Raw genomic sequence first — 225395 nt, 5'->3', positions numbered from 1 at the left:
ACGACCTGCCGGTGCACTGCCTGCCCGGCCCGTCCGCGGTGACGACCGCGCTGGCCGTCGCCGGCCTGCCGTCGGAGCGGTTCTGTTTCGAGGGGTTCGCGCCGCGCAAGCAGTCGGCGCGCACGTCGTGGCTGCGGTCGTTGGTCACAGAGCCCCGGACCTGTGTGTTCTTCGAGTCGCCGCGCCGATTGGCCGACTGCCTGCGCGACGCCGTGGACGTCCTCGGCGCGGACCGGCGGGCGGTGGTCTGCCGGGAGCTGACCAAGACACACGAAGAGATCGTCCGGGCGTCGATCGGCGAACTCGCCGAGTGGGCCGCCGACGGGGTGCTCGGCGAGGTCACCGTGGTGCTGGCCGGGGCCACCCCGACCGCGGACCCCGAGGAACTGGTGGCCGACGTGAACCGTCTGGTCGAGGACGGCATGCGGGTCAAGGATGCCTGCGCCCAGGTGGTCGCCGCGAACCCCGGTGCCCCGTCGCGGCGTGAGCTCTACGACGCGGTGCTACGCGCGCGAAACTGAGGTCAGCGCGCCGGCATGACCGATGATCGGCCGGGCCTTGTGCAGGCACTCGTCCCACTCGCGGGCCGGGTCGGAGTCTGCGGTGATGCCGCCGCCGACGCCGAGCACCGCGGTCTTGTCGGCAGCGAACTCTACCGTGCGGATGGCCACGTTCAGCTCGCAGCCGGCCACGGGTGACGCCAAACCGACTGTGCCGCAATACACACCGCGTCGGTGCGGTTCCCATCCGGTCAGCAGTTCGCGGGCTCGCCCCTTCGGGGTGCCCGTCACCGATGCCGGCGGGAACGTCGCGTCCAGCATCGCCGACATCGGCAGATCGGCGGCTACCCGCGCCGAGACCGTCGACACCAGATGCCACACGCCCGGCGCCGGCCGCACGGCCAGCAGTTCGGTCACCGACACCGAACCCGTGTGGGCCACCCGTCCCAGGTCGTTGCGGACCAGGTCGACGATCATGATGTTCTCCGCGACATCCTTGACCGAGGCGCGCAGGCCGGCAGGGTCGGCATCTGCCGGCAGCGTGCCCTTGATCGGGCTCGACGTCACCGCCTCGCCGCACCGCCGCAGGAACAGTTCCGGTGACAGCGACGCCACCGCACCCCAGGTCCCGGCGACGTAGGCCCCCCGGGCGGGGGCGGTCCGGGACACCGCTTCCGCGAAGAAGTCGAGGGGGTCACCGTCGAACCTCCCGGTGAACTGGGTGCACACACAGGCCTGATACACCTCACCGGCGGCGATGGCCTCCAGGCAGTCGAGCACCCCCCGATGGTGGGCCGCCCGGTCGGCCTGGCCCCACGCGATCTGGGCGCAACCGGGGGCCGCGGGATTCTGCAGGGCATCCGAGACCCAACCGGAAAGGGGCATCCCGGAAAGGCTTTCGTGCCACCAGATGCCGTCGGCGTCACACCGGAGCACACTGTCGGCCCAGCCGCCCGCCGCCTGCGGAATCCGCGGCCCCAGCCCGTCGGCGCCCGCATCCGGATAGGACAGATACCCGAACCAGCCACCCCCGACCGGGCCGTCGGCGCGGTGTCCGGGTGCGACGTCGAAGACCCCTCGCGCCGGGACCTCTTCGGCTGTCAGCGACGGCGCGATCACCGCCCTGGACCCGAACCACACCCCGACCAGGGCTGCGGGTGGGGCCAGACCCAGCGAGGTCGCCGCCGCCCCCAGCGCACGCAGCACCGACGAGGCATCACCCAGGTCGCCGAGTCGCTCGATGCGCACCGACCCAGCCTGACAGACCCGGGCCCGCCGTGGGCTACCGGCCGATCCGGCGGGGCACCAGCACCGTCGCCAGCTTCTCCGGATTGCGCATCGCGTAGAAGTTGGTGATCCGGCCGTCGATCACCTCGAACGACACCACGCCCTCCAGGTGGTCGCCGAGATAGAGCACCATCGCGGGGCCGCTGTTGTAGGTCGCGGGCTCGACCCTGCCCTCGGTACCGGCAAGCCGGGCGAAGCCCATGACCAGCCTGGCCACCCGGTCCGCTCCCGCCACCGGGCGGCGGGCCGCACTGACCTTGCCGTCGCTGTCGGCGGTCCACACCACGTCGGGTGCGAGCATCGCCATCAGGCCGTCGAGGTCGCCGGTGGCGGCCGCGGTGAAGAACCGGGCGGTGAGCTCCGAGGAAACCTGGGGGTCCACCGGCTGGAACCGCTTGCGTCGCGCGTGCACGTGCGCGCGGGCACGGTGTGCCATCTGTCGCACCGCCGCCGCCGACTTGCCGATAGTCGAGGCGATCTCCTCGTGGGAGAAGCCGAACACCTCGTGCAAGACGAACACCGCACGTTCGTCGGGGGTCAATGTCTCCAGCACCACCAGCATGGCCATCGACACCGACTCGGCCAGAACCACATCGGCGGCCGCGTCCTGTTCGGTGAGCAGTGGCTCCGGCAGCCACGGCCCGACATATTCCTCCCGGCGCCGGGATTGCGCCCGCAAGGTATTCAACGACTGCCGGGTGACCAGCTTGGCGAGGTAGGCCTTGGTGTCGAGGACCGTCTCCAGGTCCACCTCGGCCCACCGCAGGTAGCTCTCCTGCAGGACGTCGTCGGATTCGGTTGCGCTGCCCAGGATCTCGTAGGCGATCGTGAACAGTAGCGGCCGTAGAACGGTGAAACGTTCGGCGTGTTCGCTCACGGCGAGACCGTCTGGGCGGCCAGCTTCTGCTGTCGCTTCCCGCCCTTGAGCCAGAAGTAGCTGCCCGGCTTGCGCGCCTCCCGGGACAGGAATGAGACCGTGCCCTTGCAGACCGCCTCCTTGATGCTCGCCGCGGCCCGGCCACCGATGTACAGCGGGGTCACGGTGTCGTCGAGGTGAGCGATCTGGATCAGGCCCGCCGACCGGCCGAGGCTGATGCACTGCCCGGTGAACGCCTGGTTCAGCGGCTTCGGCGGAGTGCCGGCGATCCGGTTGAGCACCGTGTTGGCGGCCTGGGCGCCCAGCGGGAGCGCCGCCTGGCAGCTCATCCGCAGCGGTAGGTCCGACGGTGCCGTCGCATCACCGGCGCCGACGACGCGGGGGTCGTCGACGCTGGTCAGTGTTTCGTCGGTGAGCAGCCGGCCGACCGTGTCGGTGCTCAGTCCGCTGCGGGCGGCCAGGTCGGGCACCCCGAACCCGGCGGTCCAGATCGTCACCGCGGCGACGATCCTGCGGCCGTCGGCGAGGACCACCGCGTCGCGCAGCACCTCGGTCGCGTTCGCATCCGGACCGTCGATCACGGTGACGCCGAGCCTGGCCATTCGCTTTGCGGCCGAGCGGCGGGCCCGGGTGCTGAGATAGGGACCCATCACCGCGCCGCAGATCAGCGTCACGCGCCGACCCTCCTCGGCGAGTTCGGCCGCCATCTCCAGACCGGTGGGTCCGGCGCCGACCACACAGATCGGCGCGTCGACGGCCGCAGCTGCCACGGCTGCCCGTAGCGGTTCACCGTGTTCGTATTCCGATATGGGATAAGCGAATTCGACTGCACCCGGGACCTTCGGGGCGGCGCCGGTGCTGCCCACGGCATAGATCAGATAGTCGAAGCCGATGCTGCCGCCCGAGGCCAGTTCGACCCGGCGGGCGGAGACGTCGATCTTCGTCGCGGAGTCCACGGCGAGTTCGATGCCCTCACCGAGCACCGTGCCGTAGTCGACCACCGCATCGTCTGATCCGGTCACCAACTGGTGCAGCCGGATCCGCTCGACGAACGACGGCCGCGGGTTGACCAGCGTGATGTCGATGCTGTCGTCGACGCGCAGGTGGTTGGCCGCCAGGACCCCGGCGTAGCCGCCGCCGATCACGACGACTCTGGTCCTCGGTCCGGTCTTCTCGGTCATGGTGTCTCTCCTTTTCTCGGAACTGCCCTCGAGACACCGGCGGCGGTCCGAATGTGACACGACGTGACGCGCATCACTTTATGTACAGGAGGAACATGTACGGGAGAAACTCAGTCGCGTTGGAAACGGGGGAAGACGCCGGTCGGCGCGGGGAGCACGGTGCCGGGCGCCAGCCGAACCGGCAGCGCGGCGAACGAGCGCCGGTCCTCCGGCTGGCCGAGCAGGTCGAGGAGCTTCGACGTCGATCCGGGCATCACCGGCTGGGTCAGCAGCGCGGCGATCCGCACCACCTCCAGCGTCGTGTACAGCACGGTGGCGAACCGCACCCGGGCCTCGTCGGTGTCGGTCTTGCGCAGCACCCACGGCTCCTGCGACGAGAAGTACCGGTTGGCGGCTCCGAGCACCGACCAGATCGCCTCGAGGGCCAGGTGCATGGCGGGCACGTCGAAGTGTGCGCGAACCTTGGGCAGCAGTTCGTCGGCAAGTGCCAGCAGTTCGCGGTCGGCGTCGGTGAACGGCCCGGGTTCGGGCACCACACCGTCGAGGTTCTTGTTGACCATCGACAACGACCGCTGGGCCAGGTTGCCGAACTCGTTGGCGAGGTCGGCGTTGATCCGGCCGATGATGGCGTCTTCGCTGTAGCTGCCGTCCTGCCCGAACGGCACCTCGCGCAGCAGGAAGTAGCGCACCTGATCGAGGCCGAACGTCTCGACGAGCGCGACGGGGTCGACCACGTTGCCGACGGACTTGCTCATCTTCTCGCCGCTGACCAGCAGGAACCCGTGTACGAACACCCGTCGCGGCAGCTCCACCCCGGCCGACATCAGAAACGCCGGCCAGTAGACCGTGTGGAACCGGATGATGTCCTTGCCGATCATGTGCAGGTCGGCCGGCCAGTACTTCCTGAAGTCCTCGGAGTCGGTGTCGGGGAAGCCGACACCGGTGAGGTAGTTGGTCAGGGCGTCGACCCAGACGTACATGACGTGGTCGGGATGGTCGGGGACGGGAACTCCCCAGTCGAACGTCGTCCGCGAGATGGACAGGTCGCGCAGCCCGCCGGAGACGAAGCTGACGATCTCGTTGCGCCGCACGTCGGGGCCGATGAACTCGGGGTGCGCCGCGTAGTGGTCCAGCAGCCGCTGGGCGTAGGCGGACAGCCGGAAGAAGTACGTCTGCTCCTCGGTCCAGGTGACCTCGGTCCCCGTCTCGATCGACACCCGGGAACCGTCAGGGCGTTCCTCGAGTTCGTCGTCGGTGTAGAAGCGCTCGTCGCGCACCGAGTACCAGCCCGAGTAGGAGTCCAGATAGATGTCGCCCGCCGCGTCCATCCGCTTCCAGATGTTGATGGACGCCTCGAGATGGTCGGCGTCGGTGGTGCGGATGAAGCGGTCGAACGTCGCGCCGAGTCCCTCCTGCATCGCCTGGAACGCATCGGAGTTGCGCCGCGCCAGCTCGGCGGTCGGGATGCCCTCGGCGGCGGCTGTCTGGGCCATCTTCAGCCCGTGCTCGTCGGTGCCGGTGAGATAGCGGACGTCGAAACCGTCGAGGCGCTTGAACCGGGCCACCGCATCGGTCGCGATGTACTCGTAGGCGTGGCCGATGTGCGGCGTCCCGTTGGGGTAGGCGATCGCGGTTGTGATGTAGTACGGGGTGCCGGGGGTGCGCGTCCCCGCGCCGGGGAGTGAGTCAGGGGTGCGCGTCCCCGCGCCGGGGAGTGAGTCAGGCATCAGAAACTCACCTTAAAGTGTGTGCGGTGAGCTCTACGAAACAGCGGCGGGAGCCGCCGCCCCTTCCAGAGCCCCTCACACCCCTCGTCGACGCACACACCCATCTGGACGCCTGCGGCGCCGCCGACGCCGACGACGTGCGCACCATCGTCGACCGCGCCGGCCAGGCGGGTGTGCAAGCCGTGGTCACCATCGCCGACGACCTGGCAGCGGCCCGGTGGGCCGTGCAGGCGGCCGAGTGGGATCCGCGGGTGTACGCGGCGGTGGCGCTGCACCCCACCCGCGCCACCGCGCTGACCGAAGAGGCCAAGGCCGAGATCGAGCGGCTGGCCGCGCGCCCGCGGGTGGTCGCGATCGGCGAGACGGGCATGGACATGTACTGGCCCGGTCGGTTGGAGGGGTGCGCCGGGCCCGCCGAGCAGCGCGACGCCTTCGCCTGGCACATCGACCTGGCCAAGCGCACCGGCAAGCCGTTGATGATCCACAACCGGGACGCGGACGCCGAGGTGCTCGACGTGCTGCGCGCCGAGGGTGCGCCCGAGACTGTGATATTCCACTGTTTTTCCTCGGGCGTGGAGATGGCGCGGACGTGTGTGGCCGCCGGCTGGGTGCTCAGCCTGTCCGGCACGGTGAGCTTCCGCAACGCCCGTGAGCTGCGGGAAGCCGCGGTGCTCATTCCCGCAGAGCAAATGCTCGTCGAAACCGATGCGCCGTTTCTCACCCCGCACCCGTATCGCGGGGCGCCGAACGAGCCCTACTGCCTGCCCTACACTGTGCGAGCGTTGGCCGACATCCTCGGCCGGTCTGCGGAGACCATCGCACAGCAGACCTCCGCGACGGCGGAACGCACGTACGGGCTGCAGAGTTGCCGCTCGTAGACCACTTCGTTACCGTCTTGTAATCAAAGCGTGTCGGCCGCCGTGCTGCGCGTACTGCTCTAGTCGGGGATAGACGACGATCTTGAATGCTTTGAACAGACTTCATCAGACGCGCTCGCCGCTGCTGCGGGTGATTGTCGCTGCCACGTTGCTGTCTTTGGTGTTCGCGGGCGGAACCGCGGTTGCCGCCCACAAGTCGGTGACCCTGACCGTCGACGGTGCCTCGATGACGGTGCCGACGATGAAGACCCGCGTGATCGATGTCGTCGAGGAGAACGGTTACCAGGTCGGTGAGCGTGACGACCTCTATCCGGCCGCCGACGCGCCGGTGGAGCAGGCCGGCACGATCGTGTTGCGTCGTAGCCGCCCGCTGGACATCTCGACCGACGGCGGCGGCTCCGAGCAGGTGTGGACGACCGCGTCGACCGTGCAGGAAGCGCTGGCCCAACTCGAGATGACCGACAAGGCGCCGGTGGCGGCCTCCCGCGGTAGCCGGGTCCCGCTCGGCGGCATGGCGCTGCCGGTGGTGAGCCCGAAGACGGTGCAGATCAACGACGCTGGCGCCATCCGCACGGTGCACCTGGCCGCTCCGAACGTCGCTGCGCTGCTGGATGCCGCGGGTGCACCGCTGCAGCAAAGGGACACCGTTGTTCCGGCCCCGTCGGCACCGGTGGTCGACGGGATGGAGGTTCACGTCACCCGGATCCGCATCGAAAAAGTCACCCAGCGAGTGCCTCTCGCGCCGAACAACCAGCGCATTGACGATGTCACCCTCAACATGAGCAGGCAGATCGTCGAGGATCCGGGGCAACCCGGCACCCAGGACGTCACATTCGCGGTTGCCACCGTCAACGGCGTCGAGACCGGCAAGCTGCCAGTAGCCAATGTCGTCGTCGCACCGGCCCGTGACGGTGTGCTCAGAGTGGGTGCGAAACCGGGCACCGAGGTGCCCCCGGTATCCAACGGAGCCACCTGGGATGCTCTCGCGCGCTGCGAAGCGGGAGGTAATTGGGCCATCAATACGGGCAACGGATATTTCGGTGGCGTCCAATTTGACCAAAACACATGGGAGCGGAGCGGCGGTCTGCGCTATGCTGCGAGGGCGGATCTGGCAACGAGAGAAGAGCAGATCGCGATTGCTGAAGTAACTCGGGCGCGTCAAGGTTGGGGGGCGTGGCCGACCTGTAGCGGGAGGATCGGTGCGTCGTGACAATTCGGCTGCTCGGGCGAACTGAAATTCGCCATCTGGCTAAGGCCATGGACTTCCGGCCGCGCAAGTCTTTCGGTCAGAACTTCGTCCACGACGCCAACACCGTGCGTCGAATCGTGTCGGCCTCCGGGGTCAACCGTTCCGACCACGTCCTCGAGGTGGGCCCCGGTCTGGGCTCGCTGACGCTGGCGCTGCTCGACCGCGGCGCGAAGGTGACCGCCGTCGAGATCGACCCGGTGCTGGCCCGCCAGCTGCCGACGACCATCGCGGATCATTCGCACAGCGAGATCAACCGCTTGACGGTGCTCAACCGGGACATCCTGACGTTCAAGAATTCAGATCTCACCGAGATGCCGACCGCCCTGGTGGCGAACCTGCCGTACAACGTGGCGGTCCCGGCGTTGCTGCATCTGCTCGCCGAGTTCCCGTCCATCCGCACCGTCATGGTGATGGTGCAGGCCGAGGTCGCCGAGCGGCTCGCCGCCGAACCCGGCGGCAAGGAGTACGGCGTGCCCAGCGTCAAGGTCAGGTTCTTCGGCAACGTGCGGCGCTACGGGATGGTGTCGCCGACGGTGTTCTGGCCGATTCCCCGGGTGTACTCGGGTCTGGTGCGCATCGACCGGCACGAGACGTCCGCGTGGCCCACCGATCCCGAGTTCCGGGAGCAGGTGTTCGAGCTCATCGACGTGGCGTTCGCGCAGCGCCGCAAGACCTCGCGGAACGCGTTCGCCGAGTGGGCGGGTTCGGGCAACGAGTCGGCCAGCCGGCTGCTGGCGGCCAGCATCGATCCGTCGCGCCGGGGCGAGACGCTCGCCGTCGCCGACTTCGTGCGGTTGTTGCAGCGTTCCGCCGACTGGCACGTCACGCCCAAGCCTGAGCCGGTGGCCGAGCAGCAGGTCGACGAACCCGCTGTCGGAACCGAACAGGCGCCGGAGATCACCGCGCGCTAGGACGGGACCGCCCGGGCGTCGGGTGCCCCGCCGGCCGTTGCGGCGTTAGTGTCGAGCGGTGTCCGCGAACGACGGAAGTACCGCATCGGAATGGGTTCCCTCCGGCTCGGTCAGTGTCCGGGTGCCCGGCAAGGTCAACCTCTATCTGGAGGTCGGTGACCGGCGCGACGACGGCTACCACGAACTGGCCACCGTCTTCCACGCCGTGTCACTGCTCGACGAGGTGACCGTCACGACCGCCGACATGCTGTCGGTCGAGGTCACGGGAGAGGGTGCGGAATCGCTGCCCACCGACGAGCGCAACCTGGCGTGGCGCGCGGCCGAACTGCTGGCCGAGCACGTCGGCCGGACCCCCGACGTCGCGATCTCGATCGACAAGACGATCCCGGTCGCCGGCGGAATGGCCGGGGGGAGTGCCGACGCGGCTGCCGTGCTGGTCGCGATGAACTCGCTGTGGGAACTCGGCGTGCCGCGGCGGGATCTCCATGCACTCGCCGCCCAGCTCGGCAGTGATGTGCCGTTCGCACTGCACGGCGGTACGGCGTTGGGCACCGGCCGGGGAGAGGAACTGGCAACCGTGCTCGCCCGCAACACCTTTCACTGGGTGCTGGCGTTCTCTGCCGGTGAGCTGTCCACCAAGAAGGTCTTCGGTGAGATCGACCGGCTGCGCGCGGCCGACGATCGCAACCTTCCGCCGCGCCTGGAATCCGCCGAACCGGTGCTGGCTGCGCTGGCGTCGGGTGATCCGGCGCAATTGGCGCCGCTGCTCGGCAACGACCTACAGCCCGCGGCGCTTAGCCTCGACGCGTCGCTGCGGCGGACCCTGCGCGCCGGAGTGGAGGCCGGCGCCCTGGCAGGTGTGGTGTCCGGGTCGGGGCCCACCTGCGCGTTCCTGTGTGGCTCGGCTGGGGCGGCGGTGGACGTGGGTACCGAACTCGCCGGCGCCGGGGTGTGCCGCACGGTGCGGGTGGCCAGCGGTCCGGTGCAGGGTGCGCGGGTCGTCCCGAGCCCGTCGACGTCGGTGTGAGCACGCTGCGGCCTGGTCACGAACCGGTGTGACTAATGACTCATTCCTCGCTTCCGTTTGGCAGTTACTTAAGAGTTGCCTAAGATGAGCGACGGTGAGAGCTAGCGGTCGAGCAATGGACGCAACCAGTTCCGCCACCGCTGAGCACGGTGGGCGTCGGGCTGGGTTTGATCGCGCTTATGGGACATCACCGATTCGAGACACAACTGCTGCCCAACCGTGTGCGCGCCTCCGTGAAAACGCCTCCCAGCAGGCGGAGCATGGCAAACGCGTACGCGCATCGGGGCAGATGTCGGCGAGGAGGTCGTGGTGAGCAGATTCACCGAGAAGATGTACCGCAGTGCGCACACCACCGGCAGGGGCATGGTGACCGGCGAGCCGTACGAGCCGGTCCGGCACACCTGGGGTGAGGTGCACGAGCGGGCACGGCGCATCGCCGGTGGTCTCGAAGCGGCCGGTATCGGCCTCGGCGACGCCGTCGGCGTGTTGGCCGGGTTCCCGGTCGAGATCGCCCCCACGGCCCAGGGCCTGTGGATGCGCGGCGCGAGCCTGACGATGCTGCACCAGCCGACTCCGCGCACCGACCTGGTGATGTGGGCCGAGGACACGATGAACGTGATCGGCATGATCGAGGCGAAGGCTGTGATCGTGTCCGAGCCTTTCCTGGTGGCGATCCCGGTGCTCGAGGAGAAGGGCATCAAGGTCCTCACGGTCGCCGACCTGCTCGCCTCGGAGCCGATCGACCCCATCGACGTCGGCGAGGACGACCTCGCGCTGATGCAGCTGACCTCGGGTTCCACTGGGTCGCCCAAGGCCGTGCAGATCACCCACCGCAACATCTACTCGAACGCCGAGGCGATGTTCATCGGCGCCGAGTACGACGTCGACAAGGACGTCATGGTCAGCTGGCTGCCCTGCTTCCATGACATGGGCATGGTCGGCTTCCTGACCATCCCGATGTACTTCGGCGCCGAACTGGTCAAGGTCACGCCGATGGACTTCCTGCGGGACACCCTGCTGTGGGCCAAGCTCATCGACAAGTACAAGGGCACCATGACGGCCGCGCCCAATTTCGCCTACGCGCTGTTCGCCAAGCGGCTGCGCAGGCAGGCCAAGCCGGGCGAGTTCGACCTGTCGACGTTGCGCTTCGCGCTGTCGGGCGCCGAGCCGGTCGAGCCGGCCGACGTCGAGGACCTCATCGACGCCGGCAAGCCGTTCGGCCTGCGGCCCGAGGCGATCCTGCCCGCCTACGGCATGGCCGAGACGACGCTGGCGGTGTCGTTCTCGCCGTGCAACGCCGGCCTGGTCGTCGACGAGGTCGACGCCGATCTGCTGGCGGCGCTGCGCCGTGCGGTGCCCGCCTCGAAAGGCAACACCAAGCGACTGGCCACGCTCGGCCCGCTGCTTACCGACCTCGAGGCCCGGATCATCGACGACCACGGCAACATCATGCCGAACCGCGGCGTCGGGGTCATCGAACTGCGCGGCGAATGCCTGACTCCCGGCTACCTCACCATGGGCGGTTTCATCCCGGCCCAGGACGAGCAGGGCTGGTATGACACCGGCGACCTCGGCTACCTGACCGACAACGGCCACGTCGTCGTGTGCGGACGCGTCAAGGACGTGATCATCATGGCCGGCCGCAACATCTACCCGACCGACATCGAGCGGGCAGCGGGCCGGGTCGAAGGCGTGCGTGCCGGTTGCGCGGTCGCGGTCCGGTTGGACGCCGGTCACTCGCGCGAGACGTTCGCCGTCGCGGTCGAGTCCAACAACTGGGAGGACCCCGTCGAGGTCCGCCGGATCGAACACCAGGTCGCCCACGAGGTGGTGGCCGAGGTCGACGTGCGCCCCCGCAACGTGGTGGTGCTCGGGCCGGGCAGCATCCCGAAGACGCCGTCGGGCAAGCTGCGTCGCTCCACGTCGGTCTCGCTGGTCACCGGCTGACCCTTCCCCGCGAGCGTGCGTGTCCGCACGCGGACGCGCCGTGATCCGTGGCATTTTGCGCACGTTCGCGGGCGCTCAGCGCGGCCTGCGTGCCGCGAGGGAAATCGAGTGGCCGGATGTCGGTCCGCGCGGATACCGTCGAGCCCATGCCATCCCCGCCGGCGATCGAAGCGATCGAACTCGTCAAGCGCTACGGCCAGGAAACTGCCGTCGACGGCGTCAGCTTCACCGTTCCCCCCGGGACCGTGTTGGGCCTGTTGGGCCCCAACGGCGCCGGCAAGACGACCACGGTCCGGATGATGACCACGCTCACCGAGCCGACCAGCGGCACCGCGCGCGTCGCCGGTTACGACGTGCTGACCGATCCCGACCAGGTGCGTCGCCACATGGGCCTGACCGGTCAGGTGGCCACCGTCGACGAGTTGCTCACCGGGCGGGAGAACATCCGGATGATCGGCGGTCTCTACGGCATCCGGCGTAACCACCTGAACAGGATCGGTGATCAACTGCTGCAGCAGTTCTCGCTCACCGATGCGGGGGACCGGGTGGTGAAGTCCTATTCCGGAGGGATGCGGCGCCGTCTGGACCTCGCCGTGAGCCTGCTGGCGTCGCCGCCGGTGCTGTTTCTCGACGAGCCCACCACCGGCCTGGATCCCCGCAGCCGAAGCGAGCTGTGGGACGTGTTGCGCGGGCTGGTGGCGCAGGGGACGACACTGCTGCTGACCACCCAGTACCTGGAGGAGGCCGATCAGCTGGCCGACAACATCGTCGTGATCGACCGGGGACGCATCATCGCGCAGGGCTCACCGCTGGAACTCAAGCAGCAGGCGGGTCGTGCCAGCCTCGTGGTCACCGTCGCCGACGTCGCCGACCTGGAGCCTGCCCACGCCCTGTTGGCCAGGACCGGTGCCGAGGTGTTCACCGACACCGCGGCCCGCCGGCTGACCGCCTCGGCCGACGGGCTCGACGACATGATCAGTGTGGCGGGGTGGCTGCGCGACAGCGGCATCGGTGTCGACGACATCGGGCTGTCGCGCCCGAGCCTCGATGACGTGTTCCTGACGCTCACCGGCCACCGAACCGAAGACAGTGAGGAAGTGGGCGCATGACCGCACTCGAGACCAGGGCACCGGTGCCCATCACGCCCCGGCCCGTCCCGACGCATCCGACGAACCTGTTGCAGCAGTCCTGGATCATGGTCAAGCGCAACATGATTCACACCAAGCGGATGCCCGAGATGCTCAGCGACGTCACGGCGCAGCCGATCATGTTCGTGTTGTTGTTCGCGTTCGTCTTCGGCGCGTCGATCACCAACACCGGTGGGGCGTCCTACCGGGAGTTCCTGCTTCCGGGCATCCTGGCGCAGACCATCGTGTTCTCGGCGTTCGTGGTGGCGGCGGGGATCACCGCCGACGTGGAGAAGGGGATCATCGACCGGTTCCGGTCGCTGCCGATCTCCCGTTCTTCGGTGTTGATCGGACGCAGTATCGCCAGCGTCATCCACTCGTCGTTGGGCGTGGTGGTGATGGCGGTGACGGGGCTGCTGATCGGATGGCGGATCCGGGGAGGCATCGCCGAAGCGGTGCTGGCCTTCGTGCTGCTGCTGTTGTTCGGCTTCGGGATGATCTGGTTCGGGATCCTCGTCGGCTCGTTGATGCGCACCGTCGAGGCGGTCAACGGCGTGATGTTCACCGCGCTCTTCCCGGTGACCTTCCTGGCCAACACGTTCGTGCCGACCGAGCCGATGCCGCACTGGCTGCGGATGATCGCCGAGTGGAACCCGGTGTCCTCGCTGGCGCAGGCGATGCGCGAGCTGTGGGGCAATGGTGGTCCGGCGCCCGCCGGTGCCCAACTGCCGCTGCATCATCCGGTGCTGTCGACGATCCTGTGGTCACTGGCGCTGACGGCGGTGTTCGCGCCGGTGGCGTTGTACGCCTACCGCCGCCGCACGTCGGGGTAGGACCGGCTCCCTCCCGGCGGGCGCGTGTCGGTACACCGCCGCGCCATGTTCCGCGGCGTTTGGCGTGCCCGTCGTGGCCGGCGAGTGAGATCCTGCTGCTGGTGTGGAGCGGCAGCTCCCCGTCCAGCTGAGTATTGTGTACTATACCCAGCATGGAGAGGTTACCTTCACGACTGGCCGAGCACCCCACCGTCCGCACGGTGCGATCCCGCTCGACGCCCAAACCCGGCACCATCGACGCGGACTGGCTGCGGCAGGTCTGTCTGGATGCCGGCGCCGACGACGTCGCCTTCGCCGCCGTCGACGACCCCGCCCTGAGTTCGGAGCGCGAGCACGTCGAAGCGGCCCTGCCGGGCACACTCAGCTACATCTCCCTGGTGGTGAAGATGAACCGCGACAACGTCCGTTCGAGTGAACGCAGCGTGGCCAACCAGGAGTTCCACCGCAGCGGCGAGGTGATGAACGAGGCGGCGCACCGGATCACCCGGGCGCTGCAGGACACCGGCTACCGGGTGGTGAACCCGTCGGCCACCTTCCCGATGGAGATGGACCGCTTTCCGGGCCGGATCTGGGTGGTGGCGCACAAGCCCGTCGCGGTGGCCGCCGGCCTCGGGGTGATGGGCATCCACCGCAACGTGATCCATCCCAGATTCGGCAACTTCATCCTCCTCGGCACCATCCTGGTCGCCGCACCGATCAGCAGCTACGGTGTGCCGCTCGACTATTCACCGTGCCTGGAATGCAAGCTGTGCGTTGCCGCCTGTCCGGTGGGTGCCATCAAGAAGGACGGCGACTTCGACTTCTTCGCGTGTTCGGTACACAATTACCGCGAGTTCATGGGCGGCTTCACCGACTGGGCGCAGACCGTCGCCGACAGCGCCGATGCCGCCGACTTCCGCTCCCGCGTCAGCGATTCGGAGAACGCGTCGATGTGGCAGAGCCTGTCGTTCAAGGCCAACTACAAGGCCGCCTACTGCCTGGCGGTCTGCCCTGCAGGGGAGGAGGTCATCGAACCCTATCTCGATGACCGCAAGGGGTTCATGGACCTGGTGCTCAAGCCGCTTCAGGACAAGGTCGAGAACCTCTATGTGCTAGCGGATTCCGATGCCGAGGCGCACGCGCGAAAGCGGTTCCCGCACAAGCGCGTCAAAGTGGTGGACGGCGGGATGGGGCTGCGCTAGGACCACGCGTGGACGGTGTTCTGCGCGGTTTCGAGTCCCTGGGCGATCAGCAGCTCGGTGGCGTCGGCGGCCTGCTCGCAGATGGTCGGGACCTCGGCACGCTCGACCGAACCGAAGTTCTCCAGCACGTAGGTGGCCGGATCCTTGCGCCCGGGCGGGCGGCCGATGCCGATCCGTACCCGCTTGAAGTCCTTGGTGCCCAACGCCGAAACGATGGAACGCAGGCCGTTGTGGCCACCCTCACCGCCGCCCAGCTTGAGCCGGATGCGCCCGAAGTCGATGTCGAGTTCGTCGTGGATCACCACGATGTCCGCCGGGGCCACCGAATAGAACTTCGCCAGCGGTCCGACCTGCCTGCCGGATTCATTCATGTACACCCGCGGCTTGGCGAGCACCACCGACCGGCCGGCGAGCCGGGCGGTGGCCACCTCGGCCCCGGACTTCTTGTGCACCTTGAACGTCTCACCGAGCCGGTCGGCGAGGACGTCGGCGACCATGAAGCCGACGTTGTGCCGGTTAGCGGCGTACTTCGGTCCCGGATTGCCGAGTCCGACCACCAGCAGGGTTCCCTGCCCGGGGGCAGGGGACGGCTCGGCCACGACAGCAGTCCGTCCCGGCAGGCCTAGTCGGAATCGGAGTCGGATGCGGCTTCCTCGGTGGCTTCTCCGGTGGCGGCCGCCTCGGTGGCGGCCTCGCCCTCTTCGCCGGCGCCCTCGGACTCGAGGTCCTCGGCGGTCGGCGCGACGATCACGTTGACCACCAACAGTTCGGGGTCGGACACCAGCGTCACGCCCTCGGGCAACTCGACCCCGGCTGCGGTGATCTGAGTGCCCGCAGTGGCGCCCTCGACCGACACGGTGAACTGCTCGGGGATCGACTGGACGTCGGCCTCGATCTCGATGGTGTTGGTTTCCTGGTTGACCAGGGTGTCGGGGGCGGCGTCACCCTCGACCGCGATGTTGACCTCGACGGTCACCTTCTCGCCGCGGCGCACCACGAGCAGGTCGGCGTGCTGGATGTTGCGGCGGATCGGGTGGATCTCCAGCGTCCTGGTCAGCGCGAGCTGCTCGGTGCCTTCGATGTCGAGCGTGAGCACCGCGTTGGTGCCGGTGTGGCGGAGCACCGCAGCGAAGTCACGTGCGTCGAGCTCGAGATGGCGCGGGTCGGAGCCGTGGCCGTACAGCACCGCGGGTACCTTGCCCTCGCGGCGGGCGCGGCGCGAGGCGCCCTTGCCGGTGGCGCTGCGGACCTGGGCGGTCAGATTGTTGGGGGCGTTCCTCGCCATTGTGGTGCTCCTGTGCCGGTGATCGGTGTCGGGCACGGCCAGGGGTTAACACCATCGGAGATGCTGGTTCCCGTCGATAACGGTGGCCGTGAAGATCAGGCCACCCTCGCCGTGACGCGTCTGCAAGGGTAGCGCAGAACCGCGGTCAGCCAAAAATCAGAAGGGAAACTCGACCCCGGTGAGCTGCTCGGAAAGGGTCCACAGTGCGGCGGCCTTGGCTCGGTTGCGGGCCAGCGGGCTGCGCTGCGCCTGTCCGGTGGGGCCTCGCATGCCGAATCGCGGCCCGATGAAGCTGTCCCCAGGCAGCGGCTGTGACGCCGCGTACAGGGTCTGGCGGGCGCCGAAGTCGGCGTCGGTGGCCGTCAGCCGGTTGGCGGTGTCCCAGAAACGGGTGCCGAATTGGTTCCCGGTCTGTCCCTGCAGGTTGGTCGCCGAGTACCCGGGATGGGCTGCGACTGCGGTCAGCGGGGACCCGGCCGCGGTCAGCCTGCGCTGCAGTTCGGTCGTGAACAGCAGGTTGGCGAGCTTCGACTGGCCGTAGGCCGGCCAGGCGAGGTAGGGCCGCGCCTTCCAGTTGAGGTCCTTGAGGCTGAGGTAGCCGAGCAGGTGCATCATCGAGGACACGGTGACCACCCGATCGGTGATCGTGGGCAACAGCAGATTGGTCAGCGCGAAATGGCCGAGGTGGTTGGTCCCGATCTGGCTCTCGAACCCGTCGACGGTCAGTGCGTACGGCACCGCCATGATGCCCGCGTTGTTGACCAGCACGTCGACCGTGGTGCCGGCCTCGGCGACACCGTCGGCGAACTCCCGGATCGAGGCCAGATCCTGCAGATCGAGCTTGCGCACCTCGACGTCGCCGCTCATCTGCGCGGCGGCGGCCGCGCCTTTCTCGAGGTTGCGCACCGCCAGGATGGTCTTGGCGCCGACGCGGGCCAACTCGCGGGCGGTCACCAGGCCGAGGCCGCTGTTGGCGCCGGTGACGATCACGGTGCGGCCGTCGAATGAGGGCAGGTCGGAGGCGGTCCAGTCGCTCATCTGCACCACCCTAATGTTCGACCCCCAACCTTCGCCGGAACGGTATTCCAGCAGGGCGGTGCTCAAAGAACCTCTGCTGGAATACCGTTCCGGCGCAAGGGGGTCAGGGCACCTCGACGGTGAAGCCGTCGATGATCTCCTCGATGTCCGGCGCTTCGTCAGCAGCGTCCTCGGCGTAGCCGGTCACGGTGAACTGGATCAGGTAGCGCTGGTTGTCCGGTGCGGCGCCGGTGGCGATGACGATGCGGTTGTAACTGTGCATCCGGGTGCCGTTGAGGTCGTAGCTGCCCTCGATCATCGACGACGGGAACCCGGCGAAGTCCGCGACGGACGAGTTGAGCTCCCGGAAGTTCTGCGACATCTCGGCGTCGACGTTGCCGTGCGTGACGGCTTCGCGGGCGTCGAAGTCGCCCTCGAGTCGGAACACCATCAGCATCGCGGTCGGGTAGGTGTCGCCCTTGACGATCATCCGGGTGCCCGGCGCAAGGTTGGTGCCCTGGTAGGGGGTCCAACCCTGCGGCGTGGGCATCGAGATCGTCAGGTCGGTCAGCTTGTCGAAGACGACGGGCTGCCCGACGACGCCGGACTGCTCGAGGAACCCGGCGATGTTCACCGGAGCCGCCACGGCCGAGGTGGGCGGCACCGTGGTCGTCTGGCTGGGCGTCGACCACACGGACTGATAGTCGGGGGCTTCGGTCCCGCAGCCCGCCGCCATCACAGCCACCAGTGTCGCCGCGGCAGCCGCCACCAGGGACCGAACCGTCACAAAATCTCTCGGACGTTGTCGAGCGGCCGCGCCAGCCGGGTCCCCTTGGAGGTCACCACGAACGGCCGCTCGATCAGGATGGGGTGCTGCGCCATCGCGTCGAGCAGGTCGTCGTCCGACGCCGAGGCCAGCCCCAGTTCGGTGTAGAGCGATTCACGTTTGCGCACGGCCGTGCGCACGTCGATCCCGGCGTCGGCGATCAGCTTCACGAGTTCGGCGCGCGACGGCGGGGTCTTGAGGTACAGCACGATCTCGGGCTCAACGCCGTTGTCGCGCAGCAACTCCAGCGTCTTGCGCGACGTCGAGCACTTCGGGTTGTGGTAGATGGTTGCCGTGCCGCGCTCCGACATATCAGGCGGACCCGTCGAAAAGCCCTGTCACCGAGCCATTCTCGAATACCGCGCGAATGGTGTTGGCCAGCAGCGGCGCGATCGACAGCACGGTGAGCTGCGGGAACAGCTTTTCCTCGCCGATCGGCAGGGTGTTGGTGACGATGACTTCGCGTGCGCCGCTTTCGTTCAGGCGTTCCCGGGCCGGGTCGGACAGCACACCGTGGGTGGCGGCGATGACGACGTCGACCGCGCCGTCCTCTTTCAGCAACCGGACGGCACCGGCGATGGTGCCGCCGGTGTCGATCATGTCGTCGGTCAGGATGCAGGTCTTGCCCCGCACGTCGCCGACCACCCTGTTCGACTTGACCTGGTTGGGCACCAGCGGGTCGCGGGTCTTGTGGATGAACGCGAGCGGCACGCCACCCAGCGAGTCGGCCCACTTCTCGGCGACGCGCACCCGGCCGGAGTCGGGGGAGACGACGACCATGTCGTGGTCGGAGTAGTTGTCGGCGATGTAGCCGGTCAGCAGCTTCTGTGCGCGCATGTGGTCGACCGGACCGTCGAAGAACCCCTGGATCTGGTCGGTGTGCAGGTCGACGGTGACGATCCGGTCCGCGCCGGCGGTCTTGAGCAGATCGGCGACCAGACGCGCGGAGATGGGCTCGCGGCCGCGGTGCTTCTTGTCCTGGCGGGCGTACGGGTAGAACGGCAGGATCGCGGTGATGCGTTTGGCGCTGCCGCGCTTGAGCGCGTCGATCATGATCAGCTGTTCCATCAGCCACTGGTTCAGTGGCCATGGATGGCTCTGCAGTACGAACGCGTCGCAGCCGCGCACCGACTCGTCGAAGCGGACGAAGATCTCGCCGTTGGCGAAGTCCCGTGCGGATTGCGCGGTGACCGGAACATCGAGTTCCTTGGCGACCTGCTCGGCCAGTTCGGGGTGCGCCCGACCCGAGAAGAGCATCAGGTTTTTGCGGTTGTCGGTCCAGTCGTGGCTCACGGGCTGCCCTTGGCTCGGGGATCGATACCGGGCCATCGTACGTAGCGGTTACGCACCTACGCTGCCGGGTTACCAGAATGCCAACAATCGGCTACCTGCCGGTAGGTTCGTCCTCCGTCTCGGCGGATGCCCGGGCCGCCGCCGCGGCTGCGCTGCCCGGGCGCTTACGTTGCACCCAGCCTTCGATGTTGCGTTGCGGACCCGCGGACACCGCCAGCGCTCCGGGGGGCACGTCTTCGCGGACCACCGTGCCGGCGCCGGTGTAGGCGCCGTCGCCGATGGTCACCGGAGCGACGAACATGGTGTCCGAACCGGTGCGGACGTGCGAGCCGATTGTGGTGCGCCGCTTGGTTTCTCCGTCGTAGTTGACGAATACGCTGGACGCGCCGATGTTGCTGTGCTCACCGATGTCGGCGTCGCCGACGTAGGTCAGGTGCGGCACCTTGGTGCCGTCGCCGATGGAGGAGTTCTTCGTCTCGACGAAAGCGCCCAGCTTGCCGGCGGTGCCCAGCACGGTGCCGGGCCGCAGATAGGTGAACGGTCCGACGGTCGCGTCGGCCCCGATCGTCGAGGAACTGCCGTGGGTGCGGACCACCTCGGCGCCGTCGCCGACGGTGACGTCGGTCAAGGTGGTGTCGGGCCCGATCTCGCAGCGCCCACCGATGTTCGTCGTGCCCCGTAGCTGGGTGCCGGGGCGCACCACGGTGTCGCGGCCGATGGTGACATCGACGTCGATCCAGGTGGAGGCGGGGTCGACGATCGTCACCCCGGAGCGCTGATGATCAGCGACGATGCGGCGGTTGAGCTCGGCGCCCAGCTCGGCCAGTTGCACCCGGTCGTTGACGCCGGTGACCAGCGCGGTGTCGTCGACGTGCTGGGCACGCACGCTGCGCCCGTCGGAACGCACGATCGAGATGACGTCGGTCAGGTAGAGCTCGTGTTGGGCGTTGTCCGAGCGCAGCCGGCCCAGAGCCGAGCGCAGCGCGTCGATGTCGAACGCATAAACGCCGGCATTGACCTCGGTGATCGCCCGCTGTGACGGGCTGGCGTCGGCCTGCTCCACGATCCCCATCACCGCCCCGTCCTGGGTGCGGAGGATCCGCCCGTAGCCGGTCGGGTCGGCCAACGTCGTGGTCAGCACCGTCGCGACGGCCGATTCGGCGCTGTGCGCGGCGATCAGGTCGGTCAGCGTGTGGGCGTCCAGCAACGGGACATCGCCCGAGGTCACGACCACGATGCCGTCGAAGTCCGGCGGCAGGGCCGCCAGCCCGCATTCGGCGGCGTGCCCGGTTCCGTGTTGCTGCTCCTGCACCGCGATCTCGACCGGCCGGCCCAGTTCCTCGCCGATCTGCAGCGCCGTCGGCGCTACCCGCTCGCGGTCCCGGCCCACCACCACGACCAGGTGCCCGGGCGCCACCTCGGCCACCGCGTGCAGGCAGTGCGCCAGCATGCTGCGGCCCGCGAGGGTGTGCAGCACCTTGGGGGTGTCGGATTTCATCCTGGTGCCGGCACCCGCTGCCAGCACCAGGACCGCGGCCTCACGCATAGACGTCCTTCCCGCCCCGGCGCACGCGTGCAGAACGTGAACACTCCGGTCCCGGGTGTCACTCGGTGCGCTCGGCCAGCCTCGCTTGCTCCGTCGCCAGGACTCGAACCTGAACTATCTGAACCAAAATCAGAGGTGCTGCCGATTACACCACGACGGACTGATCACCCAGAGACTCTAGTCCAAGCAACAGCGTGCCAATGGGCACGCGGGTCGGGTGCCGGGGCCTACGCTAACGGCGTGGCAGTGCCCGACAAGCCCGACAATCACGCGCGGGCCCCCCGCGCCCGGATGACCGGCAGCGAACGTCGCCAGCAGTTGATCGAGATCGCCAAGTCGCTGTTCGCCGAGCGCGGTTTCGACGGCACCTCGGTCGAGGAGATCGCGCTGCGCGCCAACGTGTCCAAGCCGGTGGTGTACGAACATTTCGGCGGCAAGGAGGGGCTCTACGCCGTCGTCGTGGACCGGGAGATGTCGGCGCTTCTGGACGGAATCACGGCGTCGTTGACCAAGAACCGCTCCCGGGTGCGCGTCGAACGGGTCGCTCTGGCACTGCTGACGTATGTCGAGGAGCGCACCGACGGTTTCCGCATCCTGATCCGCGATTCCCCGGCGAGCATCACCTCGGGCACCTACTCCACGCTGCTCAACGACGCCGTCAGCCAGGTGGCGTCGATCCTCGCCGGGGACTTCTCCCGCCGCGGGCTGGATCCGGACCTGGCGCCGCTGTACGCGCAGGCGCTGGTCGGCTCGGTGTCGATGGCCGCCCAGTGGTGGCTCGACGTGCGCGAGCCGAAGAAAGAGGTAGTCGCCGCCCACCTGGTGAACCTGTGCTGGAACGGGTTGACGCACCTCGAATCCGATCCGGTGCTGCACCAGGAGTGAGCCGGGCCGCATATCGGCTGTTCCGGCGCTGACACCGGCTGTCGAGTACCGCTGCGGCGCCGCGATGCCCGTGCCGCAGGCGGTCCGGCAGATGCCTACGATGGGACCCATCATGACCGTATCGGGGACCCTTGACGTCCACACCCCGATCGCGGGCCTCGTCCACCTGGCACTTCGTGATCCCTCCCTGCAGGAGGCGGCTCGTCGTGCTGCGGACCGGCCCGCCGATCTCGACCTCGTCGGCCCGGCAAGTGCGCGGGTCTACCTGGCGTCCGCGCTCGCGCAGACCGGGCCGTTGCTGGTGGTCACCGCGACCGGCCGGGAAGCCGACGATCTGACGGCCGAGCTGCGCGGCGTGTTCGGCGACGCCGTCGCGATGTTCCCGTCCTGGGAGACGTTGCCGCACGAGCGACTGTCGCCGGGAGTGGACACCGTCGGCGCGCGGCTGATGGTGCTGCGCCGGCTCGCGCACCCCGAGGACCAGCGGCTGGGTCCTGCGCTGCGGATCGTGGTGACCACCGCCCGGTCCCTGCTGCAGCCGATGGCCCCCGACATCGCCGCGGTGGAGCCGGTCACGCTGACCGTGGGCACCGACATCGCCTTCGAATCGGTCGTCGAGCGGCTCGTCGAGCTGGCCTACACGCGGGTCGACATGGTCGGCAAGCGGGGCGAGTTCGCGGTGCGCGGCGGCATCCTCGACGTCTTCCCGCCGACCGCCGAGCATCCCGTGCGCATCGAGTTCTGGGGCGACGAGGTCACCGAGATGCGGATGTTCTCCGTCGCTGACCAGCGCTCGATCCCGGAGATCGACATCAACACCGTCATCGCCGTGCCGTGCCGGGAGGTGCTGCTCACCGCTGACGTGCGGGAGCGTGCCGCCGCACTGTCGGCCGAACACCCGGTGCAGGAGAACGGGGTGCCGGGCAATGTGCCCGACATGCTGGCCAAGCTCGCCGAGGGCATCCCGGTCGACGGCATGGAGGCGCTGCTGCCGGTGTTGCGCCCCACCGACCTGGCGACGCTGCCGGCACATCTGCCCGAGGGCACCCCGCTGCTGATCTGCGATCCGGAGAAGGTGCGCAGCCGGGCGGCCGATCTGATCAAGACCGGGCGGGAGTTCCTCGAGGCGTCGTGGTCGACCGCCGCCGTGGGCGGGGGGGTGCCCATCGACATCGAGGCGCTGGGCGCGTCCGGGTTCATCGGCTTCGGCGCCGCCCGGGACGCGGCCCGCGAGGGTGGGCATCCGTGGTGGACGTTGAGTCAACTCGACAGCGGCGGCGGCGAGGCACTCAACCTCGACATCCGGCCGGCGCCGACTGCGCGCGGCCAGCAGCACAGCGTCGAGGAGATCTTCGCGATGCTGCGCGCCCACGTGAGCGTCGGTGGGGCCACCCCGAATTACGCAGTCGTCGTCACCCCGGGCACCGGCACGGCGATGCGCGTCGTCGAGCAGCTCGGTGAAGCCGACACCCCCGCAGCGATCCTGGAGCCGGGTGCCGCGCCGACCGAAGGTGTGGTCGGCGTCCTCAAGGGTCCCCTGCACGACGGGGTGGTGATCCCCGGGGCCAACCTGGTGGTGATCTCCGAGACCGACTTGACCGGCAATCGCGCCGCCGCCACCGAGAACCGCAGGCTGGCGGCCAAGCGACGCAACGTCGTCGACCCGCTCGCGCTGACCGCCGGTGACCTGGTCGTCCACGACCAGCACGGCATCGGCCGGTTCGTCGAGATGACCGAGAGGGTGATCGGCGGGGCCCGCCGCGAATACCTGGTGCTGGAGTACGGGTCGTCCAAGCGCGGTGGCGGCACCGACAAGCTGTACGTGCCGATGGACTCGCTGGACCAGTTGTCGCGCTACGTGGGCGGCGAGGCGCCGAACCTGTCCCGCCTCGGCGGCAGCGACTGGGCGAACACGAAGACCAAGGCCCGCAGGGCGGTTCGCGAGATCGCCGCGGAGCTGGTGGCGCTCTACGCCAAGCGTCAGGCGTCCCCGGGGCATGCGTTCAGCCCGGACACCCCGTGGCAGACCGAGATGGAGGACGCGTTCGGGTTCACCGAGACCGTGGACCAGATGACGGCTATCACCGAGGTGAAGTCCGACATGGAGAAGCCGGTTCCGATGGACCGGGTGATCTGCGGCGACGTCGGCTACGGCAAGACCGAGATCGCGGTGCGGGCGGCGTTCAAGGCGGTGCAGGACGGCAAGCAGGTGGCGGTGCTGGTGCCGACGACGCTGCTGGCCGACCAGCATCTGCAGACGTTCACGACGCGCACCGCCGGGTTCCCGATCACGGTGAAGGGGCTGTCGCGGTTCACCGACCCGGCCGAGTCGCGGGCCACGCTGGAGGGGATGAAGGACGGCTCGGTCGACATCGTCATCGGCACCCACCGGCTGCTGCAGACCGGTGTGACGTGGAAAGACCTCGGCCTGGTCGTCGTCGACGAGGAGCAGCGCTTCGGGGTGGAACACAAGGAGCACATCAAATCGATGCGCACCCACGTCGACGTGCTGACGATGAGCGCGACGCCGATCCCGCGGACGCTGGAGATGAGCCTGGCGGGGATCCGGGAGATGTCGACGATCCTGACGCCTCCGGAGGAGCGCTACCCGGTGCTCACGTATGTGGGGCCGCAGGACGACAAGCAGGTCGCCGCGGCGCTGCGCCGCGAGATGCTGCGCGACGGGCAGGCGTTCTACATCCACAACCGGGTACGCACCATCGACCAGGCCGCTGCGAAGGTGCGATCGCTGGTGCCCGAGGCCCGGGTGGTCGTCGCGCACGGCCAGATGCCCGAGGAGCAACTCGAACGCACCGTCGAAGGTTTCTGGAATCGCGAATACGACATCCTGGTGTGCACCACGATCGTCGAGACCGGGCTGGACATCTCCAACGCCAACACGCTGATCGTTGAGCGCGCCGACACCTTCGGCCTCTCCCAGCTGCACCAGCTACGCGGCCGGGTGGGGCGTTCGCGTGAACGGGGTTACGCGTACTTCCTTTATCCGCCGGAGGTTCCGCTGACCGAGACGGCCTACGACCGGCTCGCGACGATCGCCCAGAACAACGAGCTGGGCGCGGGAATGGCGGTGGCGATGAAGGACCTCGAGATCCGGGGTGCGGGAAACGTTTTGGGCGCCGAGCAATCCGGGCATGTCGCCGGTGTGGGGTTCGATCTCTACGTGCGGCTGGTCGGCGAAGCAGTCGAGGCGTACCGGGCGGTCGCCGACGGGGAAACCGTTGCCGCACCGCAGGAACCGAAGGACGTCAGGATCGACCTGCCGGTCGACGCGCACCTGCCGCCGGACTACATCGCCAGCGACCGGCTGCGGCTGGAGGCCTACCGCCGCCTCGCCGCGGCCCAGGACGACGCCGCGGTCGACTCGGTGATCGAGGAGCTCAACGACCGCTACGGCCCGCTGCCCGAACCGGCGCAACGGCTGATCGCGGTCGCACGGCTGCGGTTGCTGGCACGGGCGCACGGGATCACCGAGATCGGTGCGGTGTCGGCGTCGACCGTGCGGATCGCACCGCTCACGCTGCCGGACTCGGCTCAGTTGCGGCTCAAGCGGCTGTACTCCGGTGCGAACTACCGGGCCACCACCTCGACGGTGCAGGTGCCGATACCGCGGTCGGGCAGTGGGGTGGGGGCGCCCCGGATACGCGATCTCGACCTGGTGGCGTTCGTGGCAGGGTTGATGCTGGCCATCGACGGGAAACCGCAGGAGGAAGTTGATATAACCAAGTTCGGAGGTAGCCCGCGCCAATGAACGACCTGAGATCGATATGAGTACGCAGCGATGACGGTCGTGCTGGTCGACCCGCGCCGCCCGTCGTTGATTCCCGTCGAGGCGATCGAACTGCTGGCCGGTGACCTCCAGTACACCGAGGAACTGCCGATCAAGGTGCCGTGGTCGCTGCCGGCCGCGCGTCCGGCCTACGACGGTGAGCCCGCCGAGGTGCTGCTGTCCTCCGACGCCGATCATCCCTCGGTGGCGGCGCGGATCGCGGCGGGGGAGCGGGTGATCTCCGCGGCCGAGCCGCGGCCCGGCGAACGACTGGTCGACGCGGTCGCGCTGATGGACAAGCTGCGCACTGCCGGCCCGTGGGAGAGCCAGCAGACCCATGACTCGCTGCGGCGGTACCTGCTCGAAGAGACCTACGAACTGTTCGACGCGGTGCACGGCGGCGATCTGTCCGAACTGCGGGACGAACTCGGAGATGTGTTGCTGCAAGTGCTGTTTCACGCGCGCATCGCCGAGGATGCGCCCGAGAACTCGTTCGACATCGACGACGTGGCGGACGCTTTGGTTCGCAAGCTCGGCAACCGCGTACCCGCCGTGCTGGCCGGTGAGTCGATCACGTTGGAAGATCAGCTCGCGCAGTGGGAGCAGCGCAAGGCCCTGGAGAAGAGCGCGCGTGAGTCGTGCATGGACGACATTCCCACCGGGCAACCCGCGTTGGCGTTGGCGCAGAAGGTACTCGCCCGCGCCGAAGTAGCCGGAGTGCCAGATGATCTGATCCCCGACGAGTTGACGACGGTTTCGGTGTCGGCCGATTTCGATGCCGAAAACGCTTTGCGTTCAGCAGTTCTGGAGTTCATGGCGGATGTGCGAGCGGCCGAGGAGTCCGTCGCCGAGTCTCGGCGCGGCGCCGAGGTGGCCGCCGAACTCGACGACGCACCGCTGGGGGCGATCGGTGAGGACGAGTGGCGTGCGCACTGGCCGGGTGTCGCAGTCGACCTGGGCGACGAAACCGAGATCGCCGAAACAGAGGCAGAGTAGCCCCGGACAGGTGCTCGATGAGTCCTGTCACCGGAACACCACGCCACCGCCGATCACGTCGATGTGGACCTTCGCGTCCGCCGGGGGCGGTTCGATGCTGTGCTGGCGCACTGTGATCGGGGTGATGTCGCCGCCCAGGTCGATGGTGAGCAGCACATCGTGGCCCAGGAACTCGGTGGCGGCGACGGTGCCGACGCCGGTCTGGCGCTCGCTGTCGGCGACCTCGGTGGCGATCAGCTGCTCGGGTCGCAGCATCAGGGTGCCGGCACCGTCCGCAACCGCAGAGTCGACGGGCACCCTGCCCAGCGCACAAGAGGCCACACCGCCGGACACGGTGCACGGCAGGAACACACACTCGCCGAGGAACTCGGCGGTGAACCGGTCGACCGGATAGCGATAGACCTCACGCGGACTGCCGAGCTGGGTGAACCGGCCGTGACGCATCACCGCGACCTGGTCGGCGATCGACATCGCCTCCTCCTGGTCGTGCGTCACCACCAACGTCGTGACGCCGGCGGTGGCGAGCAGGTGTGCGACGGCCTTGCGGGTGGATGCGCGCAGCCCTGCGTCGAGTGAGCTGAACGGTTCGTCGAGCAGCATCAGCTTCGGCCGACGGGCCAGGGCGCGGGCCAGCGCCACCCGCTGCTGCTGCCCGCCGGACAGTTGGTGAGGTCGGCGCGACGCGTAGGACGGTTCCAGCGCAACCGTTTCCAGCAGGTCCGCTACTCGCCGGCGGATCGCGGCGCGGCGGCGTGTGGCGGGCAGGCCGTAGGCGATGTTCTGACCGACGGTCAGGTGGGGGAACAGGGCGCCGTCCTGGGCGACGTAGCCGACCGCACGCCGGTGGGCGGGCACGAACGCGGCCGGCCCGGACATCTGCTGACCGGAGATGGAAACGCTTCCGGAATCCGGTGTTTCGAATCCTGCGATCAGGCGCAGCAGCGTGGTCTTGCCGCACCCGGAGGCGCCGACGATGGCGGTGGCGCTGCCCGGCGGCAACTCCAGATCGATGCCGTCGAGCACCGTGGTGCCGCCGAAGGACTTCGTGAGTCCACTCACCTGCACCTTCGCGCTCACCCGGCCGCCGCCTTGGTGGACTGGCGGAACAGCACCATCGTCACCGGCATGGCCAGCACGACCATGACCAACGCATAGGGCGCGGCGGCAGCGTAATTCAACTCACCCGACATTGCCCAGAAGCCCATCGCCAGGGTGCGGGTGCCCGTCGGCGCCAGCAGCAGCGTCGCGGTCAGTTCCGTTGCCACGGCCACGAACACCAGCGACGCCCCGGCAGCCGCGGACGGTGCGGTCAGTCGCAGCGTCACCCGCAGGAACGTCACCCACGGCGGCGCTCCCAGCGACCGGGAGGCCTCCTCGAGCCCGATCGGCACCTGTGCCAGCCCGGCGCGCACGCTGACCAGGGCACGGGGCAGGAACATCAGCACGTATGCGCAGACCACCACCACCACCGTCTGGTAGAGCGGCGGTGCCACCCGGATGGTCACCGTCACCAGTGCCAATGCTGTGACGATGCCGGGCAGTGAACTTGTCACGTAGTTCGCGCCCTCCACCGTGCGGGCCAGGACTCCCTGGGAGCGCACCGCCACCCAGGCCACCGGGAACGCCAGCACCGTCGCCGCCAGCGCCGCGACGGTGGCCAGCCCGATCGTCTGGGTGAGCGCCTGACTGATCGGGGCGAGCTCCCACACGTCGGCGCCGCCGATCCACAGCCAGCGCAACAACGTCCACAGCGGCACCCCCAAGGCCAGCACGGCGAGCACGATCAGAACGAGCAACGCAGGAAACCGGTTGCGGCCCAGGTGAAGTGTCACGATGTCGCGGGCGGCGCCGCTGCCGATCCGCGCCATCCGGGCGTTGCCCCGCGCGCCGGCCTCGGCGACCAGCAGCACCAGACAGCACAACACCAGCACCCCGGCGAGCATGCTGCCGGCCGGGCCGTCGAAAGTCGCTTGGAACTGCTGAAAGATCGCGGTGGTGAAGGTCTCGAAGCGCAGCATCACGAACGCGCCGTACTCGGCGAGCAGATGCAGACCGATGAGCAACGCCCCGCCCAGTATCGCCAGGCGCAGCTGCGGGAGCGCCACCCGGAAGAAGACCCCGGTCGAACTGGATCCCAGTGCGCGAGCCGACTCCTCGACCGCGGGATCGAGCCGACGCAACGCCGCCGCTGCGGGCAGGTACACGAACGGGAAGTAGGACAGCGTCGTGACCAGCACGCCGGCGCCCAGCCCGTGCAGCGACGGCACGATCCCCAGCCACGCGTAGCTGTTGACGAACGCGGGCACCGCCAGCGGCGTGACGAACAGCGGCCGCCACAACGGGCGCCCCGGGACGTCGGTGCGCTCCACCAGCCAGGCGGCACCCACGCCGACGACGAGGCACAGCGGCACGGTCAGCACCACCAACGCCACGGTGTTGACCAGTAGCTCGCCGACGTGCGGCCGCACGATCAGCGCGTAAGCCTGATCCCATCCGGTCGTGACGAAAGCCCAGCCCACGTAGCTGAGCGGGATGAAGGTGGCAGCCACCAGAAGCGAGACGGTGACAGCGACCAGCGGACCCGGTCGGAGTGATACCGCCGCGGTGCGGGCCGGGAGCGGCTGCGGCCCCGACTGGAGGTCCTGCACGGCGGCCGGAGTGGCCACCTACAGCAAACCGTCCTTTGTCATCATGTCCGACACGGCCTGCGCGTCGAGGGTGGACGGGTCGACGGCGGGGGCCTGCAGCTCGGCCAGCGGGACCAGAGCCGGGTTGGCGGCGACGCCACTGGCCACCGGATATTCGAACGAGGTGCCGGTGCGCAGGATGTCCTGTCCGGCTTCGCTGGTGACGAACTGCAGGAATTGCTGCGCCTGATCCTGTTTGTCGCTCGACGCGAGCACTCCGCCGCCGGAGATGCTGACGAAGGCGCCCGGATCCTCGTTGCGGAAGTAGTGCAGTTCGGTGTTGCCGCTGATCTCCTCGGTCTCCGCCTGATCGCGGAACCAGTAGTAGTGGTAGATCACCCCGCCGGCCACCTCGCCGCTGTTCACGGCCCGCAGGGTGGTGATGTTGTTGTCGTAGATCTCGGCGTTGGTTTTCATGCCGTCCAGCCACCGCTCGGTGACCTCGGGTCCTTCGAGCTGCAGCAGAGCGGCGACGATGGCCTGGAAGTCCGCTTTCGCCGGAGGTGCGCCCCAGCGGCCCTGCCACTCCGGCCGCTGCAGGTCCAGCATCGAGGCGGGCAGCTGCTCGGGGGTGAGCATGTCGGTGTTGTAGGCGAACACCGTGGCTCGGGCCGCGACACCGGTCCACTTGCCACTCGACGGCCGATACTGCTCAGGGACCTGGTCGGCGATCTCGGGGGTGATGTCGGCGAACAGGTCCGCCCGTTCGACCGCGGCCATGGCGGGGGAGTTCTCGGTCAGGAACACATCGGCGGGTGAGGCATCACCCTCGGCGACCAACTGGTTGCCCATCTCGGTGTCGCCGCCCTGGCGGTAGGTGACCGGGATGCCGGTTTCCTCGGTGAAGGCTTCGATCCACTCCTTGGTCAGCGACTCGTGCTGCGCGCTGTAGATCAGTAGCTCGTCGCTCTGGCCGGAGCCCGAGCACGCTGCCGTGCCGAGTGCTGCGGTGAGGGTCACGACCACGCCGATCCGACTGGCGATTCGACTCCACCGTGTGCGCATGCGGGCCACGTCCTTCCCGCGCCGTATCCAGACGCTATTAGCGAATCCTAGCCTAAGGCGGCGGGCCCACTCGAAGGACTAAGGTCACCTTTACAAAGGTGTGGCTATCCTCAGCGACCAAAGCCGGTTAGCCTGCCTTTCGACCCGAACAAGGAGGTTCTACATGAGGCGGCTATCTGCCCTGCCACTTTCGGCGCTGGCGCTGGGGCTGGCGCTTGCCGGCTGTTCCAGCTCCGGCACCGACACCACAGCGACCGAGACCGGCACCGCGAGCGAGACCAGTGAGACGAGCGCATCCCCGGCCGCCCCGGCCGACCCGCTGGTCACCCAAGCCGCCGAGGAATACCAGGCGTATGCCGTCGACCAGACGAACCAGCTGGTGACAGTGGTCAAGACGTTCACCGACGCCGTCCGGGCCGGCGATCTTCAAGCCGCACAGGCGGCATATGCGCCGTCACGTGTGCCGTGGGAGCGCATCGAGCCGCTGGCCGGACTGGTCGAAGAGATCGACGGTCTCGTGGATGCCCGCGTCGACGACTTCGCCGGCGTGGACGACCCGGCCTTCACCGGGTGGCACCGCCTCGAGTACCTGCTGTTCGACCAGAACACCACCGACGGCGGTGCGCCGTTCGCCGACCAGCTCGATGCGGACATCGCCACGCTCAACGAGCAGATGCCGACGCTGGAGGTGGCGCCCAGTGATGTCGCGGTGGGCGCGGCCGAGCTGATCGAAGAGGTCTCCGAGGGCAAGATCACCGGCGAGGAGAACCGCTACGCCAAGACCGACCTGTGGGACTTCAACGCAAACATCGAGGGTTCGCAGGCCGCGATCGAGGAACTGACCCCGGCGCTGCAGCAGGCCGATCCCGCGCTGCTTGAACAGATCAACGCGGGCTTCGCCGAGGTCAATTCGACGCTCGAGCCGCTGCGTCAGGGTGATGGATGGGTGCTGTACTGCACCGAGAACGACCAGTACCCGTCGCCGCGCTGCCCTGAGGTCACCGTCGACCAGCAGACCATCGACACCCTCAAGGCCCAGCTGGCCGGACTGTCGGAAAATGTCTCGCAGGTCGCCGGGGTGCTGAACCTGCAGTGACGAAGGAGTCTCCGCGCTCCGGCATCAGCCGCCGCAATTTTGTCACCGGGGCCCTGGGCACCGGCGCGGCGGTTGGTGTCGGCGCAGCGATCGCCGGGTGCTCGTCGCCGGAGGGGGAGCCGGTAGCGGGCCCTCCGGACCCGCGCTACGTGCAGTTCGAAGGCCCGCACCAGGCGGGGATCACCGCGATCCCGGTTCCGATGCAGGGGCTGATGGCGGCCTTCACCGTCATCGCGGACAGCAGGGAACGCCTCGCCGACACGCTGGCCGAACTCACAGACGAGATCCGCGGGTTGATGGCGGGCCGCCCGCCCGAACAGCGCGGACCGGCCTATCCACCGGTCGATTCGGGCATCCTGGGCGAAGAACCACCGCCGGACGACTTGTCGGTGGTGGTCAGCGTCGGGGCGTCGCTGTTCGACGACCGGTTCGGCCTCGCCGACCGCAAGCCCAAAGAGTTGGTGCAGATGCCGTTTCTGGCCAATGACCGGCTGGATCCCACGCTGTCCCACGGCGACCTGCTGATCACCATGGAGGCCGGGCACATCGACACGCTGCAGTTCGCGCTGCGCCAGTTGATGCGACGCACCCGCCGCCACCTGGTGCTGCACTGGATGATGGACGGCTACGCGCGCGGTGCGGGCGTGGCATCACACGCCACCACTCCGCGAAACCTGTTGGGATTCAAGGATGGAACGGCCAACCTGGACAGCGAGGACCAGGCCCTGATGGACCGCTACGTCTGGGTCGGACCCGAGGACGGTGAACCCGACTGGGCGGTGGGCGGCTCGTACCAGGCGGTGCGGATCATCCGGATGTTCGTCGAGTTCTGGGACCGCACCAGACTGGTCGAGCAGGAGCAGATCTTCGGTCGCGAGAAGATCAGCGGCGCGCCGTTGGGGATGACCGACGAGTTCGCCGAGCCCGACTACGCCGAGGATCCGGACGGTGACCGCATTCCGCTCGATGCCCACATCCGGCTGGCCAATCCGCGCACTGCCGAAACCGAGGACAGCCTGATCCTGCGCCGTGGGTTCTCGTATGTGCGCAGTTTCGACGGCGCCGGCCGGCTGGATCAGGGGCTGGCCTTCGTCTCCTATCAGCGCAGCCTGGAGCGCGGCTTCCTGGCGGTGCAGAACCGCCTCACCGGCGAACCGCTGGAGGAGTACATCATGCCGGTCGGCGGCGGGTTCTTCTTCGCACTGCCGGGAGTCGAGGGGCCCGACCGGTTCCTGGGCGAATCGCTGGTGAGCTGATCCGGCGGCGACTGCCCGGCGGCGCCCGCTGTGGCGTCAGCAAATGAACACCCGAAACCGACCCCGGGGTCAGACCGATGTCCGCGGACGCGTGGCAGCATGGACGGTGACCACAGTGGGTTGAGGAGTCCGGTGACGCGGGTGCGTTGGCTACAGGCGATGGCCGTGATCGGCGCGACAGCGCTGCTCCTGGCTTCCAGCTGTTCCTGGCAGCTCGGCACCCCCATCCCGGAGGGGGTGCCGCCGCCTCCCGGTGATGCGGTGCCGCAGATCGACACCTCGGCCGCCGGTCGGCCCGCCGATCAGCTGCACGCCTGGGCCGCCGAGCGGGCACCGGGACTGGGGATCCCGGTCACGGCGCTGGAGGCGTACGCCTACGCCGCCCGGGTGGCCGAGGTGGAGAACCCCGACTGTCACCTGTCGTGGACGACGCTGGCGGGCATCGGTCAGGTGGAGAGCCACCACGGCACCTACCGGGGCGCGAACATCGCCGCCAACGGCGACATCTCCCCGCCGATCCGGGGTGTTCTGCTGGACGGGACCGGCGGCAACCTCGAGATCCTGGACAACGAGGCGGTGAGCCACGACGGCGACGAGTCCTATGCCCGTGCGATGGGGCCGATGCAGTTCATCCCGGAGACCTGGCGGCTCTACGGGGTCGACGCGAACAACGACGGCGACGTCAACGCCGACAACATCGACGATGCGGCGCTGTCGGCGGCGGGCTATCTGTGCTGGCGGGGCAAGGACCTGGCGACGCCGCGCGGTTGGATGGAGGCGCTGCGCGCCTACAACTACTCCGACCAGTACGCCCGGACCGTCCGGGACTGGGCGACTGCCTACGCCAACGGACATTCACTCTGAGCACACCAGCCGACGGCCCACGCTCTAGGCTCAAGACCGAGCCTTTTCGAGAGTTGTCTTTCCGAGAGCCCGTTTTCGCCCCGAGACCAAGGAGACCACAATGCCCATCATCGAGCAGGTCGGAGCCCGCGAGATCCTCGATTCCCGGGGCAACCCGACAGTCGAGGTCGAGGTGGGCCTGCTGGACGGCACCGTTGCGCGCGCCGCGGTCCCGTCGGGAGCCTCCACCGGCGAGCACGAGGCGGTGGAACTGCGCGACGGCGGGTCCCGTTACCTCGGCAAGGGCGTGGAGAAGGCGGTCGAGGCGGTGCTTGACGAGATCGCCCCAGCGGTGATCGGGCTGGGCGCCGACGAGCAGCGTCTGGTCGATCAGGCACTGTTGGACCTCGACGGCACCCCCGACAAGTCGCGGCTGGGAGCCAACGCGATCCTCGGTGTGTCGCTGGCGGTCGCCAAGGCCGCGGCGCAGTCCGCCGAGTTGCCGTTGTTCCGCTACATCGGCGGGCCGAACGCGCACATTCTGCCGGTGCCGATGATGAACATCATCAACGGCGGTGCGCATGCCGACACCGGTGTCGACGTCCAGGAGTTCATGATCGCCCCGATCGGCGCGCCGAGCTTCAAGGAGGCGCTGCGCTGGGGCGCCGAGGTCTACCACGCACTCAAGTCGGTGCTCAAGCAGCAGGGCCTGGCGACGGGCCTGGGCGACGAGGGTGGTTTCGCGCCGGATCTGCCGGGAACCAGCGCGGCGCTGGACCTGATCGGCACGGCGATCGAGTCCGCCGGGTTGAAGATCGGTACGGACGTGGCGCTGGCGCTCGATGTGGCGGCCACCGAGTTCCACACCGAGGGCACCGGCTATGCGTTCGAGAAGCAGACCCGCACCGCCGAGCAGATGACCGCGTTCTACGAGGAGTTGCTCAACGGCTACCCGCTGGTGTCCATCGAGGATCCGCTGTCGGAGGATGACTGGGACGGCTGGGTGACGCTGACCACCGCCATCGGTGACAAGGTGCAGATCGTCGGTGACGACCTGTTCGTCACGAACCCCGAGCGTCTCGAGGACGGAATCGAGCGTGGCGCCGCCAATGCGCTGCTGGTGAAGGTGAACCAGATCGGCACGCTGACCGAGACGCTCGACGCGGTGGCGCTGGCCCACAACAGCGGTTACCGCACCATGATGAGCCATCGCAGTGGCGAAACCGAGGACACCACCATCGCCGATCTGGCGGTGGCGGTCGGCAGCGGCCAGATCAAGACGGGCGCGCCGGCCCGCAGCGAACGGGTCGCCAAGTACAACCAGTTGCTGCGCATCGAGGAGGAGCTCGGTGACGCCGCCCGGTACGCGGGTGACCTGGCGTTCCCGCGATTCAATCCGGAGACCAAATAGCCCGTGCCCGAAGCGAAACGGCCCGACCCGCGACGGCGGAGCTCGGGGGACGCCAGGAGCAAGAAGGCTCCCGCGTCCCGGCCGGGCAAGTCCGGTGACGGTGGGCGGGCCAAGCCGCGGGCGAGCGCGTCGCCGCGCCGCGACGTTCGCGGCAGCGAGGCGCGGCCGGGTAAGCAGGTCGCCGAAGTCACCGAGGCTCCCGACAGCGTCGCCACCGGTGAGTCGATCCGGGAGTCGATCGCGGCCGCCGCGGAGCGGGCGTCCGAGCAGCGCTTCGGTTCGGCCGCTCGGCGGGCCGCCATTCTCGCGGCGGTGGTGTGCGTGCTGACCCTGACGATCGCCGGGCCGGTGCGGACGTACTTCGCGCAACGCACCGAGATGAAACAACTCCAGGCGTCTGAAGCCCAACTGCGCGAACAGATCGCCGCGCTCGAGGAGCAGAAGGCCAAGCTCGCCGATCCGGTGTTCATCGCCGCGCAGGCCCGGGAGCGGCTGGGTTTCGTGATGCCCGGTGAGATCCCGTACCAGGTGCAGCTTCCCCCTGGTGCCGCGCAACCCGGCGCGCCGTCGGATGAGCTCGCCGAGGTGAACAGCGGTGACCCCTGGTACACCGCGCTGTGGGGCACCATCGCCGATGCGCCGCAAGGCATTCCGCCGACGGCGCCCCCGGCTCCGCCCGGTGCGCCCGGCGCCCCCGAACCCGTCGCGCCCAGTGCGCCCCCGCCCGGTGGTTGAGCGCGCCGATCTCGACGCCGTCGCGCGCCAGTTGGGCCGCGAACCCCGGGGCGTACTCGAGATCGCCTACTTCTGCCCCAACGGGGAGCCCGCGGTGGTGAAGACCGCGCCGAAACTGCCTGACGGGACGCCGTTTCCGACGTTGTACTACCTGACCCACCCGGTGCTCACGGCGGCCGCCAGCCGGCTCGAGTCGTCGGGATTGATGCGGGACATGACCGAGCGGCTGGCGCAGGATCCCGAGTTGGCCGCCGCCTACCGTCGGGCACACGAGTCCTATCTGGCGGAACGCGATGCGATCGAAACGTTGGGCACCACGTTCTCCGGCGGCGGTATGCCCGACCGGGTCAAGTGCCTGCACGTGGTGATCGCCCACTCATTGGCGAAGGGACCGGGCGTGAACCCGTTCGGTGACGAGGCGCTGGCGATACTGGCGGCGGAACCCGCGATGGCCGGGATCCTGGACAAGGAGCGTTGGACAACATGAATCGTGTCGCCGCCATCGACTGCGGGACCAACTCGATCCGGCTACTCATTGCAGATATAGCCGACACAGCCGAGGGCCGGCTCACGGACGTACATCGTGAGATGCGGATCGTGCGCCTCGGTCAGGGCGTCGACGCGACGGGCCAGTTCGCACCTGACGCACTGGCACGCACGCACGCCGCGCTGGCCGAGTACGCCGAGTTGATGCGCCGCCACGATGTGGCGGCGGTGCGGATGGTGGCGACGTCGGCGGCCCGCGACGTCTCCAACCGCGACACGTTCTTCGCCATGACCTCGGAGGTGCTCGGCGCGGTGGTACCCGGTGCGGTGGCCGAGGTGATCACCGGCGCCGAGGAGGCCGCGCTGTCGTTCCACGGCGCGATCGGTGAATTGGATTCCACCGAAGCGCCTTTCGTGGTGGTCGATCTCGGCGGCGGTTCCACCGAGGTGGTGTTGGGGTCCGATGAGGTGGTGGCCGGCTACTCGGCCGACGTGGGCTGTGTCCGTCTCACCGAGCGCTGCCTGCACTCCGATCCACCCACCGAGGACGAGATCGCCGCCGCCCGAGCGGTGGTGCGCGAGGCCCTCGACGAGGCGCTGCGGCTGGTCCCGGTGGAGCGGGCCCGCACCTGGGTGGGGGTCGCCGGCACCATGACGACGCTGGCCGCTCTCGCGCACCGGATGACCACCTACGATCCGGACTCGATCCATCTGTCCCGGGTCGGGTTCGACGATCTGCTGGCGGTGTGTGCAGAGCTGCTGTCGATGACGCGTCAGCAGCGGGCGGTGCTCGGACCGATGCACGAGGGCCGCGTCGACGTGATCGGCGGGGGAGCGATCGTGGTGCAGGAGCTGGCGGCCGTGTTGGGTGAGCGGGCGGACATCAAGGAGTTGGTGGTCAGCGAGCACGACATCCTCGACGGCATCGCGCTGTCCATCGGCTGAGGCCCGTCCCCCTCCGCCGGAACGGTATTCCAGCAGGTCCGAACTCGCCCTTTTCCTGCACAGGTGCAGTCTGGTCGTGCTGGCTAGGTCGCGGTGCGCATCCTCGACCGGCGTTTGGTCGGGTCGTGCTGCCCGGCCAGGGTGACCGCCAGCAACACCATCACCGCGCCGAGACCCATGTGCAGCCACTGGTCGGCGCCGTTGAGGGGGAGAACATGGGCGCGGCTGCCGTGTTCGACGAAAATCCCGTAGAGCCACAACGCCAGATAGACCGCCCCACCGACCAGCAGGTAGGCCCGCGCGCCCGCATACGAGCGGGCCAGGAAGTAGCCGGCGGCGCCGATCAACAGGTGCAGGATGTTCTGCAGGGCCGACACCGCGAAGACGCCGAAAAGCATGGCATCAGAACGCTGCCCGAGCCAGGTGAGTTGGTCGAGATTCGTTGTCACACCCGGGATGAAACCCAGCAAGCCGATCGCCGTCAGCGTGGTCGCCACGATGACGGCTGCGCCCTGGACGGCCATGTACTTCGGCGCGGACATCTGGCCGCCTCCTCCCGCACGGAGATATTGACGTGCGTGCTGAGGAAGTACCCAGGTGCGGCGGGAAGTGAACCTGGCTCAGGTCCGCAGAATCGGTGTGAGCGCGTCGAGCACCGCGGGGTCCTCGATGGTCGACGGCACCGGCTCGTCACGGCCCGCGGCGAGCGCCCGCATCGTCTTGCGCAGGATCTTGCCCGACCGAGTCTTCGGCAGTGCCGGCACGACGTCGACGAGCTTGAGCGAGGCGACCGCGCCGATCTCGGCACGGACCAGCTGGACGAGCTCCTCGGCGAGTCCCTCGGTCGGTGCGCCGGCCTTGACGACGACCAGACCTCGCGGCGCCTGCCCTTTGATCTCGTCGGCGATGCCGATCACCGCGCATTCGGCCACCGACGGGTGCGTGGCGAGGACTTCTTCGATCGCGCCGGTGGACAGGCGGTGGCCTGCCACGTTGATGACGTCGTCGATGCGGCCCATGACGAACAGGTAGCCGTCCTCGTCGAAGTGGCCGCCGTCGCCGGTCAGGTAGTAGCCGGGGTGTTCGGACAGGTAGGAGGCCTCGAACCGGTTCTCGGCGTTCCACAGCGTGGGTAGCGTGCCGGGCGGCAGCGGCAGCCGGATGCAGATGGCGCCCTCCTCGCCGACGTCGCAGCCGTGGCCGTCGTCGTGCAGGATGTGCACGTCGTAGCCGGGCATCGGGACCGTGGGCGAGCCGGCCTTGAGCGGAAGCGCTTCGGTGCCCATCGGATTGGCGGCGATCGGCCAGCCGGTCTCGGTCTGCCACCAGTGGTCGATCACGGGGATGCCGAGCTTGTCGGAGGCCCAGTGGTAGGTGTCGGGGTCGAGTCGTTCGCCGGCCAGGAACAGATACTTCAACGCCGACAGGTCGTAGTCGGCCAGGTAGCGGCCGTCCGGGTCTTCCTTGCGGATGGCCCGGATTGCGGTCGGCGCGGTGAACAGTGCCTTCACCCCGTGCTCGGCGGCCACCCGCCAGAACGCGCCGGGGTCGGGGGTGCCGACCGGCTTGCCCTCGTAGAGCACCGTCGTCGCACCCACCAGCAGCGGCGCGTAGACGATGTAGGAGTGGCCGACGACCCAGCCCACGTCGGAGGCCGCCCAGAACACGTCGCCGGCGGCGATGTCGTAGATGTGGCCCATGCTCCATGCCAGCGCCACCGCGTGCCCGCCGTTGTCGCGGACGATGCCTTTCGGTTTGCCGGTGGTCCCGGAGGTGTAGAGCACGTAGAGCGGGTCGGTGGCGGCGACGGGCACCGCCTCGGCGGGCGTCGCGTCCGCCATCACGTCGTCCCAGTCCAGGTCGCGGCCCTCGGTCAGTTCACAGTGGCACCGATCCCGCTGCACCACAACACAATTCTTCGGCGGGTGGGACACCATCGCGATCGCGGCGTCGAGCATCGGCTTGTACTCGATGATCCGGGACGGTTCGATTCCGCAGGATGCGGACACCACCACCGTCGGCCGGACGTCGTCGATGCGTACCGCCAGTTCGTGCGGGGCGAAACCCCCGAAGACCACCGAATGCACCGCGCCCAGTCGGGCACAGGCCAGCATGGCGATCACGGCCTCGGGGATCATCGGCATGTAGATGACCACGCGGTCGCCCTTGCCGACCCCCAGCGCCCGCAACGCCCCGGCGAACCGGGCGGTCTGGTCGAGCAACTCGGCGTAGGTGTAGCTGCGCTTGGTGTCGGTGACCGCCGAGTCGTAGATCAGCGCGGCCTGGGTGCCGCGGCCGTTCTCGACGTGGCGGTCCAGCGCGTTGGCGCAGGTGTTGAGTTCGGCGTCGGGAAACCAGCGGTAGAACGGCGGGCGGCTGTCGTCCAGGATCCGCTGCGGTTCCCGGGTCCAGGTGATGGCGGTCGCCGCCTCACCCCAGAAGGCGGCGGGATCGTTGATGCTGGCGTCGAAGAGGTCGCGATACCCGGGCATACCCAGAACGGTAAACCCTTCGGATTAGTCTCAGGGCCATGACGAACCAACCCCCGCCGATCGGTGAGGTGCGCAGAAGCTTTGTCACTGCCCGTGGGGTCCGATTCCACGTGACCGAGGCCGGGCCGCCGGACGGCCGACCGGTGCTGGCGCTGCACGGCTGGCCCCAGCATCACTGGGTCTACCGGGATCTGCTGGCCGACCCGCCTCCTGGAATGCGCATCATCGCGCCCGACCTGCCCGGCTACGGATGGTCGGGTCCGCCACCGCACCGCTGGGCCAAGGAGGACGTGGTCAGCGACCTGATCGCGCTGCTCGACGCCCTCGGTCTGGAACGGGTGCTGCTCGTCGGGCACGATTGGGGCGGCTTCCTGGGCCACCTGCTGGTGTTGCGGGTGCCCGAGCGCATCGAGGGATACCTCGCGTTGAACATCGCCCATCCCTGGGTGCCGCCGAAGGTGATGGCTCGGCACGCCTGGCGGTTCATGCTGTATCAGCCGTTGATCGCCACCGCCGGGGTTCGCGTGCAGACACGCACGTCGTTCCTCGACCGGGTCTATGCGAAGGCCTCGGAGATCGACCCGCAGACCGCGCGGGTGTACACCGACCGCTTCCGGGATCCGGTGGTGGCCCGTACCGCGCGCGACACCTACCGGACGTTCCTGTTCCGGGAGATCCCGCGGATGACCCGCTCCGGTGAGCGGCGGCGGGCCACGGTGCCGATCCGGGTGCTGTTCGGCAAGAACGACACGGCGATCGCACCGGCGCTGGCCGCCGTGGAGACGGCCCGCGCCGACGACTACACGCTGGAGACGGTCGACGCCGGTCACTTCATCGTCGATGAACGCCCCGAGCTGGTGCGTGCCAAGCTGATCGCGCTGGCCGCCGAGGTCCCGGCCGGCTGAGCGCCTATTTTGCCGCCGCGCCTACGCCTGGAAGCGGTAGCCCATGCCGGCTTCGGTGAGCAGGTGTACCGGGTGTGACGGGTCGGCCTCGAGCTTGCGCCGCAACTGCGCCAGGTACACCCGCAGGTAGTGGGTCTCTTTGGCGTAGGCGGGTCCCCACACCTCCTTGAGCAGTTCCTCGCGGCCGACGAGCTTTCCCCGGTTGCGCACCAGCATCTCGAGCATGCCCCACTCGGTCGGGGTCAGGTGCACCTCCGCGCCGTTGCGGGTGACTGACTTGGCGGCCAGGTCGACGGTGAACGACGACGTTTCGACGACGGGTTCGTCGGTGTCGGCGGCCGCGGCCGCACGGCGCACCGCGGCACGTAGCCGAGCCAGGAACTCGTCCATGCCGAAGGGTTTGGTGACGTAGTCGTCGGCGCCGGCGTCGAGCGCCTCGACCTTGTCGGCCGAGTCGCTGCGGGCGGACAACACGATGACGGGCGCCGAGAGCCAGCCCCGCAAGCCGCCCAGGACGTCGATGCCGGACATGTCGGGCAGTCCGAGATCGAGCACCACCACGTCGGGGCGGTGGTCGGTGGCGGCCCGCAGTCCGTCGCTCCCGCTGGTGGCGGTGTCGACCTCATAACCGCGCACCGACAGGTTGATGCGCAGCGCCCGCAGTATCTGCGGTTCGTCGTCGATGACGAGCACCCGGGTCTTCACCGCGGGCGACGGTGTCGAGGTCACTGCGCACCGCCGAGCATGTCACCGAGGTGCCGGCGCAGCTCATCTCGGAGGCGGCGGGAATCTGGCGGTCTCACCCCGTCCATCATCCACCGTCCAAGACCGGACTCGGCCCGACGACTCGCCAGGGGCTACTCAGCGTTGGCCCCTTCGCCAACGCTTGGAACGTCGATCCCAGATCAGAAACGCACAGGCGAAGGCCTGGCCGCCGATCAGCAGTCCGAGAATGACGTAGTCGTGCCATGTTTGCAGGCCCCACTCGTCCATCGTGACCTCCCACGGGTTGTCGATTCCGACCGTTCTGTCAGAGGCGATCAAGCGCCAGATTCAGCAGCAGCACGTTGACAGCGGGCTCTCCGAGGAAGCCGAGGCTGCGGCCCTCGGTGTTCTGCTCGATCAACCTCTCGAGCAGTTCGACGGACAGATCGCGGGCGGCGGCGACCCGAGGCGCCTGCAGCATGGCGTTCGCCACCGAGATGGCCGGATCCAGCCCAGAACCCGAACCGGTGACGGCGTCGACCGGAACGAGAGTCTGGGGATCGAGGTCGTTGTCGGATCGGTATTGCTCGACACGGTCGGCAACGGTCTGCAGGAACTCCTCGTTTGTCGGCCCCAGGTTGGAACCGGAACTCGACAAACTGTCGTACCCGTCGACGGCGTCGGACGGACGCGGATGAAAGTACCGCGGTTGGGTGAACTGCTGGCCGATCTGAGCCGAACCGACGATTCTCCCGTCCTGTTCGATGAGCGAGCCGTTGGCCTTGTCGCGCAACAAGAGTTGACCGACACCGGTCACCAGCAGCGGATACCCGATCCCGGTGATCACGGTGAAAACGACGAGCATCAGTAGTGCGGGAAGGAACTGGCGACGCATCAGGACACTCCCAGGAAGACGATCAGCAGATCGATGAGTTTGATACCGATGAAGGGCACGATGAGTCCGCCGACGCCGTAGATGGCCAGATTCCGTCGCAGCAACGCCGATGCGGTTTCGGCGCGGAAACGCACACCTCGCAGCGCCAGCGGGATCAGCACGACGATCACCAGCGCGTTGAAGATCACCGCAGACAGGATGGCCGAGCGCGGCGAGTGCAGCCCCATGATGTTGAGCGTGTCGAGGACCGGGAACAGCCCGGCGAACATCGCGGGAATGATCGCGAAGTATTTGGCCACGTCGTTGGCGATCGAGAAGGTGGTCAGAGCACCGCGGGTGATCAGCAGCTGCTTGCCGATCTCGACCACCTCGATGAGCTTGGTCGGGTCGGAATCGAGATCGACCATGTTGCCGGCCTCGCGGGCGGCCTGCGTCCCGGTGTTCATCGCCACCCCGACGTCGGCCTGCGCCAGAGCCGGGGCATCGTTGGTGCCGTCCCCGGTCATCGCGACGAGCCGGCCGCCTTGCTGCTCGCGCTTGATCAGGGCAAGTTTGTCCTCCGGTGTGGCTTCGGCCAAGAAGTCGTCGACGCCGGCCTCCTCGGCGATCGCCTTGGCGGTGGCCGGGTTGTCTCCGGTGATCATCACGGTGCGGATGCTCATCCGGCGCATCTCGTCGAAGCGCTCACGCATCCCTTCTTTGACGATGTCCTTGAGGTGGACGACGCCGATCGCGCGCGCCACGCCGCCCTCGGCCAACTCAGCGACGACCAGCGGGGTACCGCCGCCCGAGCTGATGCCGTCGACGACCGCGCCGACGTCCTCGGTCGGGTGGCCGCCGTTGTCGCGGACCCACTTCATCACCGCCGACGCAGCGCCCTTGCGGATCTGGCGTCGGCCGCCGGTTTCGGCGAGATCCACCCCGGACATCCGGGTCTCGGCGGTGAAAGGCACGAACGTCGCGTGGGGCATCACGCCTTCGTCGCGGGCACGCAAGTCGAACTGCTTTTTGGCCAGCACCACGATCGATCGACCTTCAGGTGTCTGATCCGCCAGACTCGCCAGTTGGGCCGCGTCCGCGACCTGACGTTCGTCCACCCCGCGCACCGGGACGAACTCCGTGGCCTGCCGATTACCGAGGGTGATGGTGCCGGTTTTGTCGAGCAGCAGCGTGTTCACGTCCCCGGCCGCCTCCACCGCGCGGCCGGAGGTGGCCAGCACGTTGTGTTGCACGAGCCGGTCCATTCCCGCGATGCCGATCGCTGACAGCAGCGCGCCGATGGTCGTGGGGATCAGGCACACCAGCAGAGCCACCAGCACGATCAGCTGCTGACCCTCGCCGGAGTACATCGCGAACGGCTGCAGTGTGACCACGGCGAGCAGGAAGATGATCGTGAGGCCCGCCAGCAGGATGTTCAGAGCGATTTCGTTCGGTGTCTTCTGTCGAGCGGCTCCTTCGACAAGGGCGATCATCCGGTCCAGAAATGTGTCGCCCTGCCGGGCAGAGATTCTGACGACGATGTGGTCGGACAGCACAACCGTGCCACCCGTGACCGCGGAACGGTCACCGCCGGATTCCCGGATCACCGGGGCCGATTCGCCGGTGATGGCGGATTCGTCGACGGTGGCGATGCCGTCGATGATCTCCCCGTCGGAGGGGATCGTGTCGCCGGCCGACACCTCGACCACGTCGCCGATGTCCAACTGTGAGGACGGAACCGACTCCAGGTCGCCCGAGGCCGTGCGCCGGTTGGCCATCGTGTCGGAACGGACCTTGCGCAGCGTGGCTGCCTGTGCCTTGCCCCGGCCTTCGGCCATCGCTTCGGCGAAGTTGGCGAACAGAACGGTGAACCACAGGAAGGCGGTGACCAGACCGTTGAAGACGTTCTGCTGGGCACTCACGGATATCAGGTCGCGCAGGAACACCACGGTTGTCACCGCACTGCCGACCAGGACGACGAACATGACGGGATTGCGGGCCTGGACCCTGGGATCGAGCTTTCGGGCGCTGTCGATCAACGCCGACCGCATGATCGCCGGATCGAACAGTGACCTTGTGGCCAAACGCATCTGGGGTGCCTGAGCGTTCTCCGAGGAGACCGGCGGGGTGAGGGTCTTCATGCTTTTTGGAGTCTCCTAGATGGACAGTTGCTCGACGATCGGACCCAACGCCAACGCAGGGAAGAACGTCAATCCGCCGACGATCAGCACGATTCCGATGACCAGCCCGACGAACAACGGCTTGTGCGTGGGAAAGGATGCGGCGGTGACGGGGGTCGCGCCCTTGCGCACCATCGAACCGGCGATAGCGAGTACGGGAATGATCAGTAGGAATCTGCCGACGAGCATCGCCAGCCCGATGGTGATGTCATACCACCACGTCGACGCGGTCAATCCCGCGAACGCCGATCCGTTGTTGTTGGCCCCCGAGGCGAAAGCGTAGAGAACTTCCGAGAGGCCATGCGGTCCAGAGTTGTTCAGCGACTCCAGAGCGCTCGGTATGAGCACTGACGCCGCGGCGAAACTCAGCAGCGCGATCGGCATGGCGAGCAGGTAGAGGGTCACCAGCTTCATCTCGGTGGCCTGGATCTTCTTGCCGAGATACTCCGGCGTTCGACCCACCATCAAACCGGCGATGAACACCGACAGGATCGCCATGATGAGCAGGCCGTTGAGGCCGACGCCGACACCGCCGGGGCTGACCTCACCGAGCATCATGTGGGACAGCGGAATCATCCCGCCCAGTGGGGTGTAACTGTCGTGCATCGAGTTGACCGAGCCGTTGGACGTCCCGGTCGTCGTGGCAGCCCACAGCCCAGACGCGCCGGTGCCGAAGCGCACTTCCTTGCCCTCCATGTTGCCGCCGGACTGATAACCGGTCGTCTCCTGCGTCACCCCCAGCGCGGTGAGGGCTGGATTTCCGTTGCCTTCGAAGGACATCGCGGCCACCGACATCCCGGACCAGATGATCGCCATGATCGCCAACACAGCGAAGCCCTGGCGGCGGTCTGCGACCATCCGCCCGAAGGTGAAAGCCAAAGCGAACGGGATGATCGCGATGCTCCAGGTCTCGATGAGATTTCCCAGGGCGGTGTAGTTCTCGAACGGGTGCGCTGAGTTCACGTTGAAGAATCCGCCACCGTTGGTCCCGAGTTGCTTGATCGCGATCTGGCTGGCAGCGGGCCCCCCGGGAAGGTACTGGGCGGCGCCCTCGACAGTTTGGGCGGCGGTGAACCCTTGCAGGTTCTGGATGACACCCTGGCTGATCAACAGGATCGCCACCACGAACGACAGCGGCAGCATGATCCGAACGACGGTGCGGGTCAGATCCACCCAAAAGTTGCCGAGGGTCTGGCCACGCCTGCGCGCCAGCCCCCGAATCAGTGCCGCCATCACGCACATCCCCACCGAGGCCGAGACGAAGTTCTGCACCGTGAGCCCAGACATCTGAGTCAGGTGACTCAGCGTGGTCTCGCCGCCGTAGGATTGCCAGTTCGTGTTGCTCATGAAGCTGACCGCGGCGTTGAACGCGACGTGATCGGTCACCGCCGGCATGTCGGTGGGATTGAAGGGCAGCAGCGCCTGCAACCGCATGATGCCGTAGAGCACCAGAAACGAAACCGCGCTGAACGCCAGAACGGCGAATGTGTAAGTGGTCCAACGCTGCTCACACGCAGGGTCGATGCGACAGATCCGGAAGACGAGCCGTTCGACCGGGGCGAAGATCCGATCGAACGGCGCCTTGCGGTCGTCGTCACCGTAGATGCGCGCAATGTAGATGCCCAGCGGCGGCGCGGTGAGCCCGAGCACCACGACCAACGCGGCGAACTGAGCCCAGGTCGGAATGGACATCAAAACCTCTCGGGGAACAGCAGTGCAGCGACCAGAAACGCCATCAGCGCCACAGCCACGACCAGACCGGCGACGTTGTCAACCAGGCTCATCAGGCCGGGTCCGCCTCTCGCGTCGGCTCGGCCGTCGGCTCGCCGATGTCGTCGCTGCGGATGATTCGTTCGCAACCGCGGACGTACAACACGCACAAGCCAAAAAAGGCCAGCACAATCAGCACCAACACCAGGTCGGCCATCGGGGTCCTCTCGATCCACGCGCCACAACCGGGGCGCCTCAGCACTACGTCGCGACGCTAACCAGCCCCAACTGCCGAGTCGCCGTCGTTGACGGAATCTTGGCGCCACGCTCTCGGGATACTTGCGGAATTTTTACGGACCTCCGCCGATACTCCCGACGCCCCGCGGCCATCATTGACCGGTGGGCACCAGCGATCAGGTCGACGCGGAACGGTCGGATCACCGCAGCAAGCGCGGTGAGCTACGGGTTTACCTGGGTGCAGCACCCGGGGTCGGAAAGACCTACGCGATGCTGGGCGAGGCGCACCGGCGGCTGGAGCGCGGCACCGACCTGGTCGCCGCCGTGGTCGAGACGCACGGCCGCGTCAGGACCGGCGAACTGCTCGACGGCATCGAGATCGTCCCGCCCCGCTTCGTCAGCTACCGCGGTGGGCGATTTCCTGAGCTCGACGTCGAGGCGGTCATGCGACGCAATCCCGAGGTGGTCCTGGTCGACGAACTGGCCCACACCAACACCCCGGGAAGCAAGAACGCCAAACGCTGGCAAGATGTCGAAGAACTCCTCGACGCCGGGATCACCGTCATCTCCACGGTCAACATCCAGCATCTGGAGAGCCTCAACGACGTCGTCGCCCGAATCACCGGGATCGAACAGCAAGAGAAGATCCCCGACGAGGTGGTGCGCGCCGCCGAACAGGTCGAGTTGGTGGATATCACTCCGGAAGCGTTGCGGCGCAGGCTCGCTCACGGCAACGTCTATGCTCCGGAGCGCGTGGATGCCGCATTGTCGAACTACTTCCGTAAAGGCAACCTGACCGCCCTGCGGGAACTCGCGCTGCTGTGGCTGGCCGACCAGGTCGACGCGGCCCTCGAGAAATACCGCGCCGAGAAGAAGATCACCGACACCTGGGAGGCCCGCGAGCGCGTGGTTGTCGCCGTGACCGGCGGGCAGGAATCGGAAACCCTGATTCGACGCGCATTTCGCATCGCATCGAAGGCCAGCGCCGAACTCATGGTGGTCCATGTCGTCCGGGGCGACGGACTCACCGCCGCCTCGACCGCGCAGATGGGCAAGGTGCGTGAGCTCGCGGCCGGGCTGGGCGCCAGCGTGCACACCGTCGTCGGCGACAACGTCTCCGAGGCGCTGCTCGACTTCGCCCGCGAAATGAACGCCACGCAGTTGGTGCTGGGAACCTCACGCCGGTCGCGCTGGGCCAGAATCCTCGACGAGGGCATCGGCGTGGCCACCGTGCAACGGTCGGGCAAGATCGACGTGCACATGGTCACCCACGAGGAGACCACCCGCCCCATCGCATTCGCGGTGTTGATCTCGCGGCAACGCCGGATGGCGTCGTGGCTGGCCGCGCTGATTGTTCCGTCGGCTATTGCCGGGCTGACCGCAGCCCTGCTGGACCCGTTCCTGAGCATCAGCGGCGAAAGCGCGCTGTTCTTCGTCGGCGTCCTCGTGGTCGCACTGCTCGGCGGCGTGGCACCGGCTCTACTGTCGGCAGTGCTGTCCGGGATGCTACTGAACTTCCTGCTCACCGAACCGCGCTACACGTTCACCATCTCCCGACCCGACAACGCGATCACCATCTTGGTGCTGATGCTCGTCGCTGTGGCGGTGGCCGCGCTGGTCGACAACGCGGCCAAGCGGAGCCTGGAGGCACGCCAAGCGGCCCGGGAAGCCGAACTCCTGGCGCTGTTCGCTGGGGCGGTGCTGCGCGGAGCGGACCTCGACACGCTGCTGGAACGGGTCCGGGAGACCTACGGTCAGCGCGCCGTCAGCATGCTGCGCTGCACCGCCGACGGCGACCGGGTGGTCGCATGCGTGGGCGCCGACCCGTGCGTGTCCGTCGATACCGCCGACACCGCCATCGAGGTCGGAGATGACGAGTTCTGGATGCTGATGTCCGGCCGAGGACTTCCCGCGCGGGACCGGCGGGTACTCACCGCCGTCGCCAAACAGGCCGCGGGGCTGGTCCGCCAGCGCGAACTCACCGCCGAAGCCAGCCGTGCCGAGGCCATTCAACAGGCCGATGAGTTGCGTAGGTCGCTGCTATCGGCGGTCAGCCACGACCTGCGCACTCCGCTGGCAGCGGCCAAGGCGGCGGTGTCCAGTCTGCGCAGCGACGACATCGGGTTCTCGCCCGAGGACACCGCTGAGTTGCTGGCCACAGTCGAGGAGTCGGTCGATCAGCTGACCGCGCTGGTGGGAAACCTGCTGGACTCGTCGCGTCTGGCGGCCGGCGTCGTGCGGCCGCAGCTTCGTGCGGTCTACATCGACGAGGTGGTTCACCGTTCGCTCGTCGGGATCAGCAGAGGTACAACGGGATCGGCGTCCGACAGTTGGCAACGAGTCAGAGTCGAAGTCGGCGACACGACGGTCCTCGCCGACAGCGGCCTGCTGGAACGCGTACTGGCCAACCTGATCGACAACGCGCTGCGCTATGCACCCAACAGTGTCGTGCGCGTCAACGCCGGCAAGGTCGGCGACCACGTGCTGATCAATATCATCGACGAGGGCCCAGGGGTGCCACGGGGTAACGACGAACGGTTGTTCGCGCCGTTCCAGCGCCTCGGAGACCGCGACAACAGCACGGGCGTCGGGCTGGGACTCTCGGTGGCGCGCGGCTTCGCCGAGGCGATGGGAGGCACCATCAGCGCCACCGATACCCCGGGTGGTGGGCTCACGGTAGTCGTGGAACTGGCCGCCCCCGATGGTGAACGGCAATGAGCGGCAGCAAGATCCGGGTGCCAGCTGTCGGCGATGTACCGCGTCCGCGGAGACCGATCAGCCGGTCGCCAAACGGACGTGGATACGCTCGGCGACGCAAACAAATCGTCATGACGGGGCCAACGAGCGTAAAGAAACCGTACAGACGATGGCGAGCGCCGGGGGCTCGCAGTAAACCCGAGTCATGAACGATGTTTCGAGTCCCAGGCAACGACCGATGTGCAGTCGGCGGCGGCCCCAGCGTGGCGGGGGGCCCCGATGACAGACCTACTGGCAGTACTGGTGTTGATCGGCGTTCCGGCGAGTGTGTTGCTGACAGTTCGCATGATCAACCTGCGGAGCGAGCGCGAACCGGCTCTGATTGTCGGCGAACCCGATTTCCCGGACGTCAGCCAACTCAGGTGAAGGGAGGGGGATCAGCAGGGGGCGACGACGCCGGCGGCGCGGGCGTTGTCCAGCATCCGGTCCCACGCCGATTCCCCGGCCACGATCAGAACCAGCGCGCCCGCGATCGCGACCGTCGAGACGGCCCAGTACGCCCACACCGAATGGATGCCGGGCAGGGCGGCAAGCATGACACCGGCCATCAGCACGAACACCGCCGCCAGTGCGGCACGTCGAGAAGTAGCCGCCAGTGCGGCACGTCGAGAAGTACCAGCCATGACTCCCACGGTGCGGTGCCCGCCTGAGAAGCGGCTCGCCGGTACCTGTGGATTTCCTATGATTAGCAACCGTGCGCGTGGGCCGTGCGGGCTGCGAAGATCAAGGTGTGGACGCCCAGGACCCCGGCGACGGCCCGCCGCTACGCAACGAGACCGACAGCGAACGGCTGGACCGCAACTGGGCCAGCCTGCTGCAGGAACTGCGTGTGGTGCAGACGGGTGTGGCGCTGCTGACCGGTTTCTTGCTGACGCTGCCGTTCCAAGCCCGCTTCGACATGCTCGACGACACCATGGTGATGGTGTACATGGCGACCGTCGCTGCGGCGGTGCTGTCCACCGCATTGCTGATCGCACCCGTCGCGATGCACCGGATGTTGTTCCGCCGGCACCTTCTGGTTTCGCTGGTCGCCGCCGCGCACCGCTGCGCCGTCACCGGAGTGCTCTTCCTCGGCGTGGCCCTGACGGGGATGACGACGCTGATCTTCGAAGCGGTCGCCGGCCGGCCGGCCGCCCTCGTCGCCGGAGGTTGTGCCCTGGCGTTGTTCATCGTGTTCTGGCTGGTCTGGCCGCTGAGTATGCGCACCGGTGGGTGAGAATCCGCCGCGGCTCAGCGGTGACGCCCGTACCTGAGGAACAGGTAGTCGTCCTCGGAGACCAGCACATGGTGAAGGCCCAACCCGACCGGCGCAGGCAAGGTGCTGGCGATGCCGCGGCCGATCGGCTGGCTCCCGGCCAGCTTCGGCGCCAGCGTCACGCAGAGTTCGTCGACCAGGTCGGCGCTTACCAGTTCGTCCAGCAGGGTGGGCCCGCCTTCACACAACACCCGGGCAAGGCCGCGGTCCCGTAGCCGGGAAAGCGCGCCGGCGATGTCCACGGCGTCCTCGCCGCAGGACAGCACCTCGCACGGTGTCGCGTGCACCTCGGGGTTGTCCCGAGCGCTGCGGGCACTGGTGATCAGGATCGGTGGCGTCGACCCGAACATGGTGTCGGGCAGCTTTCCCGACTGGGAGACCACGGCGATCGGCGGTGGTTGCTCGGACAGTCCGAGGGCGGCGCGCTGCGCGCGGTGGGCGGGGGACAGCCGTACCGGTCCGTAGCGCTCGGCGCGCGCGGTCCCCGCCCCGACGAGCACCACGTCGGCGTAGGCGCGCAGCGCCACCAGGAGTTGCTGGTCAGCGGTACACGACAGCGGCCCGGCGCGGTCGTGAAACCCGGCGGCCCCGTCGGCGCTGAAGATCATGTTGGCCCGCACGCCGTCGGGCGCGGGTCGGTAGCCGTGGTCCTCGACGGCGCTGCCGGCGCCGATCCGTCCCACCTCGGTCATGCGTCGTGGCCGGGGTCGACGTCGCGGACATCGGAGAAGCTGATGAGTTCGCGCAGTTCGTCCGGGGCGCTGCCCGCCACCGGTTCCAGCAGATGCCCGACGTGGTCCCCGACGTCAAAACGGTGGGTGATCCTGCCGACGAACCATGATTCGGCCGCGTCCAGGATCGGCAGCCCCTCGGGTCCGGCATGCCAGGTGCATTGGGCGAACTTGTCGGTGTCGTCACCGGTCTCGCCACCGAACAACCGTGCGACGGGCAATTCCTCCCGCGGGAGCACGTGTACGGCCAGGTGGGTGGCCTCGGCGGCTACCGCGAAGGTGCGGTTGCGCCGCGACAGCCCGACCAGGAACCGGGGCGGGTTGATGCTGGTCTGCGAGCTGAAACCGACCAGGCATCCGGCCTGCTGATCACCTGCCCTGGTGGTGACGATGAACATCGGGTAGTCGAGCAGCGAAACCAGGCTCTCGAAAGCCGCGGCGCCTTGCGCGGTGTCGTGTTCAGCCATGCCGAGCCGAACGGGTCTTCGGCGCACTCATGCGAGCCTCCTTGGGTGGGTGGATCTTCGGAGTGCGGAATGTGCTGCCGGTCGCGCACACGCTACCGCCGCGTACCCGCAGGGCGGGCGCGGAAAACCTGGACAGTTCGTTCATCCGCCCTGGCCAGGCGGCCGGTGATGGGGCGGTTTGGTAGCTCGCGTGCCGGGCACCCTATTGCCACTGGATCACGAGTAGGAGGTCATAGTCATGACACCTGTCACCCGTACCAGGCCGGTGGCCGGCCGACACGGTGCAGATTCCAGTTCGTACTACAACTGGACCGTTCGTCAGCTGAAGAGACGGGCGAAAGAACGGGGGATGACGGGGTATTCCGCGCTGAGCAAGGAAGACCTGATCTTCAAGCTGCGCTACTCCTGAACTGGAAGTCGAGCTCAAGGAGATTCCATGTCAGTGACTGCATTTCAAGATCTACCCATGGCTGACCGTGACCGCGAGTGGGATGGCGGCGCCGCGGAGAAACGCGTGCGTTCCTGGGCGGACGCCACCGACGAACCCAATGAGAAGTACCGCAACGCGCACGTCTGGTACGACAAGGAGAACAAGGACAACTTCACGGCCTACAAGCTGCTGATCGCCGATGTGATCGATGGTGATTTGCGCGCGGTGCCACGAGGGGTGTTTGCGGCCGCAGCGGTGATGCAAGGCTCCCGCGGCGGGGTCGACCTACCGGAGAAGGACATCGACCCGGTGAAAAGCCACCTGGCCAAGTACTACAACAAGATGGACGACACCCCGCCGTGGGAGGACGACGGCTGAGCCGTCACCCGTCTTGGCTGCGGGCCTCCGCGCCGGTCTGTTCGGCGTCGAAGTCGTCGTCGGAGAACGTCTGCCCCACGTAGGCGCCGTCTTCTCCGTCGTTGGCGCGTGAGCTGGCGACCTTGTCGTCGGACTCGACGTCCGATTCGCTCTTGTCCGAATTGGGTTGGCTCATCGCTGGGTTCTCCATATCTGTCGGTCCCGGACAGATGCCCTGCCGCGCCGCACATGAAACACCGTCGGTGAAATGACCTGTGCGTGACGCCGGGCACGGACCCGTTTGGGCGGTTCGTGCGGCCGGGTACCACACCGATATGCCGGATTCGACGACGCTTCGTGCGCTAGCCCTGGTGTGCAGCCTCAAACCGAGCCCTGCGGAGTCGAGCAGCGCGTTGATCGCAGAGCACCTGTTCGAGACGCTACGGACGCAAGACGTTGAGTGTGACGCAGTGCGCTGTGCTGATTTCCAGATCGCGCCTGGAGTCGAAACCGACATGGGCGACGGTGATCAATGGCCGCAGCTTCGCGAGAAGGTGCTTGATGCCGACATCCTGCTCATCAGCACTCCGGTGTGGCTCGGACATCCCTCCTCGATCACCCAGCGGGTGCTCGAGCGGTTGGACGCCGAACTCTCCGAGAACGACGAGCAGGGGCGTCCGCAGATGGCCGGGAAAGTGGCAGTCGTCAGCGTGGTGGGCAACGAGGACGGTGCCCACAAAACGATCGCCGACGTGTTCCAGGCGCTCAACGACATCGGCTACACCATCCCGGCGCAGGGAGGCACGTACTGGAACGGCGCCGCCATGCAGTCCACGGATTACAAAGATCTGGACGAGGTGCCCCAGGCGGTGGCATCCACGACGGCGGCGGTGGCGCGCAACGCCGCGCACCTCGCCCGAGTGCTCAAGAAGTCCGAATATCCACCCTACGAATGACGTCAGGGAGTAGACCCATGCCCGATCTGTCGCAAGATCCAGTCGATCATGTCCGCACTACCCGTCAGCACGCCGGGGAGTCGATGAAAAACGGCGCCAACGCCCCCGGCCTGATCGCTGTCGGGGTCGCCCTGGTGGCACTTTCCGGCGGGCTGTTCGCCCTGGGGACCGGCCGCGCTACGGTCGGAATCATCGGCGTCGTGATCGCCGTCATCGTCGGTGCATCGGGACTTGGCTGGCTGGCATATGCGCACCGGCGCGTGCGGGAAGTCGAAAGGCGTTGGCAAGAAGAGCATCCCGAGGAACCGGTGGGTCCGCCGACGAGCTGAGTTCGACGCCGGCGGAACTCGCAAGCCACGGTTTCGGGTTGGAACTGTGGAGAAGAACAGCGGCGGTTCCGGCCAATTGGTGTGATCAGTGGCTGGAGAATCGTCCTAGACTTGGCCCGTGGGGGCACTCGAAGTTTGTAGTGAAGGCTTACGCGCACTGGCTGGGCAGTGTTCGGCAGACGCGGCACGCTTAGCTGGTCACGTTTCGACCGCGGTGGCGGGGCCGTCATACCAGGCAACAACGAGGGCAGTCGGCGGAGCGTACACGGCAATAGCGTCCACGGCGGCGGTGCTAGCCAGTCGAGTACAGGCCACGGGCGACAAGCTGGCCGTCGCGGCGACGCAGTATGCGAGCACCGAACGAAGCCTCCGAACAGCGCCTGTCAGCGCTGCGTATCGAGCCGTCGCGGGCGTAGATGCCCGCCGGAGTCCCGAGCCTGTCACAAATCCTGGGCTGGGACACCACGCACCTGTACCGGGCGGCCACTGACTGGACGAGCACGGCAGAGAGCTGGGAAGAGACTTTCGCCAACGTGCACCGCGGCACGTTCGCGCCGGGTGGTACCGCATGGGAAGGAGACGCCGCCGACGCAGCCCAGAGCCGCAGCTTCAGTGATCTGGTGACGGTGCGAGGTCTATCTGGGTCGTTGCGGGACGCCGCCGCAGTTGCGAGACGCGGTGCCGACCAGCTTGATCACCTCAAACGTCAGGCCATGGACGCCATCGATGACGCCCACGAAGCGGGATTCACCGTGGGTGAAGACCTTTCAGTCACCGATGCCAGCCAATACGGCGGACTTCGAATCGCATTGGTGCGGCATCACGCAGCAGCTATCGCCGCAAGTGTCGCGGCGCTGAGGACCGCTGATAACGAGATCGCCGCCAAGATCACCACTGCCACGGCCAAACTTGCTGAGCACGGGATCGCCGAGAGACCCGAAGACAAGACCGTGCAAGCACTGGACGCGCCTCTTGCGCCACCGCCCGATCCCGCCTATCCGATCAACGACGTCATTGCCGAGGCCACCGACCTAGACGGCAACCACGTCGTCCTGCGCCGCGGCTACTACGATGCCGTAACTAAGCAGGGCTTCGGGTGGGACAAGATCTACTGGAAACACGGTTTGATCAACCCGAACGTGTTCAACGATCTGGTCTCGCATTCTCGACCGATAGAGAACCAGGGTGGAACCCTGGTGTACGAGGTGCCGATCAACAAGTCACATTGCACGTCCGGATTTCTCGGTCTGCCCAATTGCGCCGACACTGGCGAGAGCCTGACGATGAGGATTGTGGTGAACACCAACCCCAGCTATGACGTGCCCGGTGGCGCGCAGAAAGGAGTGATCACGATGTATCCCCTCCCTGGAGGCAGCGGAGTCGTTGAAGTGCAGAAGAATTGGACGCTGACACCGCCATGGGTGAACAACTATGCACCCATCAACTGAACCCTCACATGACCAGACTCCGACCGACGCGGAGTGTGACTTCGCAGCCAAGGTTCTCCGCGAGCTGCTGCATCGCATAGAGGTACGTAACGCCAATGCTGCCGCCTACCCACGGCCCGGACGGTGCACGTTTCTCGTGTCCCACGCCTGGACCGATGGCTCGTCGATCCGCCTGGTCTACACCGCACCCCCCTCGGATCGCACGTGGGGCTTGGCCCGCGACACCCGTCAGTCGCTCATAGGTCCCGGGCCGTGGAACGACGCGGATGATCCGGCTCTGTACTACTACCTGCTCGATCTGGAAGAAGGTTGGCCAGGCGCAGAATCTCGAGAGCCTGGTGAAAGCGATGACCTGATCTGGTGGCGCGGATACCCGACTACAGAACTCCCGGCCCATCTCTCGGAGCTTCCGGAGGGCGACCGCTACACCTCCCCGCCACCTGACCCGACGTGGATCGACCACACCCCCCCGCCTGTTATGGAACCGCGCCGCTACGCAGACCCCAATGGGCCACTTCCGCCGGACGTACAGCTTCCGCCCCAGTGAATTGGCGGGCACTGGCCTGCCCTTAGTCATTGGGTCGGTGCCGACTTTTTGGGTCGGACAAAGCGGATCAGCTGAGCGGATTTCTGCGGTACGTTCGGCTCGGTCGCCGAGCAGTGGTTCACCACCAAACAGCACGGCGAATCCGAAAACCGTTGCAGGCTAAGGCTCGTTGCCTGACACCATGGTGCTGCCGAAGTGGGAAAGTCTTCCGCTCAAACGGATTGACTACGAGTCCTATTCAACGTGGCTGGGGGCGCTGTCTGTCGACGGTGGCAACGCGCAACCGGCCTATCGGCAAGCCGGATCACCCAGGCGCACCAGCTGGCAGGTGCTGTCCTCAAGTGCGCCCAACGGACCGGCAGGGTCGCGAAGAATATGGCACTCGAGATCAAGCGGGATGAAGATCTTCCCGAACAAGCCGAGCGTGAGCGGCGCTACCTGAGCCATGCCGAGCTTCTGACGCTCGCCAAGGCCGCAGATCGTTTCGAGACGCTGACGTTGGTGCGGGGCTATTGCGGCTTTCGGTCGGGGAGGCAGTCGCACAAAGACGCCGGCATGTGGGGGATCGGGTGCTGACGGTGCGCTCGTCCGCGACCGCGGTCACCGGTAAGGGCATCGTGGAGTCGACGACCAAGACGAAGCGGGATCGCCACGTGCCAGTGCCTGAACCTGTCTGGAAGAAGCTCAAGGCTGAGTTGCCCGCCGACCTGAACGCGGTGGTGTTTCCCAGTCGGAAGGGCGGGTTCCTGCCACTCGGTGAGTACCGCTGGGCATTCGATAATGAGTGCGAAGACGTCGGTATCGACGGGCTGGTAGCTCATGGCCTGCGAGACACCACGGCGTCGCTGGCGATCAGTGCGGGCGCCAACGTCAAGGTCGTGCAGAGACTCCTTGGGCACGCCATCGCCGCGATGACGCTCGACCGTTACGGTCACCTGCTCAACGACGATTTGAGCGGGTGTGGCTGACCCGTTGGGTAAGGCCATCGACAGCACTGCGGTATTCAGGGCGTCGAGATGGGGCCAAATCGGCCTGAAGTACCCTCTGAGCTGCGAACGCCCCCATAGCCCAATTGGCAGAGGCAGCGGACTTAAAATCCGCACAGTGTCGGTTCGAGTCCGACTGGGGGCACCAAAGAACGCGTGGTAGGAGCGATTTGCTTCGAGAAGAGCGACTCTCTTCGCGGCGAGTACGCAGCGTGCTGATGGTCGGCAGTCGGACCGGCTTATAGCTACCCGCCCGAAGTGATCCCGTCGGTTTCAAGTCCCAACGGACCGATCAGCTAGTGCCGGCGACCGGCTCGAGGCAAAACACCCGAAATGGGCGGTCGGTGACATCGGTGTACTTTGCCCATATCGGGAACCACCAGATGAGCTCTGGCCAGGTCTTGGCACGCTCATCACCTTCGAGTAGCCGCGCCATCGCAGAATAAGTCGTTGTACCCGCAGTGATTTCAACTTGCGGATGGGCGAGAATATTCGTCGTCCATGCGGGATGACCGGGACGCCCGAAATTACTTCCAACCACCAGCCACTTACCCGCACCCTGGGGAACCGCCGCCAGCGGAACCGGTCGCTTCGTTCCGGTGCGTGCCCCAGTCACAAGCACCAAGATCACCGGCGCGGTGCGCCCGGCGAACGTCACACGCCCCTTCGACAGTCGATAGCTCCAGCGGTGCAACCGGGGGAAGACCTTCGGCGCCATTCGTCGAAACAGCGGCAGGGCCATGACCCGCGCTTGCAGCTCGCGGGCTCGGGGCACCGGCGTTGGCGCCCACTTCTGATAGACATTATCGTTCATATGTTCAGCCAACATACCGGATTTGCTTGCAAAAGAGGCGCTCTTGTCGTTAAGTAATGAACATATGCCTATAAATGTTCAGCATGAGTCATCGGTGAGCGCGAGCGAGCGTGACCGTCGTGCGGTGCGGCGCATTGCCGCCGGGGTCGCTGCCGGCGCTTTCGTCGCGGTTCTACTCATGTTTGTCACCACCGACCTCGGGTCCCGCTCCGGCAGGTCCTCGACAGGCCCAGCCCGCCTAGGCGAGCCGCTGTTCGGGTTTGACGGCTGGATCTACGTCAGCGAGGTGTCAGCCGTTGTCGTGTTCATCGTGGCAATGACGATCGGGCTCGTTCAGTCCTATCGCCAAGGACGGGCAACCATCGGACTGTTGATGGTGCTGGGCGCCACATCACTGTATTGGCTTGACCCGCTGGCGAACTGGGCGCCATACGCGGTCTACGACCCGCGACTGATGCATTGGCCGGTGAACTGGCCGTGGGCCAACCTATCGACCAACATAGAGCCCCTATTCGGTGCCTTCGGTTACGTCGGGTTGTACTTGGTGCCGGCGATGATCAGCATCGCCGTGTTCCAACGCATGATCCTGCCGCGCTGCTCACCCACCTCTGTGATTCGCAAACACCCTCTCGCGTCGTTGGCGTTGGTGACGGCCGTCATCACGGTCGTTTACGACGCTTTCTTGGAGATCGGACAGATCCGCGCACATGTGTACCAGTACTCACAGGTACCCCCCTTCGGATCGATCTTCGCCGGTACGGAAAACCAGTTCCCGCTGCTCTGGGAATCGGGACTGACAGCGGTTCCGCTGGTGTGTGCAAGCCTGCTGTGGTGGCGCGACGACACCGGCAAAGCGGGAGTGGAGCGTCTGGCGATGCGGCTTCGGCCAGGACGGCCCACCGGCTCCGCCGGGTTGTTCGCACTGATCTTCACAATCCTGAGCCTCGGCTACATCGTGTACCTCATACCGCTGACGATCATTCACCGAGCGGGCTGGGCCAGCGAACTGTCTCAACCGTGGCGCTATTGCGAGAGTCGCGTCTATGACCCCAATGGACGCTGGGCCGCTGCCGGTGAACGCGACACCCTCGCCGGGTTCTGGCCGGGCCCCTACATCGACCCATCGACCACACAGACCACCCCCGTGGTCTCTGGCTGCCGGCCTTGAGGTCCGAGATGTCCCCCTCCCGACCCCCAGTTCCGCCGATCGCCGTTGATGGCATTCGTTCGACCGATACTCGGACTGCGATCATCGAGGCGGCGTGGCTCGAATTCGAGTCGGTGGGAACGCGGCAAGCCAAGATCATCGATATCGCCCGTCGTGCCGGGCTCTCCCGCGGCACCGTGTATACCCACTTCGCCAACAAGTCGGCGATCATCGAGGCGATGGCCGATGACGCGCTCGAAAGAATCCACGCCGCGATGCAGCAGGCCATGGATCTCGAGGACCGCCTCGACGAGAAACTCGGCCGTGCGGCGGAGGTACTCGCGCGCAACCGCCGTCTGTTGTGGAGGTGGCAGCAGGTCTTTGTCGACCGCGAAGTTTCTACTTTTCTCGGAGACAGGAATGGTCGACTTCTGCACGCTACGTGCCAGACGATCGAGCCGTACATCCGACGAGCTCATCAGGCCGGTGAGACCCGACCAGATCTCGACGTCGCTTTGGCCGCAGAGTGGTTCGCGCGGATTCTGTTCTCGCTGTACACCACACCTTCGCCCAATATGGATGTCGATGACCCACGGGCGGTCCGCCGTTTCGTCGTGGATCACGTCGTCGCGGGATTCGGGTCGCACCGATCTCCTGGGCGGGAGGTCTCCTCAGATTTGGTGGGCCTGGTCGGCTTGCGCGCAGAACCACTCGACCCTGCCCCGGATTCGCGAATCCGATGACCACGCCGCGCATGAGCAACCGGTTGGGAGTAGATAGTTGATCGATGCCAGCGCGCCCCTGCACCAGGCGCCGATTACGGAATCCCCAGTGCACGGAGGCATTCCCCACTACATTCCAGTGGGCAACGAGCGCGAGATCTTCCTGGCCGCGCACGCCGCGAATCGGCCCATCCTCATTAAAGGTCCGACTGGTTGCGGCAAGACCAGATTCGTCGAAGCAATGGCCGGAGAACTTGCCATCGATACCTACACCGTGGCATGCCACGAAGATCTGACTGCCGCTGATCTGGTAGGTCGTCACCTTTTACGAGGAGCGGACACGGTGTGGGTCGACGGCCCGTTGACTCGCGCCGTTCGGACCGGGGGCATTGCCTATCTGGACGAAATCGTGGAAGCTCGCCAAGACGTCACGGTGGTCATACACCCGCTGACCGACTACCGGCGCGTGCTTCCGATCGACCGCTTGGGGCAGCAGCTCAAGGCGCCGGACTCGTTCACTCTCGTCGTCTCATACAATCCCGGGTACCAGAACGCGATCAAAGATCTCAAAGACTCCACCCGCCAGCGCATGGTCGCGATCAGTCTTGACTTCCCCCCGCCGGAAATCGAATCGGAGATCGTCCGCTACGAGACCGGACTGGACGGTGCACTACTGGACAGCTTGATCGCTCTGGGTCAAGCGATTCGATCGGTGGATGCGCCCGGTCTTCGCGAAGTGGCATCGACACGCACGCTGGTGTGTGCGGGTGGCCTCATCGTGGCCGGCCTCGATCCTCGGGTCGCGTGCCGTGCGGCCATCGCAGAGCCGCTGACCGACGACGCCTCGCTGACCGCCGGGCTGATCGAATTGGTGAACACCTTCATCACCGTGAAGAGTTGAAAGTTGGCTGACGTGTGCGCGTTTCCGCCGCGTGCGGTGGCCGACAATCCTCCGCTAGGGAACCTTCACGAACTTGAGCTCGTCGCCGCGGTAGCAGCCGGGCGTTGGCTGGAGATTGTCGAGTGCCTGGAACGCACACACGCCACCCATGGCGCGATCTACGTGGCCGCGGATACCGAGCCCAGCACGTTAGGCGCCTGCGTACTCGCACAAGCCTGTCTCGTCGGAGCCGGCAGTCTCGAGGTGGCGTGGTCCGCCGGCCTTCGCCATCAGGGACGACACCGGCGTGCCGCGGCCCGCTATCTGACACTGGAAGTGCCCCGCGCATTGAGAAGGCGTTCTGTGCATCTGCCAGGTTTGGCTGAGCTCGCCGGCTCCATCGGAGCGGGCTGGCCACCATCCGCCAGCGCTGAGGAGTCGCTGCGCCGCGCCCTGACCCGCGAGCCGCTCCCCGATCCGCTGCCCTGGTTCGGGACACTCGCCCAAAGCGTGCCGGTGAACCGTGATTCTGAGGCCATATGCCGGGATCAGGCCAGCCGCAGCGGGCCCGATGAATCCGCGGTCGCGCAGGCCGAAACCCACCCTGACGCGGCCGTGCTCGCGAAGTTTCTCGCCGATCTGGGCATCGAGACTCGGGAAAACTGGCTGCGGCGGCTGCTTCTGCGTTCGCGTAGTGAATCGTCCGGTTCAGTCGCATCCGAAGGTCTCAGCCACACTCGTGCACAGGCTCGGCGCGGCGGAGATTCCGGGGGGCTGTCATGGCGCCCAGGTACCGACAGCCGCACGTGGAACCCACTACGCCCAGTTCTGACCGGATGCCGACGCGAATCATCGCGTTTCTACCCGGAATTCGATGTGCGCCGTATGACGTTGCGACCCGAACGCTGCACCGTTCGCGACATCGACGCGACCGGTGAGTGGACCGGACCTCCGTTGGCGCCGCTGGCGGATCCCGAACTCAGGAGGCGGCTCGCCAGAGTTGTGATGGCCGACGCCCCCAATCGTCGACACAGCGACGGAACCGAGATCGATCTGGATGCGGTCATCGACGCCCGCGCGACGCGTGCGGCGACAGGGCACGCCGACGAACGGCTGTGGATGGCACCCCGACCTCGTCGCCCAGACCTCGCGGTATCGGTCCTCTTGGATCTTTCGGGATCGGTGTCATCGACCGCGTCGGGTGTCACGACCCATCGTCGACAGATTGAAACTGCCGAAGTCATCGCCGACGCGCTACATGCGGTCGGCGCACGCGTCGCCGTGCACGGGTTCCGGTCCCATAATCGGCACAATGTCGAATTGGTTCGCATACTCCCGTTTGGCGCACCGTGGAACGGAAACGCCCGCGAACGCATGCACGCTTGTGAGCCAAGCGGATTCACCCGCGTCGGTGCCGCGATCAGGAGGGTGGCTGACGTCATCGATGATGATAAGGGCGCCTCCCGCCGCGTGCTCATCCTGGTAAGCGACGGTGTCGCATACGATCACGGTTACAGCGGAGCGTATGCGGCAGCCGATACTCGGCACGCGCTGAGTGAGACAAGGGCGCGATCCATTGCCACGCTGTGCGTCACCGTAGGTGCGGACACGAGAGAAGCCGAGCTGCGACAAGTGTTCGGCGATACCCCACGCGTGCGGGCTCGCGCCGTAGGCGAGCTCCGTGGACCGCTGCCATCAATGATCTGGGCAGCGCTGAGAAGCGCGAACCGCACCTCATAGTTGGGCGGCATAGCCGGCCAGGGCGCACGTCCTTCGAACTAGACGATCTCGATCAGGCATCCGGCACTGCGCACAGCCGACCGATTCCCATCTTCCCTTCTCGGTGAGCCGACGTCGGTGACCCGGTGTTCGCGCCGGGGCGGCCATGCGTTGTGAACGTTCGCCGCACCGAAGGCTGCAAGAACGGCGAGTGGCAGACCGGCATGCTGAAGAGTAAGAGGGCCCGCCGCACTGTGCCCCTACCGCCCTGGCTCGCGACCAAAGATGGCGGACTACCTCGCGGACGACCACCCGCGCGCGGACGAGCCGACCGCGCCGCTGTGGCCGAGTCGAAATGACGGCGGCGGCTACCGGGCGAAGGGGGAGCGGTGCGCGGTACCGCTCAATTGGTTGCAGCCGCTCGTGATGGGCGCGTTTCACGACACGATCCTGAAGCCCGCCCTGGAGGCTGTCGGCCGGCCGGCGAGCCGCACCGCGACGGAGGATGTGCCCGCGACGCGGGGCGTAGGGCTCGGCGACCTCCGGCATACGTTCGCCGTCCTTCAGCTTTCGGCAGGCACCCACTTCATGGAGTGTCGAAATGGTTGGGAACAGCACTTTTACGCTGGCTCTCGACACCCACGGCGATGACATTCCCGCGCGGAACGCCTACCGAACCGACCTCACCCCGGCGTCACCCCGGCGATCGGGGGCGATTCTAGGGCGAATCGAGCCCGTACCGTAGCCGTACTGGCAACGGTCAGAAGCGCTGCCTTGCGGTCAATATGAGCGCTTCGGCGAACCGTTTCCCGAGCTCGCGGAACGCGGCTAGCCCGTTCTTAAAATCCGCACAGTGTCGGTTCAAGTCCGACTGGGGGCCGCGATAAAACCGCAGTTCAGCGTGCGTGTGCGCCGTGCGCGGTCGCCGCCGGGTGAGTTTTCCCACGCAACCGTTACGCAACCCTGCGTCTCCCTTGGCCCCGTCGCAACCCGCCCACATCTAAGCTGACAGCTGCGCCAGAGTTCTCCCATTTCTTGAAATTGACGGCCGGGTCATTCCGACGGCGGCTCACCGTAGAGCATCAGCAAGCCGGAATAGACACATGTCGAGATGTGGTCATCCTGTGGTGAGGGTTGCCCTCGGGGGCAGGACATCACCACAGTTCATGGTCGTCAGAGCCGAGCTTTCCTGGCGGAAGCACACACTCAGGGCACAACGACGGTCTTGCCGTCGCCCAGGGCGACGGCGGTGTTGTCGTCACCCGGCCCGGCGGTGGCCGAGCTGTCGTGACCGATCACGATGGCATTGTTGCGGTCGCCGAAACCGACGACGACGACGTTGCCGTCACCGAAAACCTTGGCGACGTTGAAGTTGCCCTCGGCGGCAGCGGCCGAGTTGCCGTCACCGATGACGGCGGCCTTGTTGTGGCGTCCGTTGGTGGCAGAGGCTTCGTTGCCGTCGCCTTTGATCATCGCGGTGTTGCCGTGGCCTTCGGCGAGTGCGACGTTGTCGTCACCGATGATGGCGGCCGTCGCCATGCCACTCGAAGCGTTTTCGCTGGTGGCTGTGTTGCCGTTGCCGAAGACGTGCACCACTGCGCGGGAACCATCCTCGGCACTGGCACTCGCCGAATTGCTGTTGCCGATCTGCACGATGGAACTGCGAGAGCGACCGTCGGCAAAGGCATTCGCGTCGCTGGTGTCCCCGGCGCTGAACACCGAGGCGTGGCTACCAATGGCGCCTATACTTGAGGCGTCGCCGAGTCGGATGCCAATGCTATTGGTGCCGCTGACGAGTGCACCGTTCAGATCGCCCACGACCACGGCGGTATTGCAGCCCGCGGCCCCAAAGATGCACGTGCCGAATTCATCGCTCGCAAAGATCGTGTTGATGTTGTTGTCGCCCTTGATCACTACGGTGTTGAGATTGCCGCCACCAGTAATGCTAACGAAGTTGTTGTCGCCCTTGATGATTGCAAGGTTGAGCACACCGGCGGTGACGGTCGCTGCGTTGTTGGCGCCCTTGACCTTTGCGATGTTTAGGTTGCCGCCGGTGACGGTGACCTCGTTGCCGTCGCCTATGGCCTTGGCGGCGTTGAGGTTCCCGTCTACGGCATCCACGACGTTGCCGTCACCCCTGGCCACGGCGAGGTTGAGGTTGCCGCCGCCGGCGGTGACCGAGGTGGCATCGCCGACGAGGACGGCCGTGTTGAGCGTTCCGCCGCTGGCGTTGACGAGGCTGGAATCACCCAACACAACAGCGGTGTTGGCGTCGCCGGTCCCCGCGCTGACGGCATTGCCCTCGCCGAAGATGACGGCGGTGTTGTGATTTCCGGTGCTGGCTGACGCTGCGCTGCTACCGCCGACGATCACCGCGGTGTTGCCATTACCGGTGTCCGCCGATGCGACGCTGCCGTCACCGATGATGACGGCCGTGTTGTGGTCGCCGGTGCCCGTTGCGGCGACGCTGGTGTTACCGCGGATACGGGCGGTGTTGAAGCTGCCGCTGGCGGCGACGGCCTGATTGCCATCACCCGAGACGATCGCGGTGTTGAACCAGCCTCGGCCGGCGGTGGCGGTGCTGTCGTCGCCGTAGACGCGTGCTTTGTTGAAGTTGCCGTCGGTGGCTGCCGCAGTGGAATCGTCACCGCGCACAATCGCGGCGCTGAACCAGCCGCTGGCGTTGGCGACGGCGTTCTCGCCGTGGGCGATGGCGATAGAGCCGAAACCGGCCGAGGTCGCCTGCGCGCTGCCGCGCTGAATGATCTCCACGCCCCCGATGGACACACTGAAGTCCTGGTAGGTCTCGTCAATCTCGCGGCGGATCCAGTCCAGCACCGCCAACAGACCGGACGCCTGGGTGGGCTGGGCCGGTGCCGGGTTCGGAGCGACCAGCGGGGCCATCGACATCGCCAGCAGGCCGGTGGCCACCTCCACGAACGCACCGGGCTGAGTCTGCAGGGCCTTCGTCGGTGCTTCGGTGACCGCGGCAAAGGTCGCCATGGTGGTGGGCGCGGCGGTAGCCGGGGGGACCTCGCCCACCGCAGGTGTGGCGGTGTCCTCGGCAAGAGTCGTGGCGCGGCCGGTGCGCATGAGATCCGAATCTTCGGGCTCGGTCATCGCCACCGGCGCCGGGGCCAGCGAGGACCGTCGGGAGGGCTCGGTGGGCGGGGCCGGCAACACGGCGGGTCCATAGGCGGGTTCCAGTGGAACTTCGGGCGCGGCATCGGTCGACACGTCGATGACCGATGTGCCAGCGTCGGCGGTGCCGTTGCGGTCCAGATCTGCGTCATCGCTCCACGACGAGTCGTCAACGCTGTCCGAGTCGACCGAGTCGTTGGCGTCGGCGTCCACGTCGGTGTCTTTGGTCCGGTCGTCATCGGAGTCGGCCGAGTCCTGCGACGTCTGCCCACGCTTCTCGTTGGTCGACGCGTCGTCGTCCTTATCGCCCTTCGTCGACGGCGATGACCCCGCAGACTCCGACGACGATGCACTGCTGTTGCTCGACGCCGACGACTCGCCGGTGTCAGCGGCCGCGGACCAAGGCAGCGCAACCAGCACCGCACCCACTCCCAGTGCCGCCGCCAGCGCTCCGACCCTGCCGATGTGGACGCCGTCGGCCGAACGCGTCGATGCGGGGTCGTTATGGCCTCCGGCACCGGGGTGCCGCCGCTGCTTGCCCATTGTGTGCACCACAGACCCCTAGCCTCGCCTCACGGAAGATCACGGAAGCCAGTTCTGGGAACCTCGTGAGAACTGACAGCGGAGCTAACTTATCCCAGCGAAGACGTGCGCCGAATCGGTGAAAACCCTAAAGTTTTGACCTCCGCGCAGATTGCCAGGATCGCAACGTCGCGTTTTTTCGGTTTTCTGTTACCGATGAAGCGCGACCACGGGCCTTCGCTCCATCTCGGACCGGGCTGCGGGACCAGGCCCCTCCGAAACGGGTCGGCCAATGCTCGACCCACTCGCCCGCCATTCAACGAGTTCCCGAATGCACCAGCCTCGTTCTCTTTCGCAAGAGGGTCAGCTGGTAGTCGGTTGGGTCGGTTGCTGTTGATTGTCATTTGCCTGGGTGATGTGAGCGGTGCGCACAGTGTCGGTTCGAGTCCGACTGGGGGACCAATAACGCCGTAACCCGCGGGTATCAGAGATGGCGGACATCGGCACCGCGGCCGCGTCGACGAGTGCCGAGTTCGACCCGCCGGCGATCAGCTCCCGGCTGGCCACGCGGACCACCGCCGTGCGCTTGCTGCTGCAGGGTTGACCTCAAACCGCAGCGTTATCCTTAAATCCAGCGTAGGGCGTTGACGAAGGAGGAGCGTGCCGAAGATGGTTGACGTCGCGATGTCGACCTCGCCCTGTCGGGGATGATGCATGACCGTGTCGGTGGCGGAGATCGACAGCTGGGACGCGAGAGCCGCCCTTCGAAGACGCGCAGGCGCAGTACCGCAATCCCATGCAGGAGTGGGCGACCGACATCGCCGGGCGTGTTCCGGGCTTGACGTGGCAGGTCGAAGAGGACAGCTGGGGTGGCTGCAGCGGGGAGTAGGCGAACACAGGCGGCATCCACGTGTACCTCTATGTCGTGTTCAATGGTCCGGTTCCGGATGAATCGTGGCCGCAGGCACTCGATGTCGTGCAGCGCGGCGCCGCCCAACTCGGCGCGACCGACATCACCACGCTGGTCGATCGGCCGGGAGACCACGACGTGGTGATCGGCGGCCCGGACGGCGGCACTGTCGAGCGGGACCAAAGCGGCCGCGGTGCTGTCGGCGAAGTCGGACTTCCGGTTGCGCCAACATGACCTAACTCCCGCAACCTCGACGCCGACGACGTAGGCCGCCGGCGGCCACTACACCGCTCAGCGGTACACCAGGTCGACGCGACGGAACGCCCCGAGGGCGTGGTCCTTGCGGAAGTCCTGATGGTCGCGCTTGCAGAGGCTGTCGGCACCGTCGGCGAACCGTACGATGTCATCGACGAAGAGTTCCGGAAACCCGATCGCCTCGACGATCTCCGGTTCGACGTCGTGGTCGAGCAGACCGGCTTCGTCGGAAAGTGCGTGTGCCTGTGCGAGTACCTCGCCACAGATCTGCGCGTACTGGCGCCACTGTGTGAACGACAGGTCGTCGAGGTCGATATCGTCGCGAAACCACGACCGTTCCCTGACCAGGAAGCTGATCCCGCGGTGCTTGATGCTGCCGTAAAACCGGTCGCCGCTGACCAATTGAACACGTTGGCCGTGCACCACCCGGTCGGCGTTTCCTGCCACCAGGTGCTCTGACGGCGGCACCAGACCCTCGAGCGCTGAGCGTCGCGCCTGCTTGAGTTCGAGCAGGATGTCGTCGGAAACGTCGGGCAGCGGGCCCTCGATCATCACGTAGTAACGCACCAGACCCAGCGATGCCGTCCCCTGGCCACGGCGTTCGGCGACGTCCTTGACCCGCATCGAGCCGGCGCGCTCGGGCACCGTGATCCCGGACTGCTCGACATAACGGTCGATCAAGTCCTGGAACTCGTCGCGCCGGCTGGAGATGGGCACCAGTTTCTTGCTGGACTTGAAGCCGGTGGCCGTCTCGTTGTAGTACTTCTTGGTCAGCCACTTGGCCCGGCCGCCGGACTTGGCGCTGTCGATCAGCCCGGCGATCAGTTCGGGCGAATTGTCCTCGCGCAGATCCGAGTCGCCTTCGCTGTGATCGGTGGCGTAGCGGCCTATCCTGTCGGTGTAGCCGCGGACGAACGAACGGGCGATCTTGCAGCGCTTGCCGTGCCCGTATCCACCGATCTCGTCGGCGGCGATCATGAACCCCGTCGCGCCACGTTTGAGATCCCAGGTGAAGGGGGTGTAGAAGACCTCGTCGTAGTCGTTGATGCCGAAGATCGGCACGTTGTCGGCATTGGGCATGACGCCGAAATTCTCCGGGTGAATATCGCCGGCGGCCAGCACTGTCGGCATCCATGCGTCGTCGCCGGCCATGTCGCGGTAGAACAGCAGGGCGGTGCCCCGGAAGAACGAGAACCTGGACCCGGCAAGCTTGTCGAACTTGCCGAAAGCCTCTTCGTTGTGCCGGGCGATGCGCAGCCGATGGTCCTCGCGGATGGTCTGACGCACATGCAGGCGCCGGTCATCACCGGTCAACATCCTTGGCAGCGCGACCATTTCGCCGGCAGCACGCGCCTGTGCCAGCATCCGGAACGCCTCCATGCGCGACGCGTGTCCAGGCCTGTCGTCGCGCGCGGACACCCGGCCGCCGGCATCGGTGTTGTCGAGTTCGTTGCGCGCGGCCGCTTCCTCGTCCATGCCCGCCGAGCTTATCGGCGCAGTCCAGCCCGAAACGCGCACGTCTGCACCGGGAACACCGCCGACCATTGACTATGGCTTGAATCACAGTAATATGACCAGTGGTCATAGAGGACTCGGAGGCGTGATGCCGACAGTGACATGGGCCCGTCTCGACGGGAACCGTAGGGCAGCGGTGGTGGCTGCCGCCGAGGCGGAGTTCGCCGCACAGGGCTTCTCCCGCGGCAGCCTCAACGTCATCGCGCGCCGCGCCGGGGTAGCCAAGGGCAGCCTGTTCCAGTACTTCGCCGACAAGCGCGACCTCTATGCGTTCATCTCCGATGTGGCCAGCCAGCGGGTGCGCGCCTACATGGAGGAACAGATCCGCGAACTCGACTCCAGCAGGCCATTTTTCGAGTTCCTCACTGATCTGCTCGACGCCTGGGTCGGCTACTTCGCAGAGCATCCGCGCGAGCGGTCCCTGCACGCGGCGGCAAGTTTCGAAGTTGACACCGATGCCCGGGTCAGCGTGCGGGCAGTGATCCACCGCCACTACCTGGAGGTCCTGCGGCCGCTGGTGCACGACGCCCGAGGACGTGGCGATCTGCGAGGCGATGCCGACACCGAAACCCTGCTGTCGTTGCTGCTGATGATCCTCCCGCACCTGGCGCTGGCACCGTACGTGCGGGGACTGGACCCGGTTCTGGGACTCGACGAACTCACACCCGAGCAGCCGGCGCTGGCAGTGCGCCGCTATGTCGCCGTGCTGGCGGCGGCATTCCAACCTGCCCATGTACACCCCGATCAGCCCGCACAACCTAGGAGGTAAACCCCATGGAGAGAACACACTCCGACTCATTGGCCGCCGGAGGGCTCAACTGGGACAGCATGCCGCTGAAGCTGTTCGCCGGCGGCAACGCCAAGTTCTGGAACCCGGCGGACATCGACTTCTCCCGTGACCGCGCCGACTGGGAATCACTGACGGACCTGGAACGCGACTGGGCCACCCGCCTGTGCGCCGAGTTCATCGCCGGCGAAGAAGCCGTCACCCAGGACATTCAGCCGTTCATGGCGGCGGTGCGTGCCGAAGGCCGGCTCGGTGACGAAATGTATCTGACGCAGTTCGCCTTCGAGGAGGCCAAGCACACCCAGGTGTTCCGGATGTGGCTCGACGCCGTGGGAATGACCGACGACCTCCAGTGCTATCTCGACGACCTGCCGTCCTACCGACAGATGTTCTACGAGGAATTGCCGCAGTCGCTCGACACATTGGCCACCGACCCGTCGCCGGCGGCCCAGGTCCGGGCGTCGGTGACGTACAACCACGTCATCGAGGGCATGATGGCGTTGACGGGATACTATGCGTGGCATCGTATTTGCGTGGACCGCGGCATCCTTCCCGGTATGCAGGAACTGGTCCGTCGCATCGGCGATGACGAACGGCGCCACATGGCCTGGGGCACCTTCACCTGCCGGCGGCACGTCGCCGCCGACGACTCCAACTGGGGCGTGTTCGAATCCCGGATGAACGAGCTGATTCCGCTGGCGCTGAAGAACACCGAGGATGCTTTCGCTCTCTACGACGAGATCCCGTTCAACTTCACCATGGACGAATTCCAGCAGTACGCCGCGGACAAAGGAATGCGCCGCTTCGGAACGATCAGCAGTGCCCGCGGCCGCCCCCTGGAGGAGATCGACATCGACTATTCACCCCTGCAGCTGGAGGACACCTTCGCCGCCGAGGACAGCAAGGTGCTGGCAGCTTCGGCCTGACAACACCGGCGCGGACGTACGCTGATCACCCCGCGATGCGGGGCGAGGTCTTGCGTGGCCTTGTCCCGACCACCGCGACCCGGACAAGTCCCAACCGCCTCACGGCCGCGGCAGCTTGCGGTGCAGCGGATTGGTCGACATCGGAGTTGCCCTGCGGCTGCCGGCCGGAAGGTTCGTGACCACGTCCGGGGAGTCGGCGGACGCTCGGGTCGCATCCTGCAGTCGCATCGCCGAAGTGCGTCCCACGCCGAGCGCCGGCTTGCCGATCATTCGCCTCGCTGAATCACCGCACTCCGGGCACACAGCGGTCTCCGGTGGCGCGGCTATCGGGTGTTGCGCGACAAAGTCCGCGCAATCCTGCTGGCAGCGAAACGTATAAGACGGCATGTGGAAACGATAACGCCGTGCTCGATTCATGCGTGCTGCGGCGCTGTCGCCGTGATCGCGCTACGTTCGAAAGGACAGTCCCACACCGAAGCAAGCGCCTGACGCCAGCACGGAGGAGGCCACGTGCCCGAACTACTGTTTCCCCTCGATTCGACCAAGAAGTTCACCGACCAGCAGATCGTCGGCCACAACCGTTGGCATCCCGACATTCCCGCCGCCGTCACAGTCAAGCCTGGCGACACATTCCGAGCGCACTGCCGGGAATGGTTCGACGGCGCCATCCACAACGACGACTCTGCCGAGGACATCCTTAATGCGCCGCTGAAGGGGGTGCACTGCCTGTCCGGTCCGTTCGCGATCGAGGGTGCCGAGCCCGGTGATCTGCTGATCGTCGACATTCTTGATGTCGGACCGATCCCGCAGGAAGATGCCGGACCGCTCGCGGGCCAGGGCTGGGGGTACACGGGCATCTTCGCCAAACTCAACGGTGGTGGGTTTCTCACCGAGCAGTTCCCGGACGCCTACAAGGCGATCTGGGATTTCGCCGGGCAGACCACCACGTCACGGCACGTTCCCGGGGTGAAGTACACCGGAATCGTGCACCCCGGACTGATGGGTACCGCGCCGTCGGCGGAGCTACTGGCCACGTGGAACGCGCGGGAGGGCGCGCTGATCGCCACTGACCCGGACCGCGTCCCTCCGCTGGCCCTGCCTCCCGAACCTCAGGACGCGATCCTCGGCACGCTGACCGGCGGCGAATTCAGTCGTGTTGCCGGCGAAGCCGCACGAACCGCTCCACCTCGGGAGAACGGCGGCAACCAGGACATCAAGAACCTGACGAAGGGAAGCCGGGTCTTCTACCCGGTGTTCGTTCCGGGCGCCAACCTGTCATTCGGTGACCTGCACTTCTCCCAGGGCGACGGCGAGATCACCTTCTGCGGCGCGATCGAGATGGGCGGATTCATGGATCTGCACGTCGATCTCATCAAGGGCGGCATGGCCACCTACGGGGTGTCAGAGAACGCCATCTTCATGCCCGGCAACACCGACCCGCAGTACTCCGAGTGGATCGCGTTCTCCGGCACATCGGTCACCTTGGACGGTGAGCAGAAGTATCTGGACTCGGATCTTGCCTATCAGCGTGCCTGCCTGCACGCGATCGACTACCTGACCAAGTTCGGCTACAGCCCGGAGCAGGCTTACCTGCTGCTCGGGTCCGCTCCTATCGAGGGCAGGCTCTCGGGGGTCGTCGATATTCCGAATTCGTGTGCGACAGTCTACATTCCGACAGCGATATTCGATTTCCCGATCGCACCCTCGGCCGCCGGGCCCGTTCAGGTCCACCCGGGTGTGGGCGCACCGCACGCCAGCTTCGAGGCGACCGTCAACGATCGCTGAGCACGGTTCCTCCCCGGGTTTAGGCGCAATGCTCGCGGGGCACGCCCGCGAGGTGAGTTACAGACGGTGTTTCGAGGCTGCGACGAAGCCCTCGCCTTGACTGAGTTGCTGCCGTACAACCTGCTGATCTTCGCAATGGCGACGATGGTCGTTGCGGTCGGCGGCGTCCTGCTGACCAAGCGCGCCGAGCAGATCGCCAAGATCACCGGACTCGGACAGCTTCTCACCGGCGCGATCCTCATCGGCGCGGTCACGTCGCTGTCGGGCTCGATCTTGTCGGTGACCGCCGCGTGGGAGGGCAACGCCTCGTTGGCGGTCACCAACGCACTCGGTGGCATTGCGGTGCAGACCACGTTCCTGGCGATCGCCGATATGGCATACCGCCGAGCCAATCTCGAGTATGCCGCCGCCTCGGAACCGAACATGTTGCAGGGCGTCATCCTGATCGGGTTGCTGGCGCTGCCTGTTGTCGGAATGGCGCTGCCTGGGCTCGGTGGGTTCGGTCTGCACCCCGTCTCCGTGCTGATCGTGGTCGGCTACCTACTCGGCCTCCGGCTGACCAGGCAGGCCGAACGGACGCCGATGTGGCAACCGCGACTGACGACCGAATCACTCGAAGAGCAGGTTCCCGATCAGTCCAAGCCTGTCGGTGTTCTCCGAACGTGGACGGACTTCGGGGTGCTGGCCGCGTTGGTCGCCGGATCCGGCTGGGTCTTGGCCCAGGTGGCCCCCGCGGTCTCCGCAGGCGTCGGCTTGGACCAGTCTTTGATGGGCGGGCTGTTCACCGCAACTGCCACTTCTCTGCCTGAACTGGTCGTCGCGGTGACAGCCGTCCGCCGGGGTGCGCTGGCACTGGCCGTGGGTGACATTCTCGGCGGGAACGCCTACGACGTACTGATATTGGCCGCTTCGGACGTCGCATACCGCGACGGCAGCATCTACCAGGCGATCGCGTCGCGCGAAGTAGCGTGGGTGGCGCTGTCCATTGTGTTGGTCTCGGTGCTGTTGCTCGGCCTGTTACGCCGCCACAAACACGGTTTCGGCAATCTGGGTTTCGAAACCGTGCTGATGATCGGTCTCTACCTGGCCGGTGTCACCGCCATCGCCCTGGGTTGACTGGCCGGGTCGGCTCGCTCAGGATCGGCTGCTGACGTGGTGTTGCGATCGCGGACAGGCAGGAAGATCACCCGCATCCAACCGAAACAGCGGCCGAGTTCGTGCACCCTGTGCGATGGTGTGAAACGTGCGCCCCCCGAGTTTGCCGGCACCGAAACTGCTGTCCACGGCCTTCGGCGGTCTGTACGCCGTGGCGTACAGCGTGGGCGGGCAGTCTCTGGTGTCCCGAGTGGCGCGCAGGTACGGGCCGGTAGTCGCGCTTCCCGTTCTCGGCTACGGGCGGGTCGTCGCCGTAGCTGATCCGACGCTGGCCAAGCAAGTGTTCACGGCCAAACCGGACATTCTGCTCGGCGGCGAGGGCGTCGGTCCCGCCGCAGCGATCTACGGTCGGCGGTCGATGTTCGTTCTGGAGGAGCCCGAGCACCTGCGCCGACGCAAGCTGCTCACCCCGCCGTTACACGGTGACGTCCTGCGCAGCTACATCCCGGTCATCGAGGAGGCGACGCGCGTCGCGATGGCCACCTGGCCGGCGGATTCGCCGATCCGGATGCTCGACGCCGCCCGCGAACTCACGCTGGAGGTGATCGTAAAGGTGATCTTCGGGGCGCATCAGCCCGCCGAGGTCGCCCGGCTGGGCAAGCCGTTCGCCGAGTTGCTCGACCTCGCACTGTCGATGGAGACGCCGATCCGGTACGCAGCGCGGCGCCTGGGAGCACTGCGGACGTGGGGGGCCCTTGCCGACGTCAACGGCAAGATCGACGAACTGATCCTGCCGCTGATCGCCGACCGTCGGGCGGGGACACGCCAGCGGGACACCACCGACATCCTGAGCATGCTGGTCGCTGCGCGGACTGAGGAGGGGGATGGGTTGTCGGACAAGGAGATCCGCGACGACGTGATCACCTTGATGCTCGCCGGCCACGAGACCACCGCCACGACGCTGGCGTGGCTGGTGGACCTGCTGGGCCACCATCGGCGCGTGCAGCAACGAGTACGTTCCGAGGTGGGCACCGGAAGCGCCGTGTACACCGAAGCGGTGATCAACGAAACCTTGCGGCTTCATCCGCCGGCGCCGATCACCGGGCGGATGACAGCAGCGCAGTACCAACTCGGTGATTACACTCTCGAACCCGGGACCCGGATCGTGTTGCTGCTCGACGTCATCAACCGCGATCCGGCGACGTATGCGGAACCGAACGAGTTTCGGCCCGAACGATTTCTCGATTCTCGACCGACGCCCTACGGCTGGGTACCCTTCGGCGGCGGCCTCAAGCGGTGCATCGGCGCAAGTTTCTCGATGTGCGAGTTGACGACGATGCTGCACACGATGTTGCAGGACAATGAGTTACGGCCGTACAGCCGTCGACGGGAGTCGCCGTCGGCGCGTGGGGCGCCGGTGGTGGTGCCTGCCAACGGCGCCCGGGTGTACGTGGCGCCTCTGTCGCCGTGCGAGAAGGTGACTGCCTGAGGGCGACAGCCCGCCGTGGCCGCGAGGTCACTTGTACGCGACTGCCGCACTTGAAGGACCGTCGAGGGGAATGGTCTCGAACGACCGGAATCCCGCTGCGCTGCACCACTGCCGGAAGTCGGCTGCCGTGTAGTCGAACGCGTCCCCGAACTCGATCAACATGTTCAGCGACATCGTCAGCCCGAAAGTGTTGCTTCGTCGCGCGTCGTCGATCAGTGATTCGATCACGACGAACGCGCCGTCGGCCGGCAGCGCCTCATAGGCCTTGGCGATCAGGGCTTGTTTCTGGTCCAGACCCCAGTCGTGCAGGATCATCCCCATCGTGATCACGTCGGCGCTGGGCAACGGATCGGTGAGGAAGCTGCCCGCTACCGCGCGAACCCGCTCTCCAAGCCCCGCGTCGGCCAGCTTGCGCCGGGCGATCTCGGTGACCACAGGGAGGTCGAAGCTGACGCACTCCAGGTGCGGATGCGCCTCCGCGACGATTCGTGTGAGAAGTGCGTCGGCGCCACCGACGTCGCACAGTCGCCGGTAGCGAGCGAACGGAAAGCGATCGGCGAGAATCTCGAAGTTTCGCCGCGAGGACGAATCCATCGCGGTCATGAATCCGTCGAGCCGTGCGGGGTCTGCGTACAGCGTCTCGAAGAACGGCCGACCTGATCGCTTGACCTCGCTCTGTGCCTCGCCGGTCTTCAGCGCCTCGGTCAGGTCTGCCCAGAATCGGAAATTACGGGCGTCCCAGATCTTCAACAGCCCACCTTGGTACGCCGGACTGCTCTCATCAAGGAAATGGGCGGTCTCGGCAGTGTTGCGGTACCGGGCGTCGTCGCCGTCACCGTCGCGGGTCAGCAGGTCCAGTGAAACCAGGGCGTCGAGGAAGTCTCTCGCCGGCCGTGGCGCCAGCTCGAGCCGAGTGGTGATCTCGGCCGTGGTCATTGCTCCGGCCCCAAGCATCGTGTAAAGCCCCAGCCCGACCGCGGATAGCAGTACTTTCGAAGCGGCGTAGCCGCCACCGATTGCCATGATCCGATCCGGTTTCAACTCATCCATCGCGCCACCTCAAGCTGTTGTGGTCACGGCCGGCGCCTAGGGTTCCTCGACGATCAGCGCGGGGGTGTTGCGGCGCAGGGTTTCCCCCCGGAAGAAGGCCGGCTGGCGCGTCCGCATGATCATCATGAACACCAGCCCGATCAGGATCAGTCCGAGCCCGAGGATCAGCACCAGCCCGACGCCGCCGATGCTGGCGCCGCTGCCGTATTCCGGGGAAGCGCTGTCGCGCAAGGTGATCAGGAACACCGCCAGCAGACCCAGCCCGCCGAGCAGTGGGAACACCAGCTTGAAGGTGATGCTGTAAGCGCTGACGAACAACTCGTGGCGGAAGAACCAGATACAGCCGAACGCGGTGAGGCCGTAGTAGAAGCAGATCATGATGCCGAGCGAGTAGATCGTGTCGGTGAGCACGCTTTCGCTGACGAATGTCAGCACCGAATAGAACACCGCCGCACCGACGCCGGCGGCGACGGTCGCGAACGACGGTGTCATGAAGCGGGGATGGATGGTGGTGAAGCGCTTCGGGAACGCCCCGTAGGTTCCCATCGCCAGCATCGTGCGTGACGTGGGCAGGAAGGTGGTGATCAGGCTGGCTGCACTCGATGCCAGCACCGCAAGGAACAGCACCAGGTGCCATGGCTCACCGAAGATCGGCCCGGCCAGAGCGCCGAACACGTTGTCCGCGATGTCCTCGTTGCCCAGCCCCACCCCTTCGGTGCCTACCCCGGCATACATCTGCGTAGCGATGGCCACCAGCAGGTAGGTCCCGAGTATCGACAACACGCACAGCAGCGCCGCCCGCCCGGGGGTGCTGTCGGAGTCGCGGGATTCCTCGTTGACGGTCAGCGCGGTGTCCCACCCCCAGAACGCGAAGATCGAACCCGACAGGCCGGCGATGAACGCCGACATCGTGAGTCCGGCCGGGCTGAACCAGTCGAGGCTGAACGCGATGCCGGTCGGTGAGGAACCCGACTTCACCAACGCCACCACCGCGAACGTCAGCAGCACCAACATCTGGAAGCCGACAAGCACGAACTGGACCCGCTCGGTGGTGGTGATCCCGCGGTAGGAGATTGCGGTGGCCGCGGCCAGGAATGCCAGGCACGTCAGCACGTTGATCAACGGGTTCTGCCACAGCGAGGCGATGCTGTCGTTTCCGAGCAGGTCGCCGACGAACTGATAGAAGAACTGCACCGCGACGCCGGCGAGGTTGGACAACACGATCACCGTGGCGACCACCGCCGCCCAGCCGCCGAGCCACCCGACGTAGGGGCCGAACGCCTTGGTGGTCCACGTGAAAGACGTGCCGCAGTCCGGCGCCACCTTGTTCAGTTCGCGGTATGCGTATGCGGCGAAGAACATCGGCAGGAAGCCGGCGATGATGACCACCGCCATCTTCGACCCGGCTTCGGCGACGAGGATGCCGATCGTGGCGGTCAACGCGTACGCAGGCGCCACCGACGAGATACCCAGAACAGTGCCACCGAGCACCCCGACGGCATTGTGTGAGAGGCCCTTGTCCTTGAGGTCGGGTCCGCCCCGGTGGTGTGGGTCGGGCGCCTCGATCTGCATAGGACCTCGCTCTGGCCGAAGGTCTCCCTAGAGTAAGGGCGGTGTGGGCGGTTGTCCCTACTTCGACCCGAAGGAGTCCCATGACGTTCGAAACACCTCCCGACAGGACCGGCGCGCCCACCACGGTCACCGAACAGCCCGGCCGGTTTGTCATCGAGGTCGACGGCCGCCCAGTCGGACTCGCCGACTTCGACGACCGCGGCGGCAGTCGCGTCTTTCCGCACACCGAGGTGCTACCCGAGTACCAAGGTCGAGGGCTGGCCACGATTCTCGTCGCCGAGGCCCTACGCTCCACCCGTGCCGCCGGGTTGCGGATCGTGCCGACGTGCTGGATGGTGGCCGAATTCATCGACCGGCACCCGGAGTACGCCGACATCACCGATCCCGGATAACACCGCCTCATGACCGAATCCGCAGACGACGACGCCCCGCACAGCGATTTCATCCGCGGCGCCGTCCTGATCTGCGCGACGGCGATCGTCGCGGGAGTGGCCATCGGCTTCATCGGCGGCGCCTTCCGCTGGTGCCTGCAGACCGCCGACCGGTTGCGGGTGGAACTCGTCGACTGGACCCACGTGTTGCCGGGGCCGGGGTGGTTGGTGCCGATGGCGGCTGCCGCGCTCGGTGCGACGCTGGCGGCGTTGATCGTCCGATGGGTGCCGTTGGCTGCAGGCAGCGGCATCCAGCACGTCGAGGCGGTGTTCCGCGGCGACGCCCGACCGCCGCTGCTCCTGCTGCTGCCCGCGAAGTTCATCGGTGGTGTGTTGTCGATCGGTGCGGGGCTGGTGCTGGGGCGCGAGGGTCCGACCGTGCACATGGGTGCCGCGATCGGCGCGGAAGCGGCACGGCGAGCGAGACTTTCGGAGTCCGACGTCCGGATGATGCAGACCGCGGTGGGCGGGGCGGGTCTGGCGGTGGCGTTCAACGCACCGATCGGCGGCACCCTGTTTGCGCTCGAGGAAGTGACGAAGTCGTTCCGGCTGCAGACGGTTCTGGCCACGCTGTTGGCGTGTGCCAGCGCGGTGGGATGTGTGCGCTTCATCCTCGGAAACGAGCCCGATTTCCTGGTCAGGTCCATCGAGGCGCCCAACCTCGGGTGGCTGCCCGTCTTCGTGGTGTTCGGCCTGCTGACTGGATGTCTGGGCGCGGTGTACAACCGGCTGGTGCTGTGGTTCCTCGACCACGTCACCGGCTGGCGACGGATCCCGGCGTTGGCCAAAGCCGCGGTGATCGGTGCCGTCATCGGCCTGGCGATGTTCGTCAACCCGCTCGCAGTGGGCGGTGGCGACCCCCTGACCCAGATGATCCTCAGCGGTCAGTACCTCGTGCTGCCGGTCGTTGCCGGGTATCTGTTGGTGCGTTTTGTCGCGGGCCCGTTGTCGTACTCGGCCGCGGTGCCCGGGGGACTGTTCGCGCCGTTGCTGGCCATCGGCGCACTGTGGGGGCTGCTGTTCGTCGGCGGTTTCGACGCGGTGTGGCCCGGCGACGCGACGACGCTGGCGCTGCCGATGGCACTGGTGGGGATGGCGGCGTTCTTCGGCGCTACCGTGCGCGCACCGGTGACTGGCATCGTGATCGTCATCGAGATGACCGCAACCACCTCGGTCGCCATCCCGATGTTGGCCGCCACGGCGGCGGCGGTCTTGGCCGCCGAGCTCACCCGGTCGCCACCCATCTACGACAGCCTGCGCGAGCGGATGGTGCCCGAAACCCCGCGCTGACGCGCAGGCCGCTCAGCCGTCGGCGTCGCGGGTGCGGCGCAGCCGCCGCAGCCGCCGCAGCTGCCACGGATGATCGCGGTACGGCCACATCTTCTCGATCTCGGCGTTGAACTCGGCACCCAGCAGCACCACGAACGCCGTGATGTAGAGCCACAGGACAACGGCGATGGGTACCGCGAGTTGGCGGAAGACCGCGTTGTCCTGGACGCTGAGCGCGAGATAACCGCGCAATCCCGCAGATGCCAAGAGCCACAACACCATTGCCAGCAGAGCCCCGGGTACGTCCCGGCGCCACGGGGTCTTCCACGGAACACCTATGTGGTAGAGCGTGACCAGCCCGCCGAGGACCAGCAGGGCCACGCCGGGCCAGAACAACACGTCAAGCATCCGCAGCGTGGTGTCCGCGACGGTGTCGGGGGCCAGCCATTCGACGATCCGGGGACCGAACACCATCGGCGGGAGCACCGCAACGGCTCCCAGAAGTGCCCCGATGGTCAGCCCCAGCGCCAGCAGGCGCCGACGCCAGGCGGGGCGTGGCTCGAGCCCGTAGGCGATCGTCATCGTCTCCAGATAGCGGTTCACCGCCCGAGAACCCGTCCAGATGGCTAGGGCGATTCCCACGGAGACCACGCCGCCGCGGGTCTCGGCGAGCACCGAATCGACCACCCGCTCATAGGTGGCGAAGGTGGGGTCGGTGAGAAACGACTGGGGGATGCCGAGAACGAGTTGGCGCAGCCGCTGGGTGCCCGCCGGACCGAGTGCGGCCGCGACGAACCCCAGCGATCCGATGACCGCCAGCAGCAGCGCAGGCAGCGAGATCAAGGTGAACAGCGCGGCCTCGGCTGCCAGGCCGGGGACGCGGTCGTTGATGGTGTCGCGGCCGGTGCGTTCGATCAGCCGACAGCCCTGCTGAACCGGTGCGGGCAGCCGGGCGAACTGTGCCGAGCCGCGTCGCTCGAGCGTTTCACGTGCCGCCAGAACGGGTTCCGACAGCCGCGACTTCAGGTTCGCCCGCTGCCTGTCCGGTTCCATCGGGTCAAGCCTAGGAAACGGCGGTGCCGCGGACTTCCCGCGGGGTCCGCGCTAGCTGAAATGTGTCTGTGGGCGTGGGAGTCGCACTCCGTCGACGGTGATGTCGAGCTTCTCGTTGTAGAACGCGACCATGCCCGCGATCGCCGCCACCGCCGGCAGCGGGGTGTGGTAGGTCCACGCGATGTCGGCGTGGCCGGCGGCACCGACGTGGGCCGACCAGTAGCCCGAGGTGACGCCCTTGTACGGGCACAGCGTCTGGGTGTCCGACGGTTCCAGATGCTCGAACGCGACATCACTCCGGTCGATGTAATACCTTGTCGGCAAACCGGTTTCGAAGAGCAGGACCGGGCAGGTGGTGTCGGCCAGGAGTACGTCGTCGAGTGCCACCGTGACGTGGCGATGGGAGCGCAGCGCATCCACCCGGGCGTACGGGTTGCGGGGGTGGCCGTAGATCGGTTCGTCCTCCTCGAACCAGGTCAGCGACTCCCACTCGAACCGCACCAGGCCGGCGACGTCGCCGTCGCCGTCGTCGAACACCCGGGCCGCCGACGGGTGGGTCTGCGACTTTCCGGTCAGGGAGAACATCCGCGACGGTCCGAACTGCACCCGCTGGGGATGATCCTCGTCACGCAGGAATCCGGCGCGCACATCTTCGCGCGGGATGTAGTACTGCGGGTAGTACGGCACTTCCCACACGTATCGTGCGGACGTCGTGTCGAAGACCAGTTCGTGGCCGAGGAAGCCGCGGACCCGTCGGGGCGCAGGTTCGACGCGTCCGCGGGCCGCGGCCATCTGCGGGTAGTCAGGTGCCGGTGGCTGACCCATCACGCAACCCCTAATTGTCGTACCGTCAACGTTGCTGTCACGGTAAGCAGGACGAGGCGAAGTTAGGTGTTAATGAGGAAATCGGCTGCTGTTCGGGTGAATTCACACTCATGCCGACGGGTCGGGCAGGGCGGGGGCTCCCGATGACGCGGGTCCGCTGGTGGCCTTTCCGGCAGGAAAGCGACACAGAGTCGGGGCGCGCCGCGACGACCACTGTGGTGGCCACCACAGGCGTGCGACTGCTGGCGGCGTCGGTGGTCCTGGTGCCCAGCGCCGTACTCCTGGTACGCCTCGGTGAACCGTTTGCAATGTCGGCGATGGCGAGCACGGCGGCCATCGTGCTGCACTCGCCGAACCGCTACCGCCGCAGGCCCGCGGTCATCGCGATCTGCTACGCGGTGGGGCTTGCGCTCACCGTTCCCATCTCTCTGACCGCGGTGTTCACCCCGATGTCGGGTCTTGTCGCGTCCACCATCGCCGCGGTGCTGATCGTGGCTTCGCCGTTGGGGCGGGTGCACCCGCCGACGGCGTGCATTCCGCTGGCGATCACCACGGCTCCCAGCGCTGGAGTGCTGTTGAACGGATGGCTGGCTTTCGCCGCCGTCGCGGCCGCTGTGCTTGTCGGCCTGTGGCTGCTCACCTTCACGCTGCGGCGAATCTGACGCACGCGCTGCCCGCACAGCACAACCCGCAGATGCCGAGAGACATCATCTGCGGGCTGTGGGACCGGGGACGCCGGCGGTTATGCCGGACAGTAGGACTGGGTCGCTGCGCCGACGAAGAACCCACTCTGCTCGATGGTCCAGTCTGCGGGGCCGCTGATCTCGACGGCCACCTGTTCGGGGGGCTGGCCGGCGGCCACGTACTCGCAGACGGCCTCGGCGAGCGCGATGGCGTCCTCGGAGCTGGAGAACGGGACGCCTTCGCTCTCGAGCGTCGCGATGAAGATGTCGTCGGACTCATCGGCGAAGGCGGGGGCGGCCGTCATCGTCACAAGGCCGGCAGCCGCGACGACAGCGGAAACGATGAATTTGGTCCGCATCGATGTCCCCCTGAATCAGCTCGTGAATCGACACGGTACGCCGAGTGCCGGAATCCCGTTGTTATTTGCCGGAAATCTGAATGGCACATTGTTCCGGCCGGTCGCAGGGCGCTGTGTCCGGCAATCCCGCTGCGTCAACCTGCAGGTCACTGGGCTGGCGGCGGGCGCCATTCCCAATGAATGACCCATTTCCCGACTGCACTGTTCGCATTTCCTTCTGGGAATTCGCCACCTGCCGACGGCGTATTTCTGAGTCCTGACAAACCGTGCGAATACCGCCGGACTCGGCGGGGAGGTTCGTCAGGTCTCGTCCGGTATGTCGTGCCGGGTCTGCGAGCGGGCGGGAGCGTCCGGATCCTCGTTGCGTCGGTCCAGCTTGTCCTGGAGTGCACGCTGATCTTCGGTGGCTTTGGTGGCGTCCTTGGGCGTGGACGGGGGATCGTTGCTCTGTTCCACGGCTGAACCTCCATTCGGCATTCGGCGTCGGGCGACGACCCCAGTGGTGTCTCCGATCAGGACTCCGGGGAAACACCGTGCAGGTAGAGAGGGCGCAGCGCGGTCCTCACATGCCGCGCGCGCTCGTGTGAGCGGGTGGCAACAAACACGAATAGCTGGCGTTGCCGTTCGGCAATACGGGGTGGGAATCCTCCGGTATTCGACTTACTGGAAAGGTCAGCCATGTCCTATGTGAACCCGCCGGACTTCGTCGGCAAGATGATCGATGCAGGCGAATCCAAAGCCACCATGTCCACCCGGGACACCCTCATCCGCGCCTACATGGCCGGGGCGATCCTTGCGCTCGCCGCCGCGTTCGCCGTGACGATCACGGTGCAGACCGGCAACGCGTTGCTCGGCGCCGTCCTGTTCCCGGTCGGTTTCTGCCTGTTGTATCTGCTGGGCTTCGACTTGCTGACCGGCGTGTTCACGCTGGTGCCGCTGGCGCTGCTCGACAAGCGCCGCGGTGTGACGGTGCGCTCGATGTTGCGCAACTGGGGGTGGGTGTTCCTCGGCAACTTCGCCGGGGCACTGACCGTGGCGGTGATGATGGCCGTCGTGTTCACCTACGGCTTCAGCGTCGACCCCAACGAGGTCGGGCAGAAACTCGGAGAGATCGGGCACAGCCGCACCGTGGGCTACGCCGAGCACGGCGCGGCCGGGATGCTCACGTTGTTCATCCGCGGTGTGCTGTGCAACTGGATGGTGTCCACCGGCGTCGTCGCGGCCATGATGTCGACCAGCGTGTCGGGCAAGGTCATCACGATGTGGATGCCGATCATGCTGTTCTTTTACATGGGATTCGAGCATTCGGTGGTCAACATGTTCCTGTTCCCGTCGGGGCTGATGCTCGGCGGCGACTTCTCGCTGGCCGATTACCTGGTGTGGAACGAAATCCCGACTGTGGTCGGCAATCTCGTCGGCGGGCTGGCGTTCGTGGGTCTCACCCTGTTCGCCACCCACGCGCGAACCGGCAAGTCCCGGCTGATGCTGCCCGACGATGTCGCGGCCGCCCAGCCTGCTGAGAAGCGAGAGGGCGCGAACGCATGACACCGATCATGGCCAAGGCGCAGGCCGCCGAACTGATCACCTCCGCACGGATCCGCAAGAAGCTGGCGTGGGCTGACATCGCCAAGGAGATCAACGCACCGCTGGTGTGGTGCGTGGCGGCGCTGCTCGGGCAACACCCGATGACGAGTGATCAGGCTGCACGGGTGTGTGAACTGCTGGAACTCGATGCCGCGGTCGCGGAGAGCCTGCAGATGCAACCGGCGCGGGGGCTGGAGCCCGCGCTGCTGTCCGACCCGACGATCTACCGGTTCCACGAGGCGCTGTCGGTCTACGGTCCCGCTCTCAAGGAGCTCATCCACGAGGAGTTCGGCGACGGCATCATGAGCGCCATCAACTTCAAGGTCGACGTCACCCGCCGCGAGCATCCCGACGGCGACCGGGTGGTGGTCACCTTCGACGGGAAATTCCTCGATTATCGGTGGTGACTGCGGGCAGCGGCGGCTGCCGCGTTTCGAAAGCCCCTCAGCGGGGTAACCCCGTTCCGTCGCGTCATGACGCGGACAGCGCGTGCGGCGGTCAAGTCTGAGACCTCCGGTGACCTCGCCGTACAGCCATCTGGTTCAGCTCCGAGCCTTTGCATATCAAGCCGCAACCGAGGGAGCCGCTCGAGATGTTGACCGCAGCACCGACCCAGTACGCCGATGTGACGGAGATGTTCCACCGTCTCAAGACACTGGATCCGCAGTCCATGGAGTACCGCCGCCAGCGAGAGATGATCGTCGAGACGTGTTTGCCGTTGGCCAACCACATCGCCCGTCGCTTCAGTAACCGCGGTGAGCCGGTGGAAGATCTCGTGCAGGTGGCGCGCCTCGGGCTGGTCCAGGCGGTGAACCGGTTCGATCCGGACAACGGGGCGGAGTTCCTGGCATTCGCCGTTCCGACGATGATGGGCGAGGTGCGCCGCCATTTCCGCGATCACGGATGGTCGGTCAAGGTTCCTCGCAGGCTCAAAGAGCTTGGCTCGCAGCTGAAGCGGTCCCGCGACGAGTTGTCGCAACGGCTGGGGCGGGCCCCCACCGCCAGCGAGATCGCCGCAGACCTGGGCATCGACCGCGAAGAAGTGGTGCAGGCGCAGATTGCGTTCAGCTCCTACTCGACCATCTCCACCGATGCGCCGACTGGGGACAACGACGAACGCACCGTGGGAACCAGTTTCGGCGATGTCGACGCGAACCTCGACAAGGTGCTCGAAGCCGAGACGGTGCGCCCGCTGCTGGCGGCACTTCCGCAGCGGGATCTGCTGGTGTTGAAACTTCGGTTCTTCGAGAACATGACCCAGACCCAGATCGCCGAGCAGTTGGGGATCTCGCAGATGCACGTGTCCCGCCTGCTGTCCCGGGCGCTGGCCACGCTGCGCGAGAACGTCAGGACACCCGAACCGGCGTGAAGCCGTCCGGCGCCGGCCGGCCCGAACGGGTCGGCGGGGTGCCGGCAGACTAGATCCGGATCACTCCGCGGATCGTGATCTGCTCGGTTTCGCACAGCCGGCAGGTCAGCGGGCGGACCTTGAGACGGACATTCGCGATCCGCAGCGCCGTCTGGCACATCGGGTACGGGCACCCGCAGGACAGCGTCACCCACCATTGCGCCGGATGGGCGAGAGGATTGCAGAGTTTGTGGCAGGCGCACAGGATGTCGGGCTCGAAGTCCAGTTCGGCCAGCGAGGGCTCGAGCAGTGTGGTCACGGGCACCAAGGCTAAAGTCAAGGTCGAGACTTTGGCGGGAGGCGCGCGCAAGAATTTCTCGCGACCGGCGCTGTCGGGAAATCAGCGGGCGCCGCTGACGTGTGCCCCGGCATCGCCCGGGAGCCGCAGCGTTTCGACGATCGTCAGCGCCAGGAGTGCGCCGAGCGCGGCGAATGCCCACGCGTAGGAACCCAGCACGGTCAGCAGTAGCGCGCCGATGGCGATTCCCAGGCCGGCAGCCAGTTCCTGCACGGCCGCGTTCAACGTGTTCGCGTGGGTGAGAGCCTCACCGTCGACGTCGGCGAACGCCAGGCTGTTGTACGCGGTGAACCCGATCGAGCGCAGCGCACCACTGACGAAGAGCAGCATCCCGATCACCGCGATCGGCATGTCGGCGTGCAGCGTGGCCAACATGCCGAACCAGCCCACCGACAGCACTGCGTTGACCAGCAGCACCCGCTTGATGCCGAACCTGCGCATCAGGGGTGTGGTGATGGGTTTGATCACCAGGTTGCCCAAGAACAGCGCCGCCACCATCAGCCCCGCCGTGAAGGCGGACCAACCGAATTCAAGCTGGAACAGCAGCGGCAGCAGGAACGGCACCGCGGAGATGACCAGTCGGTACAGCGAACCACCCGACACCGTGATACGCAGCGTGCGCACCTTGAGTACGGCCAACTCGACCAGTGGGGAGGCGGTCCGCCGCAGGTGCCACACCGCGACGGCCAAGCACACCGTCGCCGCCACGGCTCCGGACCCGACGAGCCCCCACGACGTTCCGCTGCCTCGAACATGTTCGACTGCGACCAGCGCCGCGGTGATCCCGGCCCCCAGCAGGAGCAGGCCCCGCCAGTCGAACGACCTGCGCGTCGGTGCGGGACCGCCGCGAATCAGCTTGAACGCCAACAACAGTCCGATGAGGCCGATCGGGATGTTCACCACGAAGATCCAGCGCCACGACCCCAGCGTGGCGATCGCGCCGCCCAGCACCGGGGCCACCACCGGTGCGGCCAGAGCCGGCCACGTCAGCACGGCGATGGCGCGGACCAAATCGGACTTCGCGCTGTAGCGCAGTACGGCCAACCGTCCAACGGGGACCATCATCGCGCCCCCGACACCCTGCAGGACCCGCGTCGCGACGAGCATCGGCAGCGACCCGCTCAGGGCGCAGCCGACGGAGGCGAGGGTGAAGACCGCGATGGCGGCGATGAAGACCGGCCGGATGCCGAATCTGTCGGCCATCCAACCGCTGGCCGGGATCAGCACCGCCACCGTCACCAGGTAGGCCGAGATGGCGACGTTGACGTCGACGGCCGCGACGCTGAACGAAGCGGCGATCGCCGGGATCGCCGGGGCGATGATGGTGGCGTCCAGGATCTCCATGAAAAACGCCCCGGCAACAAGCAATGCCATCCCCCTGGGAAACGCGGGGGATGGCTCGGGGGATGGCATTGCGTTGGATCCTGAGTCGGATCCCGTACCGGACATGGCTTCCCAACCTAGACGCCGGCCGACCCTTGCGGCGACCGCGCGGCGTGGGGGTCAGCGCGAGCAGTCCAGCGAGACGGTGACCTTGGGCGTGGGAGCGACGGTGAAGACGTTGATGTCGTCGTCGTCGTTGATCGGGAACGGCTGCTTGGCCACCGGATGGTTGCGCACCCCGAGGATCGAGCACTGGTCCAGCGGTGCGCTGCCGATGCGGCTGATGCGGACGTCGAAGCCCTGAGCCCGAAGCTGGCCGATGGTCGACGAGGCGCCTCCGTTCTGTTCCGGTGCGGCGTGCCCGGGTGCGGCGAAGGCCAGCAGCGCACTCAGTGGCAGAACGGCGGTGGCGATGAACTTCTTCATGATGGATCTCCCTGTTTTGGTGCGTCACGTTCGGTGACGACGGTGAAACTGACTGACACCATCGTCGCGACGCAGCTCTTGCAATGCTTGGAGCTTGTGTGGAGATTCCATGGAGAAACGGGGAGATCCCGGGAGGAGTTCAGAAAGGCCGGCGATCAGCCCGCGACGACGGCGTCGTACTCCGGGCAGTAGGCGTCAACGGCCCCTCGCATCAACTGGGTGGCCGCAGCGGCGTCGACGCCCTGGGCGAGCAGGGCATCGACGATGTTGCCGCGGATGATCGCCGGGCCGATGTTGTTGACGCTGCCCTCGGCGACGATGTCGCACACGTTGTTGCCCGCCTCGGTGGCTTCCTCGGGTGTTTCGAAGTGCAGACCCAGATCGGCTACGACAGAGAGGAACTGGGAGTCGGCTTCGGTGGCGTGGGCCATGGCCGGACCGACGAACAGCGACAGTCCGGCCGAGACGCTCGCGGCAGCTGCGACGAGCCCGAGACGGCTGTGCATATGACCTCCCTGTGGTCTACCTGTGCGGATGGTAGCCCCCACGCCCGGCTCCTCCCGGCATTTGCGCGCCGAGTCCGCCCGGCGGTCAGCGGTCGTCGGTGAACGCGGTATCGATGATCGCGCGCCAGTGGATAGTCGCCGAGTGCGCTGACTGCCCGGATCTGCAGTTCGTCGACCACCGCCGGGTGATACCGCGGGTCGACATCAGATCGGCGATCCACGCCATCGTTTCGGGAACGGGGCGCCGATCGCCGGTCAGAACGGCCGCGACCTGTGCGCGCTCCTCGTGCAACCGGGCCGAGTCCAGCGCGATGGCCACCGCGTTGCCGCCGTAGAGGCGCACTCTGCCGGTCCGGTTCAACGGTAATTGCTGATTCGGACAGCCTGTCCGATAGCCTGTAGACCGGTTGTCCGTTTTCGACAACGTTCCGGGTTCAGAACTGCAGCCTCACGAAATGATCCGCGACCGCTCCGGCGGACGTCAACTCATGAGACGAGGCCAGTACGTGCAGCAATTCACCGAACATCAGGTTGACGGCGTCATAGTCGTCGAAGCTGTGGGTGCTGTCGACATGCTGACCGCGCCGCAACTCCAAGAGGTCGTGACGGCCGCGCTCGAACGTCAGCCCGCCGGTCTCATCATCGACATGACTCGGGTGGACTTTCTCGGTTCGGCCGGGATGCAGGTCCTGTTGGTCACCCGCGACCGCCTCGGGTCCAGCACCAGATTCGGCGTTGTCGCCGACGGTCCTGCCACGAGTCGTCCACTGAAGATCACCGGCATCGCCGATCTGGTCGAACTGTTCTCGTCGCTGGATGTCGCGCTGACGAACTTCACCCAGTGACGCTTCCTTGACCGCCCAGGTTTGAGGCGCCGCCGCCGCGGGAACAGACGCTTTGCTGGAGCGGGTGTGCCGCTCCCGGATGCGGCTGGTGCCGGTTCCGGGCAGGAAGATCTCAGAAAGGGCGTGTCCCGTGGGTGATGACAACAATTCAGGTCCGGAAGAAGCCGTCAAGGGTGTCGTGGAGGGCGTGAAGGGTAAGGCCAAGGAAGTTGCCGGCGTCGTCACCGGCCGCGACGACCTGCAGCGCGAAGGTGAGGCGCAGCAGGACAAGGCCGACGCGCAGCGCGAGGCCGCGAAGAAAGAGGCCGAAGCCGAAAGCGCCCGCGGTGCCGCGAAGGCGAGCGAGGAACGGCAGAAGGCCGAGCAGTAGTCATCTCCACCGCGTGAGTGCCCGGCGATGACCGTCACCTCCATCCGCACCAAGTCGGCCGAGAGCCGACGTTTCACCATCGCGTCGACGTCGCTCGACGTGCTGTGTCGTGCGCGCGGCACCGAGGTGACGATCGCGGTGTCCGGCGAGGTCGACGCGGTCAACGCCAGGGAGTTTGCGCATATCGTCCGCGAGGCCGTGGGGGAGCACACCGGCGTGGTTCTCGACCTGACCGGGGTGCCCTTCATGGCCTTCGACGGCGTTTCCGCGTTGTACGCGATCAGCGCACATCTGCTCCGGCAGGATGCGGCCTGGTGTGTGGTCGCCAACGCCGCGGTGTCCCGTGTGCTCGAGCTCTGCGACCCCGAAGGGCTGATCCCGCTGGCGGGGATCAGGTCGCTTCGAGGCGCCGCGTCGGCCTGAGCGAGAACCGGTCACAGCGAACTCCTCGGGCGCAGCCCGCCGAGCCGGGCGCCCCTCATCTGCCACCCGTGATGTCCGGGTGGGAACGCAGGGCATTTCTTGCTCGTGTCCGGATGTGATCTGACGCTCACTTTTTCGGGAGAAACTAAGAAAATGTTATCGCCAGGTTTGGTTCGTTCGAGCCCGTAGCAGTTGCCTGATGCTGAGTATCTGCTGTCAGCAGATTGATTACCATTTGCTGGCTTTCGATAAAAATATGATAACCAAGAAATTCCTAAGCGCCTCCTGAGAGGGCTGGCCGGTACGGCGAGATCCGGGGATTACGCGGGCGTTCATCACGAATTTACATGGCTACACTCGACTCAGGTCGCGCCCGGACGGGCGATAACGACGGTGAAACTAGTGCCGGTTCAATTGAGACCGGTGGAGGTACCACGACATATGGCAAACATTTTGAGGCCTATGGGGTCTGTGATGCGTGAAGTGAGTTCTGACTCGCGTGTGGCTGACGAGGCGTTCACGGCGGAGGCACTGCCCACCGACACGACCCTCGAGCACCGTGTCGCGGTCGGGCATGGCCCGGTCGGCGACATCGCCGCAGGCCGCGCCGGCGTCGTCGTGGCCAATCCGGCAACGGACAGTGTGTCGGTTCTCGACGCCGCAGGTCGCGCCTTCGGGACGGATCTGGGCCTGGCGGGCGAACCGGTCGCCGTCGTCGTCACCGACGACCGCGCCTACGTCACCACCGCTTCTGCGACCCAGGACACCCTGTCGGTGATCAATCTGGATGCCGGAGCGGTCGTCGCGACCTTCCCGCTGGCCTTCGGGGTCAGCGCACTGGCCGCCAGCCCGGACGGTAAACGTGTCTACGCGGGACGGACTGCCCACGGCCACGTCGACATCACCGTGATCGACCCCGCCGCCGAGCGCGCCGGGACCGTCGACATCGGAACCGGTCCCGCCGCCGGCCTGGACGCCCTGTGTGTGGACCCCAGCGGCAAGCGCCTGTACGCGGCGGTCACCGACGACAACGGCAGCCAGGTGGTCGCAGTGGACACCGAGACGTCCCGGGTGCAGCGGGTCATCCCGATCGGCTCGCCGATCAGGGACATCGCTGTCGCCGGTGGCACGGTTTATGTGCTGACCTCCGACCGGGCGGTGGGCGGCGCCGTCCACGTCATCGAGTTGTCGACCGCGAAGGTGACCGCCACCGTCGAACTCGGGGGAGCTCCCACGCAGTTGGTGATGAGCCCGGATCACGCGCGTGCCTACGTCGTCGACTACGACCGGGTCGCGGTGCTGTGCACGCTGAGCCTCGAGGTCGTTGATTCGTTGTCGGTGCCGGCCCGCCCGTCGTGCGTCGCGCTCGACGACGATGGATCGCACCTCTACGTCGCCGACTACTCCGGCGTCGTCAGTGTGTTCGGCGTCGAGTCGACGATCGAGAAGCTGTACTCGGAGTTCCTGGCGACGGACCCGATCGCGCTCAGCGTCCCCCGGGCCAGGGAGTTGCAACCCGCAGCGGTCTGACCCCGGTCAGCGCCACTGATAGCGGGTTTTCGGTCGGCCCGCCTTGCCGTAGTCGGTGAGGCGCCGGACCGTGCCGTCGTCAGCGAGCCTTTCCAGATAGCGCCACGCCGTCACGCGGGAGACGCCCACCTGTTTGGCCACCTCGTCTGCGGTGAGCCCGCCCGGGCCGTCTGAGTCAGCCGAGGCATCGCGGATCGCGCGGGCGATCTCGTCGTTGGTGCCCGCTGCCATGCCTTTCGGGCCGGTCGCCCGGTCCGAGCCGACACGAAGCTCACCCAGCGCACGGTCGACCTCGGCCTGGCTGGCAGCGTCGGTGCCCGCAGGCAGCGCGTCGCGGTAACGCTGGTAACGCTCGAGTCGGTCGCGGAACGCGGCGAACGTGAACGGCTTGAGCAGATAGGCCAGCGCGCCGTGTCCCACCGCCGCCCGCACCATCTCGAGGTCGCGCTCGGAGGTGATCGTGATGATGTCGGGTGCCGGCCGCAGTCCGGACAGCGCCGAGGCCAGTGCGATCCCGTTCGCGTCGGGGAGGCCGATGTCCAGCAGCACCAGGTCGATCGGCGTGCCCGAGGCCGTCGCCTCTGTGGCCACCCGCATCGCATCACGGGCGGTATGACTGACTGCGGCTACCGAAAACCCCTGCAGCCGTGAGAGATAGGTCTGATGCGCGTCTGCGATCAGGGGTTCGTCCTCGACGATCAGCACGTTGATCACGGGCCTGGCACCGTCACCGTCACGACCGAACCGTACGTCACGTCCGTGGTAAGCCGCCCGTGGTGTCGATTGACCACTTGTGCCACCAGCGCCAGGCCCAACCCGTGCTGGTCGGCGTCCCCACTAGATTTCGTCGAGTATCCCCGCCGCATCGCTTTGGCAAAGGTCCTGGCGTCCATGCCATCTCCGCTGTCGGCGACCCGGATCAACAGATCTCCGTCGTCCTGGGTCACCGTCACCTCCACCCAGGGGTCGGAGCGGTCGCAGGCCTCCATCGCGTTGTCGATCAGGTTGCCCAGAACGGTGACCATCTCCTGGCCGGTGAGCAGGAGGTCGTCGCTGTTCGCCGGGAGCCGGGTGTCCTCGGTGACGGTCAGCTCGATCCCTCGTTCGGCGGCTTGCGCCGTCTTGCCGAGAAGCAGCGCCACCAGCGCGGGCTCCCCCACCGTGCTGGACAGCCTGTCCACGAGCCGCTGCGACAGCGCCAGTTCGGCGGTGGCGAACTCCACCGCGTCCTCGGCACGCCCCATCTCCACCATCGTCACGATGGTGTGCAGCTTGTTCGCCGCTTCATGGGCCTGTGACCGCAACGAGTCGGTGAGGATCTTCAGAGAGTTGAGTTCGCCCAGCGCTCCCTGCAATTCAGTCCGGTCGCGGATGGTCACCACCTCCGAGCCGTCGCCGTTTGTGCCTGCGGAACCGTGCACCGGCGAGCGGTTGACCACCAGCACCCGATCGTCGGTGACGTGGATCTCGTCGCGGGCGCCGGGGTTGTACGTGCGCAGGAACTCGGGCAGATCGGACCGGTCGACCTCACCGGAGGGCAGCGCCAGCAGGCGCCGGGCCTCGTCGTTGACCAATGCGACGCCGCTGCCGTCCAGCACGATCAGCCCCTCCGACACCGAATGCAGAATGGCGTCGTGGTGTTCGTACATCACCCGCAGCTCGTCGGGACGCAGTCCGTGGGTCTGCCTGAACAACCGACGCCGGATGGCCCACACCCCTACCAGGGAAACAGCAAGCGCTGCAACACCTATTGCGGCGATGACGGGCCACTGCGCGCGCCACCGATCCGCCAGGCTCTGTTGCAGGATTCCTGCGGAGACCACCCCGATGATGTTCCCGGACGAATCGCGCACCGGGGCCACCGCACGGATCGACGGTCCCAGGGTCCCGGTGTACACCTCGGTGAAAGTCGAACCGCGCAGCGCCGGTTCGATGGTTCCCAGGTAGTCACCGCCGATCTGATCAGGGTCGGTGTGGGTGAACCGGGTGCGGTCCGGGGCCATGATCGTGATGAACGCGATGTCGGTGTGCATGCGCACTGCCTCGGTGACCGGTTGCAGGACCTCGGTCGCCCGGCCTGACTCGATCGCCGACGCGGTGGAGGGTGAATCCGCCAGTGCGCTGGCGATTCCCAGGACCTGTTGTTCTGCTGCGGCGTCGCCGTCGCGACGGGCGTCGACGACCGCCAACGCGCTACCGGCCACCACGATCAACGCGATCACCAGCACCTGCAGCGCGATCGCCTGCCCGGCCAGCGACCGCGGCCACGCGGCGCCACGCAACAGCGGTCCCATCGGCTAAGCCGCCTCCCGTTGAACGAAATGAACTAAAACGTGACCTGGCTCACGCGGTCGCTGACCATCCTTACAGACCACATCGCCAACCCGCCCCGGGTGGACTGAAAGGAAGAGGCCATGACGACGACGGACAAGCTCGCTGCGCCCGAGGCGCCCAAGCGGCGCGACAGAACCCATTGGCTGTACATCTCGGTGCTCATCGCGGTGATCGCCGGGGTCGGGGTCGGCATTCTCGCTCCGGAGGTCGGCAAGAGTGTCGGCGTGCTCGGCACCATGTTCGTCGCGCTGATCAAGATGATGATCGCGCCGGTCATCTTCTGCACGATCGTGTTGGGCATCGGATCGGTCCGCAAGGCCGCGACCGTGGGCAAGGTCGGCGGGCTGGCCTTCGTGTACTTCCTGGCGATGTCCACCTTCGCGCTTGCCATCGGGCTGGTGGTCGGCAATCTGCTGCACCCCGGCAGCGGTCTCAACCTCACGGAGAGCGCGTCCGGCAAGGGCGCCGAACTCGCCGAGAAAGCCCATGAATCCGGCGGCATGATGGACTTCGTCCAGGGGATCATCCCGACGTCGCTGTTATCGTCGCTGACCGAAGGCAGTGTGCTGCAGGCACTGTTCGTCGCGCTGCTGGTCGGCTTCGCGCTGCAAGGTCTCGGCTCGGCGGGCGAGCCGATTCTGCGGGGGATCGAGCATCTGCAGAAGCTGGTGTTCAAGGTGCTGATCATGATCCTGTGGCTGGCGCCCATCGGGGCATTCGGCGCCATCGCCAACGTGGTCGGCCAGACCGGCTGGGCCGCGGTGGGACAGCTGATGGCTCTGATGCTCGGCTTCTACCTGACCTGCACGATCTTCGTGTTCGGCGTCCTGGGCTCGCTGCTGCGCATCGTGTCCGGTGTGTCGATCTTCAAGTTGGTGCGCTACCTGGCCCGCGAGTACCTGCTCATCGTGTCGACGTCGTCGTCGGAGTCGGCGCTGCCGCGGCTGATCGCCAAAATGGAGCACCTCGGTGTGGACCGCTCGACCGTGGGCGTCGTGGTGCCCACCGGCTACTCGTTCAACCTCGACGGCACCGCGATCTATCTGACGATGGCCTCGCTGTTCATCGCCGGTGCGCTCGGCGACCCGCTGACCGTCGGCGAGCAGATCGGCCTGCTGGTGTTCATGATCGTCGCGTCCAAGGGGGCGGCGGGCGTCACCGGCGCCGGCCTGGCCACGCTGGCCGGCGGGCTGCAGGCACACCGTCCTGACCTGCTCGACGGCGTCGGCCTGATCGTCGGGATCGACCGGTTCATGTCGGAGGCGCGGGCGCTGACCAACTTCTCCGGCAACGCGGTGGCCACCCTGCTGGTGGGGTCCTGGACCAAGACCGTCGACAAGAACAAGGTGAACGCCGTTCTCGCGGGCAGGGATCCGTTCGACGAGCTCACCATGGTCGACGATCCGCACAGTTCCGGTGCCGCCCGCGTCGACGAGCCGGTGCGGGAGAAACTCCCTGCGACGGTGTAGGGCGCGTATTCGCCGAGGGTACGGTTTCTGACGATCTCCCGCCGAGATCCGTCAGAAACCGTACTTTCGGCGTTTCAGCCGGTGCAGTCCAGTGACACCGAGATCGACTGGCGGACAACCACGTCCACCACCCGGCCGCCATCGTCGTGGCCGCGCCGGTCGTGGTGGCCGGGGTCGTCGGCGTAAGCGAGCTCGGTCTGCTGTTGGGGATTGCGGATGTCGGTCACGGTGCATTCGCCGATCGGTGCGTTGCCGATCCGGTCGATGTTGACGTAATAGCCCGCCAACTCCAGCTGCTCGATGACCTCCCACGGGCTCTGTTGATCAGCCGCCGCCGGGCCCGCGTGGGCCAGCACCACCCCGACGCCTGCCAGTAGCAGTGCTGTGCGCATCGTCGTGCCTCCGTAAAAGCGCGGCCCGACCCACTTGCTACATCGGCACCCGGACGCCGAACGTTTCTCCCGCTTGCGGCACGGGCGACCTCAGCGGTCGGCGCGCTGGTAGGCGGTGACGACGGCAGCGCCACCCAACCCGATGTTGTGCTGCAACGCGGCGGTGACTCCTGAGACCTGACGACGATCCGCCGTGCCACGCAGCTGCCAGGTCAGCTCACTGCACTGCGCCAGGCCGGTGGCGCCCAGCGGATGACCCTTGGAGATCAGCCCGCCCGAGGGGTTGACCACCCACCGTCCGCCGTAAGTGGTGTCGTCGTCGTCGATCAGCTTGGGTGCCTCGCCCGGTCCACACAGGCCGAGGGCCTCGTAGAGCAGCAACTCGTTGGCCGAGAAGCAGTCGTGCAGCTCGATCACCTGGAAATCCTCGGGCCCCAACCCGGACTGGTGGTAAACCTGTTGGGCAGCTTGCACGTTCATGTCATGGCCGATGATGTTGGCGGCGCTGCCGTCGAAGGTCGACGCGAAATCGGTGGTCATGGCCTGCCCGACGATCTCGACGGCCTGCTCTGCCAGGTTGTGTTTCGCGACGTAGTCCTCGCCGGCCAGCACGACCGCCGCCGATCCGTCGGAGGTCGGGGAGCACTGCAGCTTGGTCAGCGGGTCGGAGATCATCTTCGCGGCCAGAATGTCCTCGAGGGTGTATTCGTCCTGGAACTGCGCGTACGGGTTGTTCACCGAGTGCTTGTGGTTCTTGTGGCCGATCTTCGCGAAATGCTCGGCGGTGGTGCCGTATTTCTTCATGTGCTCACGGCCGGCTGCGCCGAACATCCACGGCGCCACGGGGAACTGCATCTCGTCGATCTCGTTGAGCGCCAGGATGTGCCGCTTCATCGGCGACTCGCGGTCGTCGGCTCCGCCGCCCAGCGAGCCCGGCTGCATCTTCTCGAAGCCCAGGGCCAGCACGCAGTCGGCAAGTCCGCCGCGGATGGACTGCGCTGCCAGATACAGCGCGGTGGACCCGGTCGAGCAGTTGTTGTTGACGTTGACGATCGGGATGCCGGTCATGCCGAGCTCGTAGAGAGCGCGCTGCCCCGAGGTCGAGTCACCCGAGCAGTACCCGACGTACCCCTGCTCGATCTCGGTGTAGTCGACCCCGGCATCCTGCAACGCCTTGGTCCCCGACTCGTTGGCCATCTGGGGGTAATCCCAGCCCTCGCGTCGGCCCGGCTTCTCGAACTTGGTCATACCCACGCCGATGACAAAAACCCGGTTGCCGACGTTGCCCATGGCTCCCCATCTCTTCGCAGCCGTTGCGTCCATCACCGTACCGCGACGCTCAGCCGTACCGCAGCCACCAGGTGTGCAGCTCCTCGAGGTCGGGGCCCTGCGCGTCGGCCAACAGCAGTCCCGCGTCGTTGGTCCACACCACGTCGGCGCGGTCGTTGTAAGTGCCGCAGGCGATCTGGCCGGCAACCTGGTCCGGGGTCTCGGTGTAGTTCCACGTGGTCGGGGACTCGACGCCGCTGCCTGGGCACTCCAGATTCTCGGTGTTCAGTAGGACCGCCTCGTTGAAGGCGGCGTCCAGGGTGGCCTGGTCGGCGAACAGCGAGTAGCGGGTGCTGCGGGGGCCGCCGGGGGTGGTCGCCTGTGCGCAATCGACCGTCGCGATGGACGTCCCCGCCGGCGGGCTGATCGGCTCACAGTTCGAGCTGTCATGGCCGGCGGACAGCAGCCCCATCAGTTGCGCGTCGAAGGACTCGGCTCGCGGCGGCGGTGCCGTCGTCGTCCTGGTGCGCCGGGTGGGCTCCGGGGAACCGGTCTGCGACGGAGTGCTGGTGCGGGGAGCCGCCGTCGGCCCGGACGCCGAATCGTCGGATTGCAGCAACCACCACACACCGACCCCGGCCAGCGCCACGAAGATCACCACGGCTGCCGAGACGAGCAGGATCAACGGCGTTTTCCCACCGCCACCGCTGGGCGGGCCGGGTGGCGGCCCCCAGCCGGGTGGCGGCGGGCCGGGTGGCGGCGCCCAGTTCGGAGGGCCCGGCGGAGGTGGCGGCGGGTATGTCATCGTCGCTCCTCAGGTGTGCGCGGCGGGCCACCNCACCTTAAGCCCGGGCGCGCCCGCACATGTGGTCAATGGCGCCGGGTTGTCGCTTTCGTCTCCGCCCGCCCGGGGACCTGGTGTACATCTGGGTAGAACGCGTTCTAGTTTTCACTCGCGGGAGGAGAGGACATGGCGCTTCGCGTCGTGCAGTGGGCGACCGGCGGAGTCGGTGTCGCAGCGGTGAAGGGGGTGCTCGAACATCCCGAGCTGGAACTGGTGGGCTGCTGGGTGCACTCCCCGGACAAAGCGGGCCGCGACGTCGGCCAGATCGTCGGCACCGAACCCCTCGGGATCACCGCGACCGACAGCGTCGACGAGATCCTCGCGCTGGACGCCGACGCGGTCATCTACACACCGCTGATGGCAAACCCGGACGAAGTCGCCTCGCTGCTGAGGTCGGGCAAGAACGTCGTCACGCCCGTGGGCTGGCTGTATCCCAGCGAACGCAGCGGGGCGCCGCTGCGGGCCGCCGCGATCGAAGGCAACGCCACACTGCACGGCACCGGTATCGCGCCCGGCGGGATCAGCGAGAAGTTCCCGCTGTTGATGTCGGCGATGTCGACGGGGGTGACGTTCGTCCGGGCCGAGGAGTACTCCGACCTGCGCACCTACGAGGCGCCCGATGTGCTTCGCCACGTCATGGGGTTCGGGGAGACGCCGGACAAGGCCCTGACCGGTCCGATGCAGAAGCTGCTCGACGCGGGCTTCATCCAAGCCGTGCGGATGTGTGTGGACCAGTTGGGTTTTGCCGCGGATTCCAGGGTACGGGCTTCGCAGGAGATCGCGGTCGCCACGGCGACGATCGACTCACCCATGGGCCCGATCGCGCCAGGGCAGGTCGCCGGCCGGAAGTTCCACTGGGAGGCACTCGCCGACGGCGAGGTCGTGGTGCGGGTGACGGTGAACTGGTTGATGGGGGAGGAGAACCTCGACCCGGCATGGTCTTTCGGACCGGAGGGGCAACGCTATGAGATGGAGGTGCGCGGCAACCCCGATTTCACGGTCTCGGTCAAGGGTTTCCAGTCCGAGCTCGGCAGCCACGGGCCGGAGTACGGGGTCGTCGGCACCGCCGCGCACTGCGTGAACTCGGTGCCCGCGGTCTGCGCGGCCCCGGCCGGCATCGCCACCTACCTGGACCTGCCGCTGATCAGCGGAAAGGCCGCACCCCGCCTTCGTTGACTAGCATCTGCTCATGCCCGAACCCCATGTGATGGACCAGTCGCGCGCCATACCCGTCGACGTAGACACCGCTTTCGCGCGCACCCTGCCGGTGCCACTGCCCACACTGTTCAGCCGGTGGTACGGGCCGATCTCGCCGGTCAAGGCCGTACGCGGGCAGGACGGTGACTGGAGCGCCGCCGGTCAGACCCGCACCGTCGTGCAGGTCGGTGGTGGCAGCATGCGCGAGGAGTTGACCGTCGTCGACCCTCCGAACGTGTTCCGTTACACGCTGTCAGACGTCACCGGCCCGCTGGCACCGCTGGTGGACCATATCGACGGGGAGTGGTCGTTCACGCCGGTCGGCACCGGCACAACGGTCACCTGGCGCTGGACCGTGTACCCGAAGTCCCGTGTTGCGGCCGCTGCGCTTCCCGCCTTCGCCCTGCTGTGGCGCGGGTTTGCCCGCCAAGCCCTCGAGCAGCTCTCCCACGAGCTCCTGCGCTGAATGGGCGCCGACAACAGACGCGCGCTGGTGCTGGCAGGCGGAGGACTGGCCGGGATCGCGTGGGAGACCGGTGTGCTGCAAGGTATTTGCGACGAAGCACCCGAGGCGGGTGAGGCGCTGCTCAGCTCTGAGGTTCTTCTGGGCACCTCCGCCGGTTCCACCGTCGCCGCGCAGCTGGGCAGCGGTCTGTCGGTGGGCGAGTTGTTCGACAGGCAGGTGGCCGACGAGAGCCGCGAACTACATCCCGGTGTGTCCGTGGATGCGATCGCCGAGCTGTTCTTGACCGCGATGCTCACTCCGAACGCGACCAAGGAGCAGAGGCTTCAGGAGATCGGCGCCGTCGCCACGGCCACCGAGACCGTGCCCGAAGCGGTCCGCCGTGAGGTGATCGCGCATCGGCTGCCCTCTCACGGCTGGCCGCAGCGCACCCTGCGTGTCACCGCTATCGACCTCGCCACAGGTGAACTGGTGGTGTTCGACAACAGCTCCGGCGTCGACCTGGTGGACGCGGTCGCCGCGAGCTGCGCGGTACCTGGGGTGTGGCCGCCGGTGACGATCGATGGTCGCCGCTTCATGGACGGCGGGGTGGGCAGCACCGTGAACATGTCGGCAGCCCGGGACTGCGGCGTCGCGGTCGCGCTGGTGCCGTCGGGGCAGGATTCACCGTCGCCGTGGGGCACGGCCGCAGTCGCGGAGATCGACGCGTTCGCCGGTGCGAGCCTGGCGGTGTTCGCCGACGTGGAGTCGCTCGCCGCCTTCGGGCCCAACCCGCTGGACCCGGCGTGTCGTGCGCCGTCGGCGCGGGCCGGCCGGATCCAGGGCCGTAAGGAGGCTTCGCGGGTGGCGCGGTTCCTAGGACTGTGAAGGTTCGTCGAGTGCGTTGAGCGCAACGCTGGCGAGCTCCTGTCCGATGTCGATGACCTCGTTGGCGCGGTGGAAGTCCAGGCTCCGGCACACGGTGCGCGGAACCTCGATGAGCAGGTCGGGCGGATAGGCCGCCAACGTGTGCCGGGCCAAGGCGGCCTGTGCGATGTCGATGGTGCGGTACATCACCTCGAAACCGCCGAGCTTGGGGACCACGGGCACGCTCTGTTCCTCGACGGTGTCGTCGTCCTCGTCGGACGTGGCGAAGCGGCCCAGCACTGCCCGTCCTGTCTGGGTCTCGAGCAGTGACCGTGCGGCTTTGGTGTCGAGCAACGACGACGTGCTGCGCCACATCCGGTTGAGCCATTCCGCGGTCAGGCTGGCTTCGACATCGGTATGCCTGGTTCGGGGATCGTCGCCGGACAGGCTCACCGCGATCGTGGCATCGGCGACGGCCGCGGCGATCGGCGCCATCGGGATGGGATCGAGGATGCCGCCGTCGGCCAGCAGCCGGCCGCCGAGCACATGGGGCGTGATGACGCCGGGGATGGCGATCGACGCCCGGATCGCGTCGTCTACCGGGCCGCGTTGCATCCACACCGACTTGCCGGTGATCAGGTCGGTGGCCACCGACGTGAACGGCACCGGCAGTTCCTCGATGGTGACCTCGCCGAGGATCTCGCGTACCGCCTCGAGGATCTTCTCGGCACGCAGTACCCCCGCCGAGGTGATCGACGGATCGAGCAGGCGCAGTACCGCACGCTGCGTCAAAGAGCTTGCCCACAAGGCGTATTCGTCGAGTTTGCCGGCAGCTTCGAGCCCGCCGACCAACGCCCCCATCGAGGACCCGGCGATGCCGACGATCTCGTGGCCGCGTTCGTGGAGTTCGTTGATCACGCCGATGTGCGCGTAACCGCGCGCCCCACCACTGCCCAGCGCCAGTGCCACCCGCATGGTCCCCATTCTGCTACTTCGGCGGCCACTCTTGACATGCAGCCTTTGAGCTGCATAACGTGTCATACGTAGCCGCCAGGCTGCATATGTGGGAGAGAAAACTACAGGCATGGATGAGGTGTTCAAGGCGCTCGCCGACCCCAGTCGACGGCGCCTTCTCGACAGCTTGAACGCCCGCACCGGGCAGAGCCTGAGAGAACTGTGCGCCGGGCTGGACATGGCCCGCCAATCGGTGAGCAAGCATCTCAAGGTGCTCGAGGACGCCAACCTCGTCAGCATCGTGTGGCGCGGCCGGGAGAAATTGCACTACCTCAACGCCGAACCGATCAACGCCATCGCCGACCGCTGGATCAACCACTACGACCGTGTGCGGGCACAGACGCTCGCCGACCTCAAGACTGTATTGGAGCAGGATCCCATGGGCGACAACAACAATGACGCCAACAACAATGACTTCGTCTACACCACTTACATCCGGACCACGCCGGAGCGACTCTGGCAGGCCGTCACCGACCCGGCATTCTCGGAGCGGTACATGGGGCACACGTTGGTGTCGGACTGGAAGGTCGGATCGACCTACAGCTGGCGCGACGGCGATCTGAACATCTCCGACCCCGAACAGGTGATCCTCGAGGCCGACCCCTACCGTCGGCTGGCGTTCACCTTCCACACCTTCACGCGTGACCTGACCGCGCTGGGCCTGTCCGGGGACGTCATCGACCGCGCGGCCGCCGAACCCCGGTCCAGGGTGTCGTTCGACATCGAGCCCGTCGACGACGGTCGCGTCAAACTGACCGTCATCCACAGTGGCTTCCCGCCGGGAAGCGTTGTGCGCGAGCTTGTTTCGGGTGGATGGCCGTCCAAGCTCTCCGATCTGAAGAGCGAGCTCGAGCTGGAGACGGCGCCGGCCCGGTAGGCGGCTACCCGCAGAGCGCGTCGGCGGCGGCCTCGACCGCGACGATGACCGCGGACTGCTGGCCGGGCGTCAACTCCGACCAGCGGCTGTCGAACGTCGCGGGGCCGGACGAGTCCTCCTGCTGCAGCGTCTCGAGAAACGGCTCGATCTGGGTTTTGGGGTCGCCGCCCTGCTCGTCCATCCACGTCCGTGCGGCCAGGCATGCCTGGAAGTAGTCGTCCTCGGTGGACTCTGCCGGTGCACCGACTGCGGTCGTCACGCCGCCGGGGGACACGCCGACCTCGCCGGGCGCGACCGGGGCGGCGGCCGCCGAGGACGACGGGGTCGCAGTCGACGTCTCCGCCGGCTCGGTGTCAGATGAGCAGCCGGACAGCAGTGCCAGACCCGCGACCGCGGCCCCGACGGCACGAAGTGGGAACCTGCGCATCCCGCCAATCTAGGCAACGGCCTCGGTCACGACCTCACCGGTCTTCGAGAACCGCCTTGAGGAAGGTGCGGGTGCGCTCGTGTTCGGGGGCGTTGAAGATCTTCGACGGTGGACCGTCCTCGATGATGACGCCGTCGTCGAACATCAGCACCCGGTCGGAGACATCGCGGGCGAAGTGCATCTCGTGGGTGACGATCAGCATGGTGATGTCGGTGGTCTCGGCGATGTCGCGCAGCACGCCGAGCACGTCGACGACCAGTTCGGGGTCCAGCGCCGAGGTGACCTCGTCGAGCAGCAGGATGTCGGGTTCCATCGCCAGCGCCCGCGCGATCGCGACGCGCTGCTGCTGCCCGCCCGACAGCGTCGTGGGGTGCGCGTCGACGAAGGCGTTCAGACCGACCTTGTCCAGCAGTTCGGTGCCTCGGGTGCGGGCCTGCTCTTTGGAGAGGCCGAGCACCGATACCGGTGCCTCCATGAGGTTCTCGATCACCGTCATGTTCGGGAACAGGTTGAACTGCTGGAACACCATGCCGATCCGGCGACAGACCTTGCGCAGATGCTTGTCCGACGCGGGCACCAGGCGATCACCGCGCCGCTCGTGCGTCAACGGCTCACCGTCGATCCAGATCACGCCGTCGCTGACCCGTTCCAGTGTCATCAACAGCCGCAGGATCGTCGTCTTGCCCGAGCCGGACGGCCCGATCAACGTGACCCGCTCACCGGGGGCGACCGAGAAGTTCATCCCGTCCAGGACGGTTTTGTCGCCGAATCGCTTGACCACGTCCTCGAAGCGCACCATCGGGGTGGCCGGGTTCGTCGAATCAACCGATTCGTCAGGGCTTTCCGGGCTTCTAGCGGGCAAGGCGTATCTCCAGTTTCCTCATGAGCACCGAGGTGGGGTAGCTCGCGGCCAGGAAGATCACGCCCGCGACGGTGATCGGCTCGATGTATCGGTAGTTCTGGCCGCCGAACTGGTTGGCCACGGTGACCATCTCCGCAACGCCGATGACGATGAGGAACGGGGTCTCCTTGAACAGGGCGATGATCTGGTTGCCGGTGGACGGCAGGACCCGCCGCACCACCTGCGGCAGGATCACCCGCCGCCAGGTGCGGTGCGGGGGGAGGGAGAGCGCGGTGCACGCCTCCCACTGGCCCCGCGGGATCGCGTCGATGCCGGCCCGGTACACCTCCGACATGTAGCAGGCGTAGTGCACCCCGAGCACCGCCACTCCGGTGACCAACGCACTCGGTCGGATCCCGATGACCGGCAGACCGAAGTAGACGAAGAACAGCTGGATCGGGATCGGCGTGCTGCGCACGAACTCCACCACGCCGTAGGCCGGCCAACTGATCCACCGCGAGTCGGCCCGGCGTCCGAGCACCAGCACCAGACCGACGACGATGGCGATCACGGACGCCGCAGCGGTGATGCCCAGCGTGAACTTCAGAAATGCCGAAACGAGGCCTGGCAGTACCTCGCGGGCGTACTCCCAGTCCCACAGTTGGCGCTGATCTTCGGTCACGTCGGTGCCACCCCACGGCGTCGTGTGACGGCGTTCGCCTTCGCACCCCGACCGATGCGGGCGGCGGTGCGCGCCTCCACCCGGCGCGTCACCGCGACCAGGATCTGGGCGAGCAGGAAGTAGACGACCAGCGCGATGCTGAACGCGGCCATGCTGCCCATCTCGAACTGCAGCTGTTTCACCTCGAAGGTGAGCTCGGTGATGCCGATCAGATACAACAGCGACGAGCTCTTGAGGATCTGGATCCACAGATTGCCGAACGGCGGGACCATCTCCGGCAGCGCCTGAGGCAGGATGACGCGGCTCATCCGCCGGAAGCGGCTCAAGCCGAGCGCGACCGTCGCCTCCCACTGGGTCTTGGGCACCGACGCGATGGCGCCCCGGACCACCTCGGCGCCGTACGCGCCGAAGTTCAGTCCGAACGCCAGCGTGGCCGCCGCCATCGGTTCGAAGCGCAGACCCAGCTGCGGCAACACGAAGAAGATCCACAACAGCTGCACCACCAGCGACGTGCCGCGGAAGAACTCCACCACCACCCGGGAGAAGCCGCGCACGACAACCGAACCCGACAGCGACATCAGCCCGAACGCGAACGACACCACCAACGCGGCCGCCGCGCCCAGGACCGTGTACAGCATCGTCAGGCCGGCTCCGTGGAGGAACAGGGGGCCGGCCTCGACGAGCTCAGCGAGCAACGGCTCAGCCCTGGCAGAGCTGCTCTGCGGTCAATTCCGGGTCGGGACGCTCGGCCTCGGTGAACCCGTAGGGCTCGACGAGTTCGAGCCACTTGGGGCTCTCGATGAGCTCGGCCAGCTGTTCGTTGAAGGCCTCGCGCAGCTCGGTGTCGGTGCGCCGGAAGACTGCCGCGCCGGCGCCGATCTGCTCCTCGCCGTCGATGACCGGGACGAACGCGTCGGCCACCTGGACGGACTCGTCTCCGTCCGCGAGTGCTCGCAGCGAGATGCTGGTCAAGGCGAATGCGTCGGCCCGGCCGGATTTCACCGCGTCCAGCCCCGCCTGCTGGTCGGCGACGATCTGAAGGCGGTCGTCGGGCACGCCCGAGGCCTTGGCCTGGTCCACCTCCACGGCGCCGTTCATCACCGCGAGCCGGGCGTCGCCCTCGGCCACCGAGGCGTAGTCGGTCAGGCCCTTGGGGTTGTCCCGCGCCACCAGCAGCGAGGTGGTGGCCACATACACCGGGTTGCTGAAGGCCGCCTGCTCGCAGCGTTCCGGGGTGATGAACATGCCGGCGGTCACCACGTCGACGCGCTCGGAGTTCAGTGCCTGGATCAGAGAGCCGAACTCGAACAGGTGCGGCTCGAGGGAGATGCCGCCGATCTGGTCGAAGATGTAGCCGTGCACCGCGGGGTCCTCGCCGACGAGTTGGCCGTTCTCCCGGTACGCGTACGGCCGCTCGTTGGCAAATCCGACGTTGACCATCTTGTCGGCCTTGATGCGCTCGAGCGTGCCGCCCTCGCCGGTGGGACTGCCGGTGCCGGGTTCGGTGGTCGAGCAGGCTCCGACGGCGACCAGGACGACGCCGAGACCGCCGGCGAGCAGGGACCGGCGTAGCTTGGTCGACGTCGGCATGGGGACGGTGTGCATGGTGACCTCTTCTCGATTCGACGGTTCGAGGAACCACGGTGAGGTACCGCACCCGACGGCCGACGAGCACGCCCACGCCAAGCACGGCACCAGGCCGTTTTCCTTGTCGGTAAGCCGACGTTAGGAGGCCGACGGGGCTTCGTCAAAAGTCTGGCCGGCTTCGTGACCGCACCGTGATCCTGGCGGCCGCGGTGATGGCCTAGGAGCTCTCGCCGCTGTGCAGCAGTGGGCGCAGCCGTTCGGTCTTCTCCTGCGACCACTCCGGCGGCGACAGGATCGCTGCCCACGCGTCGGCGACATCCGCGACGTAGACGTGGCCGTGACCGTCGGGGACGTTGACCGCCACCGCCATGTCCGCCGAAACCTGCAGGAAGGTGACGATCGGAATCCATTCCATGTCCGGAGACACGTCGTAGCCGCGGGCTTCGCGCAGCCAGTCGGGTTTGGCGAACAGCAGGTCCGGGCTCCACCACGCGATCGGATCCGAGGCGTGCTGCAGGTACACCACGCGTGGCTGTCCCCACGGGTCTTCGGGACGCTGCAGATTGCGGGATTCGGCGACGAACCGGACGTTCTCGCCGCGGTCGTAGATCGGTAGCCATTGGGGCGAACCGGGATCGCGGTTGGCCGTCAGGTCGGTCCAGATCGTGTTGTTGAACGTGGGTCCGCTGAACAGTGCGCCGTCCGTCCGGGCGATCAAATTGTTCAACGCCAGGAACGGCGCCTCGCCGCCGAAGGACCCCAGGCTCTCGCCGAAGACCACCAGCTTGGGCCGCTGGGCCTCGGGCATCTCCCGGATCAACTCGTCGACCGCTTCGAAAAGCGCTTGGCCTGCTTGGCGGGCGTTCTCCTTGTCGACGAGGAACGACAGCCAACTGGGCAGAAATGAGTACTGCATGCTGACGATCGCGCTGTCGCCGTTGTACATGTACTCCAGCGCCGCGGCTTCGGCGGCATTGATCCAGCCGGTCCCGGTGGTGGTGGCGACCGCGACGACCGCGCGGTCGAGTCCGCCGGTGCGCTGCAACTCCCGCGCGGCCAGGGCCGCCGTCTCCTTGATGCCGTCCGCCGAATGCAGGCCGGCGTAGGCGCGGATCGGTTCGACCGCCGGGCGGCCGTTGAACTCGCTGAGTTGATCGACTGTGGGACCGCCCGCGATGAAGATGCGTCCCTGGTGCCCCAACGACTCCCAGCTGACAAGCGACTCGGGCCCGCCGGAGCGCAGCGGGGTGTCGGGTCCGCCGAAGTCGGGATCGGTCTCGTCGTTGACCGCCGCGAAGGTCTTGTTGATGGTGCTCATCGCGAATCGCACCACCACGCCGTTGAGCAGCGCGATCGTCAACGCGACCAGCACGGCGACGGCGACGACGGCCGAAACCCGGGGCGGGGCAAAGCGACTCAGCTGCCGCACCAGGAAGCGCACCAGCTTGCCCACCAGTTGGCCGAGTTCGACGAGTACGAACAACGTGATCAGCGACAGCGCCGCCGCCAGCGGATGGTCCCAGAATCCCAACCGCGGCACGCCCATCAGATCGCGTACGTCGTCCTGCCAACGGTGGAACCAGACGATCATCAGGGTCATCCCGATGGCGCCGACGACCACGAGGACCAGCCACGCCCACCGCGGCGCGGGCGGGCTGGAATCCTTGGACCTCATGTAGCGCACCAGCCATACCGCGAAAACGCCCAGGCCGTAACCGATCGCACCGGCGCCTCCGCTGACCAGGCCCTGGAACAGCGGGCCCCGTGGCAGCAGTGACGGCGTCAACGAGAAGTACAGGAAGATCAGGCCGACGGCGGTGCCGGTGAAGGTGTAGCGCCGGACCCACCACGCGTTCCTGGTGTCCGGCGCCGTTGTGGTGTCGTCGCGCGTCTCGTCTTCGGTCGCGACGGCGCCCTCACCGGAATCAGTCACGAACGCACTCTAGCGGTGGGTGAAGTTCGCGGCCCGCTTCTCGGTGAACGCGTTCATGCCCTCGGTCTGATCGTCAGTGGCGAAGGCCGAGTGGAAGAGCCGGCGTTCGTAGAGCAGGCCCTCGGTCAGGGTGGACTCGAATGCGCGGTCGACCGCCTCCTTGGCCATCCGCGAGGCGGACAACGACATACCGGCGACGGTCGCGGCGACCGCCTTGGCTTCGTCGAGCAGCACGTCGGCAGCCACCACGCGCGACACCAGGCCGGCACGTTCGGCCTCCTCGGCGTCCATGTTGCGTCCGGTCAGGATGAGGTCCATCGCCTTGGCCTTGCCGATGGCGCGGGTCAGCCGCTGCGAGCCACCCATGCCGGGCAGCACCCCCAGCTTGATCTCGGGCTGGCCGAACTTGGCGGTGTCCGCAGCGATCAGGATGTCGCACATCATCGCGAGCTCGCAGCCGCCTCCCAGGGCGTAGCCCGCGACCGCCGCGATGGTCGGTGTGCGGGTCGCCGCGAACTTGCCCCAGGCGGCGAAGAAGTCGGCCGCGAAGACGTCGGCGAACGACAGGTTCGCCATCTCCTTGATGTCGGCTCCGGCGGCGAACGCCTTCTCGTTGCCGGTCAGGACGATCGCACCGACACCCGGATCGTCGTCGAGTTCGGCTGCGGCGGTGGTGACTTCGTTCATCACCTGGGTGTTGAGGGCGTTGAGCGCCTTCGGCCGGTTCAACGTGATCACGGCGACCCGGCCCTCGCGGGTGACCAGGATCGTCTCGTAGCTGGATGCGGTCATTGCTGCTCCTGTCGGTGTCCGGGTTCGAATGTCAGATCGGGGTCGGCGGAGACGAAGTAACCGTCGATGTCTTCGGCGGTGACCGCGTCCAGCGACGGTGGTGACCATTGTGGGTTGCGGTCCTTGTCGATGAGCAGTGCGCGGATGCCCTCCACCAGATCATGGGACCGCAGGGCGCCGCAGGAGGTACGGAACTCTTGGCGCAGCACGTCTTCCAGGGTGGACAGTGATGCGGCCCGGCGCACCGCCTCCAGCGTCACCGACACCGCGATCGGGGAGCGTGAAGTGATCAGGTCGGCGGCCTCACCGGCGGGTTCGGCGTCGTGTCCACGCAGTGCCGCGACGATGTCGGAGACGGTCTGCCCGCCATAACAGTGGTCGATCCATTCCCGCTGGGCGAGTAGGTGACTCGGCGGTGGTTCCTCGGCGAAGGCGGCGACCGCACTGTCGGTGCCCTCGGCCAGGATCGTCTCGGTGAACGCACCGAGACGATCGCGTGGGATGAAGTGGTCGGCGAAACCCATCGCGAGGGCGTCGGCACCGGTGAACGGTGCGCCCGTGAGCGCGGCATGGATACCGAGAAGGCCGGGTGTGCGCGACAGGATGAAGGTGCCGCCGACGTCGGGGACGAACCCGATGCCGACCTCGGGCATGGCCATCTTGGTCGTCTCGGTCACCACGCGGACGCTGCCGTGCGCGCTGAGTCCGACACCACCGCCCATCGTGATGCCGTCCATCACCGCAACATAGGGCTTGGGGTAGCGCCCGATATGGGCATTGAGCAGGTACTCGTCGTGCCAGAACTGCCGCGCCTCGGCGCCGCCCGCCTTGGCGCTGTGATAGATCGCCACCACGTCGCCGCCCGCGCACAGGCCGCGGTCGCCGGCACCGGTGACGACGACCGCGCGGACCGTGTCGTCGTTCTCCCAGGAGGTCAACGCCGTCGAGATCTGTTCGACCATCGGATGGGTGAGCGAGTTGATCGCCTTGGGCCGGTTGAGCGTGATCAGGCCGACGCTCCCGCCGGACGGCCCGCCCACAGAAACTAGGACATCCTCGTTTTTGTGCACGGAATGCAATCTAGTTCGTTGCCCACGGTAAAGCAGGCCCGGGTAAGGTTCCTGTGAACGGCCTGGGAGGTTCCCCCGGGAACCGAAGACGGCCGTCGATCGTTGAGTGTGCGTTCGTACATTCGAGCCACAGCACAGGAGAGGAACCGACGGTGCGCGAGAGCAGCAACCCGGTATTTCGTTCACTGCCCAAGGGGCAGGGCGGATACGCGCAATTCGGTACCGGAGCCGCCGGCTACGGTGCGCAGGCAGTAAAGGCCGACCCCTACGCGGGGGCACAGTACCCAGACCAGCAGCAGACGGGTGTCTCCCGTCCGCTGACCATCGACGATGTCGTGACCAAGACCGGCATGACCCTCGGGGTGCTGTCCTCGGTCGCGATCGTGGCCTACTTCGTGGCAGCCTCCAACGTCGCGCTGGCCATGCCCATGCTGCTGATCGGTGCGCTGGGCGGCCTGGGCATGGTGCTGTTCGCGACGTTCGGCCGCAAGCAGGACAACCCGGCGATCGTCCTGAGCTACGCCGCCCTCCAAGGCATGGCCGTCGGCGCCATCTCGTTCGTGTTCGCCAACATGATGGTGTCGGGGATCTCGGCGGGCGCGCTCATCGGCCAGGCAGTGCTCGGCACCGTCGGCGTGTTCGCCGGCATGCTCGTCGTCTACAAGACCGGAGCCATCCGGGTCACGCCGAAGTTCACCCGGATGATCGTCGCCGGAATGATCGGCGCGCTCGTGCTGATGCTGGGCAACTTCGTGCTCGCGATGTTCGGTGTCGGCGGCGGTGAGGGCCTCGGCCTGCGCAGCGGTGGGCCCATCGCGATCATCTTCTCGCTCCTCGTGATCGGGCTGGCGGCGTTCAGCTTCCTCATCGACTTCGATGCCGCGGATCAGATGATCCGCGCCGGTGCGCCCGAGAAGGCCGCCTGGGGCATCGCCCTCGGCCTGACGGTCACCCTGGTGTGGCTCTACATCGAGATCCTGCGCCTGCTGAGCTACTTCAACAGCGACTAGCACCAACCGAAGAAGGGGCGCCCACAATCGTGGGCGCCCCTTTTTCGTGCGCTGGTGTGCGCTCAGATCGAAGAATGGCCCACGGGCACCATCTGGGTACACACCACGGCGCCACTATCCACAGGCCGCGGACTGCCCCTGGTTCGTCGGCAGGGGTTTTGCGAGATTCGATGGGTGATGCCGCTCGACGGACCGTTCATCGGGAGCGAGGCCCTGGCCCGGGGCTTGGTCAAGAAACACCACCTGCGCTCGCGCTACCAGGCGGTCTTCCCCGACGTCTACCTGCCCGAACACCTGGAGCCGACGCTGGCGCACCGGACCCGAGCAGCGTGGCTGTGGTCGAGACGCAGGGGTGTTGTTGCCGGCGCCGCCGCGGCCGGACTTCACGGTGCCCAGTGGATACCCGACGACGAACCGATCGAGCTGGTCTGGTCCAACGCCCGTCCGCCCACAGGCCTTGTCACCCGAAGGGACCGACTGCAGGACGGTGAAGTGCAGTGGTTGCGGGGCCTGCCCGTCACGACGCCGGTACGCACGGCCTTCGACATCGGACGGCTGACGCGAGGGGAGCGAGGTATCGCCCGCCTCGACGCCCTCGGCAACGTCAGCAGGTTCGATCCCGAGCGTGTCCTCGAACTTGCGGACCGGCACGCCGGCTCACCCGGCGTTCCGCGGCTGCGTGCAGCGCTGGCGCTACACGACCGCGGGGCCGAATCGCCACGTGAGACCTGGCTGCGGTTGCTGCTCGTCGGCGCCGGTCATCCGAAGCCTCGCACCCAGATCCCGGTCTTCGACAACTACGGACGGCCCCGCTACTACCTCGACATGGGCTGGGAGGACGTGATGGTGGCGGTCGAATACGACGGGCAGCACCACCGGGAACGGACAGTGTTCAGCAACGACATCATCCGTGCCGAGTTCATCGCGGAGCGCGGGTGGAGATGCGTGCGGGTCGTGGCCGGGCAGCGTCCTGCCGAGATCCTCGACCGGGTCGCGCGGACCCGGGCGTCTGGTGTGCGTCCAGATCGTCGAATCAGTTGAAAACGCGATCTGTGCGCACACCAGCGCCGGCTGTCACTAGGAGAGGCGCTCGACGACCATCGCCATGCCCTGCCCGCCGCCGACACACATCGACTCGATGCCGAAGGTCTTGTCCTGGGACTGCAGGTTGTTCAGCAGCGTGGCGGTGATCCGCGCGCCGGTCATGCCGAACGGGTGGCCGAGGGCGATCGCGCCACCGGAGATGTTGAGCTTGTCTTCGTCCATGCCCAGCTGGCGGGCCGAACCGAGCACCTGCACCGCAAAGGCCTCGTTGATCTCGTACAGGTCGATGTCACCGATGCTCATCTTGGCGTTCGCCAGGGCCTTCTTCACAGCCTCGATCGGGCCCAGCCCCATGATCTCCGGCGACAGGCCGCTCACGCCCGTCGACACGATGCGCGCCAACGGTGTCAGCCCGAGGGCCTTGGCCTTGGTATCGCTCATGATCACCACGGCCGCGGCACCGTCGTTCAGCGGGCAGGCGTTGCCGGCGGTGATGGTGCCGTTCGGCCGGAACACCGGCTTGAGCTGGCTGATCTTCTCGTAGGTGGTGCCCGCCCGCGGGCCGTCGTCCACTGAGACGACCGTGCCGTCGGGCAGCGTCACCGGGGCGATCTCCCGCTCGAAGAATCCGCTCCTGATGGCTTCTTCGGCGCGGTTCTGCGACCGCACCCCCCAGTGGTCCTGGTCTTCGCGGCTGATGCCGGTGAACGCCGCGACGTTCTCGGCCGTCTGGCCCATCGCGATGTAGACGTCGGGCAGCTTGCCGTCCTCGCGGGGGTCGTGCCACTCGGTGGCGCCGGCGGCGGCCTGCTCCGTGCGGGCCTGCGCGTCGGCGAACATCTCGTTCTTCGAATCGGGGGCTCCGTCGGCGGCCCCCTTCCCGAACCGTGACACCGTCTCCACCCCGGCCGAGATGAACGCCTCGCCCTCGCCGGCCTTGATCGCGTGGAACGCCATCCGCGTGGTCTGCAGCGACGACGAGCAGTAGCGGTTGACCGTGGTGCCGGGCAGGAAGTCGTAGCCGAGCTCGACCGCCACCGCGCGGCCGATGTTGTATCCGGCCTCACCGGCGGGCTGGGCGCAGCCCATCATCAGGTCGTCGATCTCCCGCGGGTCCAGGCCGGGAACCTTGTCCAGCGCAGCCCTGACCATCTGCGCGGCGAGGTCGTCGGGGCGCATGGTGACCAGCGAGCCCTTGTTGGCGCGGCCGATGGGTGAGCGGGCGGTGGCGACGATGACGGCCTCGGGCATGACGGCTCCTTGGGGGTTCGAGCGGAAACTACACAGAACCTAGCCCGCGCCGATCGCCATCGGAGCGGGCACCCCACCCAGAACGGGCGCCGGCACCCCGGTCGAGCGCCGCCACAACCGGGTGAGCCCGGTGACCCGGCCGAGCAGCGACCCGCCGTCAGGCCTGCGCGATTCCAGCGCCTCCTCGCACGGCATGCCGGTGACGAATTCGCCCAGTTCGCTGCACAGCGCAGGCAGCAGCTGCTTGGCCGCCAGCGCGTAGCCGGCCGCCGAGGGATGAAACATGTCCTGCGAGAACAGCAGCTCGGGGGTCTCGTAGAAGTGCGGTGCCAGCAGGTCCGAGAACGGTACGGGAGTACCACCTGCCGCCCGTACCGCGCCCGCCTGGGCGCGGGCCAGCCGCAGACCGCGGCTGCGTGCCACCCATCGCAGGGGTTGTGGAATCGCGGTGATGACGCCGAAGTCCGGGCAGGTGCCGACGGCGACGACGGCGCCGCTGCTGCGCAACCGCTGCACCGCGCGGCCGAGTCGACGCGCCGAGGGGCCGATGCCGTTGGGTTTGGTGATGTCATTGGCGCCGATCATGATCACCGCGGCGTCCGGTGGGGGACCCGCGACGAACATCGCGTCGATCTGGCCGGACAGTCCCTTGGAGGTGGCGCCGACGATCGCCTTGGTGCTCAACCGGATCCGCTTTCCCGACTCCTCGGCCAAACCCCGGGCCAGCAGCACACCGGGCACCTCGTCGCTGCTGGTGCAGCCGTACCCGGTGGCGGTCGAATCGCCGAAGATCATCAGGTGCAGATCGAACGGGATCCCGCGGTGCCAGCGCTCGACCGGCCCGCCGCCCGGCCCGTACACGCCGTCGGCGCGCGGCGGGACGTCCCACGACTTCGGAATGACACTCCGTGCCTGCTCAGCCTGCCCGCTCAGCAGATTTCGGGCCCCGACGTAGGCGGAGCCGGTCGACGCGAGGGCGGCCGCGGCCGCCAGGGCGATGACCGACCGCCTCGGGGGGCGACTGCGCAGGTGAGGAGCATGACGACTAATGCCCACGCCGCCGAGTTTAGAGGGCGCATCAGGGGCACGGCACGTCCAGAGGCGAATCGGCGATCACAGTGCGGTATCAACTCCGGTATCAAAATTGTTTAACCAATTGTGATAGGGCTTAGAGGTGACAAGCTAAGTTACGAGCCTGTCTGAATAAGTCGGCTTATCGAGGGACTACAACGGCGTAGGAAGTGGTGGCGATGACGGCACCGAGCAAGGTTCCCAGCACCTCATACATGGCTGTCCGGCCAGGTAGAGCGCATAAACCCCGCCGATTCCCGGTCAGCGACGGGGCCCCTGTCGAGGTCGTAGAGGACGGTCCGAGTATCGCCGGCCGCCTGATGGGGCTGGCCGCGCTGCTGACGGTCAAGCCGACTCTGACCATCGGCAGCTACGCCCCGCGGATGCCGTGGCCGTGGGGTCTGGTCGACTTCGCCGCCAGGATCATGCGGCCGCCGGCCGGTACGGTGCGCGCCACCATCGCGCTGCCGCACTGCACCGCCCAGCTGGTCCGCGCCGCGGGGGTCCTGCCCGCCGACGGCAAACGCAGCGTCGTTCTCTACCTGCACGGCGGCGCATTTCTGACCTGCGGCGTCAATACCCACGGACGCCTGGTGGCTGCGCTGTCCAGGTACGCCGACAGCCCGGTGCTGGTCGTCAACTACCGGATGATCCCTGACCACTCCGTCGGCACCGCGCTCGACGACTGCTACGACGCCTACAAGTGGCTACGGGAGACGGGCTACGAGCCCGATCAGATCGTGCTGGCCGGTGATTCCGCCGGCGGCTATCTGGCGCTGGCGCTGGCCGAGCGGCTGCAGGCCGAGGGCATCAACGGCTACGAGGGTGAATCGCCCGCCGCCATCGCCACCATGTCCCCGCTGTTCGAGATCGACAACGAGGCACGCGCCGACCATCCGAATGTCCGCACCGACGTGATGTTCCCGCACCGGGCTTTCCACGCCCTGGTCGAGCTGATCAGCGAGGCAGCCGGCCGGCGCATGGTCGACGGCCGACCGGAAGAGGTCTACGAGCCGCTCGACCACATCGAACCGGGTCTACCGCGCACCCTCATCCACGTCTCGGGATCGGAGGTCCTGCTCAGCGACGCGCGCAAGGCGGCGCGCAAGCTGGCCGCCGCGGGGGTGCCCGTCGAGGTCCGCATCTGGCCCGGCCAGATGCATGTCTTCCAGCTCGGGGCACCGGCAGTGAACGAGGCCAACCGCTCTCTGCGGCAGATCGGCGAGTACATCCGAGAGGCGACCTGGTAGTCGTCCGCGCCGCCTGACACGATGGACGCATGCGGATCGCCAGGCACATCAGTGAGCTCATCGGCAATACCCCGCTGGTCCAGCTGAACTCGGTGGTTCCCCCGGGATCGGGGACGGTCGCGGCGAAGATCGAATACCTCAACCCCGGCGGCAGCGCCAAAGACCGCATCGCGGTCAAGATGATCGACGCCGCCGAGGCCAGCGGCGAACTGCGACCCGGCGGCACCATCGTCGAACCCACCTCCGGGAACACCGGTGTCGGGTTGGCCCTCGTCGCCCAGCAGCGCGGCTACAAGTGCATCTTCGTCTGCCCCGACAAGGTCAGTGAGGACAAGCGCAACGTGCTGCGGGCCTACGGAGCCGACGTCGTGGTCTGTCCGACGGCGGTGCCACCGGACCATCCGGACAGCTACTACAGCGTCTCCGACCGGCTCGTTCGGGAGATCGACGGGGCGTGGAAGCCCGACCAGTACTCCAACCCGATGGGTCCGGAAAGCCATTACGAGACCACCGGACCCGAGATCTGGGCAGACACCGACGGCAAGGTCACCCACTTCGTCGCGGGCGTGGGCACCGGCGGCACCATCACCGGTGCGGGCCGCTATCTCAAAGAGGTGTCCCAGGGGCGTCCGGAAGGCCCGGTCAAGGTGATCGGCGCCGACCCCGAGGGGTCGGTGTACTCCGGCGGCAGCGGCCGGCCCTACATGGTCGAGGGGGTGGGCGAGGATTTCTGGCCGTCGGCGTACGACCCCGCGGTCCCCGACGAGATCATCGCGGTCTCCGATGCCGACTCGTTCGAGATGACCAGGCGCCTGGCGCGCGAGGAGGCGCTGCTGGTCGGCGGTTCGTGCGGAATGGCCGCGGTCGCGGCGATCCAGGTCGCCGAACGTGCGGGTCCCGACGCGCTCGTCGTGGTGCTGCTTCCCGACGGTGGACGTGGGTACCTGTCAAAGGTTTTCAACGACGAGTGGATGTCGTCCTACGGATTTCTGCGCAGCCGGCTCGACGGCTCTGTGCAGGAGTCGACGGTCGGCGACGTGCTGCGCGGGAAATCCGGCGCGCTGCCCGACCTGGTCCACACGCACCCATCGGAGACCGTGCGTGACGCCATCGGCATCCTGCGCGAGTACGGGGTGTCCCAGATGCCCGTCGTCGGCGCCGAGCCGCCGGTGATGGCGGGTGAGGTCGCCGGAAGCGTGTCCGAACGTGAGTTGCTTTCGGCGGTGTTCGAAGGGCGCGCAAAGCTGGTCGATGCGGTGGCCCAGCACATGAGCCCGCCGCTGCCGTTGGTCGGCGCCGGAGAACTGGTGAGCGACGCCGCCAAGACCCTTCGGGACTGTGACGCGGTGATGGTCGTCGAGGGGGGCAAGCCGGTGGGTGTGCTCACCCGACACGATCTTCTGGGCTTCCTGTCGGACGGCAACACCGGCCGCTGACCGGGTTTTTTCCAGAGTTCGCCAAGCGCCGCCCGCCCCGAGAACAAGATCGAATTCGTGCGCGAAACCGCTGTCGTCAGGTGTTGCTCAGGTAGGGTAAGCACGCTCAAGCCAGCCGAGGCAGCACTGGAAGGCGTCTGTGACCGATCAACCGCCACCCCCGGGGAGCTATCCGCCCGCTCCGCCACCACCCGGTGGTCAACCGGTTCTGCCGCCGCCGGGCAGCGCGGGCGTGCCGCTGCCGCAGGAGTCGTACACGCCGTGGCTCACCCGGGTTCTGGCGTGGGTCATCGACGCCGTTCCGGTGCTGCTCATACAGGGCATCGGCTGGGGTCTGCTCGTGGCCACCCGCGAGACGGTGTGCGTCACCGACACGTCCGGGTTCGCCCTCGGCGAATTCTGTGGGACAGGGGCGTCCACCCTCGGCCAGTCGGCGCTCGTGCTCGCCGTCGTCGCCGTCCTTGCCTACGTCATCTGGAACCTCGGCTACCGGCAGGGCACCACCGGTTCCAGCGTCGGCAAGGCGATCATGAAGTTCCAGGTCGTCAGCGAAAATACTTGGCAGCCTATTGGTTTCGGCCGATCAATCGTTCGGCAGCTGGCTCACATCATCGACGGCGCAATCTGTTACATCGGGTATCTGTTCCCGTTGTGGGACAACAAGCGCCAAACCATCGCCGACAAGATAATGACCACCGTCTGCATTCCACTCTGACCGCAATCGACATCAGGAGACCGTCATGACAGACAATCCGCCTCCCCCCGGGGGCTACCCGCCGCCTCCTCCGGAGGGATACCCGCCGCCGCCTCCTCCGGGGGGTTACCCGCCGCCGCCCCCGCCGGGAGGTGGCTACCCGCCGCCCCCGCAAGGGCAGCCGGGTGGGTTCCCGCCGTCCGGGGGTTTTCCGCCCCCCGGCGGGTATTCGGCTCCGCAGGGCGGTTATCCGCCACCGCCGCAGGGTTATCCGCCGATGGGAGGTCCGTCCGGCTACAGCGTCGGCGAGGCATTCAGCTGGGCGTGGAACAAGTTCACCAACAACGCCGTCCCGCTGGTCGTGGCCACCCTGGCCTTCGGCGTGGTCCTGCTGATCCTGCAGGGGCTCATCAACCTGTTCCAGATCCTGTTGGCTCCGGACTCGGCCACCAACTACGTCACCGATGACAGTGGGTTCTCGTTCTCCTACAACGTCACCGGTGTGACCGGCATCCTGATCTCGCTCGTCGGGTGGTTCCTGTCGCTGCTTGTCGGCGCCGCGATCCAGTCGGCATTCCTCGGCGGCGTGATCGACATCGCCAACGGTCAGCAGGTGGCCATCGGGTCGTTCTTCCGGCCCCGCAACATCGGCAACGTGGTCATCGCCACGTTGATCGTCGGCGTCATCACGACCGTCGGCTTCTTCCTGTGCGTGATTCCGGGCGTGATCGCGAGCATCATGCTGATGTTTACGGTGATCGGGGTTCTGGACCGCAACCTGGCGCCGTTGGATGCCGTCAAGGCGAGCTTCGACACCAGCAAGAGCAATTTCGGCAGCGTGTTGCTCGCGTGGCTGGTGATGCTCCTGGTGGTCGTCGTCGGTGCCATCTTGTGTGGTGTCGGCCTGCTGGTGGCGGTGCCCGTGGCGTCGCTGATCCTGGTCTACACCTACCGGGTGCTCAACGGCGCCTCGGTGGCGCCGGCCACCCAGTAGCACCTGCGCTGGAGAATGTCGGCGTGTCCGGGGTCGCCGGGCACGCCGACATTTTTGCGCTTTGCCCATCCGGCCGAGATCCTGGGAAGCATGAATCGGGATCCCCGACAGCCGCCGCCGCAGCTCTGGCGGCCGGCGCTGCCCAGGCGGGCTTACACCCCCTGGATCGCGCGACTGGGCGCGTGGCTGATCGACGTGATCCCGCTGCTCGCCGGCGCGGCGCTGTGGGAGGCGGTGGCCATCGGCACCGCCGGCGTCGACTGCGTGACCTACGACAACGGGGGAGTGGCCTGCACGTCGACCCCCTCGGAGGTAGGTGACGCCCTCTTCGGTCCGGTCGCCCTGATCTCGCTCAGCTACGCGGTCTGGAATTTCGGCTACCGCCAGGGAACCACCGGCTCGAGCATCGGCAAGTCGGTGATGAGATTTCAGGTTGTCAGCGAGAAGACTTGGCAGCCCATCGGTTTCGGCACGTCGCTGCTGCGCCAGTTCGTCCACGCCGTGGACGCCGTCGCCTGCTTCATCGGCTACCTGTTCCCACTGTGGGACGCCAAGCGGCAGACGCTGGCCGACAAGATCATGACCACGGTGTGTGTGCCGCGCGTCAGCGGAACGCGCTGACGCCCGTCAATGCCTCACCGATGACCAGCTGGTGCACCTCGGAGGTGCCCTCGTAGGTCAGGACCGACTCCAGGTTGTTGGCGTGCCTGAGTACCGGATACTCCAGCGTGATCCCGTTGGCGCCCAACAATGTCCGGCATTGCCGCGCAATCTGCAGGGCTTCCCGGACGTTATTGAGCTTGCCGACACTGACCTGCTCGGCCCGGATGCGGCCGTCGTCTTTGAGCCGTCCCAAATGCAGCGCCAGCAGCTGGGCTTTCGCCAGCTCGACGGCCATGTCGGCGATCTTGGCCTGCGTCAGTTGGTATCCGGCCAGCGGCTTGTCGAACACCTCGCGGGTTCCGACGTAGTCCAGCGCGGTCTCCAGGCAGTCCCGGGCTGCTCCCACAGCGCCGAAGACGATCCCGAACCGCGCCTCGGACAGACAGCTCAGCGGTCCTGCCAATCCCCGGGCCTCCGGCAATCGGGCCTCTTCGGGCAGGCGGACGTCGTCGAGGCTGAACTCGGAGGTGACCGACGCCCGCAGCGACATCTTGTGCGTCATCTCCCGGGCGCTGAACCCAGGGGTGGATGTCGGAACGGCGAAGCCGACGATGCTGTTGCGTTCGGTGTCCTGCTCACGCGCCCAGACGATCGCCACGTCGGCGACCGAGGCGTTGGTGATCCACATCTTCGAGCCGTTGAGGACCCAGTCCGACCCGTCCCGGCGTGCGGTGGTGCGCATCCCGCCGGGGTTGGAGCCGAAGTCCGGCTCGGTGAGACCGAAGCACCCGATCAGCTCCCCTGCCGCCATGCCGGGCAGCCACTGCCGGCGCTGATCTTCGCTGCCCCACCGGTGAATGGCGAACATCGCCAGTGAGCCCTGCACCGAGACCAGGCTGCGCAGCCCGCTGTCCACCGCCTCCAGTTCCTGGCACACCAGGCCGTAGGCCGTCGCCGTCGATCCGCCGCACCCGTAACCCGTCAGATGCATGCCGAGCAGGCCGAGCTTGCCGATCTCGACGGCGAGGTCCCGGACCGGGACCTGCCCCGTCTCGAACCACTCGGCGATGTGCGGGCGCAGCCGCTGCTCGCCGAAGCCGCGCACCATGGCGCGCAGGTCGAGCTCTTCGGGACTCAACAGCGAGTCGAGGTCGAGCAGGCTTTCGATGGTTGCGGCCGCAGCGACGGACATGCTCAAGTTCTACACCGCTACCCTGACCGGCATGAGCGAGCATCGCAGTGCGGCCGACCACTACCGGGCGTACGGTCCCGCGACCAAGGCCATTCATGCCGGTTACCGGCCTGACCCCGCCACCGGCGTGGTGAACGCGCCGATCTACGCCAGCTCGACGTTCGCCCAGGACGGCGTCGGTGGGTTGCGCGGCGGCTTCGAGTACGCCCGCACCGGCAACCCGACCCGCGCTGCGCTGGAAGCGTCTCTGGCGGCGGTGGAGACGGCGTCCTACGCGCGGGCGTTCAGCTCCGGGATGGCCGCCACCGACTGTGCGCTGCGGGCCCTGCTGCGGCCCGGCGACCACCTCGTCATCCCCGACGACGCCTACGGTGGCACGTTCCGGCTGATCGACAAGGTGTTCACGCTGTGGGGGATCAGCTACACCGCGGTGGCGCTGTCCGATCTGGACGCCGTGCGCGCGGCGATCACCGACCGGACCAAGCTGGTCTGGGTCGAGACGCCGACCAACCCGCTGCTGTCCATCGCCGACATCGAAGGGATCGCCGGGCTCGCGGCCGCGACGGGTACCAAGGTCCTGGTGGACAACACGTTCGCCTCACCGGCCCTGCAGCAGCCGCTTCCCTTGGGCGCCGACATCGTGCTGCACTCGACCACCAAGTACATCGGCGGACATTCCGACGTGGTCGGCGGGGCACTGCTGACCAACGACGAAGAGCTCGACGACGCGTTCGCGTTCCTGCAGAACGGTGCGGGTGCGGTGCCCGGCCCGTTTGATGCCTATCTGACCATGCGCGGCCTGAAGACCCTGCCGCTGCGGATGCAGCGGCACAGCGACAACGCCGCGGCCATCGCGGAGTTCCTCGACGGGCACCCCGCGATCGACTCCGTGCTCTACCCCGGCCTGCCGTCACACCCCAACCACGAGGTCGCGGCACGCCAGATGAGCGGATTCGGCGGGATGGTGTCGGTGCGGCTGCGTGGTGGCCCCCAGGCCGCACGCGACTTCTGCGCGCGCACAGAGATTTTCATCCTTGCCGAGTCGCTCGGCGGTGTGGAATCGCTCATCGAGTATCCCGGTGCGATGACGCATGCCTCGACGGCCGGGTCCCAGCTCGAGGTGCCCGACGACTTGGTCCGGCTGTCAGTCGGCATCGAAGACGTCGCCGACCTGCTCGGCGACGTCGAGCAGGCGCTGAGCGCCCGGCGTTAGGCCACATCGCTCAACCGACTCATCAGCCGTCGAGTCGATCGTCGAGAACTCCCGCAACTTGGCCAGGCTGTGAAAGGCGTCGATGATCCGGACGGTGCCCGATTTCGCACGCATCACAATCGACTGCGTGTGGGCGCCGCCGCCGCTGTAACGGACGCCGCGTACGAGGTCACTGTCGGTGATACCGGTGGCGGTGAAGAACACGTTCTCGCCGGAGACGAGGTCCCTCGTGTGCAGCACACGATCCAGATCATGGCCGTGATCTCTCGCGCGCTGGCGCTCCGCATCGTCGGTCGGTGCAAGCCGGCCCTGTAGAGCGCCGCCCATGCAGCGCATGGCGGCGGCGGCGATAATGCCTTCCGGGGTTCCTCCGGTGCCGATGAGCATGTCGGTGCCCGAGTCCGGACGTGCGGCTGCAATGGCACCGGCGACGTCGCCGTCGGCGATCAGCCGGATCCGGGCACCGGTTTCGCGGACCTGTTGGATCAGCTCAGCGTGCCGGGGTCTGTCCAGAATGCACACTGCGAGGTCGGACACCGAGAGTTTTTTCGCCTTGGCGACCCGGCGTACGTTCTCCGCAACCGGAGCGGTGATGTCGATGACGTCGGCTGCGTCCGGACCGACAGCGATCTTCTCCATGTAGAACACCGCCGACGGGTCGAACATGCTGCCACGCTCGGAGACCGCCAGCACTGAGATCGCGTTGGGCATGCCCTTGGCCATCAGAGTGGTGCCGTCAACCGGGTCGACCGCGAAGTCGCATTCGGGACCATCGCCGTTGCCGACCTCCTCCCCGTTGAACAGCATCGGGGCCTTGTCCTTCTCGCCCTCACCGATGACGACGACGCCGCGCATCGCGACCGTGCTGACGAGTTGGCGCATTGCGTTGACCGCTGCGCCGTCGCCGCCTTCCTTGTCGCCGCGGCCGACCCAGCGGCCCGCCGCCATCGCACCGGACTCCGTCACGCGGACCAGTTCGAGCGCCAGGTTACGGTCGGGGCGCATGTAGAGCGCCGTGGCCTCGCCCTGCGGCATCACAGACCGCCACCCCGGTGGGACGTTCCAAGACGGACGTCGGGCGCGCCGACTCGAGACGCGTCGGCGGTCAGGTCGTCTGTCTGGTGCTGAGAATCCGTCTCCGCGGCAACTCGTGCGTCATAGTGTTCGAGTTCACGCGCGATGTCTGCGTCGTCCCAGTCCAAGACCGGTGCGATCAGTTCGACGACCTCGCGGGCGGCGGCGATGCCTCGGTCCGGGACCTCGATCGAGATTCTGGTGCGGCGGGTGAGCACATCTTCGAGATGCCGGGCGCCCTCGTGGCTGGCGGCGTAGTACGCCTCTACTTTCAAGTACTCGTCGGCACCGGCGAGCGGCTCGCCCAACTCCGGACGTTTCTCGATCAGTTCGAGGAGCTCGGTGATCAGGGTGCCGTAGCGACCCAGCAGATGCTCGATCGTGGATACCCGCAGACCAACGCGGTCAGCGGTCAGCTGGCGCGAATTCCAAGCAGCGACATACCCATCGGCCCCGACCAGCGGGACGCGTTCGGTGCAGGACACCGGGACCTTGCGTTCGAGCCCGTGCACCGCCGAGTCCACTGCATCTTCGGCCATCACCCGGTAGGTGGTGTACTTGCCGCCGGCGATCACGGTGAGGCCGCGAACTGGACTGGAGACAGCGTGCTCCCGCGACAGCTTGCTGGTCGAGTCGGATTCTCCGGACAGTAGCGGGCGCAGCCCGGCGTACACTCCGACGACGTCCTCGCGGGTGAGCGGATCGGCCAGCAGCGAGTTGGCATGGGCCAGCAGGTAATCGATGTCGGTTTGACTGGCAGCGGGGTGGGCCAGGTCGAGGTCCCAGTCGGTGTCGGTGGTACCGATGATCCAGTGGCTGCCCCACGGGATGATGAACAGCAGGCTCTTCTCCGTGCGGGTGATGATTCCGGTCGCCGAGTTGATACGGTTCCTCGGGATCACCAGGTGGACGCCTTTCGATGCCCGCACCTTGAATTGTCCTCGGCCCCCGACCATCTCCTGAATCTCGTCTGTCCAAACCCCAGCGGCGTTGATCACCTCTCGGGCGCGGATGTCGAACGCGCGCCCACTCTCCAGGTCTCGCACCTCGGCTCCGACCACACGGTCGCCTTCTCGAAGGAACCCGATGACCCGCGTACTGTTCGCGCACGCGGCGCCGAACTCCGCTGCCGTACGGCAGAGCATCATGGTGTGCCGCGCGTCGTCGACCTGCCCCTCGTAGAAGCGCACGGCGCCGCGGATGGCGGACCGGTTTCCCGAGGGGAAGGACTCCATCGTCTTTCGCCGGCTCAGGTGCCGGTGATGGCCGGGGACACCGCGTCCAGCGCCCATCACGTCGTAGACCCCGATGCCCAGCCCGACGTAGCCGCGATCGATCTTCTTCTCCAGCGGGTAGATGAACGGCACCGGGCGAGCGAGGTGTGGACACAGCGTGTCCAGCACCAACCTGCGCTCCCGCAGCGCCTCGAACACCAGGGCGAAGTTGAACTGCTCCAAATAGCGCAGCCCGCCGTGGAACAACTTGCTGGAACGGCTTGACGTGCCCGACGCGTAGTCTCGGGCCTCCACCAGCCCTACCTTCAGGCCCCGGGTGGCAGCGTCGAGCGCAGCCCCGCCGCCGACCACACCACCGCCGATGACGAGGATGTCGAACTCTTCGGTACTCAGCCTGCGTAGCGCCTCGGAGCGCTCGAAGGGGCTCAGTGGTTGTGCAGTACTCATGTCAAAGGCTCCTCGAAAAGCGGTATCTGGTAGGCGAATTCGGAGATCGGTCTAGCTATCCGACATCAACCCAGTCGAGTGAACGCTGCACCGCCTTCTTCCAGCCGGCGTACCCATCCGTCCTTTCCGCCTCGCTCCACTCTGGTGTCCAGCGGCGGGACTCGTTCCAGTTCGCGCGCAGTTCATCGGTGTCCTGCCAGAACCCGACGGCCAGACCCGCCGCATAGGCAGCACCGAGTGCCGTGGTTTCGGCGACGACGGGGCGGCTGACCGGCACGCCGAGAATGTCGGCCTGCAGCTGCATGCACAGGTTGTTGGCCGTCACCCCGCCGTCGACCTTCAACACCTCGAGGTGCACCCCCGAATCTGCTTCCATGGCTTCGGCGACGTCACGACTCTGATAGCAGATCGATTCAAGGGTGGCGCGCGCGAGATGGGCGTTGGTGTTGTACCGGCTCAAGCCGACGATGGCACCCCGTGCGTCACTCCGCCAGTAGGGTGCGAACAATCCTGAAAACGCTGGGACGAAATAGATTCCGCCATTGTCTTCGACCTCGCGGGCGAGAGTCTCCACCTCGCTCGCGCCGGCGATGATCCCCAGTTGGTCGCGCAGCCACTGCACCGCCGACCCCGTCACCGCGATCGAGCCTTCGAGGGCATACACGGCAGCATTGGTGCCGAATTGGTAGCACACCGTCGTCAGCAGCCCGTTCTTGCTTCGGACCAGGTCCGTCCCAGTGTTGAGGAGCAAGAAGTTTCCGGTGCCGTAAGTGTTCTTGGCTTCCCCTGGGGCAAAGCAGACCTGGCCGAACATCGCCGCCTGCTGGTCACCGAGTGCACCACTGAGTGCGATTCCGCCGTAGGGTGTCTTCGAACACGTACGCCCGTACAAGGTGGGGTCTGACGAGGGCCGGATCTGGGGCAGCATCCCCCGTGGGATGTTGAAGAAGCCGAGCAATTCGTCGTCCCAGTCGAGCGTTTCGAGGTTCATCAACATCGTGCGGCTGGCGTTGGTCACGTCAGTGACGTGGATGCCGCCGTCCACTCCGCCGGTGAGGTTCCACAGCAGCCACGAGTCGGTGTTGCCAAAAAGGGCGTCGCCGTTCTCGGCGTCTGTGCGGGCTGCGGGAACGTTGTCCAGGATCCATGCGATTTTGCCGCCCGAGAAATAGGTTGCCGGTGGCAGGCCGGCCTTCTCTCGGATGACGTCGCCCTTGCCCTCGCGCTCCAGAGCGGTGGCGATCTTGTCGGTCCTGGTGTCCTGCCACACGATTGCGTTGTAGTAGGGCCGTCCGGTCTTCTTGTTCCACACTACGGTGGTCTCGCGTTGGTTGGTGATGCCAAGCGCCGCAAGATCGCTCGGCTGAAGCTTGGCGCTGTTGATCGCGGTCTGCAACACCGATGTGGAGCGCTCCCAGATCTCTACCGGGTTGTGCTCGACCCAGCCGGGGCGGGGCATGATCTGCTCATGCTCGAGCTGATGTTTGCTCACTTCGGCTCCGGCGTGATCGAAGATCATGAACCGGGTACTCGTTGTGCCTTGATCGATCGCGCCTACGAACTCAGGCATTGCTACTCCTTCGGTTGGTTGTCGACGGTCAGTTGGTGGGTGAGTGGGCTTCGCGGGGCAGGAATCGGGCGACGCAGTACTTGTAGAGGGCTCCGCCGACGACCGCGCCGATCAGCGGACCGAGGATCGGCACCCAGAAGTACAGATTCCCGTATTGATCGCGCCACGCCCCGCCGTAGCCTGTCAGGAACGACATCAACCGCGGGCCGAAATCCCGGGCCGGGTTGATCGCGTATCCGGCATTGGTACCCCACGCCATCCCGATTGCTACCACCAGCAGGCCGACGATGAACGGGGTCAAGTTCGCCATCGGTGCCGAGTTGCGGGCATCGGTGATCGCAATGACCAGCAAGACCAGGATTGCGGTGCCGATGATCTGGTCCCGAAGTGCTCCCAGATCACTGACCGGAAGCGTTCCGTTTCCGGGGAGTGTTGAGAAGACACCCTGGCTCTTGATGGTGTGGCCGGGGTCGAATTTGGCAAGGACCTCGCTGTAGTTCCACCGCACCAATAGGGCACCGACGAACGCTCCTGCCACTTGCGCGGTGGCATAGGGGGCCACCTTGCGCCACGGAAAGCCTTGGAAGAGCGCCAGCGCGAGGGTCACGGCGGGGTTGATGTGCGCACCACTGATCCGTCCCGCGACATAGATTCCCAGCATCACACCTAAGCCCCAGGCCCACGCGATGCTGTCATGATCGCCGATGTTGGCGGCGACGACCTGCGCGACCACGCCCACCCCGAACAGGATCAGGACCATCGTGCCGAAGAACTCGGCCATCATTTCGCCGGCCAGGGAGGGAACTCGGTCTGCCGCGGAGGGCAGGTCGAGGTTCTCCTGTTTCTGGGCTTCCGTTGTCATTTCTGCTCCCCTAGATTCGCTCTGTGTGATCGGAGTGGTGGTAGGCGCGGAATGTGATTGAAATCTCACTGTTGGTGGACGGTAGCGGCCACGTCCACCTCAGCCAACGGCCCGGATTCGGCATGGTCGAACCGGCGGGGTTCGGCAATGCCGAACGGGTGGGGCGAGTCGGATATACGCTGTGCCGGTGCCAGTGCCGGTGCAGTCGGTGGAACGAGCGGCCGCGATCATCCGTGTGCTGGCCGCGGAACCGGAGCCCGTGACACTCGCGCGAGTCGCCGACGCAGTCGGCCTGGCGAAGGGGACAACACACGGCCTGTTGAAGACGTTGTTGGCAGTGGGGTTCGCCGAACAGGAACCCGGTTCCGCCCGATACCGGATCGCGCCCCAGTTATTCCGCCTCGGGACAGCTCGGATCGACCTCAACCTGCTTCGGTCCCGCGCGATCAACTGGACCGACGCACTTGCGGCGCGATCGGGGGAAGCGACCCAGGTGGCGGCGTTCCGCGACGGCCACGTCGTGACGGTTCACCACATCGTTCCGCCGAACGCGACCGAAAAAGCCCTCGGTGGCGGCCCCGAAACACCGCTGCACGCATCCGCCGTGGGCAAGATCCTGCTGGCGCATGATGTTGGGGCATATCGCAGCATCGACAGGATTGTGCTGGACGGCTTGACGTTTCACACGATCACCAATAAGGCCCGGCTGGACATGGAGCTTGCCGGCGTGCGTGACGAAGGCTGGGCCGGTGAGGTCGAAGAATGCGAGCCCGAGATTGCCACCCTCGCTGCCCCCATTCGGGACCAGCACGGATCGGTCGTCGCTGCGGTCGGCGTCGGCGGCCATCGGGACCGGATATGTGACCCGCGCGGCCGACCGCGTCAGGCCCTGATCACATTGGTCGTCCGTACAGGTCGGTCCATCTCACGCGAGCTCGGGCACGGGAGGAGCCAGTGACCGAGTACTACGTCGCCGCGCTCGACCAGGGGACGACCTCAAGCCGGTGCATGGTGTTCGACCGACATGGCCACATGGTTTCCATTTCCCAGCGTGCACACGAGCAGTTCTTTCCCGGGCCGGGTCATGTTGAACACGACGCCGAACAAATCTGGCAGACGATCTGCAAGATCATGCCCGAGGCACTCGCCGAAGCCGGCATCGACGCCCGCCAGATCATCGGGCTGGGAATCACCAATCAGCGCGAAACCACCGTGGTCTGGGACCGCCACACGGGACGGCCAGTGCACCGCGCCATCGTCTGGCAGGACATGCGTACCGCGGACATCATCGCGAAGATTGCCGGAGAATTCGACGCGGCCGAGATCACCGCCCGTACCGGCCTGCCACTGTCAACGTATTTCTCCGGACCACGGATGCGCTGGCTGTTTGACCAGGACCCCAGCCTTCGCCCGAGGGCTCAGCGTGGCGATATCCTCTTCGGCACGGTTGACAGCTGGCTGCTGTGGAACCTCACCGGCGGAGTGGACGGCGGCGTGCACTCCACCGACGTCACCAATGCCAGCCGCACACTGCTGATGAATCTTCAGACACTCGACTGGGACGATGAACTCTTGTCGATTTTTGATGTTCCACGGGCAATGTTGCCGCAGATCAGACCTACTCTGGCCCGGTTCGGCACCACCCGTGAGCCGATCGAGGGCATCGAGGTTACCGCTCTGATCGGCGACCAGCAGGCGGCTCTGTTCGGACAGACTGCCTTCGACGCGGGTGCGGCGAAATGCACCTTCGGAACCGGTAGCTTTCTGCTTCTGAACACCGGTGGCGACGTCGTGTCGTCGAGCCACGGTCTGATCAGCACCGTCGCCTACGCGATCGACGGCGAGCCGCCGGTCTATGCGCTCGAAGGGTCCATCGCGGTGGCGGGTGCTCTCGTCGACTGGTGCCGCACAACCCTGGGTTTCATCGACGCCTCGCCCGAGATCGAGACCGTCGCGAACACGGTCACAGACAACGGCGGCTGCTACATCGTGCCCGCGTTCTCCGGACTTCTCGCGCCGCACTGGGACCACGCGGCACAAGGGATCGTCGTCGGCCTCACCGGGTACACGAGCCGGGGCCACCTGGCCAGGGCGATCCTGGAGGCTGTCGCATTCCAGGTGTGCGACGTCGTCGAGGCGATGGACTCCGACGCGGGGGTGTCCACCCGATCCCTCGCGGTCGACGGTGGGATGACCTCCAACAACCTGCTCATGCGGACGGTGGCGAACCTTCTCGGGGTGCCGGTGATTCGGCCGATGATGACGGAGACGGTGGCGCTCGGCGCTGCCTACGCCGCGGGACTCAGCGCCGGGTACTGGCCGGACAAGGCGGTGTTGCGGCGAAACTGGCAGCGCGCCGCCGAGTGGCTGCCGGAGATGGACGATTCACGTCGCACGGTCGAACTTGCGCGCTGGCGTGACGCTGTGAGCCTGGCATCCGCATGGGGTCGGACTAGACGATGACCGGCATCAAAGTGCAGTCAACCCTGCAACGCCTGGCGTACCGCTGACGCGGTGACCGCGAGGTTCACCTCGGGCAGTGCCGTCGGTGACTCGTCGACCCAACTGCCGCCGGCGATCTCGCCGGCGCGGGCGTGCACCCAGCGCCAGCCACGGTCGTTGAGACTGAGCAACGCGCCGAGACCGTCGACGGCGTGCAGCACGGTGATGATCGCCGCCGTCGACGGGCCGGGCGGGGTGCGATCGAAGAGCGCGGACAGCAACGCCGCCCGCGCGGGACCGACCCGTTCCCGGTCCGTCAGCGGGAATGTGTGGGTGCGGCGCAACCGCCGGGACGGCACGGAGTTTCGCCGGAGCTGCCCGGTGCGCTCCAGATGGTCGACCAGCCGTGGCTGAGAGTCCTTGGCGATTTTCTTGATCGCGGTCACCGGCTTCAGCGGCTTCGTCTGCAGCAGCCGCAACGCGGGTTCGGTGACGGGATCCGGCGCCGTCGTGGCAGCCAACGCCAGCAGCCGCCCCGACGGCGCCGATTCGCCGTCTACCGCCGGGCGGATCTGGGACGCGTGTGCCAGGTCGAGGAGCATCGCCGCCGCCAGGACATGGTCACGACGGGGGCGGTCCAGCCCGGGCTGTGCGCCGGCGTTGTCCACCAACAGCAAGAACAGGTCCTCGGCGATCTGCGCCATGGGCTGGAGAGTAACCCGCTGCCGCGGCCCGCACCGATCAGGAGTGGTAGGGCTCCGCACTGACGAGCGTCACCTTGACGGTGTTGCCGTTGGGCACGGTGTAGGCCCGGGACTCGCCGACCTTCGCGTCGAGCAGCGCGCCGCCCAGCGGTGAGTTGGGGGAGTACACCTCGAGCTTGCCGTCGGTGACGCCCTCCTGGCGGGTGCCGATCAGGAACGTCTCGGTGTCGCTCTCGTCGTCGTCGTAGTAGACCTTGACGACCGAACCCGGCAGCGCCACCCCGGACTGCTTGGGCGCTTCGCCCACCTTGGCGCTGTTGAGGAGTTCCTGCAGCTGACGGATCCGGGCCTCCTGCTGCCCCTGCTCCTCGCGGGCGGCGTGATAGCCGCCGTTCTCCCGCAGGTCGCCCTCTTCGCGGCGGTCGTTGATCTCGGCGGCGATGACCGGGCGGTGGGCGATCAGTTGGTCGAGTTCTGCCTTGAGCCTGTCGAAGGCCTCCTCGGTCAACCAGGTGACCTGGGTGTCGGTCATGTCGTCGCGCTCCTGTCGTTGTTGCTTCCGCGCTTTTCGCGTTGAGAAGTTCTGCTACGGCGCCGGGAGCTGTCGTGTGTGTATTGCCGCCGTCGCGGGCACTCAATCTGCCCACCCAAAATGCAGCAATACACGGCCCCAGCAGGAACCGTGTATCGATCCATGATAGCACCGGGGGGATACCCGGTTTTCATGTTTTCGCTGCTGTGCGTTCGCCGGGCGGCAGATCGTCAGCCGCCCACCAGGTACGGCGGCACATCCGATCCGCAGCCGTACACCTCGCCGACGACGGCCGGCATGCTCGTCTTGACGATGGTCCTGACCTGCACGGTTTCCTCGGTCGACGGCGCGACGAGCACCTCGCGCCTGCCGATCTCGTTGCCGTCATACGACCGGGCGCGCACGATGCACACCACGCGTCGGGACGGATCGTCCCGGGTGACGCTGACCGTGACCTCCACGGTCTCGTCGTCGACGATCCGGTAACCGCCGAGTTCGCCCTTCACATCCCCCGCACCGAACCGGAAGAAGGCCACTGCGGCGATCACCACCCCCGCCACCAGCACCAGCACGGTCAATCCGACGGCGATCCGGCGGCGCGTGCGCCGGGACAGCTGTTGCCGGCCGTAGCGGGCGGCGGGGCGCTCGATCATCTCGTTTTGCATGCCCGTCGGTCAGATGGGTGTACTAGGACTGGAACTATAGAGGCCGCCGGTGTTGTTGGACTCTCGGTGAGTTCGAGCGTCACTGTCCGCGCAGGTGAGCATGTAAGAGAGAACAGGTTGAGCGAACTGCGGTTGATGGCCGTACACGCGCACCCGGACGACGAGTCCAGCAAGGGTGCCGCGGCGATGGCGCGCTACGCCGACGAGGGCGCGCGCGTCATGGTGGTGACTCTGACCGGCGGGGAGCGCGGCGACATCCTCAACCCGGCGATGGACCTGCCCGACGTCCACGGACGGATGTCGGAGATCCGTCGGGACGAGATGGCCAGAGCCGCGGAGATCCTCGGCGTGGAGCACCACTGGCTGGGTTTCGTCGACTCCGGACTGCCGGAGGGTGACCCGCTGCCGCCGCTGCCGGAAGGCTGTTTCGCGCTGGAGCCGCTCGAGGTGCCCGCCGAGGCCCTGGTCCGGGTGATCCGGGAGTTCAAACCGCACGTGATGACCACCTACGACGAGAACGGCGGGTATCCGCACCCGGACCACATCCGGTGCCACCAGGTGTCCGTCGCGGCCTACGAGGCGGCCGCCGACCACCGGCTCTACCCCGACGCCGGCGAGCCGTGGAGCGTGCTGAAGCTGTACTACAACCACGGTTTCCTGCGGCAGCGGATGCAGGTGCTGCAGGACGAATTCGCCAAGCACGGCCAGGAGGGGCCGTTCGCCAAGTGGCTGGAGAAGTGGGATCCCGACGACGACCTGCTCGGCAAGCGGGTGACCACCCGGGTGGACTGCGCGAAGTACTTCGCCCAGCGCGACGACGCGCTGCTGGCGCACGCCACCCAGATCGATCCGAAGAGTTTTTTCTTCACCACGCCGATGGAGTGGCAGCAACGGCTGTGGCCGACAGAGGAGTTCGAGTTGGCTCGATCGCGGGTGCCGGTGCGCCTGCCGGAGACCGACCTGTTCGCCGGAATCGAGGGACGCGAGTGAACGCGACGACGACGCTCGGCCTGAACCTGATGGCCGCCGTGCTGGCGCAGGAGGAGCCGCGGCAGACCGGCCCGGATTTCGGCAAGGCCAGCCCACTGGGCTTCATCATCGTGATCCTGTTGCTGATCGGGGTCTTCGTGCTGGTGTGGTCGATGAACCGGCACCTGCAGCGGGTGCCGAAGTCCTTCGACGAACCTGCGGAGGGCGCCGACCCGGCCGGCGAGCACCCGGCCGACGGCGCCGGGGGTGCCGCTCCCGAGCGGGGAACCGACGACCCGGCCGACGGGACGAAACGTGAGCCCGGCTGAGGTACCCACCTCCAATACGCTCGCGGCGGCGACCAGCCCGTACCTGCGCCAGCACGCCGACAACCCGGTGCGCTGGCAACAGTGGACGCCGGAGGCGCTGGCCCTGGCGGCGCAGCGCGATGTCCCGATCCTGCTGTCGATCGGTTACGCCGCGTGCCACTGGTGTCACGTCATGGCGCACGAGTCGTTCGCCGACGCCGAGGTGGCCGCCGCCGCCAACAAGAACTTCGTCTGCATCAAGGTCGACCGGGAGGAACGGCCCGACCTCGACGCGGTCTACATGAACGCGACGGTCGCGTTGACCGGGCAGGGTGGCTGGCCGATGACCTGCTTCCTGACCCCGGACGGGCGGCCGTTCTTCTGCGGAACCTACTACCCGAAACCGAACTTCCTGCAGTTGCTCGCCGCAGTGTCCGAGACGTGGCGGACGCGGCGCGCCGAAGTGGAGGACACGTCGGACAAGATCGCCGACGAACTGCGGTCGATGTCCTCCGGACTGCCGGGCGGAGGCCCGCCGGTGACGCCGGCGATGTGCGACGACGCGGTGGCGGCGGTGCTCGCCGACGAGGACGTCGCCAACGGCGGATTCGGTGGGGCGCCGAAGTTTCCGCCGTCGGCGCTGTTGGAGGCGTTGCTGCGCAACCACGAACGCACCGGGGCGGCGGCGCCGCTGGCCGCGGTTGTGCGTGCCGGGGAGGCGATGGCCCGCGGTGGCATCTACGACCAGCTCGCCGGCGGATTCGCCCGCTACAGCGTCGATGCGTCGTGGGTGGTGCCGCACTTCGAGAAGATGCTCTACGACAACGCCCAACTGCTGCGCGGCTACGCGCACTGGGCCCGGCGTACCGGGGATGCGCTGGCGTGCAGGACCGCTGACGGCATCGCGCGGTTCCTGATCGATGAACTGCGCAGCGACGCGATGTTCGTGTCCTCCCTGGATGCCGACGCTGCCGGCGAAGAGGGCCTGACCTACGTCTGGACTCCCGGGCAGCTCTGCGAGGTTCTCGGCGCCGACGACGGACGTTGGGCGGCAGAGGTTTTCGGTGTCACCGACGGTGGCACATTCGAACACGGCGCTTCGGTGCTGCAGTTGCGGGCCGATCCCGATGACACCGAGCGGCTGGACAACGTCCGCACCGCCCTGCTGGCGGCGCGTTCCCTGCGGCCACAGCCGGCACGCGACGACAAGGTCGTCACCGCGTGGAACGGGCTGGCGGTGACCGCTCTCGCCGAGGCGGGTGCCGGGCTGGGCCGCAGCGAATACCTCAGCGCGGCAATGGACTGCGCGCGACGCACCGTCGATCTGCACATGGTCGGGGGCCGGTTGCGCCGGTCCAGCCTGGCCGGGGTGGTCGGCGACAGCGCCGCCGTCCTCGAGGACCACGCCGCGCTGGCCACCGGGTTGTTGACGCTGCATCAGGCGACAGGACAGCGGGTTTGGCTGGACGACGCCGTGGTGCTGCTAGACCTGGCTCTCGACCATTTCGCCGATCCGGACGACGAGGGCCGCTGGTACGACGTCGCCGACGATGCCGAGCGGTTGATGCTGCGACCGTCGGATCCGATGGACGGCGCCACCCCGTCGGGGGCGTCGTTGATCGCCGAAGCTCTGCAGCTGGCAGCACATCTGGTGCCGGCAGACCGGGCACCGCGATACGCGCGTGCCGCCGACGCCGCGCTGGCCAGGGCGTCGATCCTGCTCAGCCGGGCGCCGCGCGCCGGTGGCCATTGGCTGGCGGTCGCCGAGGCCGCCGCGCGTGGTCCGATCCAGATCGCGGTCGCCTGCGATCCGGCGGACTCCGAGCTGTTGGCCGCCGCCCGTCGGTTGGCGCCGGGCGGTGCCGTCGTCGTGGGCGGGGCGGCCGATTCCTCGGAGTTGCTGCTCGGCCGACCGCGCGTGGGAGACGCCGATGCGGCGTACGTGTGCCGCGGTCAGGTCTGCGACCTGCCCGTCACCACCGTCGCGGATCTGGCCGCCGCGCTGGGGAGCCCCGTGTAGCCTCGCGGCCATGCCGAGTGCCGAGCACATCACCCAGACCGTCCACCGCTATCTCGAGCTCGTCGGGGAAGGCCGCGCGGACGACGTCGTCGCGCTCTACGCCGATGACGCCACCGTCGAGGATCCCGTCGGTGGCGACGTGCACATCGGCCGGCATGCCATCCGCGGGTTCTACGGCAACATCGAGAACATCAAGAGCCGTGGCGAGATCGTCACGCTGCGTGCACTCGGACACGAGGCCGCGTACTTCTGGCGGCTCGTCGTCGACCTCGGCGAGGGCGGCAAGATGAGCATCGAGATCATCAGCACGATGTCGTTCGACGACGAGGGCAAGATCTCGGCGATGAAGGCCTACTGGGGCCCGGAGAACATCACCCAGCTCTAGCCCCCCGCGGTGATTTCGGCGCACCCGGTCACGGTGTGGGTGACGAAACGCACCCGAGTCACTCAGAAGACGGCGAACCACATCGCGATGTAGTGGCAGGTGGCCGCGACGGCGGTGCAGGCGTGGAAGAACTCGTGGTGACCGAACGTCGTCGGCCACGGGTTCGGCCACTTCAGCGCGTAGAGCACGCCGCCGATGCTGTAGAGCGCACCGCCGACGATCAGCAACACCACCGCGGCGGTGCCCGCGCCGTCGGCGATCGGACCGATGAACCACGCCGCCACCCAGCCGAGCAGGATGTAGAGCGGCACACCGAGCCACCGTGGCGCCGACGGCCACAGCATCTTCAGCGCGACGCCGGCCAGCGCACCGCCCCAGACGATCCAGAACAGCGTCATGCCGCTGTGCTCGGGCAGGGCCAGCAGCGCGAACGGGGTATAGCTGCCCGCGATGAACAGGAAGATCATCGAGTGGTCGGCACGCTTCATCCACTTGCGCGCGGTGGCCGACTTCCAGTCCACCCGGTGGTAGGTGCCACTGACGGCGAACATCGCGACGATGGTCAGCGTGTAGATCAGGGTGGCGATCCCGGCGCGGGTCGATTCCACCGACCAGGACACCGCCACCAACGTGGCGCCGGCGATGACCGCGACGACCGCCGAGTACACGTGGATCCAGCCGCGCGCCCGCGGCTTGCCCAGGAACTGGGCGACACCGTCGGCGACGGCTTCGGGAAAGTCCTCCGCTTCGTGCGGCGCACCCCGGCGGTCGGGCTCGGTGGTATCGACGGGTTCAGTGGACGAGGCCATGTCACCTCCGCTGACTTGCATGGGACATCCGCGCGCCACAGTAGTCTGGACCATCGTGGAACTCATTCCGCGGCGACTCAAGGAGCCGATGTACCGGCTCTACGAGTTGCGTCTGCGCCAGGAGCTGGCGCCGGCACGTTCCGAACTGCCCCGCCACATCGCGGTGCTGTGCGACGGCAACCGGCGCTGGGCCCGCGAGCTGGGGCACGACGACGTCAGCTACGGCTACCGGATGGGCGCCCACAAGATCGCCGAGATGCTGCGCTGGTGCCAGGAGGCCGGCATCGAGATGGCCACGGTGTACCTGCTGTCCACCGAGAATCTGCAGCGTGATGCCGGCGAACTGGCGTCCCTGATCGACATCATCACCGAGGTCGTCGAGGAGATCTGCGCGCCGGCCAACCAGTGGAGCGTGCGCACCGTCGGCGACCTCGAACTCCTCGGGGAGGAGCCGGCACGCCGGTTGCGCGACGCCGTGATGTCCACCGACAAGGCGCCCGCATCGTCGTTTCACGTCAACGTCGCCGTCGGATACGGCGGCCGGCAGGAGATCGTCGACGCCGTGCGGGCGCTGCTGGGCAAGGAACTGGCCAACGGAGCCACCGGCGACCAACTGATCGAGGCCGTCACCGCGGAGGCGATCTCGGAGAACCTGTACACCTCCGGGCAGCCCGACCCCGACCTGGTGATCCGAACCTCGGGGGAGCAGCGGCTGTCGGGCTTTCTGCTCTGGCAGAGCGCGTACTCGGAGATGTGGTTCACCGAGGCGTACTGGCCGGAGTTCCGCCGCGTCGACTTCCTGCGCGCCCTGCGCGACTACAGCGCCAGGCACCGACGCTACGGACGCTGAGGAAGTCAGTCGTGGTCACCCTGTCCGCAACCGTTTTCGCGATGAGCTGGTGGCTGGGTCTGTACCTGTTGAGCCGGAACCCGCGCAAGCTGGTGCTGGTGCTGGCCGCCGTCGGGTTGACGAGCTTCGCCCTCGTCGTCGCGCTGGACGCGGTCCGGTTGGTCAGCGGCTCCGAGGCGCTGGGCCACGTCGAGATCTATCTGGTCGCGGTGCCGGGTATCGCCTGGTTCGCGGTGCTGCTGGAGCTGTCGCGGCCCAGCGAAACCTGGAGCAGCCGCGTGGGCGGCGCCGTGGTGGTGGGCGCGGTGGCCGCGGTCGCCTTCGTCGGTGCGGCGATGGCCGGTGACGTCGGGGGTCCGCTGCGACCGGGGCACTGGGTGATGTTCGGTGCGGTGTCGGTGCCGTCGCTGGCCGCGATGGTCCACGCGGTGATGCGCCGCACCCAGCCGGGGCCGGTGGTCGGGTTCGTCGGGGTGGCCACGTTGTTCTTCGTGCTCGGCAACGCGATCCTGGTGATCCCGCTCGGGCTCGTCCCCAGCTGGCTGGCTCTGGCGTCCATCGGGTTCGACATTGCGCTCCTCGGTGTGGCGGTGGCCATTTCAGACGCGTTCGACGAAGGTCACGCGCTGCGCGACGACATGTTGCGCTCGTTCGTCGGCACGGTGGTGGTGGCCGTGCTCTTCGGCGGTCAGCTGCTGATCGGGCTGGCGGTCACCGGGCAGAACACCACGCTGACCGTGCTGCTGTTCAGCAGCCTGGCGATCGCGATCGCCATCAATGTGCTGGCCGACCCGCTTGCCGGACTGCTGGACCGGCTGGCGTTCTCCCGGTCGCCGTCGCTGCGGGCGGACCGGGCCGCGCTGCGCGGCACCGAGTCGGCGCTGCCGCTGCGGTCGGCCAGCCCTCTGCAGGACATGGACGAGGACACGTTCGTCCGTGTCACCCGCCGCGCCCTCGGGCACTACGGCGATCTGTCGAAGCTGGTCGCCAGCCCGCTGACCGCACTGCCCGCCATCGACGAGCGGTTGGCCGCCCGCGGCGCCCCGGACCAGCCGCTGGAGCGGGCCAACGAACTGCGGGCGCTGCTGGCCGAACGCATCGCCGGCCTCAAGCCCCGCGACGGCGCCGACTTCGGCACCACCGAGCAGTGGCGCCACTACAACTCGCTGTACTTCCCATACGTCGCCGGCGTGCGCGCCTACGCCCAGAACGCGACGGCCGCCGGGCTGGATCCGGTCGCGCGCCAGGCCTGGCACTGGCTGGTGGCCGAGGTGCCGCAGCGTTCTCTGCACAATTGGCAGAACGCGGCGGCGCGGGTGATCGCCACCGACCTGCGCAGCACCCTCGCACCCATCCACTAGCGCCGGAACGGTATTCCCGCAGGCGCCGACTCGGGCTTTCGCTGCTGGAATACCGTTCCGGCGAAAGGGGTGCTGACCTGCGGGTGGCAGTACTTGGCAGCAGTCGGTGTCGAGATGGCAGTGCGTGCTGAGCACCGTGGGTGTCATGACCGCCTTCACCACCGGCACCGTCGCTCCGAGAGCGGCCACGACCGGTTCGGAAACCCAACTACTGCGCTTCGCGTTGCGCGCCGACGCCACACTGTGCGCCGGTGTCGGGCTGTTCATCGCGATGGCAGCCGACCCACTGTCCCGGCTGTCGGGGTTGTCGCCGACCACCGAATGGGCTGTCGGCGCCACGCTGGTCGGCTACGGCGCGCTGCTCTACCTGTGCGCCCGGGTCACCGACGTCCGCGTCGTCGGCGTCGGGGTCCTCGTCGGCAACGTCGTGTTCGCCGTCGCAGTCTCGGTTGTGCTGCTGGCCGGTTGGCTGCCACTGACGGCGTTCGGCGTGGCCGCGACGGTGGCGTTCACCGTCGTCACGCTCGGCTTCGCCGCCCTGCAGTACCTCGGGGTGCGCCGCCTGGCGTGACCCCCACATGACTGGTCCGGAGTCGGTGCCGTGCCCGCAGAACGTTGCGGGCAGAGGTAGCGGCGCCGGCTCCGGCACCGGTCGTTTCGAGTAATTCCGTAGTGATCCCCAAATTGAGAAAGGAAGCATTATGACCACCACGCTCTCTGCCCGCCTGAACGAGTCGACCGACTCGCTGTTGCGCTTCGCGATGCGCGCCGACGCCCTCCTCAGCGGGCTGACCGGCATCGCCCTGCTGATCTTCGCCCGTCAAGTCGCCGAGGTCTCCGGAACCACCCCTGGCATCGAGTACGCGACCGGCGGGTTCTTCGTCGTCTTCGGGCTGGTCGTCCTGATGCTGGCGGCGCGGCCGGCCATCCGCACCTCGGGTCTGGTGCTGGCCATCGGGAACCTGCTGTTCAGCATCGCCACCGTGGTCGTGGTGCTCGCCGGGGTGTGGCCGTTGACCACGACCGGTGTGGTGCTTGTCCTCGGCACCGGTGTGTACACACTGGTGATGGCCGAGTTGCAGTATCAGGGCGTGCGCCGAATCAAGGAGTGATCCGCTCGGTGTCTAGAGCTTGCGCAGCCGCAACCGGTTGATCGAATGGTCGGCGTCCTTGCGCAGCACCAATGTGGCCCGCGGCCTGGTCGGCAGGATGTTGGTGATCAGGTTGGGTCGGTTGATCGAGTGCCAGATGTCGCGGGCGGCGATGACGGCCTGCTCATCGCTGAGCGTCGAATAGTGGTGGAAGTGCGAGGCCGGGTCGGCGAACGCCCCGGCCCGCATCGACAGGAACCGCGAGACGTACCACTGCTCGATGTCCTCGATGCGGGCGTCGACGTAGACGGAGAAGTCGAACAGGTCCGACACCATCAGGGCGGGCCCGGTCTGCAGTACGTTGAGCCCCTCGAGGATCAGGATGTCCGGGTGCTCGATGATCTGCTTCTCGCCGCGCACGATGTCATACAGCAGGTGTGAGTACACCGGCGCGCACACCGTGTCGGAGCCCGACTTCACCGCTGTGACGAACCGCATCAGCGCCCGCCGGTCGTAACTCTCGGGAAAACCCTTGCGGTGCATGAGGTTGCGCCGGGTCAACTCGGCGTTGGGATAGAGGAACCCGTCGGTGGTGACCAGGTCGACGCGCGGGTGGTGCTCCCAGCGGGCCAGAAGCGCCTGCAGCACGCGGGCGGTGGTCGACTTGCCCACGGCCACGCTGCCGGCCACCCCGATGATGAACGGCACCGGTCGGTCGGGGTTCTGTTGTGGCTCACCGAGGAATTCGGCCGTCGTCGCGAACAGCGCCTGCCGGGCGGCGACCTGCAAGTGGATCAGCCGGGCCAGCGGCAGGTAGACCTCTTCGACCTCGAGCAGGTCGATCTTCTCGCCGAGGCCCCGCAACCTCACCAGCTCGTCCTCGGTCAGTTTCAGCGGCGTCGACATACGAAGTGCACGCCATTGAGTTCGGTCGAACTCCACATAGGGGCTGGGTTCGCTCAGCCGCGCCATGGTCCCAGTCTTGCAGTTAGGTTATGGAGGCATGGACCTAGGTCGGGATTCAAGCACGCTGATCCGCGAGTACCTGACGCTCGGACTTCGCTTCGACCGCATCGAGGAGGGGTACGTCGACTCCTTCACCGGCGACCCCGCACTGAAACGTGCCGTCGACGCGGAGCCGCGACCCGACCCCGCCGACCTGGTCCGCCAGGCCGAACGGCTGCTGGCCGAGTTGCCCGCCGACCTCGACGACGCGCGTGCCGCGTTCGTCGGCGCCCACCTGCGGGCGCTGGCCTGCGCGGGGCGCAAGTTCGCGGGCGAACAGGTCGGCTTCGTCGACGAGGTCGAGGCCTACTTCGACGTCAGGATCACCAAGGGCGACCCGGAGCGCTACCGGCAGGCGCACGCCAAGCTCGACGACGCGCTCGGGGGCGCCGGCGTCCTCGCCGAGCGGGTGCAGGCCTACCGCTCGGCCGAGGAGATCCCGCCCGCCCGCCTCGAGGAGTGCATCCACGCGTTCTCGAGCGCGTTGCGCGACCGGGTCCGCGCGACGTTCCCGCTTCCCGCCCGGGAGACGATCAACTACGAGGTCGTCACCGACAAACCGTGGTCGGGATTCAACTACTACCTCGGTGACTACCGGTCCACCGTCGCCGTCAACGCCGACCTCAAACAGCAGATGTCCAACCTGCCGCGGCTGGTGGCCCACGAGTCCTACCCCGGCCATCACACCGAGCACTGCCGCAAAGAGGCCGGGCTCGTCGAGGGCAAGGGGCAGGCCGAGCAGACGATCTTCCTGGTCAACACCCCGCAGTGCCTGATGGCCGAGGGCCTGGCCGACCTCGCGCTGTACGCCGCGGTGGGACACGGGGCGAGCGAAGCGACGGGGAATGGACACGGGTGGGGGGCGTGGGCGACCGAGATCTACGCCGACCTGGGGCTGCGCTTCGACGGCGAACGGGCTGAGATGGTCTCGGAGGCGACGGCCGCGTTGGCCGACGTCCGTCAGGACGCGGCGCTGATGCTGCACGACGAACACCGCGACGTCGACGACGTCGTCGCCTTCCTCAAGCAGTGGCTGCTGGTCAACGACGAACGCGCCCGGCAGATGCTGCGGTTCCTGTCCTCGCCGCTGTGGCGGGCCTACACCAGCACCTACGTGGAGGGCTACCGGCTGCTGCGGGGGTGGCTGGACACACGCCCCGACGGCGTGAGCCTGACCGAGCGTTTCGGCACGCTGCTCGACGAGCCGCTGATCCCGTCGTCGCTGCGGACCGGCTGACGGCGCCCTCGATTTCTGCGCCAGGGTCGTGCCCGTAGGGCCGCAACCACCAAGGTGCAGAAATGGGCGTGGTGTTGGCCGACTAGGCTCGGGACCATGACTGCAGAGTCCGTGACCCCCTCGGCCGTCGCCCCGGGTGCCGAGTACGCCGAGACCGCGGGGGAGGCCTACCGCGCCGCACTCCGGGTGATCGAAAGCGTGGAACCGCGAATCGCCGATGCCACCCGCAAAGAGCTTGCCGATCAACGGGATTCCCTCAAGCTGATCGCCAGCGAGAACTACGCCTCGCCGGCGGTGCTGTTGACCATGGGCACCTGGTTCTCCGACAAGTACGCCGAGGGCACCATCGGGCACCGGTTCTACGCGGCCTGCCAGAACGTCGACACGGTCGAGGCGCTGGCGGCCGAGCACGCCCGCGAGTTGTTCGGCGCCCCGTACGCCTACGCCCAGCCGCATTCGGGCATCGACGCCAACCTGGTCGCCTACTGGGCGATCCTGGCCACCCGGGTCGAGACGCCGGGGCTGGCCGAGTTCGGCGCCAAGCACATCAACGACCTGTCCGAGGCCGACTGGGAGACGTTGCGCGCCAAGCTCGGCAACCAGCGGCTGCTGGGAATGTCGCTGGACGCCGGGGGGCACCTCACCCACGGGTTCCGGCCCAACATCTCCGGCAAGATGTTCCACCAGCGCCAGTACGGCACCGATCCGGAGACCGGACTGCTGGATTACGACGTCGTCGCCGCCACCGCCCGGGAGTTCAAGCCACTGGCGCTCGTCGCCGGCTACTCCGCGTATCCGCGCCGGGTGAACTTCGCAAAGATGCGCGAGATCGCCGACGAGGTGGGTGCCACGCTGATGGTCGACATGGCGCATTTCGCCGGCCTGGTGGCCGGCAAGGTGTTCACCGGGGACGAGGACCCGGTGCCGCACGCACATGTCACCACCACCACCACCCACAAGTCGCTGCGCGGTCCGCGCGGCGGGCTGATCCTGGCCACCGAGGAGTTCGCCCCCGCGGTCGACAAGGGCTGCCCGATGGTGCTCGGTGGCCCGCTGTCGCACGTGATGGCCGCCAAGGCCGTGGCCCTCGCCGAGGCGCGTCAGCCGGCCTTCCGCGACTACGCGCAGAACATCGCGGACAACGCCAAAGCGCTGGCCGAGGGTTTCCTGAAGCGCGGAGCCCGCCTGGTCACCGGCGGCACCGACAACCACATCGTGCTGCTGGACGTGACGTCGTTCGGGATCACCGGGCGCCAAGCCGAATCGGCGCTGCTGGATGCCGGGATCGTCACCAACCGCAATGCGATCCCCGCCGACCCCAATGGCGCCTGGTACACCAGCGGCATCCGGTTCGGCACCCCCGCCCTGACCACCCGCGGCTTCGGCGCCGACGACTTCGACCGGGTCGCCGAGCTCGTCGTCGAGGTGCTCGGCAACACCGAGCCGACAGCCGCGTCCAACGGCCCCTCCAAAGCCAAGTACACCCTTGCCGACGGCACCGCCGAACGGGTGCACGCCGCGTCCGCCGAACTCCTGGCCGCCAATCCGCTGTACCCGGGCCTGACGCTGTAGCCCCCCGACACTCCGCCGGAACGGTATTCCAGCAGGTCGCCACTCGCATGTTGGCTGCTGGAATACCGTTCCGGCGAGTAACGGCGCGCCCGATTTCGAGGAACGTGTGAATTGGGGTTACAGTTACTTTCATGGCACAGAGACCTGTCCCTAACGCGCTGACCTCCGAGCTGGAACCGGTCGTCATGCAGGAGCTGCGACGTCATCTGGACTCCGAAGACCTGTGGTACGCCCACGACTACGTGCCCTTCGACCAGGGGGAGAACTACGCGTTCCTGGGCGGCAAGGACTGGGACCCGGCGGAGGTGACGCTGCCCAAGCACATCACCGATGCGCTGGAGATCCTGCTGATCACCAAGGACAACCTCGCCGGCTACCACCGCGAACTCGTCGAGCACTTCATCCTCGAGGCCAAGTGGGGCCGCTGGATCGGTCGCTGGACCGCCGAGGAGCACCTGCACGCGATCGCGCTGCGCAACTACCTGGTGGTCACCCGCGAGGTCGACCCCGCCGCCAACGAGGACGTCCGCGTCGAACACGTGATGCAGGGCTACCGGGCCAACACCTACAGCCAGCTCGAGACCCTGGCCTTCATGGCGTTCTTCGAGCGCGCTCACGCGGTGTTCTGTCGCAACCTGCAGTCCCAGACCGAGGAGCCGACGCTGGCCGCGATGGTGGGCCGCATCGTCAAGGACGAGGAGCGCCACGAGGAGTTCTTCGCCAACCTGATCAGCCACTGCCTGAGCTACTCCCGCGACGAGACGGTCGAGGCCATCGCGCGGCGCGCCGGCGGGCTCGGCGTCGTCGGCGGTGACATCGTCGCCTACCGCGACAAGGTGGCCAACGTCGCCGCAGCCGGCATCTTCGACGAGGCGCAGTTGCGTCAGGTGATCTCCGACCGCATCACCGCGTGGGGATTGGCCGACGAGCCACGCCTGCGGCAGTTCATCAGCTCGTAACCCGCACGCCTTTCGGGTACGGCGCGTCTGCACGGCGCACAAGCGCGACCCGGAGTAGCGTCGTTTTCGATGGCTAGCAACATGCTCTGCTATCCGGGCGGTCCCGATCATCTCGATGACAAAGGACCGGCCCCGGTCCTAGAGACCGCTGTGTGTCCACCGAGAGTGTTCGTGTGGGGCCGCACGGGCTCGAGGAGCGCTACGTGACTGAATCGCAGGACTGGCGGAGCCGGGAATCGGGCATGACTCGGACCTATGTGCTCGACACCTCGGTGCTGCTGTCCGATCCCTGGGCATGCACACGGTTCGCCGAGCACGAGGTGGTCGTTCCGTTGGTGGTCATCAGCGAACTGGAAGCCAAGCGGCATCACCATGAGCTCGGCTGGTTCGCTCGACAGGCACTGCGGATGTTTGATGACCTCCGGCTCGAACACGGTCGCCTGGATCAGCCGATCCCCGTCGGCGACCACGGCGGCACTCTGCACATCGAGCTCAATCACAGTGACCCGTCGGTGCTGCCCGCCGGCTTCCGGACCGAGACCAACGATTCGCGGATCTTGACCTGCGCTGCCAACCTCGCCGCCGAAGGCAAGCGAGTCACGTTGGTGACCAAGGACATTCCGCTACGGGTGAAGGCCGGAGCGGTCGGGTTGGCGGCCGACGAGTACCACGCTCAGGACGTCGTCACCTCCGGCTGGACCGGGATGGCCGAGCTCGAGGTGTCCAGCGAAGAGGTCGACGGGTTGTTCGCCGACGGCGACATCGACCTCGAGACCGCGCGGGACCTGCCCTGCCACACAGGAATCCGGTTGCTGGGCAGCAACTCTCACGCGCTCGGTCGGGTCAACGCCGACAAGCGAGTGCAGCTGGTCCGTGGTGATCGCGAGGTGTTCGGCCTCCGGGGAAGGTCAGCCGAACAACGCGTGGCACTCGACCTGCTGCTCGACGAGTCCGTCGGCATCGTGTCGCTCGGCGGCAAGGCAGGGACCGGGAAGTCCGCCCTCGCGCTGTGCGCCGGACTGGAAGCCGTCCTCGAACGGCGTACCCAGCGCAAAGTGATGGTGTTCCGCCCCCTGTACGCGGTCGGTGGCCAGGACCTCGGCTACCTGCCCGGCAGCGAGAGCGAGAAGATGGGGCCGTGGGCACAGGCGGTCTTCGACACCCTCGAAGGCCTCGCCAGCCCCGCGGTGATCGAAGAGGTGCTCGCCCGTGGCATGCTCGAGGTGCTGCCGCTGACCCACATCCGGGGTCGCTCGCTGCACGACTCGTTCGTGATCGTCGACGAGGCACAGTCGCTGGAGCGCAACGTGCTGCTCACGGTGCTGTCGCGGCTGGGGACCGGATCCCGGGTGGTGCTCACCCACGACGTCGCCCAGCGGGACAACCTCCGGGTCGGCCGCCACGACGGTGTGGCCGCGGTGATCGAGAAGCTCAAGGGACACCCGCTGTTCGCACACATCACGCTGCTGCGCAGCGAGCGCTCGCCGATCGCGGCGTTGGTCACCGAGATGCTGGAGGAGATCAGCCCCGGCGCGCTGTCCTGAGTGCGGCTCGGGCCGCGAACGCCCGGCAGGCGATTTCGGCGCGTTTGGTCACGCTGAGGGTGACGGAGCGCGCCGAAATCGCAAGGGGCGGTCAGCGTTTGTCGTCGTCGACCTTGGCCATGGCGAGCACATCCAGCCGCTTGTCGAGTTCTTCCTCCGAGAGCTTGTCGCCGATCAGGCCACGGTCGATGACCGTCTGCCGGATCGTCTTGCGCTCCTTGAGGGCCTCCTTGGCGACCTTGGCCGCCTCCTCGTAACCGATCGCGGAGTTCAGCGGCGTGACGATCGACGGTGAAGACTCGGCGAGCTCACGCAGCCGCTCCTCGTTCGCCACCAGCCCGTCGATGCACCTGGCGGCGAACAACTTCGACACATTGGCCAGCAGCGTGAACGACTCCAGCATGTTGCGCGCCATCATCGGGATGTAGACGTTCAGCTCGAATGCGCCGTTGCCGCCACCCCAGGTGATGGCCGCGTCGTTGCCGATGACCTGAGCGGCGACCTGCGTCACCGCCTCGGGGATGACGGGGTTGACCTTGCCGGGCATGATCGAGCTGCCCGGCTGCAGATCGGGCAGCTGAAGCTCACCCAGGCCGGTCAGCGGCCCCGAGCCCATCCAGCGGATGTCGTTGGCGATCTTGGTCAGGGAGACGGCGATCGTTTTCAGCGCGCCGGACGCCTCGACCAGCCCGTCACGGGCCGCCTGGGCTTCGAACGGGTCGGCGGCCGTGCGTAGTTCGGCGATGCCGGTCTGATCGACGAGCACCTCGACGACCTTGGTGCCGAAGCCGTCGGGTGCGTTGAGGCCGGTGCCCACCGCGGTGCCGCCGATGGCGAGCTCACCCAGCCGGGGCAGCGTCGCCTTGACTCTTTCTATGCCCGCCTCGATCTGGCGTGCATATCCGCCGAACTCCTGGCCCAGGGTCACCGGCACCGCGTCCATCAGGTGGGTGCGGCCGGACTTGACCACCTTGTGCCACTGGCCGGCTTTGGCCGTCAACGATTCGTGCAGCACCTCGAGGCCTGGAATCAGGTGGCGGACGGCGGCTTCGGTGGCCGCGATGTGCGTGGCGGTCGGGAATGTGTCGTTGGAGCTCTGCGACATGTTGACGTCGTCGTTGGGGTGCACGGTCACACCGTTTTTCCCGCAGATCGACGCGATCACCTCGTTGGTGTTCATGTTCGAGCTGGTGCCCGAGCCGGTCTGGAACACGTCGATGGGGAACTGGTCGTCGTGGCGACCGTCGGCGATCTCGGCCGCGGCGGCGATGATCGCATCGGCCTTGTCCGCGGCCAGCAGCCCGAGATCCTTGTTCACCTGGGCACAGGCGCCCTTGAGCAGGCCGAGCGCCCGGATCTGGGTGCGCTCGAGGCCGCGACCCGAGATCGGGAAGTTCTCCACAGCCCGCTGGGTCTGTGCGCGCCACAACGCATCGATCGGCACCCGGACCTCGCCCATGGTGTCGTGCTCGATCCGGTATTCACCGGCTCCCTGCTGAACAGCGCCGTCGGTGCTCATGTATGCCCTTCTGATGTCGGTGGTTACGGCAACGGGTACGCGGCGGATTTGTCGCCGGTGAAGTCCACTGAGGAGTACTCGTTGAGTTTGGAGAGGCGGTGGTAGGCCTCGATCATTCTGACGGTCCCGGACTTCGAGCGCATCACGATCGACTGGGTGGTGCACCCACCGCCGTAGTACTGCACGCCCTTGAGCAGGTCACCGTCGGTGACGCCGGTGGCGGAGAAGAACACGTTCTCACCCGAGACCAGATCCTCGGTGAACAACACCTTGTCCAGGTCATGACCGCGATCGAGCGCCTTCTGCCGCTCGGCCTCATCGGTGGGGGCCAGTTGCGCCTGGATTGCCCCGCCCATGCAGCGGATCGCCGCCGCCGTGATGATCCCTTCCGGGGTGCCGCCGATGCCGGCGAGCAGGTCGGTGCCCGACTCGGGGCGGCACGCGGCGATGGCACCGGCGACGTCACCGTCGGAGATCAGCCGGATGCGCGCACCCGCCTCTCGGACGTCAGCGATCAGCTGGGCGTGCCGGGGCCGGTCCAGCACACACACCGTGAGGTCGGCGACGGTCAGGTTCTTGGCCTGGGCGACGCGGCGGATGTTCTCGCCGATCGGGGCGGTGATGTCGATGACGTCGACCGCTTCGGGCCCCACGGCGATCTTGTTCATGTAGAACACCGCCGACGGGTCGAACATCGCACCGCGCTCGGCGACGGCGAGCACCGAGATGGCGTTGGGCATGCCCTTGCTCATCAACGTGGTGCCGTCGACCGGATCGACCGCGAAGTCGCAGTCCGGGCCGTCGCCGTTGCCGACCTCCTCGCCGTTGTAGAGCATCGGGGCGTTGTCTTTCTCGCCTTCGCCGATCACCACGACACCACGCATCGACACCGAGTTGACGAGCTGGCGCATCGCGTCGACCGCCGCGCCGTCGCCGCCTTCCTTGTCCCCCCGGCCGACCCAGCGGCCCGCGGCCATCGCGCCCGCCTCGGTCACCCGCACGAGCTCGAGGGCGAGATTTCGGTCTGGGGCTTCGCGACGTGCGGCACTCATGGGCAGATTCTCCCATTCGCGAATGCACGATCGGGAACAGGGATACTGGCAGACATGACGATGCCGCCCGAACCGGGCCAACGGGTCTCCGGGCACCCGGGTACCGAGCCCGAAGACGCAGGCCATCACGATTCTGGTGGAGACGGGGCCGGCTACGCCGTTCCGGGCCCACGCCCGGCGAAGTCCCGGCTGCTCCAAGACGGCCGTGACATGTTCTGGTCGATCGCCCCTCTGGTGCTGGTCTGCGTGCTGCTCGCCGGAGTGCTCGGGATGTGTTCGTTCGCGCCGGCCGGCCCCGGAGCGGGTCCGGTTCCCGACTACGACGCCCCGGCCGCGCTGCAGGCCGATGCCGAGGCACTCCGGATTCCGATCAGGGTGCCCGAGCTGCCGGAGGGATGGCGGTCGAACTCGGGCAGCCGTAAGGGCATCGAGGGGGGCCGCACCGACCCGGTGACCGGTCAGCCGGTGCGCGCGGTGAGCTCCACCGTCGGCTACCTGGCGCCCAGCGGCATGTACCTGAGCCTGACGCAGAGCAATGCCGACGAGGACAAGCTGATCTCCTCGTTCGCCCCCGACCTCGTGCCCACCGGCACCGAGGAGGTCGACGGCGTCACGTGGATCGTCTACCAGGGCGGTGAGCGCGACGGAAGACCGGCCGAACCGGTCTGGACTGCGCAGCTGCGCGGCCCGTCCGGGCCCGTGCAACTTGCGCTGACAGGCGCCGCGGGTACGGACGAGTACCGTACGCTGGCGGCTGCGACGCAGTCCCAGTCGCCGCTGCCCGTCTCCTAAGGAGCCCGCCGATGACCTCACCCAGTTCCGGCGGCGCCGCGGCTCCGGAGGCCGACCTCACCGGGTGGTCCGCCGAACCGTTCTCGGCGGCCGGGTTCACCTACGACGTCTACCGCAAGGGCGAAGGCCCGGGCGTGGTGCTGATTCCGGAGATGCCCGGCCTGCACCCCGGGGTGCTTGCCCTCGGCAATCACCTGGTGGACAGCGGTTTCACCGTCGCCGCTCCGTCGTTGTACGGCACCCCGGGAGCGCCGGGAGTCCGCCCCGGCGCGGTGCCGGTGATGCTTCGCGGTTGCGTGGCCAAGGAGTTCGCGGCGTTCGCGACCAACGCGGACCGACCGATCGCCCATTACCTGCGGGCGCTGGCCCGCGACCTCAACGAGCGCACCCCGGGCAAGGGGGTCGGTGTGATTGGCGAGTGCTGGAGCGGTGGTTTCGCCCTGGCCGCGGCGGTGGACGACAGCGTGCTGGCCCCGGTGCTGAGCCAGCCGTCGCTGCCGATAGGGCTGACCGCGAAGCAGAAGGCCGACCCCGGTCTGTCGGAAGCCGAGTTGCAGATCGTCGAACGCCGTGCCGCCGAAGACGGGTTGTGCGCCCTGGGGCTGCGATTCAGCGAGGATCCGTTGGTGCCGGCGGCGAGGTTCAAGACGCTCAAGGCCCGACTCGGCGACGCATTCGAGGTCATCGAGATCAACTCCAAACGGGGCAACGAACATGGCTTCGGGAAGATGGCGCACTCGGTGCTGACCCTCGAGGTCCGCGAGGTAGACGGCCATCCCGCCTATGAGGCCCGCAAGAGAGTCGTCGAGTTCCTCAAGTCTGCGCTGACCTAGCCGCGCCCGGCTTCGACTCCTCGTCTTCAGGGTCATCGGGCTCTTCCGGATCTTCGGGTTCCGGCTCCGGCCGCTTCTTGCCCTTCCCGGGCAGCAGTCGGCGCCACCACGGCACCTCCCGTTCGGCGTCGTCGTCTGCCGGATCGGCGCGGGTGCCGGTGAGCGAGTCCAACGGTTCGCCGTTGGACACGGCCAGATAGACGATGATCGTCGTCACGACGACGATCATCAGCACCGGGCCCAGCACGATCCCCCAGAACCCGAACATCTTCAGGCCCGCGAAGACCGCCAACAGCATGAGTGCGGGATGCAGGTGCGCGCTCTTGGGCACCAGGAAAGGCCGCAGGACGTTGTCGATGCTGGTGGTCACGACGACGTGGAACACGACCACGAAGATCCCGCCCGCGAGGTTGCCGAAGACCGCCATGCCGATGCCGAGCGGAATGGTGACGATGCCGCTGCCCAGCGGGATGAACGACAGTGCGGTCAGGAAGATGACGAACATGAAGAAGCCGTCGTGGATGCCGGCGATGTAGATCGAGACCGCACCGGCGACGCCTTGGCATGCGGCGATGATGAGTTGGCCCTTGACCGTCGCGGACACCATGGCGCCGACCTTGGCCAGATAGATGTCGGAAACCCGCTCCCCCAGGGGATTCAGGTCGCGGAACAGGTCCAGCACCCTGTCACCTCGGGTCAACAGGGCGATGAAGACGTACAGGAAGATGATCGCGGACGTCAGCACCGTGGCGATGCTGCCGACCGAGTCCCCCAGGACTCCGAGCGCGAACTGCCCGCCGTTCTGGCCCAGTTTCGTGGCGGCGTCGCGGACCGAGTCCTGCGTCAGGGTGACGTCCACGAACGGGATGCGGGCGAGCGCTTCATTCGCGGAGTCGAGCAGTCGCTGGGCCAATGCGGTGAAATCGGTCTCCGCCACCCAATGGCTCACACTGGTCACCATCTGGCTGATCTGCAGGAAGGCGAGGAAGGCGACCCCGGTCAGCGGCAGGGCCACGGTCGCGATGGCGGCCAGCAGTGTCAACGTGGCCGAGAGGCCGACGTTCATCTTCGCGAGCAGACGGCGGTAGAGCGGGTTGAACAGGTAGGCCAGGACAGCCGCCACAGCGATCAGCAGAACATAGCCGCGCAGGAAGTAGGCGGCGAAAGCGAGTGCGAGGACGGTGAACACGGCCAAGGCGCGCTTCTGGCCGACGCTGAAATCCTGTGTCATGCGCCCCTCCCGTGACCGCCGACCGCAACCCTAACCCGAGTCGACCGCGCGGGACGGTGATCCCTTCGCCTGTCGCGTCCGCTGGCCGGCGACGAATCGCATCGCCAGCCGGTTCATCAGCGTCGGCGCCGCCCGTGCGAACAGCCATTGCGCGTGCGCGACAGGTGGTTTAACCAGAATCGCCTTGTTGCGATCGATGGCGCGCAGGGTGTCGCGGGCCAGCCGGTCCGCGTTGTAGGGCTTGCCGCCCTGGGACTGCAGGAAGTAGTCGCGGCCGACGAATCCGCCGACCGCGCCCTTGTCCAGGATGGGCGTCTCGACCGCCGCCGGACAGACCACGAGCACTCCGACGCCTCGCGGCACCGCCTCCGAGCGCAGCGCCATGGACATCCCGACGACGGCGTGCTTGGTCGCCACGTAGCTGGTGACCTGTCCGGCCGCGGTGAGACCGGCCATCGACGCGGTGTTGATGATGTGGCCGTGGCCCTGCCGGAGCATCTGCGGATAGGCGGCGGCGACGCCGTGCACCACGCCGCGGACGTTGACGTCGATGATCGCGTTCCACTGGTCGAGCGTGAGGAGTTCGGTGTCTCCGCCCCAGACGATGCCGGCGTTGTTGAACATCAGGTCCAGTCGCCCGGTGCGGCCGACCACGTCGTCGACGGCGGCCTGCACCGCGCCGGCATCGGTGACGTCCAGACGCGCCGCGCCGGCCCGCGCGCTCAACGACGACGCGGTCGCGTCGGCGGCGGCGGGGTCGACGTCGGTGCACAGCACATGCGCACCGGCCAGATCCAGGGCCCGGCACAGTGCCGCGCCGATACCCGATCCCGCGCCGGTGACGATAGCGTATTTGCCCGCGACGCTCATGACTGTTCGACCAATCTCATGACGTGTCCCATCACATCCGGGTAGCGCTTGAGGTGCGCGCCCCCGTTGATGTCGAGAACCTCACCGGTGAGCCACGACGACCCCGGAGAGCACAGGTACACAACGGCATTGGCGATGTCCTGCGGGGTGCCGGCGCGGCCGAGGGCGGTGTTGTCGACGTAGTCCTCGATCACCCCGGGTACCGAGGCGGCCGCCGCGGTCAGCGGGGTGTGCACGAAACCGGGCGCGACGGCGTTGACCCGGATGCCGCGGGGTCCCATCTCGAGGGCGGCCACCTGGGTCAGCATCGACAGTCCCGCCTTGGCGGCGCAGTAGGCGCTCATCCCGGCCCCCGGCTGGCGGCCGTTGAGAGAGGTGATCGAGACCAGGGAACCCCCGTCGCGCAGGTGCCGGCCGGCATGCTTCATGACGATCATCGACCCGGTGAGGCACACGTCGATCACCGCGCGGAAGTCGGCGACGGGCATGTCGGTGATCAGGCCGACGTTGCTGAATCCCGCGCATTTGACTGCGATGTCGAGCGGACCGGCGTCGTCGAAGAGGCGCTGTACCGAGTCCTCGTCGGTGACGTCGACCGCGGCTGCGGTGTGCGGAGCGCCCAGTTCCGCGGCGCGTGAGCGTGCCCCTGCGGCGTTGAGATCGGCCACGGTGATCCGGCAGCCTTCGGCCGCCAGGGCTTGCGCGGTCGCCCACCCGATCCCGGACGCCCCGCCGATGACGACGGCCTTCCTGGCGGGGCGGTCACTACTGTCGCTCATCCGGGTGGCCTTTCGACGATGAGTAGAACGTGTTACAACCTCACACCCCCGTGGGGAAAGCGCAATAGCCGGGACTTACCCCTGCAATGGCAGACTTCGGGTGTGACTGAACTGAAGAGATCCGAGTCGATCACGGTGGCGGTGCCGCCGGACGAGCTCTATGCGCTGGTGGCCGACGTGACGAGGATGGGGGAGTTCAGCCCCGTCTGCAAAGCCTGCTGGTGGGACGACGCCGTGGGCCCCCAGGTGGGCGCCTGGTTCACCGGTCGCAACGAGACTGCGGAACGGATCTGGGAAACCCGCAGCCAGGTCGTCGCCGCGGATCCGGGCCGCAAGTTCGCGTGGGAGGTCAACAACGGCTGGGTGTACTGGGGCTACGAGTTCGAACCGGACGGGGTCGGCACCCGGCTCACCGAATCCTGGGAGTTCCTGCCCGCGGGCATCGCCGGGTTCAGAGAACACTTCGGGGACGCGGCCGACGCCGAGATCGCCAAGCGCAGCGACGCCGCGCGCGACGGCATGCCTGTCACCCTCGCCGCGATCAAGAAGACCGCCGAAACCGACTGATGCCGTGGGCGTCATCGCTGGACGCAGCGAAAGCCGATGTGGCTCATGCCGGTATCGACCTGCTGCGGACGGCGTGCTGAGGGGCGGTAGCGCATGCAGTAGCTGTCGGCGCACAGGAACGATCCGCCCTTGATCACCTTGCGAGGAACCTGGAATTGCGGTTGAGCCGGGTCGTAACTGTCGTGAGCGCAGCAGGATTGGAATGAGTGGTCACCGACGTAGAAATCGGTGGTCCACTCCCAGACGTTGCCGGCCATGTCGTAGAGCCCGTAGCCGTTGGGCGGGAACGCGCCCACCGGCGTGCTCTGCCCGTAACCGGTGTCCGGCAGATAGGGGAATTCGCCGTGCCAGTAGTTGGCCAGCCGCTGCCCGCGAGGCTCCGGTTCGTCACCCCAGGTGTAGACGGTGTGGGGGAGGCCCCCTCGTGCGGCGACTTCCCATTCGGCCTCGGTGGGCAGTTCGTAGCCGGCCCACTGCGCGAAAGCTTCGGCATCCTCGAACGCGATGTGCACCACCGGATGGTTCTCCCGGCCGCGGGTGGATGAGCGGGGCCCGCGAGGGTGTTTCCAGCAGGCACCCGGGGTCCAGGCCCACCACTGGTTGAGGTGGCGCAGATCGACCGGTCCGGGTGTGCGCCGGAACACCATCGACCCCGGCTGTAGGTTCTCCGGCGGCGCACCTGGATAGGACTCGGGATCGAGCGGACGCTCGGCGACGGTCACATAGTCTGTCGCAGCGACGAATTCATCGTATTCGGCGTTGGTGACCTGGTTCCGCTGTATCCAGAACGCCTCGACGCTGACCTGGTGAGCCGGGCCTTCCTCCGGGTATTCGTTATCCGCGCCGAGTACCACCGTCTGCTGCGGTATCCGGGAGAACCCGTCGGTCACCCCGCCACCATGCGCTGAAACTGCGGTGAGGGCGAGGAACTGTGAGTGACCATCGCCCTGGGGGCAGTCTCGATCGGGTTGTCAGTCAAAGACGGTCGCCCAGTCGTTGCGGATGCTCGCGATCGCCCACCCCTGTGATCCCGCCAGCTCGAGGGCTCTCTCTGCACCAGAGACGTAATCGAATTCGCGCTCGGCGTCGTCGTGGCGGACGAGCATGCACAGCGTCGGGCCGGGTCCCGCCTGGCTGAACTGCAGCATCTCGATGTCACCGTTGGAGTTGCCGGCGGCGAAGATCGGTCGGCGTCCGACCCGGCCCCAGATACGCACCGGCTTGACCGGGCCGTCGTCGAGGAACTCCGGCTTGGCCGTGGTCCGGAGCTGACCGTCGGCGAAGTCGAGGCCCACCGAACTGCCGATGACCCGCTCGGGTGGTACCCCGTACATCGCCGTGGTGACGGGCCGCATGAAGTCTCGGCCGCCGCCAGAGGCGATGTAGTTGGTGAACCCGTGGGCTTCCAGATATCGGAGTAGCTCGATCATCGGGGCGTACCCGCACGCGGTGTAAGGGCGGCTCAGGGTGGGGTGGGCGGCCTCGGCGAAGAACTCCTTCACTCGTTCCGCGTGCTCGTCCACGGTCAGACCCTGGTAGGCCGAGAGGATGCCGCCCGCGAGGACCTTGAGCGCGGAGTCGTCGCCGTTGTAGTGCTTGGTGACGGCGTCTCCGAACCACTCCAGATCACCGGACGCCGCTGCGGCATACGGCTGGTTTTCCGCCAGGGATGAATCGGCGGCGGCCTGCTCGGCCAACCGACGGACCAGGAAGTCCAACTGGATGTATGCCGGCTTCTCGCACCACAGCGTGCCGTCGTTGTCGAAGACCGCCACTCGCTCTTCAGGCGCGACATCGTTGACGGCACGACCCACGAAGTCGACGATCACCGACTTCGTGGGTCCGTCGTGCCATAGATCAAGGACTCCCAAGTCAGCCGCCCATCGTCTGGAGGAAGTCATTGAGCTTGTCCACAGCATTGGTGATCGTGAACGATGCCGGCTCACGTCGCGGTGGGAACTCCTTGAAGGTGTCCAGGAACTGCAGCACCACCGCGTTGGCCATGAACGCGATGTAGTCGTGGTCCAGGAACCAGTCCCAGTAGGTGTTCGAGGTGATGTCCGCGTGTTCGTACGGGTCGGTGCGCAGATTGAAGATCTTGGGCGCACGCAACGCGGTGAACGGTTCGAACCAGATCCGCAGCGTGCCCTCGCAGCGCTGCTCCATGAACACGACCTTCCAGTTCTCGATCCGGATGCCGAGCACGTCGCAGTCGTCGGAGAAGTAGATCAAGCCCCGGCGTGGGCTCTTGTCGACTTCCCCGGTCAGATAGGGCAGCAGGTCGTAGCCGTCGATATGCACGTGGTAGGTCTGCTCGCCGATGGTATGGCCCTGCTTGAGTTTGTCCACGACGGTCGGCTCGCCGGCGGCCGCGACCAGCGTGGGTAGCCAGTCGTGGTGCTGGATGATCTCGTTGGAGACCACACCTGCCGGGATCCTGCCGGGCCAGCGCACCATCTCCGGCACCCGGAACGCGCCCTCCCAGTTGCTGTTCTTCTCGTTGCGGAACGGTGTGGTGGCGCCATCGGGCCAGGTGTTGGCGTGCGGTCCGTTGTCGGTCGAGTACACGACGATGGTGTCCTCGGCGAGGCCGAGTTCGTCGAGGGTGTCCAGCAGCAGGCCGACGTGGCGGTCGTGATCGACCATCGTGTCGTGGTACGGCGACTGCCACCTCCCGGCCTGCCCGAGGCTCTCCGGCTTGGTGTGCGTCCGAAAGTGCATGTGCGTGGTGTTCATCCACACGAAAAACGGTGTGTCAGCGTCCTTCTGACGCTTGATGAAGTCAATCGCGGCGGCGGTGGTCTCATCGTCGATCGTCTCCATCCGCTTCTTGGTCAGCGGGCCGGTGTCTTCGATGCGCTGCTTGCCAGCCGGACCGAACCGCTCGTCGACCTCGTCGGAGGCCTCCTCGGTGGCCCAGGAGTGGATCACCCCGCGGGGCAGCATGGCCTTGCGCAGCCGGGGCGCCTCCTGCTCGGTCGGGTAGTCCGGGTGCTCGGGTTCCTCTTCGGCGTTGAGGTGGTACAGGTTGCCGAAGAACTCGTCGAACCCGTGCGCGGTGGGCAGGTACTTGTTCAGGTCTCCGAGGTGATTTTTTCCGAACTGGCCGGTGGCATATCCCAGCGGCTTGAGCAGCGTGGCGATGGTCGGATCCTCGGGAGACATGCCGACGTCGACGCCGGGCATGCCGACTTTCGACAGCCCGGTGCGGTACACGCTCTGACCGGTGATGAACGAAGACCGGCCGGCCGTGCAGCTCTGCTCGCCGTAGGAGTCGGTGAAGCGCATGCCTTCGGCGGCGATGCGGTCGATGTTCGGCGTGCGATAGCCCATCAGCCCGTCGCTGTAGCAACTGAGATTGCTGATTCCGATGTCGTCACCCCAGATGACCAGGATGTTGGGTTTTCCGCCAGGCATGTGATCGGCCCTCTCGTCTCCGTCGATGTTCCCAGTGAGAACCTTATGCGTCCGGCATGGATCAGAGGGCAGATCGCGCGAGCTCGCACTGGACGTTCACACTTGCGCGCTCGGACGCGGCAGCGCGGAAGGAACATGTTCCCGACCGAACCGACTGCGCCGGGCGGCCTCACGTCTTTAAGGTCGAAATATTCTGGAAGGTATTGTCTTTCAACCGGTGCCGGCCCACATTTGACCGTGCTGATGCCCGGGCGATGCCTGCAGGGCCCGCAGCTGAACAATCTCCGCCCGACTGGTACATACCGAATCTTGGTGATCATTCCACCTGCGTGCCGGACCGGGTTGCCGGGCCTCGCCCAGCCGTTCGGCCAGGAATTATTACGACTCTGTGAATTGCCCCAGTTCGTGTCGAGACGGCCCAGCTCTCGATCAATATTGGGAGCTAAGCCGAGAGCAGACTGGAGAGCTGAGATGAACGAGGACTTCAAGGGCAACATCGAACTCGACGTCCGCGACTCGGTTGCCGATTGGTCGCCCTACGTGTTGAAAAAGGCTCCGAAGGGGGCTCCCAACATTCTGGTGGTGCTCTACGACGACACCGGACTGGCCGCGTGGTCTCCCTACGGCGGACGCATCGAGATGCCGGTGATGCAGCGGCTGGCCGACAACGGGCTCACCTACTCGCAATGGCACACCACCGCACTGTGCTCGCCCACGCGGTCCTGTTTTCTGACCGGCCGCAACCACCACGTCAATCGCTCCTCGGCGATCACCGAAGCCTCCAACGGATTTCCCGGGGCGGCCGCCCGACTGCCTGCCGAGTGCGCGACGATCGGGCAGGTACTGCAGGACAACGGTTACAGCACGTTCTGGGTCGGCAAGAACCACAACGTGCCGGAGGAGGACGTCGCCAGCGGCGGCAGCCGCTCGGAATGGCCGTTGCAGAAGGGGTTCGACCGGTTCTACGGATTCCTGGGCGGTGAGACCAACCAGTGGTATCCGGACCTGGTGGAGGACAACCGGTTCATCGAGCAGCCCTACAGCCCCGAGGACGGCTATCACCTGTCGAAGGACATGGCCGACCAAGCGTTGGCGATGCTGCGCGATCAGCAGGCCACGAACCCGACCAAGCCCTGGTACATGTGGTTCTGCCCGGGAGCCAACCACGCACCCCACCATTCCCCGACCGAATACGTCGAGAAGTACAAGGGCATGTTCGACGACGGCTACGAGGCCTACCGCGAGTGGGTGCTGACCCGCATGGTCGAGAAGGGCATTCTGCCCGTGGGCACCCAGATGACCCCGCTGAACCCGATGCCCGACGACATCGCGGTGGAGGCCGACCAGGTGCGACCGTGGGATTCGCTCAACGACGACGAGAAGAAGTTGTTCGCCCGGATGGCCGAAGTTTTCGCCGGATTCTCCGAGTACACCGACGCCCAGGTCGGTCGGGTCATCGACTACCTCGAAAAGACCGGCCAGCTGGAGAACACGTTGGTCTTCTACTGCGCCGACAACGGCGCGTCGGGGGAGGGCTCGCCGAACGGTTCGGTCAACGAGAACAAGTTCTTCAATGGCTATCCCGATGAGCTCGAAGAGAACATGAAGTACCTGGAGACCCTCGGCGGCCCGGACACCTACAACCACTATCCGACCGGGTGGGCGGTGGCCTTCTCGACTCCGTTCCAGATGTTCAAGCGGTACTCGCAGTTCTCGGGCGGCACCTGCGATCCGATGGTGATCCACTGGCCGGCCGGCATCGAGGCCAAGGGCGAGGTGCGGCATCAGTACCACCACGCCACCGACGTGGTCGCGACCATCCTCGACGTGGCCGGTCTCGAGATGCCGGCCACCTACCGTGGTGTCGAGCAGTATCCCCTCAATGGGGTGTCGATGAAGTACAGCTTCGACGATCCTGACGCGCCCACGGCCAAGAAGCGCCAGTACTACACGATGCTGGGCACGCGTGGCATCTGGGAAGACGGCTGGAAGGCCTCGGCGATTCACGCGCCGCTGAGCGGAGCCGGTCATTTCGACCAGGACCGGTGGGAGCTCTACCACGTCGACGAAGACCGTTCGGAGTCTGAGGATCTGGCCGCCAAGCACCCCGACAAGCTGCAGGAACTGATCAACACCTGGTTCGATGAGGCGGAAGCGAACTTCGTGCTACCGCTCGACGACCGGTCGGCGACCGAGTTGCTCACCACCGAACGGCCGCAGTCGGAGCCGCCGCGCAACCGCTACATCTACTACCCGGGGACCGCCCCGGTGCCCGAGGGGGTGGCCGTCAATGTCCGCGGCCGCTCCTACAAGATCATCGCCGATGTCGACATCACCGCCGACGCGGCGGGGGTGATCTTCGCGCACGGGTCCCGCTTCGGGGGACATGCGCTGTTCATCAAGGACCGCAAGCTGCACTACGTCTACAACTTCCTCGGCATCAAGCCGGAACAGGAGTTCGTCTCCGAGGAGCTGACGCCGGGCCAGCATGCGCTCGGCATGGAGTTCATCCGGGAATCGGCCGGCGACTACGGCGAATCCCACGGCACCACAACGCTGTACGTCGACGACAAGGTTGCCGCGAAGGGGCCGATGCGGGCCCAGGTCGGCAAGTTCACGCTGTCCGGCGACGGGCTCTGTGTCGGGTACGACAGCGGCGACAACGTCTCCAGCCAGTACCGGGCGCCCGGAACCTTCGCTGGCGGAACCATCCTCGGCGTCGGTATCGACGTCAGCGACGAGGTCTACCTCGACCTGGAGAAGGAGGCGGCCGCAGCGTTCGCCCGCGACTGACACCCCGCCGAAACGAGGGTCAGCTTTTCGGCGGTAGGGGCGCGGCCGCCCGCACGACGGGTTCGGCCACCTCGGCCTTCATCCGGTTGAACAGTTCCACGTAGTAGGGCAGGCAGTGTTCCAACGCCTGACTCGTCGTGTACATCGGCTGGTAGCCCAGGTCACGCTGGGCCTTGCCGATCGAGAAGTAGTTGTCCAGGTAAATGCGTTCCACCGCAAGCGGTTCCAATAGCGGCTTGGGTATCCCGAAGCGAAAGTGCAGCCGTTGCCAGACGGTCATGGCGAACCACACCGACCGGCCCGGCACCCGGAACCTCGGCAACGTCTGGCCGCAGGCCTCGACCACCGGACGGGAGAACTCGAACATGTTGATCGGTTCGCCGTCGTTGATGAAGTACGCCTGGCCGGGCGCGGTTCCGCCGGGCACCAGGTGCTGTGCGGCGAGGATGAAACCGTGTACCAGGTTGTGTACATAGGAGTTGTCCAGCTTGACGTCCTTGCTGCCGACCAGCACCTTGACGTGACCGGCCAGCACGCTCTCGAACACCTTGCGGAACATCGTCTGGTCGCCGCGGCCCCAGATGCCGCTGGGGCGGATCGAGCACGTCAGCATGCCGTCAACACCGTTGGCTGCCAGGACGAATTTCTCGGCGGCGACCTTCGTCTCGGTGTAGAGGTCGTTGAACCGCTCGGTGTAGGGCAGGGACTCGTCTCCGCCCGAGATGCGCTGACCGCCCATCACGACGCTGTTGGAGGCGGTGTAGACGAACCGCTTGACGCCGGCCCGCCGGGCGGCACGCACCAGGTTCTCGGTGCCGGTGACGTTGACGGCGAAGCTGCGCCGGCGGTACTCCTCGGTGACCGACCCGCCACCCATCAGGTCGATGATCGCCGCGGTGTGGATGATCGTGTCGACATCGGCGACGACGGCCGCAACGTCGTCGACGTCGGTGATGTCACCCTCGAACACCTCGAGCTTCGGATGCGCGGGCAGCGGCGAGGCCACCCGGTCGAAGGACCGCACGTCGTGGCCCTGCTCGAGAAGCTCGGTCACCAGGTTGGCGCCCACGAATCCGGAGCCGCCGGTGACGAGGACCCGGCCGAGTTCGACGGTCAGCGATGCATCACCCATGTGGGGAGAATAACTGAAACGTGTTCCATTTTCGAAAATCGGACGCCCGGATGCTTCCGAACTCAACCATCGCCATCGTCGCCGGCGGCCAACGCGTCTTCCACTCTCTTGCGCGCACCAGCTAAATGCTCGTCGCAGCATTTGGCGAGTTTCTCGCCCCTTTCCCAGAGCTTCAGCGACGTGTCGAGGTCTAGACCACCGTGTTCCAGACGCTGCACGACTTCGATCAGCTCGTCGCGTGCCTCTTCGTAGCCGAGTTCACTAGTAGGCTTCATTGACCATCCTCGAGATTGTCGTGTTGGCCCTCGCTCGTCGCCGTCACCGATCCGTCGGCGACACGCACCCGCAGCCGGGTGCCCGCCGGCGCATCCGCGACGGAGTGCAGCACCTGCGGCGGTCCAGAAGCCGGCAACGTCTGCACCACCGCGTAGCCGCGGGCCAGCGTCGCCGCCGGTCCCAGCGTCGACAACCGCGCCGAGAGGTGCCCGACCCGATCCGATTCGGCGGTCAACAGGCGGGCGATGTCGCGGCGGGCCGCTGCCCGTGCCCGGTCCACCTCCTCGGCCCGTGCGGTGACCGCGTCGAGCGGGCGGGCCAGCACCGGTCGGCTACGCAACTGCGACAGGGTGTGCTGTTCACGATTCACCCAGTTGCGCAGCGCGCGTGCGCTGCGGCGGCGCATATCGGCCACCAACGCCTGCTCGGCCGCGGTGTCGGGCACGATCCGCTTCGCGGCGTCGGTCGGGGTGGCCGCGCGCAGGTCGGCGACCAGGTCGCACAGCGGGTTGTCGGGTTCGTGGCCGATCGCACTGACGACGGCCGTGGTGCATCTGGCGATCTCACGGCACAGCGTCTCGTCGGAGAACGGCAGCAGGTCCTCGACGCTGCCCCCGCCCCGGGCGAGCACGATGACGTCGACGTGCGGGTCCGCATCGAGCGCCCGCAGCGCTTCGACGATCTGCGGCACGGCGTTCGGCCCCTGCACGACGGTGTTGCGCACCGCGAAGCGCACCGCAGGCCAGCGGCCGGTGGCCACCGCGACGATGTCGTGCTCGGCCGCCGATGCCCGACCGGTGATCAGGCCGATGGTTCCGGGCAGGAACGGGACCGGCCGTTTGAGACGGGGATCGAACAGCCCTTCGGCGTCGAGCAGCCGGCGCAGCCGCTCGATGCGGGCCAGCAACTCGCCGATACCGACGGCCCTGATCTCGCTGACCCGCAGCGAGAAGGTGCCCCGGCCGGTGTAGAAGTTGGGCTTGCCGAACACGATCACCTGCGTGCCCTCAGTCATCTTCACCGGGGCGTTGGTGACCAGGTCACGCGGGCAGGTGAGCGACAACGACATGTCGGCCGCGGGGTCCCGCAGCGTGATGAAGGCGGTGTTCGAGTTCGGCCGCAGCGTCAGCTGGGCGATCTGGCCCTCCACCCAGACGGCGCCGAGCTTGTCGATCCACCCGGCCACCCGGATGGCGACACCGCGAACGGGGAACGGATTGTCCGCCGACTGCCCCGGTGCGGTGCTCACTTCGCCGACGCGCGGGTGATCCTGTTGGCCAGCAGTGTCTGGAACGGGGCGCGGGCCTTCGTCGTCTCCTCGTAGGCGAGCAGCGCCTCGAGATCGGGCACCCGCAGTGTGGTCAGCCGGGCCCGCAGTTGAGCCAGGGTCAGCGACGCGTAGTCGAGCTCGGCGACGACCTCCGGCACAGTGCCCGACGCCGCGCCGGATGTGCTCTCCCGGGTGGGGGTGGCGGCCTTGGGCGTCTCCGGCTCGCCGCTGAACAACGCGAAGCGTCCCTCGGTCAGCCGCTCGCCGTCGCGGACGGACAGATCCAGCACGTCGGCGTCGTCGGACGCGGCACCGCTGTCGCCGCCCGTCTGGTCGTCGTCGAACGTCGCCCACTCCGGCTGCTCGTCCTTGGGCGGGAACAGGTTCTCCAGCGTCTCGTCACCCTTGTTGACCAGGTCGGCGACGTCCTGCTGCATCTTCATCACCAGCTGGGCGACCTGGCTCGCCACGGTCATCGGATACATCAGGATGGTCTGGGGGAGTCTGCGGGTTTCCTCGAGGGCGGTCACCGCCGCACCGACCAGCAGACGGACCCCATACGGTGCAGTTGCCATGGCCCTTAGCCTACGGCTGGGCAGCGAGGGCGGCGGGTAAGTACCCTTGGAGTCATGCCGACCACTATCAACATGGGGATTCCGGGCGCAGCGCGCTCAGTAGTCGGCGAGGTTTCCGGCAAGCGGGTGTTGCTGGCCGAACCCCGCGGATACTGCGCCGGAGTCGACCGGGCGGTGGAGACCGTGGAGCGCGCCCTGGAAAAGCACGGCGCCCCGGTGTACGTACGCCACGAGATCGTGCACAACCGCTACGTGGTGGACACGCTGGCCAAGGCCGGGGCGGTCTTCGTCGAGCAGACCGACGAGGTTCCCGAGGGCGCGATCGTGGTGTTCTCCGCCCATGGTGTCGCACCGACCGTGCACGTCGAGGCCGCGGCCCGAAGCCTCCAGACCATCGATGCGACCTGCCCGCTGGTGACCAAGGTGCACAACGAGGCCAAACGGTTCGCCCGCGACGACTACGACATCCTGCTCGTCGGCCACGAAGGCCACGAAGAGGTCGTCGGCACCGCCGGTGAGGCCCCCGATCACGTGCAGGTCGTCGACAACCCGGACGCGGTGGACAAGGTCGTCGTCCGTGACCCCGACAAGGTCATCTGGCTGTCGCAGACCACGCTCAGCGTCGACGAGACCATGGAAACGGTGCGCCGGCTGCGGGAGAAGTTCCCGACGTTGCAGGACCCGCCCAGCGATGACATCTGCTACGCCACGCAGAACCGCCAGGTCGCGGTGAAGGCGATGGCTCCCGAATGCGACCTCGTGATCGTGGTGGGGTCGAAGAACTCGTCGAACTCGGTGCGGCTGGTCGAGGTGGCGCTGGGCGCCGGTTCGGACGCCGCGCACCTGGTCGACTACGCCGAGGACATCGACCCCGAATGGCTCGACGGCGTCACCACCGTCGGCGTCACCTCGGGCGCTTCGGTGCCCGAAGTGCTGGTGCGGGGTGTGCTGGACAGGCTCGCCGAGTACGGCTTCGGCACGGTTCAGCCCGTCACCACGGCCAACGAGACGCTGGTGTTCGCGCTGCCCCGGGAGATCCGCCCCGCCCGCTGAGCGAGCGGGTATTTTCGGCGGACGTGACATGGTGCTCTCGCCAGCCCTCCGCGCTGGCACGGTCGAAGTCCCGGCCCTCCGCACGCCTGCCGATCGCGTTGCTTCTCGCGGTCCTGCTCGTGCTCGCCGGCTGCAGCGAGTCCGAAGACCGCCTGAACGCCGCCGTGCGCTCCTTCGCCGATGCGTTGAGCCGCGGTGACGCCGCCGCAGCCGCGGCGTTGACCACCGACGAGCCCGCCGCCACCGACACCCTCGGTGCCCTCTTCGCCAGCCTGGGCACCGACGTCGACGTCAAGGTCGGCGAGGTCGAGGAGCAGGACGGTTCGGCGTCGTTCACCCTGAACACCACCTGGAAGTTCGGGCCCGACGGGCGCAACGAATGGTCCTACAGCACCGACGGTGCCGCGACGTCCGACGGAGACGACTGGTCGATCCAGTGGAACGCGGCGGCTGTCGCGCCCGGGCTCGACGAGGGGCCGCTGTCCTACAGCACGCTGATCCCGCAACCCGCAGCCCGCGTGCTGGACCGCACCGGCGCAGAACTGCTCACCCAGCACGTCGTCACCCTGGTCGACGCCGCACCGGGGGCCGACGTGAACACCATTGCGGCGCTGGTCAATCCGATCGCGCCGGGCATCACCCCGCAGTCGCTGGCCGCCGACCTCGAGGCGGCCGCGGGCAAGCCGGTCACAGTCATCACGCTGCGCCAGGACGATCTGGCCCCGATCGAGTCGCAGCTGTCGACGCTGCCGAACGTGACGCTGCGACCGCAGACCAGGCTGCTGGTCACCGACCGCACGCTCGCCTCACCCACGCTCTCGGGACTCTCGCAGCTGTGGCAACAACGCACCGACGCGGCGGCCGGCTGGGCGGTCACCGCGCAGACTGCGGCCGGCCCCAGGCGGGTGGGAGGACGTGACGCCGGACCCGTCGGCGACATCGCCGCCACGCTGGACATCGGCTTGCAGCGCGCCGCCGAGGACGCGCTGGCCCCGCTGCCCACCCCGGCGGCCGTCGTGGCGATCCAGCCCTCGACGGGCAACCTGCTGGCGGTGGCGCAGAACGCGCCCGCCGACGCCCAGGGGTCGATCGCGTTGACCGGTCTGTATCCGCCCGGTTCGACGTTCAAGACGGTGACGGTGTCGGCGGCGCTGCAGTCCGGGCAGGTCGCCCCCGACAGCGTCGTCGCCTGCCCGGGGACCGAGAACATCGAGGGCAGGCAGATCCCCAACGACGACAACTTCGATCTGGGCGCGGTGCCGTTGCACACCGCGTTCGCCAGATCATGCAACACCACCATGGGCCGGCTGGCGGTGAACTTGCCGCCGGACGGCCTGACCGAGGCCGCCGCACAACTCGGGCTCGGGATCGACTACACCGCGCTCGGGATGACCACCGTCACCGGATCGGTGCCGGTGGCCGACACCCCTGCGCTGCGGGTCGAGGAAGGCATCGGGCAGGGCAAGGTGACCGCGTCACCGTTCGGCATGGCGTTGGTGGCCGCGGCGCTGGCGAACGGTTCCCCGCCGGCACCGGCGATCGTCGAGGGCGAACCGGCCGTGGCCGACCGCACCCCCGAGCCGTTGCCGTCCGCTGTGGACGAGCAGGTGCAGGCCATGATGCGGGAGACGGTCACCGCCGGCACCGCTACTCAGCTGCAGGACATCCCGGGCCTGCTGGGCAAGACCGGCACCGCCGAGTACGTCGATACCGAGACCGGGGATCAGCGTGCGCACGGCTGGTTCGTGGGAATCGACGGTGACCTGGCGCTGGCGGTGTTCGTCAGTGACGCAGACAGTTCGGCGCCGGCGGTGGATGCGGCCGGTCGCTTCCTGCGCGCCACGCCCTAGGTGTCGTACTCCCAGCGGTCGGGTTCGTAGTCGCGCGGGGCCCGTCGGGGCCTCCGGTATTCGTCCGGTCCGTCGGCGGAATCGTCGGCTCCCCGATACCGCACCCGCGAGATCGGGTGGTGTGAGCTGCTTGCGGACGGCCGACGGGGGTCGAACGGCTCGTAGGGCTCGTACGCGTCACGTTCGCCGGGCCAACCCTCACGTTCGGCGTAGCGACTGGAGCGCTGGGGCCGCTGCGGACGCTCGCGCTCGCGACGCTCGGCGCGGTCGTAGGCCGCGCGACGCTCACCGGGTGGCACGGAACCCCGGCGGTCTCGGGCCGACGAGGACCGGGCGCGCCGCGGTGGCTCGGCGGAGGGAGCAGGTGGCGGCTCGGGGGGACGAGGCCGGCGCCTGCGGGGCCGGTCGCCATCTGCGACGGGCTCGATGATCTCCGTGTCCGGCGGGCGGGCATGCCGTGACCGGGGCGGGGCCGAGGTGCGCTTGGTGGGGCGTGCACTGCGGGCCGCCGGGTTGGCGGCGGCTTTGGCCGCATCGCGGGCTCGCCGGTCGCCCGAATGGCGCCGTCGCTTGTCCGGCTCCGCCGCGTCGGCGGCTTTTCGGTCGCCCAGCAGCGAGGACAGCTTCGCCAACAGGCCCCCACCGGACGGGGGTGTTTCTTCCGCGGCGGTGGTGTCGCGGTGGGAAGACACCCCGAAATACCACCGAGCGGCTCCGACGAGCAAGACCGCGGCGGCGGTGAAGAACATCAGCGGAAAGCGCTGGATCAGCGGATAACCGCAGTTGATCAGGATGTCCTTGACACCGTTGATGTCGGAGCTGTGCATCAGGTAGTACGCGCTGGGAACCGCGACGAACAGGATCAGAGGGGGCTGGATCACCGCGGTGAACACCGCCGCCTGTCGAACGGCAAGCACGGCGGCCAGGCACCCGATGGCGTACAGCGCGGCGAAGACCCGGGTGAGCTCTCCGTCGCCGGAGCTGGCGTCGACGGCGAATCCGATCGCCGAGGCGGCGACAGCGATCAGGATCGCACCCCACCACGGGACCCCCGGAAAATCTGGATGCGCAGAACGGTGATCGGCCGGTACCGCCGACCGTGCGCGCTCTCCTGACACAGGTCGACCGTACCGGCTGAGGCACCAAGACGCCGCCAGCGCCCGATGGCGTGCCGATCACAGCGCCTACACTGTGGTCCCCGTGGGCCTGAATCTGGGAATTGTCGGACTTCCGAACGTCGGCAAGTCGACGTTGTTCAACGCGTTGACGCGTAACGACGTGCTGGCCGCCAATTACCCGTTCGCGACGATCGAGCCGAACGAAGGCGTGGTGGCGCTCCCGGATCCGCGGCTGGGCGAGCTCGCGAAGATCTTCGGCTCGGAGAAGATCGTGCCCGCGCCGGTGACGTTCGTCGACATCGCCGGCATCGTCAAGGGAGCGTCCGAGGGTGCCGGGCTCGGTAACAAGTTCCTGGCCAACATCCGCGAGAGCGATGCGATCTGCCAGGTGGTGCGGGTGTTCGCCGACGACGATGTCGTGCACGTCGACGGCAAGGTGGATCCCAAGTCCGATATCGAGATCATCGAGACCGAGTTGATCCTGGCCGACATGCAGACGTTGGAGCGGGCGCTTCCGCGGCTGGAGAAGGAGGCCCGCACGCACAAGGACCGCAGACCGGTGTTCGACGCGGCTACTGCAGCGCAGCAGGTACTCAACTCCGGCAAGACCTTGTTCTCGGCAGGCGCCGACGTGTCGTTGCTCCGCGAGCTGAATCTGATGACATCCAAGCCTTTCCTCTACGTGTTCAACGCCGACGAGTCGGTGCTCACCGATTCCGCGAAGGTCGCCGAGTTGCGCGAACTGGTGGCGCCGGCCGATGCGGTGTTCCTGGACGCGAAGATCGAAGCCGAGCTCCAGGAACTCGACGAGGAGTCGGCCGCCGAACTGCTGGAGTCGATCGGTCAGACCGAGCGAGGCCTGGATGCGTTGGCGCGAGCCGGTTTTCACACACTGAAGTTGCAGACCTATCTGACGGCGGGTCCGAAAGAGGCCCGGGCCTGGACGATTCACCAGGGCGATACGGCGCCGAAGGCTGCCGGGGTCATCCACTCGGACTTCGAGAAGGGCTTCATCAAGGCCGAGATCGTGTCCTTCGACGACCTGCTGGAAGCTGGGTCGATGGCCGCGGCGAAAGCGGCGGGCAAGGTGCGCATGGAGGGCAAGGACTACGTGATGGCCGACGGCGACGTGGTCGAATTCCGCTTCAATGTCTAGCCGGCAGCCGAAGAGCCGATCACAATGTCAGTCTGAGAGCCTCACGGCGTATATATATCCATCGCGCAGCTGTCAGCCTGACATCGCGTAGGAGCACTCGGCTGCGGCAGACGTTCGCCGCGGAATGTGGCACGCTTCAACGCGTAGGCAACCCTGGTCGCGGTCGATGATCGGACCTACATTGGCACCATGAGCGAGGACTGGCGCGTCGACCGGGTCGATGAGATCCGGTCGCTGATCAAACAAGCCGAACCCGACGTGGTCGAGGAGATCAAGTGGCGCAAGCCGTCGAACCCCGACGGCGTGCCGGCGTTCTCACTGGACGGCCTGATCTGCACGCTGGAAATGTACAAGGGCAAGGTCAAGGTCAATTTCGCCAAGGGCTCGTCCGTGAACGACCCGGACCATCTGTTCAACGCGAGCCTCGAGGCTCCGGTCGGACGTTCCATTGATCTGCGTGAAGACGACGAGCTGGACACGGAAGCCTTCAAAGCACTGATCCAAGAGGCAGTGAGGGTCAATCGCCGTTAGCGGCTGACGCGGAGCGGTCGGCCGGTTTCTGGAAGCGAACGATGTCCTTCCACCGGCCGCCGTGCGCTTGGATCAGTTCGAATCCATGTGGTTCCGCGAGGTCGCGCAGCTCGGACACACTCATCCGGTCCGGATCGGGGAAGGATTCGTGAAACACCAGCGCCCCTTCGGGCTTGAGAACCCGCGCCAGCGAACGAAGGCAGGCCTCTTTGTCTGTCACCTCGCCGATCACCTGGGCCATGAAGGCTGCGTCGAAGTGTCCGTCGCCGAAGGGGAGGTCCGCACCCGCCTCCCCGGCGTGAAAGCTCACATTGTGGTGTCCGGCGCGGGCCAGCTTGCGTCGGGCTTTCTCGAGCATCTCTGGCTGGATATCAAAGAGAGCGAGGTGCCCGCTCTTCAGGCAACGGGCGATCTCGGCGCTGAAAAACCCTGGTCCGGGACCGATTTCGAGGACATTCTCGTCACCCGATAGGCTGATGACGTTCACGCTGGCGGCGGGTTGTTCCAATTTTCTGCGAAGCGGGTTGTCCAACAGCACCGCCAGTTGGTGGGGGTACGGGAAGTCGCCGACCTTCTCGCGCAGCAGTTTCAACAAACCGTCGACATCGAATCTGCTCGTCATGGGCCCAGTCCTTCTCAGTTGACCCAGACTTTAGACACGGTTGAGCCGAGATGGTGGCCTTCCCTCTGGCACAGAGTGCGCGCGAGGTGGCTACGGGCGTGGCGTCAGCCGGAAGATGGGGATCTGCCGACCGGCCGGCGCGGTCTGCTCCCGGTAGTCGGAGTATCCGGCATACACCCGCTCGGCCAGTTCGTAGAGCCTGGCGCAGTCATCGGGGTCGGTCACCTGAGCAGCGGTGAACTTCTCCCCGCCGAACTCGCAGTCCGGGTTTGCTTTCAGGTTGTGATACCACTGCGGGTTCTTGCTGCCCCCGTAGTTCGAGGCGAGCAGGATGACGTCGCAGTCATCGTGAAAGTAGGTGAGTTGCACGGTGCGTGGCTGACCCGACTTCGCGCCGATGGACGTCAGCGGCGCGTTGACGATCGGGCCCATGTTGACCCGTCCCCCGGTTAGACGGAACAAGTACGGGTCGGTGCGCCGGGCGACATGCCGCGCGACGAACTGCCCTATCCGCGAGCGCCCGAAGCGGACTCCCGCCTGGTAGCGGCGGCCCCGCTTCTTGTGCGGATCGACGTAGCGCAGTGGCACGCGGGAACCGTACCCCGCCGGCCGCGATGGGAGCTCAGTCGGGAGCTGCTGCGAGAGTCCGGTTGATCTCGGCCTGACGGACCAGGAAATCGCGTTCGTTGAGCTTCTTTCGCCGCATCCAGCTCGTCACCTCGGAATTGCACTTGCTGGTGTTGCACGAACGGCAGCTGGGCACCACGTTGTCGAGGGCATAGCGCCCGCCGCGGGAGATCGGAAGCACGCAGTCCTTCTGCAGCGGTGTCCCGCTCGCCCCGCAATACGCGCACCCTCCCCAGGCCGACTTGAGTGCGGTCCACTGGGAATCGGTGAGGTCATGTTCTTTGAGGGCCATCCGCCGCTTGCGGCGACGCGCGTACCTGACCGCGCGGGTCGGGCTGCGGGACGGCACCGGCAGAGGTTACCGCGAGGTCGGGCGCATTCCGGGTATTCCACCGGTGTCGAGTCCCGGAGTGCCTCGGTTATTCGCTCCGGAGGACCCGGGGCGGACTTATCATCGGGTATGACTCGGCCCGCTTTCACCCTTTCGATTGCCGTCGCCGCGGCGTTCGCCTGCGTATCGGGCGCGACGCCCGCCGTTGCCGGTCCGCCGCCGCCGTGCACGTTCACCCTGACGTCGCCACAGGTGGTCCAGGTCGCCGGCGGCAGCGCGGTCACCGCGACGTTGGAACCGGATCAGTGCGGTCCGCCGGCCACCCCCGCGACAAGCGTGGCTTGTCTGCAGATGCAGGGGGACGCGGTCAAACGCTGCCACCCGAGCGACGGCACGGGCAGGGCTCAGGTGTTCTTCGAGCCCTTCGTGGCAGGCGCGACCTACGTCGCGACCGGCCGCGGGTGCGGCGCCTGGATTGGCCAGCCCCCAGCCCCCGACTGCCAACTGCTGGGACCCTATTCCGCTGCGCTGTAGGCGATTCAGCCCGCGCGGTATTCCACCATCGCGTCACGGCTCTGGAGTGCTTCGCCGTTGATGACCACCAACTCGGTCGGCGACAACCGGTAGGTGGTGCCGTCGTTTCGAGCCTCGAACCCGGCCGGGATGACCCGTACATCGTCCAGGCGCAGCGATGCGCCGTCGTGCAGGCGGATTCCCTGATATTGGTAGGCCCCGTCAGATCCCTGGCACACGACCATGGCAGACCGGTTCGTGCGCGCGATCGCCACGGCTTGCTGCTGCTGATCGCAGCGCGCGGCGGAGCCGACAAACCCTTGAGCGTCCATCGTCAGCGGAGCAGGTGGCGCCGGCGGCGCGGTGGTCGCTGTGGGCTCCGGCGGGGCAGCCACCCACTTGGATGCAGTATTCGGCTCGGCGGGAATAGTCTGCATCTGCGCCGGTTCGTCCCCCGGCGAATTCATGATCCCGAAGACGATCGCCAGCGTCGCGAAGGAAGCCACCACGATCGAGATCGCCGACGCCTTCGCGCTGAGCAGGCCGCGCCTGGGTGCGGCTGGTGCCGGGTCTGGCTCGGTCGATGTCGGCATGCCTGCACTCCCTCGTTGCGGTGCCGAATATGCGTGCTGCCGACCAGCCAACCACCTTTTGTCCCGGCATCGTGCGATCTCGGTCGGCGTTTCGCCGCCGGGTGTGTCCGGCTCTCGCTAGGGAATGACGGCGATCTCCGCCCCCAATCGGTACCCCGCCGCCAACGGCAGCGTGTCGCCACTCCAGAACGAACCCGGGTCGAACCAGTTGTGGTGCTTGTCCGTCTCCAGCAGACCCATCTCCTCGTAGGTGATGGCGACGGTTTCGGCACAGTAGGCGGTCTGCAGCCCCACGCTGAACTTCTCGGCCTTTCGGCGCTCGACCGATTGGCGGACTTTGTTGTGCACGAACGGAATTCCTCTGGTGAAGTCGGCGGCGGTGGGCAGTCTGCCTCGTATCCAGCGGCCGGTCAGCCGCGCAGTCGTCGGGAAGGGGGTGCCGTCCATCCGCGCCATCACCTTCAGCATGCGGTCCTCCTGCTCACGACTCGCGTAGGGCGTGAGCTGACGAAACCAGCAGCGCTGACCGTAGGTGCCGATCCAACGTTCCACGGCCTCACGCAAATCGTTGAGCTGCACTCCGCGATGGTTGGTGCCCGTCCACATGTCGACCAACTTGTCGCCGAGTTCGGCATGCCAGATCAGCGGGGGCAGGTCATCGATCGCGACCGTCATGCCGACGTGGTTGACGGGGCTGTTCGTCATCGACTGGATGGCGCGGTCGGGGCCGGACTGTCCGCGGAACAACCAGATGTCGCCCGTACGGGTCTCATCCAGCGCTCGCTGCAACGACACCGTGCTTTGATTCACCCGCCAAGCTTAGGCAAACTCGGGGTATGGCTCGGGGTATGCGTGGAATCTGGAAGTGGGTCGGGCTCGCCGGTGTCGCCGGCGTCGTGGCCGGCGGTGTGCTCGTCGCACGTGACCAACGGCGCCGCAACTCCTACACCCCCGACGACATCCGTGCACGTCTGCACAAGCGCCTCGCCGAGGTCGAAGCCGAGTCCGGTTAGTTGTTCGTTGGGGGGAAGGGGGCGTTACCTGTCGCCGATTCGCCCAGCTGCGCGTAGTGGGCATCGTCGCCGTCGCGGTGATCGGGAGTAGTACTGGACTAGGACGTCACCGCATACAGCGTGTGCGAACCGGTGAAACCTTTGAGCTCCGCTTCGCGGCCGTCGTCGACAGCGATGTCGTCGCACTGCGAGACGGCTTCGCGCACTGCCTCGCTCACCAGGATCTCGCCGCCGTCCGCCTGCCCGGCGACCCGCGCGGCCATCGCGACATTGCGCCCGAACACGTCATCGCCACGAAGCATCGATTTTCCGACATGGATGCCGATCCGTACCCGAATGCCGTTAGGCCGCTTCTGCAGCGAGCTCTGAATATCGAGTCCGCAGCGGACCGCCTGCTCCGGCTGAGCGAAGGCGATCATGAATCCGTCACCCTGGCTCTTCACGACGTAACCGTGGTGTTTGTCGACGAGTCGGCGAACCGCCTTGTCGTGCTTGCCGATCAACCTGACCCAGGCCCGATCACCGATGCGTTCGTTGAGCGCTGTGGACTCCTCGATGTCGGAGAACATGATGGCCAGCTTGCCGTTGGGCGCCAGTCGTGCCAGGTCGGGTCGCTCCACCTCGGCCCAGTCCGCGAGCTCCTCGATCGAGGATCGCACGGCCGCGCCGAACCCGTCCCTGCGCAGGATGTTGGCGGTCTGCCAGACGGTCTTGACGGCCTTGGTCCCGCCGGAGAACAACATGTTGCGGGTGTCGACACGGCGGCGCAGTTCCTCGGCCTCCTCCCGCGTTGCCTTCAGGCGCAGCGCCAGCACCACCAGCGCGATCGCCTCGCCGACGACGATCGTCGCCAGTACGTAGGCCGCAATCTCCACTCCGCTCACGGGTCAAGTATTGGATGCTGGTGTCGTGACGATGGCGAAGGCCCCCTATTACGAGAGTCGATTCATCCGCGCCAACGCCCCGGACGCGGCCCGAGCGGTGTGGCTGCGGGAGACCCTGCTGTTGCCCGAGGCCGGGGATGGAAGTGCCGACGTGTGGGTGATGGTGTTCGACCCGTCGGGGCATCGCGCCCTCAAGCGGTCTTATCCGGTCGAGTCGTCCGACTTCGGGTATCAGGACTGGACGGCGCAGATCGCCACCACCAGCCTCGACGACAGCGCCGCCTGCGGCACGGTGCCCGACGCGCGCTGGGACATCACGATCACCCCGGGCGGTCAGGATCCTGTGCGACTGCTCACCGAGGGTGGGTACCAGCGTCGCTTCCCGGCCGCCAAGACGCTGGTCCGGCACCCGCTGGCCCGATTCGACGGCCATCTCGAGGCGGCGGGCCTGGCGGTGGACCTCGACGCCTGGACCGGCAGCGTCAACCACAACTGGGGCACCCGCCACACCCCTGCGTACGCATTCGGTCAGGTGTGCGGTTTTGACGACGCGCCCGATTCGACGTTGGAGATCGTGACCGCCCGCGCCGGCGTCGCATCGGTGTTGCTGCCAGGGGTGACGCTGTTCGTGCTCCGGCACGCCGGTGTGGAGTTCGCGGTGCGCACGCTGATCGGTAGCCTGCAGAGCCACGGACGATATGCACCGTTCACGTGGACGTTCGGGGCTCGGGTGGGGGAGCGGATGATCGAGGGGGAGATCAGCACCGAACCCGCCGACGTGATCGGCCTGAGCTACTCCGATACCCATGGTGGCACGAAGTACTGCTACAACTCGGCCGTCGCGAGGTGTCGAATCCAATTGGCCGGCAAGGCATTCGGACGGGACGAGCTGGTGAGCCGGCGTGTCATGTTCGAGATTCTCACCGATGAACGCCTCGACGCCGTGCCGCTGCTGGCCTGATGCGCGTTCACCAGCCCTCGGTGAGTACCCGGTCCAGGGTGTCGACGTAGAAGTCGGCGGCGGCGTTGTCGATGCACAAGGGAGGCTTGGTCTTCAGGATGTTCATGTGGTCACCGGTGGGTTGGATGATCACCCCGAGCTCGAGCATGCGATCGCAGATGGCCGCGGTCTCCTCGGGTGCCGGCTCCAGCGTTGCCGTGTCGCGGACCATCTCCACCCCCAGGTACAGGCCGAAACCGTGAACCGTGCCGATGATCGGGTGCCTGTCGCGCAACGCCTCCAGCCGAGCCTTGAGATGCCCGCCGACGTGGACGGCGTTCTGCTGCAGCCCCTCGTCGCGCAGCACGTCGAGCACCGTCATGCCGATCGCACACGACAGCGGACTGCCTCCGGTGGAGGAGAAGAAGTAGCCCTGCGACGAGAACCTCTCGGCAACCTCCCGGCTGGTGATCACCGCGCCCAGCGGATAGCCGTTGCCCACCGACTTGGCGATCGACACGATGTCGGGCACCGCCTGCTGTTGCTCGAAGCCCCAGAACCAGTGACCCAGCCGTCCGTAACCCACCTGCACCTCGTCAGAGATCGCCAGGCCGCCCTGGGCGCGCACCGCTGCGTACACCTGGTGCAGATAGCCGGACGGCAGCGCCATGCCTCCGGCGTTGCCGTAGACGCTTTCGCAGATGAACGCCGCAGGAGCGCGACCCGCCGCGCTCATCTCGTCGATCTGGGCGACCGCATCCTCGGCGTAGCGGAACACCTCGGGCCCCCGGTACTTGCCGCGGAAGCTGTTCGGGGACTCCACTGTGTGGACCCAATCTGGCCGGGTGGCAAGCGCATTGGGGTTGTCAGAGGTCGACGTCGACACGGCGTCGGTGCCGTAGGTCCACCCGTGATAGGCCTCGCGGACGGCGATCACGTCGCGTCGCGCGGTGGCCGCGGTCGCCAGTCGGATCGCCAGATCGCTGGCCTCCGAACCGGAGTTGACCAGGAACACCGTGTCCAGCGGGTCCGGCAGCAGGGCGGCCAACCGCTCGCTGAACTCCACCACGGCCTCGTAGTTGAATCGAGAGTTCGTGTTGAGCCGGCGTAGCTGGCGCGATGCGGTGTCGGCCACCCGCGGATGTGCGTGGCCCAGCACGGTGACGTTGTTGACCATGTCGAGGTAGCTGCGGGCCGCGGTCGACATCAGGAAATGGCGGCGGCCGCGCTCGATCTGCGGCGGTGTGCGGTAGTAGAACTCCTGCACGGAGGCGAAACTCGCGTCCCGGCGAGACAGCAGATCAGTCGGCGGCCTGCCGGTGTGCTGGGGCGCCAACCCGAGCAGCGGGCGCGGATCGCGGGCGAACGCCAGCCATCCCGGGGCCAGGTCGGTCCGGGTGAACGGCGGAGGCACGGGTGCCTGCGCGGTGCGCACGCTCACCTCGACACGCTGATGTGCGTCCGCCCGCGCGAGCCGCTGTCCGGCCTGCACCGCACCGTGGGCGGCATCGCGCACTCCGGTCACGGTCAGCGCGAGATCGTTGCCGCGCAACGTGACCCGACCCGGGCCGTCTTCGGTGGCCAGCCCGTCCCACGGGGCGGCGACGTCGATGTCGGTCGCCGGCCACACGCTGATCCCGGTGGCGACAGGGGAGTCCTGGCTCAACAGCGGCGCCTGGCCGATCCGCGCCTCCGCGAACCGGGTCACGACAAGCGCGGCGCCGCGCTGCAACGCGGCGGCAGCCGCCTCGGAGGCCACGTCACCGGGCAGTCCGGCGTCGAATGCGCCGTCGTAGAGCTCCGAGGTGGTCGACAGATCGAGGGTCGCCACCGCGGCCGGATCCACCGCGACGAGCGGCACCTGCGCCGTCACCGGGGCCGGGGTGCCGGCCAGACCCAGGGCGGCCATGACCACCGCGCTCATCACATCCAGCGGCACCGATGCGGCCAGGTCGAACATCTGCCGCTCGGCGTCGGACTGCTCGGTGAGGTAGTCGTTGTCCGGATCCAGAGCGGCCTGCTGGGCGCCGCTGACGATCAACACGGCCGTGCGCAGCACCAGCAGTGGCCACAGGGCCTGTGCCTCCGACTCCGACAGCGGCCGGACGGCGTGGAAGGCCCGGATCGCCGGCAGCACCGAGGACGGCTGGGCGCCGGCATGTCCCAGCACCGAGGATGCGGTGATCGCGAGCTCGGACACCGCCCAGGTATGGGACAGGTCGCCGAAGTCGATCACCCCGTCGGGGCGAACCCCACCGGCGCCGGGTGTCACCACGACATTGGCGTCGGTCAGATCGATGTGCGCCGCCTGACGGGGGAGTGCAGCATCCAGCGGTGAGATTCGTGACCACGCGTCGCGGGCGACGGACTCGAGTCGTGAGCGCAGGACGGGGTCACTGACGTGGGAACTCAGCCTGTCGACAACCTCGATGCCGAAGCGCAAGTCCCACTGCAGTTTTCGATCCAGCCCCGGATGTGTGAAGTCCCTGAGCGCTCGGCTGACCCGGCCGGCGATGTCACCGAGGCCGGCGACCGCGGCCGCGCTGAGGTGTGCCGACTCCGACAGCGTTCCGCCGGGTAGGTAACGCAACAGCCGCACGTACGTCGGACCTGGGGCCAAACCCGTGATGGTGGTGCACTTCTCGCCCGCGCTGTTGTCCAGTGGCACCGCAACGCGAAGGTCCGGTTCGGCCTCGTCGATCAGCCGTGCCGCCGCGTCCTGCGCCGCCAGCTCGACCGGAGTGAATGCGGTGTTGGCTACTTTGAGCACGCCGAGACCGGTTCCGTCGTCGCCGGTGACCACGAAGTTCCTGTCCTGCTGGCTGCCCAGCGACACGACGCGGGCGGTGAGGCCGTAGTGAGTGGACAGGATCTGCTGCGCCTGCGTCTCGCTCACCCGCGGCGCAGGCAGTTCGCTCTGCTCGAAGAAGTCGAAGCCGGTGCACCCGGTACTCACTGCGTCCCCTGCCGCGCCAACCCTGCTCCTAACACGCCGAGATCCGACTTCTGCAGCATTCCACCAGCACTTCGCCTGCAAAACTCGGATTTCGGCGTGCTCGTGCTCGTGCTCGTGCGGGTGCGGGCTCGGGCGCGGGTGCTCACCCCAACACGAACTGCGCGACGACGTCGGAGAACGCGTCGTTGTCATCGCCGGCCGCGGTGTGGCCCGCCCCGGACAACTCCGCGAACTCCGCGTGGGGCACCTTGTCCAGGAAATCCTGGACCGCCTCCTCGCTGACCACATCGGAGAGCTTGCCCCGGATCAGCAGGATCGGGATGGACATGTCGATCGCCGCCTGCTCGAGCGACTCGACCCGCAGGAACGGATCCTCGTGCGGTTTGGTCAGAAACGCCGGGTCCCAGTGCCAGTACCAGCGGCCGTTGCGATGGCGGAGATTCTTCTTGAGACCTTCGGGACTGCGCGGCTTGGTGCGGTGGGGCAGATACGCGGCTACCGCGTCGGCGGCCTCTTCCAGCGACCCGAAGCCGTGCACGTGGCTGAACATGAAATCCCGGATGCGCGCGCTGCCCTCTTTCTCGTAGCGGGGAACCACGTCGACCAGGATCAATCGCTGCACACTCTCGGGTCCGGCTTCATGCGCCGCCAGTATTCCGGTCAACCCACCCATGCTGGCGCCGATCAGCACCACGGGCCGACCGATCTGCTCGATCACCCGCAGGGTGTCCGCGCACAGCGCCTCGACCGTGTACCTGGCGTCCGGTGAGCGATCACTGTCGCCGTGGCCCCTGGTGTCCAGCGCGACGACGTGCAGGCCCTGCTCGGCCAGGATCTGCCCGGTCTTCTTCCAGGAGAAGCGGTTCTGGCCACCGCCGTGCAACATCAGGATCGACGGGCGGGACCGGTCGAACTCGGTCCCGGAGCCCGCCGCCGCGGCCGGCTTGTTCCACTCGTCGGCGACCAGGGTGAGGCCATCGTCGCCGCAAAACGTCGCGGTTATCGGCTCGCTGCGGTGAGTGCTCACAGGCGTCCTCTCGGCTGGCCCCGGGTTCATCACGTTACCGACCGCGGGACTTGTGGCTTTCCCGGGTCCGGAGCGCACCGTAGTCCCTAGAATTGACGCTCGTGCCGAAGTGCTCCGAACCCGACGGTGATCGCCGGCGCATCATCGACGCTGCCTATCGCTGTCTGTCGGAGCCGCACGCCGGCCCGATCCCGATGTCGGCGATCCTGCGGGAAGCCGAGGTGTCGACCCGAGCCTTCTACCGGCATTTCAACTCGAAGGACGATCTGTTCCTGGCCTTGCTTCGAGAGGAATGTGATGCGGTGGCCAGGCGAGTGGATTGCATCGCCGAGGAGGCGGTCGGCACCCCCGCCGACCAGCTTGCGGCGTGGATCGGCGAAATGTTCGACGTGTTGGTCGATCCTCGGCAGCGGATGCAGCTGACGGTGGTGGACTCCGACGAAGTCCGGATGGCCAAGGGGTACCGGAAAACCCGTGAGGGCGCCCATGCCACGCGGGAGCGGTCTCTGGTCGTGATCCTCGACCGGGGTCTGGCCGACGGGTCCTTCCCGTCCACCGTGCCGGAATTCGACGCCCCGGCGATCAGCGCGGTGGTCAGCCGGATGATGGCCGCCCAGGCCCCCGATGACCTGCAGCGACTCAAGCGGGCCCAGTCGCGGGTGCTGGACTTCGCGTTGCGTGCCGTGGGCGGGGTTCCGCCGGGCTAGTGCAGACGGCCGCTGCCGCAGCCTCCTGTTGCAGCGTCAATTTTTGTTGATATACGGTTCTCCGGCGTCCTCTCATGTGTAACCTCAGCCGCACTGACCGGGCGTGGACTTCGTGGGAGAGGTAGCGGCCGATGGCGGTGAGATGTACACGAGGGAGGGCCTGCTAGATGGTCGCTTCCAGCGTGGTCGCCAAGCCCGTCAGGGCTGTCGGCGGGTTCTTCTCGATGGCGCTCGACACGTTCGTGGCGATGTTCCGGCCGCCGTTTGCATGGCGCGAGTTCATCTCTCAGTCCTGGTTCGTCGCCCGGGTGTCGATCCTGCCGACGCTGATGCTGACCATTCCCTACACTGTGCTGCTGACCTTCACCTTCAACATCCTGCTCAAAGAGTTCGGGGCGGCCGACTTCTCGGGAACCGGCGCCGCGCTGGGCACCGTCCGTCAGATCGGTCCGATCGTCACGGTGCTGGTGGTCGCGGGCGCGGGCGCGACGGCCATGTGCGCCGACCTGGGCGCCCGCACCATCCGTGAGGAGCTGGATGCGCTACGCGTGATGGGTATCAATCCCATTCAGGCACTTGTGGTTCCACGAGTGCTGGCCGCCATGCTGGTGTCGTTGGCGCTCTCGGCGACGGTGATCCTGGTCGGGCTGGCCGGCGCCTACTTCTTCACCGTGTACATCCAGAACGTCTCCCCGGGCGCGTTCGCGGCAGGTTTGACGCTCATCATCGGCGCCACAGACGTTTTCATCGCGCTGGTGAAAGCCGCCCTGTTCGGCCTGTCCGCCGGCCTGATCGCCTGCTACAAAGGGATTTCAGTGGGTGGCGGCCCAGCCGGTGTCGGTAACGCAGTCAACGAGACCGTGGTGTTCACGTTCATGGCGCTGTTCGCGATCAACATCGTTGCCACGGCCGTCGCTGTGAAGGTGACGATGTGACGGTATCGCGGCCCCATTCTCAGTTCCCCTGGCTCAAGGCCCGGTACCGCTCTGTGGCCGGTCCGTGGACCCAGGTCGGGGTGCAGGCCAAGTTCTACGGTCGCACGCTGCGCTCGATCCACATGGTCTTCACGAACTACCGGATCGAGCTCATGCGGCTGATCGCCCAGATGGGTTTGGGTTCAGGTGCGTTGATCGTCATCGGCGGTACGGTCGCGATCGTCGGATTCCTGACGGTGACCACCGGAGCGCTGGTGGCGGTGCAGGGCTACACCGACTTCGCGGAGATCGGTGTGGAAGCGCTGACCGGTTTCGCCTCAGCGTTCTTCAACGTGCGACTGATCGCGCCGGCCACCACGGCTGTGGCGCTGTCGGCCACCATCGGCGCGGGCGCCACCGCGCAGTTGGGAGCGATGCGGATCAACGAGGAGATCGACGCGCTGGAGGTGATGGGTATCCGGAGCGTCGCCTACCTGGCCTCCACCCGGGTGGTGGCGGGTCTGCTCGTGGTGATCCCGCTGTACTGCATCGGCGTGCTGGCCTCGTTCTGGGCGGCGCGGTTCGGGACGACGGTCCTCTACGGACAGTCCACCGGCGTCTACGACCACTACTTCCGGACCTTCCTGAATCCCACAGACCTGTTCTGGTCGATGATCCAGTGCGTGGCGCTGGCGGTGGTGATCATGCTGGTGCACACCTACTACGGATTCACCGCGCGTGGCGGGCCCGCCGGGGTCGGCGAGGCCGTCGGCCGCGCGGTCCGGACTTCCCTGATCGTGTCCGCGTTCGTGCTGGTGATGATCTCGCTGGCGGTGTACGGACAATCCGGCAACTTCAATCTGGCGGGCTGAGGGATGGACGACGAAGGTCTGAGCCCGGGATGGTGGACGCTGATCCTGGTCACCGTGCTCGCCGGCGCCGTATGGCTGACCTATGCACTGTTCACCGGAACGCTGCGGTCTACGGTCCCGGTGACCTTGACCTCTGATCGGGCCGGCCTGGTGATGGAGACCAACGCCAAGGTCAAGCTGCGTGGTGTGCAGGTGGGCCGGGTCTCCGAGATCGGGGTGACCGGCCAGACGAATCCACCGGTCGCGCTGCAACTCGAGATCGACCCGAGCCAGCTGGAGTACATCCCGTCCAACGTTGAGGCGCAGATCAGGGCGACGACGATCTTCGGGGCCAAGTTCGTCGATCTGGTTTTCCCTGAGAACCCGAGCAGTCAACGGCTGGAAGCCGGGCAGGTGCTGCAGTCGCGCAATGTGACCACCGAGGTCAACACCGTGTTCCAGAACCTCGTTGCGGTCCTCGACCAGGTCGACGCGGCCAAGCTCAACAGCACCCTGTCGGCACTGGCCGACGGTGTCCGCGGCCAGGGCGAGCGGATCGGTCAAGCCACCACCGACGCCAACGAGGTGCTGCTCGCGCTGAACCCGCGAAACGAGACGATCACCGCCGACCTACGGGCGCTGAACGCCTTCAACGAAACGTACAGTGCTGCGGCGCAGGACATTCTCGCGACGCTGAACGCGGCCAGCACCACCAGCGCCACCGTTGTCAACCAGTCCGACCAGCTCGATGCGTTGCTGCTGAGCACCCTCGGGCTGTCGAACAGTGGCATCGGTTTGCTCGCGCCCAGCCAGGCGAACCTGATCAAGGCCATCAACGTGCTGGAACCGACGACGAACCTGCTCTACAAGTACAACCCCTCCTACACCTGCCTGCTGCTCGGCGCCAAGCACCTCCTCGACAACGGAGGGTATGAAAGCCCCGGCGGCAACGGCCGCTCGCTGGTGCTCGACGCGGGGTTGGCGTTGGGTGACGACCCCTACCACTATCCGCAGCATCTGCCGATCATCGGCGCCAAGGGCGGCCCCGGTGGCAAGCCGGGCTGCGGCTCGCTGCCGGACGTCTCGAAGAACTGGCCGGTGCGCAATCTGGTCACCAACACCGGCTTCGGCACGGGTCTGGACTGGCGCCCCAACCCGGGCATCGCCTTCCCGACCTACGCCAACTATCTGCCGGTGACCCGTGCCGTGCCGGAACCGCCGAGCGTTCGCAACCTGTTCGGCGGGCCCGCGATCGGACCGATCCCGTACCCCGGCGCTCCGGCCTACGGTGCGCAGCTGTATGCGCCCGATGGCACGCCGCTGTGGCCCGGGCTGCCGCCGGCGCCTCCGCCGGGGGCGCCACGTGACCCCGGCCCGCGCCCCGGATCCGAACCGTTCTACGTTCCGAACCCGGCGGTCATGCAGCCGACGGCGGTGCCGTACCCGTACGTCCCGCCCCCGGTTCCGGCCGTCCCGAGCCCCTGAATGTCCGTCCCGACCACCGTGAGAGGTAACCGATGACAGCGAATATCCGTGGAGACGCACTGCGTCTCGGGGTGTTCCTGGCTGTGTGCCTGCTCGGTGTGTTCGCGTTGTTCGCAGTGTTCGGGCAGATGCGCTTCGGTGAAGAGACCAACCGATTCCGGGCCGAGTTCCTCAGTGTGACCGGCCTCGAGACCAACGACTTCGTCCGGATCGCCGGGGTCGAGGTCGGCAAGGTCGAAAAGGTGCAGATCCAGCCCGACACCACCGCGCTCGTCGAGTTCACCGCCGACGACTCGGTGGTGCTCACCGAGGGCAGCAGAGCGGTCATCCGCTACGACGATCTGATCGGCGGCCGCTACCTGGCCCTGGAGGAAGGCGCCGGCGGAACGCAGCGACTCAACGCCGGCGACACCATCCCGCTCGCCCGCACCTCACCCGCATTGGACCTCGACGCACTGATCGGCGGGTTCCGGCCGCTGTTCCAGGCGCTGGATCCCGACCAGATCAATGCGCTGTCCGGGCAGCTCATCACCGCTCTGCAGGGTCAGGGTGGCACCATCAACTCGTTCCTGGCGCAGACCGCCGCACTGACGAGCACGCTGGCCGACCGCGACCAGTTGATCGGCGAGGTCATCCTCAACCTGAACTCGGTGCTCGGCTCTCTCGGGGATCAGAGCGACCAGTTCGGCAAGGCGGTCAGCTCACTGTCGGAACTGGTGGAGGCGCTCGAATCCCGCGGCGAGGAGATCAGCAGTGGGCTGGCCTACACCAACGCCGCGGCGGGCAGCATCACCGATCTGTTGGCTGAGGCTCGCCCACCCCTGCAGAAGGTGGTCCAGGAGACCGATCGCACCGCAGGCATCGTGGTGGCCGATGCCGACTACTTCGACAACCTCCTCAACACCCTGCCGGACGCCTATCAGGCGCTGGCGCGGCAGGGCCTCTACGGTGACTTCTTCAGTTTTTATCTGTGCGACATCGTCCTCAAGCTCAACGGCAAGGGCGGACAACCGGTGTATGTCAAGGTGGCCGGCCAGGAGACGGGGAGGTGCGCACCGCGATGAAGCCGTTCAGTGAGCGAAATCAGTTCGTCATCGGGGCCATCGGACTCGGGACTACAGCGGCCATCGTGCTCGGGGCGATGAACTACGAGAGGTTGCCGTTCGTCGAGCAGGGCCGTCAGTACACCGCGAACTTCGCCGAGGCCGGCGGCCTGACCACCGATGCCGCCGTTCAGGTTTCGGGCTTCAAGGTCGGTCAGGTCAAATCCATCGAGCTGGACGGACCGCAGGTGCTGGTGACGTTCACGGTGGACAAGGACATCCGGCTCGGCGACCGGACCGAGGCGGCGATCAAGACCAAGGGGCTGCTGGGGACCAAGATCCTCGAGGTCGTCGCACGCGGTGACGGCCGGCAAGACAGCACCATTCCGCTCGACCGCACCACCTCGCCCTACCAACTGCCCGATGCGCTCGGTGAGTTGGCCACCACCATCAGTGGACTCGACACCGATCAACTCTCCGAGTCGCTGCGGGTGCTCTCGGCGACATTCGCCGACACGCCACCGCAGTTGCGGATCGCGGTCGAGGGCGTGGCCCGGTTCTCCGACACCCTCAACGAGCGTGACGCCGAGTTGCGCAACCTGCTCGGCAACGCGAACAAGGCCACCACGGTGCTGGCCGAACGAAGCGATCAGGTGGTCAGCCTGGTCTCCGACACGAACGCGTTGCTGGCCGAACTGCAGAACCAGAGTGCGGCACTGGATCAGATTTCCGGCAGCATCTCGTCGCTCAGCGGCCAACTGCAGGGCTTCATCGGCGAGAACCGGGAAACCATGAGGCCGGCGCTGGACAAGCTCAACGGGGTGCTGACAATCCTGGACAACCGCAAGGAACGCCTGCAGAAGTCGCTGAACCTGCTGCACAAGTACTCCATGTCCCTGGGGGAGTCGGTATCGTCGGGGCCGTTCTTCAAGAACTACATCGCCAATCTGCTGCCCGGGCAGTTCTTGCAGCCGTTCATCGACGTGGCCTTCTCGGATCTGGGTCTGGACCCGAACGTGCTGCTGCCGTCCCAGCGCAGCGACCCGCAGGTCGGCCAGCCCGGCACACCCGCGATGCCGGTGCCGTTCCCGCGGACCGGCCAGGGTGGCGAACCCCGGATGACGATCCCGGATGCGATCACCGGCAACCCGGGTGATCAAGGCTGCGGCCCACCGGGATTGCCGTTGCCGGGGCCCACCGGTTGCTACCCGTACCGGGAGCCGCCGCCCGCTCCGCCGCCAGGCGGACCACCGCCGGGGCCGCCCGCGCCTGCGCCACACGGAATGGGGTCCACCCCGGTCCCGACGCCGAACCCCGTCTACGTTCCGGCGCCGGGTGAGGCACCTCCGCTGGCAGGGGGGACACCATGAGGAACACCCGAACCTGGGTGGCCGCCGTCCTGGCGCTATTGCTGGTAGCCGGAGTTGCCATCCTGGTGCGCACCACCGACGAGGTGAACCGGATCAACGTCGAGGCCTACTTCGACAACAGCAACGGCATCTACGAGGGCGACGACGTCCGGATCCTCGGGGTGCGTGTCGGCAGCATCACCTCGATCGAACCCGAACCGGAGCAGGTGAAGATCAGCTTCTGGTACGACAGCCGCTACGACGTGCCTGCGGATGCGAGCGCCGCGATCCTGTCGCCGGCGCTGGTGACCTCGCGTGCCATCCAGCTGACGCCCGCCTACACCGGCGGGCCGGTGATGGCCGACAACACGGTGATCCCGCTGGAGCGGACCGCGGTGCCGGTCGAGTGGGATCAGGTGCGCCGTCAATTGGAACGGCTCAGCGAGACGTTGCAGCCGACGGAGCCCGGCGGCGTCAGCCCGCTGGGGGCGGTGATCAACACCACCGCCGACAACCTGCGGGGCCAGGGTGCCAACATTCGCCAGACGGTCATCAAGCTGTCACAGGCGATCACGGCGCTCGGCGACAAGAGCACCGACATCTTCTCGACCATCAAGAACCTGGCGATCCTGGTGTCGGCGCTACAGGACAGCACGAACCTGATGCGCCAGCTCAACCAGAACCTGGCCTCGGTGACCGGCCTGCTTGCCGACGATCCCGGCGAAGTGGCCAGTGCGGTCCGAGATCTCGACGCGGTGGTCGGCGAGGTGCAGTCCTTCGTAGCCGACAATCGCGATGCGCTGGGCACCACCTCGGAGAAGCTGGCGGGGGTCACCACGGCGCTCAACGAGAGCCTGGACGACCTCACGCAGTTCCTGCACAGCGCGCCCAACAGTTTCCAGAACTATGTGAACATCTGGCAGCCCGCGCAGGGCGGCGCCAGTGCCATACTGGCGGTCAACAACTTCGCCAATCCGATCCAGTTCCTCTGTGGTGCAGTGCAAGCCGCGTCCAGGCTGGGAGCCGAAGAGTCGGCGAAGCTGTGTGTGCAGTACCTCGCGCCGATCATGAAGAACCGGCAGTACAACTTCCCGCCGCTGGGCCTGAACCAACTCGTCGGCGCCAGCACCCGGCCGAACGAGCTGACCTACAGCGAGGATTGGCTGCGCCCGGATTACATTCCGCCGCCCGGTCCGGCGGCCCCGGCCCCGGCTCCACCGCCCGCCGCTCCGGGCGCGGCTGTGCCGGCTGACGGCCCGCCGTTGGCCGCCGAGGTGCCGATGTCGACGAACCCGACCGACGGGTTGCACGGGATGATGGTCCCGACGGGAGCCGGTTCATGAGGCCGGCGTCGCGGGTGCGTACCGGGATCGGCGTCGCGCTGCTCTCCGTGGCGTTGGTGGCGTCCGGATGTGGTTGGCGCGGCCTGAACTCGATCCCGCTGCCGGGCACCGAGGGTGGCGGTCCTGGCTCATTCACCATCCAGGCGCAGATGCCCGACGTCGACAACGTCGAACGGAACTCCCGGGTTCGCGTCGGTGATGTCAACGTCGGCACCGTCACCGAGATCGAACGCCAGGGTTGGAACGCGTTGGTGACGATGACGCTCGACGGTGACGTGGTGTTGCCGGCCAACGCAACGGCCAAGATCGGCCAGACCAGCCTGCTGGGCTCTCAGCACATCGAGTTGTCGGCGCCTGCCGACGCGCCTCCGGAGGGCCGGCTCGAACAGGGCTCGCTGATCCCGCTCGAGAACGCGGGTGCGTTCCCCACCACCGAGCAGGCGCTGGCCGCGGTCGCCTTGCTGCTCAACGGTGGCGGTCTCGGCAACATCCAGGACATCACCGAGGCGCTCAGCGTCGCCTTCACCGGTCGCGAGAACGATCTGCGCAGCCTGATCGAGCAACTCGACATCGCGGTCGGGCACCTCGACGATCAGAAGAACGACATCATCACCACCTCGGAGAGCCTCAACAGCCTGGTCGGTCAGATCGCCGAGCAGAAGCCGGTGGTGGACGAGGCGCTGCGGACGATCCCTGACGCGCTGGCGGTGCTGCGCGACCAGCGCGAGATGCTCTCCGAGACGCTGGTGCAGCTCGGAAGGTTCAGTGCGCTGGCGGCGGACTCGGTCAACCAGACCAGGGAAGCTCTCGTCCAGGAGCTCAGGGATCTCGGACCGGTGCTGCAGTCGCTGGCCGATGCCGGTCCGGCGCTGACGCGGTCGCTGAGCTTCCTGCCGACCTTCCCGTTCCCGAAGGAGACGCTGACCAACTGGCTGCGCGGCGACTATGCCAACCTGTCGCTGATCGTCGACCTGACGCTGAGTCGGATCGACGCCGGCTTCTTCACCGGCACCCGGTGGGAGTGCAATCTGACGTGGCTGGAGTTGCAGTGGGGCCGCACGGTGGGGCAGATGCCCAGCCCGTGCAACCACCACGTCCCGCCACCTGGCGGCAATCCGTTGCTCGTGCCGTACCGCTGGGATCAGGGGCCATGACATGCGCGTGACAAGACAGATGCTGATCCAGCTGGCGATCTTCTCCGTGGTGGCTTCTACGGCGCTGGCGATCATGGTGTTCGGATACATCCGACTGCCGGCGATGCTGGGCATCGGCCAGTACCGGGTGACCCTCGAACTGCCGGAGACCGGCGGGCTCTATGAGCGCAGCAATGTCACCTACCGTGGCTCCCACGTGGGCATCGTCGACAGTGTCGGACTCACCGACACCGGCGTGGCGGCGCAGCTCTCGCTGAACTCCAACGTCGAGATCCCTGCCGACCTGGTGGCCGAGGTGCACAGTCGGTCGGCGGTCGGTGAGCTGTTCGTGGAGCTGCTGCCGCAGAGCAGCGACGGCCCCGAGCTGAGTGACGGCGACGTGATCCCGCGGGACCGCGCGGTGGTGCCCGTCGACGTGAACACCGTGCTGGAACTGACCAACACCGGTCTGCAGGCCATTCCGCAGGACAACCTCCGCACGGTGGTCGACGAGGCGTACCTCGCGGTGGGCGGGCTCGGCCCCGAACTGCGCCGACTGGTCAGCGGTTCTGCGACATTGGCGATCGACGCCCGGGAGAACCTGGACTCGCTGACCACGGTGATCGACGACGTCCAGCCGGTCCTGGACTCCCAGACCGACACCTCGGGTTCCATTCGGGCGTGGGCGTCGAACCTGGCGAATGTCACCGGTCAGCTGCAGCGCGAGGATGGCGCGGTGTCGGGCATCCTCAGCAAGGGACCTGGCGCGGCCGAAGAGGTGCGGGCGCTGTTCGATCAGCTGCAACCGACCCTGCCGATCGTGCTGGCCAACCTGGCCAGCATCGGCGAGGTCGCCGTCACCTACCAGCCGAACCTCGAGCAACTGTTGGTGCTGCTTCCGCAGGGTACCGCGGTCACCCAGGGCGTCGGAGTGGCCAAGAACGGGACCAAGCAGGACTACATGGGTGACTACCTCACCTTGAATCTCAACCTGAACATCCCGCCGCCCTGCAACACCGGCTTCCTGCCGATCCAGCAGCAGCGGGCACCGACGTTCGAGGACTATCCGGACAGGCCGGCGGGAGACTTGTACTGCCGCGTCCCGCAGGACGGGCCGTTCAACGTCCGGGGTGCCCGCAACATCCCGTGTGTCACGGTGCCGGGCAAACGCGCACCGACCGCGAGGATGTGTGAAAGCGACGAGGACTACGTGCCGTTGAACGATGGATACAACTGGAAGGGCGACCCGAACGCCACGATCTCCGGGCAGGCCGTCCCCCAGTTGCCGCCAGGCTCACCACCTGCAGAAGCGCTCCCGCCACCGCCTCCGGCGCCGCCTGCATTGGCAGCCGCCGAATATGATCCGGCGAGCGGCACGTACGTTGGACCGGACGGACGTGTCTACACACAGTCCAACCTGGCCCGGAGTGCCGCAGAGGAGCAAACATGGCAGACGATGCTGCTGCCCCCGAAGGGGAACTGACGAAGGCGAACCCAGCGTCCGGCGTCGCGAACTCGGAGTCGCAGGCGGTCGAAGAGACCGCCGCCGAGGACGAGACGACGGCCACCGACGAAGCCGAAATCGACGACGCCGATATCGATGAAGCCGAAATCGATGACGCCGATGACGGTGACATCGATGAAGCGGCTCGTGCGCGCCGCCCGATGTCGCACGTCAAAGTCGCGCTGATCGCAGGTCTCGCCGGGGTGGTGGCGCTGGCCGGTCTGACGGGCTGGCTCGGGTACCGGGCGTACGAGTCGACCCAGGCCGAGGCGCAGCGCAACCTGTTCCTCCAGGTGGGACGGCAGGGCGCGCTGAACCTCACCACCATCAACTTCGAGACCGCCGAAGCGGACGTTCAGCGCATCCTCGACTCGGCGACCGGCACCTTCTACGACGACTTCCAGCAGCGCGCGCAGCCCTTCGTCGAGGTGGTCAAGCAGGCGCAGTCGAAGTCCGAAGGCACCATCGCCGAGGCGGGTCTGGAGTCGTCGAGCGAGCGCGAGGCTCAGGTTCTGGTCGCGGTCAGCGTGAGGACGACCAACGCCGGTGCACCCGAACAGGAACCGCGGGCATGGCGGATGCGGCTGCTGGTGGAGCAGGTCGGCGACGAGGCCAAGGTGTCCAACGTGGAGTTCGTACCGTGAGCACAGACAAGACCGAGAAGGCGACCACGACCGTGGAGGACGACGCTGCTGTGGGTGCCAAGACCGATCCGGATGTCCAGGCTGTCGAAGACACCGAGACCACCGACGAGGCTGTCGAGGATGCCGACGCAGCGGACCCTGCCGAGGTCGAGACCGAGGAATCCGACGGCGCCTCCGATGCTGCGACCGCGCCGGCCGCTCCGAAGCGCGGCATCCAGTGGACGCGGCTCGTGGCGTTCGCGCTGCTGCCTGCACTCGCGCTCGCGCTCGCGCTGGGGGCCGGATACCTCAAGTGGCTGGACAACTCGGTCCGCAACAGCGAGGTGGCGGCTGCGACGTCGGTCCAGGCCGCCAGGGACACCACGATCGCGCTGCTGTCGTACGCACCCGACACCGTCGAGGAACAGCTCGGGGCGGCACGGGATCTACTGACCGGTGAGTTCCGCGACTCCTACACCTCGCTGACCAACGATGTGGTGATCCCCGGCGCCAAGGAGCAGCAGATCTCTGCGGTGGCCTCGGTTCCGGCGGCGGCCTCGGTCTCGGCGACGCAGAACGAGGCAGTGGTCCTGGTGTTCGTCAACCAGACGGTGATCGTCGGGCAGGACGCGCCCACAGACACCGCGTCGAGTGTGCGGGTGACGCTGAAGAAGGTCGACGACCGCTGGCTGATCTCACAGTTCGACCCGGTGTAACAGCGCGCCCCGGCCTGACTGGGCAGTTCAGCAGCACCGCCTAGCGTGGGCATCATGACGGTCCGCCGCCTCGCCCCGGTCGACGCACAGACGTACTGGATGTCGGCCGCCATCCCCAATGACCAGTTCCTGCTGTACGGCTTCGCTGCGGATTCGGTGGGGGTGGGCCGTGCGGTGCAGGAGATCGAGGAAAGGTCACAGCGCTGCGCCGAACTCCGATTGCGGATCTGCGACGACCGGTCCTGGCGCTATCCGGCTTGGGAGTCCCGCGAGGTCGGACCGGACCAGTTCGTGGTGCACGAACTGGCCGAGCGCACCTGGCGGGGTTGTCTCGCCGCGGTGACGGAGTTGGCCGACCACCAGCTCGAGCCGCGGGAGATGACGTGGCGGCTGCACGTCTTCCCCGACATCGAAGGCATTCCGGACGTCCCGCGGGGCACGGTGGCGGTGCTTCAGGTTTGTCACGCGCTCGCCGACGGCGTCCGGTCCTCGGCGCTGGCGGGCTACTTGTTCGGCCGCGTCGGCCCCGGCCCGGGCGCGGTCAGCTCACCGCACACCGCGGCCGGACTTCCGGCGCGCGCGTTGGCGGCCGCGCGCGGCCATCGCAGACTGGTCCGCGACACCGCCGCAGGAGTGGTTCCTCCCCAGGCGGTTTCGGTGCCCGCACTACGCAGCAATGCCCGCCCGTCCGGACCACGGCACGTGCGTACGGTGTTCTGCACACCCGGACATCTGCCGGGGCCGACGGTGACGGTCGGGGTGCTGTCGGCGGTATCCACGGCTCTGTCCGGGCACCTGCGCGAGCTCGGTGACGACCCGTCGCTGCTCGGCGCGGAAGTGCCGATGGCCAGAACAGGTCCGCGGTTGGCGCACAACCACTTCGGAAACGTCAGCGTCGGGCTCTACCCCGACGCGGACGCCGGGCTGCGGATCCGCCGGATCGTCGCCGACCTGCGGCAGCGCCGCCGCCGGGCCGCCCACCCGGCGATGCGTGCCGAAAGCGCCGCATTCGCCTCCATCCCGGCGCCGATACTTCGTTGGGGAGTAAGACAATTCGACCCCGAGGTCCGGTCGCCCACCGTGGCGGGCAACACCGTGGTGTCCAGCGTCAACCGCGGCGCGAAGGACCTTCGGTTCGGCGGGGCGCCGGTCCTGGTGACCGCCGGTTTTCCCGGCCTGTCGCCGATGATGGGGGTGACACATGGCGTGCACGGGATCGGCGACACGATCGCGGTCAGTGTGCACGCAGCGGAGTCGGCGATCGGAGAGGTCGACGCATACCTGCAGCGATTGGAGCACGCACTGCGAGATCAGGTTTGACCCGCCTGCGCGGTAGCGACGCTGTGCATCGACTGGGTCGCCGCCGCGCGGTCGTCACCCATCCCCACCAGCGTGTCGATGATCAGCGGGCCCAGGATCTGGATCAGCCCGTGGCCTTCGTGGCCGAAGAAGCCGGCCATCTCGAGCAGCACGGCGCCGTGGTTGATGCTCCACAGTCGGCCGGCCACGGCCAGTTCGTCGTCGTCGCGGATCCGGCCCGCGACCATCATCCGGTGCACGGCGCTGTGGAGCGCCCCGAAGGAATTGGCCCATTCGGCGCGGTCGGTCGCACTGCCGGCGACGGTGAGGTCGGCCCGGTGGACTGCGATCGACGCCGGTGTGGACGTGCCGAACATCAACTGGTAGCGCGCAGGATGAGTGAGTGCGAAGCGGTGATAGGCCAGGCCCATCGCGAGAAAGTCCGCCACCGGATCATCGGTCTCGGGCACCTCGGTCAGCGCTTGGGTGAACCGCGAGAACACCTCGACGGCGATGGCGTCGAGCAGACCCGTCATCCCACCGAAGTGCGTGTAGACCGCCATGGTCGAGGTGCCGGTCTCGGCAGCGACGTTGCGTGCGCTGAGCGCGGGTAATCCGTCGCGCTCGAGGATCCGCACCCCCGCCTCGATCAACAGGTCGCGTGGTTCACTCACAGCTGCCATGTAACCATAACGCTGTTATCAACAGCGTGCGTGGCGGCTCAGCCGACAGTGGCCGGCTCGCGAATCGCGACATCCATCTCGGTGAACTCGCGTTCGATGTCCTCGTTCTCGCGTGTGGTCGCCAGCGAGACCGCGACGGCGACGACCGCGCAGGCGATGAATCCGGGAACGATTTCGTACATCGCGCTGGCCAGTGCCTCGGTCTGGCCCCAGATGCCGACCACCACCGCGCCGGTGATCATGCCGCCGATCGCACCGGCGGAGGTCAGCCTGCGCCAGAACAGCGACAGGATGATCAGCGGGCCGAACGCCGCACCGAAGCCTGCCCACGCGAAGCCGACGAGGTCAAGGATCGTCCCGTCCGGGTTCAGGGCCAGGGCGATGGCCACCACCGCGACCGTCAAGACGCCGAGCCTGCCGTAGTTGACCAGCTTTGTCGGGCTGGTCTCCTTGCCGAACGCCCGATAGATGTCTTCGACCAGGGCCGACGAGCAGACGATCAGCTGCGACGAGATGGTCGACATGACTGCGGCGAGCACCGCCGCGAGCACGATCCCCGCGACGAAGGGGTGGAACATGATCTGTGCCAGTTGCAGGAACACGGTCTCGGGGTTGTCGAGTGTCTCCCCTTGGTTGAAGAAGTACGCCAGGCCCGCGAAACCGGTGGCGATGGCGCCCAGCGCGCTGAGCACCATCCAGCTGATGCCGATTCGGCGGCCGGCTTTGGCGTCTGCGGGGGACCGAAGAGCCATGAACCGGACGATGATGTGGGGCTGACCGAAGTAGCCGAGCCCCCAGGCCGCAGCGGACAGTACGGCCATGATGCTGCCGCCGTAGAACAGCGAGGTGCGGTGGATCTCGTCACCGGGATCGGCGAGGTTGTGGGCGGTGTCTGCGGCCTGGATCGCGGTGACCACCTCACCCGGACCGCCGACGGCGATGATCGTGACCACCGGAACCACGATGAGGGTGGCGAGCATCAACAGCCCCTGCGCGACATCGGTGAGGGTGGCGCCGAGAAATCCTCCGAACAGGGTGTAGCTCAACGTGACTCCGGCGACGAGCAACATGCCGAACAGGTAGGACGAGCCGAACGTGGTCTCGAAGAACACCCCGCCGGCCACCATGCCGGACGACACGTAGAAGGTGAAGAAGACCAGGATGATCACCCCGGCCGCGATCCGCAGGACATGTGAGTGGTCGCGCAGCCGGTTCTCGAAGAAGCTCGGCACGGTGATCGAGTTGTTGGCGATCTGGGTGTAGGCCCGCAGCCGCGGGGCGATGAAGCGCCAGTTGAGGTAGGCGCCGATCACCAGCCCGATGACGATCCACGACTCCCCGAGGCCCGCGACGTAGATGGCGCCGGGCACACCGAGGAGCAGCCAGCCCGACATGTCGGAGGCGCCCGCAGACAATGCCGCGACACCGGGATGGAGCCTGCGGCCGCCGAGCATGTAATCGTCCAGATCGCTGGTCTGGCGGTAGGCGTAGTACCCGATCGCGATCATCGCGGCGAAGTACAGCCCGATGGCCAGGATTTGATACGTGGAGTCGGTCATAACGATGTCCTGTTCCCTTGGGGGTGCGTCCCGGCCACGTGAGGTAGATCTCAGTAAAGCCGGAAAGCGACATGAATCATTTGGCGCATCGCACCAGAAATCCAGCCGAGGCTTGTCCTGACGGACAAGGCCGGCTGCCAGGGCCGCCACCCCGGCCGGGCGCGCCCGTGCAGCCGGGGCGGTTGCCGTCCTGTGATAACGGTGTTATACAGAGGGCGCGTATAACGCTGTTATCGGAAGGTCGGGCGATGGGGAATCGCTATCTCGAAGGCGCCTTTGCGCCGCTGTCGGAAGAATTCACGCTCACCGACCTCGAAGTGATCGGAACGATCCCGGACCACCTCGACGGCCGTTACCTACGGAACGGTCCGAACCCCGTCGGCGAGATCGATCCCGACCTGTACCACTGGTTCGTCGGTGACGGGATGGTCCACGGGATCCGCATCCGCGACGGCAGCGCCGAGTGGTACCGCAACCGGTGGGTCCGCGGCCCGCTCACCGCCGGCGCGCTCGGTGAGCCGGCGCCTCCCGGGCGGTTCCCGATCTCCGGCGTGGGCGCCAACACCAACGTGATCGGCCACGCCGGCAAGACGCTCGCGCTGATCGAAGCCGGGGTTGCGAACTACGAGTTGACCGACGAACTCGACACCGTGGGTGTGTGCGACTTCGACGGGACGTTGGCCGGCGGCTACACCGCCCACCCCAAACGGGATCCCGACACCGGGGAGTTGCACGCGGTGTCCTACAGCATGTTGCGGGGGAATACCGTGCAGTACTCGGTGATCGGCACCGACGGCAGGGCGCGGCGCACGGTGGACATCGAGGTCACGGGCAGCCCGATGATGCACGACTTCTCGTTGACCGAGCGTCATGTGGTGTTCTACGACCTACCGGTCACCTTTGATGTCCGCCAGGCGGCGACCATGGGCGTGCCCCGCGGGCTTCGGTTGCCCGCTCAACTGTTGTTGTCCGCCGTCATCGGCAGGGTCCGTGTCCCTGATCCCGTCGCCGCTCGCCGCCCTGGCGGCCACGCGTCTGACCGTCGCTTCCCGTACTCGTGGAACCCGAAGTACCCGGCCCGGATCGGTGTGATGCCGCGCGCGGGCGGCAACGCCGACGTCCGCTGGTTCGACGTCGAGCCCTGTTACGTCTTCCATCCGATGAACGCCTACGACGACGGCGGCGCCGTCGTCTGTGACGTCGTGCGTCACCCGAAGATGTTCGACACCGACCACCTCGGCCCCAACGACGGGCCGCCGACGCTGGAGCGGTGGACCGTCGATCTCGCCGACGGCAAGGTCCGTGAGTCGCGCATCGACGACCGGGCGCAGGAGTTCCCCCGAGTCGACGAGCGACTGGTCGGCAAGCGACACCGGTACGGCTACGCCCCCAGTGTCGGCGAAGGCACCGACGGCTCCGACACGCTGCTCAAACACGACCTGGTCGGCGGCAACACCGCGGCTCGCAGCTTCGGCGAAGGAAAGGCGCTGGGTGAGTTCATCTTCCAGCCTTCATCCGAGCATGCCGCCGAGGATGACGGGGTGCTGATGGGCTACGTGTACGACCGGTCGACCGACCGCAGCGAACTGGCCATCCTCGATGCCCAGAGCCTGTGCGACATCGCCGTCATCAGGCTGCCGCATCGTGTCCCGGCGGGATTCCACGGCAACTGGGTGCCCGCCGCGTAGGTGCGCTCAGTCGTGGCAGCGAACGTACGGTAATTGACGGATCCCATCAGATTGCGTGCACTCGCGGCGTGTCGAGTTGTCCTCGGCGGGGACGGGGGGTGCGCGGCGACGTTACGCATGCCCTAGATTCTGTTGCATGACTGCCTACGACGTCGGACTCCTGATCCTGCGAGTTGTCCTCGGTCTGACCATGGCCGCGCACGGCTACAACAAGTTCTTCGGAAAGGGCGGGCTCAAGGGCACCGCGGGCTGGTTCGACAGCATGGGGATGAAGCCGGGCATGTTCCACGCTCGCATCGCCGCCACCACGGAGATGGCAGCGGGCCTTGGGCTGGCGGTCGGTCTGCTCACCCCGATCCCGGCGGCGGGCTTCGTCGCGCTGATGCTCGTCGCGGCCTGGACCGTGCACCGGCCCAACGGCTTCTTCATCGTCAAGGAGGGCTGGGAGTACAACCTGGTGCTGGCAGTGGCGGCGGTCGCGGTCGCGACCCTCGGCGCCGGCAAGCTCAGCCTGGACTACCTGCTGTTCTCCGGAACCGGCCTCTACGACCTGCTGCACGGGTGGTGGGGCCTGGTCATCGCCGCTGCTCTCGGGCTCGCCGGCGGCATCGGCCAGCTGGTCATCTTCTACCGGCCGCCGGCCAAGCAGGACGCCTGAGGTCGTCCGCGAGAAGACACAAACTCGCCCGTTTTCCCACCTGACTGAGCGATTTTGTGTCTGTTCGCGCCAGCGGGAACTGGAACACGTTCTAGTCTGACCGGCATGGGTTTTCTCAAGCAGGACGCGCCCGTCGTCGACTATGCGCAGTGGAGTAAGGGAACCCGCGCCGAGCGGATCGTCCCGATGGCCCGGCACTGGGCCGAGGTCGGGTTCGGCACGCCCGTCGTGATGCACCTGTTCTACGTCGTCAAGATCGCGCTGTACGTCCTCGCGGCGTGGCTGATCGTATTGAGCACCGCCGGGGTGGACGGCTTCACCGACGTCGGCTCCTGGTACGCCGAGCCGATCGTCTACCAGAAGGTCGTGTTCTTCACGATGCTGTTCGAGGTCGTCGGGTTGGGCTGCGGGTTCGGGCCGCTGAACAACCGCTTCTTCCCGCCGATGGGGTCCATCCTGTACTGGTTGCGGACCCAGACGATTCGGCTGCCACCATGGCCGGGCCGGGTCCCGCTGACAAGCGGCGACTCGCGGACGCCATTGGACGTGCTGCTCTACGCCGCGCTGCTGGTGATGCTGGTGGTCGCTCTCTTTTCCGATGGCACCGGTCCCATTCCGGAACTCGGCAGTGAGGTCGGGGTGCTGCAGGTGTGGCAGACCGCGACGATCCTGGGTCTGCTCGCCGTGGCCGGCCTGCGCGACAAGGTGATCTTCCTGGCGGCCCGCGGGGAGGTGTACGGCGCGTTGGCGGTGTGCTTCCTGTTCAGCGGCGCCGACATCGTCATCGCCGCCAAACTGGTGTGCCTGGTCATCTGGATCGGGGCGGCGACCTCCAAGCTCAACAAGCATTTCCCGTTCGTCATCTCGACGATGATGAGCAATAACCCGGTCATCCGGCCCCGCTGGATCAAGCGGCGATTCTTCGAGCACTTTCCCGACGACCTGCGCCCGGGGCGAGTGTCACGGTGGCTCGCCCACTTCAGCACGGCGATCGAGATGCTGATCCCGCTGGTGCTGTTCTTCAGCCATGGCGGTTGGGTCACCGCCGTCGCCGCCTTCGTGATGCTGTGCTTCCACTTCGGCATCCTGTCGGCCATCCCGATGGGGGTGCCGCTGGAGTGGAACGTCTTCATGATGTTCAGCGTGCTCGCCCTGTTCGTCGGGCACGCCGGTGTGGGCCTCGGCGACCTGCAGAGTCCGTGGCCGATCGTGTTGTTCGCAGTCGTCGCGGGCACCGTCGTGCTGGGAAATCTGTTCCCCCGCAAGGTCTCCTTCCTCCCCGGCATGCGGTACTACGCGGGCAACTGGGACACCTCGCTGTGGTGCGTCAAGCCCTCGGCTGCGGCGAAGATCGAGAACGGCATCGTCGCGATCGCCAGCATGCCTGCCGCGCAGATGGAGAAGTTCTACGGCAGCAAGGAGACCGCGGAGATGTACCAGTACATGGGGTATGCGTTCCGCTCGTTCAACACCCACGGCCGGGCGATGTTCACGCTGGCGCACCGCGTCATGGCCGGGGACGACGAATCCGGGTTCGTGCTGACCGACGGTGAGCGGATCTGCAGCACCGCCATCGGCTGGAACTTCGGCGACGGGCACATGCACAACGAGCAGTTGATCGCGGCGCTGCAGAAGCGGTGTCGTTTCGAGCCCGGCGAGGTCAGGGTGATGCTGCTCGACGCGCAACCGATTCACAAGCAGCGCCAGGAGTACCGGCTCGTGGATGCGGCCACCGGTGAGTTCGAACGTGGCTTCGTGCGGGTCGCCGACATGGTGACCAGGCAGCCCTGGGACGACACCGTGCCGGTCACCGTGACGTGGCGCAAAGACGGTGCCGACGCACCCGGCTAACCCATCACATCGCGGATCGGCACACTCTCCAGGCCGGCCAGCAACAACTCCCGCGACGTGTCCAGGTGTCTGCGCCAGTGCGCTTCCGCGCCCTCGGCATCGCCGGCCCGCAGGTACTGCATGAGCTTGCGGTAGGACCGCACCAGCTTGTCGTAGTCTGCCTTCGAGACCGGGCGGCGCTCCTTGAACACGAACGCCGTGTGCCGGACCGTGATCTCGTGCAGCATCCCGGCGACGATGCTCAACGTCGCGTTGCCGGACAGCTGCACCACCCGCAGGTGAAACGCCCCGGTGGTCTCGGCCAGCCGACCGGACTGCCAGCCCTCGGCGATGAGCGCCTCCAGCATCTGGTCGAGTTCGTCGAACGCCTCGGTGGGGCCGGCCTGGGCGAGCAGACGGGCGGCCATCGGCTCGATGCCGGACTTCGCGGTCAGCAGGTCGGCGATCGTCGCTCCGGACAACTCCAGCAGCAGGCCCGCTGGCCGGGCCACGATCTCCGGTCCCGGCACCCGGACCCGGGCCCCGGTGCGGGAGCCGCGCCGCACCTCGACGAGGCGCTCGGATTCCAGCACGCGCACCGCCTCGCGCAGGGTGGGCCGGCTCACGCCGAAGTGGGCCATCAGCTCGGCTTCGTTGGGCAGAAAGTCGCCGTCGGTGAGGGTTCCGTCGACCACCATTCGGCGCAGGGTGCCCGCGACGAGTTCGGCGGTCTTCGGCGACCGGACCACCGCACCGCCAGCGGTGGCGTCCGGCCCGATCATCGGCGCCAGCCGGGTGCTACGCGTCATGACCTCTCCCAACACCTGGTCACCAACGAATCGGCGAGCTATGCAACTCAGTAAACCATGTGGCCTCGCCGATGCCCGGTCGAAAGATGTCCCTGCAGGTCACTGTCGGCGTGGGCGGCACGCTCCGGCACCGCCCACGGCTCGCATGGCAGGGTATCGGCATGCCCAAGGAGTTGACCGCCCAGGAGGCCGCCGCACAGCTCGAGAACGCCGACACGCTGGGCATCCCCCTCGGTCCCGGCCAGCCCCCCGCGTTCCTGCGAGCCCTCGGCGAGCGCGAGGACTGGACCGACCTGCGGGTCTACGGCGCCCTGCTCGCGGTCGGCACCGATCTGTTCTCCCGGGCCGGAGTGCACTACCTGTCCGGCTTCTTCGGACCGCTGGAGCGAGCGCTGCGTGACAGTGGCGCCAACATCGAGTTCGCCCCCGCGGACTTCCGGCGGTTCGGACCACTGTTGCAGCGACAAGCACCACGGGTGATGACAACCGTCGCGGCGCTGCCCGATGCCGACGGGTGGTGCTCGCTGTCGCTGCACGCCGGCGGCACCATCGACGAACTGCGCCGCGCGGCAGCGGATCCCGACCGGCTTCTTGTCGTCGAGGTCTCCCAGGGCTATCCGCGCACGTTCGGTCTCGGCGAGAAACACCGCCACGCGGTGCACGTCGACGAGATCGACGTGCTCGTGCGTTCGGCCGAGGCGCCACTCGCGCTACCCGGGCCGCCGCCGACCGACGCCGACATGGCCATCGCCCGGCACAGCGTCGCCTTCATCCGGCCCGGCTGCACCCTGCAGACCGGGATCGGCTCCATTCCCAGCCAGATCGCCACGCTGTTGGCCGAGGGCGATGGCGGCGACTACGGGTTGCACAGCGAGATGTTCACCGACGGCTGCATGCAGTTGCATCGCGCGGGCAAGGTCAGCAATGCCGCCAAAGGTCAGTACGACGGGATCAGCGTGACCACGTTCGCGTTCGGAACCTCAGAGCTCTACGAATGGCTGGACGGCAACTCCGACGTGGCGTTCCTGCCGGTCGAGATCGTCAACTCACCGGAGGTCATCGCGGCCAACCACAACATGATCTCGATCAACGGTGCGCTCGCGGTCGACATCGGTGGCCAGGTCGTCGCGGACACCATCGACGGCAACCAGTTCAGCGGCGTCGGCGGAGCCGAGGACTTCGTCGCCGGCGCCGGTCTCGAGTTGTCGGACCGCTCGCTGATCTGTCTGCCCTCGACGTTCGAGAAGGACGGCACCCTGCACTCACGCATCGTGCCGTGGTTCGGGCCCGGCGCGGTCATCACCACCCCGCGCCACCATGTCGACGTGATCGTCACCGAGTACGGGGCCGCCGAACTGGAAGGCCTGACCGTGCGGGAACGCGGTCGCGCGCTGGCGGCGATCGCGCACCCACGGTTCCGGGACGAGCTGTTGCTGGCCGCCGACCGCGCCGCCAAGGGATGTTCACCGGTCGTCTGAGACCAGTCCCACGCCTACCAACCAGTAGGTTGACCTAGTAAACCTTGTTCGTTTACGTTCGACAGGAGTATCACCAATCCACGAAGGAGTATCCCCATGGCGGAAGCCGTCATCGTCGAGGCAGTGCGGTCACCGGTCGGTAAGCGCAACGGCGGCCTGTCGGGGGTGCACCCGGGTGAGCTGTCCGCGCAGATCCTCAATGGTCTGGTCGAACGCGCCGGGGTGGATCCCGCGATCGTCGACGACGTGATCTGGGGTTGTGTCATGCAGGCCGGCGAGCAGGCCCTCGATATCGCCCGCACCGCGGTGCTGGCAGCGGGGTGGCCCGAGTCGGTGCCCGGTGTCACAGTGGACCGTCAGTGCGGGTCCAGCCAGCAGTCGGTGCACTTCGCCGCCGCCGGTGTGGTCGCCGGCCATTACGACGTCGTCGTCGCGGGTGGCGTCGAATCCATGTCGCGGACTCCGATGGGGTCGTCGCTGGCCAACGGTGGCCATCCGTATCCGGAGGCGTTTCGCGGCCGCTACAGCCAGACGCCCAACCAGGGGATCGGCGCCGAGATGATCGCCGACCAGTGGGGTCTGAGCCGCGCCGACCTGGACCAGTTCTCCCTCGGATCGCACGAGAAAGCCGCCGCGGCACAGGATTCGGGTGCTTTCGATGATCAGATCGTGGCGATCAAAGATCAAGACGGCAACGCCGTGCTCAAGGACGAGGGCATCCGCCGCGGGGGCACCATGGAGTCGATCGGGAAGATCAAGCCCGCCTTCAAGGAAGACGGCGTGATCCACGCGGGCAACAGCTCGCAGATCTCGGACGGCTCGGCTGCGCTGCTGTTCATGTCGGCCGAGAAGGCGAAGGCGTTGGGGCTCAAGCCGCTTGCCAAGGTGCACACCGCCGCACTCGCGGGCGCCGACCCGGTCATCATGCTCACCGCACCGATCCCGGCCACGCAGAAGGCTCTTCAGCGATCCGGCCTCTCGCTGGACGAGATCGGGGTGTTCGAGGTGAACGAAGCGTTCGCGCCCGTCCCGCTGGCGTGGCTCAAGGACATCGGCGCCGACGAGAAGAAGGTGAACCCCAATGGCGGTGCCATCGCGCTCGGTCACCCGCTCGGCGGCTCCGGCGCGCGCATCATGACCACCATGCTGTATCACATGCGGGACAAGGGGATTCAGTACGGCCTGCAGACAATGTGCGAGGGTGGCGGACAGGCCAACGCCACCATCCTGGAACTGCTGTGACCTCAGACGTGGCGACCCCCGCGGCTCTGACCGAGCGGCGGGGCAACGTCATGGTCATCACGATCAACCGGCCCGAGGCCCGCAACGCGATCAACAGCGCGGTCAGCGTCGCGGTGGGGGAGGCGATGGCCGAGGCGCAGCGGGACCCGGACGTCTGGGTGGTCGTGATCACCGGCGCGGGAGACAAATCCTTCTGCGCCGGGGCAGACCTCAAGGCACTGTCCAAGGGCGAGAACATCGGCCACCCGGACCGCCCCAAGTGGGGATTCGCCGGATACGTCCGCCACTTCATCGACAAGCCGACGATCGCCGCGGTCAACGGCACAGCCCTCGGCGGTGGCACCGAACTCGCGCTGGCCAGTGACCTCGTCGTCGCCGGGGAGAGCGCGAAATTCGGTCTGCCCGAAGTGAAGCGGGGTTTGATCGCCGCCGCGGGCGGGGTCTTCCGCATCGTCGACCAGCTCCCGCGCAAGGTCGCGCTGGAGTTGATGTTCACCGGTGAGCCGATCACGTCGGCCGAGGCGCTCAAGTGGGGTCTGATCAACGAGGTGGTCTCTGACGGAACCGAACTCGATGCCGCGCTCGCGCTGGCCGAGCGCATCACCGTCAACGCGCCGCTGGCCGTCCAGGCCAGCAAGCGGGTGGCCGTCGGCGCCGACGACGGTGTGGTCGCCGCCGACGAGCCCGGGTGGTCGCGGACCATGCGCGAGGTGGCGACCGTGTTCGCGACCGAAGATGCCAGGGAAGGCCCTCTGGCGTTCGCGCAGAAAAGACAACCTGTATGGAAAGCCAAGTAAGCCAAGCAAGTTAGGGACCCCATGAAGCGACTGATCTACGACGCCGAGCACGAGGCGTTCCGCGACACCGTGCGCGGGTACATCGAGAGTGAGCTGGTTCCGAACGCCGAGAAGTGGGAGGCCGATCGTCTCGTCGACCGGTCGGCCTACGTGGCGGCCGGCAAGCACGGGCTGATCGGGTTCAACATGCCCGAGGAGTACGGCGGCGGCGGCACCGACGATTTCCGCTTCAATGCCGTCATCGACGAGGAGATGGCCAAAGCCGGCATCGCCGGACCCGCCCTGAGCCTGCACAATGACGTCGTCGCACCGTATTTCAAGGACCTGTCCAACGAGGAGCAGAAGAAGCGCTGGCTGCCCGGCATCGTCAGCGGTGAAACGATCATCGCGATCGCGATGACCGAGCCCGGTGCCGGCAGTGACCTCGCGGGTATCCGCACCTCGGCGGTGCGCGACGGTGACCATTGGATCCTCAACGGGTCCAAGACTTTCATCTCGTCGGGGATCAACTGCGACCTCGTCGTCGTGGTCGCCCGTACCGATCCCGAGGCCGGGCACAAGGGCTTCTCGCTGCTGGTCGTCGAGCGCGACATGGAGGGTTTCAGCCGCGGGCGCAAGCTCGACAAGATGGGCCTGCACGCCCAGGACACCTCCGAACTACACTTCGAGAACGTCCGGGTGCCGGCAGCCAATGTGCTCGGCAAAGAGGGCCGCGGTTTCTACCACCTGATGACCAACCTGCCCTCAGAACGGCTGTCGATCGCCATCTCGGCGATCGCAGGCGCCCGCGAAACCTGGCGGCAGACAGTGCAGTACGCCAAGGACCGCAAGGCCTTCGGCCAGTCGATCGGCAGCTTCCAGCACAACCGCTTCCTGCTCGCCGAGATGGACACCGAGCTCGACGTCACCGAGCAGTACATCGACCGGTGCCTGCAGGGCGTCGTCGACGGTGAGCTGACGGCGGTCGAGGCCGCCAAGGCCAAGTGGTGGGCCACCGAGACCGCCAAGAAGGTGATCGACAACTGCGTGCAGCTGCACGGCGGCTACGGCTACATGATGGAGTACCGGGTGGCCCGTGACTACGTGGACTCCCGCATCCAGACCATCTTCGGGGGCACCACCGAGATCATGAAAGAGATCATCGGCCGCGACCTGGGCCTCTGACCGGAGGATTCGGGCGTAGTTGGTCACGCCGTGCGTGACCAACTACACCCGAATCGCGGTCAGCTGATGGGTGCGTCGGCGGCCGGGGAGACCGGCGACTCGGCGGGCAACGACTCGGTCGGCGTCGGAGCCGTGGTCTCGGTCGTCTCCGTTTCAGACGTTGTGGTCTCGGTCGAGCTCGTCGTCGACGGGGTGATCGGCGCCGGAGCCAGCGCCGGATCGAGCACGGCGTCGACGATGTAGATCCGGGCGTTCTGAGCCTGGATGCCGCCGCAGACCACCTTCGTGGTCTCGTTGACCTCGATATCACCGCCGGAGCCGGTCACCTCGATCTCGGTGCCCTCCTGGGTGGGGCGCTGGCCCTTCACATCATCGGGACCCAGCAGGCCGAGGAAGGCGTGGTAGTACACCAGCCGGGTCAGCGCCGCCGGATCGGTACGCAGCATCTCCAGCTCCTCGGGCGGCAGTGCCGCGAACGCCTCGTTGGTGGGCGCGAAGACGACGTAGGGTCCGTTGTCGAGCACCGAGGCGACGTTGACGGCCGGATTCACCTGGCCGGAGACTGCCTGGCTGAAGGTGCTGATGCCGGGGATGCTGGCCAGCGCGGTGCTGACGGGCAGGTTGGCCAGGCTCTTCCAGTTGGGCAGAGCCTCCTTGAAAGGCCCGCATTCGGGTCCCTGCGGCTCCGGGATCTCGGCGACCGGGGTGGTGGGCTCGGCGTAGGCGTTGACTGCCAGCGGAACCGACAGGACGATAGCGGCGGCACTCACAGCTACGCCGATGGCCTTGCTGGTGTGGGTCTTCACGTTCTGCTCCTCAGCTCTTCAGGTCGCCTGGCATGGTATGTGCACAAATTGGTAACGGCCAAGTCGTGAAGCCGCCTCGCCGAGTGCGACAGCCTCGTCTGCGAGGCTCTGATCTGCGGTTCCGCTACTCAGTAGGGCGAGTTTCAGGGATCCTCGGGCAGCAGCGCAGCCACCACCCCGGCCAGCTCGTCGGCGGTGTCGCGGAAGGTCGCCGAGCCTGAACTGGCCTGGACCATCGCGCCCGCCAGGCTGAACTCGAGTGTCTCGGCGACCTCAGGCCAGGCGTCGGAGCGCAGCACCGCCCGTACCCGCCGGTGCAGTTCGGCGTGAATGCGCCGCCGGACGGCGCGCACCGACGGCTCCTTGGAGATCAGCGCGCTCGAACAGGCTGCGGCCAGTTCCGGCGTGTCGGCGACCAGCATGACGAGCTGATGGAACAACGCCACCACTCGCGCCTGTGCCGACTGTTCGACATCGACGGCGAGCGGCGCGTCACGCAGCAGGCCCAGATACACCTCGGCGACGATGGCGTCCCTGGACCTGAAGTACATGCCCAACTCGCGGTGGGGCACGCGCGCGCGCTCAGCGATGTCGCCGGTGGTGAGGTCGGCGAAAGTCGCCTCGCGCAGCATCTCGGCGGCGGCATCCAGCACTCGGGCGACCACGTCGTGGTCGTCGCGGTCCCGGTCGCCGTAGGACCGCAGATAGATGACCTCCGCGGATGACTCGCGCGTCGGTTCAGCCACGCCGCTCATCCACCGGTCCAGGTCACACGCTCGAGCCTAGTGCCGCCGCCCCGGGGGCGCAGAGTTGCTCGGAGAGATCCCACAGTGCCAGGGCGCGGGATTCGTCGACCGCATAGGACGCGGCGGCGCCGATCCGGCAGTCGGACAGATACTCTCCGCCCTTGCCGTCCAAGTCGTCGCTGAGGGCCGCCCACACCTGCGTCGCGGCGCCGTATTCCGGCGTCGTGAAATCACGGGTGACGTCGACGCGCGGTGCGTCGGGGTGGCGTTGTGCGGACTTCACCGCATCGAGGCGGGCGAAGTCCTCCTTGGTCATGTGTCGGGCCAGGGACGTCGCCACGATTCCCGGGTGCACCGCGAACGCCCGCACGCCGTTGTCCCGCAGCCGTCGGTCGAGCTCGACCGCATGCAACACGTTCGCGGTCTTCGACGCTCCGTAGGCGGCGAACTTGTCGTACTCGCGGTGTTCCCAGTTGGGGTCGTCGAAGTCGACGTCGCCCATCCGGTGTCCCTCGGACGACAGGTTGACCACGCGGGCCCCGTCGGCGGCGACCAGCGTCGGCAGCAAGGCTCTGGTCAGTTCGAAGTGACCCAGATGGTTTGTGCCGAAATGTGTTTCGAATCCCTCCACGGTGCGACCGAACGGGGCGAACATCACTCCGGCGTTGTTCATCAACACGTGTACCGCGGGGGTGAGGTACTGGATCTCGGCAGCCGCGGACGCGACGCTGGCCAGCGAGGCCAAGTCGAGGTGGATCGTCGACAGGTGCGCGCCCGGTACGTGCTCGAGCACCCAGCTCGTCGTCTGGTCGGCGGCGGCCTGATCGCGTGCCGCGAGGATCACGTGGGCCCCGGTGGCGGCCAGTGCCCTGGCCGACTCCCGACCGAGCCCGGAGGACGCGCCGGTGATCACACAGGTCTTGCCGGTCAGGTCGACGCCATGGGCCACCTCGGCCGCCGAGGGTGCGGATGGTGTTGTCACGACGTGAGGATCGCACGTTGCGTCCGATCCTCGGGCACCCGGCCTCGGTCCTACGATGGCGGCCATGGTCGAGCCACTGATCCTGCCCATCGCCGGGCACACGCCCGAGCTCCACCCGCAGAGCTGGGTGGCGCCCAATGCCACCCTGATCGGCCGCGTCACTCTGGCTGCCGGGTCGAGCGCCTGGTACGGGGCGATCCTGCGTGCCGAGGCAGAGCCCATCGAAATCGGTGCGGGCACCAACATCCAGGACGGGGTCACGGTCCACGTGGACCCCGGCTTCCCCGCGCGGATCGGGGCGGGTGTCAGCGTCGGGCACAACGCGGTGCTGCACGGATGCACCGTCGAGGACGATTCGCTGATCGGAATGGGGGCGGTGGTGCTCAACGGCGCCACCATCGGTGCCGGGTCGCTGATCGCGGCCGGCGCGGTGGTGCCCCAGGGGGCGGTGATCCCGCCGCGGTCGATGGTGGCCGGGGTGCCCGGCAAGGTGCGCCGGGAGCTCAGCGACGACGAGGTCGCCAACATCCGCACGAACGCGCAGCTGTACCAGGAGCTGGTCAAGCTGCACCGTGATGCAGGCAACGACTGAAACGGGTTCCGGAACGGTCGGGTTCGGGTAAAGCCGTACCGTGAAACCCGTGCGGACATTGGTCACCGGCGCGACCGGATACGTCGGCTCGCGTCTTGTCACCGCGCTGCTCGCCGACGGCCACGACGTGGTCACCGCGAGCCGCGACCCCAGCCAGTTCGCCGATTTCGGTTGGCACGACGACGTCGCGAGTGTGGCGCTGGACGCCCATGACGCGGATTCGGCGCACCGGGCCTTCGCCGATGCCGGAGCCGTCGACGTCGTGTATTACCTGGTTCACGGCATCGGGGAGCCCGGGTTCCGTGAAGCCGACAACCGCGCCGCCGCCAATGTCGCCGCCGCGGCCAAGGACGCCGGGGTGCGCCGGATCGTCTATCTCGGTGGATTCGTCCCCGACGACGAATCGCTGTCCGAGCATCTGACCAGTCGCGCCGAGGTCGCGGCCGCGTTGACCGTCGACGACGGGCCCGACGTGGTGTGGCTCGGTGCGGCGATGATCATCGGCGCGGGTTCGACGTCGTTCGAGATGCTGCGGTATGTCGCCGACAGGTTCCTGTTGCTGCCGATGCCGGACTGGTCGGCCAACCCGATCGACCCGATCTCGATCCGTGATGTCCTGCACTATCTCGTCGCGGCGGCCGACGTGGACGCCGTGCCCGCAGGCGCGTACGACATCGCGGGACCCGAGACCACCACCTACGGAGACCTGTTGCAGACCTACGCGCGGGTGGCGGGAATCTGGCGCGCGCCGGTTGCGGTCTACGGCGTCGACACCTGCCTGGTGTCGAGGGTCAGCGGTGCGGTGCTGCCGGTGCCGGGTGGCCTGGCCGGAGATCTCATCGAATCCCTCGACCATCCGATGATGGCCTCGAAGCTCGGCATATCCGAGCACGTCGCGGAACCGCCCGGCGGGCTGCTCGGTGTGGAGGACGCGATGCGACGGGCCGTGGCCAGCCCGCACCGGCGTCCGGTGAACGCGCTCGACGACATGCACCATCTCGCCGACACCGACCCCCAGTGGGCCGGGGGTGACACCAGGAGGCTCCGCCAGATCGCCGGGGCGGTGACGCCGTCGGTGGTGCGGCCGGTGTTGGGCTTGCTCGGGCTCGTGCCCGGTCCGGTGGCGGGTGCGGCGCGCACCGGACTGGACACCGTGATCGGCCTGGTGCCGAAGGGGAGTCCCGCGTGACCTCACCGGCCCGCACCGGCTTGCCGGGCGAGTTCATCCAGATCGCGCGCAATCGGGCGGCCCCGTACAACGAGTGGCCGTCGGTGATCCGCCGGCGCAAGATCGTTGTCTCGGTTGTGCTGCTGATCGGCGCCGCGCTGCTCGGCTACTCGCTGAGTAGGCCTCCGGGTGATGATTCGTTCATCTGGCTCACGCTCGCGCTCGCCGGGGTCTGGGCGGTCGGGGCGTTCGCGTCCGGCCCGTTGCACCTCGGGCACGTGTGTTTTCGGGGACGCAACCAGCGTCCGGTCATCACCGGAACAGTCGTCGGGTTGACCCTCGGCGCCGCTTTCGTCGTCGGCGGGCTGGTCGCGCGCCAGATTCCGGGCGTGCGCGAGTACATCACCCGGGTGCTGGAATACTCCACCGCCGGCCCGCTGGTGCTCATCGTCTTCATCACCGTCGTCAACGGGTTGGCCGAGGAGATGTTCTTCCGCGGCGCCGTTTACACCGCGCTGGCGAAGTACCACCCCGTCATCGTCTCGACGGTGCTGTATGTGATCGCGACGGCCGCGACCACGGGCAATCCCATGCTCGGCGTCGCGGCCATCGTCCTGGGCACGGTCTGCGCATTCGAACGCCGGGCGACCGGCGGGGTGCTCGCACCGATGCTGACCCACTTCTTCTGGGGTCTGGTGATGGTGCTCGCGCTTCCGCCGATGTTCGGCGTCTAGCGAACCCCGGTCGCCTGCAGACGCCGCCGGCGTAATGCGGCCGGAGCCTGTGCTGCGTCAGTCCGAAACATCGCCGCGCCAGATTGAAGCACCTGAAGGAGGTGCTGATGTTTCATCTGGGCTGGTTCTTGGGCAGCGGCTTCAGCGTGCAGACGTGGGCGTTGGACCCATGGGCGGGCAACACCGGACACGACTGGATGAAGGGTGATCTGTTCGTCGACCTGGCCGCGTCACTGGAACGGGCCCGGTTCGACTACCTGCTGGTCGAGGACACCAGCATGGTCGAAGACGCCTATGGCCGCTCGATGGAGACCACGCTGAAGTACGGGATGCTGGCCCCGAAGTGCGACCCGGTACCGCTGATTCCGCTGCTGACCCAACGCACCAAACACATCGGCATCGCCGTCACGCTCTCGACGAGCTTCTACCACCCCTACATGGCGGCTCGGACGATGACCACCCTCGACCACCTGACCGACGGCAGAGTGGGCCTCAACGTCGTCACCGGCAGTTCGACACGTGCTGCCCAGCAGTACGGCTATGACGAGCTGATGCTCCATGCCGACCGCTACGGAATGGCCGGGGAGTGGATGGAAGCAGTGGGTGCCCTCTGGGATTCGTGGGAGGAGGGCGCGGTTCTGGTCGATCGGGAGACTCCCCGGTACGCCGACCACACGAAGGTGCACCCGGTCGACTTCGAGGGCAAGCACTTCCGTACCCGTGGGCCGTTGAACACCATCCCCGGCCCACAACGCCGCCCGGTGATCGTGCAGGCGGGCGCGTCGCCGGCCGGGCGGGATCTCGCCGCGAAGTATGCGGAGTCGATGCTCGCGCACGGCACCAGCATCGAGGGCATGAAGGCGTTTCGCCAGGACATGCACCGGCGGATGAAGGAACACGGTCGTGACCCCGCCACGCTGAAGATCCTGTTCCTGATCGATCCGATCCTCGGCGACAGCGACCGCGTGGCCCAGGCACGTGAGGAGGACATGAAGGCTGCGCGGTGGAGCGACCACGCGATCGAGAAGGCGCTCTGGGGGTTGAGTTACACCTCGGGTGGTGAATTCGACTTCTCCACCTTCGATCTCGACGAAGAGGTGCCCGACGTATGGGGTAACGGTGAGACCAGCACGTTGCGTACGTTCGTCGAGGGTGCTCGCGGGAAGACCTTGCGGGAGGCCATCGCCACCGTCGACACCCATGCCGGTCTGGCGTTCGTCGGTTCTCCGGACACCGTGGCGGCCAAGATGGGGGAGGCGATGGAAGAGGTCGGAGGTGACGGCTTCCTGCTGTCGCCAACCGTCACGAGGCGCAACATCGCCGAGATCGCCGATGGGCTGGCGCCCGCGTTACGCAAGCGGGGCCTGATCCGGGATGGCTACAGTCACAGCACATTCCGGGAGAACCTACTCGAGTTCTGAAGTTGCGTGACACCGGCGTAATGCGGGGGGCACCCAGAGGGAGCGGCGTCGTCACACGACGCCAGTTGACTGCTCATCTGAACGCCAGCAGGTGCCGTGGTCCCAGTCGCAAAGTTTCGCCCGAACAGGAGGCATTCGTGTCCAACAACACACACCCTCGAAGCAGCTCGGTGCAGTGGGATCGGCGCCGCTTTTTGAAGGCCAGTGGGCTCACGGCCGGCGGAATGGGCCTGGTATCACTGATCGCCGCGTGCGGCGGCGGCAGTGGCGGCGGTGCGGACGGTGGGACGGTCACCTTGAGGATGCCGTTCCTGGCCGACATGCAGATTCCCGATCCGGACATCATGTACGAAGGTGAGGGCGTCCAGGTCATGGAGTCCGCCTACGAGGGGCTCGTACGCTATGAAAGTGGCACCGGGAAGATCATCGCCGGGTTGGCGACATCGTGGACGGTCTCCGACGACCAACTGACATACACGTTCACACTGCAGCCGGGCGTGAAGTTCCACGACGGGACCATCGCCGACGCCACGGCCTGGACCAAGAGTTTCGAACGACGCGGCAAGATCAATCAGGGCCCGGCCTACATGGTGGCGGGCGTAGCCGCGACCGATGCGCCGGATCCGACCACGTTCGTCGTCACGCTCGCAGAACCCAACAACGCATTCATGCACTACCTCGCGTGCCCATGGCAGCCGTTCGCGGTGAGTCCCACCGCGGTGGAATCCCATGCCGTTGCAGGTGATCTCGCACAGGAGTGGCTGAAGAACCACGATGCCGGCACCGGTCCGTACACCATCGCCGAGTTCGTCCCCGGCAGTCACTACACGCTGAAGGCGTTCCCCGACTACTGGGGTGGAAAACCGACATTCGAGACCGTTCGCATCGAGATCACGCCGAGCGTCTCGACCCAGAAGCTGCAACTGGATTCCGGTGCCTTCGACATCGTGACGAAAGGCTTCCCCATACCCGATGTGCTTCAATATCAACAGAACTCGCAGTTCACCGTGGTGAATGCGGTCGGAGGTGTCGGAGAGGCCATTTGGCTGAACCCGCACTCGGGCATCTTCGCCGACAAGGTACTGAGAAAGGCTGTGCAGACCGCGTTGGACCGAGCGGCGATCGTCGAGACCGCCTGGGGCGGTTTGACAACGGCCCAGGAAGGGATGTGGCCCGATCGGACCTTCCCCGCCGCGCTGGCCCCGTTTCCGTCTGAGGTGGACACCGCGCCGCTCGCGGCGATGGTACCCACTCTTGCGTCGAACAAGGTCGACCTCGCCTGGGGTGCCGACCTCGGGGCGCCGCGCCAGCAGATGGCCGAGCTCGTGCAGACCCAACTCGCGGCGCTCGGGTTGGACGTCACGGTGCGGACGATGCCGACGGCAGAGATGTTCGACCTGGCCAACCAGCCATCCGAGAAGCGACCGGACATGCTGGTGGCTTTCCTTGGTGGCGACGCACTCCACCTGGACACCACGTTTCGAATCCTGCTGCGAACCGACGCCAAGCCGTTGAACTTCTACCAGTACTCGAATCCCGAGCTGGACGACCTGATGGACGAGGCGGTCCGCCAGCCGACTCCGGAGCAGTCGGATGCGATCTATCAGCAGATCAGCGGGATCATTCTCGATGAAGCCATCTGGATCCCACTGTGCCTGCCGCCGAATTCCACCATCGCGCACAACTACGTCACCGGGATCGAGAACAACGCGTTCTTCCCGCAGATCGTCTGGCCGCCGACGCTGTCGCGATCCTGACCCGTCAGGCGGTGGGGGCCAGCTCGCGGAAGTTGCTGCGGTGAAAGACCATCGGCGCGACATCAGGGTAGATCGCCAGCGCCACGATCTGCAACACAACGATCTCGTGGTCTCCGGCCTCGATGCATTTGAACGGCGCGCATTCAAGCCACAGCGTGGCCCCATGCACAAACACCGCGCCGCTTTCGGTCGCCACCCAGTCGACACCGCCGAAGCGGTCGCCGGTCTTGGAGGCCAGGGACCGTGCGACGGGGGCATGATCGTCGGCCAGTACCGAGAGGCCGAGACGATCCAGCTTCGCGAGCTTCGGCCAGGTGGCCGAGGTGCTGGCAACGCATACCGATACCAGCGGCGGATCAAGCGACACCGATGTGAAGGAACTCGCCGCCATGCCTTCGGCGACGCCGTCGAGAAGGCCGCAGAATGCGGTGACCCCACTGGGGAAGCAGCCGAATGCCTGCCGCAGCAGGGCTTGATCGAACTGGTCGTCGACCGCGGTGATCATGACGACACCGCCGGCACGAAACGACGCGCGACCTCGAGCCAGTCGTCCAGATCAGGCGAGGTCTCGTACTCGGAGTCGAGCAGATACAGACTCGGCGCCGGGCAGCTCGCTCCGATCTCGACAAGCACTGGGCGCAGGGTCAACTCAGGGGCGAGCGCGTGGGTGTACGCGCCTCCGAGCATGAGCGGAAACGTCGTGATCTGACCGAGTTCGCCGGCGCCGAATTGGTCGAGGAACAGTTTCAACAGGCCGGTGTAGGTGGCCTTGAACGTCGGCGAGGCCACCACCAGCAACTCGGCGGATTTCACGATGTCCTTGGCCTCAGCCACCTTTGGATCCCCCCAGCCCAGCAGCGCTGGACCGAGATCTACGACATCGATAACGTGTTGGGGTGCAGAGCCGGTCAGTTTCTCGGCGACCAACTCTGCCGCGGCGCGGGTCCGCGACATTGGCTTGGGATTTCCTACGACAACGACAGTCACCCCTGCAGTGAACGGGGCGCAGATTTCCGATACCGGGCTCGAGCGTAAACCCTGCATTGCGCTTGCTGAGACGCCCGGCCCGCAAGGGGTCAGCTGCGGAGTTTCGCCGGCGGGGCTGCGAACTCGCCGCGGGTTGCTGTTCTCAGGCCCATCCGGACGAGTGCCTCGACCTGAGTGGTCGCTGCCGCCACGCCGTCGATGACCGGAACCTGCAGCTCGGTCTGTAACCGGGTGCACAGGTCCGACATGCCGGCGCAGCCGAGCACAATGACGTCGGCCCCGTCGCTGACCAGAGCTGTCTGTGCCACGTCACGAATGCTCGCGTACGCCGTCGGGTCACGTTCGAGTTCGACGACTGGAATCTCGCACGCACGGATTCCGCTGCAGGCCTCGGCCACCCCGTACTGGACGGCGATGTCCCACGTTCGCCCGACCGTCCGTGCCAGCGTCGTCACCACGGTGAACTTGCGGCCCAGGTATCCGGCTGTTCGCATGGAGGCCTCGGCGATGCCGACGACCGGGCCCCGGGCGACTTCGCGCGCAGCAAGCAACCCCGGATCGCCGAAGCACGCGATCACGTACCCGTCGTAGCCCTCGACCTCACCCGCCTCGATCTCCCGCAACACACCGATGGCGGCCAGCGCCTCGTCGTAGTGGCTCTCGATGGATTCAGGACCTGAGGTCGGGTTGACCGCGTCGACGTGGGTGCCAGGGGCAACACTGGCCCGGGCACTGGCGGCGATCATCGCAGTCATCGACGCAGTGGTGTTGGGGTTGATGACTTTGATCTTCATCTGCGGGGTTGTGTCAGGGAACCTTGGCGGCGACTCGCTCATCGGCCACGCCGGCGACGTTGGCCCGGTAGGCGAGTGCGTAGTAGGCGATGAAGCCGACGAAGCAGCCGATGAACCAACTGAACTGGCCCAGCGTCTCGAACGTGCCGATGACCTTCGGTATCACGACCGACCCTATCGACGCGATGCCGGCGATGATTGTCGCCTTGACCGCAACCGGGTTGAATCCTCGGCTGTACCAGTATGTTCCGGACTCCTCCATGGTGAAAAGATCATCGACGACGATGTGCTGTTTGCGGACGAGGTAGTAATCGGCGATCAGGAGCCCGAACAGTGGTCCGATCAACGCGCCCAGCAGTCCCAGGGTCCAGAAGATCGCTTCGTCGTTGTTGTACCAGTTCCACGGTGTCAGCAGCACCGATCCAACGGCAGCGATCATGCCACCGGTGCGCCAGCTGATCTTCTGCGGGTTCACATTCGAGAAGTCGAACGCGGGCGCCACGAAGTTGGCGACGATGTTGATCCCGATGGTGGCGAGCACGAAGGTGAATCCACCGAGCAGTATCGCGGTGTAGGTGTCGATGGCCTGCACCGTGTCGATCGGGTTGGTCATCACTTCGCCGAACACCGGCAGGGTGGCCGAGGCCGTGAGAACAACCAGCAGAGAGAACACCACAAAGTTGATCGGCAGGCCGATGAGGTTCCCGAGCTTGAGCTCCTTGTACGACTTCGCATAACGGGAGAAGTCGCCGAAATTGAGCATCGGTCCCGCAAAGTACGAGACCACCAGGGCGATCGCGCCGAGCATCGCCGAGATCTGTTGCCCGGTTGTCAGTTGCTGGTCTGACAGGGTCAGACTGATCTGCCAGTCGGCCCGCGCCATCATGTAGAAGCACAGAATGAACATCATCACGTAGATGAGCGGGCCGCTGATGTCGCACAGCCACCGCACCATCTCCATGCCCCACCAGAACACCAGCGCCTGAAGCACCCAGAGGATCGCGAAGCTCAGGTATCCGACATAGGACAGGCCCAGGAAGCTGGTGTCGTCGGTGGCGTACGCGGCCAGGTCGGGAAAGAGCTTGAGCAGCACGATGGTCAAGGCGCCGGCTGCCAGGAAGGTCTGCACCCCGTACCAGGCGATGGCGATGCTGCCCCGGATGATCGCCGCGATGTTGGCACCCATCACACCGAATGAGGCTCGGGCCACGACGGGGTAGGCGATACCGTGCACCTGGCTGGGCTTGGCCACCAGGTTGCAGAACAACTGCACAATGCAGATGCCGACGATGAGGCAGACGAACACCTGCCAGCTGGTGAGCCCCAGCGCGAACAGAGCTCCGGCGGTGACATAACCGCCGACGCTGTGCACGTCAGCCATCCAGAAGGCAAAGATGTTGTACCAGTTCCATTTTTGTTCGACCAGCGGCGCCAGGTCCTCGTTGGCGAGCCGGGGGTGGTAGGACTCCTTGATGACCGACGTGCCCGCCGGTCCATGATGGGTCCCGGGCGTAAGGGGGGGCGTTTCGGTTGTCATGACGGTCTCCTGGTCGTGAAGAGGGCGTTGGAGCGCCACGCTAGGAGCGTGGTGTTTCGGCCACCGCTACCTCGTCGTCAACCGATCGTTACGACTCACATATAGGACGTCACGGGCAGCGGAACGTGTCGGGGTCGCCGCGCATCGAGTCGAATTCGGCGCACAGGTGCTGGTAGTGCCGACGCGACGCCGCCACCAGTGCCTCGGCGTCGCGCTCGGTGAAGGCGGCGACCATGTCGTGGTGGTCGGCGTGGAACCGCAGCCGGGCCGCATCCGACACCCGCGCCATCGGTCGAGCCGGCTCGGTCAGATTCCACGCCGACTCATACATCCGGACCAGCCTGCTCATTCCGGAGGGCCGGATCATCGCCAGGTGCAGCCGCCGGGACCCGCTGTGAAAGGAGCGGAGATCAGCGCCGCGAATCGCCGAATCCACCCCGTCGTGGCTGGTCAGGATCTCGACGTCGTCGGCCGCCGTCGCATTCTTGACCGATGCGGCGAGCGCCAGTGCCTCCAGCACCTCGCGCACCCGATATAGGTCGTTGAACTCTTCGAAGGTGAGCGTCGCCACCTGGTATCCCACGTGAGGGCGGTGTTCGACCAGGCCTTCACCGACCAGCGTCATGAGGGCCTCACGCACCGGGATCTGGCTGACGCCCAGGTATGCGGCCACCTCGTCGATCGGGATGGCGGTGCCCGGCGGTTGGTCGCCTGACAGGATCGCCTGACGAAGGTCGTCGACGACGCGGGGGTGACCGGTCTCGACGGACGAACTGACCAGGTGCGCGGTGAACCGTTGTCCACGCCGTATCCGAGTCATGGGGGCCTCCTGCACCGCGTCGACATTTCACCTCGATGGAAGGAGGTGCTGTCACAGTCTCGACCACGAGTGTTTCGCTTTCGTTTCTCTCGCTGCTGTCGCCGCCCGGCGTCTTCGGCGTCCAACCTGTCCGGCGGCCGGCGCCGGCGGGGTGCCTGGCCACCCGACGCGGGGAGGAACAAGCGGCGTAATGCCCTTGCTACGGGGTCGAATCGGGTGGGACACCGAGCCGCCGTTTGATGAGGTGCTTAGCGACCTGCGAGGAGATGGCGATGACGAAGAAGTTCCACCTGGGCTGGTTCATGAATTTCATTCCGCCGGAGTGGGATACCCCGTGGGCTTCACCCGATGTGGCGCGCTGGCCCAACGGCCGGTTCTACGTCGACATGGCTCGTAGTCTGGAGCGGGCCTGCTTCGACTACATCATGATCGAGGACACAGTGATGGTGGCCGACGCCTACGGCGGCACAATGGAGGGCTCGCTGAAGAACTCGGTGTTCGCCCCCAAACACGACCCGGTGCCGCTGGCGGTCCAGATTGCGGCTAACACGACGCGCTTGGGTGTGGTGGCGACCATGTCGACCACCTTCTATCCGCCTTACCTGCTGGCCCGGCTGGCGTCGACAGTCGACTCGATCGCCGAGGGCCGGTTCGGCTGGAACATCGTGTCGTCCGCCGAGGACCGGGCGGCGCAGAACTTCGGCCTCGACTCGCTGCCGGAGCATGACGAGCGCTACAACGTGGCTGACGAATACTACGATCTGGTGTGCGACCTGTGGGATTCCTGGGATGCCGACGCGGTGGTGATGGATCGCGATACCCACACGTACGCCGACTACCGCAAGGTGCGCACGATCGACTTCGTCGGCAAGTACTTCAAGTCCCGGGGACCGCTCAACACGGTGCCGTCCCCGCAACACAAGCCGACGATCCTGCAAGCCGGGGCCTCCCCGCGGGGGCGTGCGTTCGCGGCCCGCGCCGCCGATGCGATCGTCGCGGTGGGCACCGGCATCGAAGGTATGCGGTCCTACCGCGACGACATTCGGGCGCGGGCTGCGGCGGCGGGACGCAACCCCGATGACGTCAAGCTGATGTTCTGCGTGTCTCCGACGGTGGCGCCCACTGAGGCCGAAGCCCGGGCGGAGCTGGACCGCCTGGTGGCGACGGACAGCTACATCGAGAAGTCGCTGGCCGGGATCTCGTCCAACACCGAGATCGATTTCAAGCAGTTCGATTGGGACAAGCCGCTTCCAGAGGGTCTCACCACCAACGGGGAGCGCGGCTCGCTCGAGCACTTCATGCGCGGGGACGGTAGCGGTGGTCCGAAGACGCTGCGCCAGTTGGCGATCGACTGGGCCACCACCGGCGTCGAGTTCATCGGCACGCCGGAGCAGGTCGCCCGCAAGATGGGTGAGACGATGGAGGAGATCGGCGGCGACGGCTTCCTGATCATGAAGCCTGGCTGGGATCTGAACCGCAACTACATCTCGTCGATCACCGACGGACTGGTGCCCGAGTTGCAGCGTCTTGGCCTGACCAGGACCGAGTACACCAAACAGACTCTGCGACAGACGCTGCGCGAGTTCTGAGCCGGCGGTCAACCGCCGATTGCGCCGTTGCGCGCATCCAAGCCTGCGGCGCAATCGCCCGGGAACCGCACGGATCCGCCGCCGTCACGGCGGCTCAATACGGTGCCGGTCGGAATGTCTCCGGGCCAACCGTGGCATCACAGCCGAGGAAGGCAAATCTGATGACGAGCGAGGCCAGTGCGATCACCCCGGCATTCCCCATGTCGCTCGCCGAGCGGGCCGCACTGCAACGGCGGACCCTGCGCATCCTGGTCGTCGGCCAGGTGGTGGGGGCGGCCGCGCTGGGGGCGGCCATCACCGTCGGCGGATTCGTGGTGGAGGACATCGTCGGCGTCAGCACGCCTTGGGTGGGGATTTCGACGGCGGCGGTCACGGCCGGCTCGGGTGTGATGGCGCAGGTCTTGTCGCGGGTGATGCGCCGACGGGGTCGGCGCATCGGCATGCAGCTGGGCTATGGATTGGCGGCCGTCGGCGGTGTGGTCGCGTGCCTCGGTGTGCAAGGGTCCGTGCTTCCGGTGTTTCTGGTCGGCCTGCTCCTCTACGGGGCCGGATCAGCCACCAACCTGCTGGCCCGCTACGCGGCCACCGATCTAGCTGAGCCGGAGCAGCGCGGCCGCGCGATGGGGCGGATCCTTTTCGCGTCGACGTTTGGAGCGGTATTCGGGCCGACGCTGGTGGTCCCCGCGGAGCATCTGGGGGTGGCATTGTTCGGGCTCAACTTGTACGCGGGACCCTGGCTGTTCAGTTCCTTCTTCTTCGCCTGCGCCGCCGTCAATGTGGCGGTCCGACTCCGGCCCGACCCGCTGTTGGTGTCAGCGGCCGAGCACGGGGCGAGCATCGGGGAGCGGCCGATACGGCTGAGGGAGTCCGCTCGTGCCATCGCCGCGTCGCCGGCGGCGCGTCTGGCACTGGGCGCGATGGTCACCGCACAGGCGGTGATGGTCGGCGTGATGGCGATGACGCCGATCGACATGAAGGCCCACGATCACGAGGCGGTCAGCTCCCTCGTGGTGTCGGTGCATATCGCCGGAATGTTCGCGTTCAGCCCGCTGGTCGGCCGCTACGCCGACCGTCGGGGGAGGATGGCCGCGTTGCGCGCCGGCGCATTGGTGCTGCTGGCTGCGTGCGGGTTGTCGGCGCTGTCCTCGAACAGCGTGCCGCTGATGTTCGTGGCGATGTTCGCGCTCGGGGTGGGCTGGACGCTTGCCCTCATCGGCGGTTCGAGCTTGCTGATCGAGCACGTTCCCTGGGAGCACCGGGTGCCGGTACAGGGCACCGCGGATCTCACCACCGCGGTGTGCGGTGGGCTGGCCAGCGTCGTTTACGGGGTTGTCATGAACTGGGCGGGATTCACCGCCCTCGCCCTCGGTTCTGCGGTGCTCACGCTCCCAGTCCTGCTCGGGGTGCTGTTGCAGCGCCGCACTTTTGCCTCGACGGATGCTGTCACATGACCGCCGAGGACCTGGTTGCGGTTCCGGGCGATGCCGCCGACACCCGGCGGTTGCGCGCTCTGATGCGGGTGCCCGGCTACCGAAACCTGTTCGCCAGCTCGTTGCTTTGGCACACCACTCGATGGGGCGTGCTGTTCACCACCAGCTACCTGCTGACCCAGATAGCCGGGTCGCCTGTCCTCAACCAGGTTGTCGGAGCCCTCTTTTTCGTCCCGATGTTGTTGGGTGGATTCTTCGCCGGCGTGATCAGCGACAGGTTCGAACGTAAGCGACTGATCCTGGGCGTGCAGTTGGTACTGATCCCGGTCGAGTTCCTGATGTTCGCAGCGGTGCAGTCCGGTCGGGTCGAGGTGTGGATGACCTTCCCGTTCATGTTCCTCGTCGGTATCGGTGGGTTGGTCAACATGACAGCGCAGCGTCCGCTGATCTACGAGACGGTGGGACCACGCCTGGCCAGCCAGGCAATGACCATCGAGGCGACTTCGCAGGCGGGGTCGGCGATGTTCGGCACCCTGGTTGGCGGAATCTTGATCCAGCAGCTCGGGATGGGCGCCGGATTTGCCGGTATGGGGTTGCTGTTGGTTGTGTCCGCAGCGTTGCTTGTCTTTGTCCCGCGGCCCCGATACGCCGCGACACCGCCGGCTGCCGGTTCGGTCTCACTGCGAGGCCAGGTCACGACAAGTGCGAGCCTGTTGCGGCGCAGCCGGCGGTTCGTGGCGATGCTCGCCATCACCGTCGTGATGAACCTGTGCATGTTCGGCTACATTCCGCTGATACCGGTGGTGGCCGAGGGTTTCGCGCAGAGCGCCATCCTCGCGGGTGCGCTCGCCGCGGCCCCTGGCCTCGGGCAGATCACCGCCGGCCTGGTGCTCACCACCAGGCCGCTGTACCGCTACGGCACCGTATTCGCGTGCGGATCCGCTATTGCGCTGCTAGGGCTGTTGGTCTTCGCCACGGTGCCGGTGCTCGCCGTCGCTTTCGTCGCGCTGTTCGTCGCCGGTGTCGGTCAAGCCGGCTTTGGCTCGATGCAGAGCCTGTTGGCCATCGAGTCGGCCGGCCCCAACGAGCGGGGCGTTGCACTGGGTGTGCTGAGCACAGCCATCGGCGCGCTCCCCATCGGGATGGCAGTCATCGGTCTCGGTGCGGAATTGTTCGGTACCCGTGCGGCACTCATTGCCTCCTCGTTGCTGGGTTTGGTGGCGCTGGGTGTGATCGTATTCCGCAGACGCCGGGATCTCCTGGGGCCCAACCCGCCGGTGGTGCTGGAACCCATCTGAGCGGCGGAACCGTTACACGGGCAATTCGTGGAGGAGCCCGGCGCAATGAAAAAACCACGGCCGTGACCCCGGGCCGTCACGTGCAGCGATTTGTATGCGAAGTCAGCGGCCAAACATCCACCGCCAGAGCCGCCCTGACACCGAGCACTACACAGCCTGAGGAGACGACGCCCGTGACCCGTGCCCCAATTACCCTGGACCGGCGTGGTTTTTTGAAGGCCAGCGGACTGACGGTGGGAGGACTCGCCCTGGCCAACCTCGTCGCCGCGTGCGGCGGTGAGGCCAGCGTGGACGGCCAGGGCAACTTGACGTTGCGGATGCCGTTCCTGCAGGACATGCAGGTGCCTGACCCCGACATCATGTATGAGGGTGAGGGTGTGCAGGTGATGAAGTCCTGTTATGAGGGCCTGGTCAACTACAAGTCGGGTACCTCGGAGATCGTTCCCGGGTTGGCGGAGTCGTGGACGGTCTCCGATGACCAGCTCACCTACACCTTCAAGCTGGTGCCCGATGTGAAGTTCCACGACGGCACTCCGGCCGATGCGGCTGCCTGGATCAAGAGCTTCGAGCGTCGGGCAGCGATCAATGAGGGCCCAGCCTACATGGTGACCGGTATCGCCAAGTCCGAGGCGCCGGACCCGACCACGTTGGTGGTGACGCTCGAGGAGCCCAACAACGCGTTCCTGCACTACGCCGCGTGTCCGTGGCAGATGTATGCGGTGAGTCCGACCGCAGTCGAAACACATTCGGTGGGAGACGATTTGGCCCAGGAGTGGCTCAAGACCCACGACGCCGGCACTGGGCCGTATGTGATGAAGGAGTTCGTGCCGGGCAGTCAGTACACGCTGGAGCGGTTCGACGGTTATTGGGGCGAGCAGCCGTACTTCGAGAGCGTCAGAATCGAGATCGTTCCCGAGGTCGCCACCCAGAAACTGCAATTGGATCAAGGTGCGTTCGATCTGGTCGCCAAGGGCTTTGCGATCCCGGATGTGCTGACCTACCAACAGAACCCAAAGTTCGAGGTCATCACCACCAGGGGTGCCTCGATGATGGTGCTGTGGATGAATGCGAGCGCCGGAATCTTTGCCGACAAGGCATTGCGGCAGGCGATGATGACCGCCCTGGACCGCACCTCGATCGTCGAGACGGCGTTCCAGGGCCTGACTCCGGTGCAGATGGAATACTGGCCGGAGAACATGTTCCCGGAAGGCTTGGCGCCTTTCGACCCGCCCGTCGACATCGGGCCGCTGGAAGCGATCGCGCCGACTCTGCCGTCCCAGAACATCGACCTGGCCTGGGTGACCTCCAATGGCGCTCCGGCCCAGCAGGTGGCCGAGCTGATCCAGACCCAACTGGCCCCGGCCGGCATGGAGATCACCGTGCGGGCCATGCCCAGCGCCGAATGGTTCGACCTGTGCAACCAACCCGCCGAGCAGCGCCCCGACCTGCTGGTCGCCACCATGGGCGGCGACGCGTTGCATCTCGACACGGCAATGCGGATCTTCCTGCGCACTGGAGCCAAACCGCTCAACGCCTATCAGTACGGTAACCCCGAGGTCGACCGCCTCATGGACGAAGCGATCACCAAGCCCACCGACGATGAGGCCAACCAGGTATACCTGCAGATCACCGACATCGTCCAAGACGAGGCACTTTGGGTACCGCTGTGCCGTACGCCGCAGAACATGGTGACCCAGGCTGATATCGATGGTGTCGAGCAGGATTCGTACATCCCCTACATCTTCCGGCCGAACAAGATCACCCGCGTGTGAGCGTGCCCGGGTCGGCCGTTCAGATCGTCCTTGTCCGGCGCAATACCGGGGGAACAGGACCGATCCGGTTCGGCAACCGCGCGTCACTACGTTTCGGTCAACCCTGACGGAATGCGGCGAGGGACGACGCGAGGAGGCACGGATGCAGGCCACGAAGTTCCATCTTGGTTGGTTCATGAACGGTTACCGGGTGCACGGCTGGCGTGATCAGTGGATCGGCACGCACAAGGCCGAGGGCATGCTGCCCGACTTCTACGTGGACATGGCACGATCACTGGAGCGGGCCTGCTTCGATTACTTCATCCTCGAGGACTCGTCGTTCGTTCCCGACGCCTGGGAGGGAAGGCACGACTTCTACCTCGAGAATGCCTACGCGGTGCCGAAGTTCGATCCGGCGGTGCTGGCTTCGATCCTCACTCAGAATACCGAGCGGCTCGGCATCGTGACGACGCTGGCTGTGACTGAGTACCCGCCCTATCTCCTCGCGCGACTGATGTCGACGATGGATCACGTGTCGCGTGGCCGCGCCGGCTGGAACATGGTGACTGCCAGCTCTGACCGCGCCGCCCAGAACTACGGGCACGACGCTCAACCCGACCATGATGTCCGCTACGACATGGCCGAGGAGTTCACCGATCTCGTCACCCAGCTTTGGGAGTCGTGGGAGCCGGGGTCGATGGTCGTCGACCAGGAGGGCATGTTCGCCGATCCTGGCAAGGTGCATGCAGTGGACTTCGAGGGCCGCTTCTACAAGTCGCGCGGTCCGATCAACTCCGCGCGATCCCCGCAGGGGCGACCCGTCATCGTCCAGGCTGGCGGCTCAGAGAAGGGTCGGGCGTACGCCTCGAGGTGCGCCGACTCGATCATCGCTTCGGCCAACACAATCGAGCAGATGAAGGAGTACCGCGATGACGTCCGCGGCCGTGCCGAAGGCCACGGACGCAAAGCCGACGAGGTCAAGGTGCTGTTCCTGGTCTCCCCGATCCTCGGCGAGACGCACCAGCACGCGGTGGACCGCAAAGAACAGATGATCGCCGACGCAGCTGCGGACCCGCGGTTCCGGCTCGCAGGGATGGGGTACGCGACCGACATCGACTTCTCGGTGTTCGACCTCGACGTCCCCATCCGTGAGCTCGCCGACCAGATGGTCACCAACGGACACCAGAGTTCCCTGGCATCGTTCGTCCGGCAGAACCTCGACCGGACGCTGCGGGAAGTCGCTTCGAGCTCGGCGCACGGTGCCGGGCAGCGGTTGGAGTTCCTCGGTACGCCGGCGGAAGTCGCCGAGCAGATGGGTGAAGTGATGGCGGAGGTCGGCGGTGACGGCTTCCTGATCACCCAGGACGTCTTGACCCGTCGCTCGATCAGCGAGATCACCGACGGGCTGGTGCCGGAGTTGCAGAAGCGCGGCCTCACTCGGGACCAGTACCGCTACGAGATGTTCCGCGACAACCTGCTCGAGTTCTGAGGACCGCTCGGCCCATGCCCGCGCTCGATCCGTTACGTGGGTAATGCGCCGAGGGGTGCGGCGCAATAAAAAAACCACGGCGGTGACCCCGGGCCGTCATATGCAGCGACTTGTATACGAGACCAACAGCCACAACGGCCTGATGCAGTACCCCGCTTTATCGGCCCCCGCGTCATCGATCGCCGCCACGCCGTAGACCCGAGCACCGTAGTAGCCCGAGGAGACGACGCCCGTGACCCGTACCCCGATCAATCTGGACCGGCGTACCTTTCTGAAGGCCAGTGGCCTGACCGTGGGAGGGCTGAGCCTGGCCCACCTCGTCGCCGCCTGTGGGGGTGAGGCGAGCCAGGACGGCCAGGGCAACTTGACGTTGCGGATGCCGTTCTTGCAGGACATGCAGGTGCCTGACCCTGACATCATGTATGAGGGTGAGGGTGTGCAGGTGATGTCGGCCTGTTATGAGGGGCTGGTCAATTACAAGTCGGGTACCTCGGAGATCATCCCGAGACTGGCAGAGTCGTGGACGGTCTCCGATGACCAGTTGACTTACACCTTCAAGTTGGTGCCCGATGTGAAGTTCCACGATGGGACCCCTGCCGATGCAGCGGCGTGGATCAAGGGTCTTGAGCGTCGGGCGGCGATCAATGAGGGCCCAGCGTACATGGTGACCGGTATCGCCAAGTCCGAGGCGCCGGACCCGACCACGTTGGTGGTGACGCTCGAGGAGCCCAACAACGCGTTCCTGCATTACGCCGCGTGTCCGTGGCAGCCGTACGCGGTGAGTCCGACCGCAGTCGAAACACACGCGGTGGGAGATGATTTGGCCCAGGAGTGGCTCAAGACCCACGACGCCGGCACCGGACCGTACGTGATGAAGGAGTTCGTCCCCGGTAGTCACTACACGCTGGAGCGGTTCGACGACTACTGGGGCGAGGCCCCGCACTTCCAATCCATCCGGATCGAGATCGTCCCGGAGGTCGCCACCCAGAAGCTGCAGCTGGATCAGGGTGCCTTCGATCTGGTCTCGAAGGGATTCGCGATCGCGGATGTGCTTCACTACCAGCAGAACCCCCAGTTCAACACGATCACGGCGCCTGGCGCGACAGTGATGGTGCTGTGGATGAATTTCAGCGCCGGGATCTTCGCCGACAAGGCGTTGCGGCAGGCGATGATGACCGCCCTGGACCGCTCCTCGATCGTCGAGACTGCCTTCCAGGGCCTGACCGAGGTGCAATCGGACTTCTGGCCGGAGAACATGTTTCCCGCGGGGATGGTGCCGTTCGACCCTGCGGTCGACATCGCCCCGTTGCAGGCTCAGGTGCCCACGCTGTCGAGCACCAACGTCGACCTGGCCTGGGTGACGTCCTATGGCGCGCCGGCCCAGCAGGTGGCTGAACTGATCCAGACCCAGCTCGCCCCGGCCGGCTTGAATGTCACCGTGCGCGCGATGCCCAGCGCTGAGTCCTTCGATCTGGCCAACCAGCCCGCCGAGCGCAGGCCTGACCTCATGGTCGCCGGCATCGGTGGCGACGCGCTGCACCTGGACACCGTGCTGCGGATCTTTCTGCGCACCGGAGCCAAGCCGCTGAACTACTTCCAGTACGGCAACCTCGAGGTCGACCGCCTCATGGATGAGGCGATTACGAAGCCCACCGACGATGAGGCCAACGAAGTTTACCTACAGATCACCGACATCATCCAAGACGAGGCGCTGTGGATACCGCTGTGCCGGCGGATGGACAACACCGTCACCAAGAATCAGATCGACGGGTTCGAGGGGAACTCCTACGTCCCGTACATCTTCGATCCACGGGTCATCAGGCGCGCCTAGCGCGAGTCCAGCAATTTCGCGCCGTTGCGCCAACGCCTCGAGACTGCATCCCTATCGGGAAAGTGCGGGTAAGAGCCTGCAGGAGTGCAATTTCGGCGCAATGGTGTGGTGCACATCCAGAGAAGAGGTGTCTTCATGACAACAGTGCACGATGTTGCGACGGATGCGTCCGATGCGCCGGCAGCCCCGAGGGCCCGGGTAGTGGACCTCGGAGTCACATTCGAGCGTCGAGGAGTTCCGGTGAACGCGCTGCGCGGCGTCACGCTGGACATCGGGCACGGTGAAATCCTGGCTGTGGTAGGGGAATCCGGGTCAGGCAAGAGTGTGATGGGCCACGCCCTTCTCGGGCTTCTGTCCGGTGACCCGTCGCCCAAGATCACCGGTCGGGCCGAGGTTTGCGGGGTCGATATGGTCGCAGCTTCCGACGAGGAGCGGCGGCGGCTCCGCAAGACACACCTGGGCGCAGTCTTCCAGGATCCGATGACCTCGCTGAACCCGACCATGAGGGTGGGTCGTCAGGTTGTCGAGGCCGCGGGGTCGGCAGAGGAGGCGCTACGACTCCTCGATCTGGTCGGCATCCCTGACCCTGCGCGCCGCATGAAGGCATTCCCGCACGAGTTGTCCGGCGGTCTGCGGCAGCGCGTGATGATCGCCATGGCGGTGGCCGGCAAGCCCGATCTGGTCATCGCCGACGAGCCGACCACGGCCCTCGACGTCACCGTCCAGGCGCAGGTACTCAGCCTCATCCGCGATCTGTGCGACCAACTGGGTACCTCGTTTGTCCTGGTCACCCACGACATCGGGGTGGCCTCGCAAGTATGCGACCGCATCGCTGTCATGTACGGCGGCCGGTTGGCCGAGGCCGGCCAGATGGACAGTGTGATGCGGGCGCCGTCACACCCCTACACCGTCGGTCTGCTCAACGCGCGTCTGGACCTCGACCTGCCGATCGGCCGGGCGATCCCCTCGCTGCCGGGCGAGCCGCCAGATCCGCGCGCGCATCCGCCTGGCTGTGCGTTTGCGCCCCGCTGCCCGTCCGCCGTCGGTCCCTGCCAGGAAACCCTTCCCGTCCCCACACCGGCGACCACCCACGACGGTGTCGCGGCCTGCCTGGTTCCCGAGTCCACCTCGGTGATCGCCGAGCTCGCCGAGACGGAGCCGTTCAAGCCGATGAGGGAACCGCAGGACACGGTGCCGGCCGCGCGGGTCAACGGCGTCGACAAGCACTTCGACGTGCGCCGCGGCCTGCTGCACAAGGACAAACTCCATGCGTTGCGCAACGTCATCCTCGACATCGCCCCCGGCGAGTCGGTGGCCGTGGTCGGCGAGTCCGGATCAGGGAAGTCCACCCTGCTGCGCGTCGTTGCCGGGCTGATGAAACCGGAGAGCGGGAACGTCGAACGCCCAGGCGGCCAGCCGCAGATGGTGTTTCAGGACGCCGGCGCATCACTGACTCCATGGTTGAGCGTCGGCGAGATCGTCGGGGAGCGGCTGATCAAGACGACTGGCCGGGCCGAGCGGCGCACCATGGTGGACCGGGCACTGCGTCAGGTGGGTCTACCTCCCGACGTTGCGAGCGTCAAGGCAGGCCTGCTCTCGGGCGGTCAGCGGCAACGGGTGGCGTTCGCCCGGGCGATCATTGTCCCGCCCAAACTGCTGCTGTGCGACGAGCCCACGTCGGCACTGGACGCGTCACTGGCCGCGTCGGTGCTGAATCTGCTCCAGGAACTGCGTCGTGAGCTGGGCATGGCGGTGATGTTCGTGACGCACGACCTGGCCGCCGCCCGGTTCATCTCCGACCGCACCGCGGTGATGTATCTCGGCCAGATCGTCGAGGTGGGCCCCACTCTGGAGGTCATCACCAACCCGACGCACCCCTACACCAAGGCGCTGCTGGCCGCGATTCCCTCGCCGGGCACCGCGCCGGTCCGGCTACCGGGTGAACCGGCGAGTGCACTCGCGGTACCTCCGGGTTGCTCGTTCCATCCACGGTGCCCGGAGCGGGTCGATCGGTGTGCGACCGACGAGCCGATCCTCTACTCGCTCGACGGTACCAGCAGCCGCTTCGCAGCTTGCCTTCTTACCCAAGCCGGTCAGGAGAGCCCGGAGCGGGCTGCCTCCTGACGAGCAGTGTGATGCGGCTGGCGGAATGCCCGAGACGTCGGCGCAATGGAGGCGCCACGGCGGCGCATTCGCTCCGACATGCGCGTCCGCTGTGATGGCTTCAACGGACAACGGACCCAGGAGGATCGAGATGACCAAGAAGTTTCACCTCGGCTGGTTCATGAATTTCACGCCGCCGGATTGGGAGTCGGAGTGGGCTTCCCCGGATGTGGCCCAGTGGGCCAACGGGCGGTTCCATGTGGATATGGCCAAGAGTATGGAGCGGGCGTGTTTCGACTTCATGATGATCGAGGACACGGTGATGGTGGCCGATGCGTATGGCGGCACCATGGAGGGGTCGTTGAAGAACGCGATCTTTGCGCCGAAGCAGGATCCGGTGCCGTTGGCGATTCAGGTGGCGTGTAACACCTCCAATCTTGGTGTGGTGGCGACGATGTCGACGAGTTTTTATCCGCCGTATCTGTTGGCGCGGTTGTGTTCGACGGCTGATTCGATTGCGCAGGGTCGGTTCGGGTGGAACATCGTGTCCTCGGCTGAGGATCGGGCGGCGCAGAACTTCGGGCTTGAGGGGTTGCCTGAGCATGACGAGCGTTACAACGTGGCCGAGGAGTATTTTGATGTGGTCAACCAGTTGTGGGATTCCTGGGAGGCCGATGCGGTGGTGATGGATCGTGAAACCCATACGTTCGCCGATTTCAACAAGGTTCACACGATCGATTTCGACGGGAAGTATTTCAAGTCGCGTGGCCCGTTGAACACGGTGCCGTCTCCGCAGCATCGGCCGACTTTCTTGCAGGCGGGTGCGTCGCCGAAGGGCCGTCAGTTCGCGGCCGGCGCCGCTGATGCGATCATCGCGGTCGGTACTGGGGTCGAGGGGATGAAGGAGTACCGCGACGATGTCCGGGCGCGGGCCAAGGCCAGTGGCCGCAACCCCGATGACATCAAGTTGTTCTTCGTGGTGTCCCCGACGATCGCCGCCACCGAAGCCGAAGCCCG

The 225395-nt window shown here is 66.9% G+C and carries 218 protein-coding genes, 2 tRNA genes and 3 pseudogenes (1 of these 223 running past the window's edge); 122 read left to right on the top strand and 101 right to left on the bottom strand.

From position 1 onward, the window contains the following. Positions 1-521, top strand: partial view of a 16S rRNA (cytidine(1402)-2'-O)-methyltransferase gene (rsmI, locus tag BEMPMBAN_RS26110; RefSeq protein ID WP_159234431.1) — the 3' portion only. The gene continues 316 nt to the left of window position 1, outside the view; 521 of the gene's 837 nt are visible here — the last part of the coding sequence; its start codon lies beyond the left edge, outside the window; its stop codon occupies positions 519-521. On the opposite strand, the gene BEMPMBAN_RS26105 is transcribed toward rsmI, so the two are convergent. The 4 genes from BEMPMBAN_RS26105 to metG form a co-directional block, all read right to left on the bottom strand. After that, on the bottom strand, positions 504-1748 hold the full coding sequence (locus BEMPMBAN_RS26105; RefSeq protein WP_159234430.1) for an aminodeoxychorismate synthase component I: 1245 nt from the start codon (positions 1746-1748) through the stop codon (positions 504-506). The genes rsmI and BEMPMBAN_RS26105 overlap by 18 nt on opposite strands. A 34-nt stretch (positions 1749-1782) precedes the next feature. Next, entirely contained in the window at positions 1783-2664 is an 882-nt protein-coding gene (locus tag BEMPMBAN_RS26100) for an RNA polymerase sigma-70 factor (protein ID WP_159234429.1), read from the bottom strand. Then, complete coding sequence (locus tag BEMPMBAN_RS26095) at positions 2661-3845, bottom strand: NAD(P)/FAD-dependent oxidoreductase (protein WP_159234428.1); 1185 nt, start codon at positions 3843-3845, stop codon at positions 2661-2663. Before BEMPMBAN_RS26095 ends, BEMPMBAN_RS26100 begins: the two co-directional genes overlap by 4 nt. Positions 3846-3955: 110 nt before the next feature. Next, the gene (gene metG / locus BEMPMBAN_RS26090; RefSeq protein ID WP_159234427.1) at positions 3956-5572 is read right to left on the bottom strand and encodes a methionine--tRNA ligase; all 1617 of its coding nucleotides are present in this window, start codon (positions 5570-5572) and stop codon (positions 3956-3958) included. A 26-nt stretch (positions 5573-5598) separates the two neighbouring features. On the opposite strand from metG, the gene BEMPMBAN_RS26085 reads away from it, so the two are divergent. From BEMPMBAN_RS26085 to BEMPMBAN_RS26050, 8 genes are all read left to right on the top strand, one after another. Next, positions 5599-6450, top strand: a complete 852-nt coding sequence (locus BEMPMBAN_RS26085) for a TatD family hydrolase (protein ID WP_159234426.1) — start codon at positions 5599-5601, stop codon at positions 6448-6450. Positions 6451-6532: 82 nt separating this feature from the next. Continuing rightward, the gene (locus BEMPMBAN_RS26080; protein ID WP_159234425.1) at positions 6533-7660 is read left to right on the top strand and encodes a resuscitation-promoting factor; all 1128 of its coding nucleotides are present in this window, start codon (positions 6533-6535) and stop codon (positions 7658-7660) included. Then, the gene (gene rsmA, locus BEMPMBAN_RS26075) at positions 7657-8610 is read left to right on the top strand and encodes a 16S rRNA (adenine(1518)-N(6)/adenine(1519)-N(6))-dimethyltransferase RsmA (protein ID WP_159234424.1); all 954 of its coding nucleotides are present in this window, start codon (positions 7657-7659) and stop codon (positions 8608-8610) included. Before BEMPMBAN_RS26080 ends, rsmA begins: the two co-directional genes overlap by 4 nt. A 58-nt stretch (positions 8611-8668) precedes the next feature. Then, positions 8669-9637 carry a 4-(cytidine 5'-diphospho)-2-C-methyl-D-erythritol kinase gene (locus tag BEMPMBAN_RS26070; protein WP_159234423.1) on the top strand — a complete coding sequence of 323 codons (969 nt, stop codon included), beginning with the start codon at positions 8669-8671 and terminating at the stop codon, positions 9635-9637. A gap of 309 nt (positions 9638-9946) precedes the next feature. After that, positions 9947-11584, top strand: a complete 1638-nt coding sequence (locus BEMPMBAN_RS26065; protein WP_159234422.1) for a fatty acyl-AMP ligase — start codon at positions 9947-9949, stop codon at positions 11582-11584. Between the two features lie 146 nt (positions 11585-11730). After that, the gene (locus BEMPMBAN_RS26060; protein ID WP_159234421.1) at positions 11731-12693 is read left to right on the top strand and encodes an efflux ABC transporter ATPase subunit, DrrA-related; all 963 of its coding nucleotides are present in this window, start codon (positions 11731-11733) and stop codon (positions 12691-12693) included. After that, positions 12690-13544: an ABC transporter permease gene (locus BEMPMBAN_RS26055; protein ID WP_159234420.1), complete on the top strand. Its 855-nt coding sequence runs from the start codon at positions 12690-12692 to the stop codon at positions 13542-13544. Before BEMPMBAN_RS26060 ends, BEMPMBAN_RS26055 begins: the two co-directional genes overlap by 4 nt. A 152-nt stretch (positions 13545-13696) precedes the next feature. Further along, a complete protein-coding gene (locus tag BEMPMBAN_RS26050; RefSeq protein ID WP_159234419.1) occupies positions 13697-14725 on the top strand; it encodes a 4Fe-4S binding protein in 1029 nt (342 codons plus the stop codon). Here the strand turns inward: BEMPMBAN_RS26050 and pth are convergent. The 8 genes from pth to BEMPMBAN_RS26010 form a co-directional block, all read right to left on the bottom strand. Next, positions 14722-15288 (bottom strand): aminoacyl-tRNA hydrolase, encoded by a 567-nt coding sequence (gene pth, locus BEMPMBAN_RS26045; protein WP_159234499.1) that lies wholly within the window; start codon positions 15286-15288, stop codon positions 14722-14724. The two genes, BEMPMBAN_RS26050 and pth, sit on opposite strands and share 4 nt — an antisense overlap. A gap of 59 nt (positions 15289-15347) precedes the next feature. After that, positions 15348-16010 carry a 50S ribosomal protein L25/general stress protein Ctc gene (locus BEMPMBAN_RS26040; RefSeq protein WP_159234418.1) on the bottom strand — a complete coding sequence of 221 codons (663 nt, stop codon included), beginning with the start codon at positions 16008-16010 and terminating at the stop codon, positions 15348-15350. A gap of 156 nt (positions 16011-16166) precedes the next feature. Continuing rightward, entirely contained in the window at positions 16167-17048 is an 882-nt protein-coding gene (locus BEMPMBAN_RS26035) for an oxidoreductase (RefSeq protein ID WP_159234417.1), read from the bottom strand. Between the two features lie 103 nt (positions 17049-17151). Beyond that, positions 17152-17763, bottom strand: a complete 612-nt coding sequence (locus BEMPMBAN_RS26030) for an LpqN/LpqT family lipoprotein (protein WP_159234498.1) — start codon at positions 17761-17763, stop codon at positions 17152-17154. 47 nt (positions 17764-17810) lie between these two features. Further along, positions 17811-18164 carry an arsenate reductase (glutaredoxin) gene (gene arsC, locus BEMPMBAN_RS26025; RefSeq protein WP_159234416.1) on the bottom strand — a complete coding sequence of 118 codons (354 nt, stop codon included), beginning with the start codon at positions 18162-18164 and terminating at the stop codon, positions 17811-17813. Position 18165: 1 nt separating this feature from the next. After that, the gene (locus BEMPMBAN_RS26020; protein ID WP_159234415.1) at positions 18166-19146 is read right to left on the bottom strand and encodes a ribose-phosphate diphosphokinase; all 981 of its coding nucleotides are present in this window, start codon (positions 19144-19146) and stop codon (positions 18166-18168) included. Between the two features lie 91 nt (positions 19147-19237). Next, positions 19238-20692 carry a bifunctional UDP-N-acetylglucosamine diphosphorylase/glucosamine-1-phosphate N-acetyltransferase GlmU gene (gene glmU / locus BEMPMBAN_RS26015; RefSeq protein WP_159234413.1) on the bottom strand — a complete coding sequence of 485 codons (1455 nt, stop codon included), beginning with the start codon at positions 20690-20692 and terminating at the stop codon, positions 19238-19240. Between the two features lie 88 nt (positions 20693-20780). Further along, positions 20781-20852, bottom strand: a tRNA-Gln gene (locus tag BEMPMBAN_RS26010). 131 nt (positions 20853-20983) lie between these two features. Between BEMPMBAN_RS26010 and BEMPMBAN_RS26005 the strand changes: the two genes are divergently transcribed. The 3 genes from BEMPMBAN_RS26005 to BEMPMBAN_RS25995 all read left to right on the top strand — a co-directional run bounded on the left by BEMPMBAN_RS26005 (position 20984) and on the right by BEMPMBAN_RS25995 (position 26360). Beyond that, positions 20984-21577: a TetR/AcrR family transcriptional regulator gene (locus BEMPMBAN_RS26005; protein ID WP_159234497.1), complete on the top strand. Its 594-nt coding sequence runs from the start codon at positions 20984-20986 to the stop codon at positions 21575-21577. Positions 21578-21689: 112 nt separating this feature from the next. Then, on the top strand, positions 21690-25346 hold the full coding sequence (gene mfd / locus BEMPMBAN_RS26000; RefSeq protein ID WP_159234411.1) for a transcription-repair coupling factor: 3657 nt from the start codon (positions 21690-21692) through the stop codon (positions 25344-25346). A 30-nt stretch (positions 25347-25376) separates the two neighbouring features. Beyond that, on the top strand, positions 25377-26360 hold the full coding sequence (locus tag BEMPMBAN_RS25995) for a nucleoside triphosphate pyrophosphohydrolase (protein WP_159234409.1): 984 nt from the start codon (positions 25377-25379) through the stop codon (positions 26358-26360). A gap of 27 nt (positions 26361-26387) precedes the next feature. On the opposite strand, the gene BEMPMBAN_RS25990 is transcribed toward BEMPMBAN_RS25995, so the two are convergent. From BEMPMBAN_RS25990 to BEMPMBAN_RS25980, 3 genes are read right to left on the bottom strand one after another with little or no spacing between them, the layout of a single operon-like run. Beyond that, entirely contained in the window at positions 26388-27425 is a 1038-nt protein-coding gene (locus tag BEMPMBAN_RS25990) for an ABC transporter ATP-binding protein (RefSeq protein WP_234897710.1), read from the bottom strand. 8 nt (positions 27426-27433) lie between these two features. After that, positions 27434-29026, bottom strand: a complete 1593-nt coding sequence (locus BEMPMBAN_RS25985; RefSeq protein WP_425295012.1) for an ABC transporter permease — start codon at positions 29024-29026, stop codon at positions 27434-27436. Beyond that, a complete protein-coding gene (locus BEMPMBAN_RS25980; RefSeq protein ID WP_159234404.1) occupies positions 29027-30052 on the bottom strand; it encodes an iron ABC transporter substrate-binding protein in 1026 nt (341 codons plus the stop codon). Positions 30053-30215: 163 nt separating this feature from the next. Between BEMPMBAN_RS25980 and efeO the strand changes: the two genes are divergently transcribed. The 7 genes from efeO (at position 30216) to BEMPMBAN_RS25945 (ending at position 36824) form a co-directional block, all read left to right on the top strand. Further along, the gene (efeO, locus tag BEMPMBAN_RS25975; RefSeq protein ID WP_159234403.1) at positions 30216-31148 is read left to right on the top strand and encodes an iron uptake system protein EfeO; all 933 of its coding nucleotides are present in this window, start codon (positions 30216-30218) and stop codon (positions 31146-31148) included. Further along, the gene (locus BEMPMBAN_RS25970) at positions 31145-32404 is read left to right on the top strand and encodes a Dyp-type peroxidase (protein ID WP_159234400.1); all 1260 of its coding nucleotides are present in this window, start codon (positions 31145-31147) and stop codon (positions 32402-32404) included. Before efeO ends, BEMPMBAN_RS25970 begins: the two co-directional genes overlap by 4 nt. A gap of 132 nt (positions 32405-32536) precedes the next feature. Beyond that, positions 32537-33268 (top strand): lytic transglycosylase domain-containing protein, encoded by a 732-nt coding sequence (locus BEMPMBAN_RS25965; RefSeq protein WP_159234398.1) that lies wholly within the window; start codon positions 32537-32539, stop codon positions 33266-33268. A 100-nt stretch (positions 33269-33368) separates the two neighbouring features. Then, positions 33369-34658: a phosphopyruvate hydratase gene (gene eno, locus BEMPMBAN_RS25960; protein WP_159234397.1), complete on the top strand. Its 1290-nt coding sequence runs from the start codon at positions 33369-33371 to the stop codon at positions 34656-34658. 3 nt (positions 34659-34661) lie between these two features. Continuing rightward, a complete protein-coding gene (locus tag BEMPMBAN_RS25955; RefSeq protein ID WP_159234396.1) occupies positions 34662-35393 on the top strand; it encodes an FtsB family cell division protein in 732 nt (243 codons plus the stop codon). Then, complete coding sequence (locus BEMPMBAN_RS25950; protein WP_159234395.1) at positions 35386-35880, top strand: DUF501 domain-containing protein; 495 nt, start codon at positions 35386-35388, stop codon at positions 35878-35880. The genes BEMPMBAN_RS25955 and BEMPMBAN_RS25950 overlap by 8 nt, the downstream gene beginning before the upstream one ends. After that, complete coding sequence (locus tag BEMPMBAN_RS25945; protein ID WP_159234394.1) at positions 35877-36824, top strand: Ppx/GppA phosphatase family protein; 948 nt, start codon at positions 35877-35879, stop codon at positions 36822-36824. The genes BEMPMBAN_RS25950 and BEMPMBAN_RS25945 overlap by 4 nt, the downstream gene beginning before the upstream one ends. Positions 36825-36907: 83 nt before the next feature. On the opposite strand, the gene BEMPMBAN_RS25940 is transcribed toward BEMPMBAN_RS25945, so the two are convergent. Together BEMPMBAN_RS25940 and BEMPMBAN_RS25935 are read right to left on the bottom strand one after the other, a co-directional pair. Further along, positions 36908-37366, bottom strand: coding sequence for a DUF4383 domain-containing protein (locus BEMPMBAN_RS25940; RefSeq protein ID WP_159234393.1), 459 nt, complete (start codon positions 37364-37366; stop codon positions 36908-36910). Between the two features lie 78 nt (positions 37367-37444). Next, positions 37445-39316 carry a propionyl-CoA synthetase gene (locus tag BEMPMBAN_RS25935; RefSeq protein ID WP_159234391.1) on the bottom strand — a complete coding sequence of 624 codons (1872 nt, stop codon included), beginning with the start codon at positions 39314-39316 and terminating at the stop codon, positions 37445-37447. 38 nt (positions 39317-39354) lie between these two features. Between BEMPMBAN_RS25935 and BEMPMBAN_RS25930 the strand changes: the two genes are divergently transcribed. Then, positions 39355-40221 (top strand): alpha/beta fold hydrolase, encoded by an 867-nt coding sequence (locus BEMPMBAN_RS25930; RefSeq protein ID WP_159234389.1) that lies wholly within the window; start codon positions 39355-39357, stop codon positions 40219-40221. Positions 40222-40242: 21 nt separating this feature from the next. Here the strand turns inward: BEMPMBAN_RS25930 and BEMPMBAN_RS25925 are convergent, their stop codons facing one another. The 7 genes from BEMPMBAN_RS25925 to BEMPMBAN_RS25895 all read right to left on the bottom strand — a co-directional run bounded on the left by BEMPMBAN_RS25925 (position 40243) and on the right by BEMPMBAN_RS25895 (position 45907). Next, complete coding sequence (locus BEMPMBAN_RS25925) at positions 40243-40950, bottom strand: response regulator (protein ID WP_272952252.1); 708 nt, start codon at positions 40948-40950, stop codon at positions 40243-40245. Positions 40951-41082: 132 nt separating this feature from the next. Continuing rightward, a complete protein-coding gene (locus tag BEMPMBAN_RS25920) occupies positions 41083-41265 on the bottom strand; it encodes a hypothetical protein (protein ID WP_159234387.1) in 183 nt (60 codons plus the stop codon). Beyond that, positions 41252-41821: a K(+)-transporting ATPase subunit C gene (kdpC, locus tag BEMPMBAN_RS25915; RefSeq protein ID WP_159234385.1), complete on the bottom strand. Its 570-nt coding sequence runs from the start codon at positions 41819-41821 to the stop codon at positions 41252-41254. The genes BEMPMBAN_RS25920 and kdpC overlap by 14 nt, the downstream gene beginning before the upstream one ends. Next, a complete protein-coding gene (kdpB, locus tag BEMPMBAN_RS25910; protein WP_159234383.1) occupies positions 41821-43941 on the bottom strand; it encodes a potassium-transporting ATPase subunit KdpB in 2121 nt (706 codons plus the stop codon). The genes kdpC and kdpB overlap by 1 nt, the downstream gene beginning before the upstream one ends. Positions 43942-43956: 15 nt before the next feature. Beyond that, a complete protein-coding gene (gene kdpA / locus BEMPMBAN_RS25905; protein WP_159234381.1) occupies positions 43957-45672 on the bottom strand; it encodes a potassium-transporting ATPase subunit KdpA in 1716 nt (571 codons plus the stop codon). Then, on the bottom strand, positions 45672-45764 hold the full coding sequence (gene kdpF, locus BEMPMBAN_RS25900) for a K(+)-transporting ATPase subunit F (protein ID WP_159234379.1): 93 nt from the start codon (positions 45762-45764) through the stop codon (positions 45672-45674). Before kdpF ends, kdpA begins: the two co-directional genes overlap by 1 nt. Beyond that, positions 45764-45907: a potassium transporter Trk gene (locus BEMPMBAN_RS25895; protein WP_159234377.1), complete on the bottom strand. Its 144-nt coding sequence runs from the start codon at positions 45905-45907 to the stop codon at positions 45764-45766. Before BEMPMBAN_RS25895 ends, kdpF begins: the two co-directional genes overlap by 1 nt. Positions 45908-46089: 182 nt before the next feature. Between BEMPMBAN_RS25895 and BEMPMBAN_RS25890 the strand changes: the two genes are divergently transcribed. Both BEMPMBAN_RS25890 and BEMPMBAN_RS25885 read left to right on the top strand, forming a co-directional pair. Next, entirely contained in the window at positions 46090-48645 is a 2556-nt protein-coding gene (locus BEMPMBAN_RS25890; protein WP_234897701.1) for a sensor histidine kinase, read from the top strand. Positions 48646-48903: 258 nt separating this feature from the next. Further along, complete coding sequence (locus BEMPMBAN_RS25885) at positions 48904-49050, top strand: hypothetical protein (RefSeq protein WP_159234375.1); 147 nt, start codon at positions 48904-48906, stop codon at positions 49048-49050. 11 nt (positions 49051-49061) lie between these two features. Here the strand turns inward: BEMPMBAN_RS25885 and BEMPMBAN_RS25880 are convergent, their stop codons facing one another. After that, the gene (locus BEMPMBAN_RS25880) at positions 49062-49307 is read right to left on the bottom strand and encodes a hypothetical protein (RefSeq protein ID WP_159234373.1); all 246 of its coding nucleotides are present in this window, start codon (positions 49305-49307) and stop codon (positions 49062-49064) included. Between the two features lie 107 nt (positions 49308-49414). Between BEMPMBAN_RS25880 and BEMPMBAN_RS25875 the strand changes: the two genes are divergently transcribed. Continuing rightward, entirely contained in the window at positions 49415-49900 is a 486-nt protein-coding gene (locus tag BEMPMBAN_RS25875) for a DUF6328 family protein (protein ID WP_159234371.1), read from the top strand. 14 nt (positions 49901-49914) lie between these two features. Here BEMPMBAN_RS25875 and BEMPMBAN_RS25870 read toward each other — a convergent pair whose 3' ends face one another. Next, the gene (locus tag BEMPMBAN_RS25870; protein WP_159234370.1) at positions 49915-50631 is read right to left on the bottom strand and encodes a pyrimidine reductase family protein; all 717 of its coding nucleotides are present in this window, start codon (positions 50629-50631) and stop codon (positions 49915-49917) included. Continuing rightward, positions 50628-51137, bottom strand: coding sequence for a flavin reductase family protein (locus BEMPMBAN_RS25865; protein WP_159234494.1), 510 nt, complete (start codon positions 51135-51137; stop codon positions 50628-50630). Before BEMPMBAN_RS25865 ends, BEMPMBAN_RS25870 begins: the two co-directional genes overlap by 4 nt. Positions 51138-51375: 238 nt before the next feature. On the opposite strand from BEMPMBAN_RS25865, the gene BEMPMBAN_RS25860 reads away from it, so the two are divergent. Together BEMPMBAN_RS25860 and BEMPMBAN_RS25855 are read left to right on the top strand one after the other, a co-directional pair. Continuing rightward, positions 51376-51546: a Rho termination factor N-terminal domain-containing protein gene (locus tag BEMPMBAN_RS25860; RefSeq protein ID WP_159234368.1), complete on the top strand. Its 171-nt coding sequence runs from the start codon at positions 51376-51378 to the stop codon at positions 51544-51546. A gap of 27 nt (positions 51547-51573) precedes the next feature. Continuing rightward, entirely contained in the window at positions 51574-51945 is a 372-nt protein-coding gene (locus BEMPMBAN_RS25855; RefSeq protein ID WP_159234366.1) for a hypothetical protein, read from the top strand. 4 nt (positions 51946-51949) lie between these two features. Here BEMPMBAN_RS25855 and BEMPMBAN_RS25850 read toward each other — a convergent pair whose 3' ends face one another. Then, positions 51950-52120 carry a hypothetical protein gene (locus BEMPMBAN_RS25850; RefSeq protein WP_200846123.1) on the bottom strand — a complete coding sequence of 57 codons (171 nt, stop codon included), beginning with the start codon at positions 52118-52120 and terminating at the stop codon, positions 51950-51952. Between the two features lie 139 nt (positions 52121-52259). Between BEMPMBAN_RS25850 and BEMPMBAN_RS25845 the strand changes: the two genes are divergently transcribed. From BEMPMBAN_RS25845 to BEMPMBAN_RS25820, 6 genes and pseudogenes are all read left to right on the top strand, one after another. Further along, the gene (locus BEMPMBAN_RS25845) at positions 52260-52880 is read left to right on the top strand and encodes a flavodoxin family protein (protein WP_159234364.1); all 621 of its coding nucleotides are present in this window, start codon (positions 52260-52262) and stop codon (positions 52878-52880) included. Between the two features lie 17 nt (positions 52881-52897). Next, positions 52898-53209 (top strand): protein UsfY, encoded by a 312-nt coding sequence (gene usfY, locus BEMPMBAN_RS25840; protein ID WP_159234363.1) that lies wholly within the window; start codon positions 52898-52900, stop codon positions 53207-53209. 713 nt (positions 53210-53922) lie between these two features. Next, positions 53923-54657, top strand: coding sequence for a hypothetical protein (locus tag BEMPMBAN_RS25835; RefSeq protein ID WP_234897700.1), 735 nt, complete (start codon positions 53923-53925; stop codon positions 54655-54657). 922 nt (positions 54658-55579) lie between these two features. Continuing rightward, on the top strand, positions 55580-55780 hold the full coding sequence (locus tag BEMPMBAN_RS25830) for a hypothetical protein (RefSeq protein ID WP_159234359.1): 201 nt from the start codon (positions 55580-55582) through the stop codon (positions 55778-55780). Next, positions 55774-56203, top strand: a pseudogene (locus tag BEMPMBAN_RS25825) (tyrosine-type recombinase/integrase); the annotation flags it as partial. The gene BEMPMBAN_RS25830 and the pseudogene BEMPMBAN_RS25825, both read left to right, overlap by 7 nt. Before the next feature lie 58 nt (positions 56204-56261). Then, positions 56262-56338: transfer RNA gene (locus BEMPMBAN_RS25820), tRNA-Leu, on the top strand. Positions 56339-56482: 144 nt separating this feature from the next. On the opposite strand, the gene BEMPMBAN_RS25815 is transcribed toward BEMPMBAN_RS25820, so the two are convergent. Next, the gene (locus tag BEMPMBAN_RS25815; RefSeq protein WP_159234357.1) at positions 56483-57019 is read right to left on the bottom strand and encodes a nitroreductase family deazaflavin-dependent oxidoreductase; all 537 of its coding nucleotides are present in this window, start codon (positions 57017-57019) and stop codon (positions 56483-56485) included. Positions 57020-57098: 79 nt separating this feature from the next. Between BEMPMBAN_RS25815 and BEMPMBAN_RS25810 the strand changes: the two genes are divergently transcribed. From BEMPMBAN_RS25810 to BEMPMBAN_RS25790, 5 genes are all read left to right on the top strand, one after another. Next, positions 57099-58172 (top strand): spirocyclase AveC family protein, encoded by a 1074-nt coding sequence (locus tag BEMPMBAN_RS25810; RefSeq protein WP_159234355.1) that lies wholly within the window; start codon positions 57099-57101, stop codon positions 58170-58172. A gap of 8 nt (positions 58173-58180) precedes the next feature. Next, positions 58181-58894, top strand: coding sequence for a TetR/AcrR family transcriptional regulator (locus tag BEMPMBAN_RS25805; RefSeq protein ID WP_159234354.1), 714 nt, complete (start codon positions 58181-58183; stop codon positions 58892-58894). Between the two features lie 88 nt (positions 58895-58982). Continuing rightward, the gene (locus BEMPMBAN_RS25800; RefSeq protein WP_159234493.1) at positions 58983-59774 is read left to right on the top strand and encodes a CbbQ/NirQ/NorQ/GpvN family protein; all 792 of its coding nucleotides are present in this window, start codon (positions 58983-58985) and stop codon (positions 59772-59774) included. 162 nt (positions 59775-59936) lie between these two features. Further along, the gene (locus tag BEMPMBAN_RS25795; RefSeq protein ID WP_159234352.1) at positions 59937-61493 is read left to right on the top strand and encodes a nitric oxide reductase activation protein NorD; all 1557 of its coding nucleotides are present in this window, start codon (positions 59937-59939) and stop codon (positions 61491-61493) included. Between the two features lie 264 nt (positions 61494-61757). Next, complete coding sequence (locus BEMPMBAN_RS25790; RefSeq protein WP_200846122.1) at positions 61758-62123, top strand: hypothetical protein; 366 nt, start codon at positions 61758-61760, stop codon at positions 62121-62123. A 555-nt stretch (positions 62124-62678) separates the two neighbouring features. On the opposite strand, the gene BEMPMBAN_RS25785 is transcribed toward BEMPMBAN_RS25790, so the two are convergent. Next, a complete protein-coding gene (locus BEMPMBAN_RS25785) occupies positions 62679-65156 on the bottom strand; it encodes a hypothetical protein (RefSeq protein ID WP_159234350.1) in 2478 nt (825 codons plus the stop codon). A 745-nt stretch (positions 65157-65901) separates the two neighbouring features. Here BEMPMBAN_RS25785 and BEMPMBAN_RS25775 point away from each other — a divergent pair. Further along, a pseudogene (locus tag BEMPMBAN_RS25775) lies at positions 65902-66279 on the top strand (LppA family lipoprotein); the annotation flags it as partial. Between the two features lie 57 nt (positions 66280-66336). On the opposite strand, the gene BEMPMBAN_RS25770 reads toward BEMPMBAN_RS25775, so the two are convergent. Continuing rightward, positions 66337-67776 carry a DUF2252 domain-containing protein gene (locus BEMPMBAN_RS25770; RefSeq protein ID WP_159234346.1) on the bottom strand — a complete coding sequence of 480 codons (1440 nt, stop codon included), beginning with the start codon at positions 67774-67776 and terminating at the stop codon, positions 66337-66339. A 127-nt stretch (positions 67777-67903) separates the two neighbouring features. On the opposite strand from BEMPMBAN_RS25770, the gene BEMPMBAN_RS25765 reads away from it, so the two are divergent. Together BEMPMBAN_RS25765 and BEMPMBAN_RS25760 are read left to right on the top strand one after the other, a co-directional pair. Continuing rightward, entirely contained in the window at positions 67904-68584 is a 681-nt protein-coding gene (locus tag BEMPMBAN_RS25765; RefSeq protein WP_159234344.1) for a TetR/AcrR family transcriptional regulator, read from the top strand. Between the two features lie 5 nt (positions 68585-68589). Continuing rightward, the gene (locus BEMPMBAN_RS25760) at positions 68590-69528 is read left to right on the top strand and encodes a R2-like ligand-binding oxidase (protein ID WP_159234342.1); all 939 of its coding nucleotides are present in this window, start codon (positions 68590-68592) and stop codon (positions 69526-69528) included. A gap of 99 nt (positions 69529-69627) precedes the next feature. Here the strand turns inward: BEMPMBAN_RS25760 and BEMPMBAN_RS25755 are convergent, their stop codons facing one another. Beyond that, a complete protein-coding gene (locus BEMPMBAN_RS25755; protein WP_159234341.1) occupies positions 69628-69915 on the bottom strand; it encodes an FmdB family zinc ribbon protein in 288 nt (95 codons plus the stop codon). A 123-nt stretch (positions 69916-70038) separates the two neighbouring features. Between BEMPMBAN_RS25755 and fmdA the strand changes: the two genes are divergently transcribed. From fmdA to BEMPMBAN_RS25740, 3 genes are all read left to right on the top strand, one after another. Further along, entirely contained in the window at positions 70039-71313 is a 1275-nt protein-coding gene (gene fmdA, locus BEMPMBAN_RS25750; RefSeq protein ID WP_159234339.1) for a formamidase, read from the top strand. Positions 71314-71409: 96 nt separating this feature from the next. Next, positions 71410-72429 carry a sodium:calcium antiporter gene (locus BEMPMBAN_RS25745; protein ID WP_200846121.1) on the top strand — a complete coding sequence of 340 codons (1020 nt, stop codon included), beginning with the start codon at positions 71410-71412 and terminating at the stop codon, positions 72427-72429. A gap of 127 nt (positions 72430-72556) precedes the next feature. Beyond that, positions 72557-73897: a cytochrome P450 gene (locus tag BEMPMBAN_RS25740; RefSeq protein ID WP_159234337.1), complete on the top strand. Its 1341-nt coding sequence runs from the start codon at positions 72557-72559 to the stop codon at positions 73895-73897. Positions 73898-73924: 27 nt separating this feature from the next. Here the strand turns inward: BEMPMBAN_RS25740 and BEMPMBAN_RS25735 are convergent, their stop codons facing one another. Together BEMPMBAN_RS25735 and BEMPMBAN_RS25730 are read right to left on the bottom strand one after the other, a co-directional pair. Continuing rightward, a complete protein-coding gene (locus BEMPMBAN_RS25735; RefSeq protein ID WP_159234335.1) occupies positions 73925-74947 on the bottom strand; it encodes a methyltransferase in 1023 nt (340 codons plus the stop codon). A gap of 36 nt (positions 74948-74983) precedes the next feature. Then, entirely contained in the window at positions 74984-76519 is a 1536-nt protein-coding gene (locus BEMPMBAN_RS25730; protein ID WP_159234334.1) for an APC family permease, read from the bottom strand. Positions 76520-76599: 80 nt separating this feature from the next. On the opposite strand from BEMPMBAN_RS25730, the gene BEMPMBAN_RS25725 reads away from it, so the two are divergent. Together BEMPMBAN_RS25725 and BEMPMBAN_RS25720 are read left to right on the top strand one after the other, a co-directional pair. Then, on the top strand, positions 76600-76911 hold the full coding sequence (locus tag BEMPMBAN_RS25725; RefSeq protein ID WP_159234332.1) for a GNAT family N-acetyltransferase: 312 nt from the start codon (positions 76600-76602) through the stop codon (positions 76909-76911). A gap of 9 nt (positions 76912-76920) precedes the next feature. Beyond that, positions 76921-78240, top strand: a complete 1320-nt coding sequence (locus tag BEMPMBAN_RS25720) for a H(+)/Cl(-) exchange transporter ClcA (protein ID WP_159234330.1) — start codon at positions 76921-76923, stop codon at positions 78238-78240. A gap of 12 nt (positions 78241-78252) precedes the next feature. Here BEMPMBAN_RS25720 and BEMPMBAN_RS25715 read toward each other — a convergent pair whose 3' ends face one another. Next, the gene (locus BEMPMBAN_RS25715) at positions 78253-79272 is read right to left on the bottom strand and encodes a YihY/virulence factor BrkB family protein (protein WP_159234328.1); all 1020 of its coding nucleotides are present in this window, start codon (positions 79270-79272) and stop codon (positions 78253-78255) included. A gap of 51 nt (positions 79273-79323) precedes the next feature. Next, positions 79324-80097 carry a DUF427 domain-containing protein gene (locus BEMPMBAN_RS25710; protein WP_159234326.1) on the bottom strand — a complete coding sequence of 258 codons (774 nt, stop codon included), beginning with the start codon at positions 80095-80097 and terminating at the stop codon, positions 79324-79326. 143 nt (positions 80098-80240) lie between these two features. Between BEMPMBAN_RS25710 and BEMPMBAN_RS25705 the strand changes: the two genes are divergently transcribed. Beyond that, positions 80241-80759, top strand: coding sequence for a hypothetical protein (locus BEMPMBAN_RS25705; RefSeq protein WP_159234324.1), 519 nt, complete (start codon positions 80241-80243; stop codon positions 80757-80759). Positions 80760-80839: 80 nt separating this feature from the next. On the opposite strand, the gene BEMPMBAN_RS25700 is transcribed toward BEMPMBAN_RS25705, so the two are convergent. Beyond that, positions 80840-81139, bottom strand: coding sequence for a DUF732 domain-containing protein (locus BEMPMBAN_RS25700; RefSeq protein WP_159234322.1), 300 nt, complete (start codon positions 81137-81139; stop codon positions 80840-80842). A gap of 300 nt (positions 81140-81439) precedes the next feature. Next, positions 81440-81595, bottom strand: coding sequence for a hypothetical protein (locus tag BEMPMBAN_RS25695; protein ID WP_200846120.1), 156 nt, complete (start codon positions 81593-81595; stop codon positions 81440-81442). Positions 81596-81817: 222 nt separating this feature from the next. On the opposite strand from BEMPMBAN_RS25695, the gene BEMPMBAN_RS25690 reads away from it, so the two are divergent. The 3 genes from BEMPMBAN_RS25690 (at position 81818) to BEMPMBAN_RS25680 (ending at position 84092) form a co-directional block, all read left to right on the top strand. Then, complete coding sequence (locus tag BEMPMBAN_RS25690; RefSeq protein WP_159234320.1) at positions 81818-82684, top strand: formate/nitrite transporter family protein; 867 nt, start codon at positions 81818-81820, stop codon at positions 82682-82684. Next, positions 82681-83130, top strand: a complete 450-nt coding sequence (cynS, locus tag BEMPMBAN_RS25685) for a cyanase (RefSeq protein WP_159234318.1) — start codon at positions 82681-82683, stop codon at positions 83128-83130. The genes BEMPMBAN_RS25690 and cynS overlap by 4 nt, the downstream gene beginning before the upstream one ends. A gap of 185 nt (positions 83131-83315) precedes the next feature. Then, the gene (locus tag BEMPMBAN_RS25680) at positions 83316-84092 is read left to right on the top strand and encodes a SigB/SigF/SigG family RNA polymerase sigma factor (RefSeq protein ID WP_159234316.1); all 777 of its coding nucleotides are present in this window, start codon (positions 83316-83318) and stop codon (positions 84090-84092) included. Positions 84093-84141: 49 nt separating this feature from the next. Here BEMPMBAN_RS25680 and BEMPMBAN_RS25675 read toward each other — a convergent pair whose 3' ends face one another. From BEMPMBAN_RS25675 to BEMPMBAN_RS25655, 5 genes are all read right to left on the bottom strand, one after another. Next, positions 84142-84390: a hypothetical protein gene (locus BEMPMBAN_RS25675; protein ID WP_234897699.1), complete on the bottom strand. Its 249-nt coding sequence runs from the start codon at positions 84388-84390 to the stop codon at positions 84142-84144. An 81-nt stretch (positions 84391-84471) separates the two neighbouring features. Beyond that, a complete protein-coding gene (locus tag BEMPMBAN_RS25670; RefSeq protein WP_159234490.1) occupies positions 84472-85803 on the bottom strand; it encodes an MFS transporter in 1332 nt (443 codons plus the stop codon). Between the two features lie 129 nt (positions 85804-85932). Further along, positions 85933-86238 carry a hypothetical protein gene (locus tag BEMPMBAN_RS25665; RefSeq protein WP_159234312.1) on the bottom strand — a complete coding sequence of 102 codons (306 nt, stop codon included), beginning with the start codon at positions 86236-86238 and terminating at the stop codon, positions 85933-85935. A gap of 155 nt (positions 86239-86393) precedes the next feature. Further along, on the bottom strand, positions 86394-86744 hold the full coding sequence (locus BEMPMBAN_RS25660; protein WP_159234311.1) for a DUF732 domain-containing protein: 351 nt from the start codon (positions 86742-86744) through the stop codon (positions 86394-86396). 85 nt (positions 86745-86829) lie between these two features. Further along, positions 86830-87105 (bottom strand): hypothetical protein, encoded by a 276-nt coding sequence (locus tag BEMPMBAN_RS25655; RefSeq protein WP_159234309.1) that lies wholly within the window; start codon positions 87103-87105, stop codon positions 86830-86832. 145 nt (positions 87106-87250) lie between these two features. On the opposite strand from BEMPMBAN_RS25655, the gene BEMPMBAN_RS25650 reads away from it, so the two are divergent. The 4 genes from BEMPMBAN_RS25650 to BEMPMBAN_RS25635 all read left to right on the top strand — a co-directional run bounded on the left by BEMPMBAN_RS25650 (position 87251) and on the right by BEMPMBAN_RS25635 (position 89912). Continuing rightward, positions 87251-87589: an STAS domain-containing protein gene (locus BEMPMBAN_RS25650; protein WP_159234489.1), complete on the top strand. Its 339-nt coding sequence runs from the start codon at positions 87251-87253 to the stop codon at positions 87587-87589. Between the two features lie 130 nt (positions 87590-87719). Further along, positions 87720-87959 (top strand): microaggregate-binding protein 1, encoded by a 240-nt coding sequence (gene mbp1, locus BEMPMBAN_RS25645; protein ID WP_159234307.1) that lies wholly within the window; start codon positions 87720-87722, stop codon positions 87957-87959. 27 nt (positions 87960-87986) lie between these two features. After that, positions 87987-88382 (top strand): STAS domain-containing protein, encoded by a 396-nt coding sequence (locus BEMPMBAN_RS25640; RefSeq protein WP_159234305.1) that lies wholly within the window; start codon positions 87987-87989, stop codon positions 88380-88382. Positions 88383-88856: 474 nt separating this feature from the next. After that, positions 88857-89912, top strand: a complete 1056-nt coding sequence (locus tag BEMPMBAN_RS25635; RefSeq protein WP_234897698.1) for an MmpL3/TtfA transport complex stabilizer — start codon at positions 88857-88859, stop codon at positions 89910-89912. A gap of 6 nt (positions 89913-89918) precedes the next feature. Here BEMPMBAN_RS25635 and BEMPMBAN_RS25630 read toward each other — a convergent pair whose 3' ends face one another. Together BEMPMBAN_RS25630 and BEMPMBAN_RS25625 are read right to left on the bottom strand one after the other, a co-directional pair. Beyond that, the gene (locus tag BEMPMBAN_RS25630) at positions 89919-90626 is read right to left on the bottom strand and encodes a response regulator (protein ID WP_159234301.1); all 708 of its coding nucleotides are present in this window, start codon (positions 90624-90626) and stop codon (positions 89919-89921) included. Next, the gene (locus BEMPMBAN_RS25625; protein ID WP_159234300.1) at positions 90623-92206 is read right to left on the bottom strand and encodes a sensor histidine kinase; all 1584 of its coding nucleotides are present in this window, start codon (positions 92204-92206) and stop codon (positions 90623-90625) included. Before BEMPMBAN_RS25625 ends, BEMPMBAN_RS25630 begins: the two co-directional genes overlap by 4 nt. A 120-nt stretch (positions 92207-92326) precedes the next feature. Between BEMPMBAN_RS25625 and BEMPMBAN_RS25620 the strand changes: the two genes are divergently transcribed. Continuing rightward, positions 92327-93715 carry a cation:dicarboxylate symporter family transporter gene (locus BEMPMBAN_RS25620; RefSeq protein ID WP_159234298.1) on the top strand — a complete coding sequence of 463 codons (1389 nt, stop codon included), beginning with the start codon at positions 92327-92329 and terminating at the stop codon, positions 93713-93715. Between the two features lie 74 nt (positions 93716-93789). Here the strand turns inward: BEMPMBAN_RS25620 and BEMPMBAN_RS25615 are convergent, their stop codons facing one another. The 3 genes from BEMPMBAN_RS25615 to BEMPMBAN_RS25605 all read right to left on the bottom strand — a co-directional run bounded on the left by BEMPMBAN_RS25615 (position 93790) and on the right by BEMPMBAN_RS25605 (position 96181). After that, the gene (locus tag BEMPMBAN_RS25615) at positions 93790-94107 is read right to left on the bottom strand and encodes a hypothetical protein (protein ID WP_159234296.1); all 318 of its coding nucleotides are present in this window, start codon (positions 94105-94107) and stop codon (positions 93790-93792) included. A 90-nt stretch (positions 94108-94197) separates the two neighbouring features. Continuing rightward, positions 94198-95397, bottom strand: a complete 1200-nt coding sequence (locus BEMPMBAN_RS25610; RefSeq protein ID WP_159234488.1) for a lipid-transfer protein — start codon at positions 95395-95397, stop codon at positions 94198-94200. Between the two features lie 49 nt (positions 95398-95446). Beyond that, positions 95447-96181, bottom strand: a complete 735-nt coding sequence (locus BEMPMBAN_RS25605) for a hypothetical protein (protein ID WP_200846119.1) — start codon at positions 96179-96181, stop codon at positions 95447-95449. 165 nt (positions 96182-96346) lie between these two features. Here BEMPMBAN_RS25605 and BEMPMBAN_RS25600 point away from each other — a divergent pair, with 165 nt between their 5' ends. Genes BEMPMBAN_RS25600 through BEMPMBAN_RS25590 form a run of 3 tightly spaced genes read left to right on the top strand, consistent with a single transcriptional unit; the run spans position 96347 to position 98747 of the window. Next, a complete protein-coding gene (locus tag BEMPMBAN_RS25600; RefSeq protein ID WP_159234291.1) occupies positions 96347-97396 on the top strand; it encodes an NAD(P)H-dependent amine dehydrogenase family protein in 1050 nt (349 codons plus the stop codon). Positions 97397-97409: 13 nt separating this feature from the next. After that, positions 97410-97883, top strand: a complete 474-nt coding sequence (locus tag BEMPMBAN_RS25595; RefSeq protein WP_159234290.1) for an SRPBCC family protein — start codon at positions 97410-97412, stop codon at positions 97881-97883. Beyond that, entirely contained in the window at positions 97884-98747 is an 864-nt protein-coding gene (locus BEMPMBAN_RS25590) for a patatin-like phospholipase family protein (RefSeq protein ID WP_159234288.1), read from the top strand. It begins immediately after the preceding gene. On the opposite strand, the gene BEMPMBAN_RS25585 is transcribed toward BEMPMBAN_RS25590, so the two are convergent. Then, entirely contained in the window at positions 98736-99701 is a 966-nt protein-coding gene (locus BEMPMBAN_RS25585) for a patatin-like phospholipase family protein (protein WP_159234286.1), read from the bottom strand. The genes BEMPMBAN_RS25590 and BEMPMBAN_RS25585 overlap by 12 nt on opposite strands. A gap of 109 nt (positions 99702-99810) precedes the next feature. Between BEMPMBAN_RS25585 and BEMPMBAN_RS25580 the strand changes: the two genes are divergently transcribed. After that, entirely contained in the window at positions 99811-100617 is an 807-nt protein-coding gene (locus BEMPMBAN_RS25580; RefSeq protein ID WP_159234284.1) for an ArsR/SmtB family transcription factor, read from the top strand. Positions 100618-100621: 4 nt separating this feature from the next. Here BEMPMBAN_RS25580 and BEMPMBAN_RS25575 read toward each other — a convergent pair whose 3' ends face one another. The 8 genes from BEMPMBAN_RS25575 to BEMPMBAN_RS25540 all read right to left on the bottom strand — a co-directional run bounded on the left by BEMPMBAN_RS25575 (position 100622) and on the right by BEMPMBAN_RS25540 (position 107949). Then, a complete protein-coding gene (locus BEMPMBAN_RS25575; RefSeq protein WP_159234282.1) occupies positions 100622-101044 on the bottom strand; it encodes a lipoprotein LpqV in 423 nt (140 codons plus the stop codon). A 34-nt stretch (positions 101045-101078) separates the two neighbouring features. Then, on the bottom strand, positions 101079-101843 hold the full coding sequence (ehuA, locus tag BEMPMBAN_RS25570; protein ID WP_159234487.1) for an ectoine/hydroxyectoine ABC transporter ATP-binding protein EhuA: 765 nt from the start codon (positions 101841-101843) through the stop codon (positions 101079-101081). Between the two features lie 52 nt (positions 101844-101895). After that, entirely contained in the window at positions 101896-102567 is a 672-nt protein-coding gene (ehuD, locus tag BEMPMBAN_RS25565; RefSeq protein ID WP_159234280.1) for an ectoine/hydroxyectoine ABC transporter permease subunit EhuD, read from the bottom strand. Further along, positions 102564-103262 (bottom strand): ectoine/hydroxyectoine ABC transporter permease subunit EhuC, encoded by a 699-nt coding sequence (gene ehuC, locus BEMPMBAN_RS25560; RefSeq protein WP_159234278.1) that lies wholly within the window; start codon positions 103260-103262, stop codon positions 102564-102566. Before ehuC ends, ehuD begins: the two co-directional genes overlap by 4 nt. A gap of 4 nt (positions 103263-103266) precedes the next feature. Next, complete coding sequence (ehuB, locus tag BEMPMBAN_RS25555) at positions 103267-104172, bottom strand: ectoine/hydroxyectoine ABC transporter substrate-binding protein EhuB (RefSeq protein WP_159234486.1); 906 nt, start codon at positions 104170-104172, stop codon at positions 103267-103269. A 199-nt stretch (positions 104173-104371) separates the two neighbouring features. Next, positions 104372-106087, bottom strand: coding sequence for an alpha/beta hydrolase (locus BEMPMBAN_RS25550; RefSeq protein ID WP_159234276.1), 1716 nt, complete (start codon positions 106085-106087; stop codon positions 104372-104374). Between the two features lie 9 nt (positions 106088-106096). Continuing rightward, positions 106097-106879, bottom strand: coding sequence for an enoyl-CoA hydratase (locus tag BEMPMBAN_RS25545; RefSeq protein WP_159234274.1), 783 nt, complete (start codon positions 106877-106879; stop codon positions 106097-106099). Continuing rightward, positions 106876-107949: an enoyl-CoA hydratase/isomerase family protein gene (locus BEMPMBAN_RS25540; RefSeq protein WP_159234272.1), complete on the bottom strand. Its 1074-nt coding sequence runs from the start codon at positions 107947-107949 to the stop codon at positions 106876-106878. The genes BEMPMBAN_RS25545 and BEMPMBAN_RS25540 overlap by 4 nt, the downstream gene beginning before the upstream one ends. A gap of 152 nt (positions 107950-108101) precedes the next feature. Here BEMPMBAN_RS25540 and BEMPMBAN_RS25535 point away from each other — a divergent pair, with 152 nt between their 5' ends. Together BEMPMBAN_RS25535 and BEMPMBAN_RS25530 are read left to right on the top strand one after the other, a co-directional pair. Beyond that, complete coding sequence (locus BEMPMBAN_RS25535) at positions 108102-108959, top strand: Bax inhibitor-1/YccA family protein (protein ID WP_159234270.1); 858 nt, start codon at positions 108102-108104, stop codon at positions 108957-108959. Positions 108960-109136: 177 nt separating this feature from the next. Next, complete coding sequence (locus BEMPMBAN_RS25530; RefSeq protein WP_159234485.1) at positions 109137-110000, top strand: endonuclease domain-containing protein; 864 nt, start codon at positions 109137-109139, stop codon at positions 109998-110000. Positions 110001-110036: 36 nt separating this feature from the next. On the opposite strand, the gene BEMPMBAN_RS25525 is transcribed toward BEMPMBAN_RS25530, so the two are convergent. Beyond that, entirely contained in the window at positions 110037-111254 is a 1218-nt protein-coding gene (locus BEMPMBAN_RS25525) for an acetyl-CoA C-acetyltransferase (RefSeq protein WP_159234268.1), read from the bottom strand. A 39-nt stretch (positions 111255-111293) separates the two neighbouring features. Then, entirely contained in the window at positions 111294-112283 is a 990-nt protein-coding gene (locus BEMPMBAN_RS25520) for an SGNH/GDSL hydrolase family protein (protein ID WP_159234484.1), read from the bottom strand. Positions 112284-112504: 221 nt separating this feature from the next. Here BEMPMBAN_RS25520 and BEMPMBAN_RS25515 point away from each other — a divergent pair, with 221 nt between their 5' ends. The 5 genes from BEMPMBAN_RS25515 (at position 112505) to BEMPMBAN_RS25495 (ending at position 117320) form a co-directional block, all read left to right on the top strand. Next, positions 112505-113575 (top strand): alpha/beta hydrolase, encoded by a 1071-nt coding sequence (locus tag BEMPMBAN_RS25515; RefSeq protein WP_159234265.1) that lies wholly within the window; start codon positions 112505-112507, stop codon positions 113573-113575. Between the two features lie 29 nt (positions 113576-113604). Next, positions 113605-115011, top strand: a complete 1407-nt coding sequence (locus BEMPMBAN_RS25510; RefSeq protein WP_159234263.1) for a cystathionine beta-synthase — start codon at positions 113605-113607, stop codon at positions 115009-115011. A 139-nt stretch (positions 115012-115150) separates the two neighbouring features. Then, entirely contained in the window at positions 115151-115726 is a 576-nt protein-coding gene (locus BEMPMBAN_RS25505; RefSeq protein ID WP_159234261.1) for an Rv1078 family RDD domain-containing protein, read from the top strand. Positions 115727-115751: 25 nt separating this feature from the next. Then, positions 115752-116699, top strand: coding sequence for a hypothetical protein (locus BEMPMBAN_RS25500; protein ID WP_200846118.1), 948 nt, complete (start codon positions 115752-115754; stop codon positions 116697-116699). 90 nt (positions 116700-116789) lie between these two features. Next, positions 116790-117320 carry an Rv1078 family RDD domain-containing protein gene (locus tag BEMPMBAN_RS25495; RefSeq protein WP_159234259.1) on the top strand — a complete coding sequence of 177 codons (531 nt, stop codon included), beginning with the start codon at positions 116790-116792 and terminating at the stop codon, positions 117318-117320. Here the strand turns inward: BEMPMBAN_RS25495 and BEMPMBAN_RS25490 are convergent. Further along, positions 117304-118494, bottom strand: a complete 1191-nt coding sequence (locus tag BEMPMBAN_RS25490; protein ID WP_200846117.1) for an acyl-CoA dehydrogenase family protein — start codon at positions 118492-118494, stop codon at positions 117304-117306. The two genes, BEMPMBAN_RS25495 and BEMPMBAN_RS25490, sit on opposite strands and share 17 nt — an antisense overlap. A 31-nt stretch (positions 118495-118525) precedes the next feature. Between BEMPMBAN_RS25490 and BEMPMBAN_RS25485 the strand changes: the two genes are divergently transcribed. Beyond that, positions 118526-119707, top strand: coding sequence for a cystathionine gamma-synthase (locus tag BEMPMBAN_RS25485; RefSeq protein WP_159234256.1), 1182 nt, complete (start codon positions 118526-118528; stop codon positions 119705-119707). 18 nt (positions 119708-119725) lie between these two features. Here BEMPMBAN_RS25485 and glpX (BEMPMBAN_RS25480) read toward each other — a convergent pair. The 4 genes and pseudogenes from glpX (BEMPMBAN_RS25480) to BEMPMBAN_RS25465 all read right to left on the bottom strand — a co-directional run. Further along, positions 119726-120742: pseudogene (gene glpX, locus BEMPMBAN_RS25480) on the bottom strand (class II fructose-bisphosphatase); the annotation flags it as partial. Further along, the gene (locus BEMPMBAN_RS25475; RefSeq protein ID WP_159234253.1) at positions 120742-122463 is read right to left on the bottom strand and encodes a glycerol-3-phosphate dehydrogenase/oxidase; all 1722 of its coding nucleotides are present in this window, start codon (positions 122461-122463) and stop codon (positions 120742-120744) included. The gene BEMPMBAN_RS25475 and the pseudogene glpX (BEMPMBAN_RS25480), both read right to left, overlap by 1 nt. A 55-nt stretch (positions 122464-122518) precedes the next feature. After that, positions 122519-124033, bottom strand: coding sequence for a glycerol kinase GlpK (glpK, locus tag BEMPMBAN_RS25470; protein ID WP_159234252.1), 1515 nt, complete (start codon positions 124031-124033; stop codon positions 122519-122521). Positions 124034-124061: 28 nt separating this feature from the next. Further along, on the bottom strand, positions 124062-124817 hold the full coding sequence (locus BEMPMBAN_RS25465) for an MIP/aquaporin family protein (protein ID WP_234897709.1): 756 nt from the start codon (positions 124815-124817) through the stop codon (positions 124062-124064). A gap of 265 nt (positions 124818-125082) precedes the next feature. On the opposite strand from BEMPMBAN_RS25465, the gene BEMPMBAN_RS25460 reads away from it, so the two are divergent. Both BEMPMBAN_RS25460 and glpK (BEMPMBAN_RS25455) read left to right on the top strand, forming a co-directional pair. After that, positions 125083-125853 (top strand): IclR family transcriptional regulator, encoded by a 771-nt coding sequence (locus BEMPMBAN_RS25460; RefSeq protein ID WP_159234249.1) that lies wholly within the window; start codon positions 125083-125085, stop codon positions 125851-125853. Continuing rightward, positions 125850-127358 carry a glycerol kinase GlpK gene (glpK, locus tag BEMPMBAN_RS25455; RefSeq protein ID WP_159234247.1) on the top strand — a complete coding sequence of 503 codons (1509 nt, stop codon included), beginning with the start codon at positions 125850-125852 and terminating at the stop codon, positions 127356-127358. The genes BEMPMBAN_RS25460 and glpK (BEMPMBAN_RS25455) overlap by 4 nt, the downstream gene beginning before the upstream one ends. A gap of 17 nt (positions 127359-127375) precedes the next feature. Here glpK (BEMPMBAN_RS25455) and BEMPMBAN_RS25450 read toward each other — a convergent pair whose 3' ends face one another. From BEMPMBAN_RS25450 to BEMPMBAN_RS25440, 3 genes are all read right to left on the bottom strand, one after another. Further along, positions 127376-128041 carry a GOLPH3/VPS74 family protein gene (locus tag BEMPMBAN_RS25450; RefSeq protein ID WP_159234245.1) on the bottom strand — a complete coding sequence of 222 codons (666 nt, stop codon included), beginning with the start codon at positions 128039-128041 and terminating at the stop codon, positions 127376-127378. 37 nt (positions 128042-128078) lie between these two features. After that, complete coding sequence (gene greA / locus BEMPMBAN_RS25445) at positions 128079-128573, bottom strand: transcription elongation factor GreA (protein WP_159234243.1); 495 nt, start codon at positions 128571-128573, stop codon at positions 128079-128081. A 230-nt stretch (positions 128574-128803) separates the two neighbouring features. Continuing rightward, entirely contained in the window at positions 128804-129226 is a 423-nt protein-coding gene (locus tag BEMPMBAN_RS25440) for a DUF4307 domain-containing protein (protein WP_200846116.1), read from the bottom strand. 129 nt (positions 129227-129355) lie between these two features. On the opposite strand from BEMPMBAN_RS25440, the gene mca reads away from it, so the two are divergent. From mca to BEMPMBAN_RS25420, 4 genes are read left to right on the top strand one after another with little or no spacing between them, the layout of a single operon-like run. Continuing rightward, positions 129356-130228 carry a mycothiol conjugate amidase Mca gene (gene mca / locus BEMPMBAN_RS25435; protein ID WP_159234238.1) on the top strand — a complete coding sequence of 291 codons (873 nt, stop codon included), beginning with the start codon at positions 129356-129358 and terminating at the stop codon, positions 130226-130228. Continuing rightward, positions 130225-130536, top strand: coding sequence for a hypothetical protein (locus BEMPMBAN_RS25430; protein ID WP_337761924.1), 312 nt, complete (start codon positions 130225-130227; stop codon positions 130534-130536). The genes mca and BEMPMBAN_RS25430 overlap by 4 nt, the downstream gene beginning before the upstream one ends. Continuing rightward, positions 130523-132535 carry a thioredoxin domain-containing protein gene (locus tag BEMPMBAN_RS25425; protein WP_159234236.1) on the top strand — a complete coding sequence of 671 codons (2013 nt, stop codon included), beginning with the start codon at positions 130523-130525 and terminating at the stop codon, positions 132533-132535. The genes BEMPMBAN_RS25430 and BEMPMBAN_RS25425 overlap by 14 nt, the downstream gene beginning before the upstream one ends. Positions 132536-132545: 10 nt before the next feature. Continuing rightward, entirely contained in the window at positions 132546-132920 is a 375-nt protein-coding gene (locus BEMPMBAN_RS25420; protein ID WP_159234234.1) for a nuclear transport factor 2 family protein, read from the top strand. A 62-nt stretch (positions 132921-132982) separates the two neighbouring features. Here BEMPMBAN_RS25420 and trhA read toward each other — a convergent pair whose 3' ends face one another. Next, on the bottom strand, positions 132983-133729 hold the full coding sequence (gene trhA / locus BEMPMBAN_RS25415; protein WP_159234232.1) for a PAQR family membrane homeostasis protein TrhA: 747 nt from the start codon (positions 133727-133729) through the stop codon (positions 132983-132985). A 55-nt stretch (positions 133730-133784) separates the two neighbouring features. Here trhA and BEMPMBAN_RS25410 point away from each other — a divergent pair, with 55 nt between their 5' ends. The 4 genes from BEMPMBAN_RS25410 (at position 133785) to BEMPMBAN_RS25395 (ending at position 137052) form a co-directional block, all read left to right on the top strand. Further along, positions 133785-134579, top strand: coding sequence for a (2Z,6E)-farnesyl diphosphate synthase (locus BEMPMBAN_RS25410; protein ID WP_159234230.1), 795 nt, complete (start codon positions 133785-133787; stop codon positions 134577-134579). 11 nt (positions 134580-134590) lie between these two features. After that, complete coding sequence (locus BEMPMBAN_RS25405; protein ID WP_159234228.1) at positions 134591-135940, top strand: L,D-transpeptidase family protein; 1350 nt, start codon at positions 134591-134593, stop codon at positions 135938-135940. A gap of 145 nt (positions 135941-136085) precedes the next feature. Continuing rightward, entirely contained in the window at positions 136086-136511 is a 426-nt protein-coding gene (locus BEMPMBAN_RS25400; protein WP_234897697.1) for a hypothetical protein, read from the top strand. A 130-nt stretch (positions 136512-136641) separates the two neighbouring features. Then, positions 136642-137052 (top strand): hypothetical protein, encoded by a 411-nt coding sequence (locus tag BEMPMBAN_RS25395; RefSeq protein WP_159234226.1) that lies wholly within the window; start codon positions 136642-136644, stop codon positions 137050-137052. A 12-nt stretch (positions 137053-137064) separates the two neighbouring features. On the opposite strand, the gene coaA is transcribed toward BEMPMBAN_RS25395, so the two are convergent. Beyond that, entirely contained in the window at positions 137065-138003 is a 939-nt protein-coding gene (gene coaA, locus BEMPMBAN_RS25390) for a type I pantothenate kinase (protein ID WP_159234224.1), read from the bottom strand. Positions 138004-138034: 31 nt separating this feature from the next. On the opposite strand from coaA, the gene BEMPMBAN_RS25385 reads away from it, so the two are divergent. From BEMPMBAN_RS25385 to phoH2, 4 genes are all read left to right on the top strand, one after another. Next, the gene (locus BEMPMBAN_RS25385) at positions 138035-139273 is read left to right on the top strand and encodes a DUF885 domain-containing protein (RefSeq protein ID WP_200846115.1); all 1239 of its coding nucleotides are present in this window, start codon (positions 138035-138037) and stop codon (positions 139271-139273) included. A 96-nt stretch (positions 139274-139369) separates the two neighbouring features. Next, positions 139370-140845 carry a glycine hydroxymethyltransferase gene (locus BEMPMBAN_RS25380; protein ID WP_159234220.1) on the top strand — a complete coding sequence of 492 codons (1476 nt, stop codon included), beginning with the start codon at positions 139370-139372 and terminating at the stop codon, positions 140843-140845. A gap of 131 nt (positions 140846-140976) precedes the next feature. After that, positions 140977-141804 carry an acyl-ACP desaturase gene (locus BEMPMBAN_RS25375; protein ID WP_159234219.1) on the top strand — a complete coding sequence of 276 codons (828 nt, stop codon included), beginning with the start codon at positions 140977-140979 and terminating at the stop codon, positions 141802-141804. A gap of 242 nt (positions 141805-142046) precedes the next feature. Continuing rightward, positions 142047-143348 (top strand): RNA 5'-3' helicase PhoH2, encoded by a 1302-nt coding sequence (gene phoH2 / locus BEMPMBAN_RS25370; RefSeq protein ID WP_159234480.1) that lies wholly within the window; start codon positions 142047-142049, stop codon positions 143346-143348. Between the two features lie 91 nt (positions 143349-143439). On the opposite strand, the gene BEMPMBAN_RS25365 is transcribed toward phoH2, so the two are convergent. Both BEMPMBAN_RS25365 and glpX (BEMPMBAN_RS25360) read right to left on the bottom strand, forming a co-directional pair. Then, positions 143440-144867 (bottom strand): class II fumarate hydratase, encoded by a 1428-nt coding sequence (locus BEMPMBAN_RS25365; RefSeq protein ID WP_159234217.1) that lies wholly within the window; start codon positions 144865-144867, stop codon positions 143440-143442. A gap of 23 nt (positions 144868-144890) precedes the next feature. Further along, positions 144891-145919: a class II fructose-bisphosphatase gene (gene glpX, locus BEMPMBAN_RS25360; protein WP_159234214.1), complete on the bottom strand. Its 1029-nt coding sequence runs from the start codon at positions 145917-145919 to the stop codon at positions 144891-144893. Between the two features lie 54 nt (positions 145920-145973). Here glpX (BEMPMBAN_RS25360) and BEMPMBAN_RS25355 point away from each other — a divergent pair, with 54 nt between their 5' ends. Both BEMPMBAN_RS25355 and BEMPMBAN_RS25350 read left to right on the top strand, forming a co-directional pair. After that, complete coding sequence (locus tag BEMPMBAN_RS25355) at positions 145974-146711, top strand: DUF4245 domain-containing protein (RefSeq protein ID WP_159234212.1); 738 nt, start codon at positions 145974-145976, stop codon at positions 146709-146711. Between the two features lie 11 nt (positions 146712-146722). After that, positions 146723-147544, top strand: a complete 822-nt coding sequence (locus BEMPMBAN_RS25350) for a dienelactone hydrolase family protein (RefSeq protein ID WP_159234210.1) — start codon at positions 146723-146725, stop codon at positions 147542-147544. On the opposite strand, the gene BEMPMBAN_RS25345 is transcribed toward BEMPMBAN_RS25350, so the two are convergent. The 3 genes from BEMPMBAN_RS25345 to BEMPMBAN_RS25335 are packed head-to-tail and all read right to left on the bottom strand — an operon-like array spanning position 147525 to position 150424. Beyond that, positions 147525-148775, bottom strand: a complete 1251-nt coding sequence (locus BEMPMBAN_RS25345) for an AI-2E family transporter (RefSeq protein ID WP_159234208.1) — start codon at positions 148773-148775, stop codon at positions 147525-147527. The two genes, BEMPMBAN_RS25350 and BEMPMBAN_RS25345, sit on opposite strands and share 20 nt — an antisense overlap. 30 nt (positions 148776-148805) lie before the next feature. Further along, positions 148806-149645: an SDR family NAD(P)-dependent oxidoreductase gene (locus tag BEMPMBAN_RS25340; protein WP_159234205.1), complete on the bottom strand. Its 840-nt coding sequence runs from the start codon at positions 149643-149645 to the stop codon at positions 148806-148808. Further along, the gene (locus BEMPMBAN_RS25335; protein WP_159234203.1) at positions 149642-150424 is read right to left on the bottom strand and encodes an SDR family NAD(P)-dependent oxidoreductase; all 783 of its coding nucleotides are present in this window, start codon (positions 150422-150424) and stop codon (positions 149642-149644) included. Before BEMPMBAN_RS25335 ends, BEMPMBAN_RS25340 begins: the two co-directional genes overlap by 4 nt. Before the next feature lie 102 nt (positions 150425-150526). Here BEMPMBAN_RS25335 and BEMPMBAN_RS25330 point away from each other — a divergent pair, with 102 nt between their 5' ends. Further along, on the top strand, positions 150527-150991 hold the full coding sequence (locus BEMPMBAN_RS25330) for an SRPBCC family protein (RefSeq protein WP_159234201.1): 465 nt from the start codon (positions 150527-150529) through the stop codon (positions 150989-150991). Between the two features lie 11 nt (positions 150992-151002). On the opposite strand, the gene BEMPMBAN_RS25325 is transcribed toward BEMPMBAN_RS25330, so the two are convergent. The 3 genes from BEMPMBAN_RS25325 to BEMPMBAN_RS25315 form a co-directional block, all read right to left on the bottom strand. Then, positions 151003-151881 carry a formylglycine-generating enzyme family protein gene (locus BEMPMBAN_RS25325; protein ID WP_159234198.1) on the bottom strand — a complete coding sequence of 293 codons (879 nt, stop codon included), beginning with the start codon at positions 151879-151881 and terminating at the stop codon, positions 151003-151005. 81 nt (positions 151882-151962) lie between these two features. Further along, entirely contained in the window at positions 151963-152892 is a 930-nt protein-coding gene (locus tag BEMPMBAN_RS25320) for an HAD family hydrolase (RefSeq protein WP_159234188.1), read from the bottom strand. Next, on the bottom strand, positions 152864-154408 hold the full coding sequence (locus BEMPMBAN_RS25315; RefSeq protein WP_159234185.1) for an arylsulfatase: 1545 nt from the start codon (positions 154406-154408) through the stop codon (positions 152864-152866). The genes BEMPMBAN_RS25320 and BEMPMBAN_RS25315 overlap by 29 nt, the downstream gene beginning before the upstream one ends. 432 nt (positions 154409-154840) lie before the next feature. On the opposite strand from BEMPMBAN_RS25315, the gene BEMPMBAN_RS25310 reads away from it, so the two are divergent. Then, positions 154841-157201: an arylsulfatase gene (locus tag BEMPMBAN_RS25310; RefSeq protein ID WP_425295015.1), complete on the top strand. Its 2361-nt coding sequence runs from the start codon at positions 154841-154843 to the stop codon at positions 157199-157201. A gap of 19 nt (positions 157202-157220) precedes the next feature. On the opposite strand, the gene BEMPMBAN_RS25305 is transcribed toward BEMPMBAN_RS25310, so the two are convergent. The 4 genes from BEMPMBAN_RS25305 to BEMPMBAN_RS25290 all read right to left on the bottom strand — a co-directional run bounded on the left by BEMPMBAN_RS25305 (position 157221) and on the right by BEMPMBAN_RS25290 (position 160454). After that, entirely contained in the window at positions 157221-158333 is a 1113-nt protein-coding gene (locus tag BEMPMBAN_RS25305) for a 3-beta-hydroxysteroid dehydrogenase (protein ID WP_159234181.1), read from the bottom strand. A gap of 62 nt (positions 158334-158395) precedes the next feature. Beyond that, positions 158396-158608, bottom strand: coding sequence for an exodeoxyribonuclease VII small subunit (locus tag BEMPMBAN_RS25300; RefSeq protein WP_159234179.1), 213 nt, complete (start codon positions 158606-158608; stop codon positions 158396-158398). Continuing rightward, the gene (xseA, locus tag BEMPMBAN_RS25295; protein WP_159234177.1) at positions 158605-159858 is read right to left on the bottom strand and encodes an exodeoxyribonuclease VII large subunit; all 1254 of its coding nucleotides are present in this window, start codon (positions 159856-159858) and stop codon (positions 158605-158607) included. Before xseA ends, BEMPMBAN_RS25300 begins: the two co-directional genes overlap by 4 nt. Then, entirely contained in the window at positions 159855-160454 is a 600-nt protein-coding gene (locus BEMPMBAN_RS25290) for a lipid droplet-associated protein (protein WP_159234175.1), read from the bottom strand. The genes xseA and BEMPMBAN_RS25290 overlap by 4 nt, the downstream gene beginning before the upstream one ends. A gap of 54 nt (positions 160455-160508) precedes the next feature. Here BEMPMBAN_RS25290 and BEMPMBAN_RS25285 point away from each other — a divergent pair, with 54 nt between their 5' ends. Continuing rightward, entirely contained in the window at positions 160509-161507 is a 999-nt protein-coding gene (locus BEMPMBAN_RS25285) for a 4-hydroxy-3-methylbut-2-enyl diphosphate reductase (RefSeq protein WP_159234173.1), read from the top strand. 53 nt (positions 161508-161560) lie between these two features. Then, complete coding sequence (locus tag BEMPMBAN_RS25280) at positions 161561-163357, top strand: penicillin-binding transpeptidase domain-containing protein (protein ID WP_425295014.1); 1797 nt, start codon at positions 161561-161563, stop codon at positions 163355-163357. Here the strand turns inward: BEMPMBAN_RS25280 and BEMPMBAN_RS25275 are convergent. Continuing rightward, positions 163354-164475, bottom strand: coding sequence for a DUF6542 domain-containing protein (locus BEMPMBAN_RS25275; RefSeq protein WP_159234171.1), 1122 nt, complete (start codon positions 164473-164475; stop codon positions 163354-163356). The two genes, BEMPMBAN_RS25280 and BEMPMBAN_RS25275, sit on opposite strands and share 4 nt — an antisense overlap. Before the next feature lie 82 nt (positions 164476-164557). On the opposite strand from BEMPMBAN_RS25275, the gene ychF reads away from it, so the two are divergent. After that, positions 164558-165631 carry a redox-regulated ATPase YchF gene (gene ychF / locus BEMPMBAN_RS25270; RefSeq protein WP_159234168.1) on the top strand — a complete coding sequence of 358 codons (1074 nt, stop codon included), beginning with the start codon at positions 164558-164560 and terminating at the stop codon, positions 165629-165631. Positions 165632-165820: 189 nt separating this feature from the next. Then, on the top strand, positions 165821-166162 hold the full coding sequence (locus BEMPMBAN_RS25265; RefSeq protein ID WP_159234166.1) for a DUF1801 domain-containing protein: 342 nt from the start codon (positions 165821-165823) through the stop codon (positions 166160-166162). On the opposite strand, the gene BEMPMBAN_RS25260 is transcribed toward BEMPMBAN_RS25265, so the two are convergent. The 3 genes from BEMPMBAN_RS25260 to BEMPMBAN_RS25250 form a co-directional block, all read right to left on the bottom strand. Further along, the gene (locus BEMPMBAN_RS25260; protein WP_159234164.1) at positions 166149-166784 is read right to left on the bottom strand and encodes a class I SAM-dependent methyltransferase; all 636 of its coding nucleotides are present in this window, start codon (positions 166782-166784) and stop codon (positions 166149-166151) included. The two genes, BEMPMBAN_RS25265 and BEMPMBAN_RS25260, sit on opposite strands and share 14 nt — an antisense overlap. Positions 166785-166874: 90 nt before the next feature. Continuing rightward, positions 166875-167372 carry a nitroreductase/quinone reductase family protein gene (locus BEMPMBAN_RS25255; RefSeq protein ID WP_159234162.1) on the bottom strand — a complete coding sequence of 166 codons (498 nt, stop codon included), beginning with the start codon at positions 167370-167372 and terminating at the stop codon, positions 166875-166877. A 34-nt stretch (positions 167373-167406) separates the two neighbouring features. Further along, positions 167407-167760 carry an HNH endonuclease gene (locus BEMPMBAN_RS25250; protein ID WP_159234154.1) on the bottom strand — a complete coding sequence of 118 codons (354 nt, stop codon included), beginning with the start codon at positions 167758-167760 and terminating at the stop codon, positions 167407-167409. A gap of 111 nt (positions 167761-167871) precedes the next feature. Between BEMPMBAN_RS25250 and BEMPMBAN_RS25245 the strand changes: the two genes are divergently transcribed. After that, on the top strand, positions 167872-168276 hold the full coding sequence (locus BEMPMBAN_RS25245) for a hypothetical protein (RefSeq protein WP_159234152.1): 405 nt from the start codon (positions 167872-167874) through the stop codon (positions 168274-168276). A 5-nt stretch (positions 168277-168281) separates the two neighbouring features. Here BEMPMBAN_RS25245 and BEMPMBAN_RS25240 read toward each other — a convergent pair whose 3' ends face one another. Continuing rightward, on the bottom strand, positions 168282-168848 hold the full coding sequence (locus BEMPMBAN_RS25240) for a hypothetical protein (RefSeq protein ID WP_159234150.1): 567 nt from the start codon (positions 168846-168848) through the stop codon (positions 168282-168284). A 117-nt stretch (positions 168849-168965) separates the two neighbouring features. Further along, positions 168966-169643 (bottom strand): guanylate cyclase, encoded by a 678-nt coding sequence (locus tag BEMPMBAN_RS25235; protein ID WP_159234478.1) that lies wholly within the window; start codon positions 169641-169643, stop codon positions 168966-168968. A 41-nt stretch (positions 169644-169684) separates the two neighbouring features. Here BEMPMBAN_RS25235 and BEMPMBAN_RS25230 point away from each other — a divergent pair, with 41 nt between their 5' ends. Next, positions 169685-169861, top strand: a complete 177-nt coding sequence (locus BEMPMBAN_RS25230; RefSeq protein WP_200846130.1) for a hypothetical protein — start codon at positions 169685-169687, stop codon at positions 169859-169861. A gap of 98 nt (positions 169862-169959) precedes the next feature. Here the strand turns inward: BEMPMBAN_RS25230 and BEMPMBAN_RS25225 are convergent, their stop codons facing one another. After that, entirely contained in the window at positions 169960-170745 is a 786-nt protein-coding gene (locus BEMPMBAN_RS25225) for an adenylate/guanylate cyclase domain-containing protein (RefSeq protein ID WP_159234148.1), read from the bottom strand. A 31-nt stretch (positions 170746-170776) separates the two neighbouring features. On the opposite strand from BEMPMBAN_RS25225, the gene BEMPMBAN_RS25220 reads away from it, so the two are divergent. Beyond that, positions 170777-171706 (top strand): hypothetical protein, encoded by a 930-nt coding sequence (locus tag BEMPMBAN_RS25220; RefSeq protein ID WP_159234476.1) that lies wholly within the window; start codon positions 170777-170779, stop codon positions 171704-171706. A 7-nt stretch (positions 171707-171713) separates the two neighbouring features. Here the strand turns inward: BEMPMBAN_RS25220 and BEMPMBAN_RS25215 are convergent, their stop codons facing one another. Both BEMPMBAN_RS25215 and BEMPMBAN_RS25210 read right to left on the bottom strand, forming a co-directional pair. Beyond that, positions 171714-174641 (bottom strand): aminotransferase, encoded by a 2928-nt coding sequence (locus BEMPMBAN_RS25215; protein ID WP_234897696.1) that lies wholly within the window; start codon positions 174639-174641, stop codon positions 171714-171716. A 142-nt stretch (positions 174642-174783) separates the two neighbouring features. Then, positions 174784-175668 carry an alpha/beta fold hydrolase gene (locus BEMPMBAN_RS25210; RefSeq protein WP_234897695.1) on the bottom strand — a complete coding sequence of 295 codons (885 nt, stop codon included), beginning with the start codon at positions 175666-175668 and terminating at the stop codon, positions 174784-174786. Between the two features lie 101 nt (positions 175669-175769). On the opposite strand from BEMPMBAN_RS25210, the gene BEMPMBAN_RS25205 reads away from it, so the two are divergent. The 12 genes from BEMPMBAN_RS25205 to BEMPMBAN_RS25150 all read left to right on the top strand — a co-directional run bounded on the left by BEMPMBAN_RS25205 (position 175770) and on the right by BEMPMBAN_RS25150 (position 188656). After that, a complete protein-coding gene (locus tag BEMPMBAN_RS25205) occupies positions 175770-176375 on the top strand; it encodes a TetR/AcrR family transcriptional regulator (RefSeq protein WP_234897694.1) in 606 nt (201 codons plus the stop codon). Between the two features lie 167 nt (positions 176376-176542). Further along, complete coding sequence (locus BEMPMBAN_RS25200; protein WP_159234141.1) at positions 176543-177310, top strand: MlaE family ABC transporter permease; 768 nt, start codon at positions 176543-176545, stop codon at positions 177308-177310. Further along, complete coding sequence (locus tag BEMPMBAN_RS25195) at positions 177307-178161, top strand: ABC transporter permease (protein ID WP_159234139.1); 855 nt, start codon at positions 177307-177309, stop codon at positions 178159-178161. Before BEMPMBAN_RS25200 ends, BEMPMBAN_RS25195 begins: the two co-directional genes overlap by 4 nt. Before the next feature lie 3 nt (positions 178162-178164). Beyond that, entirely contained in the window at positions 178165-179625 is a 1461-nt protein-coding gene (locus tag BEMPMBAN_RS25190) for an MCE family protein (RefSeq protein WP_159234137.1), read from the top strand. Positions 179626-179657: 32 nt separating this feature from the next. Then, positions 179658-180689, top strand: coding sequence for a virulence factor Mce family protein (locus tag BEMPMBAN_RS25185; protein ID WP_159234135.1), 1032 nt, complete (start codon positions 179658-179660; stop codon positions 180687-180689). Beyond that, positions 180686-182038: an MCE family protein gene (locus BEMPMBAN_RS25180; protein WP_159234133.1), complete on the top strand. Its 1353-nt coding sequence runs from the start codon at positions 180686-180688 to the stop codon at positions 182036-182038. The genes BEMPMBAN_RS25185 and BEMPMBAN_RS25180 overlap by 4 nt, the downstream gene beginning before the upstream one ends. Beyond that, complete coding sequence (locus BEMPMBAN_RS25175; RefSeq protein ID WP_159234131.1) at positions 182035-183360, top strand: MCE family protein; 1326 nt, start codon at positions 182035-182037, stop codon at positions 183358-183360. Before BEMPMBAN_RS25180 ends, BEMPMBAN_RS25175 begins: the two co-directional genes overlap by 4 nt. After that, positions 183357-184514, top strand: coding sequence for an MCE family protein (locus BEMPMBAN_RS25170; RefSeq protein ID WP_159234129.1), 1158 nt, complete (start codon positions 183357-183359; stop codon positions 184512-184514). Before BEMPMBAN_RS25175 ends, BEMPMBAN_RS25170 begins: the two co-directional genes overlap by 4 nt. Position 184515: 1 nt before the next feature. Continuing rightward, the gene (locus tag BEMPMBAN_RS25165; protein WP_159234127.1) at positions 184516-185976 is read left to right on the top strand and encodes an MCE family protein; all 1461 of its coding nucleotides are present in this window, start codon (positions 184516-184518) and stop codon (positions 185974-185976) included. After that, entirely contained in the window at positions 185940-186641 is a 702-nt protein-coding gene (locus BEMPMBAN_RS25160) for an Rv1363c family protein (protein ID WP_159234125.1), read from the top strand. Before BEMPMBAN_RS25165 ends, BEMPMBAN_RS25160 begins: the two co-directional genes overlap by 37 nt. Next, positions 186638-187336 carry an Rv1363c family protein gene (locus tag BEMPMBAN_RS25155; protein WP_234897693.1) on the top strand — a complete coding sequence of 233 codons (699 nt, stop codon included), beginning with the start codon at positions 186638-186640 and terminating at the stop codon, positions 187334-187336. Before BEMPMBAN_RS25160 ends, BEMPMBAN_RS25155 begins: the two co-directional genes overlap by 4 nt. Before the next feature lie 54 nt (positions 187337-187390). Beyond that, positions 187391-188656: a WS/DGAT domain-containing protein gene (locus tag BEMPMBAN_RS25150; protein WP_159234123.1), complete on the top strand. Its 1266-nt coding sequence runs from the start codon at positions 187391-187393 to the stop codon at positions 188654-188656. Here BEMPMBAN_RS25150 and BEMPMBAN_RS25145 read toward each other — a convergent pair. Both BEMPMBAN_RS25145 and putP read right to left on the bottom strand, forming a co-directional pair. Further along, positions 188647-189309 carry a TetR/AcrR family transcriptional regulator gene (locus BEMPMBAN_RS25145; protein ID WP_234897692.1) on the bottom strand — a complete coding sequence of 221 codons (663 nt, stop codon included), beginning with the start codon at positions 189307-189309 and terminating at the stop codon, positions 188647-188649. The genes BEMPMBAN_RS25150 and BEMPMBAN_RS25145 overlap by 10 nt on opposite strands. 47 nt (positions 189310-189356) lie before the next feature. Beyond that, entirely contained in the window at positions 189357-190877 is a 1521-nt protein-coding gene (gene putP, locus BEMPMBAN_RS25140) for a sodium/proline symporter PutP (RefSeq protein WP_159234119.1), read from the bottom strand. A 248-nt stretch (positions 190878-191125) separates the two neighbouring features. Here putP and BEMPMBAN_RS25135 point away from each other — a divergent pair, with 248 nt between their 5' ends. The 3 genes from BEMPMBAN_RS25135 to BEMPMBAN_RS25125 all read left to right on the top strand — a co-directional run bounded on the left by BEMPMBAN_RS25135 (position 191126) and on the right by BEMPMBAN_RS25125 (position 195074). After that, entirely contained in the window at positions 191126-192565 is a 1440-nt protein-coding gene (locus BEMPMBAN_RS25135) for a carotenoid oxygenase family protein (protein ID WP_159234117.1), read from the top strand. A 136-nt stretch (positions 192566-192701) separates the two neighbouring features. Further along, on the top strand, positions 192702-193223 hold the full coding sequence (locus tag BEMPMBAN_RS25130; RefSeq protein WP_159234115.1) for a DoxX family protein: 522 nt from the start codon (positions 192702-192704) through the stop codon (positions 193221-193223). 105 nt (positions 193224-193328) lie between these two features. Further along, positions 193329-195074 carry a DUF3556 domain-containing protein gene (locus BEMPMBAN_RS25125; RefSeq protein ID WP_159234113.1) on the top strand — a complete coding sequence of 582 codons (1746 nt, stop codon included), beginning with the start codon at positions 193329-193331 and terminating at the stop codon, positions 195072-195074. Here the strand turns inward: BEMPMBAN_RS25125 and BEMPMBAN_RS25120 are convergent. Beyond that, complete coding sequence (locus BEMPMBAN_RS25120) at positions 195071-195862, bottom strand: FadR/GntR family transcriptional regulator (protein WP_159234111.1); 792 nt, start codon at positions 195860-195862, stop codon at positions 195071-195073. The two genes, BEMPMBAN_RS25125 and BEMPMBAN_RS25120, sit on opposite strands and share 4 nt — an antisense overlap. A 161-nt stretch (positions 195863-196023) precedes the next feature. Between BEMPMBAN_RS25120 and BEMPMBAN_RS25115 the strand changes: the two genes are divergently transcribed. The 4 genes from BEMPMBAN_RS25115 (at position 196024) to BEMPMBAN_RS25100 (ending at position 200543) form a co-directional block, all read left to right on the top strand. Next, positions 196024-197340 carry an acetyl-CoA hydrolase/transferase family protein gene (locus tag BEMPMBAN_RS25115; protein WP_159234473.1) on the top strand — a complete coding sequence of 439 codons (1317 nt, stop codon included), beginning with the start codon at positions 196024-196026 and terminating at the stop codon, positions 197338-197340. A gap of 96 nt (positions 197341-197436) precedes the next feature. After that, entirely contained in the window at positions 197437-198582 is a 1146-nt protein-coding gene (locus BEMPMBAN_RS25110; RefSeq protein ID WP_159234109.1) for a thiolase family protein, read from the top strand. Further along, positions 198579-199379, top strand: a complete 801-nt coding sequence (locus BEMPMBAN_RS25105) for a crotonase/enoyl-CoA hydratase family protein (RefSeq protein ID WP_159234107.1) — start codon at positions 198579-198581, stop codon at positions 199377-199379. Before BEMPMBAN_RS25110 ends, BEMPMBAN_RS25105 begins: the two co-directional genes overlap by 4 nt. Positions 199380-199400: 21 nt before the next feature. Further along, positions 199401-200543: an acyl-CoA dehydrogenase family protein gene (locus BEMPMBAN_RS25100; RefSeq protein ID WP_159234105.1), complete on the top strand. Its 1143-nt coding sequence runs from the start codon at positions 199401-199403 to the stop codon at positions 200541-200543. A 59-nt stretch (positions 200544-200602) separates the two neighbouring features. Here BEMPMBAN_RS25100 and BEMPMBAN_RS25095 read toward each other — a convergent pair whose 3' ends face one another. The 3 genes from BEMPMBAN_RS25095 to BEMPMBAN_RS25085 form a co-directional block, all read right to left on the bottom strand. After that, positions 200603-201349: a fasciclin domain-containing protein gene (locus BEMPMBAN_RS25095; protein WP_159234102.1), complete on the bottom strand. Its 747-nt coding sequence runs from the start codon at positions 201347-201349 to the stop codon at positions 200603-200605. A 143-nt stretch (positions 201350-201492) separates the two neighbouring features. Continuing rightward, the gene (locus BEMPMBAN_RS25090; RefSeq protein ID WP_234897691.1) at positions 201493-202095 is read right to left on the bottom strand and encodes a TetR/AcrR family transcriptional regulator; all 603 of its coding nucleotides are present in this window, start codon (positions 202093-202095) and stop codon (positions 201493-201495) included. Between the two features lie 22 nt (positions 202096-202117). After that, the gene (locus tag BEMPMBAN_RS25085; RefSeq protein WP_234897690.1) at positions 202118-203077 is read right to left on the bottom strand and encodes an SDR family NAD(P)-dependent oxidoreductase; all 960 of its coding nucleotides are present in this window, start codon (positions 203075-203077) and stop codon (positions 202118-202120) included. A 64-nt stretch (positions 203078-203141) separates the two neighbouring features. Here BEMPMBAN_RS25085 and BEMPMBAN_RS25080 point away from each other — a divergent pair, with 64 nt between their 5' ends. From BEMPMBAN_RS25080 to BEMPMBAN_RS25060, 5 genes are all read left to right on the top strand, one after another. Then, positions 203142-203669 carry a gamma carbonic anhydrase family protein gene (locus BEMPMBAN_RS25080; RefSeq protein ID WP_159234096.1) on the top strand — a complete coding sequence of 176 codons (528 nt, stop codon included), beginning with the start codon at positions 203142-203144 and terminating at the stop codon, positions 203667-203669. A 40-nt stretch (positions 203670-203709) separates the two neighbouring features. Continuing rightward, the gene (locus tag BEMPMBAN_RS25075) at positions 203710-204858 is read left to right on the top strand and encodes an NAD(P)H-binding protein (protein WP_159234094.1); all 1149 of its coding nucleotides are present in this window, start codon (positions 203710-203712) and stop codon (positions 204856-204858) included. Positions 204859-204878: 20 nt separating this feature from the next. Then, entirely contained in the window at positions 204879-205571 is a 693-nt protein-coding gene (locus BEMPMBAN_RS25070) for a CPBP family intramembrane glutamic endopeptidase (protein ID WP_425295013.1), read from the top strand. Positions 205572-205678: 107 nt separating this feature from the next. After that, complete coding sequence (locus BEMPMBAN_RS25065; protein WP_159234091.1) at positions 205679-206992, top strand: NtaA/DmoA family FMN-dependent monooxygenase; 1314 nt, start codon at positions 205679-205681, stop codon at positions 206990-206992. Positions 206993-207129: 137 nt separating this feature from the next. Continuing rightward, entirely contained in the window at positions 207130-208749 is a 1620-nt protein-coding gene (locus BEMPMBAN_RS25060) for an ABC transporter substrate-binding protein (protein WP_234897689.1), read from the top strand. A gap of 4 nt (positions 208750-208753) precedes the next feature. Here BEMPMBAN_RS25060 and BEMPMBAN_RS25055 read toward each other — a convergent pair whose 3' ends face one another. The 5 genes from BEMPMBAN_RS25055 to BEMPMBAN_RS25035 all read right to left on the bottom strand — a co-directional run bounded on the left by BEMPMBAN_RS25055 (position 208754) and on the right by BEMPMBAN_RS25035 (position 212887). Next, positions 208754-209254, bottom strand: coding sequence for a flavin reductase family protein (locus tag BEMPMBAN_RS25055; protein WP_159234087.1), 501 nt, complete (start codon positions 209252-209254; stop codon positions 208754-208756). Next, on the bottom strand, positions 209251-209736 hold the full coding sequence (locus tag BEMPMBAN_RS25050) for an NADPH-dependent FMN reductase (RefSeq protein ID WP_159234085.1): 486 nt from the start codon (positions 209734-209736) through the stop codon (positions 209251-209253). The genes BEMPMBAN_RS25055 and BEMPMBAN_RS25050 overlap by 4 nt, the downstream gene beginning before the upstream one ends. A gap of 89 nt (positions 209737-209825) precedes the next feature. Then, the gene (locus BEMPMBAN_RS25045; RefSeq protein WP_159234083.1) at positions 209826-210530 is read right to left on the bottom strand and encodes an aspartate/glutamate racemase family protein; all 705 of its coding nucleotides are present in this window, start codon (positions 210528-210530) and stop codon (positions 209826-209828) included. Positions 210531-210543: 13 nt separating this feature from the next. Further along, positions 210544-212067 (bottom strand): NCS1 family nucleobase:cation symporter-1, encoded by a 1524-nt coding sequence (locus BEMPMBAN_RS25040; protein WP_159234081.1) that lies wholly within the window; start codon positions 212065-212067, stop codon positions 210544-210546. Positions 212068-212176: 109 nt separating this feature from the next. Continuing rightward, positions 212177-212887 carry a GntR family transcriptional regulator gene (locus BEMPMBAN_RS25035; RefSeq protein ID WP_159234078.1) on the bottom strand — a complete coding sequence of 237 codons (711 nt, stop codon included), beginning with the start codon at positions 212885-212887 and terminating at the stop codon, positions 212177-212179. Between the two features lie 272 nt (positions 212888-213159). Here BEMPMBAN_RS25035 and BEMPMBAN_RS25030 point away from each other — a divergent pair, with 272 nt between their 5' ends. From BEMPMBAN_RS25030 to BEMPMBAN_RS24995, 8 genes are all read left to right on the top strand, one after another. Then, the gene (locus BEMPMBAN_RS25030) at positions 213160-214476 is read left to right on the top strand and encodes an NtaA/DmoA family FMN-dependent monooxygenase (RefSeq protein ID WP_159234076.1); all 1317 of its coding nucleotides are present in this window, start codon (positions 213160-213162) and stop codon (positions 214474-214476) included. Positions 214477-214637: 161 nt separating this feature from the next. Further along, a complete protein-coding gene (locus BEMPMBAN_RS25025) occupies positions 214638-215927 on the top strand; it encodes an MFS transporter (RefSeq protein ID WP_159234074.1) in 1290 nt (429 codons plus the stop codon). Beyond that, positions 215924-217204: an MFS transporter gene (locus BEMPMBAN_RS25020; RefSeq protein WP_159234072.1), complete on the top strand. Its 1281-nt coding sequence runs from the start codon at positions 215924-215926 to the stop codon at positions 217202-217204. Before BEMPMBAN_RS25025 ends, BEMPMBAN_RS25020 begins: the two co-directional genes overlap by 4 nt. A gap of 173 nt (positions 217205-217377) precedes the next feature. After that, positions 217378-218976 carry an ABC transporter substrate-binding protein gene (locus tag BEMPMBAN_RS25015; RefSeq protein WP_159234070.1) on the top strand — a complete coding sequence of 533 codons (1599 nt, stop codon included), beginning with the start codon at positions 217378-217380 and terminating at the stop codon, positions 218974-218976. 142 nt (positions 218977-219118) lie between these two features. Beyond that, positions 219119-220444 carry an NtaA/DmoA family FMN-dependent monooxygenase gene (locus BEMPMBAN_RS25010; RefSeq protein ID WP_159234068.1) on the top strand — a complete coding sequence of 442 codons (1326 nt, stop codon included), beginning with the start codon at positions 219119-219121 and terminating at the stop codon, positions 220442-220444. Positions 220445-220676: 232 nt separating this feature from the next. Next, positions 220677-222275 (top strand): ABC transporter substrate-binding protein, encoded by a 1599-nt coding sequence (locus tag BEMPMBAN_RS25005; protein ID WP_159234066.1) that lies wholly within the window; start codon positions 220677-220679, stop codon positions 222273-222275. Between the two features lie 135 nt (positions 222276-222410). Then, positions 222411-224399 carry a dipeptide ABC transporter ATP-binding protein gene (locus BEMPMBAN_RS25000; protein ID WP_159234063.1) on the top strand — a complete coding sequence of 663 codons (1989 nt, stop codon included), beginning with the start codon at positions 222411-222413 and terminating at the stop codon, positions 224397-224399. A gap of 130 nt (positions 224400-224529) precedes the next feature. After that, positions 224530-225395: NtaA/DmoA family FMN-dependent monooxygenase (locus tag BEMPMBAN_RS24995; RefSeq protein WP_159234061.1), on the top strand; the 866-nt coding region annotated here is incomplete at its 3' end.

It is taken from the genome of Mycolicibacterium austroafricanum (genome assembly GCF_902705885.1).
Lineage (GTDB): Bacteria > Actinomycetota > Actinomycetes > Mycobacteriales > Mycobacteriaceae > Mycobacterium > Mycobacterium vanbaalenii_A.
The sequence above is the reverse complement of the archived record's forward strand: the minus strand, read 5'-3'. Positions and strand labels throughout refer to the sequence as shown.

What these genes read in the sequence shown, in the direction of transcription:
- BEMPMBAN_RS25450 (WP_159234245.1), bottom strand. Translation starts at nt 128,041, where the DNA reads ATGGCGCAGATCGCCGAGGACCTGTTCTTGCTGTTGGTGGACAACGCC.
- BEMPMBAN_RS25350 (WP_159234210.1), top strand. Translation starts at nt 146,723, where the DNA reads ATGACCTCACCCAGTTCCGGCGGCGCCGCGGCTCCGGAGGCCGACCTC.
- ehuA (WP_159234487.1), bottom strand. Translation starts at nt 101,843, where the DNA reads ATGGTGCGCTTCGAGGACGTGGTCAAGCGATTCGGCGACAAAACCGTC.
- BEMPMBAN_RS25045 (WP_159234083.1), bottom strand. Translation starts at nt 210,530, where the DNA reads ATGAAGATCAAAGTCATCAACCCCAACACCACTGCGTCGATGACTGCG.
- BEMPMBAN_RS25320 (WP_159234188.1), bottom strand. Translation starts at nt 152,892, where the DNA reads ATGACTTCCTCCAGACGATGGGCGGCTGACTTGGGAGTCCTTGATCTA.
- BEMPMBAN_RS25845 (WP_159234364.1), top strand. Translation starts at nt 52,260, where the DNA reads ATGCCGGATTCGACGACGCTTCGTGCGCTAGCCCTGGTGTGCAGCCTC.
- BEMPMBAN_RS25400 (WP_234897697.1), top strand. Translation starts at nt 136,086, where the DNA reads ATGACCGCCTTCACCACCGGCACCGTCGCTCCGAGAGCGGCCACGACC.
- arsC (WP_159234416.1), bottom strand. Translation starts at nt 18,164, where the DNA reads ATGTCGGAGCGCGGCACGGCAACCATCTACCACAACCCGAAGTGCTCG.
- BEMPMBAN_RS25935 (WP_159234391.1), bottom strand. Translation starts at nt 39,316, where the DNA reads ATGCCCGGGTATCGCGACCTCTTCGACGCCAGCATCAACGATCCCGCC.
- BEMPMBAN_RS25230 (WP_200846130.1), top strand. Translation starts at nt 169,685, where the DNA reads ATGGCTCGGGGTATGCGTGGAATCTGGAAGTGGGTCGGGCTCGCCGGT.
- BEMPMBAN_RS25790 (WP_200846122.1), top strand. Translation starts at nt 61,758, where the DNA reads ATGGCGGACTACCTCGCGGACGACCACCCGCGCGCGGACGAGCCGACC.
- BEMPMBAN_RS25680 (WP_159234316.1), top strand. Translation starts at nt 83,316, where the DNA reads ATGTTGACCGCAGCACCGACCCAGTACGCCGATGTGACGGAGATGTTC.
- glmU (WP_159234413.1), bottom strand. Translation starts at nt 20,692, where the DNA reads ATGCGTGAGGCCGCGGTCCTGGTGCTGGCAGCGGGTGCCGGCACCAGG.
- BEMPMBAN_RS25705 (WP_159234324.1), top strand. Translation starts at nt 80,241, where the DNA reads ATGACGCGGGTCCGCTGGTGGCCTTTCCGGCAGGAAAGCGACACAGAG.
- BEMPMBAN_RS25380 (WP_159234220.1), top strand. Translation starts at nt 139,370, where the DNA reads ATGACTGCAGAGTCCGTGACCCCCTCGGCCGTCGCCCCGGGTGCCGAG.
- BEMPMBAN_RS25365 (WP_159234217.1), bottom strand. Translation starts at nt 144,867, where the DNA reads ATGAGCACCGACGGCGCTGTTCAGCAGGGAGCCGGTGAATACCGGATC.
- BEMPMBAN_RS26030 (WP_159234498.1), bottom strand. Translation starts at nt 17,763, where the DNA reads ATGGCGGCGGGCTGCGGGACCGAAGCCCCCGACTATCAGTCCGTGTGG.
- BEMPMBAN_RS25860 (WP_159234368.1), top strand. Translation starts at nt 51,376, where the DNA reads ATGACACCTGTCACCCGTACCAGGCCGGTGGCCGGCCGACACGGTGCA.
- mfd (WP_159234411.1), top strand. Translation starts at nt 21,690, where the DNA reads ATGACCGTATCGGGGACCCTTGACGTCCACACCCCGATCGCGGGCCTC.
- BEMPMBAN_RS25395 (WP_159234226.1), top strand. Translation starts at nt 136,642, where the DNA reads ATGACCACCACGCTCTCTGCCCGCCTGAACGAGTCGACCGACTCGCTG.
- BEMPMBAN_RS25805 (WP_159234354.1), top strand. Translation starts at nt 58,181, where the DNA reads ATGTCCCCCTCCCGACCCCCAGTTCCGCCGATCGCCGTTGATGGCATT.
- BEMPMBAN_RS26040 (WP_159234418.1), bottom strand. Translation starts at nt 16,010, where the DNA reads ATGGCGAGGAACGCCCCCAACAATCTGACCGCCCAGGTCCGCAGCGCC.
- BEMPMBAN_RS25545 (WP_159234274.1), bottom strand. Translation starts at nt 106,879, where the DNA reads ATGACCGCATCCAGCTACGAGACGATCCTGGTCACCCGCGAGGGCCGG.
- BEMPMBAN_RS25870 (WP_159234370.1), bottom strand. Translation starts at nt 50,631, where the DNA reads ATGACCGAGGTGGGACGGATCGGCGCCGGCAGCGCCGTCGAGGACCAC.
- coaA (WP_159234224.1), bottom strand. Translation starts at nt 138,003, where the DNA reads ATGGCGCGGCTGAGCGAACCCAGCCCCTATGTGGAGTTCGACCGAACT.
- BEMPMBAN_RS25670 (WP_159234490.1), bottom strand. Translation starts at nt 85,803, where the DNA reads ATGGCATTGCTTGTTGCCGGGGCGTTTTTCATGGAGATCCTGGACGCC.
- BEMPMBAN_RS25170 (WP_159234129.1), top strand. Translation starts at nt 183,357, where the DNA reads ATGAGGCCGGCGTCGCGGGTGCGTACCGGGATCGGCGTCGCGCTGCTC.
- BEMPMBAN_RS25665 (WP_159234312.1), bottom strand. Translation starts at nt 86,238, where the DNA reads ATGAAGAAGTTCATCGCCACCGCCGTTCTGCCACTGAGTGCGCTGCTG.
- BEMPMBAN_RS25135 (WP_159234117.1), top strand. Translation starts at nt 191,126, where the DNA reads ATGGGGAATCGCTATCTCGAAGGCGCCTTTGCGCCGCTGTCGGAAGAA.
- BEMPMBAN_RS25980 (WP_159234404.1), bottom strand. Translation starts at nt 30,052, where the DNA reads ATGCGCACACGGTGGAGTCGAATCGCCAGTCGGATCGGCGTGGTCGTG.
- BEMPMBAN_RS25850 (WP_200846123.1), bottom strand. Translation starts at nt 52,120, where the DNA reads ATGAGCCAACCCAATTCGGACAAGAGCGAATCGGACGTCGAGTCCGAC.
- BEMPMBAN_RS25100 (WP_159234105.1), top strand. Translation starts at nt 199,401, where the DNA reads ATGAAGCGACTGATCTACGACGCCGAGCACGAGGCGTTCCGCGACACC.
- BEMPMBAN_RS25525 (WP_159234268.1), bottom strand. Translation starts at nt 111,254, where the DNA reads ATGCCCGAGGCCGTCATCGTCGCCACCGCCCGCTCACCCATCGGCCGC.
- BEMPMBAN_RS25730 (WP_159234334.1), bottom strand. Translation starts at nt 76,519, where the DNA reads ATGCAGATCGAGGCGCCCGACCCACACCACCGGGGCGGACCCGACCTC.
- BEMPMBAN_RS25595 (WP_159234290.1), top strand. Translation starts at nt 97,410, where the DNA reads ATGCCCGAACCCCATGTGATGGACCAGTCGCGCGCCATACCCGTCGAC.
- glpX (WP_159234214.1), bottom strand. Translation starts at nt 145,919, where the DNA reads ATGAGTGCCGCACGTCGCGAAGCCCCAGACCGAAATCTCGCCCTCGAG.
- BEMPMBAN_RS25835 (WP_234897700.1), top strand. Translation starts at nt 53,923, where the DNA reads ATGGACGCCATCGATGACGCCCACGAAGCGGGATTCACCGTGGGTGAA.
- BEMPMBAN_RS25110 (WP_159234109.1), top strand. Translation starts at nt 197,437, where the DNA reads ATGGCGGAAGCCGTCATCGTCGAGGCAGTGCGGTCACCGGTCGGTAAG.
- trhA (WP_159234232.1), bottom strand. Translation starts at nt 133,729, where the DNA reads ATGGCCTCGTCCACTGAACCCGTCGATACCACCGAGCCCGACCGCCGG.
- BEMPMBAN_RS25635 (WP_234897698.1), top strand. Translation starts at nt 88,857, where the DNA reads ATGCGTGAAGTGAGTTCTGACTCGCGTGTGGCTGACGAGGCGTTCACG.
- BEMPMBAN_RS25940 (WP_159234393.1), bottom strand. Translation starts at nt 37,366, where the DNA reads ATGTCCGCGCCGAAGTACATGGCCGTCCAGGGCGCAGCCGTCATCGTG.
- BEMPMBAN_RS25495 (WP_159234259.1), top strand. Translation starts at nt 116,790, where the DNA reads ATGAATCGGGATCCCCGACAGCCGCCGCCGCAGCTCTGGCGGCCGGCG.
- BEMPMBAN_RS25755 (WP_159234341.1), bottom strand. Translation starts at nt 69,915, where the DNA reads ATGCCGTCTTATACGTTTCGCTGCCAGCAGGATTGCGCGGACTTTGTC.
- BEMPMBAN_RS25010 (WP_159234068.1), top strand. Translation starts at nt 219,119, where the DNA reads ATGCAGGCCACGAAGTTCCATCTTGGTTGGTTCATGAACGGTTACCGG.
- BEMPMBAN_RS25385 (WP_200846115.1), top strand. Translation starts at nt 138,035, where the DNA reads ATGGACCTAGGTCGGGATTCAAGCACGCTGATCCGCGAGTACCTGACG.
- BEMPMBAN_RS25165 (WP_159234127.1), top strand. Translation starts at nt 184,516, where the DNA reads ATGCGCGTGACAAGACAGATGCTGATCCAGCTGGCGATCTTCTCCGTG.
- BEMPMBAN_RS25055 (WP_159234087.1), bottom strand. Translation starts at nt 209,254, where the DNA reads ATGATCACCGCGGTCGACGACCAGTTCGATCAAGCCCTGCTGCGGCAG.
- efeO (WP_159234403.1), top strand. Translation starts at nt 30,216, where the DNA reads ATGAGGCGGCTATCTGCCCTGCCACTTTCGGCGCTGGCGCTGGGGCTG.
- BEMPMBAN_RS25200 (WP_159234141.1), top strand. Translation starts at nt 176,543, where the DNA reads ATGGTCGCTTCCAGCGTGGTCGCCAAGCCCGTCAGGGCTGTCGGCGGG.
- BEMPMBAN_RS25080 (WP_159234096.1), top strand. Translation starts at nt 203,142, where the DNA reads ATGGTCGAGCCACTGATCCTGCCCATCGCCGGGCACACGCCCGAGCTC.
- BEMPMBAN_RS25865 (WP_159234494.1), bottom strand. Translation starts at nt 51,137, where the DNA reads ATGGCTGAACACGACACCGCGCAAGGCGCCGCGGCTTTCGAGAGCCTG.
- BEMPMBAN_RS25575 (WP_159234282.1), bottom strand. Translation starts at nt 101,044, where the DNA reads ATGCGCAGGTTCCCACTTCGTGCCGTCGGGGCCGCGGTCGCGGGTCTG.
- BEMPMBAN_RS26055 (WP_159234420.1), top strand. Translation starts at nt 12,690, where the DNA reads ATGACCGCACTCGAGACCAGGGCACCGGTGCCCATCACGCCCCGGCCC.
- BEMPMBAN_RS25515 (WP_159234265.1), top strand. Translation starts at nt 112,505, where the DNA reads ATGACGGCACCGAGCAAGGTTCCCAGCACCTCATACATGGCTGTCCGG.
- BEMPMBAN_RS25620 (WP_159234298.1), top strand. Translation starts at nt 92,327, where the DNA reads ATGACGACGACGGACAAGCTCGCTGCGCCCGAGGCGCCCAAGCGGCGC.
- BEMPMBAN_RS25830 (WP_159234359.1), top strand. Translation starts at nt 55,580, where the DNA reads ATGGCACTCGAGATCAAGCGGGATGAAGATCTTCCCGAACAAGCCGAG.
- BEMPMBAN_RS25895 (WP_159234377.1), bottom strand. Translation starts at nt 45,907, where the DNA reads ATGGCCGACCTGGTGTTGGTGCTGATTGTGCTGGCCTTTTTTGGCTTG.
- BEMPMBAN_RS25335 (WP_159234203.1), bottom strand. Translation starts at nt 150,424, where the DNA reads ATGAGCGACAGTAGTGACCGCCCCGCCAGGAAGGCCGTCGTCATCGGC.
- BEMPMBAN_RS25150 (WP_159234123.1), top strand. Translation starts at nt 187,391, where the DNA reads ATGACGGTCCGCCGCCTCGCCCCGGTCGACGCACAGACGTACTGGATG.
- BEMPMBAN_RS25500 (WP_200846118.1), top strand. Translation starts at nt 115,752, where the DNA reads ATGACAGACAATCCGCCTCCCCCCGGGGGCTACCCGCCGCCTCCTCCG.
- BEMPMBAN_RS25175 (WP_159234131.1), top strand. Translation starts at nt 182,035, where the DNA reads ATGAGGAACACCCGAACCTGGGTGGCCGCCGTCCTGGCGCTATTGCTG.
- BEMPMBAN_RS25760 (WP_159234342.1), top strand. Translation starts at nt 68,590, where the DNA reads ATGGAGAGAACACACTCCGACTCATTGGCCGCCGGAGGGCTCAACTGG.
- BEMPMBAN_RS25770 (WP_159234346.1), bottom strand. Translation starts at nt 67,776, where the DNA reads ATGGACGAGGAAGCGGCCGCGCGCAACGAACTCGACAACACCGATGCC.
- BEMPMBAN_RS25930 (WP_159234389.1), top strand. Translation starts at nt 39,355, where the DNA reads ATGACGAACCAACCCCCGCCGATCGGTGAGGTGCGCAGAAGCTTTGTC.
- BEMPMBAN_RS25465 (WP_234897709.1), bottom strand. Translation starts at nt 124,817, where the DNA reads ATGATGGCCGAGTTCTTCGGCACGATGGTCCTGATCCTGTTCGGGGTG.
- BEMPMBAN_RS25300 (WP_159234179.1), bottom strand. Translation starts at nt 158,608, where the DNA reads ATGAAGCCTACTAGTGAACTCGGCTACGAAGAGGCACGCGACGAGCTG.
- cynS (WP_159234318.1), top strand. Translation starts at nt 82,681, where the DNA reads ATGACACCGATCATGGCCAAGGCGCAGGCCGCCGAACTGATCACCTCC.
- eno (WP_159234397.1), top strand. Translation starts at nt 33,369, where the DNA reads ATGCCCATCATCGAGCAGGTCGGAGCCCGCGAGATCCTCGATTCCCGG.
- BEMPMBAN_RS25000 (WP_159234063.1), top strand. Translation starts at nt 222,411, where the DNA reads ATGACAACAGTGCACGATGTTGCGACGGATGCGTCCGATGCGCCGGCA.
- BEMPMBAN_RS25855 (WP_159234366.1), top strand. Translation starts at nt 51,574, where the DNA reads ATGTCAGTGACTGCATTTCAAGATCTACCCATGGCTGACCGTGACCGC.
- BEMPMBAN_RS25785 (WP_159234350.1), bottom strand. Translation starts at nt 65,156, where the DNA reads ATGGGCAAGCAGCGGCGGCACCCCGGTGCCGGAGGCCATAACGACCCC.
- BEMPMBAN_RS25590 (WP_159234288.1), top strand. Translation starts at nt 97,884, where the DNA reads ATGGGCGCCGACAACAGACGCGCGCTGGTGCTGGCAGGCGGAGGACTG.
- BEMPMBAN_RS25530 (WP_159234485.1), top strand. Translation starts at nt 109,137, where the DNA reads ATGCCGCTCGACGGACCGTTCATCGGGAGCGAGGCCCTGGCCCGGGGC.
- BEMPMBAN_RS25815 (WP_159234357.1), bottom strand. Translation starts at nt 57,019, where the DNA reads ATGTTGGCTGAACATATGAACGATAATGTCTATCAGAAGTGGGCGCCA.
- BEMPMBAN_RS25130 (WP_159234115.1), top strand. Translation starts at nt 192,702, where the DNA reads ATGACTGCCTACGACGTCGGACTCCTGATCCTGCGAGTTGTCCTCGGT.
- BEMPMBAN_RS25190 (WP_159234137.1), top strand. Translation starts at nt 178,165, where the DNA reads ATGGACGACGAAGGTCTGAGCCCGGGATGGTGGACGCTGATCCTGGTC.
- BEMPMBAN_RS25160 (WP_159234125.1), top strand. Translation starts at nt 185,940, where the DNA reads ATGGCAGACGATGCTGCTGCCCCCGAAGGGGAACTGACGAAGGCGAAC.
- BEMPMBAN_RS25040 (WP_159234081.1), bottom strand. Translation starts at nt 212,067, where the DNA reads ATGACAACCGAAACGCCCCCCCTTACGCCCGGGACCCATCATGGACCG.
- BEMPMBAN_RS25610 (WP_159234488.1), bottom strand. Translation starts at nt 95,397, where the DNA reads ATGGGCAACGTCGGCAACCGGGTTTTTGTCATCGGCGTGGGTATGACC.
- BEMPMBAN_RS25375 (WP_159234219.1), top strand. Translation starts at nt 140,977, where the DNA reads ATGGCACAGAGACCTGTCCCTAACGCGCTGACCTCCGAGCTGGAACCG.
- phoH2 (WP_159234480.1), top strand. Translation starts at nt 142,047, where the DNA reads ATGACTCGGACCTATGTGCTCGACACCTCGGTGCTGCTGTCCGATCCC.
- BEMPMBAN_RS25625 (WP_159234300.1), bottom strand. Translation starts at nt 92,206, where the DNA reads ATGGGACCGCTGTTGCGTGGCGCCGCGTGGCCGCGGTCGCTGGCCGGG.
- BEMPMBAN_RS25120 (WP_159234111.1), bottom strand. Translation starts at nt 195,862, where the DNA reads ATGACGCGTAGCACCCGGCTGGCGCCGATGATCGGGCCGGACGCCACC.
- BEMPMBAN_RS25020 (WP_159234072.1), top strand. Translation starts at nt 215,924, where the DNA reads ATGACCGCCGAGGACCTGGTTGCGGTTCCGGGCGATGCCGCCGACACC.
- BEMPMBAN_RS25185 (WP_159234135.1), top strand. Translation starts at nt 179,658, where the DNA reads ATGACAGCGAATATCCGTGGAGACGCACTGCGTCTCGGGGTGTTCCTG.
- ehuB (WP_159234486.1), bottom strand. Translation starts at nt 104,172, where the DNA reads ATGCACACCGTCCCCATGCCGACGTCGACCAAGCTACGCCGGTCCCTG.
- BEMPMBAN_RS25240 (WP_159234150.1), bottom strand. Translation starts at nt 168,848, where the DNA reads ATGCCGACATCGACCGAGCCAGACCCGGCACCAGCCGCACCCAGGCGC.
- BEMPMBAN_RS25640 (WP_159234305.1), top strand. Translation starts at nt 87,987, where the DNA reads ATGACCGTCACCTCCATCCGCACCAAGTCGGCCGAGAGCCGACGTTTC.
- BEMPMBAN_RS25580 (WP_159234284.1), top strand. Translation starts at nt 99,811, where the DNA reads ATGGATGAGGTGTTCAAGGCGCTCGCCGACCCCAGTCGACGGCGCCTT.
- BEMPMBAN_RS25725 (WP_159234332.1), top strand. Translation starts at nt 76,600, where the DNA reads ATGACGTTCGAAACACCTCCCGACAGGACCGGCGCGCCCACCACGGTC.
- BEMPMBAN_RS25880 (WP_159234373.1), bottom strand. Translation starts at nt 49,307, where the DNA reads ATGGCTGGTACTTCTCGACGTGCCGCACTGGCGGCTACTTCTCGACGT.
- BEMPMBAN_RS25345 (WP_159234208.1), bottom strand. Translation starts at nt 148,775, where the DNA reads ATGACACAGGATTTCAGCGTCGGCCAGAAGCGCGCCTTGGCCGTGTTC.
- BEMPMBAN_RS25440 (WP_200846116.1), bottom strand. Translation starts at nt 129,226, where the DNA reads ATGATCGAGCGCCCCGCCGCCCGCTACGGCCGGCAACAGCTGTCCCGG.
- BEMPMBAN_RS25710 (WP_159234326.1), bottom strand. Translation starts at nt 80,097, where the DNA reads ATGGGTCAGCCACCGGCACCTGACTACCCGCAGATGGCCGCGGCCCGC.
- BEMPMBAN_RS25605 (WP_200846119.1), bottom strand. Translation starts at nt 96,181, where the DNA reads ATGACATACCCGCCGCCACCTCCGCCGGGCCCTCCGAACTGGGCGCCG.
- BEMPMBAN_RS26035 (WP_159234417.1), bottom strand. Translation starts at nt 17,048, where the DNA reads ATGAGCGACTGGACCGCCTCCGACCTGCCCTCATTCGACGGCCGCACC.
- BEMPMBAN_RS25220 (WP_159234476.1), top strand. Translation starts at nt 170,777, where the DNA reads ATGGCGAAGGCCCCCTATTACGAGAGTCGATTCATCCGCGCCAACGCC.
- BEMPMBAN_RS25115 (WP_159234473.1), top strand. Translation starts at nt 196,024, where the DNA reads ATGCCCAAGGAGTTGACCGCCCAGGAGGCCGCCGCACAGCTCGAGAAC.
- BEMPMBAN_RS25615 (WP_159234296.1), bottom strand. Translation starts at nt 94,107, where the DNA reads ATGCGCACAGCACTGCTACTGGCAGGCGTCGGGGTGGTGCTGGCCCAC.
- BEMPMBAN_RS25485 (WP_159234256.1), top strand. Translation starts at nt 118,526, where the DNA reads ATGAGCGAGCATCGCAGTGCGGCCGACCACTACCGGGCGTACGGTCCC.
- BEMPMBAN_RS25355 (WP_159234212.1), top strand. Translation starts at nt 145,974, where the DNA reads ATGACGATGCCGCCCGAACCGGGCCAACGGGTCTCCGGGCACCCGGGT.
- BEMPMBAN_RS25765 (WP_159234344.1), top strand. Translation starts at nt 67,904, where the DNA reads ATGCCGACAGTGACATGGGCCCGTCTCGACGGGAACCGTAGGGCAGCG.
- BEMPMBAN_RS25885 (WP_159234375.1), top strand. Translation starts at nt 48,904, where the DNA reads ATGACAGACCTACTGGCAGTACTGGTGTTGATCGGCGTTCCGGCGAGT.
- BEMPMBAN_RS25025 (WP_159234074.1), top strand. Translation starts at nt 214,638, where the DNA reads ATGACGAGCGAGGCCAGTGCGATCACCCCGGCATTCCCCATGTCGCTC.
- BEMPMBAN_RS26060 (WP_159234421.1), top strand. Translation starts at nt 11,731, where the DNA reads ATGCCATCCCCGCCGGCGATCGAAGCGATCGAACTCGTCAAGCGCTAC.
- BEMPMBAN_RS25715 (WP_159234328.1), bottom strand. Translation starts at nt 79,272, where the DNA reads ATGGAACCGGACAGGCAGCGGGCGAACCTGAAGTCGCGGCTGTCGGAA.
- BEMPMBAN_RS25065 (WP_159234091.1), top strand. Translation starts at nt 205,679, where the DNA reads ATGTTTCATCTGGGCTGGTTCTTGGGCAGCGGCTTCAGCGTGCAGACG.
- kdpB (WP_159234383.1), bottom strand. Translation starts at nt 43,941, where the DNA reads ATGAAGACCCTCACCCCGCCGGTCTCCTCGGAGAACGCTCAGGCACCC.
- kdpA (WP_159234381.1), bottom strand. Translation starts at nt 45,672, where the DNA reads ATGTCCATTCCGACCTGGGCTCAGTTCGCCGCGTTGGTCGTGGTGCTC.
- greA (WP_159234243.1), bottom strand. Translation starts at nt 128,573, where the DNA reads ATGACCGACACCCAGGTCACCTGGTTGACCGAGGAGGCCTTCGACAGG.
- BEMPMBAN_RS25305 (WP_159234181.1), bottom strand. Translation starts at nt 158,333, where the DNA reads ATGGGTGATGCATCGCTGACCGTCGAACTCGGCCGGGTCCTCGTCACC.
- BEMPMBAN_RS26005 (WP_159234497.1), top strand. Translation starts at nt 20,984, where the DNA reads ATGACCGGCAGCGAACGTCGCCAGCAGTTGATCGAGATCGCCAAGTCG.
- usfY (WP_159234363.1), top strand. Translation starts at nt 52,898, where the DNA reads ATGCCCGATCTGTCGCAAGATCCAGTCGATCATGTCCGCACTACCCGT.
- BEMPMBAN_RS25735 (WP_159234335.1), bottom strand. Translation starts at nt 74,947, where the DNA reads ATGGATGAGTTGAAACCGGATCGGATCATGGCAATCGGTGGCGGCTAC.
- kdpC (WP_159234385.1), bottom strand. Translation starts at nt 41,821, where the DNA reads ATGCGTCGCCAGTTCCTTCCCGCACTACTGATGCTCGTCGTTTTCACC.
- BEMPMBAN_RS26095 (WP_159234428.1), bottom strand. Translation starts at nt 3,845, where the DNA reads ATGACCGAGAAGACCGGACCGAGGACCAGAGTCGTCGTGATCGGCGGC.
- BEMPMBAN_RS25265 (WP_159234166.1), top strand. Translation starts at nt 165,821, where the DNA reads ATGAGCGAGGACTGGCGCGTCGACCGGGTCGATGAGATCCGGTCGCTG.
- BEMPMBAN_RS25510 (WP_159234263.1), top strand. Translation starts at nt 113,605, where the DNA reads ATGCGGATCGCCAGGCACATCAGTGAGCTCATCGGCAATACCCCGCTG.
- BEMPMBAN_RS25660 (WP_159234311.1), bottom strand. Translation starts at nt 86,744, where the DNA reads ATGCACAGCCGTCTCGGGCTCGTCGCAGCTGCCGCGAGCGTCTCGGCC.
- BEMPMBAN_RS25260 (WP_159234164.1), bottom strand. Translation starts at nt 166,784, where the DNA reads ATGACGAGCAGATTCGATGTCGACGGTTTGTTGAAACTGCTGCGCGAG.
- BEMPMBAN_RS25035 (WP_159234078.1), bottom strand. Translation starts at nt 212,887, where the DNA reads ATGACTCGGATACGGCGTGGACAACGGTTCACCGCGCACCTGGTCAGT.
- BEMPMBAN_RS25420 (WP_159234234.1), top strand. Translation starts at nt 132,546, where the DNA reads ATGCCGAGTGCCGAGCACATCACCCAGACCGTCCACCGCTATCTCGAG.
- BEMPMBAN_RS25995 (WP_159234409.1), top strand. Translation starts at nt 25,377, where the DNA reads ATGACGGTCGTGCTGGTCGACCCGCGCCGCCCGTCGTTGATTCCCGTC.
- metG (WP_159234427.1), bottom strand. Translation starts at nt 5,572, where the DNA reads ATGCCTGACTCACTCCCCGGCGCGGGGACGCGCACCCCTGACTCACTC.
- BEMPMBAN_RS25125 (WP_159234113.1), top strand. Translation starts at nt 193,329, where the DNA reads ATGGGTTTTCTCAAGCAGGACGCGCCCGTCGTCGACTATGCGCAGTGG.
- BEMPMBAN_RS25600 (WP_159234291.1), top strand. Translation starts at nt 96,347, where the DNA reads ATGGCGCTTCGCGTCGTGCAGTGGGCGACCGGCGGAGTCGGTGTCGCA.
- putP (WP_159234119.1), bottom strand. Translation starts at nt 190,877, where the DNA reads ATGACCGACTCCACGTATCAAATCCTGGCCATCGGGCTGTACTTCGCC.
- BEMPMBAN_RS25315 (WP_159234185.1), bottom strand. Translation starts at nt 154,408, where the DNA reads ATGCCTGGCGGAAAACCCAACATCCTGGTCATCTGGGGTGACGACATC.
- BEMPMBAN_RS25180 (WP_159234133.1), top strand. Translation starts at nt 180,686, where the DNA reads ATGAAGCCGTTCAGTGAGCGAAATCAGTTCGTCATCGGGGCCATCGGA.
- BEMPMBAN_RS25490 (WP_200846117.1), bottom strand. Translation starts at nt 118,494, where the DNA reads ATGTCCGTCGCTGCGGCCGCAACCATCGAAAGCCTGCTCGACCTCGAC.
- BEMPMBAN_RS25475 (WP_159234253.1), bottom strand. Translation starts at nt 122,463, where the DNA reads ATGAGTACTGCACAACCACTGAGCCCCTTCGAGCGCTCCGAGGCGCTA.
- glpK (WP_159234252.1), bottom strand. Translation starts at nt 124,033, where the DNA reads ATGCCTGAGTTCGTAGGCGCGATCGATCAAGGCACAACGAGTACCCGG.
- BEMPMBAN_RS26050 (WP_159234419.1), top strand. Translation starts at nt 13,697, where the DNA reads ATGGAGAGGTTACCTTCACGACTGGCCGAGCACCCCACCGTCCGCACG.
- BEMPMBAN_RS25690 (WP_159234320.1), top strand. Translation starts at nt 81,818, where the DNA reads ATGTCCTATGTGAACCCGCCGGACTTCGTCGGCAAGATGATCGATGCA.
- BEMPMBAN_RS25340 (WP_159234205.1), bottom strand. Translation starts at nt 149,645, where the DNA reads ATGAGCGTCGCGGGCAAATACGCTATCGTCACCGGCGCGGGATCGGGT.
- BEMPMBAN_RS25700 (WP_159234322.1), bottom strand. Translation starts at nt 81,139, where the DNA reads ATGCGGACCAAATTCATCGTTTCCGCTGTCGTCGCGGCTGCCGGCCTT.
- BEMPMBAN_RS25285 (WP_159234173.1), top strand. Translation starts at nt 160,509, where the DNA reads ATGCCGACCACTATCAACATGGGGATTCCGGGCGCAGCGCGCTCAGTA.
- BEMPMBAN_RS25585 (WP_159234286.1), bottom strand. Translation starts at nt 99,701, where the DNA reads ATGCGGGTGGCACTGGCGCTGGGCAGTGGTGGGGCGCGCGGTTACGCG.
- kdpF (WP_159234379.1), bottom strand. Translation starts at nt 45,764, where the DNA reads ATGAGCCTGGTTGACAACGTCGCCGGTCTGGTCGTGGCTGTGGCGCTG.
- BEMPMBAN_RS25945 (WP_159234394.1), top strand. Translation starts at nt 35,877, where the DNA reads ATGAATCGTGTCGCCGCCATCGACTGCGGGACCAACTCGATCCGGCTA.
- BEMPMBAN_RS25720 (WP_159234330.1), top strand. Translation starts at nt 76,921, where the DNA reads ATGACCGAATCCGCAGACGACGACGCCCCGCACAGCGATTTCATCCGC.
- BEMPMBAN_RS25030 (WP_159234076.1), top strand. Translation starts at nt 213,160, where the DNA reads ATGACGAAGAAGTTCCACCTGGGCTGGTTCATGAATTTCATTCCGCCG.
- BEMPMBAN_RS25245 (WP_159234152.1), top strand. Translation starts at nt 167,872, where the DNA reads ATGACTCGGCCCGCTTTCACCCTTTCGATTGCCGTCGCCGCGGCGTTC.
- BEMPMBAN_RS25290 (WP_159234175.1), bottom strand. Translation starts at nt 160,454, where the DNA reads ATGGCAACTGCACCGTATGGGGTCCGTCTGCTGGTCGGTGCGGCGGTG.